Source organism: Albidovulum sediminicola, from assembly GCF_025751575.1.
Classification (GTDB): domain Bacteria; phylum Pseudomonadota; class Alphaproteobacteria; order Rhodobacterales; family Rhodobacteraceae; genus Albidovulum; species Albidovulum sediminicola.
This window is the reverse complement of the sequence record NZ_JAOWLA010000003.1, coordinates 54481-277306: the sequence shown is the minus strand read 5'-3', so window position 1 is coordinate 277306 and position 222826 is coordinate 54481. Positions and strand designations below refer to the sequence as shown.

Genomic DNA, 222826 nt, shown 5'->3' with positions numbered 1-222826 from the left:
GCCTTCTTCGACGAGGTTCATGCGACGATGCGAGACGACGTTCTGCTGATCCTGGCGGAACGCGACGGGCGACCGGTCGCGGGGGCATTGAACTTCATCGGGCGCGACACGCTTTACGGTCGCTACTGGGGCGCGGTCGAGGATCACCCCTGCTTGCATTTCGAATGCTGCTACTACCAGGCCATCGACTTCGCTATCGAAGGCGACATGACGCGGGTCGAGGCGGGGGCACAGGGCGAACACAAGCTCGCGCGCGGTTATCTGCCGGAACAGGTTCACTCGGTCCACTGGATTGCCGAGCCCGCCTTCCGCGCGGCGGTCGCCCGCTATCTCTGGTCCGAGCGTGACGCCATCGGCCAGGAGATCGAGGTGCTGACCGGCTACGGGCCCTTCCGCAAGGGATCCTGAGCCCTATTGATGTTTCCCCGAACCAACGAGACAATTCGTGGTCATTGCGGGAGGCGAGAATGGCCGAGTTGATCCTCTATTCGAATCCGATGTCGCGCGGGCGCATCGCGCGCTGGATGCTGGAGGAAGTCGGCCAACCCTACCAGGTGCGCTACCTCGATTACGGGGCGCAGATGAAGGCACCGGAATACCTGGCGATCAACCCGATGGGCAAGGTCCCCGCGCTGGTGCACGGGGACCGGGTCGTCACCGAATACGCCGCCATCTGCGCCTATCTTGCCGATGCCTTCCCCGAGGCCGGACTGGCTCCCGCCGACCGCAGCGCCTACTACCGTTGGCTGTTCTTCGGTGCCGGCCCGCTGGAGGCAGCGATCATCAACAAGGCGCTGGGCTTCACAGTGCCCGAGGACCGGCGCGCCATGGTCGGCTTCGGAACGCTGGAAACGACCTATGCCGCGCTGGAAAGCCAGCTTGCCAGGACCCCCTACCTCGCCGGCGAAGCCTTTTCCGCCGCCGATGTCGCTACCGGTTCGCAGATCGGCTACGGACTTCAGTTCGGCACGATCGAGGCGCGCCCCGCCTTCACCGATTACTGGGAGCGCATCAAGGAACGCCCGGCGCTCTTGCGCGCCAATGCCGCCGACAACGCGGCGATGAAGGAGAAGGAGATCTGAGATGGCCACGCTGCTGACCGAATCCGAACGCACGGCGGACCTTCCGGCGCTGGGCGAGGGCGGCTGGCGGGCCGTCCCCGACCGCGACGCGATCCGGAAGATCTGGAAGTTCCGCAGCTTTTCCGAGGCCTGGGGGTTCATGTCGCGGGCGGCGCTGGTGGCCGAGAAGCTGAACCACCATCCCGAGTGGACGAATATCTACAACACCGTCGATGTAACGCTGACGACCCATGATTGCGGCGGCCTCTCGGCGCTCGACGTGACGCTGGCGCGCCGCATGGACAAGATTGCAGGCGCGGCGGAAGTTCAGGCCGACCATTCGGAGCCCGTGACCTGCCTGCGCGAGCTGCACGCGAAAAAGGGGGCCTGAGCCCCCTTTTCCCATCGCTCAGAGCTTGGCCAGAAGCGCCTCGCCGACCGAGATGTCGCAAACGCCGGGCTTGTCGACATTGGCGGCGGTGATCACCCCGTCCTCAAGCACCAGGGCATAGCGATTCGAGCGGCCATGAAGCCCGATCGGCGGCGCGGTGAAGTCCATCTCCAGCGCGCGCGTATAGCTGCCGTCGGCATCGCCCAAGAGGCCGATCCCGGCCGCGGTGGCACCCGTCGCTTCGCCCCAGGCCTTCAGCACGAAGGGATCGTTGACCGCGATGCAGAAGATGTCCGCGACCCCCTTCGCCCGGAACGCATCCGCGGTGCGCACGAAACTGGGCATGTGGATTGTCGAGCAGGGGCCGGTATAGGCCCCCGGCAGCGCGAACAGCACCACCTTGCGGCCCCGGGTCAGGTCCGAAAGCTGCACCAGCTCCGGCCCCTCGGCGCCCATTCGGCAAAACGTGGCCTCGGGCAGACGCCCGCCAACCTCAATCGTCATGAAATCATCCTCCGCGCGTTGTCCTAGACGTGAAAGATAGGTGAGCCCGGCAGGTTCCGCTAGCGGTCGCGCACTCAGATCGCGTCGAGCAGCGCCTCTCCGCCAGAGATGCTGCACCCGCGGTCCGGTTCGGGATGCCAAAGCGTGACCACCCCGTCCTCGGCCAGAAGCGCATAGCGTTTCGAGCGTCCGATCAGGCCGCGCTCCGGCGCGCTGTAGTCCATGCCGATCGCCTGGGTGAACGCGCCCGCCGCATCGGCCAGCATGGTGATCCCCGCCGCACGCGCGCCCGTCGTCTCGCCCCAGGCGCCCATCACGAAGGGATCGTTGACCGCCAGGCAAATCACCTCATCGACGCCCTTTTCCGCGAAGCCGCTGCGTGTGCGGATGAAGCTCGGCACATGCGAGGTCGAGCAGACGCCCGTGAAGGCCCCCGGCAGACCGAAGATCACGACCCGCCGCCCCTTCAGACGCGCGCCCAGGCTGACCGGCACCGGTCCGTCGCTCCCCATCTCAAGAAGCGTCACGTCCGGAAGCGCGTCCCCGACCGAAATCATCATGCGAATCCCCCAAGAGTTGCAATTGGCTGAGCGAGCGATATAGGGTCGCGCTCAGCCGGGACCAGAGGAGATTTGCGCATGTCCGGAATTGTGATCGTGGGCGCGGGCCAGGCTGGCGCCTCGCTCGCCGCGAAACTCCGCAGCCTGGGATATGAGGGCCCTCTGACCCTGATCGGCGAGGAACCCGCCCCCCCCTACCAGCGCCCGCCCCTGTCCAAGGGCTACCTGCTGGGCGAGATGACGCTGGAGCGGCTTTACCTGCGCGCCCCCGCCTTCTGGGAAGAACAGGGGGTCACGTTGAAGCTCGGCGCCAAGGTCGGCGCCATCGACCCGGCCGCAAAGACCCTGACCGTCGATGGAGAGACGCTTTCCTACGACCAGCTCGCGTTGACCACCGGATCGGTGCCGCGCCGCCTGCCCGCCGCGATCGGCGGCGCGCTGGAAGGCGTCTACACCGTCCGCACCCTTGCCGATGTGGACGCCATGGCGCCCGAGTTCCAGCCGGGCCGCCGGCTTCTGGTGATCGGCGGCGGTTATATCGGGCTGGAGGCCGCGGCGGTGGCTGCCAAGCTTGGCCTGGACGTGACGCTGGTTGAAATGGCGCTGCGCATCCTGCAACGGGTGGCCGCGCCCGAAACCTCGGCCTTCTTCCGCGAGACGCATGCAGGCCATGGGGTGAAGATCCTCGAATCCACCGGCCTCGACCGCTTGCTGGGCGAGGGCCGGGTCAGCGCCGCACGGCTTTCGGACGGAACCGAGATCCCCGTCGACTTCGTGATCGTCGGCGTCGGTATCGCGCCGGCCACCGACCTGGCGGAGGCCGCGGGACTTGCCCTCGAAAACGGTATCCGGACGGACGAGCTGGGCCGCACCTCGGACCCGTCGATCTGGGCCGCGGGCGACTGCGCGTCCTTCCCGCACGACGGCGGGCGCATCCGGCTGGAAAGCGTGGGCAATGCCATCGACCAGGCCGAATGCGTGGCCGCGAACATGCTGGGCGCGGGAAAACCCTATCAGGCCAAGCCCTGGTTCTGGTCTGACCAATACGATGTGAAGCTTCAGATCGCCGGGCTCAACACCGGCTACGACCGGATCGTAACCCGAAAGGGCGACGGCGATGCGGTCAGCTTCTGGTACTATCAGGGCGACCAGCTGCTCGCGCTCGACGCGATGAACGACAGCCGCGCCTATATGGTCGGCAAGCGCCTGATCGAGGGGGGCAGGTCCCCCGATCCCGCCGCCATCGCGGACCCGGCCACCGATCTGAAGGCGCTGTTGAAGGCATGAGGATCATCGGGGGCGCGCGCCGCGGCCTGAAGCTCGCCGATGTCGGCGCAGGGGACGAGGCCGCGCATCTGCGCCCCACGACCGACCGCGTGCGCGAGGCGATCTTCAACCTGCTCCTTAACGCCGGGCGGGGCGATCCGGTCACGGGTGCCCGCGTGCTCGACCTGTTTGCCGGAACCGGCGCGCTGGGGCTGGAGGCGCTCTCGCGTGGCGCGGCCCGCGTTGCCTTCGTCGATGATGGTGCGACCGCGCGCGCGCTCCTGCGCCGCAACATCGAGAAGATGCAGGCGATGGGGGTCACCGATGTCTGGCGCCGCGATGCCACCCGTCTTGGCCCGAACCGCGGCCCCGGCTACGGGCTTGTCTTCCTCGACCCGCCCTACGGCAAGGGGCTGGGCGAGGCCGCCCTCGCCTCCGCATTGGCCGGCGGCTGGCTCACCCCCGGCGCGCTCGTGGTGTGGGAGGAGGGAACACCCCCCGAGCCGCCCGAGGGTTTCGACCCAATCGACCAGCGCCGCTATGGCGATACGGTCGTGACTATTCTCAGGGCCCCGTCATGAGGCCCGCTGCCGTCCTGTTCGACTGCGATGGCGTCATCGTCGACAGCGAACCGCTAACCGACCGGATTATCGCGGCCAACCTCACGCGCCACGGCCTACCGATGGCCCCGGATGAGGTCAAGACGCTCTTCCGTGGCGGCACCATGGCGAGCGTGGCCGAAACCGCCCGCACCCGCGGCGCAGGGATCGGCGAAAACTGGATCGATGATATCTACGCCGAGATCTTCCAGGGCCTCGCCACCGGCACGCCCCTGATCGCCGGCATCGAGGCGGCGTTTGACGCCCTGGATGCCGCCGGTGTCGCCTACGCGGTCGGCTCGAACGGCCCGCACCGCAAGATGGCGGTGACGCTGGGCCAGCATCCCCACCTGCACCGGCGCCTCGCGGGGCGCATCTTCTCGCGCGAGGATGTCGCCCGTCCCAAGCCGGCACCCGACCTCTACCTGCACGCTGCATCCTGCATCGGGGCGGAACCGGCGCGCTGCGTGGTCATCGAGGACAGCGCCACCGGCGCCCGCGCCGCCCGTTCCGCCGGCATGGCCTGCCTGGGCTACGCCCCACTGGGCGATGGCGCCTCACTCGCCGAGGCGGGCGCCCGCCCCTTCCGCGACATGGCGGAGCTTCCGGCCCTTCTCGGTCTCTGAGTTCTTCATTGTCGAAATGCCCCCGGAGGGGGCGGGGGCGGCCTGTGGGGGGCAGCGCCCCCCCGGGCCGGATCAGCGTCGAAGGCGGCGAGATCACCAGGTCGGGTGGAACCGCCCGGCGGGGGACAGGGTGAAGATGTCGCAGCCGTCCGCCGTCACCCCCACCGAATGCTCGAACTGCGCGGACAGCGACTTGTCCCGCGTCACAGCGGTCCAGTCATCGGCCAGCACCTTGGTTTCGGGGCGGCCCAGGTTCACCATCGGCTCGATAGTGAAGAACATCCCCTCTTCCAGCCGCGGCCCCGATCCGGGACGGCCGTAGTGCAGCACGTTCGGCGGCGCGTGGAAGTCACGGCCCAAACCATGCCCGCAGAAGTCGCGCACGACGCTCATCCGCTGCGCCTCGACATGGGTCTGGATCGCATGGCCGATATCGCCGAAGGTCGCGCCGGGGCGCACCGCCTCGATCCCCTTCATCAGCGCGTCATGCGTCACCTGGATCAGGCGTTCCGCCTTGCGGCTCAGCGATCCGGCCACATACATGCGGCTCGTGTCGCCGAACCAGCCGTCCACGATCACCGTCACGTCGATGTTCAGGATATCGCCGTCCTTGAGCAGTTTCGGCCCCGGAATCCCGTGGCAGACGACATGGTTCACGCTGATGCAGGAGGCATGCTGATAGCCCCGATACCCGATCGTGGCCGAGACCGCGCCCGCGCTTTCCACCCGCGCGCGGATGAAATCGTCGAGATCCCCGGTCGTCGCGCCCGGCTCGACCATGGGGGCGACTTCGTCCAGGATCTCGGCGGCAAGCCGTCCCGCGGCGTGCATTCCCGCGAAATCCGCCGGTTCATATATCCTGATGCCGTCCTTCGTCATGCGGCCGCGCGGCTCATCCACCGGCATTCCCCTTTCTGCGTTTCGGCCCCTAGATAGTGAAGAAATACCCCCTTGGCCAGAGCCCCCCCTTCCCCGACACCGTTCGCGCGCCTATACCAAGTTCCGCACCGGCCAAAGGAGCACCCCATGTCCAACCCCACAGCCGCGATCCTGATCATCGGGGATGAGATCCTGTCGGGCCGCACGCGCGAGGCGAACGCGCATTACCTGGCCGGGGAACTGACCCGCGTCGGCATCGACCTGCGGGAAATCCGCGTCGTGCCCGACGACGCCCAGGCGATCGTGGCCGCGCTGAACGCGCTCCGCTCGGCGCATACCCATGTATTCACCTCCGGGGGCATCGGGCCGACTCATGACGACATCACCGCCGACGCGGTGGCGCGCGCCTTCGGCGTCGAGCTTGACGTGCGCGAGGACGCCCGCGCGCTTCTGGCCGCCCATTACGCCGCCAGCGGGCTTGAGTTCAACGCCGCCCGCCTGCGCATGGCGTGTATCCCCGCCGACGCGTCCCTGATCGACAACCCGATCTCTGCCGCGCCGGGCTTTTCGCTTGGCAATGTCCATGTCATGGCGGGGGTCCCGAACATCTTCCAGGCGATGGTCGCCTCGCTTCTGCCGCGTCTGACCGGCGGGCGCCCGGTGCTCAGCCAGTCGCTGCGCATCGACCGTGGCGAGGGCGTGATCGCCGAAGGTCTGGCGGCGCTGGCCGCGCAATTCCCCGATCTTTCGATGGGCTCCTACCCGTTCATCCGGAACGGGGCCTATGGCACCAATATCGTGATCCGCGGCACCGACCCCGTCCGGATCGACGCGGCCATGACGCGGCTGGCCGCGCTTTATCCCGGAGAGCCGGAATGACCGATTTCCTCGCCCTGACCGACGCAACCTGGCCGCCGGCCGCCCGCCATGCAGCAGGCGCCTTCACCGTGCGCGAGGGGCGCGACGGCGGGCAGCGTGTCTCTTCGGCGACCGCGACGGAAGGCTGGAACGACGCCGATATCGCGCGCGCCGAGGACTGCCACCGGCAACTCGGCCAGAGGCCGCTGTTCCTGATCCGCCCCGGCGACGAGGCGCTCGACTCCGCCCTTGCCGCGCGCGGCTATGAGGTGAAGGACCCGGTCGATGTCCATGAGATCGCGGTCGCCGACCTGGCGGCTGAAACGCCCGCGCTTTCGACCTTCACCATCTGGCCGCCCCTTGAGATCCAGCGGGATATCTGGGCGGAGGATCAGATCGGCCCCGCCCGCATCGCCGTGATGGAGCGTGCCGAAGGCCCAAGGACCTCGATCCTGGGCCGGATCAACGACCGCGCTGCGGGCACGGCCTTCGTCGCGCTGCACGGGGATTGCGCGATGCTGCACGCGCTGGTGGTGGTGGAGCGGGAGCGTCGGCAAGGACTTGCCGCCAAGATGATGCAGGCCGCCGCCCTTTGGGCACAAGATCAGGGCGCGACGCGGCTCGCGATCCTCGTGACCAGCGCCAATCGGCCGGCCGGAGCCCTCTACGCTTCCCTCGGAATGCGGATTGTGGGACACTACCATTACCGTGTCCACAGAACCTGAACAGGTCGGAAGAGCAGTTGACAGACGAACAGCAAAGCCCGACGGCGCTTGACCTGCCGATGGTCTCGCCGCTTCCCGATGCGACCCAAAAGTATTTTCAGGTCTGCGCCGACAAGCTTGGCCTCGTGCCCAATGTGCTCAGGGCCTATGCCTTCGACATCGGCAAGCTGAACGCCTTCACGGCGATGTACAACGACCTGATGCTGGCCGACAGCGGGCTGTCGAAGCTGGAGCGGGAGATGATCGCGGTCGCGATCTCCTCGCTCAACCGCTGCTGGTATTGCCAGGTGGCCCATGGCGCGGCGGTGCGGGACCTGTCGGGCGACCCGCTTCTGGGCGAGGCGCTGGTGATGAACTGGCGGGTGGCGCCGCTTTCGGCCCGGCAGCGCGCGATGCTGGAGTTCGCCGAGAAGCTGACGCTGGCCTCGTCCCGGATCGAGGAGGCGGATCGCCAGGCGCTGCGCGATGCGGGTTTCAGCGATCGCGACATCTGGGACATCGCCTCCGTCACCGGGTTCTTCAACATGACCAACCGCGTCGCCTCGGCGACGGCGATGGAGCCCAACCCGGAATACCACGGGGCGCACCGGTGATTGCCAGGGCGCTCGCCCTCTGCCTGATCGCGGCCCCCCTGCCCGGGCTGGCGGCCCCAACCCTCTCGCTTCCCGAAGGCGCCGTGAAATCGGGCGGCAGCGTCACGCCCCTTGATGGATTCGCATTGCCCCTCGGCCCCTGGCAGAACGGCGTGCTGCCGACCCGCGAGGTCAGCGGCCAGGTCAACCGATCCGCCTGGCAGATCGCGGGCATCGAGACCACGATGCAGCTTTATGCCGGATTACGCGCCCAGTTGGTGGATGAAGGCTTCGTGCCGCTCTTCGAATGCGAAACCAACGGCTGCGGCGGGTTCGATTTCCGCTATGGGATCGAGGTGTTGCCGGAGCCGCAGATGCATGTCGATCTGGGCGACTTCCATTACCTCAGCGCCGAACGCACCGCAGAGGCGGGCCCAGAGGTCGTGACGCTTCTGGTCAGCCGGTCCAGCCTGCACGGCTTCGTTGAACTGACCCGCGTCGGCGCGGCGGAGGCGCGGCCCATCGCGCTCGCCGCCGCCGTCGCCGCGGTGACGGACGCCGCTGCCGCGCCCTTGGGCGAGGCGCTTGAGCGCGATGGCGCGGTGGCGCTGGACGATCTCGTGTTCGAAACCGGCGCCGCGCAGTTGGGCGGTGGCGATTTCGCCTCGCTCCATGCGCTCGCGGATTATCTTGAAAGCCATCCCGGTGCGATCGTGACGCTTGTCGGACATACCGATGCCGAGGGGAGCCTGGCTGCCAACATCACCCTGTCCGAAAAGCGCGCGCGCTCCGTCGCCGACCGCCTGATCACGGAGTTCGGCGCGAACCCTGCCCAGCTTTCCGCTGACGGCGTGGGCTATCTTGCGCCCCGGGCGTCAAACCTGAGCGAAGAGGGCCGCCGCAAGAACAGACGGGTCGAGGCCATCCTGGCCTCGACCCGCTGATCATGGCGTCTGGCGCCCTTACCAGTTCGTGGGGCCCTTCTCGGCGAAGGCCGCCGAAAGGAAATCGATGAAGGCCCGCACCTTCGGCTGGGTGAAGCGTCCCGGCGGATAGACCGCGTAGATGCCCAGCGTTTCCACCGGCAGGTCGGGAATCGCCTCCTCCACCAGCTTGTGGCGCATGGCGTCGGCGTAAAGGAACGAGGGAAGATAGGCGATGCCAAGGCCGGAGATTGCGGCGTTCAGCAGCGACTGGCCATCGTTCACCGTCAGCCAGCCTGCCGTGCGCACCTGCCGCTTTTCGCCCGAGGGCGCGGTGATCTTCCAGACGTTGCCGGAGGCCTGGTTGGAATAGTGCAGGAGCTTGTGTTCGTTCAGATCGTCGATCTTGGTCGGGCGGCCGTATTTCTCGAAATAGGCGGGCGAGCCGATCATGCGCTTGGCCGTGTCGGTCAGCTTGCGTGCCCGCAGCGTCGAATCTTCCAGTTCGCCCACGCGAATCGCCATGTCGAACCCTTCGGAGATCAGTTCGACGTAGCGGTTGTTCAGAACCATGTTCACGGTGATCTCTGGGTATTCCAGCAGGAAGTCCCCCAGAATCGGCGAAAGCAGGTTCACCCCGAAATCGGTCGCAACCGAGATCCGCAGTAGGCCTGAGGGCGCCGATTGCATCGAGGTCACGAGCGCATCCGCCTCGCCCGCGTCATTCAGCACCCGGCGGGCGCGGTCGTAGTAAGCCAGGCCAATTTCCGTAGGAGAGACGCGACGCGTCGTACGGTTCAAGAGCCTTGCGCCCAGTCGTGCCTCAAGCGCGGACACATGCTTGGAGACGGCGGATTTCGAGATCCCCATCTTCTTCGCGGCGTCCGTGAACCCCCCTTGATCGACCACTGTGGCAAAGGCTTCCATTTCGGTCAGCCGATCCATTGTATACCCTACCTAGACATTAGCCCGCCGATGACCGGTATCGGGTCCAATTCAGGCAAGAATTGGGAACGACGCAGACAAGAGTTTGATTTTGTCTTGAAACCGGCGCGCCCGTGGCGAACTCCGGAACGCCGCGTGGCATCACAGCCGCGCGCCAAGCCGCGTGCCCTGGTCGATGGCGCGCTTGGCGTCAAGCTCGGCCGCCAGGTCGGCCCCACCGATGACATGCGGCGCCATTCCCCTTGCCCGCAGCGCCTCTGCGAGGGCCGTTTCGCTTTCCTGACCGGCGCAAAGGATGATGTCGTCCGCCTCGATCAGCGTCGGGTTTTCACGCGCGGGGCCGAAGGTGACATGCAAGCCCTGCCGGTCGATGCGGTCGTAGTTCACGCCGCCCATCATCCGGACGCCCTTCGCCGAGAGCGTCGCGCGGTGAATCCAGCCGGTTGTCTTGCCCAATTTTCGCCCAGGTCTTTCCGGTTTGCGCTGCAGCAGGGTCACCTGACGGCGCGGCGCCGCCGGATCGGGATCGCCGAGCCCGCCCCGCAGCTCCTCGGGATCGGCGACGCCCCAGATCCCCCGCCATTCCGCGAGGTCCAGCGTGGGGCTCGGCGTGCCCTCGACCAGGAACTCCGCCACATCGAAGCCGATCCCGCCCGCCCCGACGATGACCGCACGGGGCCCGACCTGCGCCTGACCGGTCAGCACCTCGGCATAGCTGTGGACGCGTGCGTCGGGCGCGGTGGGAATCGCCGGGTCACGCGGGCGCACGCCGGTCGCGATCACCACCTCGTCGAAATCCGCTAGCACCTCCGCATCGGCCCGCGTGCCAAGCCGCAGCGCCACCTGGCGCAGATCCAGCATCGTGGCGAACCAATCGACCAGCCCGTTGAATTCCTCTTTCCCCGGAACCCGCCGAGCAAGGTTGAGCTGCCCGCCGATCCGGTCGGCCTGCTCGAAGAGCGTCACCGCATGGCCGCGCTCTGCGGCGGCAAGGGCGCAGGCGAGGCCCGCGGGACCCGCGCCGACCACGGCGACCCTGCGCCGGGCCGCCGCCGGGGCGAGCCTCAGTTCGGTTTCGAAACAGGCCCGCGGATTGACGAGGCAGGTGGAAATCTTGCCGCCGAATGTGTGATCCAGGCAAGCCTGGTTGCAGGCAATACAGGGCGCGATCTCGGCCGCGCGCCCCTGGCCCGCCTTGCGCACGAAATCGGCGTCGGCCAGGAAAGGCCGCGCCATCGACACCATGTCGGCGCATCCCTGGGCCAGCACCGCCTCCGCGACCTCGGGCGTGTTGATCCGGTTGGAGGTGATGAGCGGGATCGCCACCTGCCCCATCAGCTTCTTCGTCACCCAGGCGAAGGCCGCGCGGGGCACCGAGGTCGCGATGGTCGGAATCCGCGCCTCGTGCCAGCCGATCCCGGTGTTGAGGATCGAGGCCCCAGCGCCCTCGATCGCCTTGGCAAGCGTCACGACCTCCTCCCAGCTTGATCCCTCGGGGACAAGGTCGATCATCGACAGGCGGAAGACGACGATAAAATCCGCGCCCACGGCGGCACGGACCCTGCGCATGACCTCGACCGGCAGGCGCATCCGGTTCTCGTAGGGGCCGCCCCAGCGGTCGGTGCGCTTGTTGGTCCGGGTCACCAGGAACTGGTTCAGAAGGTAGCCTTCGGAGCCCATGACCTCCACGCCGTCATACCCCGCTTCGCGCGCGCGGGCGGCGGCGATCGCGATGTCGGCGATCTGCTTCTCGATCCCGGCCTCGTCCAGCTCGCGTGGCGGAAAGGGGGAGATCGGCGACTTGATCGGAGAGGGCGCTACGCAGTCGGCGCCGTAGGCATAGCGCCCGGCATGCAGGATCTGCATCGCAATCCGCCCGCCCGCGTCGTGCACCCGGCCGGTCACGATACGGTGGTTGGCGATGTCGCCAGGCGAGAAAAGACCCGCCGCCCCCGGAAAGACCCCGCCCTCCCGATTGGGGGCCATGCCGCCGGTGACCATCAGCCCGACGCCGCCGCGTGCGCGGGTGGCATAGAACTCCGCCACCCGGTTCCAGTCCTGGGTCTCTTCGAGGTTGGTGTGCATTGACCCCATCAGCACCCGGTTGGGCAAGGTCACATGCCCAAGATCGAGCGGGGCCAGCAGATGGGGATATTGGGTCATGGGAACCTCCGGGGCGCCGGCAGAATGCCCCGGCCCCGGGCAACTGTCACCCCGAACGCCGCGTCACGGGGGCGATCACGCCCGCTGCGCCGCGAGATGACGCCGCACGGTCTGCTTCAGCATGTCGAGTTCAGCGCGCAGAAGCGCCAGTTCGGCGCGCAGATCCTCGTCGGCGGGCTGGCCGGCGATGATGGTGAACTGCGCGACCGGCAGACCATCTCCCCGCGCGCGGATCACAAAGGTCTGGACCCCGTCGGAAATGCAGTCCGCCGGGATCGGCAGACGCGCCATCCAGCGCCCCCGCCCCGTCGGCTCAAGGCTGAGCCCGCCCAGGACCCGCGCGCCCAGACAGACCTCCAGCGCGGGTTCAGCGTCGCTGTCGGTTTCGATTGCGCCTTCCCAGAGGCCGGCCTTCAGCGTCGAACTTGTCACTGCGAACACGGGTCTGTCGCCTCCTCAGTATTCGGCCCGGACCATGCGCATCACGGTCAGGTCGCGCAGGATGATGCGATTCATCGCGGGCTTTTCGAAGAACAGGTCGATCCAGGCGCGGTCCAGTTGTTCGGACGGGAAATCGGCGTGACCGAGGTCGAATTCGACCTCGGCGGGGGTTGCCGCCTGATCCAGCGCTCGGGCGATCTGTTCGGTGTTCGGCCCGTAGCGCAGATTCAGTCGCGCATAGACGGTGATGGGCCGTTCGGTCTCTAGCCGGGTTTCGACGCGCAGGACGTGGCGGGTGGAGAGCCCCTTCAGCCCCTCGTCGGGCAGGTCAAGCACCAGCGACATGAAGCTGCCCGCGAAGTCAAAGACCTCCACCGCGTAGCCAAAGGGGGCGAGCGCATCCGACGCGCCGTTCCGGACCTGCCGGACCGCGATCTCGGCCAGGCTGCAGTCATGATAGAACTTGCCGTGGCGGCTCAATGTGGCATGTCGCGGCACCGGCGCCTGGCCGGAGGGGCGCACCGCGCCACTCCACAACTCGGGGCGCCAGACCCAGTCGGTGCCAGCCCGACGCAGGATGCGCGCGGCCTCTCCTGTGGGATACGCCAGACGCCGCTCTGCCGTGGCCAGCGCGACGTCGATTTCCGCCCGCAGTTGCCGGCCTGAGGCGCGGATCGCGCGTAGCGCGGGCGGATCGGCGCGTTCGGCCAGTTGCGCGTCACGGCGCCACCGCGCGACCATGCGCCGTTGCATCATGTCCCCGAGGAAAGTGGTGAGCCTGCCTGCCATCGCCCGCATTCCGCTGCGCGTGTCGTCGTTGCGCTTCTAAGGGTCATCGGGCGCGCATTGCAACGCCTGGTTTCACGCGCGTCAGGAATTCGCGGCCCGCACACGGGAGACGAAGCGATCCAGAAGGCTGCGTTTCTGGCGCTGGTCCAGCGGCGCCTCTGCCAGGCCCAGCACGGAGAGGCTGATCATGCGCCCCTTTCGGGCGAAGATCGCGCGCCAGTATTGCGGCTCGACCGGATAGCCGGCGAAGGGGGCGCGATCCTCCGCCAGGATGAAAAGCACATCGCCCGAGGCGACGATCTTCTCGATCCGGACACTGCCGGAGTTTCCGTCGCGCGACAGGGCCTTGCGCCCCGCATCGGTGACGAAGAAGTCAGACATGCGGCGGAACTCGGTCTCCAGGCTCTCGCCCGGCGGGGCGCCAAGCAGGACCGTCGCGGTCAGGATGGCCCGCGACCGCGGCCCCCGGCCCGTACCGTTGAGCGTCGCGCAGGCCCCCAGAAGCACAAAGGCGCCGTCCGCGGTATCCCGCAGCGACTTGGGGTCCACGCAGTATCCCGAGGGCCCCGAGATCACCACCGCGCCCTCGGACACCGCGACCTTGCGCGGTGCCGACGGGCCGGCGCTGGTCCCGGAGGCGGTCAGAAGCAGCGCCGCCCCCAGGACAAAGGCCCTAAGGCCCGGGACCTTACTGGTCCATGTAGACATGGGTTTCGGCCCGTGCGCCAGGGTGCGTGACCGCCCCCTTGCGCGCCCCGCCCACGAGCTTGGCGTATTTCCACAGCGCGCCAGAGGCGTATTCGGTCTTGCGCGGGCCTTTCCACTCGGCCTTGCGCTTGGCCAGTTCCTCGTCCGAGAGCGCGACCGACAACTCGCCGGTGATCGCGTTCAGCGTGATCATGTCGCCGTTCTGCAAAAGCGCGATCGGCCCGCCATGCGCGGCCTCCGGTCCGACATGGCCCACGCAGAAGCCGCGCGTCGCGCCCGAGAACCGGCCGTCGGTGATCAGCGCCACCTTCTTGCCCATGCCCTGACCCGAGAGCGCGGCCGTCGTGGCCAGCATCTCGCGCATCCCCGGCCCGCCCGCGGGGCCTTCGTTGCGGATGACGAGGACCTCGCCCTCCTTGTAGTCGCGCTTCTTAACGGCCTCGAAGGCGTCTTCCTCGCATTCGAAGACGCGGGCCGGGCCGGTGAAGGCCTGCTCTTCCGGCTTCATGCCCGCGACCTTCACGATCGCCCCGTCCGGCGCCAGGTTGCCCTTCAGACCGACAACCCCACCCGTCGCCGTGATCGGCGCGGCCGAGGGGTAGATCACGCGGCCGTCGGCCTCGCGTGTGATCAGGTCCAGTTCCTCGCCCATGGTGCGGCCGGTCGCGGTGATGCAGTCTTCGTGGATCAGGCCGATCTTGCGCAGTTCCTTCATGACGACCGGAACGCCGCCGGCTTCGTAAAGGTCCTTGGCGACGAACTGGCCGCCCGGCTTCAGATCGACGAAATAGGGGGTATCCTTGAAGATGTCGCAGACATCGAAAAGGTCGAAATCGATCCCCGCCTCATGTGCGATGGCGGGCAGATGCAGCCCGGCATTGGTCGAACCGCCGGTGCAGGCCACCACGCGGGCGGCGTTTTCGAGCGCCTTGCGGGTCACCACGTCACGGGCGCGGATGTTCTTCTCGATCAGGTTCATCACCGCGACGCCGGAAGACAGGCCGTATTCATCACGGCTTTCGTAGGGTGCGGGCGCGCCGGAGGAGTTGGGCAGCGCCAGACCGATCGCCTCGGACACGCAGGCCATGGTGTTGGCGGTGAACTGCCCGCCGCAGGCCCCGGCGGAGGGGCAGGCCACGCGCTCAAGGATCTCAAGCTCCGCGTCCGAGTAGTTGCCCGCCTGGTGCTTTCCGACCGCTTCGAACACGTCCTGAACCGTCACGTCCTGCCCGTTCAGCCGGCCCGGCAGGATCGAACCGCCATAGATGAAGACCGACGGCACGTTGAGCCGCACCATCGCCATCATCATCCCCGGCAGCGACTTGTCGCAGCCCGCAAGGCCGACCAACGCGTCGTAGCAATGGCCGCGCATCGTCAATTCCACGGAATCCGCGATCGCCTCGCGCGAGGCCAGCGAGGAGCGCATGCCCTCGTGCCCCATGGCGATGCCATCGGTCACGGTGATCGTGGTGAATTCACGGGGGGTGCCGCCGCCGACCTTCACGCCCTGCTTCACGGCCTGCGCCTGACGGTTGAGCGCGATGTTGCAGGGTGCGGCCTCGTTCCAGCAGGTCGCGACACCAACCCAGGGCTGGTGGATCTCCGCCTCGGAAATCCCCATCGCGTAGAAGTAGGAGCGGTGCGGCGCGCGGGCCGGGCCCTCGGTCACATGGCGGCTGGGCAATTTCGACTTGTCGAACTGGCGGTTTTTCATCGGATCACTCCTCGCGGTCACTCGCGCATTGGCTTACTGGCCTGAAAACGCCGGGGCAAGGAAGATCAGGGGACAATGGGGGAAATTCGTGCCGGGCGGCGCGCTTGACACCGCGCGCCGGGTACCGGAGCGTTCGCGCATCGCGGCCCAACGGGGATTGGGCGCGCAACCGCGAAGGGAACGACATGACCACGCCGAGTTTTCGCACCGCCACGCTGGCGGAGGTCGCCACGCTTCTCGACTGGGCTGCGGCCGAGGGCTGGAACCCCGGGCGGGACGACGCGGCGGCCTTTCATGCCGCCGATCCCGGCGGTTTCTTCGTGGCCTGCCTGGACGCCCGGCCGGTGGCGGGGATCAGCGTGGTGAACCACGGGGAGCGGCACGCCTTCCTCGGCCTCTACCTCTGCCTTGAGGCGTTCCGAGGGCGCGGGATCGGCCTTGCGCTGTGGCACCACGCATTGGCGCATGCCGGTGAGCGCACCGTCGGCTTGGACGGGGTCGCCGCGCAAGAGGGGAACTACGCCCGCTCCGGCTTTGTCCGCACCGGCGCCTCGCTGCGCCTAGCGGGCCGGGTCACGCCGGGAACGCGCGCCTCTATCCGCGCGATGGACGCCACCGATCTTGACGCGGTTGCGGCGCGGGATGCCCACGCGAACGGCTTCGCGCGGCGCGCGTTCATCACGGCCTGGACCGCCCCCACCGGCAGCCGCCGAACGGTCGTCCTGTCGCGCGCTGGCGCGCCTGCGGGCTTCGCCACCGTCCGGCTTTGCCGTGACGGCGCCAAGATCGGCCCTGTCGTTGCCCCCGACGCGGCGGCGGCGCTGGACCTGATCGGTCATGCCGCGACAGTTTTTGCCACGCCGGAGGTTTTCGTGGACCTGCCGGAAGCCAACCGCCGCCTGTTCGACGCCCTGACCGCACGAGGGTTTGAGGAGACATTCCGGACCGCCCGGATGTATCGCGGCGCCGCACCGTCCACCGGCCCCGCGCTTCAGGCCATCGCGACGATGGAGCTTGGCTGAGCCCCCGGCATGGCAGGACGCCGTCCCATCGCCGCCCGGCAACGAGGGATAGAGGAAATCGCTATATGGCTTGCACAATTTCGGTATTTCGCCCGGCGCCCTGCACATGGGTAACTGGATAGGCACCGGGTCCGAAGGATACGAGCCCCAATGACCGACCGTTTCCAGCTTCCCACGATGGTTGAGGGCCTGGGCCGCTTGCGGGCGACCGTTCTTGCCTCTGTCTCGAAGACGAGACGCCAGCACCTGGAACTGGTCGTGCCCAGCCTTGACGCCGCAATCCGTGAGCTTGGGCTGAGGGACGGCGCGGTCTTGTCGTTCCACCATCACCTTCGGAACGGGGACGCGGTGCTCATCGCGGTGATCGAGGCTGCTGCGCGCGCAGGGCTGCGTGACCTCCATGTGGCGGCCTCATCGATCTTTCCGGTTCACGCGGCGCTCGTCCGGCACATCGAAAGCGGGGTCGTGGGTGGTCTTTGCACAAACTTTCTCTCCGGCCCGGTGGCGGAGGCCGTGTCCCGCGGCGCACTGAAGCGACCGGTCATCCTGCGCACGCATGGCGGCCGCGCCCGCGCGATTGAATCGGGCGAGCTGTGCATCGACGCAGCCTTCGTCGCCGCGCCGGCCGCCGATCCGCTGGGAAACATCAGCGCCGTCGAAGGGCCCCGGGCCTGTGGGGTGCTTGGCTACGCGCAGTGCGACGCGCTTCACGCGCGCAAGGTCGTGGCGGTCACCGACACGCTGGTCGACTACCCCGCGCCGCGCATCGAAATATCGCAGGAGCATGTGGACCTCGTCGCACTGGTGCCCTCGCTTGGGGATTCCGCCGGGATCGTCTCGGGCTCCACGCGCCCCAGCGAAAAGCCGGCCGACCTGGAAATGGCGCGAATGGCGGCACAGGTGATCGGGGCCTCCGGTCTTCTGCAGAACGGCTTCGCGCTTCAGAACGGGGCGGGCGGGACCTCGCTCGCCACTGCCGCGGCGGTGGGGCGCGCCATGGCGGAACGCGGCGTCACCGGCAGTTTCGCCAGCGGCGGCATCACCGGGTTTCATGTCGACATGCTGGAGGCGGGGCTCTTCCGGGGGATTCTCGACGTGCAATGCTTCGACCTCAGGGCGATCGAGTCGCTCCGCCGCGACGCACGCCACCAGCCGATGTCGGCGTCGATGTATGCCAACCCGCACCAGCGCGGCGCCGTCGTCGATCGTCTGGATGCCGTGGTTCTGGGCGCGACCGAGGTCGACCTGGATTTCAACGTCAATGTCACGACGCGCGCCGATGGTGCGATCATGGGCGGGTCGGGCGGCCATGCCGACACCGCCGCGGGCGCCAAGCTCGCGATCGTCACGACCCGGCTCACCGCCGCAGGCTATCCGAAGCTGGTCGAGCGGGTCGGAACCGTGACGACACCAGGATCGACGATCGACGTGATCGTGACGGAGGCTGGCATCGCGGTGAACCCGGGGCGCGAGGATATCCGCGACAGGTTGCGCGCGGCGGGGATGCAACCCGTCGAGATCGGGGATCTTTACCGGCGGGCGCAAACGATGTCGGAGCGGCTGCCGGCCCATCCGTCATCGGAAAGGATCGTCGCGGTTTCGGAATATCGCGACGGCACCATCTCGGATGTCATCCGAAGTCTTTAGCCTCGACGGCACTACGCGCAGCGGCCCGCCGTTTCGCCGGGGGCCGCGCGCCGTTCAAGCCAGACGCCCTGCCGTTCAGATCTTCACCGTGACTGTCTTCAGGTGCGAATAGTGGTGGATCGCCTCGATCCCCTTTTCCCGCCCATAGCCGGAGTTCTTGTGCCCCCCGAAGGGCGTCTGGACCGACATCGTGTTCCAGACATTGACGAAGATTTGCCCCGCGTCGATACGGTCTGCGACGCGCAGCGCGCGGCTGATGTCGCGGCTCCAGACCGTTCCGATCAGCCCGTAGTCGCTGTCATTGGCGATCTGAATCGCCTCCGCTTCGGTCTCGAAGGGGATAACGACGCCTACCGGGCCAAAGATCTCCTCCTGCGCGATGCGCATCGCGTTGTCGACATCGGCATAGATCGTGGGCTGGATGTAGAACCCGTCGCCCCCGTTCACGTCGGCCACCGCGCCCCCGGCCACAAGCCGCGCCCCGTCCTCCTCGGCGACCTTGAAGTAGCCCTGGACCCGCTGGAACTGCGCCGGGGTGATGATCGGACCAAGGGTTTCGCCGGGAATGACCGCCTCGATGGCCCTGGCCATCTCGGCGACGAACCGCGCGTAGATCGGGCGCTGCACGAGGATGCGGGTCCCGGCCGAACAGACCTGGCCTGCGTTCAGCGTGAACCCCTTGACCGCCTCGGCCGCCGCGGTCTCGATATCGGCATCCTCGAAGACGATGTTGGCGGATTTGCCGCCCAGTTCCAGCGTCAGCGGAATGATCCGGTCGGCCGCGATGCGACCGATGGCGCGGCCGACGCCAACTGAACCGGTGAAGGCGACCTTGCGCACCTCCGGATGGCTGACGATTGCCTCGCCCACCTCCCTGCCGGTGCCGAGGACGACGTTGATGACGCCCTTCGGAAACCCGATCTCAGAGGCGAGGCGCGCCATCTCGACCGTGGTCCGGGACGTGATCTCCGAGGGCTTGGCCACGACGACATTGCCCGCCACCAAGGCGGGTGCGATGGCGCGGGCGGCCTGGTTCAGCGGCAGGTTCCAGGGGGTGATGACACCGATGACCCCGTAGGGTTCGCGCTTGGTGAACACATGCTGGTCGGGCGCGACATCCAGCACATCTCCCGTCGGAAGATAGACAAGGCTGCCGTAGAACTCGAAATATTGCGCGCTGCCCTCGACCTCGGCCAGCGCCATGGCCATAGGTTTGCCGGTATCGGCACGCTCCATCCCGGCGAGGCGGTCCCTGTCCGCGCGCAGCCTGTCGGCGAGCGCGCGCATCAGCCGCCCCCGGTCGGCCGCGTTGAAGCGCCGCCAGCCATCGGCCGCCGCCTTCGCCGCCGCGACAGCGCGCGCGACGTCCTCGGCATTTCCGGCGGCGACCCGCAGGCCTGCGGCCCCGGTCATGGGATTGACGTTATCGAGATATCCGCCGCCGGCCGGCGCCGACACCGCGCCGTCGATCCAGTGGTCCAGCGGCGCGTCATTCTGGGTGCCGGTCCCGGCAGGGTTGGTTTGCGAGTTCATGGCGTGCCTCCGGCAAGCATTGGTGGGGGCGGCCCGGACGGGGCCTAGACGAATGGCATCGTCTTTTCGACCGAGGGGCGGCCCTTCTGTCGCTCGCGCCAGGCGCGCAGGTTCGGCAGATCGGCAAGCCAGTCACGGTCGGTGAAGCGGAAGGTGATGTAATCGACGGCGGTCACCGCTGCGAAGTTGGCGATGTCCGGGCGGTCGGCGAAATCGCGCGGCGGCCGGGCGTCGAGCCGCGTGAGGCCCTCGGCCATCGTCCGGAATCGCTTCGAGCCGACCATGTCGCTGTCGAACCGGTCGCTCGACTTGCGGCCGATGATGACCGCCGTCGCGGCCTCGGTCGCGCCCAGCGCCGGGGCGGCGATGGACAGCGTCTCGGCCAGGCCATCCGGAGGGAAGATCGAGGGTCCGGCCAGGTCGTCGAGGTAGCGCAGGATCAAATGCGCCTCGGCGATGGCGAGCCCCTCGTCAGTGATCAGCGTGGGCACCCGTCCGGCGGGGTTGGCCGCGAGGAAATCCTTGGGGTCGGCCCAAGGGTCCACGATCTGGGTGGTCACCCGGTCCGACAGGCCTTTCTCCTCGATCGCCAGCCGCACGAGGCGGACGAACGGCGAGGTCGTGTTGACATAAAGGTGCATGGCGCCCCTCCCCTATTTCACCTTCAGCGTGATGCCGCCATCGACCACAAGCTCGATCCCGGTGATGTGCTTCGACTCGTCGGAGGCCAGAAAGACCGAGGCCCAGGCCACGTCCCAGCCGTCCCCCATCTTGCCGAGCGGCACCAGCGCGTCGCGCTGGCGCACCATCTCTTCGGTCGACCCGTAGACCGAGGTCACGTTGCCCGCATGGATCAGGGGCGTGTTCATGAGGCCCGGCAGGATCGAGTTGCAGCGGATGCCCTTGGGACCGTAGTTCAGCGCGATGTCGCGCGTAAAGGCATTTACGGCGCCCTTGGAGGCCGAATAGCTGATGCAGGAATAGCCCAGCGAATGGGTGGAAGCGATGGAGGAGATGTTGATGATCGAGCCGCCGCCCTGCCGCGTCATGATCGGCAGGATATGCCGGCAGGTCAGGTAGATGGACTTGACGTTGATCGCCATGAGGCGGTCCCATTGCGCCTCGCTCAGATCCTCAGGCCCGCCCGGGTCGATGATGCCGACGTTGTTGTCCAGAACGTCGATACGGCCGAAAGCGTCCATGCAGGCGCCCACGGCGGCTTCCACCTGGTCGCCTTTCGACACGTCGCAGACGGCGGTCAGGACCGTCCCGCCCTCCTGGCGGATGATGTCGGCGGTCTCCTCAACCGCGTCCTTGCTGATGTCGAGCGCGAAGACCTTCGCACCTTCGCGCGCCATCGCCACTGCGGCCGCCTTGCCGTTGCCCCAGCCCGGACCGATCGAGCCCGCGCCCGAAAAGAAAACGACCTTGTCGCGCAATCTGTCGCCCATGGCCTATCCGCCGCCCCCGTTTTTCATGATCTGCCGGAAAGTCGCCGCGACGCGGCCAAGTCGCAAATATCTTTGTGATCTACAGGCCATAGCAATGCCCTATATCGCCCCCAAGCGCTGGCTTGGGGCGGCGGGGTTCAGGGACCCTTACCGCCCGGTTTCGTCATCGGCACGCCAGATCCCGCGCGCCACAAGATCGCGGATCACCTCGGTCGTGATCCGCTCCACCTCTCGGCTTGCGGCGGTCACGGGCTTGGCGGGATTGCGCACGAAATAGACAGGCCGCGTCATCCGCGGCTCCACGATCGGCGCCATGATCAACTCGCCGCGGTCCACGAAGTCGTAAGCCGCGGCTGGAGCCAGAATGGTGTATCCCGATCCGCGCGACACCATGGTCTTGATCTGGCTCAGCGCATCCATTTCGGTCGCGATGTTCAGTTGAATGCCCTGCGCGCGCGTGAAACGGTCGATCATCACCCTAAGCCCGTGGTGCTTGGACGGCAGGACCAGTTCGAAGGGCGCGATGTCAGCAAGCCTCACGGGCGTTCCCGGCGCGCTGTCGAAGGGCCAGGCATCAACGGCCGAGAAGAAGTAAAGATCCTCGGTCATCAGCTGGTGGTGCAAAAGATGCCGCACCGCGCTGACGTCATAGAGGATGCCAAGATCGATGGACTGGTCTTCGAGCCATGTCTGGATGAACCCGCTCATCGCCTCGATCGCGCGCAGCCGCACCTTCGGCAGTTCCAGCCGCACGGTCTCGGCCAGGGGGACCGAAAGCACCATCGAAACGGAACTGGGCAGGCCGAAGCTCACGTCCCCCGCCGGCTCGGCCCCGGACTGGCGCACCGCGACGACGGCTTGTTCCAGCGCCTCGACGATCTCGCGCGCGTGGGACAGCAGTACCTCGCCCGACTGCGTGAGGGTGACGCCCCGCGGGGACCGCTCAAGCAGTTTCACGTCGAGGTCGCGTTCCAGCGAAAGGACATGCTGCGAAAGCGAGGGTTGCGCGACGTTCAGACGTTGCGCGGCCGAGGACAGAGACCCCTCCTCGGCGATGGCGATGAAATAGCGCAGTTGCCTGATATCCACGGTCCGTCCTCCCCTTGGGCGTATAGTAATTTTCTATACCACCGGGAAAAAGGGAATATTTCTGCCCCGGCGAAACCCGTGGGATACCTGCCCCGACAGCATTGACAGGACGTGCCATGCAGGATCTCTCCGGTATCACCGTTGTTGCGCTCGAACAGGCCGTTGCCGCCCCCTATGCGTCGGGGCGCCTGGCGGACGCCGGGGCGCGGGTTATCAAGATCGAGCGCGAGGAAGGGGATTTCGCCCGCGGCTACGACGCGCTGGTGAAGGGGGAAAGCGCCTATTTCGTCTGGTTGAACCGCGGCAAGGAATCGATCCGTCTTGACGTGAAGAACGCGCAGGACCGGACGATCCTTGAGCGCATGATCGCCGGGGCGGATGTGTTCATCCAGAACCTTGCGCCCGGCGCGGCGGCCCGGCTGGGCTTCGGGGCCGAGGCGCTGCTGGCGAAATATCCTCGACTGATCTGCTGCTCTATCTCGGGCTATGGCGAAGACGGTCCCTACCGCGATCAAAAGGCCTATGACCTGCTGATCCAGGCCGAAAGCGGGCTTTGCGCGATCAACGGCACCGAGGAAGGGGCCGCGCGCGTCGGCGTTTCGGTCTGCGACATCGCCGCCGGGATGACGGCGTTTCAGGCGATCCTGCAAGCCTTGTTCGCCCGCGAGCGGACCGGCAAGGGGCGCGCCATCGAGGTTTCGCTGTTCCATGCGATGGCCGACTGGATGAACGTGCCCTATCTTCAGACACGCTACGGCGGCAAGAAACCGGCGCGTGTCGGGCTCAAGCATCCGACGATCGCCCCCTACGGCGCCTATCAATGCGCCGACGGAAAGGCCGTCCTGATCTCAATCCAGAACGAGCGCGAATGGCAGCGCCTCTGCGCGGAGGTCCTGGGCCAGCCCGAGCTCGCCAAGGACCCGCGCTTCGTGACCAACTCGCTGCGGGTCGCGAACCGGCCTGAGCTTGAACGCATCGTCACGCCGGTCTTCGCCGCCGAGCCGCGCGAGGCGATGATCGCCCGCCTGACCCAGGCCGGTATCGCGTTTGGCAGGCTCTCCGATCTGGACGACTTGCTTGCCCACCCGCAGAACCGCCTGATCACCGTCCAGACGAACGCGGGCGAGATCGAGATGCTGGCCCCCGGCGCCGTCGTGCGCGGCAAGACCCCGCGCTATGGCCGCGTTCCCGCACTTGGAGAGCACGACGCCAGCCTGCGCGAGGAATTCTCCAGACCCGGGGCAAAGCGCCACTCGGCCTAGAACGGAAAGCTATGGCAGGGGCAGGCAAACTGTCTTACTCGCCCGCCGCCCTTCGCTGCTAGTTTTTTCGCCGAACATTATCCGCCTGCGAAGGGAGCGCACGGACCATGGCCGATATCATCCTGCATCACTACGACCTGTCCCCCTTTTCCGAAAAGATCCGGCTTGCGCTTGGCTACAAGGGCCTTGCCTGGCGGTCGGTCAAGGTGGATCCCGTTCCGCCGCGCCCGGCGCTGGACGCGCTGACCGGCGGGTATCGGAGGGTGCCGGTTCTGCAGGTCGGCGCGGACATCTATTGCGACAGCCAGGTCATCTTCCGCGCGCTCGAGCGGATGAAGCCCACGCCGTCGCTTTACCCGACGGGCGAGGGCATCTCCAAGGCGCTGTCGCTTTGGTGGGACCGCGCCACCTGGAAGCCCGCGATCGGCATCCTTGTCCACTATATCGGGGAACACCTGCCCGAGGCCTTCCTTCAGGACCGCAAGGACCACTATCTGGGCTACGACATCTCGAAATCCGCCATGGCGCCGATGCTGCCGGCCTATGTCCAGCAGATGACCTCGCTGAGCCAGTGGCTGTCCTCGATGCTGGCGGAAAACGGGCCGTTCCTGACCGGCGACCAACTCAGTGCCGCTGACCTGAGCTGCTACCACTCGCTGTGGCTCCTGCGTGCAAATTGCGGAGCAGAGGCGATCGACGCGCAGCTCGGTCTTGGCCGCGACATCACCGACTGGATGGCGCGCATCGCGGCCATCGGCCACGGCGCGGTCAGCGACATGACGCCCGAAGAGGCCCTGGCGGCGGCGAAGGCCGCCCAGCCCGAAGCCCCCGCGATCGGCGACAACGACCCGAGCGGGATCGCGGCCGGAACCCTCGTCACCGTGACCCCGGACGACAATGCCCGCGTGCCGGTCACCGGCACCCTGGTGGCCGCCGACGCGCAGGAAGTCATCGTCGCCATCGACAGCGGGGCGGCGGGGCGGCTTCACGTTCATTTCCCGCGCGCGGGGTTCGAGGTGATCCCCGCCACGATCGGCGCGGCAAGCGCCGCCTAAGACCGGAGGACAAGGAAAGACATGACCGACACCGCTACCATCGCCGCCAACAAGCAGCGCGCCCGGGACTATTTCAAGGCCTTCGCCACACAGGACCGCGCCTGGCTTGAGGCGAACGTCGCCCCGACCTATGTCCGCCGCGACACCACCCTGCCCTTCGAGGTCGTCGGCCCCGAAGGCGTTCTGAAGCTCGGCGACGTGCTGCTGGGCGCGTTTTCAGAAATCGAGCTCGACATCCAGGACGTGATCGCCGAGGGCGACAAGGTTCTGGTCCACCTGCACTTCCGCGGCGTCCATTCGGGGCCGTTTGGCGATTACCCTGCCAGCGGCAGGCGCTTCGACGTGATGGTGCTCGACTTCTTCCGCATGGAGAACGGGCAGATCGCCGAGCAATGGCCGGCCATCGACAACCTCGGACTTCAGCAGCAGATCGGACTGCTCTGAACGGAAAGCCCCGGCGCGGCGGCGCAGGCCGACGTACCGGGCCCCTCCCTTCCCGTGACGGACGCGCAGGACCCCGCATGCCCCCAGCCGTGACCTATCTTTTCGTGCCCGGCGACCGGCCCGAGCGTTTTTCCAAGGCGCTCTCCTCCGGCGCCGACCGCGTGATCCTGGACCTTGAGGACGCGGTGCGCCCCGAGGCGAAGGCCACCGCGCGGGCGGCGATCCTGTCCGCCGATCTCGATTGGGCCCGCGTGGTCATCCGCATCAATGACGCCGCCTCCCCCTTCTTTGCCGAGGATCTCGCCCTTCTCGGCCGGTCCAAGGCGGCAGCGGTGCTGCTGCCCAAGGCCGAAACCGCCAGCGCGCTCGGCGCCGTCGCCGCAGCGGCGGGGCGCAAGGTCGAACTGCTGCCGCAGATCGAGACGGCACGGGGCATGGCCGCGCTTGCGGAACTGCTTGCGGCCGATGGCGTGTCGCGTGCTGTCTTCGGGCACCTGGACTTCGCACTTGATCTGGGTGCGGCGCCGGAGTGGGAGGCGCTGCTGCATGCGCGCTGCGAACTTGTCTACCGGTCGCGTCTGGCGGGGGTGCTGGCGCCGGTCGACAGCGTGACGACCGATGTCCATGACCCCGACCGGGCCGAAGCCGACGGCGCGGCCGCGCGGCGGCTGGGGTTCGGCGGCAAGCTCCTGATCCACCCCGCGCAGGTGGCCCCGGTCGCCCGCGCTTTCGCGCCGTCCGAGGCCGAGCGCGCCTGGGCGGAGCGGGTGATCGCGGCGCTGTCTTCCGGCATGCCGGGGGCCGTCGCGCTTGACGGCAAGATGATCGACCGTCCCGTGGAGGAAGCCGCGCGCCGCATCCTGGCGCGGGTGCCGCTGACGGCGGCCTAGGGCCGCGCCCGCGCGCAAACGGATTGCCCGGGGGCGGGGGTTCTGCCACCCTTGGCGCGATGGCGCAGAGAATGGCGCGGGTTCCTTGAGGAAGCATCATGACCGTGATCCGCGAAGCCGATCTGATCGACAGCATCGCCGATGCCTTGCAGTACATTTCCTACTTTCATGCCCCCGACTTCATCCGCGCGATGGCCGCCGCCTGGGCGCGCGAGGAAAACCCCGGCGCCAAGCAGGCGATGGCGCAGATCCTTGTCAACTCGCGCATGTGCGCCATAGGCCGGCGCCCGATCTGTCAGGATACCGGAACGGCGAACGTGATGGTTCAGGTCGGCTCGCAAGCCCGGCTTGAGCTTTCGGGCAGCCTTCAGGACGCCGTCGATGAAGCCACGCGACGGGCCTACCGTCTTGACACCAACCCCTTGCGCGCCTCGGTCGTGGTGGACCCGCTGGGCGCGCGCCGGAACTCGGGCGACAACACCCCGGCGATGCTCTCGACCGAGATCGTGGCGGGCGACAAGGTGACGGTCCATGTCTCGGCCAAGGGCGGCGGGTCGGAGAACAAGGCAAAGTTCACGGTTCTCAACCCCTCGGCCTCCGTGGCGGACTGGGTCGTGCAGACGGTCGAGACGCTCGGCGCCGGCTGGTGCCCGCCGGGCATTCTGGGCATCGGGGTCGGCGGATCGGCCGACAAGGCCATGGCGCTCGCCAAGAAGGCCCTGAACGATCCGATCGACATGGCCGATCTGCTGCGACGCGGGCCGCGCGACCGGACCGAGGAATTGCGGCTGGAAATCCATGACCGCGTGAACGCGCTTGGCATCGGGGCGCAGGGGCTTGGCGGGGTGACGACCGTTCTGGACGTCAAGATCCGCAGCTTCCCTACGCACGCGGCCTCCCTGCCGGTGGGGTTGATCCCCAACTGCGCCGCGACCCGGCATGTCGCCTTCACGCTCGACGGGCGTGGCCCGGCGCGGTTCACGCCGCCTGACCTTTCCGACTGGCCGGAAATCCTGCTCGACCAGGCCAACGCGCAGGCCCGCCGGATCGACCTCGACACCCTGAACGACGCGGTGATCGCCTCGCTGCAACCCGGCCAGACGCTTTTGCTGTCCGGCACGCTCTATACCGGCCGCGACGCCGCGCACAAACGCATGGTCGAAATGCTGGATCGGGGCGAAGCGCTGCCCGTCGACCTGAAAGGGCGAGCGATCTATTACGTCGGCCCTGTCGATGCGGTGGGCGACGAGGCGATCGGCCCAGCCGGACCCACGACTGCCACCCGGATGGACAAGTTCACCGACCGGATCCTTGCAGCCACGGGCCTGAAGCTCATGATCGGCAAGGCCGAACGCGGGCCGGAAGCGCTGGAGGCCATCGCCCGGCACAAGGCCCCCTATCTCATCGCGGTCGGCGGCGCGGCCTATCTCGTCTCGAAGGCCATCGTGGAGGCCGAGCCGGTCGCCTTCGAGGACCTCGGGATGGAGGCGATCTATCGCCTCAAGGTGGCAGACATGCCCGTCACCGTGGCCGTCGACAGCCAGGGCAACTCGATCCACAAGACCGGCCCGGCACTCTGGCGCCGCACGCCCTCCCAGACCGCCTGACACATCCAAACCCCGCCTGATCCACCGGCTATAGGGCCGCCCTATGCGGGCGATCACTCTTCCGCTCTGCCGCGATTTTCTCCCCTGGGATACTCTCGCGGCAACGGAGGATCAGATGACCGCGATCGACATGCATGAAGACATCCGGGCAGCCGTCGCCAAGCTCTGCGCGGATTTTCCCGGCGAATACTGGCGCAAGCTTGATGAAAAGCGCGCCTATCCGGCCGACTTCGTGAAGGCGCTGACGGAGCAGGGCTATCTGTCGGCGCTGATCCCGGAAGAATACGGCGGGATCGGGCTTGGCCTTTCGGCGGCGTCCGCGATCCTGGAGGAGATTCACCGCGCCGGCTGCAACGCCAGCGCCTGCCATGCGCAGATGTACACGATGGGCACCCTGCTCAGGCATGGCAACGAGGCGCAGAAACAGCGCTACCTTCCGGGCATCGCGGACGGATCGCTGCGGCTTCAGGCCTTCGGCGTGACCGAGCCGTCAAGCGGCACCAACACCGCAGCCCTGAAGACCTTCGCGAAGAAGGAGGGCGACCGCTACATCGTCAACGGCCAGAAGATCTGGACCTCGCGCGCGGAATATTCGGACCTGATGATCCTGCTCGCCCGCACGACCCCCGTGGCCGAGGTGCAGAAGAAGACCGACGGGCTTTCGGTCTTCATCCTCGACATGCGCGAGGCGAAGAAGAAGGGGCTCCGCATCTCGCCGATCCGGACCATGATGAACCACTCCACTTGCGAGGTCTTCTTCGACGATGTCGAGGTGCCCGCGGAGAACCTGATCGGCGAGGAAGGCAAGGGCTTCCGCTATATCCTCTCGGGCATGAATGCCGAACGGATCCTGATCGCATCGGAATGCATCGGTGACGCCAAGTGGCTGATCGCCAAGGCTGCGGCCTATGCAGGTGAGCGCGAGGTGTTCGGCCGCCCGATCGGCCAGAACCAGGGCATCGCCTTCCCCATCGCGCAGGCCTACGCGCGGATGCGGGCGGCGGAGCTGATGGTGCATGACGCCGTGCGCCGCTACGAGGCGGGCGAAAACCCCGGCGCCGAGGCGAACATGGCCAAGATGCTCGCGGCCGAGGCAAGCTGGCAGGCGGCGGAGGCCGCGATGCAGACCTTCGGCGGGTTCGCCTTCGCCGAGGAATATGACGTCGAGCGCAAGTTCCGCGAAACGCGGCTTTACCAGGTGGCGCCGATCTCCACCAACCTGATCCTCTCCTACCTTGCCGAGCACGTCCTTGGCATGCCCCGCACATACTGAGGCGGGCCCCCGAAGAAAGGCCGATCGTTGGATTCGCGGCAACTCAGATACTTCCGGGAGATCGTCGAGTGCGGCTCGATGAGCGGTGCCGCGCGGACCCTCGGCATCGCGCAGCCCTCGCTTTCGCAGCTTGTCCGGAACCTTGAGGAATCGCTTGGGGTCGAGCTTCTGATCCGCACCGCGCGCGGCATCTCGACGACCGAGTCCGGGCAGCGGCTTCACCACCACGCCTGCCGGATCGAAAGCATCCTGGCCGCGGCGCGGGCCGACGTGGTCGGTCTCGGCTCGGAACCTACCGGCCAGGTCGTCTTCGGCATGCCCCCGTCCGTTTCGATGGCGCTGACGATCCCGATCGCCGAGACGATCCGGCTGGAGATGCCGCAGGTGCAGTTCAGCGTGACCGAGGCGATGACCGGTCACCTCAGGGAATGGGTGATGAAGGGCGAGGTCGATCTGGCCCTTCTATACGACGTGTCGAACATCGGGGAGTGCTCGGCGAGCCTTCTGGTTCATGAGACATTGTGGTTCTACGCTGCGCCCGAGGATTGGCCCTTCGACACGCCGCCGGGCGCGCCGGTGACCTTCGCGCAGGTCGCCCAGACCGAACTTGTGTTGCCCTCGGAACGCCACGGGCTTCGCTCGTTCGTCGAACGTGTCGCGCGGGCCGAACGGCTGGCGCTGCGGGTTTCGATCGCCATTGACTCGATGACGCAGATCAAGGCGCTGGTGGCGCGGGGCAGCGGCTACACGATCCTGTCGCCCGCCGCGGTCAGCGACCTGGTGGCCGACGGAACGCTGATTGGAAGCCCGATCATCGATCCCCCCCTGCAGCGCGATATCTTCCTGGTCCGCACGGCCGCGACACCGGCCACGGTGGCAAGCCGCCGGACCGAGCAGACCTGCCGCGAGGTCGTGGCCGATCTTGTCGGGCGGAGCATCTGGCCGGCGAGCATTCCCGAGCAGGGATAGCCAGCGCCTATGGGCGGCCTTGTTCGACTGTATTGGATTTTCCTGCGGACCTGACGCTAGGCTTCGGCTGCGCCCCGGTCGGATGCCGGGACCGCAGCCCCAAATGCGTCTACCGGAAGAGGACCGAGCCCATGTCGACCCAGGCGGCGAAGCGTATCCCCGACGATGTACGCAGGCTGTGCGAGAGCTTCATCGGTCGCCGCCGCGAGGCAGAGGACACGCTCGCGCCGGAGGCCGCGGAGAAACTCGCCGTCCTGCTCGGCCAGGACTTGGCGCAGGAATTCCTGCCCCCGACCTGGCACTGGGTCTATTTCAACCGCCCCGTCGCCCTCGGCGATCAGGGTGAGGACTTCCATGAGCGTCTGGGACTGTTCCTTCCCCCGGCGCCGCTGCCGCGCCGGATGTGGGCGGCGGGCGATGTCACGGTTCTTCAGGCGCTGCGGATAGGGCTTCCCGCACGGCGGGTCTCTACGATCCGGGACGTCGCGTTCAAGGACGGGACCACCGGGCCGCTCTGTTTCGTCACGGTCTTCCACCAGATCGAGCAGGAGGGCGCCCCCTGCGTCGAGGAGATCCAGACCATCGTCTACCGGGACAGGGGGGGCAAGGAAGAGGCCCTGCGCGCGCCGGGCGATCCGGTTCCCGACGGCTATTTCGCCCATCCCGAAAGCCAGCTCTTCTTCTACTCGGCTGTCACCCACAACGGCCACCGCATTCATTGGGACCGCGACTTCTGCCGCGACATCGAAGGCTATCCCGACCTCGTCGTGCACGGTCCGATGATGGCGACGGAACTTTGCGACGCGATGCGCGAGGGTCTGGGCCCGCTGCGGTTCAGCTACCGCGCGCAGGCGCCGGTCTTCGCGACAACGCCGGTCCGCCTTCAGCTTGGGGTGCCGGGACCGGAGCGGCACGGTCAGATCGAACGCTCGGACGGCGTGGTCTCGATGAAAGCGACGCTCCGGCGGCTCTGAACAGCCGGCCTTAGCCGGCGTCGCGCAGGGCCGCGCCCGCATCGCGCGCGGTCTTGCCTTCGGGATCGGCGAAGCTTTCCCAGATCGACGCGCCCTGCGCGCCCAGCATGGCGACGGCCTTGTCCCTGAGCTTGGCGGCCAGAACCGCCTCGGGAAGCCGCGCCGCCAGATCGTGGGACACGGCGATCTCGGTTCCGTCGCGCAGCAGCACCGTGCCTTCGGCGCGCATGTCCGAAAGGGACGCGTCCCCCAGGACCTCGACCCGTTCGGCGAAGGTGGCCAGGACCGGATCGCCGGCAAGCGCATCGGTATAGACCCGGTCGTCGCCGGTGCGGTCACCGCGCAGCGCCATGCCAGCAAGCCAGGCATAGCTGAACTTGACCTCCAGCCCCGTGCGCGGCCGCTTCAGATCGCACACCCGAAGCCAGCGCGGGCTGGTGCGCAGCGAAAATCCGGCGATGTCGTCAAGCCCCAGCCCCGACAGAGCCGCTGCGCCCAGCAAGGCCTCGATCATCGCATGGGTGCCATGGCAACAGGCGTGAAGCTTGTACTTGTTGTCCTCGAACAGGAAGGCCTCGCGCCAGCTCGGGATGGTCCCCGCCGCCTCATCGGCCTCGGGCGTGTGGGTCGGAACGAAACCCTGCGCCCCCATCAGGCCATCGTCCGCCGAGGTCATGCCCAGACGTGCCAGCTTGGCGCATTCGACGCCGTTGGCGGCGGCGATCCCGGCATTGTAGGGCTTGCCCATCGTGCCGAATTGCGACTTCAACCCCGAGGCGCGCGTGGCACAAAGCCCGACGGCCGCGCGCAGTTCAGCATCCGACAGGCCATAAAGACGGCCAGCGGCAAGCGTCGCCCCGAAGGCGCCCGCCGTCGCGGTCTGGTGAAAGCCGAGATTGTAATGCGCCGCACCCAGGACGCAGCCGATGCGGATCGCGGCCTCGGCCCCGACAAGGAAGGCCGCCACGACCTCGTCCAACGATGCGCCGGTCTCCTCCCCCGCCGCGAGGGCGGCCGGATAGATACCGACCGACAGGTGCCCGACATGCGCAAAATGGGTGTCGTCATAGTCAAGCGCATGGCTGGTCGCGCCATTCACGAGCGCCGCCATCCGGGCCGGCACCATGCCGCCCCCGATCACCGAGGCCGCGCGCTGCCCCGCCTCTTCCCCGGCAAGGCGGCGCAGCTTTTGCACCAGGGGCTCGCCGATCCCAGCAATGCCACAGGCCATCCAGTCGAGAAGCGAGAAGCGGGCAAGCGCCATCGCCGGGGCCGGAAGATCCGGGGCGGGCAGGCCCGCCAGCGCGATCATCTCATCAATCAGTGGCATCGTCAGTCCTCTCTCGTGTCACGCGCGACCGGCTCTGATCCCGGGGGCATTCCCACTCCCCGCCGAACGGCCAGGTTCCCGCGCGCAGTTCTTGCTAGAGCCCTTATAGGCCCAGCCGATGGCGGTCTTGCCTTTTCCCGAGGGCTGGTCACATGTGGTCGCACCCGGTTCCTCATCAGCGATGCCAGCATGCCCGACAGCTTCGATCAAGACCTGCTTCCCGACTTTCCGGCGGATCTCGGCATCCGGCTTGAAGAGATCTCCCCCGACCTCGTCGTCGGGTCGCTGGAAACGCAGCCCGCGCACAGCAATCGCAACGGCGTCATGCACGGCGGCGCGATCATGGCCTTCGCCGACGCGCTTGGCGGTGTCGCCGCGGCCATCAACCTGTCCGAGGGGCAAAGCACCACGACGCTGGAAAGCAAGACCAACTTCCTGCGGCCGATCCGGATCGGCGACCGCATCACCGGACGCTGCGAACCCCTGCACAAGGGGCGAACGACCACGATCTGGCAGACCACGGTCCTGCGCCCCGATGGAAAGCCTGCGGCGATCGTGACGCAGACCCAACTGACGCTGATCTGGGACAAGCGCGCCTGAGGCCGCCGTCATCGGCGTGCGGCCCGGCGGCGCGGGGCCTCGACGGGTCCCGCAGGCAACGTCCCCCGGCCGGTGACCCGGGCCACCCCAGCCGCCAGCCAGTCAGGGACCCGAAGCCCCGGCGCCTCGCCCAGCGTGATCGGCTTGATCCGGTCTTCGGAGGTGCGGCCGAAGCCGAGCCGATAGGCGAGCCACCAGACCAGCACGACGCCCAGCAGCCAGAACAGGATCTGCCAGACCCAGAGGGAGGGGACCCCCAGCGCCGCGGCCGGGCCGGGCGCGAAGATCGGATCGCTGAAGAACGTGTTGCCGAGGATCGCGCCCGGGCCATAGGCGAAGAACCCCCAAAGCAGCGCCAGCGCCCAAAGAAGCCCGCGACCGCCGACCCGGAGCCCGGTTGCCGCCAGAAGCGCGTCATGCAGCCGGTCGCGTTGAAACCGGTCGGGCGCCCTTTGCGTGACCGTGGCCGACAGAAGCACGAGCAGCAGGTTGAAGACCAGTCCCCAGGCGGCCGAATGGATCCCCAGCGGCCAGCGCCCCCAAGGCAGATCGACGAACAGCCCCTCGAACAGGATCAGGCCCAAGGGTTCGGTGAAGACGACGATCAGGCAGCCCAGCGTCAATCCGGCCAGAACAGCCCCGCGGCCGATCCAGCGAAAGAAGGCGAGGCCCAGCAGCGCGGGCAGAAGCTGAACCGAAAGCGGCAGCGCGACGGAGGCAAGGACCGCTGAAGTGAGCGGCAGGAAGCTCGCCATGAAGGCCATGAAGAAGAAGGTGAAGGCAATCGCCACACGGGCGGCGAAACGCTGCGCCTCGGGCGCGAGACCCGGGAAAAGGTAGGCGACGACGAGTTCGCGCGTCCAGATCAACGCGCCGCCGGTCACGAGGAAGCTGACCGCGAGAAGCACGGGCAGCAGCAGCAGCAGGAACAGCGCCGTCCCGGCCAGCGGTTCGGCCTCATGCAGCGCCGCGGCAAGCGCGGGAACACCGCCCGACAGGCGCCCCGCCAGCACCGGTCCGCAAAGAACGACCAGACCGGCCGTCAGCCCGCCCGTCAGCCAGACGGAGGCGACACCGAACGACCGCCCGGCGCGAAGCGTCTGGCCGAGATAAAGCGCAGGCGGGCTCAGGACGAGGCCCAGCAGCGCCAGGGCCGAGGACGAGACCGCGACGGCGGTAAAGATCCCCTCTTGCGGGACATGCTTCCCGACCCCGCCGATATAGCGCACGACGCCGGGCAGACGGTCCCAGAGGATACCGTCGGCAACGACGATGGGCATCACAGGAAAGCCGCGTTCCGCCGCCGTCAGCTCGGTCAAGACGGTGACGCCGGGCAAAAGCGCGAGAAGCGACAGGGACAGCATCGCGAGGGTCAGGACGGTTCCCCGCCAGCCCCCGACGATTGCGGGGATGGTCAGCGCGATCGCCAGAAGCCAGGCCCCCGCCGCGCGCGGCAACAGCCCCTGCGTCGCGGTTTCCAAAAGCGCCGCGGCAAAGGACAGGACATCGGCCGCGAAGGGCAGCGCGAAAAGAAGCGCGAGGATCAGCACCGCAATGCGCAGGGTGATGGACCCGTAGAACTGCCCAAGCGCCGCGCCGGGCGAACCCAGTCCGGCGATCCGTGCGGCGAACCACAGCCGGTTCCAGATCAAGAGCGCGGCCATCGCCAGTAGGACGATCCCCACGGCCACATGCGAGGCCTGCAGCCCGAAGCGCGCCACCAGGCCCAGGTGCCGCTCCACTCCCAGCGCGGTCATGGCGAGCCCCGGCAAGAGGAAGATGACGCTCCAGCCGGGCAGCGTTCCACCGGCATCCAGGAAGGTCTCTGGCGCGGCGCCGATCCGCGCCACCCGCGCCGCGATGTAAAGGGCGTAGAGCGCGACGAGGATCAGGCAGGACAGAAGAAGCGCGGTCATCGGCGCCCCCCGCGATGCGGCAGGCGCGATGCGCGCCGGGCGTTGTTGTCACGGATCACGTCGAACTTCTCGAAGGCGCGTCGCGGACCGTGCGCGATGACAAGATAGGCGACAACGGCAACGACGAGCGCGGCGAAACCCAGCCCGAGGGCGAGATAGACATCTGCGCCGATCCCGTCAGGGCCGACCAGCGCCGAGAGCAGCAGCGCGCCAAGCGCGGCGGCGAAGACGGCCAGCCCCAGGGCCGTCTCGCCCGGCGTGAAGCCGGTGCCAAGCACGGTGTTGGCGATCACATGCCCGGCGAAGGCCAGCAGCAGCGCCGCAAACCCCGCCGCGATCCACCACGCCCCGCCGACAAGGACGCCGCGATGCAGGAGCGCCGCCGCCGCAAAGACCGCCGGCGTCCAGATCGCCATCACCAGCGCGTGACGGTCGAGCCGGTCGGTCATGTCCTGACTTGCCATCGCCGTTCACCCCGCCCGATCAGTCGTCGCTCGATCCGCCCTCGCCTTTCGGCGGGAAGTTCTTGAACTGCATCCCGCCCGCGGCGCCGAGGTTCTTCAGCGGCAGGCCGATCTCTTCCATCAGCCCATCGACGAAGGCGACCTGCGTGCGGTACTTCATCGCGGAATTCACGACCTGATCGGTCACGCTGCCGCCGCCACCGCCGCCCGTAGCCCCGCCATTGCGCCCACCCTCGGACGGGCTGTTGAGACCGGGAAGCCCGTCGACCTGAAGGATCTTGATCGAGTCGATCTTCTCCATCGGCTTGACCTGCTCGCGGATGATCTCGGGCAGGCGAGTGACGACGCCTTCCAGGATAGCGCTGCGGCGGGCGTCCTCGTTGCGCAGGTTCTCGGCCTCGTTCAGCTTGCGCTTGCCCTCGGCATCGACCTCGTAGCGGTATTCGGCGGCCTTGGCCTCGGCGATATCGGCCTCGGCGCGCTGCTCGCTGGCGGCCTTCTCGGCCTCGGCCATCTGGACCAGGCGGATGGTCTCGCGCTTGGCGCGGGCCTCGGCATCGATGACCTCGACGGTCTTGGCGCGATTTGCCTTTTCCTCGGCGCGCGCGGATTCGACCTGCTCTTCGCTCAGCGCAAGCTTCTTGCGCGCCTCGGCCTCTTTGGTGCGCGCGACCGCCTCGTCGATCGCCTTGTTCACGACCGAGATCAGGCGCTGCTTGTCGGCCAGCTCGATTTCCATCTTCTGCTCGATCTCAAAGCGCTCGATGTAGCGGGCGGCGGCGACGCGCAGTTCCTCGATCTCGCGGTCCGCGACGATGCGCGCGTCTTCCACTTCGCGCCGGCTGGTGGTCTCGGCCAGACGGATCTTGTGCTGGCGCGCGATGTCGCGTTCCTGGATGCTTTCCTCGGTCTGCAGCCGCTCGCTTTCGACGGCGAGCTTCTTGGCCAGCGCGGCGCGGTCCTTCTCAGCCTGCGCCTTCTCCTCCGAGACGCGCACCGCCTTCTCGCGCTCGACGGTGAGCAGCTCGATCGCCTTTTCGGTGTCGATCCGCGCCTTCTCGACCTCCTGCCGCATCACCGTGCGGGCATTCTCGATCTCACCGTCGCTCTTCGTCTCGAAGGTCGCAATGTCCAGCCGCGACTTGATTTCGGCCTCGCGGATCTCGCGCTCACGTTCGATGCGCTCGGCCTCGACCTGCCGGCGGGTCTGGATGCGCTCGGTCTCGAGCCGTGTGCGGGAGGTGATCTCGGTCAGTTCCGTGTCGCGCTGGCGCTCGATCTCCAGCGCCTTGATCTCGTTCTCGGACTTGATGCGCTCTTCCTCGATCGCACGGCCCTTGGCGATCGCGACCCGCTCGGCTTCCTCGTCGGCCTTGGTGCGCGCCTGGCTCACCGCGATGCGGGAGCTTGCGTTCTCCGCCTCGATCTCGGCGGTCTGGCGGGCCTTGCGGGCCGCGATGTCGCGGGCCTGGTCGATGCGGACATATTCCAGGTCGCGGTCGATCTCGATGACCTTCTGCTCGGCTTCGAAGTCCCGGGTCTTGATCTGCACGCGGGTCTCGTTCTCGATCTGGTTCCTGAGCTTGCGGCGCTCCTCGGTCTCGCGCACGATCAGGGTCAGGCCCTCGGCGTCGAAGTGGTTGGAGGGATCGAAATAGGAAATGTCCGCCTGGTTGAGCGCGGTCAGCGCCGCCGTCTCAAGCTCCAGCCCGTTCGAGGCGAGCACCTTGGCGACCAGCGCAGAAACCTGGCTGATGTAGCCGCCGCGATTCTGGTGGATCTCGTCCATCGTCATCGAGGCCGCGACGGTGGCCATGGCGTCGATCAGCCGGCCCTGGATCACTTCCTTCATCAGCATCGGGTCCTGCGTCCGGGCGCCGAGCGTCCGGGCCGCGGTCGAGACGCCCTCCGCGGTCGCCATCACACGGACGAAGAACTCGGTGGTGACGTCGATGCGCATCTTGTTCTTCGTGATCAGCGACTGTTCGCCCTGGCGCCGGATCTCGATCGGGATCGCGTTCATGTTCACGACGGTGATGTCGTGGATGATCGGGATCACCAGCGCGCCGCCGCCCATCACGACCCGCTCGCCGCCCGAGCCGGTCCTGACGAAGCTCTGGTCCTTCGACGAATGCCGGTAGAGCCAGTGGAGCAGGTAGACCCCGACGGCGATCAGGATCGTGATCAGGATAATGACGGCGATGATGTCGGCACCAGTCATGGCGGATTTCCTTCCTTGAAGCCGGAGGCGGTCAGTAGCGGTCCTGGCCGGCCACGGCCACGACGATGAGAGATGGAACGATGAGGTTGAGCATGTCGAAGGCGCTGTAGAGCACGATGATCGCGGGCGCCTGGCCGACGCCGATGACCACATCGACGAAATGCAGGATCGGGTAGACGGCCCAGCCGATGGTGAAGATCAGCCGGACCCAGAAGTAGCCCAGGCGCACCGGGCGGGCGGATTTGCGCACCGCCTCGGTCATCGCGCCGAAATACATCTCGCCCAGGATATAGAGCCAGAAGCCGATGGAGATCAGCGCGCCAAGCGTCGGGTTGAAGAAGGAGGCATCACCCAGCCAGCGCCCGAAGGTCATCAGGAGCGCAGCCCCGGTGACGCGCCAGAAGACCCCGACGGGCACCGCCCCTTGGGTCCGCGCATAGAAGAACACCGCGGCGACCTGAAGCGGATGTACAGTGTACCAGGCCGAGAAACGCGCCCCGGCGCTCGCAGCGTTGCCACTTAGCCAGAACCCCGCGGCCCCGGCGTAATAGGCCGCCGTCACCAGGCAGGCCGTGCCGACCATCGCCGTCGGAACGCGCCAGCGTTCGTTGGACCAGCTCAGCCCGAGAAAGGAAAGCATCGCGGCCGCGAGGCTCATCAAGGCGAGCCCCACCAGGGTCGTCGAGACCACGTCCTGAGAAGTGTAAAGCGTCGTAAACATCCCGAATTCCTAGACTGTGGCGCGGATATGCGGAGAGCGGCCGTAAAGCGCGACCATGGGAAGGATCAGCAGCCCGAAGATGAACTGCTGCCATTCGTATTCGAGGCCGATCCCCAGGAGGAACGAGGTCAGCACCTGGAGCACCAGCACACCGATGACCGTAAAGCCATAGCCGCCGTTACCGCCGAGCAACGAAGTGCCCCCGATGACGACGGCTGCGAGCGTGGTGAAAAGATAGGGATCGCCGACGCCGATGAACGCGCCGCCGGACCAGCCCAGAAGCAACGACCCGGCCAGCGCCGCGAAGACGCCCGAAACGACATAGGCGGCGATCCAGTACTTGACCTCGCTGACGCCGATCAGGCTCGCCGAGCGGCGGTTGCCGCCAAGCGCGTAAAGGTTGCGGCCCCAGGCGGTGGTGCGCAGCCCGACGATCATGACCACGGCGATGACGAGCCAGATGATGATGGTCGGCGGGAAGGGCAGGCCGAAGAACCGCCCGTTCATCGCCGCGAGGTTGGAAAGCCAGCCCGGAACCGTGCCGAAGACGTTGCCCGCGAACTGCGAACCGATCGAGGTCATGATTTGCGTGAAGCCCGCCACGGCGAACCCCGTCCCAAGCGTGACGATCAGCGCCTGGCCCTGAAGCCGGAAGCTGATGATCCCGTTCAGAAGCCCGACGATCCCGCCAAGCACCAGCACGAAGCCGAAGGCGACATAGGAGGGCACGCCAAGCGTGATGAGGAACAAGAGCGCGATGTTCGACGAACCGATGACATAGGGGATCGACAGGTCCAGCCCGCCCATCAAGGCCACCATCGTCTGCCCGACGCTCGCGATCCCGAGGAACGCCGCGAAGAGCAGGATCGCCCGGATGTTCGCGGCCGAAAGGAACCCCTCGATAGAGAAGGCGGAGATGACGACCAGGGCCACCAGAACGATCAGCCCGATGAAGGCGCTGCGCCCCGCCGCGAAGTAGCCCGATACCTTGAAGGCGAACAGCAGGATCAGTTCCAGCACCAGGAAGGCGATCAGGTTCTTGACCGACCGGAATTCCGGCACCCCGGCGGTGATCAAAAGGTAAAGAACCAGGAGACCGGCCATCCCGATGATCAGGACGCGGTTGCTGTGCCAGAGCTGCCGCGCCCTGCCGCTTTCGGCCTCGGACTCATCTTCCGTCGCGGCGGCGCGGGCGGCCGCGCGGGTCTCGAACACCACCGCGACGTAGTTGAGCAGCACGAACAGCACTGCTGCGAGAATGACGGTGAAGAAAATGACTTCCTGCGCGGCGAGCTTGCCTTGCGAGAAGCCCACGCCCAGCGCGATCGCCGAAAGCACCAGCGACAGCGCGATGTTGAGCCAGACGATCGCGATGGATTTCGGGATCGGGAACATCGACAGGCGCCCGGTCTTTTCGCTCATGCTCATTGCCCGCCTCCGAACAAGGTGGTTTCAGGCTGGACGACCAGCGCCACGAAGAGCGCGAGGATGAAGACGGCGACGAGAACGTAGGGGAAGAGCCCCATCCGCCGCGCACCGGCTTCGGCGTTCACCAGCCGCGCGGTGAAGACGAAGGCCAGCAGAGCCGCCCCGGCCAGCAGAGCGATCGCCTGCGTCGCGGTCAGACCAAGCCCCGGTCCGACGCGCGCGGGCAAGGTCAGGAAATAGCGGTCGGCCAGCGCCGCGCTCACCGCCACCGGATCGGACGAGAAGGACCCGCGGGTGCCGACCTGCAACATGATCCCGATCACGATCAGTCCGAGCACGAGGAACGCGCTCCAGGGCGAGATGAAGTGGATGTAGCGCGAAATCAGCGGGACAAGCAGCGTCAGAAGAAGCGACAGGACCAGGATCAGCCCGTAGACCATCTGCGTCATGAACGCCTGGATCGCGCCGAAGTTGAAAGTCGCAAGCACATAGCCGATCAGCCAGAGGCTGACAGCCCCCATCAGCGCGCCTGTCGCCCCCCCGCGCCCGCCCGAAAGCGACACACCGCCCAGCACCAGCGCGGTCACCGCCGTCAGCGTCATGTTCTGGCCCTGGGTCGGATCGCCCGAGGAGATCAGAGCGGTGTAGCAGATCGCGCCAAGCCCGACATAGATGCCAGCGATCAGGTGGGCGCCGATGCGGACGATGTCGGTCTTGACGCCCGAGGTCCACGCGGCCCGTTCGTCATAACCCATCATCTTGAGATTGGTGTAAAAGGCCGTCGCGGTGAACAGATACCAGGCGCCCGTCGCCAGCACGAGGATCAGCAGCACCGGCGAGAAGATCGAGGTGCCAAGCCCCCAGCCCTGCATGAATTCCGGCGCCACGCCGCCGGGCCGGGGCAGGATCACGAGGTTGATGCCGGTCAGCGCCAGAAAGCCCGAAAGCGCGACGATGATCGGTTGCACCCGCACCCAGATGACGATCAGCGCGAACAGGAGCTGGTACAGCATCCCCAGCCCCAGCGCGACGATGAAGGTGGCGATGGGGCTCGACAGATAGCCAGCCGTGCTGAGCTTGACGACGACGACGTTGATGAAGGCCAGCAGCGGCCCGACGGCAAGATCGACAGTGCCGCGTCCGGCGACCGCCAGCACCATGAGCGCGTAGGTCGCCAGGATCACCGGCGCGGCCACGATGATCGCGCTGCCGACGCCTGCCGGCGTCACGAGGCTGGGGCCGCGGATGACCGCCGTCGAGAGCAGCACCGCGATCAGCGCGATCGGCACCAGCAGGTAGGCGTTCGAGGATGCGGCGCGGTTGGCCATCGGTTTTCCATCGTCGGGGTTTGGCTCCCCGCGGGCGGGCCGCGGGGAACAAGGGGTCAGACAGTCGCCTTCAGAGGTCGATCACGCGGCGTTCCGAGGGACGATCGCCCTTTGCGCGCGCGTTGCGCGCCGCGCCCTCGCGGCCCGACCAGTCGCGCGTGCCGCCGCCGGCGCGCCGCTCCGGGTCGTTCTGGATGATCTTCTTCAGAACCGGGGTGACGACTTCCTTGAACTTCTCGGGGTCCTCCGAGGTCGGGAAGTGGCCGCCGCCGAAGATGATGCATTCGCTGTTCTTTACCTTCTCGGCGGTGCGCATCGTCATCTCGGGGGTGCAGGCAAAATCGTATTCGCCGGTCAGGAAGTAGATCGGAATCCGGCCGGAGATCTTGTGCACCTTGTCGCGGTAGTCGCTGTCGACCGAGTAGTAGTAAAGGTCGCCCTTGAAGATGCCGGGGCCGCCCTGGGCGTAGTACCACCAGGTCTCCCAGCGGTATTCGTCGGGGCTGTCGGGCGCCATGAGGCCGAAGACCGAGGTCGCGACCGCCTCGCCGCCATGGATATGCGGATGGTGCAGCGGGTCGATCCACCAGCCGGGGCTATGATCGCAACCTTCGAGCGAGATCAGCGCCGAGTATTCGTTCTCATAGCGCAGCGCGAGTTCGAGGCAGATGTTGCCCCCCATCGACTGGCCCATCACGACCGGCTTGCGCAGGTCGAGCGCGCGGCAGAACTCCAGGATGAACTCGGCGTAGAAGCTGGTGGTCAGCTTGTACTCGTCCTCCATCAGGTGCCAGCCGGCCGGCGGCAGCGACTTGCCGTGCCAGGGAAGGTCGAAGGCGATAACGCGGAAGTTGGCAAGGATGTCCGGATCGCAAAGCTGGTGACGGTATTCGCGGCCGTCCGCGCCCGCCGTGTGAAGGCAGACCATCGGAATGCCCTCGCCCGCTTCCTCGTAATAGGTGCGATAGGTCTTGCCTTGGCAGGTGACGTAGACGTAGCGGCCTACGATCGGGTCGTGCTTGTTCATCTGTCGAACTCCTTAGACTTCGCGCATCAGCGCAAGCATCCAGGTCAGCGCCCTCAGGTTCTGCCAGAAGGTCAGCTGGTTGCCCTCGATGCGAAGCTGCTTGTGCAGGGGGTGCGCCATCGCCCAGATGTCGTTGAACATCGGCGGCGGGGTGGTCTGGCTGAATTTGGACCAGGCCGAGGACGGCGCGCGAAGCGCGAACTCGTAGCCCATGTCCGAGGGTTCGAGCCCCTCGGAGATCTTCTCGATCTTCCCCTTGCGCACGTGGCAGAGGTAGTCGGTGTCATCGATGCCCAGCACGAACCGCGCGGTGAAGAAACGTCCGATCCTGGGAAGGACGCGATCCTCATTCACGTGGCGCGCCCAGCGTTCGACCCAGTCGAGGTCGAAGGCACTTCTGCCGCCGTATTTGCTCATGGCATTCTCCTGTCGTTCAGGCCGCTGGCAGCGCCGCCTTGGCCGGGCCGTAAGTTGCAGTGAAACTGGTCTGGTCGATGGTCACGGGCAGGACCGCCGCCGCGAAGGCGGAAAGGTCCGCGTCCGCCGGCAGGTCAAGCGTTCGGGTCTTCAGCGCATAGAGCGTGAAGATGTAGCGATGGGCGCGGTCGGGCGGCCAGGGACCGCCGTAGCCGCGCCCGAAGCCGGGAATGCCGAAGGTCACGAAGTCGGAGTTCAGCTCCTGCGAGCCTGAGGGCATGGCCGAGGTCATCGACGCGCCCTCCGGCAAGTGCCGCGCGTCGGCGGGGATGTTGTAGACCAGCCAATGCGCGAAGCTGCGCGGGAAGTCGAACTCGGACGGCAGGTCCGGATCGGTGACGGCGAGCGCGAAGCTTTGCGTGCCATCCGGCACGGATTCCCACTCAAGCGCGGGCGAGCGGCGGTTCGTCTCCGCGAAACGCTCCGGCACCTTGCCGCCTTGCGGGATCTCCGGGGCGAGCAGGAGAAAGCCTGACTGGTTCATCTGGATCCTCTGGCTGATGACGGGGCGCTGGCGGACCGGGCGGGCGGCTGGGCGGCCCTCGTCGATTCGCGGGCGCCAGAGATCGACGACATTGCCGTGATGCTCCTCCTCGCCCGGAAGGCGGGCATGCGCCTTGCGCCCGAAGGTGGCGTTGAGGATCACATGCGTGTCGAAGGGCGGCTCGAAGGCCGAGGAGACGACGCCGCCGCGGAACACCAGGACCCGGTTGCAGAGGTCCAGGAACTCCTCGACCTCGGACGACAGGAACACCACGGCATGGCCCCGCCCGGCGAATTCGCGCAGGTTGCGGTAAAGATCCAGCTTCGCGCCGATGTCGATGCCGCGCGCGGGGTCGTTCAGCACCAGGATGCGTGGACGTTCGGCGAAGGCGCGCGCGATCAGGATCTTCTGCTGGTTTCCCCCGGAAAGCGAGGTGATGAGGTTTCCGGGGCTCCCCATCTTGGTGGCAAGCTGCCCGGTCTCATGCGCGAAGACGGGGTCAAGCTTGCGGCGGTCGATGAACCGGAAGAACCCGCCCGCGGAGTATTCCGGATAGATCGACATGCTCATGTTCTCGAAGATCGAGAGGTTGGGAAAGATCCCTTCCTTCTTCCGGTCGCCCGAGACATAGGCGATGCCGTTCTCGCGCGCGGTCGAAAGGCTGACGACCGGCTCGGCCACACCGTGATCGACGACATGGATGCGGCCGTCGAGCAATGGTTTGACCCCGGCGATGGCCTGGACGAAATCGGCCTGTCCCTGGCCGTCAAGGCCGGTGATGCCGACGATCTCCCCCGGATAGAGGTTGAAATCGAAGCGGTGCGTATCCGGCCAGACCCGGACATCGTCCATCCTGAGCACCGGCCGTTCGCCCAGCCGCTTGACCGGCTTGCTTCCGCTCTGGGCCCGCTCGCGCTCCGGCCCGGCGATCAGGTGAAGGATGTTCTCCTCGGTGATCTGGTCCTTTTCCAGCGTCCCCACCGACACCCCGTCGCGCAGGACGGTGGCACGATCGGCGATCCGCACCAGTTCGGCGATGCGGTGGGTGACGATGAAGATGGCGCAACCCTGCGCCTTCATCTCGCGCATCTTGCGGAAAAGGCGCTCGGTGGATTCGAAGTCGAGCGCGGCGGAGCTTTCGTCGAGGATGAGCACGCGCGGGTTCGTCAGCATGCTGCGCGCGATGGTGATCCACTGCTTCACCGACAGCGGCAGGTCGCCCACGATCGTGTCAGGATCAAGATCGAAGCCCAGCAGTTCGGCCATGATCTTGCGCGCCCGCGCGTGGCGCACATCGTGCGGCTCGGCCGTGCCGAACAGCGAATCCGCGCCGAGAAAGAGGTTGTCCATCACCGAGCATTCGTCGGCGACCAGCACTTCCTGATAGACGTTGGAGATGCCGAGCGCCTTCGATTCCGCCGGGGTGGTGGCGCTTTTGCCGAAGATGGAGACCTGGCCGCGGTCGGGCACCAGCACGCCCGAGATCACCTTGGCCAGCGTCGACTTGCCCGACCCGTTGCCGCCGATGATGGCGTGCACCTCGCCCGTGTAGGCGCGCAAGGACACCCGGTCGAGCGCGACGGTTGGCCCGAAGGTCTTCCTCACATCGACGAGTTCTGCGGCAACTGCGGACAATGTCCTTCTCCCTTCGCGGCCCGGGGCCGCGTTTCAGGTTGGGTGGGTCTTGGGGGAAACCCGGCCGCGCTTAGGCGCGGCCGGGAGGCACATTTTCAGTTCGCGACGGGATGGGTCGCCGGATCATAGGCCTCGGGATCGGCCGGGCGCAGGAAGAAGTTGTCGAGATACGCCTTGCCTGCCCAGGCTTCGATGCCGGGGTGATACCACTGGTCGGACTGCTCCGAGCAGTCTTCGGGGATCGCCGCCATCATCTCGTCCTTGGACATCATGACGGGCTTCGTCAGGATCGACTGGATCTTCGGCCCCTGCCCCTGAAGCGTCCGGATCATGATGTTCCAGATCATCTCGAAGTCATCCCCCGGAGGCCAGGCGTGGATCGCCGCGGACACGTAGTCCGGGTTGTGGCGCCAGTAGCAGAGCGCGCCCATTTCGGAGCCGATGGTGATCGGCACCATGTCGCGGCCGGACTGTTGCAACGCCCGCAGCGCGCCAAGCTCGGAGGCCGACTGGATCATGATCCCGTCGAGCTTGCCGGGGTTGGTCGCCAGCCAGCGCTGAACCTCGGCCTGGGCGACCTGGTCGGTCCACATGCCCGAAAGCGGCCCCTTGACCTTGATGTCCGGATGTTCGGACATCGCGGCCTCGATCCCGACGTTCTGGCTGTCGGAGGCGGAGGCGCCGGGGATGCCCTCGACGTTCAGCACCGTGCCGCTTCCGCCGATCTCGTTGGCCATCCATTCGCCCATCATCCGGCCGCCGACGACGAAGTTGGCGGAGGAGTTCACCGCGTAGGGGCTGGTCAGATAGCCGATCCCCGAAAAGACGGGCACGCCCTTGCTGTAGGCATATTCGACCGAGGCATTGAGCGCCGTCGGGTTCGAGCAGCACACGATGATCGCATCGACGCCCTGATCGACAAGCTGCCGGATCTGCTGGATCTGGGTGGCATCGTTCAGGTTCGACTGGGTGATGACGACCTCGTCGATCATCCCGAGACCCTGCCACTTCGGGATGATCTCGTTCTGAAGCCGGTCCATCACCGCCGCACGCCAGGTGTTGCCCGCGTAGGACGAGGCATAGCCGATCTTCCACGGCGGCGGGTTCTTCGCCACGAAGTCGCGGTAGGCACTGTCACCCAACGGCTGGTTGGGGTCCATCAGCGCGGGATTGTAGAGATTCTCGCGGATGTCGTCCGGCAACTCCTCCGTGCCGGCGGTCGCAGCGGTGGCCATGAGGCCGAGCGCACAAACCGATACCATCCGCAGCAAAGCTGCGTTCATTGTGGTCTCCTCCCTTCGGAACCTGTCTAGGCAATTCGTCGACGCCCATAATGCCGCAGCCCCGCAACGGCGGAAGAAGCAAAGTTCTATACCCCCCATATGCGAGACATATGCCCATCGCAGGTTGAGCGGCCGGGGCATCGGAGACCAGCCCGCGGACGCCGGCGATGCGCAATCCTATGCCTGTGCCAACCGGCGGATACGTCGCGGCCTCATGCGCGGAACTCATGTATTCCTGAACGGCAAAGACCCGCCACGAGATGGGGATATCAACGCATTAGATATCGGGCGAACCGGGCTTCGCACCCATCATGGCCGCAAGACGGTTTCGCCGCCACGCCAGCACAGTCAGACCGCGCCACATTTTCCGGCATTTTGCAGACGCCGAAAGGGCCGTCCGAGCCGGGCAGTCTCGGACGCTGACCGGGCAGTCAACGTCGGAACTATCTGAAAATTCAGGATAAAGTGGTGAGCCCGACAGGATTCGAACCTGTGACCCACTGATTAAAAGTCAGTTGCTCTACCAACTGAGCTACGGGCCCATCACAGGGCGCCTCTTTATGAAGACCGCCCGGGGTGGTCAAGTGCAAAAGCGCAGAAAAATCCGTCCACTGGCAAAATCCCTGCGTCGGGCGTATATCGCGGGGCATGAGAGACGCCCGCCCTGACGCCCCCTTGCCGTTCATGAAGATGCACGGCGCCGGAAATGACTTCGTGATCCTCGATTCACGGGGCCGGGAGGCCGTGACCACGCCGGCCCTTGCCGCCGCGCTCGGTGACCGGCATCGCGGCGTGGGTTTCGACCAGCTGGCCGAGATCCGGGACGCTGAAGGCGCGGATTTCGCGCTCGATTTCTGGAATTCCGACGGCAGCCGGGCGGGTGCCTGCGGCAATGCCTCGCGCTGCGTGGCCGATCATGTGATGGCGGGCCTCGGCCGCGACAACGTCACCTTCGTCACCGAGCGCGGCCGGCTTTCGGCGGTCCGCCGTGCCGACGGGCTGGTGAGCGTGAACATGGGGGCACCGATTCTCGACTGGTGCGGCGTGCCGCTTTCGGAAGAGGTCGACCTGATGCACCTGCCTGTCGCGGGCGACCCGGCGGCGGTCGGCATGGGCAATCCGCACTGCGTCTTCTTCGTTCCCGACGCCGAGGCGGTGGACCTGCCCCGCGACGGCGCGGCCATGGAGCGCCATCCGCTGTTCCCGAAGGCCACCAATGTCGAATACGCGAGCGTCACTGGCCCGGACCGGCTGCGGATGCGGGTCTGGGAACGCGGGGCGGGCATCACGCTGGCCTGCGGGTCGGGCGCCTGCGCAACGGCGGTGGCCGCGCATCTGCGCGGGCTGACGGGGCGACATGTGACGCTGGATCTTGACGGCGGCACGCTGGAGATCGACTGGCGCGCGGATGGCGTCTGGATGACCGGGCCGACGGCGCATGTCTTCGACGGATGGCTCACCCCGGCCTTCCTTGCCGCGCTGGTCTGATCGCCGATGCGCCCGCCCGTCTTTTCCACCCTTGGCTGCCGCCTGAACGCCTATGAGACCGAGGCGATGAAAGAACTTGCCGCTGCCCACGGGGTCGAGGGCGCGGTGGTCGTCAACACCTGCGCCGTGACGGCAGAGGCGGTGCGCAAGGCCAAGCAGGAAATCCGCCGCCTGGCGCGCGAGAACCCCGGCGCGCCGGTGATCGTGACGGGGTGCGCGGCCCAGACCGAACCGGACACCTTTGCAGCCATGCCCGAGGTCAGCCGCGTCATCGGCAACCACGAAAAGATGCAAGCGGCGACTTGGGCGGGGCTCACCGCCCCCGACCTGATCGGCGAGACCGAGCGGGTCACGGTTGACGACATCATGAGCGTGAAGGAAACCGCCGGCCACCTGATCGACGGATTCGGGCGCCACCGCGCCTATGTCCAGGTCCAGAACGGCTGCGACCACCGCTGCACCTTCTGCATCATCCCCTACGGGCGCGGCAATTCACGCTCCGTCCCGGCGGGCGTGGTGGTCGAGCAGATCAAGCGTCTGGTCGGCAAGGGCTTCCAGGAGGTCGTCCTGACCGGGGTCGACCTGACCTCGTGGGGGGCGGATCTGCCGGGGGCGCCACGGCTGGGCGACCTGGTGATGCGGATCCTGCGGTTGGTGCCGGACCTGCCGCGGCTGCGCATCTCCTCGATCGATTCGATCGAGGCGGACGAAAACCTGATGCTGGCCATCGCGACGGAACCGCGCCTGATGCCGCATCTGCACCTGTCGCTGCAACATGGCGACGACCTGATCCTGAAGCGGATGAAGCGGCGCCACCTGCGCGACGACGCCATCCGCTTCTGCGAGGAGGCGCGCCGCCTGCGCCCCGGCATCGTCTTCGGCGCGGACCTGATCGCGGGCTTCCCGACCGAGACCGAGGCGATGTTCGACAACTCGGTGAAACTCGTCGAGGACTGCGGGCTCACCTTCCTCCATGTCTTCCCTTTCAGCCCCCGCAAGGGCACACCGGCCGCCCGCATGCCGCAGGTCAGGGGCCCGGCCATCCGGGAGCGCGCCGCACGCCTGCGCGCCGTGGGAGAGGAGGCGCTGACCCGGCACCTGGCCGCGCAGGCGGGCCGGACCCACCGCATCCTGACCGAAGGGCCGCGCCTGGGCCGAACCGAACAGTTCACCGAGGTCGCCTTTGCAATCGACCATCCGGAGGGCGTGATCTTCGAGGCCGAGATCACCGGCTTTACGGACGGGCGCCTGACGGCCTGATCCATCTGTCCGGGCTGATGGCGATCAGTCCCAAAGACCCCAGCCCTGTTACGATTCTTCCGTGGGAAACGCGTGATTCACCGGGAGAACTGAGATGCACAAAATCTGCTTCACGATCGCCGTGTTTCTGGCGGCCACGGGATCTTCTTCGCAGGCCATGGCGCAAAGCGCCGATATCGGCCATGAGCTTTTCATGGACTACTGCGCCGCCTGCCATGGCGAGAGCGGCAAGGGCGACGGCGACATGGCGGGCATCATGACCATACCGGCCCCGAACCTGACCCTGCTGGCAAAGAACAACGATGGCCAGTTCCCGATGCTGAAGGTCATCCACCTGATCGATGGGCGCACTGGCATGCGCGCGCACGGCGGGCCGATGCCGGTCTTCGGCCGCGTCTTCATGTCCGAGGAGCCGAGCGCCGCGAACCCCTACGGAACGATCCTGGAATCACGCGGGCGCGTCATGTCGGTCGCCTACTACCTGGAGACCATCCAGCAGTAGTAGCGCCTGACATGCGCGTGGCGGCACGGCCGGATCAATCCGCGCTGTGCCGCTGGTGGGTGCCGTAACGGGCCAGGAACATCTCGACCGCGCCCCTGGCGATCCGCTCCTGCTCCTGGGCGTTGAAGCTGCGCTTCACGCCAAGGCAGACGCAGGGAAAGATCTCCGCCTTGCAAAGCTCCGCGAACTGCGAGGCGGCAAGGTCGATGTCCTCGATGCGAAGCTGGCCCCGCGCCACCGCGCCCGCCAGATAGGCCCCGATCCGCTCCCGCAACAGCGCGGGGCCGTTGTCGTAGAATTCGCGCCCCAGTTCCGGGAAGCGCTCCGACTCCGCCACGCTGATGCGAAAGACGTTGCGCCCGAAGTCCGAGATCACGAAAGCGATGATGCGCCGCGCGGCTTCGGGCAGGACGACCTCGGGCGGGTCGGTCAGATCGACCACGGCCTCGGCCTCGTCCGCCTGACGGCGGCATTCGCGGGTGGCCACCTCGACGAACAGCATGCGCTTGTCGGGGAAGTAGCTGTAAAGCGTCGCCTTGGACACGCCCGCCTCGCGCGCGATGTCATCGACGCTTGCGCCCTCGTAGCCCTCGCGCAGAAAGACCGCCAGCGCGCCTTCAAGTACCTGTTCGTACTTGCGCCGCTTCGGGGTCGCGATGGCTTGGGCGGTCAAGGTGGCGGTCCTCGCTTCGGGGGGGCTGCGGCGTGCGATGATAGACGCTCGGTTTCGCTCCCGGCAAGCCGCGCGGGCAACTTTCCCGGCGCATCCGTCTGCGCGATAGGGCCGCAGTTCCGGCCCGGACCTTGCCCCTCGGTGCGCGCAAGCCTAGTCTTGGCCGCGTTTCATAACGGAGACTGAAATGATCCCTGGCCTGGCCAACCGGCGCCGTTTTTCGGACCTGAGTGAACAGGAAATCCTGGCGCTCGCGATCTCCTCGGAAGAGGATGACGCGCGTATCTACCGCAGCTACGCCGAACGGCTGCGCAAGGATTACGCCGCCTCCGCCGCGATCTTCGAGGCCATGGCGAAGGAGGAGGACACCCACCGCCACTGGCTGATCGAACGCCACCGCCAGCGCTTCGGCGACACGATTCCGCTGATCCGGCGCGAACATGTGGCGGGGTTCTACGCGCGCCGCCCCGTCTGGCTGGTCGAGAACCTGACCCTCGACCGCATCCGGAACGAGGCCGAGGCGATGGAGCGGGACGCGGCCGCCTTCTACACCCGCGCCGCGCAACGGACCGAGGATGCCGATACCCGCAAGCTTCTGGGCGACCTTGCCGCCGCCGAGGCCAAGCACGAGGCCAAGGCGGGCGACCTCGCCGAGCGGCATCTGGACGAGGACGCCAAGGACGAGGAGGATCGCGCCGCGCATCGGCAGTTCATCCTGACCTGGGTCCAGCCCGGTCTTGCGGGGCTGATGGACGGCTCGGTCTCCACCCTGGCGCCGATCTTCGCCACCGCCTTCGCGACCCACGATCCCTGGACGACCTTCCTGGTCGGGCTCGCCGCCTCGGTCGGGGCGGGGATCTCCATGGGTTTCACCGAGGCCGCGCATGACGACGGCGTGCTCTCGGGCCGCGGTTCGCCGGTCAAGCGCGGGCTGGCCTCCGGCATCATGACGGCGCTTGGCGGGCTCGGCCACGCGATGCCCTATCTGATCCCGGATTTCTGGACCGCCACGACGCTCGCCATCGCCATCGTCTTCGTCGAACTTTGGGCGATCGTCTGGATCCAGAACCGCTTCATGGAAACGCCCTTCCTGCGCGCCACCTTCCAGGTGGTACTAGGCGGCGCGCTGGTCTTTGCCGCTGGCGTTCTGATCGGGGGTGGCTAGACTCACCGCCGTTCCGACGCCGACGGAGGCCCCATGTACAGCCCGGACCAAGTGCGATACGAACCGCTCCCCCTGCCCGACAGGGTGCGGCTTGACGATGATGCCGCGCTTTCCGCCGCCATTCGGTTTCGCGACTACATGCGCAAGCGCCATACCGTGCGCGATTTTCGCCCCGATCCGGTGCCAGCCGAGATCATTGCCGCCTGTGTCGAGGCCGCGGGCACCGCGCCCTCGGGCGCCAATCACCAACCCTGGCATTTCGTCGCGATTTCCGATCCGGGCCTGAAAGCGCAGATCCGCGCCGCTGCCGAGGAGGAAGAGCGCGCCTTCTACGCGGGCGGCGGCGGCGACGAATGGCTGCGCGCGCTGGAACCGATCGGAACCGGCGTGGACAAGCCGCACCTGGACATCGCCCCCTGGCTGATCGTCATATTCGCCCAGCGCTACGGGGTGACGCTGGAGGGGCAGCGCTACAAGAACTACTATGTCCCCGAAAGCGTGGGCATCGCCACCGGGATGCTGATCGCGGCCCTACACCACGCCGGGCTCTGCGCCCTGACCCACACGCCCAATCCGATGAAGTTCCTCGCCCCGCTTTGCGGCCGCCCGGAAAGCGAGAAACCGGTGATGATCCTCGCCGTGGGTCACCCCGCCGACGACGCCGCCGTACCCGCCGTCGCCAAGATCAAGAAACCGCTCGCAGAGATTCTGACGCTTTTCACCGGATGAGCGCTGGCCCCCCGCCGTTCCCGCGTGCTAGTCAGTCCGCGCGCGGCCGGGGCTGAGCCGCCCCACGGCACGGGACACGATGCTCGCGATCTTTTTGAAGACCCTGCCCTTTTTCGCGCTGATCGGCCTTGGCTGGGGCGCGGGCCGGCTGCGTTTCTTCCCCGACGCTGCAACGGAATACCTGACCCGCTTCGTCTTCTACTTCGCGCTTTCCGCGATGCTGTTCCGCTTTGCCGCCAACCTCTCTCTGGCCGAGATCTTCGACGCCCGCTTTGCGGCGGCCTATCTGTCGGCCTGCCTTGCGGTCTATCTGTTGGCTACGCTCGTTGCCCGGCTGCGCCGCATCCCCGCGACCGAGGCCGCGGTCGAGGCGCAATGCGCCGTCATCGGCAACACCGGCTTTCTGGGCGTGCCGCTGCTGACCGTGCTTCTGGGGGCCGAGGCAGCGGGGCCGATCCTGATGGTTCTGGCGATCGACCTAATCGTGTTTTCAAGCCTGATCACGCTGATCATCACCGGCGCGCGCGAAGGGCACCTGTCGCCGCGCATCGTCAAGGTGCTGTTGCTGGGTCTGGCGAAGAACCCGATGATCGTTTCGATGGCCGCTGGCCTCGCCATTTCCTCGGCCGGGCTTTCGTTGCCCGCCCCGGTGGAGGAGTTTGCGACGATCCTCGGCGCGGCGGCCACCCCTTGCGCCCTCTTCGCCATCGGTGCCTCGCTCGCGTCGAAAACGGCGGAGCGGCTGTCGGTGGCGCTCTGGCTTTCCTTCGCGAAGCTGATATTGCATCCGGCGGCCGTGGCCATTGCCGCGCTCGTGGTTTTTCGCGTAGAGCCCTTCGCGGCGGGCGTGATGATCGCGGCGGCCGCGCTGCCGGTGGCCGGAAACGTCTACATCCTGGCCCGCAACTACGGGGTCGCGCCGCAGCGCGTGTCGGCCTCGATCCTGATATCCACGGTGTTCAGCATCGTGACCGTATCGCTGGTGGTCGCCTGGATCACCCGCGTCTGAAGAAAGGAAGACCCATGCAGACAGTCTCGGAAAACAAGTGCTTTGGCGGCGTCCAGGGTGTCTACAGGCATGCCTCCGAGGCCTGCGGCTGCGACATGACCTTCGGACTGTTTCTGCCCAAGGAAACCGCCGACGGTCCGGTCCCTGTGCTTTGGTACCTGTCGGGACTTACCTGCACGCATGAAAACGCGATGGTGAAGGCCGGCGCCCAGGAATGGGCGGCCGAGGCCGGGATCGCACTGGTCTTTCCCGACACAAGCCCCCGCGGCGAAGGCGTCGCCAATGACGAGGCCTATGACCTGGGCCAGGGCGCGGGCTTCTATGTCAATGCGACCGAGGCGCCCTGGGCGCCGCATTTCCGAATGTGGGACTATGTGGCCGAGGAACTGCCCACCATCATCACCGCGAACTTCGCCGTGGCCGAGGACCGGCAGGCGATCACCGGCCATTCGATGGGCGGCCATGGCGCGCTGACGATGGCGATGCGGTTGCCGGGGCGGTTTCGTTCCGTCTCGGCCTTCGCGCCGATCTCCAACCCGACGCAATCGGACTGGGGCCGCAAGCAGCTCGGCGCCTATCTGGGTTCCGACGAAAGCCGCTGGGCGCCGCACGATTCGACGCTGCTGATGCAGCGGCTCGGCTTCGATGGTCCGGTGCTGATCGACCAGGGGTCGAAGGACCAGTTCCTGGACCTCCTGAAGCCCGAGGCGCTGGCGCACGCGATGATGGAACGCCGCCAGAACGGCCAGTTCCGCATGCAGGCGGGCTACGATCACAGCTACTTCTTCGTCTCGACCTTCATGCGTGACCACATCGCCTTCCACGCCGAAGCCCTGTTCCAGGATTGATCTGCCATGAGCGCCTATGACCTCATCATCATCGGCTCGGGTCCCTCGGGCAAGGCCGCGGCGATCCAGGCCGGAAAGCTGAAGCGCAAGGTCCTGGTCATCGACCGCAAGGACCGTCTGGGCGGCGTGTCGGTGCATACCGGCACGATCCCCTCGAAGACGCTACGGGAAACCGTGCTGAACCTGTCGGGCTGGCGCGAACGGTCCTTCTACGGCCGGTCCTACCGCGCGAAGGAAGATATCAGCTCCCAAGACCTCAAGACGCGGCTGCACAAGACGCTCGACTACGAGGTCGATATCCTTGAGCACCAGTTCAACCGCAACCATGTCGAAACGCTTCTGGGCAGCGCGCGCTTCATCGGCCCGCATGAGGTCGAGGTCGCGACCCATTCGGGCGAAACCGTGCGGCTCAGCGCCAAGAAGTTCCTGATCGCCACCGGCACCCGCACCTACCGGCCCAAGGACGTGCCCTTCAACGGCAAGACCGTGGTCGACAGCGACGAGTTCCTGGAACTTGGCCAGCTGCCGCGCAGCCTTTGCGTCATCGGCGCGGGCGTCATCGGGGTCGAATACGCGACGATGTTCACGGCCCTTGACGTGCATGTCACGCTGATCGAGCCGCGTGAAAGCTTCCTCGATTTCATCGACCACCATACGATCGAGGAATTCACCCATCAGATCCGCGAAAACGGCCTGGACCTGCGCCTTGGCTCGGCCATCGAGAAGATCGAGGACGAGGGCGACCATGTGGAGGTCAGCCTGAAGAATGGCCGTCATGTTCGCAGCGAAATGCTGCTTTACGCCGCCGGGCGCATGGGTGCGACGGACACGCTGAACCTGTCGGCCGTCGGGCTGGAAACCGACCATCGCGGACGGCTGGAGGTCGATCGCAAGACCTACCAGACCAAGGTTCCCCATATCTACGCGGCAGGCGACGTGATCGGGCACCCCTCGCTCGCCTCGACCTCGCTCCAGCAGGGGCGGGTCGCGGCCTGTCATGCGCTGGAAACGCCGACGCTGCCGGAAAGCCCCTGGTTCCCCTACGGGATCTACTCCGTCCCCGAAATCTCCACCTGCGGCATGTCCGAGGAAGAGGTGCAGGCCCGCGCCATCCCTTATGAGGTCGGCATCGCGCGGTTTCGCGAAACCTCCCGCGGGCACATCATGGGGATCGAACAGGGCATGCTGAAGATGCTGGTCAGCCTCAAGACCCGGCGGCTTCTGGGCGTGCAGATCGTGGGCGAGGGCGCGACCGAGCTGATCCACATCGCGCAGGCGGTGCTGAACCTGAAGGGCACGGTCGACTACTTCGTCGAAAACACCTTCAACTACCCCACGCTGGCGGAAGCGTACCGCATCGCCGGGCTCGACGCCTTCAACCGGATGCCGATCCCCGAGGCCTACAAGGTTTCGCGCAAGGGCAAGAAATGACGCTTTACGTCGACGCGGACGCCTGCCCCGTGAAGGAGGAGTGCATCCGCGCCGCCGAACGTCTGGGCGTGCCGATCAAGATGGTCTGCAACGGCGGCATCCGCCCCTACCCCAACCCGCTGGTCGAAACCGTCTTCGTGACCGAAGGTCCCGACGAGGCCGACAAGTGGATCGCTGAACGCGCCGGGGCGGGGGACGTGGTCGTGACCGCCGACATCCCGCTGGCCGCGAAATGCGTGGCCGCCGGGGCGCGGGTCCTGAAGCACAACGGCGAGGCCTTGAGCGCGGCCAATATCGGCATGGCGCTCGCCACGCGCGATCTGATGGCCGATCTCCGCTCGGCGGATCCGTTCCGGCAGGGCGGCGGAAAGGCGTTTTCAAAGCAGGACCGGGCGCGATTTTCCTCGGCGCTGGACCGGCTCTTGCGCGGGGCAGCGCGCTAGGGCCGCAAGGCTTCCGCGACGATACCGCTTGCGCCGGCGCTGGCTTCGCGGTCACATGCGCCGATGCAGACGCCTCTGTCCGACAACCCGACGCTTCTGGGGGCGCTTTGCGCCATCGGCGCGGTGTTCTGCTTTTCGATCAACGACATGGCGATCAAGTTCTTGTCGGACAGCTACGCGCTGCACGAGGTCGTCCTGATCCGGGCGCTGATCGGCATGGCGGTGCTCCTGGCGCTGATCCTGCCGTGGTCGGGCGGGCTTGCCGCGCTGAGGACCCGGCGCCTTGGCATGCATCTGGCGCGTGGTGCCTGCGTCGTCTTCGCGAACATGACCTTCTTCATCGGCCTTGCCTCGCTGCCCTTGGCCGACGGGGTCGCGATCTTCTTCGTCTCGCCGCTGATCATCACCGTCTTCTCGGTGATCTTCCTGGGCGAAACGGTCGGCCCGCGCCGCTGGGCGGCGCTCGCCCTGGGGTTCCTCGGCGTGCTGATCGTGCTGCGCCCGGGAACCTCGGTCTTCCAGGCCGCGGCACTGCTGCCGGTCCTGGCGGCCTTCGGCTACGCGACGCTGCACATGCTGACCCGCTACATCGGCCGGACTGAAAACGCGCTGTCGATGTCGTTCTACATCCAGCTGACCTTCATCGGGTTTTCGTCGCTGGCGGGGCTTGCGATCGGTGACGGTCGGTTTGCGGGCACTGGCAATGCCTCGCTCGACTTCTTCCTGCGGGAATGGTCGATGCCCTCGGGGCGCGACTGGCTGGTCCTGCTGGTGGTCGGCATCGCCTCCGCCTTCGGCGGTTTTTTCATCAGCCAGGCCTACCGCGTGGCCGAGGCCGCCGTGGTCGCTCCCTTCGAATACGCGGCCATGCCCCTTGCGGTGATCTGGGGCGTGATCGTCTTTGGCGACTGGCCCGACGGTGTGGCGCTCCTGGGCATCGCGCTGATCATTGCCTCCGGCCTGACGCTGGTCTGGCGCGAGGCGCGTGCGCGGCGGGAAACAGTGCCGCAAACGCCGCGCTATCGCCGCTGAGCGGCCTTTCATCCCGCCCCGCGCTGTGATCAGATCGCGCCCGAAAAAGGAGGCGTCATGGCCATCGACGCAGTGATCTTCGACATCGGAAACGTGCTGATCGAATGGCAGCCCGAACGTTTCTACGACACCGTCATGCCCCGCGAAGAGCGGGAGGCGATGTTCGCCGAGGTCGATCTTCACGGCATGAACGACGAGATCGACTGCGGTGGGAATTTCCGCGGCACGATCTACGCCTGGGCCGAGCGTTACCCCCGCTGGCGCGGGGCGATCCAGGCCTGGCATGACAACTGGATCGAGATGGCCACACCCGCCATCGCGCCATCGGTGCATCTGCTCAGGCGCCTTCGCGCCCGGGGCGTGCCGGTCTTCGCGCTGACCAACTTCGGGATCGGCAGCTTCGCCTATGCCCAGACGCGGTACGATTTCCTCTCGGAGTTCGACCGCGCCTATGTCTCTGGCCATATGGGCGTGATCAAACCCGAGGCGCGGATCTATGAGATGGTCGAGGAGGACTGCGGCATCGCGCCCGACCGGCTGCTCTTCACCGACGACCGGCACGACAACATCGCCGCCGCCGCCCGGCGCGGCTGGCAGGTTCACCATTTTGACGGCCCCATGGGTTGGGCCGAGCGGCTTCAGGCCGAGGGATTGCTGACAGCGGAGGATATCGCCCCATGACCATCGACATCATCGGACCGGAGGCGGAGGCCAAGCTCGACTGGGTGGCGCTGACCAAGGCGCTGGAGGCCGGGCACAGCCTGCCCCGGGCAGAGGTCGGGGACACGTTCCTGCGCCGTGGCCCGGATACGCTGCTGACCCGCTCGGCCTGGATCGACGGCATGGGCGTCGCCGTCAAGGCCGCGACGATCTTTCCGGGCAACGGCCAGCACGGGGTCCCGAACCTGCACGGCGCGGTCGCGCTTTTCGAAGACCGCTTGGGCATTCCGGAGGCCTATATCGACTTCGCGCTCGTCACCAAGTGGAAGACCGCCGCCGACAGCCTGCTGGCCGCGCGCCACCTGGCGCGGAAGGACAGTGAGCGGTTCCTCCTGGTCGGCGCCGGCACCGTCGCCCATTCAATGATCGAGGCCTATTCGGCGGTCTTTCCCAAGGCGCGCTTTCACGTCTGGACCCGCACGCCCGAGACCGCGCGCGCCTTCGCCGCCGAAACCGGCGCCGTGGCCGAGCCCGACCTGGAAGCCGCCGTGCGCAAGGCCGACGTGATCGCCACGGCGACCATGGCCACCGCCCCCTTGATCCGGGGCGAATGGCTGAAACCCGGCACCCATCTCGACCTGATCGGCGCCTATCGCAAGGACATGCGCGAATGCGACGACGAGGTGATGCGCCGCGCCCGCGTCTTCGTCGATGCGCGCGCGACGACCATCCATCACATCGGCGAAATCATGGACCCGATCGCCTCGGGCGCGATCACCGAGGCGGATATCCTGGGCGACTTCTACGACCTGCCCTCAGGCGCCTTCATGCGCGCCTCGGACGACGAGATCACGCTGAGCAAGAACGGCGGCGGCGCGCATCTGGACCTGATGACCGCCCGCTACATCCTGGACGCCTGGAAGGGCGCCTGAGGCGCGCCCTGGGCCGGGGCCGCGTTTGGCCCCGGCCGCGTCATGCCGGCTGCGCGATGTGCGGCAGGCGTTCGCGGATCGGCAGATGGATCAGCGCGGAGAATGCCCCGACGCCAACCCCGATCCACCAGACCGCGGTGTAGGACCCGTAGGCGTCATACATCCGCCCACCCAGCCAGACGCCGAGGAAGCCGCCCAGCTGGTGGCTCAGGAACACGATACCATAGAGCGTGCCCATGTAGCGCAGGCCGTAAAGATGCGCGACAAGCCCCGAGGTCAGCGGCACCGTCGCAAGCCAGAGCGCCCCCATCAGGACCGAGAAGACCAGGACCGACGCCGGTGTGATCGGAAGCGAGATGAACACCGCCGCGACCACGGTCCGGGCCAGATAGACCCCCGCCAGCAGGTTCTTCTTGCTGTAGCGCTTGCCAAGCCAGCCCGCGGTGATCGTGCCCACGATATTCGCCATCCCGATGACGGAAATCGCGATTGCCCCCAAAACCGAGGTCGTGGTGATCCCGAGCCCCGCGAGTACCCCGCCGGGCGCGATGGCCCCGCACATCTCGGTCACCATCGCCGGGAAATGGGCCGTGATGAAAGCCAGCTGATACCCGCAGGAGAAGAAGCCGAGGAAGATCATCGCGTAGGACGGATCGCGGAAGGCCTTGCGCAGGACCTCGCCCATGCTTTCCTCGAGCTCCTCCCGGCTCGCCGGGGCGGGCGCACGCATCATCGGCAGGGCAAAAAGGCTCAGCAGGATCGCTGCCGCGAAGATCAGGAACACCGACTGCCAGGGGAAATGGCCAAGCAGCAGCTCCGCCACCGGCGCGCCGAAGACCTGCCCGGCGGACCCGGCCGCCGTCGCAATTCCCAGCGCGACCGAGCGGCTTTCGGGATGGGCCGCGCGGCCCACCACCGCCAGGATGACACCGAAGCCCGTGCCCGCGATGCCAAAGCCCACGAGGATCTCCAGGATCTGATGCTGGCCCGGCGTCACCGCGAAGGACGACAGCACCAGCCCCGCCGCATAGATCAGAGCGCCCAGCACGATCGCCCGGCGGTCGCCGAATCGTTCTGCGAAGGCGCCGAACAGCGGCTGGCCGATGCCCCAGGCCAGGTTCTGCACCGCGATCGCGAGCGAGAAATCGGCGCGCATCCACCCGAATTCCGAGGCGATCGGGATCTGGAACACGCCAAAGCTGGCCCGGATCGAGAAGCCGATCATGATGATGATACAGCCCGCGATCAGGACGGGTGTGACAAGCGGCGCGCGCACTGGCATGGGGCCTCCGGGATCAAAGCGGCGCGAACATGTCCTCAGTCGCGGGCGGCGTCAAATCGCGAATTGTGATGCGGACAATTCCGATCCGCGATGCGCCCTGCCGGGCACGCCGATAGACCTCCCCGAACTGCGCCTCTTTTCAGTTCGCGCGCCGCGGGCTATCGGGGGACATGGCCGAAACGCTGACAGATATCTACGACCGGATGACCCATGCGGGCGACCTGCGCCAGGACGCCGCGCAGCGCGCGCTGCTGCCCGAGCTGGAGCGTATCCGCTGCGCGCTCGGCGCCGTTCCGGAACGCCGCCGAGGCCTTCTGGGCGGGCTTTTCGGCAAGGCGCCGGAGCCGGTGCGCGGGCTTTACCTCTGGGGCGGGGTCGGGCGCGGCAAGTCGATGCTGATGGACCTGTTCCACGCCCATGTCGCGGTCGAGGCCAAGCGCCGCGTCCACTTCCACGCCTTCATGCAAGAGGTCCAGTCGGCCCTTCATGCCGCGCGCAAGACCGGGGTGGACGACGCCATCCGCCCCGTGGCCGAGGAGATCGCGGGCAAGCTCCGGTTGCTGTGCTTCGACGAGATGCAGATCACCGACATCGCCGACGCGATGATCGTGGGGCGGCTCTTCCAGATGCTGTTCGACCGCGGGGTCACGGTGGTGACAACCTCGAACCGGGCGCCGGACGACCTTTACAAGGACGGGCTAAACCGTCCGCTGTTCCTGCCCTTCATCCAGCTCCTGAAAGAGCGGATGGAGGTGCGCGAGATCGAGAGCGAGACCGACTACCGCCAACACCGGCTGGAAGGCGCGCAGGTCTATTTCGCCCCCGCCGACCGCACCGCGACCGAGGCGCTGGCGCGCATTTGGGACGAGTTGACGGGCGGCGGCGGCGATGCGGAACTCAGGCTGAGCGTGAAGGGGCGCGAGGTGGTGATCCCGGACTATCACGCGGGCGTCGCCCGCGCATCCTTCTGGGACCTCTGCGGCCGCGCGCTTGGGCCCGCGGACTACCTCGCCATCGCGGGCGCGGTCCGGGTTCTGATCCTTGAGGACATCCCGCGCCTGTCGTCCGAAAACTACAACCAGGCCCGCCGCTTCGTGACCCTGATCGACGCGCTCTACGAGGCGAAGGTGCGCCTCATCGCGTCGGCCGCCGACGCGCCCGAACGGCTCTACATGGAGGGCGAAGGGTCCTTCGAGTTCGAGCGCACCGCCAGCCGCCTGCGCGAGATGCAGGCCGCGGATTGGGGCGCGGACCCGGACGCGGACCGGGGCTGATGTCCCGCGGCAGCGCCGGGCGCGCCGGGCTCGATGCCCGGCCGGACGGCCCCTCCCCTAGCGCAAGCAAGACGCGTGGTGTCGTCTTTCGCCGTGCCATCGCTTCCGGAACCGCCTAGAAGGGGCGCAAGCGCACCCAGGGACCGCCACCGATGATCGTCCGCGACGCACCAAGCCTGCCGCAGCTCCTGTTCGCGATCAGGGGCTCGATCATCGTGCAGACCGCACCGAAGATCCTGTTCTTCACGCTCTACGCCGCGGCGATCCTCTGGATCGACCGGTCCCTTTTGCCGCTGCCGCAGGTCTCGATCGCGGCCATGGGCATCTTCGGCATCGCGCTGTCGCTCTTTCTCGGCTTCCGCAACAACGCCGCCTATGACCGCTGGTGGGAGGCGCGCAAGCTCTGGGGCGGCATGATCGCCGATGTCCGCAGCCTCGCACGCGAGCTTCTGGTGTTTCTCGGCGCCGTCCCGGCGCGCGCGCGCGTTCTGAAGACCGTCGCCGCCTTCGCGCATCTGCACCGCGGATGGCTACGCCAGAGCGACGCACGCGCCGAAGCGCTCCGCGCCGATCCGGCTGCCGCCGATTTCGCCGCGCGGCGCAACCCGCCTGACGCGGCGCTGCGCCAGATTGCCGAGGTCCTGCGCGCGGAAGCCGAGGCCGGGCGCCTTTCGGACATCGGGCGCCGGGCGCTTTCCGAACGCCTGGCCTCGCTCTCGCTCGCGCAGGCCGGGTGCGAACGGATCGCCAGTTCGCCCTTGCCCTTCGTCTATTCGCTGCTCGTGCTGCGGACGAGCTACCTTTACTGCGCCCTGCTTCCCTTCGCGCTGATCGACACCGCAGGCTGGTTCGCGCCGCTTGTCGCGGCAGTCGTTGCCTATGTCTTCTTCGGCCTCTCCGCCGTCACTGATGAACTGGAACACCCGTTTCGCGACGTGATCAACGGGCTGCCCCTCGACGCCATGTGCCGGGTGATCGAGATCGCCGTGGCGGAGGCGCTGGACGAACCCGCGCCCGAACCGCTCCAACCCGTGGACGGCGTTCTTAGCTGAGCATGTCGCGGACCAGCGGCACGACTCGCGTGCCGTAAAGCTCGACCGAGCGCATCAACAAGGCATGCGGAACCGGCCCGGAGGAATATTTCATCTCGAACCGGTTCAGGTCCAGCGCCTTGACGGTGGCCGCGATCTTGCGCGCGACGGTCTCGGGCGCCCCGACGTAAAGCGACCCGTGCGCGATCTCGCGCTCGAACTGGTCGCGGGTCGTCGGCGCCCAGCCGCGTTCACGCCCGATCCGGTCATGCAGCGCCTTGTAGCCGGGCCAGATGCCCTCGCGCGCGGCCTCGTCGGTGTCGGCGACAAGGCCGGGCGAATGGACGCCGACCGGCAGGGCGGGGCGCCCCGCCTCGGCCAGGGCCCGGCGGTAGAGGTCGGCGTAGGGGCGGAAACGTTGGGCTGCGCCGCCGATGATCGCGAGCATCATCGGCATCTCGTAATGCACCGCCCGCATCACCGATTCCGGCGTGCCACCCACGCCGATCCAGGCGCGGATCGGGTCGGCGGGCTGGGGATAAACCGGCTGCGACCGGAGCGGCGGGCGCGTGGCGCCGGACCAGGTGACCTTCCGGTCCCGCAAGAGGCGCGCGAAAAGGTCGAGCTTTTCGTTGAAGAGCGTCTCGTAATCCGCAAGGTCGAAGCCGAAGAGCGGGAAGCTTTCGGTGAAGGACCCCCGCCCCAGGATCACCTCCGCCCGCCCCTCCGAAATCGCCTGAAGCGTCGAGAACCGCTGAAACACCCGGATCGGATCGTCGGAGGACAGCACCGTCACGGCCGTCCCAAGCCGGATGCGGCTGGTCCGGGCGGCGATGGCGCCCAGCACCACCTCGGGCGACGAGATCGCGAAATCGTCGCGGTGATGTTCGCCGAGACCGAAGAAGTCCACCCCGACCTGATCGGCCAGGACCGCCTCCTCGATCACGTCGCGGATCACCTGGTCCTGCGGCTTCAGGGTGCCGTCGGCACCGGGGGTCACGTCGCCGAAGGTATCGAGCGCGAATTCAAGGGTCATGTGGGCCGCTCCGCTGGGTCATGCCCATGGATAGCCGGGGCGGCGCGCGCAAGGAAGTGCGCCGATGCACAGGCAGGGCGCGCCAGGACCATGCGAGGGGTCGTTTCAGCCGTTGTCCCGCAGAACCCCGCCCGCCAGGTAGAGCGAGCCGCAGATCAGGATGCGCGCGCCGGGGTCGGCTGCGGCGATCGTGCGGACGGCCTCCAGCACGCCTTCGGCCGTGCCCGCAGAGATCCCGGCACGGGCGGCGGCGGCCTGGGTTTCCTCGGCCGTCAGCGTGTTCGCCTCTCCCGGGATCGACACCGCCGTCAGGGTCCGCGCCGCCGCCGCGACGGGGCGCAGATAGCCCGCAATGTCCTTGGTGTTGAGCATGCCCAGGATCAGATGCGTGGGCCTGGCCGGCATCCGCGCCAGCGTCGCCGCCACCGCCTGGCCGCCCGCGGGGTTGTGGCCGCCGTCGAGCCAAAGCTCGCAAGCCCCCGCCGCCTCGACCAGCGGGCCGTGGGTCAGCCGTTGCATCCGCGCGGGCCAGTAGGCCTTTGTCACCGCCGCCTCGCAGGCGGCCTCGTCAGCGCCAAGGTGGCGCAGCGCGGCGAGCGCGGCGCCCGCGTTGTCGATCTGGTGCGGCCCAGGAAGGTTGGGCAGCGGCAGGTCGAGAAGACCGTTTTCGTCCTGGAAGATCAGCCGCCCGCGCTCTTCCCAGACATGCCAGTGCTGGCCGTGGACAAGAAGCGGCGCGCCAAGACGCGCGGCCCTGGCCTCGATCGCCTCCAGCCCCGCCTCTTCCTGCGGGCCGACAACGCAAGGCACGCCGCGCTTGATGATCCCCGCCTTTTCGCCCGCGATCTCGGGCAGGGTCTCGCCCAGGTACTGCTGATGGTCGATGGAGACCGGGGTGATGATCGTGAGCCGCGGCTGGTCGACCACGTTTGTCGCGTCGAGCCGGCCACCGAGGCCAACCTCAAGCAGCGTCCAGTCCGCGGGGGTGCGCGCGAAGGCCAGAAGCGCCGCGCAGGTCGTGATCTCGAAATAGGTGATCGGGATGCCGCCGTTCGCGGCCTCGCACTCGGCCAGGATCTCGGTCAGGTAGTCCTCCGAGATCAGCTCGCCCGCCAGCCGGATGCGTTCGTGGAAGCGGGCGAGATGGGGCGAGGTATAGGCGTGAACGCGGCCGCCCATCGCCTCCAGCCCGGCGCGGATCATCGCCTGGGTCGAGCCCTTGCCGTTGGTCCCCGCGATATGGATCACCGGCGGCAGGTCGCGTTCGGGATGACCCAGCGCCTCTAGCAGGCGCCAGACGCGGTCGAGCGTCAGGTCGATGATCTTCGGATGAAGCGCCATCATCCGCGACAGGATGAGGTCGGAACCTTGCGACATGGGACCCTCGCTGCGGTTTGGCGGCAAGGCCGGGGGGCTGTCTGCCCCCCGGACCCCCCGAGGATATTTTCGAAAAGAAGAAGTTACTTCGCCTCGGCCTTGGGGGCGTCGGGTTTTGCGGCTTCGCTCTTGGGCGCGGGCAGGTCGCCTTTGACCGCGGGCGACTGGCGCATCAGCATCCGCAGGATGGTCACGAGATCCTCGCGCAGCTTCTTGCGGTGAGTGACGCGATCGAGCATCCCGTGGTCGAGCAGGTATTCGGCGCGCTGGAACCCTTCGGGGAGTTTCTCGCGGATCGTCTGTTCGATCACCCGGGGGCCCGCGAAGCAGATCAGCGCATTCGGCTCGGCGATCTGCACGTCGCCCAGCATCGCGTAGGAGGCGGTGACGCCGCCCGTGGTTGGATGGGTCAGCACGACGATATAGGGAAGGCCGGCTTCCTTCAGCATCTCGACCGCGACGGTGGTGCGCGGCATCTGCATGAGGGACAGGATCCCCTCCTGCATGCGCGCGCCGCCCGCGGCGGAGAAAAGGACCAGCGGGCGCTTGAACTTCACCGCGCGTTCGGCCGCGGCGATGATCGCGTTGCCGACATACATGCCCATCGACCCGCCCATGAAGGAGAAGTCCTGCGCGATGGCGACGATCGGCGTGCGGCCGATCTCTCCCTCCGCGACGAGCATCGCCTCTTTTTCGCCGGTGCTCTTCTGCGCGGATTTCATCCGGTCGGGATAGCGTTTCTGATCGCGGAAATGCAGCGGGTCGGCGACCGGTTCGGGAACCTTGACCTCGGCGAAGATGCCGCCATCGAAAAGCGCGGCGAACCGGGCGCGCGGCGTGATCGCCATGTGGTGGTCGCAATTGCTGCAGACGTTGAGATTGTCGGCCAGTTCGCGGTGGAACAGCATCGTTCCGCATTCGGAACATTTGGTCCAGAGGTTCTCAGGCACCTCGCGGCGCGAGAAGAGCGAGTTGATCTTCGGCCGGACGTAATTGGTGATCCAGTTCATCTCTCGGGGTCCCGCGCTTCGCTGTCAGGCGTTCCAGATAGTCAAGTCAGGGGCGAAATGCAATCGGACAGGTCGCGCGAACGCACCGGGCTTCAGCCACGGGTGCGGTTGAAGGAGGTCGGGCGCAGAGCCGCCGGCGCAGGTGCAATCCCGCCGCGCCGCGCCCTGCCGCCGATCTCCCGTGTGCCGGCGCCCGCCCCGACGGCGGGGGTGTCATCGCGGCAAGCAAACCCGGCGAGCGCGCCGGCGATGAGCCATGTGACCGGCACGATCGTGGCGTTCGGAATGGCGTCGAGGATATTCGCGGCCTGGATCATGCAAAGACCGCAGGCTGCGAAGGTCAGTTGCGGGGCCTTTCGGCGCCGGGCCAGCGCGATGATCGGGATCGCGAACAAGCCGTACTTGCTCATGTATCCGAACCAGCCGAACACGCCGATCGTCAGGATCCAGTCCCCGTCGGTAATACTCAGATCCTCGCCGGTCCTTGGGTCAAAGATCCGGTTGCGCCCCCAGCTGCCCCAGCCGAAAAGGGGCTTCTGGTTCGCCCGGTCCAGCAACTCATCCTCATTGTCGAGGCGGAACTTGAAGGACTCCGCGCGCTCGGCGTTGAAGGTGTTGACGATCTCATAGACGCTGTCCGCGGGCGAGAGGCTGCTGCCGCGCAGCACCGGGTAGAGGGTGACGGAAGTGACCACGATCGCCGCGAAGATCGTGATCGCGCGCCGGGTCCCCACCAGCAGGAGCAGACCGAATGCGCAGGCGATCACGAAGGCGCCGAGCGACTTGGACAGGATCAGGGTCATGAAGAGCCAGGCCGCCGCGACCAGCCATTGCGCGCCCGCCCCGCGCCCCCTTTCGCGCCCACGCCAGAGCGCGATCGCGGCAAACACCGTCTGGGCCAGGAAGATCGACAGGGCCAGCCCGTGGCCGAGGAAGACCACCGGCCGGTAGCCGCTGGCGCGGATATGCTGAAGGAAGGAATGCTGGAAGAACCCGTAGATCCAGGTATTGAGCTGGGGGCTCATCCGCACCTCGAACAGGGCCGGAAGCGAATAGGCAAGCCCGGCGAGTGCCACCACGGTCACGAGGCGGCGCAGATCCTGCGGCGACCCAAGGTAAAGCCAGCCGATGACGAACGGCAGCATGTGAACACCGACGTTCATCGCCATCGACATGGCATCGTAGAGCCTGAGCCCGGGAAGGAACCTGGAGCCGAAGAAGAGCGGATCGGGATTCGTGAGCGCCGTGGCGATCGGTGATAGCAGCCCCAGCGCCACGAGCGCCAGGACGATGGCGCGCACCGTCTTTTCCGGCTGCACGAGTGCCATCGGCGCGGCCTGCTCTGCGGACCGTTCCCCCTGCACGGTGACAGGCGTCAGGGCCTTTCCGGTGGTGACGACGGCGGGCAATGCCGTGCGCATGGGGGCGACGGCTGGCGCCGCCGAGGCATCCCGGCCCGCCGCCCGGATCGGCTGGCGGCTGTAGGACGGTTTGGGACGCTCCCTCGGGGCTTCGGGTTCGCCTTGCGAAACGCTGGCCTGGGTCCGGGCGTCATGCGGTCCACGCCGGGGCGGGCGCGCTCGGCGCTCCGTCACCACGAGACACATGATCGCGGTGAAGAGCGACGGCAGCAGCGATTTGTCGAGCGTCGGCACCAGCGGCAGGTTGAACCCGGTCCTCACCGGCAAGATCAGATATCCGCCGATGATCGAAATCGCGATGGCATAGGACCGGGGGAGCACCGCGAAGAGGCACACGATGACCAGCGGCCAGGAGAACAGCATCAGATAGGCGAACGAATTGGGCATCAGGGGCGTTCCCCTTCTGCCGCGCCCTTCCGGTGCCGGTGGGCGGGCCGGCGCTTATGATCCTGGTCCTTCAACTCTGTCTCATCCCGGTTTCGGGCAGGGCGCTGGCGACCTCCCGGACCATCCGCCAAAGCGCTGCGCGATCGAGCGCCTCCGGCAGGTCTGCTGGCGCGCCATCGGCCCGGTGCATCCGGGACATTAGCCCCGGAGGCTCGGTCCCGTAAAGGACGGCATGATGCGTCAGCGCCACGAGGAAGGCGCCAAGATCGCCGATATGGATCTTGTCGAGCTTGCCCTCCGCCGTCCGGGCGAAGAAGTCCTCGCGGCTTGCGATGCCCGGAACCTCCCCGGCCTCGGCGGCGCGGGCGATCCGCGCCAGCACCTGTCCGGCGGGGATGAGATAGACCGGGGCACCGCCGGGATAGGCCGCGGCACCACGCATCACCTCGCCGATCCAGTGACGTGGCAGATCCCGGTCCAGCCGTTCCAGCCAGCCTTCGGAATCGCTGAGCCAATGCCAGGTTTCATACAGATAGACCCGCGTCGCGGGGTTACCCTGCCGCGCCAGCGCGGCCCAGAGCGCGAGGTAGGAGGCCGCGCCCTCTTCCTTGATCGAGGTGCGGATTTCGACCCGCTCGGTCAGGATGACCGCGTCGTAGTCGCCGCTCGCGAGGGCCTCCTTGGCGGGGCGGAAGCGGTCGTGATCGTTGTCCTCCGCATAGCCCTCGATGGGGATGTGATCCTCCCAATGGGCGCGCAGGGTCGTCCCGCGGCCGATCTGGCTTTCGTAGCGGTGGCCGGGTCCGGCAAGCTGGGCAAGCATGGCGGGCATGTCGTGGCCGACCAGGCTGTGTCCCAGGTGAAAGACCCGGAGCGGCCCGGCGGGCGGGGCAAGCGGGCGGGCGTAGAGGGCGCGGAACTCGGCCCAAGGCATGGGGCGGCGCGCGGGCGGCAAGGTCGGGTCGCGGCGCAAGCGCCGCCAGCCGACGATCCCGGCCGTTAGTGCCCCGGCGGCGACTAGTCCCAGCAAAATGAGGTTGCGGCGCATCCTCCCTCCACTCATGGCCGATGTGGCAGCGCGAAGGCTGCGATGACAAGCCCGCCGCAGCGGGCGGCGCGCCCGCTCAGCCGGTCGCCGGTGGCAAACGGACCGGCGGGAAGCGTGAAACGGGCGACAAGCGCGCCGTCCGCCGCGGCTTCGATGCTGAGCGCGTCAAACTCCAGGCCTGCGCGGGACAACGGGTACTGGCATTTGTAGGCGGCCTCTTTCGCAACGAAGATCAACCGCTCCGCACGCGCCGGGTCGGGCATGGTGGCGCACCAGGCGCGTTCCTCGGGCCGGCAGACCATCTCCGCCACGCCCGAGGGCAAGGGCTCGTCCGGTTCCGCGTCGATACCAATCGCGGCAATGACTTCGGCGCGCGCCACGGCCGCCAGCGCCAGCACATCGGTGTGGGTGATGGAACCGGCGACCCCCGCCGGCCAGCCCGGCGACCTGTCGGGCTGCATTGGGATCGCGACCGGGGGCAGGCCCAGTTCCGCGATGGCCCGCCGCGCGACCGCGCGGCCCGCCGCAAACTCTGCCCGGCGGCGTGGGACGGCGGCGCGCATTGCCTCAGCCTCGACGGGCCAAAGCTCAGCCTCCGAAGCGCCGATGCCCTCGGCGCAGACTGCCACCGGGCAGGGAAAAAGGCCCCGCACCCGGTCGGCGATCTCGGCCAGGGCGGCCACCGTCACCCCGCGCGCCCGGCCCGAAGCGCACGGCGCTTCGACATGGCGTCGGCACGCAGAGCGGCCCGGTCGTTCGCGGCCCCAGCGATATGCAGGCGCGGCTCGGCCGCCGGACGGTCATCCAGGTGGCGGGCCAGTGCCGACAGCGTCGGGAAGCGGAAGATGTCGGTGATTGACAGCTTCGCGCTGCCCAGCGCATCGCGGATCTCCCGATGCGCCTGCACTGCCAGAAGCGAGTGGCCGCCAAGGGCAAAGAAATTGTCCTCCGCGCCGACCTTGGGAAGGTTGAGGACCCGGCGCCAGATGGCGGCGATCGTCGCCTCGACCCCCTCGGCGGGGGCGACATGTGCCTCCGCCACGGGCGGGGCGGCCTCGGCCGGGGCGGGAAGCGCCTTGCGGTCCACCTTGCCGTTCGGCGTCAGCGGCATGTCGGCCAGCGGCACGATATGGGCGGGTACCATATGCGCGGGCAGCCGCGCCCTCAGATGGGCCCCCAGCGTCTCGGCCGAGAAACCCGCGCCGGTGGTGGCATAGGCGACCAGGCGCAGATCGCCCGGCACGTCTTCCCGCGCCAGAACGACGGCCTGACGGACGCCGGGGGCGGCTTCGGCTGCCGCCTCGATCTCCCCCAGCTCGATCCGATAGCCGCGGATCTTCACCTGGTGGTCGATGCGGCCGAGGAAGTCGAACATCCCGTCCGCGCGCTGGCGCACGAGGTCGCCGGTGCGGTACATCCGCCCGCCCGCGAAGGGATCGGGGCGGAAGCGGTCGTCGGTCAGATCGGGCTGCTTCCAGTAGCCGCGCGCCACGCCCGCGCCGCCGATCCAGAGTTCGCCCGCTACACCCAGCGGCACCGGGTCCGCCCGGTCGTCGAGGACGTAAAGCTGCGTGTTGGCGATGGGGGGGCCGACCGGAGAGACAGCGGCCCCTGCCTCCGCCTCGGCGACCGCGGACCAGATCGTGGTTTCGGTCGGGCCATACATGTTCAGCACCCGCGCCCCCGTCGCCTCCGCCAGGTCCGCGACAAGGGCGCCGGGCAGCGCCTCGCCCCCGATCATCAGTTCCTGAACCCCCGCCAGAGCGGCGCGCGACTCGGGGTTCATCGCCAGCATCCGCGCCATCGAGGGGGTGCATTGCAGATGCGTCACCCGGTGCCGCGCGATCTGGGCCGCGATGGAGAAATCCTCCTCCGCCTCGGTCACGCCCTCATTGGCGCGCCGCAGCACCTCAGCCAGGGGCACCAGCCCCTCCATCACGACGGGCACCGGAATGCCGTAGTCGATCAGGCAGGCGACCTCGCCCACCCCGATGCGCTTTAACTCCTCCACCCGCGCCAGGCAGTCCCCGAGCGTGCCGAACAGCCCCGAATCCTCGAAGTAGCGCTGGAAGGCGAAGTCGAGGACGCCCTCCATCTCCTCCTCGGTGAGCGAGCGCAGGTCGATCTCCATCGGGTTGGTCATGCCATGTGGTTTCTTGAAGGCCGGGAAAGCCCAGGCGTACTGCTTGATGAGCCCGGCGGCCGAGCGCAGGTAGTCCTTCATCGGTTCCCGCGCGGTTTCGCGCGCCGTCTCACGATCCGCGGCCACATAGGTGTGCAGCATCAGCGTCACGGTGTGATCGGCCGGATCGCGGCCCGCCTCCCTGAGCGCCTCGTGGTAAAGCTTGATCTTGCCACCGACTTCCTCGACCGACTGGCCCAGAAGGTGGGTCAGCACGTTCGCGCCCGCTGCGCCTGCCTCACGCCAGGTTTCCGGGTTGCCCGCGGTCGTAACCCAGATCGGCACCTCCTTTGAGACCGGGCGGGGCTGGGTCACGACGGCAAAGGGCTTGCCAGAAGCCGTCGGGAATTCCACCGCCTCGCCCCGCCACAGGCGGCGGATCTTGTCGATGGCGTCGAACATCGCGGGCTTGTTTGCGGGCGGCGTGTTTTCGGGGCGCAGCACGAAGTCGTCCGGCTGCCAGCCCGAGGCGATGGCAAGGCCCGCGCGCCCGTTCGTCAGGTTGTCGATGACGGCCCATTCCTCGGCGATCCGCGCGGGATGATGCAGCGGCGCGACGCAGGACCCCGCCCGGACCGAGAGGTTGCGCGTGACCGCGGCCACAGCCGCCCCGGTAACGGATGGGTTGGGATAGGGGCCGCCGAAGGCGTGGAAGTGGCGTTCCGGCGTCCAGACGGCGCAAAAGCCGTTCGCATCGGCGAACTTCGCGCCTTCCAGCAGCAGGTCGTATTTCGCGGGGCCAACACCGTCGTCATTGCCCCAGTAATAAAGGCTGAACTCCATCCCCCGCCCAGACGCGCCGGCACCGGAAACCAGCGCCCGGTCGGCGTCCCCCATGATCACCACGCGGAAGCCCCGCGCCAGCGTCCAGAACAGCTCCAGCACCGAGATGTCGAAGGACAGCGATGTGACGGCAAGCCAGGTGCCGGCCGGATCGTGGCGGACATGGGCGTCCATGCCGGTGAAGAAGTTCTGGACGTTGCGGTGCTCGATCATCACGCCCTTCGGCCGCCCGGTCGAGCCCGAGGTGTAGATCATGTAGGCGAGGTCCGCGCCCGTCACGCCGCTGTCGGGATTGCCCTCGGGCGCGGCGGCCAGACGCGGGTCGTCATCCAGCGTCAGGATCGCCGCCGCACTTTGCGGCAGGCTCCCCGTCAGGGCGGTTTCGGTCACGATCACCGGGCAGGCGGAATCCTCGACATAAAGCGCGATGCGCTCGGCCGGGTAGGCCGGGTCCAGCGGCACATAGGCGCCGCCCGCCTTCTGGATCGCCAGCGCCCCGATCATCAGAAGCGGCGAGCGGCGGGTGCAAAGCCCGACCAGCGTCCCCGGCCCCACGCCCATCTCACCAAGCACATGCGCAACGCGGTTGGCCCGGGCGTTCAGCGCCGCGTAGGTCAGCGTTTCGCCCTCATGGATCAGGGCCGTCGCCTCAGGCGTCCGCGCGGCCTGCGCCTCGAACGCCTGATGCACGCAGAGATCCGGATCGAAATCGGCCCCGGTGCGGTTCCATGCCTCAAGCAGCAGCGCGCGTTCGCTTTGAGGCATCGCGGGCAGGTCGGCCAGCGCCGGATCGCCATGCGCCGCGCCCAGTTGATCGGCCAGATGCGCGATCCGGTCGGCGAGGATCTGCGCTGTCGCGGCATCGAGCCGGGCCGCGTCGAAATGCAGCCCCGCCCCCTCGGCCGAGATCGCAAGGGTCAAGGCGCTGCCCGAAACCGGCGCGTCACCGCCAAGGTTCAGCGCGATGTCGGGGCAGGTCAGGCCGCCGATGGCGGGATCGCGCAGCGGCAGATCCGCAGCAAAGGCCGGGGCCTTCATGGCGGCGGCAAGGTCCGCCTGGAAGGATGCGAGGAACGCGCCGGCAGAAGCCTCCTCCCCCGCCCTCAGGGGCACCCAGTCGGAGACATAACCCGGCTCGCGCGGGGCAGTGGCGAGGTGGAAGGCCAGATCGACGGGCTCGCCCCCGCCATATGCGCGCGCGAAAAGCGCAAGCGCCACGGCCCCGCGGGCGGCGTCCCCTCCCGCGATCGCGCAGCCCATGCGATGCCAGTCGGGCGCCTCGGATGCGGGGCCCGCCAGCGGCAGGTCGGCGGAGCGGAGCGCGCCCAAACGCGCGCGCCACCGCCCCTCGCCCGGCGCCGCAGCAGAAATTGCGGCACCGATGCGTTCTGCCTCTTCTGTTCCGGGCGATCCCAGCGCCTTTCCGGCAAGGTCCAGCGACATCGGGCAGACCGCCTGCCCGTCCATGCCGCGCAAACCGCCGAGCAGGACCGCGCCTTGCCCGCAGGCGACGGTCAACCCTTCCGCCTCGGTAGCCAAAACCGTGCCGGCCGGCCCTTCGCCCGGAACGGGCTCGGCCGTGCCGACGGCCAGGACCCGACCATCCACCTCGATCTTCGGCAGCGCCAGCGGGTTCCAGTAGCCGCCATGATCAAGCGCGCGCACCAGCCGCGCGACATCCTCGCCGGAGCCTGAGAAATCGAGCCGCGCCGCCGCGCGCGGCCGGTCGGCACGCGCGTGCCAGCTCCGCTGCGACAGATCCTGCGGGTGCGGCTGAAGGGCGTCCGCGCCGATGTCCGCGACCAGAGCGCCGAAGCTGTCGATCGCGGCCTCGAAGCACTTCGCGTTCAGCGTCAGCGCGGTTTCGCCCGCCGCGATGTCGAAGTCGCGCGCTTGCAGGATCGCGCCTTCGTCGATCCCGCCCTCGATCCGGTGCCAGGCGACGCCGTGACGGCGCTCGCCCTCCAGAAGCGCCCAGACGGGGGCGTTCAGACCGGCGTGGCGCGGCAATGGCCCGTCGTGGAAGTTGACCGCGCCGCGCCCTGCCGCGGCGATCAGGGCCTCTGGCAGGATGTGGAGGTTCGCGACCGAGAAGAGCCAGTCATAGCCAACCCCGGCAAGGCGGTCGGCCACGCCCGCGTCCTGCGCCTCGACCCGCAGGCCGCGCGCGCCCGCCCATCGGGCCAGGTCCGCGTTGTGGGTGACCACCGCCGCGATCCGGTTTCCGGCGCCCAGCCAAAGCTCCGCGCATTGGATCAGAAGGGATTCATTGCCAACGAAAACAGCGGAATACGCGGTCATGTCTTACTCCCAGCTGGGGCGGTCGTGGCGGTTCCCCGCTCGGGGGCGACGGCGCGGCATCCGGTCCTGAGGCCGTGGGCCAGAAGGTCGCGCAGGAAATGGGGCGGGTTCTGCTGGGCGCATCTGCCGACCAGCCGGCGCAGCCCCAGCAGCAGGCCGCCCGCCGTCCGCGCGGCGGTGGCCGCGATGGCATAGGCGCGGCCGTGGTTCTTGGCGAAATAACGCCAGCGGCTGTCGAACCAATAAGCCGGGACCCGCGCCAGCGTCTTCATCCCGGTCGAGACGGAGCCGATATGGGTGACCTGCGCCGGCCGGACGTGATCGGTCGCATAGCCCGCGCGCGCGGCCCTGAGGCAAAGGTCGGTTTCCTCGAAATAAAGAAAATAGGCCTCGTCAAACAGGCCGATCCGGTCCAGCACCGATTGCCTGAGCATCATCGAGGCCCCGGAGACCCAATCCACGCGCGTCGTCTCGCTCGGCGTCGGCAGGGGCACGATCGCGCTGGCGAGCAGACGGGAAATCGGCCCGGTCTTGGCGGCGTCCTCGAACTCCGACCCGAGGGAGAAGAACCGGAAGGCGGAGGCATGCGGCACCCCGTCGGGACCGTGGACAAAGCTGCCCGCGATGCCGGTTTCGGGGTGGCGCTCCATGTGTTCGACAAGCGCCCGGATCGCGTCCGGCGCCGGGAAGGCGTCGGGGTTGAGCACATAGACATAGTCGGGCTTGCCGCCCTCCGGCAGGCCCGCGCGGATGCCGACGTTGTTGCCCGCGCCGTAGCCGCCATTGCGCCCGGACTGGATCACCCGCACCCGGTCCCAGCCGCGCTTCATGACGCCTTCGCGCAAGGTCGCCTCAGATCCATCGCCGGAATCGTTGTCGACGATGGTGATGGCGCCATCGATCCCCTTCATGGCGATGAGCGCCGCCTCGGCCGCGGCAAGCGCCATCTCGGCGGTGCGCCAGTTCACGATGACCACGAGGACGCTTGGCATCCGACTACTCCGCCGCGGCACGAAAGGGACGCTCGTCAGGCACAGCGCCGTCGAGCACCTCGCGCAGTTTGTGAACAAGGACCCGGACGTTTGGTTCCAGCACCATCGTGTCGTGGTCACCCGGCACCTCGATCACCGAAAGGTCAGAGGCAAAGCGGCCCAGGTCGTTGTCGTCGTAGACATAGGTCCGATCCCGGTCCACCCAGCGCCCACCGAACACCTTCCAGTGCTTGTCGATGGGCGGACGCAGAAGCACGGTCCGGCCCGATCGCGGTTTCAGCGTGAGCTTGCCGACCGCACGCAGGAACGCCTTTTCGACATTGGTCAGCAGCGCCTCGCGCGCGGCCTCGGGGCCCGCGGCGGCGCGCGCGCGTTCCTCGACCTTCCAGGCACGGCGGTCGCGGAACCACTCCAGCAAATAAGTCGGCCCGCCCGAGACAAACTGGTTCAGCTTGATCTTGAGCCGGTCGGCAATACCCGGCCAAGGACGAACCGGAAGCGGCGTATCAAGGAGTACCAGAAGCGCGACCTCCTCGCCCTCCGCCTCAAGCTGGCAGGCGATCTCCCAGGCCGTCAAACCACCGCCAGAGAAGCCGCCAAGGACATAGGGGCCATGGGGCTGGACCTGCCGGATCTCGGCCACGCAGTCGCGCGCGGCATCGACAAGGTCTTCATGCGGTGCGTCCTCGTCGTAAAGGCCCCGGCCCTGAAGGCCGTAGCATTTCCACTTGTCGCCCAGCATCTTCGCCATGCTGCGCAGGTTGAGGATATTGCCTGACATGCCGGCGACGACGAAGAACGGCGGGCGTGTCCCGCCCTCGTGCTGGTTCATCGGCACAAGATGGGTGAAGCGCCGCAGCGGCACCGCGGCGGGGGTGGCGCCGTCGGGCGCGTCCCGCGGGCCGACGCGCGCCTCGATCAGGGCCGCGCAGGCCGCGATCGTCGGGGCCTCGAACAGGATCGAGATCGGGAACTCCACCGCGAAGGTCTTGCGGATCATCGCGAAAAGCCGCACCGCGATCAGCGAATGGCCGCCAAGGTCGAAGAAGCTGTCCTCGACCCCGACCTGGCCGACGCCCAGAAGCTCCTGCCAGAAGCCGACCAGTGTGCGCTCGATCTCGTTGCGCGGCTCGACATAGGCGTTGTCAAGCTCGGGACGCTCGAAGGCCTGACCGCCGGCGCCCTCGGTTGCCTGCACCGTGTCGGCCTGGGCCACCAGCGTCGGCAGATCGATCGAGGACACAACGACCTGCGGCAGACCAAGGGCAAGGGCGCGGCCGAAGGCCTCGGCCCCACTTTCGGCGGGAATGCCCTGTGACAGGTTGTGGCGCAGACGTTCCTCGGCGGCGGAAACCGGATGCGCGGCCGCGCCCTCGGCCTCGGGGAATTCCACGTCCCGCGGGTTGACGGGGGCGGAAAGGTCCAGCCCGCGATCAAGCTTCATGATCGCGAAGCCCTTGATCTCGACGCAGACAATGCCGTCGGGGTCGAGGATCGACACATCGAAGCGCGCCACGGGCTTGTCCGCCCGGTTTTCGTCGGCGTTGCGGACCCAGCTGAAGATCCGATCGGGCAAGGGGCGAAAGACGGTGACAGAGGCATAGGACATCGGCACCCAGAGATGCGTCGGGCGATAGCCGTCGATCAGCCCCATCGCCCAGCCCGTCGCCAGGTCCATCAGGGCGGGGTGGATCAGGTGGCCCCGCGCCAGATCGCCGCGGAACGCCTCTGGCAGCGCCAGTTCCGCGACGCCTTCGCCCGTACCGTAGGCGCGGCGGTTAAGGACCCGCCAGCGCGGGCCAAAGGCGAGATGCTCCTCCTGAGGCGACCGCAGGCCCTGCCCGGTTTCCACGCCCCCGACACAGCGGGACAGAAGCGCGGGCAGATCCACCGGGTCCGGGAGCGCATTGTGCGGCACCAGCCGCGCCTCGGCGTTCAGCCGGAAACCGTGCCGCCCCTCGACCTCGACATCGCTGCGCACGGCAAAGGCATAGCCGTCGGCATCGCGCGCCAAGGTCACCTGCACCTCGCGCGGGGCATTGTCCTCAACGGTCAGCGGGCTGAGGAAATAGAGATCGCGGATCTCGAACGGTCCCGTTTCGCCCTGTGCCCGCAGCGCCTGGGCGGCAAGGTCCAGGTAACCCGTGCCCGGCAGCAGCGCCTGCCCCGACATGGTGCGGTGGCCGTCCAGGTACCAGCGCCCAACGTCCCAGGTCGCGCTGTAGATGCGGTTGCCCGCGTCATCGAAGCTGCGCGTGTCGAGCATGGGCGCGTCCACCGGCTCCACCGGCGCCGCGACGGGACCTGCCAGCGCCTCGGCCGCCATGCCCACGTCGGACCAGATCCCCCAGTTGATCGCGACGACCCGCGTCTTGCCGCCCGCGCGCGACCGGGCATAGGCGTTCAGGAACTCGTTCGCGGCCACGTAATCGACCTGCCCCGGCGGCGCGGTCACGGTCGAGGTCGAGGCAAAGACAACCATCATCCCCAGGCTTCCATCCGGGAAGACCTTGTCCAGCACCCGTGTGCCGTGGACCTTCGGCGCGAGGACATCCTCGGTGCTTTCCGGGGTCTTGGTGAGGATCGGCGCGTCATCGACGACGCCCGCCGCGTGGATCAGCACGTCGACCTTGCCGAAGGCACGCTCGACCTCGGCCCGCACGGCCTTCATGTCCTCGAGGTTGCAGACATCGCCGACAACGACCAAGGGGGTGGCCCCCAGCGCCTCCAGCCGCCGCAAGGCACGAATGCGGCGGGCGGCGCCATCCTGGGGCGGGACCGACCGCAGGTAGCCATCCCAGCTTTCGCGCGGCGGCAGCGCGGTTCGGGTCAGAAGCGCGACGCGCGCGCCGCGTTCGGCGACCAGCCGTTCGGCCAACGTCTGGCCGATGCCGCCAAATCCGCCGGTGATCAGGCAGGCCGCGCCCTGGGGCACCGGCGTCTCTGACGGTTCAAGCGGCACGGGGCGCCAGGTCAACTCGTAGCGTTTGCCATCCCGCAGCGCAGCCGTCAGGTTCGCGGGCTCGGCCAGAAGCTCCTCGATCACCCGGTCGGCCAGCCGATCCATCCCGGCTTCGCGCCCGGCGGCAGAGGACAGCGCCACGTCCAGCGCCGAACAAGTGACGCCCGGAAATTCCCGCGGGATCACCCGCAGCGGGCCGAAGACGGTGGCCTTTTCCGGATTGGCGAGCCTTTCGCCGCGCACCTGCTGGGTGCCGGTCGAAACGCAGGTCACATGCAGCGGGCTTGGCAGGGCGGCTTCCGCCATCGCCTGGGCGAGGGCTAGAAGGCTCTGGAACCCCTGCTCCTGGTTGCGCAGGAAGAAACTCGAACCCAGCCGGAAAGTTTCCCCTTCGGTCACCAGCCACAGGTGGGCGACGCGGTCAGGCTTGAACCCCTCGGCGCCCAGGACTTGGAACAGCCGGTCATAATCCACGCGCCCCCGCTCGGGCGAGATGCTGTAACTGTCCTCGCCCAGCTTGGCGAAGGAAAAGCCCTCCCGCACCTCGATCGCCCGGTGGCCCGCGCCCCGAAGCCGCGCGACGATCCGGTCGGAAAGCCCGGTCTCGTCGGCAAAGACCAGCCAGTCGTGGCGGGGGGCCTCCTGAAGCTGCTCGGCCTCCACCTCGCAATCGGCGGCGCGCGGACGCCAGTGCGGTTTCCAACCCCAGCCGGCGATATCCTCGATCCGCTCCGCCCAGCTATCCTCGGCCGCCGCCTCGGCGCGGCCGGGTTCGATGTAATAGGGCTGGCGCTGGAAGGGATAGGTGGGCAGCAGCACGCGGTTGCGCCGCGCCTCACCCCAGATCGGCGCCCAATCAACCGGGACGCCCAGCGCCCAGAGCCGGCCGAGCGTGGTCATGAACCAGATGTCGTCCGCGACTTCGTGGTCTGGATGGCGCAGCGACGACAGAACCTGGTTCGCCGGCACCCCGTTGGCCTGGATCAGCGAGGACAGCGCCCGGCCCGGGCCGACTTCCAGATACACCCGACCCGAACGCTCGGTCAGCGCGGTCGCGCAGTCGGCGAAAAGGACAGTATTGCGCAGGTGCCGGACCCAGTAGTCGGGGTTCGTCGCCTCTGCCGCCCTCAGGGTCTTGCCGCTCCGGTTTGAGATGATAGGCAGCCGGGGCGGCGAAAGCCGGATCGCGCGTAGGTAGTCGCCGAACCGCCTCAGGATCGGCTCCAGCATTCGCGAATGTGCGGCGATGTCGATCTGGATGCGCTGCGGCTCCACCTCGCGGGCGCGCAATGTGGCCTCCAACGCGTCCAGCGCGGCCTGCGGACCGGAGACGACACAAAGATCGGGCGCGTTGACAGAGGCCATGTCGAGCTCGGCACCCAGAAGCGGGGCAAGCGCGCTTTCGCTCATCGGCACCGAGAGCATGCCCCCCGGCGCGATGGTGTCGAAAAGCTGACCGCGCAGGTGCACAAGCCCGATGCAATCCTCAAACGAAATAACGCCCGCGAGGCAGGCGGCGGTGTTTTCGCCCATCGAATGGCCGACCAGCACCGCCGGTTCCACCCCCCAGCTGATCCAGAGCTGGGCGAGCGCGTATTCGGTGATCATGATCAGCGGCAGCTGGACGGAAGGGCGCTTCAACCGCTCCACCGCCTCGGCATGTGCCTGCGCCTCGGGCAGCCAGAGTGCGCGCAGGTCGTAGTCGAGCGACGGTTGCAGATGGTCCAGCCCCCGGTCCATCCACTCGCGGAAGACCGGCTCGGTTTCATAAAGATCGCGCGCCATGCCCGCGTATTGAGCCCCGCCACCGGGGAACATGAAGACGACCTCGGGCCGGTCGCCCAGATGGGTGTGCGTGAAAACGCGCCGCGTATCGGCGGTTTCCAGAAGGCTTGCGGCCTCTTCATGGCTTTCGGCCACGACCACCCGGCGCCGGTCGAAGGCGCGGCGTCCTTGCTTCAGCGTCCAGGCGATGTCGGCAAGCGGCTGTTCGGGATGGGCGCGCAGATGGGCGGCAAGGTTGCGGCTGGCATCCTCCAGCGCCGATTTGGAGCGCGCCGAAAGGATGAGCGGCTGGAACGGCCAGTCGCTCTCCTCCGACGCGGCGCGCACGGGCGCTTCCTCCAGCACCACATGAGCATTGGTGCCGCCCACGCCAAGGCTGTTGACCGCGGCCCGGCGCGGGGCGCCGAGCGCCGGAAACGCCGCTAGCCGGTCGTTGACGCGGAAGGGGGAGGTTTCGAAGTCGATCGCCGGGTTCGGCTTCTCATAGCCCAGCGACGGTGGCATCTGCCGGTGATGGAGCGACAGCGACGCCTTGATCAGGCTTGCCACGCCCGCCGCCGTGTCCAGGTGGCCAATATTGGTCTTCACCGAACCGATCCGGCAGTAACCCCGGTTGTCGGTGGTCTGCCGGAATGCCTGCGTCAGGGCCGCGACCTCGATCGGATCGCCCAGATAGGTGCCTGTGCCATGGCACTCCACATACCCGATGGTCCCCGCATCGACCCCGGCGACGGCATGCGCCTCGGCCATGGCGCGGGCCTGGCCATCGACCGAGGGCGCGAGGTAGCCCGCCTTATCCGATCCGTCGTTGTTGACCGCGCTGCCCTTGATCACCGCCCAGATATGGTCGCCATCGGCGATGGCGTCCCTGAGCCGCCGCAGCACCACGCAGCCCGCGCCCGATCCGAAAACCGTGCCCTGCGCCCGGTGATCGAAGGCGTGGCAATGCCCGTCCGGCGAAAGCACCTCGCCCTCGGCATAGAGATAGCCGCGCGCCTGCGGGATCTCGATCGTCACGCCGCCAGCAAGCGCCATGTCGCATTCCCCGTTCAAAAGCGCCTGCGAGGCGAGGTGAACGGCGACAAGCGAGGTCGAGCAGGCGGTCTGCACCGAAAGGCTCGGCCCCTTCAGGTCGAAGATATGGCTGACCCGCGTCGACAGGAAATCCTTGTCGTTGCCGGTATGGCGCAAGAGGAACATACCCGTGGATTTCACGAGGTCCGGGTTCGAGCAGATGTTGAAGTAGAAATAGCTGCCCATGCCGCAGCCGGCGTAGACGCCGATCGGACCCTCGAACCCGTCGGGCGTGTGGCCCGCGTTCTCCATCGCCTCCCACGCGGTTTCTAGGAATTGGCGATGCTGGGGGTCCATGATCGCCGCTTCCTTGGGCGACAGGCCAAAGAACTCCGCATCGAAGCGCTCGAACCCCTCCAGCGTCGCGGCGGCCGGAACATAGTTCGGCGCGCGCATCCGCGCCGGGCTTTCCCCGGCCGCCAGAAGCTCTTCCTCGCTGAGTTGGCGGATGGATTCGACCCCGTCGCGAAGGTTTTCCCAGTACGCCTCGATCGAGGCCGCACCCGGCAGATGCGCCGCCATTCCAACGATGGCGATGTCGTTTTCGCCGATCACGGGGTTATCTGACATGCTTGCCATTCACTCGTACGTCCCACTCCGGCCAAGTTTAGCATCGGGGCGGGGCGCTCCAACCCTTCGGGTCGGCGGCGGCGGCGCGGATCGCGCGAACTTTCGCCGGAAGGTCATGATTCCATTGAAGGGTTGGCGTTCGTGCATCGTGCCTTCCGATTTGCGGACGCATCACGTTGTCGACGCCCGACCGACAGTCCTGCAAGGATGCCAAATTGTGACAAATATAGAAACGAAAGGCCAGCGACGGGCCTGTCCGACTCTGCCCGTCAAACGCATTACCAGTCTCACAATCCGGGTCCCCCGTCGCCAAGTGCTTCCCATGGCGGAGAATTCGCTGGACACCGCCCACCGCTGGCCCCTTCACTGCATGACAATCCGCCATCCTAAAAAGGAAACGATCACGACCATGCCCTCGACCGGGGAGATCGAATCGGGCGGCCCGACGCCCTCTGTCGCCGCGGTGATCATCGGCCGCAACGAGGGCGCGCGGCTGGTCGCCTGTCTCGCGTCGGTCGCGCCTCATGTTCCGCAGATCGTCTATGTGGATTCCGGGTCCACCGATCGCAGCGTCGAAGAGGCCCGCCGCGCGGGTGCCCAGGTCGTCGAACTGGACATGTCGCGCCCCTTTACCGCGGCCCGCGCCCGCAACGCGGGTCTTGCGGCGCTTCAGGACGGGCCAGAGGTTCAGTTCGTCCAGTTTATCGACGGCGACTGCCGCCTTGCCCCGGGTTGGATCGACACGGCGGCGGCCTTCCTTTCGGCGAACCCTGCCACGGTCGCGGTCTGTGGCTGCTTGCACGAACTCGACGTTCAGGCCTCGATCTACAACCGGCTCTGCGATTGGGAATGGGACACGCCCATTGGCCGGGCGGACGCCTGCGGCGGCATCGCGATGATGCGGCAAGAGGCCGTCGCGGGGGTCGGCGGGTTTCGCGAGGACCTGATCGCCGGAGAGGAACCCGACCTGTGCCAGCGCCTGATCGCGCGCGGAGGCGGCATCTGGAGGATCGACGCGTCGATGGGCTACCACGACGCCGCGATCTATCGCTTTTCACAGTGGTGGCGGCGCAATGTGCGCGCGGGCCATGCCTTCGCCGAGGTGGGGGGCCTCCACCCCACGCTTTATCCCGCCGCGCGGCGGCGCATGGTGATCTGGGGTGCGGTCCTTCCGGCCATCGCTCTGGCGGGGGGGCTCTGGTCGCCCCCCCTCGCCGTGGTGGTAGCGGCGCTTTACGTCGCCTCCTGGGGCCGTTCCAGCCTGCGCTTCGCACGCCTGGGGTATTCGGCGCCGGACGCAGCAAAGGCGGGCGGCTTGCTGACCCTGTCCAAGTTCTGCAACCTGCAAGGTGCGGCCCTTTACCATCTGCGGCGGTTGCGCGGGCGCTCCAGCCGGATCATCGAATACAAGTGATCCCGCGCGGACAGGCCTATCCCGCGAACAGCTCATCCTCGGGCAGGCTGCGTTGCCCCATGTGCCAGCGTTCCCGCTCCAAAAGGGCGTCGACGAAGAACTTCGTTGCCCAGTTAGGGTATTGCAACGGCGCATAGGCGCCCTGGATCGGATAGGACCCAGCGATCGCGCCGCTGTGGCGGTGCTGCCCCGGCAAATGCTGGGTCGCCGCAACCTGTGCGATCAGGCGTTCGGCAAGCGGCACGTAGCGCTCCTCTCCGGTCACTGCCGCAAGGCGCAGGAAAACGATGGCGATCTGGGCGCAGCCCGTCAGGCAGATGTGGCTTGAGCGATACTCCCAGTTGGGGCCGAGTTCGGCCGCCAGCCAGCCCTCGCGTTCATAGAGCGCGGCAATCTGGTCGGCGGCCCGACGCACGGCGGCAAGGATATCCTCCCGCCCGGTGAGTTGGTGGATCTGGAAGAGCCCGCGCATCACATAGGCCGTGCCGTGGGTGTTGGCATTGCCGCCGGGCTTGAAGGCGTTCTCGGTGAAAAAGCCGTTCTGGCGCTGCTGCGCGATCGCCCAGTCGGCATTGGCGAGCCCTGCGGCCTCCGCCGCCGCATCGTCCGCGATACGGCCGTAGGCGACCAGCGCCCAGGCGGAGCGCACGTTGTAGCAATGCAGCATATTGTGGCTGACATGGCGGGCAAAGGCGCCCTCCCCGTCAAGCGCGCCGTGCAGGAACTCCGCCGCCCGCTTCGCCGCCGTCGCGACCTGCGCGGACGCCCCCCGCCGCAGGAGCGCGTTGAAACCCAGCAGGATCATCCCGGTATCGAAGACATCGGGTTCCTGCTGAAGGCCAAGCTCATAACCCGCGAAACCGCCGTCCGGGCGCTGGACCGTGGTCAGCCACTGCCCCAGGCGCGCCGCCGTCAAGGCGTAGCGCGGCTCGCCGAAACGGTCGCCAAGCGCAAGCAGCGTCGGGATGATATAGCCCGTCGTCTCAGGGTAGGGCGGCATCCAGCCCTTGAGGAACCTGTAGCCCTTGGACGACGCTTGCCCCCCACAGGCCTCGATCGAGCGCATCAGCCAGTCCGCACCGGAAGCCAGATGCGCCGGGTGCTTCGTCGTCTGGGCGCGCGCCGCGAGGATGGGGCCGCGCCCCGACAGCGTGTCGGACAGGGACTTGGCCAGGAAATGCACGATCACCGCTGCCCCCGCCGCTCAGGTTCCGACCGCACGGGCGTGCAGGCCGGCGGCTGCCCCCAGGATCGCGTCGGCGATCTGCCGCGATGCCGTGCCGTCGCCGTAGGGGTTGGCGACCTTGCTCATCGCGCGATAGGCCGCAGGATCGTCCAGAAGCCGCGTCGCCTCTGCCACGATACGCCCGCTGTCTAGCCCGATCAGCCGGGCGCAACCGGCCGCCACCCCCTCCGGCCGTTCGGTGGTGTCGCGCAGGACCAGGACCGGTTTGCCGAGCGCCGGCGCCTCCTCCTGCACGCCGCCGGAATCGGTCAGCACGATCTCCGCCCGGCCCAGCATCGCCACGAATTCCGCGTAGTCGAGCGGGTCGAGCAGGCAGATCGCGGGGTGGTCGCCCAGTGCCGCCCGCACCGGAACCGAAACGCGCGGGTTCGGGTGAACCGGCAGCGCCACCACCACGTCGCCCCGCTCGGCGAGCGCGCGCGCGGCGCGGCAGATGGCGTCGATGCCATCCCCCCAGTTCTCGCGCCGGTGCGCGGTCATCAGGATCAGCCGCCGCCCCTGGTCCAGCGCCGCGCGCAACCCGGGATGATCGGGCAAGGGCGACACCTCCGCCAGCGCGAGCCGGTCGCGCACCGCGTGCAGCGCGTCGATCACCGTGTTCCCGGTCAGGTAGATCGCGCCGGGATTGACGTTTTCCCGCAGGAGATTGTCGCGCGCCACGGTCGTCGGCGCGAAATGCATGTCCGCGATCACGCTGACGATGCGGCGGTTGGCCTCTTCCGGCCAGGGCGAGAGGATCGTGTCGGTCCGAAGCCCCGCCTCGATATGGCCCACCGGAATACCGCGATAGAAGGCGGCCATGGCGGTGGCCATGGCGGTGGTGGTGTCGCCCTGCACCAGCACGCGATCGGGGCGCTCCTTGTCCAGCACCTCGCCGATGCGGTGGAGAACATCGGTCGTGATGTCCGTCAGCGTGGGCTTGTCGCGCATCAGGTGCAGGTCGATGTCGGGCACCAGCCCAACGAGCTGCATCACCTGATCGAGGATATGGCGATGCTGCGCGGTGGTACAGGCGATGACCTGCACCCCGCGCCGCCGCCGCAGCTCCTCCACCACGGGAAAGCATTTGATGGCCTCAGGCCGGGTTCCGAAGACGACAAGGATTTTCATGATGCGGGCGGCCGTTGTCCGTTTTGATCATTGCGGTCGGGGCGCAGGCATTTGCGAAGCAGCGCCCCCAGAAGGAGCATACCGAACCGAGTGTTTGTAGAAAGATAACGCCAGAACAGGCGGCGCGGTTCCTGCAGCACGCGGAAGAGCCACTCCATCCCGATCGCCTGAACGAAGCGCGGCGCCCGGCGGACCTTGCCCGCCAGCACGTCGAGGGCCCCGCCGACCCCGAGTTGGAAGGGAACGCCGAGTGCGTCGCGATGTTCAAACAGGAAGCGTTCCTTGATCGGGCTGGTGATACCGACAAAAAGGCAGTCGGCGCCCGAGGCGCGGATCTCGGCGACGATCGCGGCCTCGTCCTCCTTGCGGAAATAGCCGTTGCGGTAGCCGGCGAGTTTCAGGTTCGGATGGGTCTTGGCCAGACGCTCCGCGACGGCTTCCACGACCTCTTGCCGCGCGCCGAAGAAGTAGGGCCTGAAACCCGCGTGTTCGCAAAGATCGAGCGTCCGCATCATCAGATCGACGCCCGTCACGCGCCCCCCGGTGGGGATGCCGAGGACCCGGCAACCCAGCATCACCCCCGCACCGTCGATACAGACGATGTCGCTTTCACGCACATAGCGCGCCAGGTCGGGGTCCGAACGCATCTGGATGATCTTGGCGACATTGATATCGCAATGCTGAAGCCGCTGGTGATCCCGCATTGCCCGGTTGGCGAGCGCAAGCGCGCGGTCCATGTCGACACGGTGGAAGGGGGCCCCCAGGAATTCGCCTTCGGCCAGGCCGTGCCGCAACGCCTGATCCATGAACAAAGCCCCAGATTTAGGCATCATTGTTTCCGATCTCGATTCCCCCTGCGAGTCGTGACTGGTGCCTTTTCGGGATTGGGCTGTCCGGACCTCGGCCTCGAAACGACGGATCGTGAAACATTTCAACACCTTGCACTCGCAAAAAATCCGAAGCGCGGCCCATCGGGCGGCCTATAGGAAATTTTCGGCCTTTTCGGCCCCACCGGCAAGGGCCGCACTCATCTGCCCCGGCTCCATTCACGGCCTTGCGGGCGGGTCCGCACCATCACATGAACCGTCGCATAGACGACAAAGGCCACCGGATCGGTCAGCGCCAAACGGAGGGCGCCGCCCGCGCCCAGTGCCGCCTTTCCCTCGTTCGCGAGGATCGCGGGGTAAAGCCGGGCGATCTCGACCACGCCCGCGTCCTGACGCCGCCGCACGCGGACCAGATTGCCCAACCCTTCGGCCATGGGCCAGTGGAAACGCGCGGCCACCTCGACCCGCTCCTGCGGCGCGAACTGGAGTCGGGCATAGGTGTCGTCGGAGATAATGTCGGGAAATGCGTCCCAGCGCGCGCGACCGGCGGCGTTGACCGCGAACAGGCCCGCGCCCACCGCGCCGCTTTCCATGAAGGGCAGGCGGCACCAGAGCCGCGCATAGGCCCGCGTCAGCCAGGACTTCGCGCGCGCGACCGTCAGCCGCCCGGTGGCATAGCGCGGCGCATCGGTGGCCAGCGCCGCCGCGACCTGGGCCAGAAGCGCAGGTTCGCAAACGATATCGGCGTCCAGATAGGCCCGCATCGCCCCCTGAGCAGCCGCATCCGCGCGGTTCAGCGCGCCGGGCTTGCCGGGGATCGGGCTGGACAGGCAGCGCAGCGTCCAGCCGCGTGTGGCGAAGCGGGGCATGTAGCCTGCCACGATCTCTTCCGTCCGGTCGTGGCAGGCATTGGCGGAGACGATAATCTCTACGGCGCAGCCAACAGGGTCCTGCGCCAGCAGGGAGTCGAGGCAGGCGCCGATATAGCGCTCCTCGTTATAGGCGGTGACGATGACGCTCAGCATCGCGTCCGGGGTTTGGGCTGTCATGCCGATGGCTACTCTTCACGCTGCACCGGGTCAGGGTAGCGCCGCACGGGGGGATTGCAAACGCCGCCCGCGCGATGGGGCGCCTCCGGTGCCTGCCAGGGCCCTATCCGCGCGCAAACCCGCGCGGTGTGATCGTCGCACCCGGTGACAAGGCCGACCCGAAACCGTTGGGCGATGGCGCAGAAAAGCCCCGACGGCGCCCGGATTGTTCAACAGGGCGAAACGACTCGCTACGGGATCAGGTCGGCCAGCGTCCGGGTCTCACCGCCCGCGAACTCCGCCTGCTCCACGTTGAAAAGATACTTGTCCCCGTCGGGACCGGATAGCAGGAGCCCCGCGCCCTCGCGCCGCACCTGGTAGTCGCCCGAGGCGCCGGACAGCACGACCGTGTCCCTGCCGTCGCCGCCGTTCATCCCGTCCGCACCGGCGCCCGGAACGAAGCGGTCGTCGCTGGCGCCGCCGATCAGGAAATCCTCTTCCGGGGTTCCGGCGAGCGTCCCCCCCGAAGCCCCCGCGCGCCGGATCACGCCCTGCCGGAATTGCGGGCCGCCGTGCTCCCCCCACCAGGCGCCGCCTACCGCGGCGCGCCGCTCCATCAGGTCCGATCGCGGCGTGCGGTCGCCCAGATAAGCGTAAAGCCCCCACGACCCCCATTTGGAGGCACCTTCCGCCTCGGTGTATTGCATGAACGGGCCCTGCCCGACCTTGGGCCACCCCTGCCAAAGCTCGTCATAAAGCGCAGCCATATCCGCGCTGCGCACATAGTCGCGCATGAAGGTGGTCAGTTGATCAAGCTCCTCCTCGCTGATCCCCCGGATGGCGTAAAGCTGGTGAACATGCTGTCCCCCCTCATAGGCCACGAGCCTGAGACCATGTTCCTCCACCACCTCGCGCTGCCTTTGCAGGAACTCCATCGTCGAGGGAACAGAATCGCCGACCTCCGGGTCGAGCATCCGACGCGTCAGCCAGGCCGCGGCCTCCTTCGGCGACCGCTGCAGCTTGGCGCGCAGGGTCTCGCGGACGCCTTCGTTCCCGATGACCTCCGTGCCGAAATAGGTGGTGACCGCGAATTCCTGGAAAACCTGGTCGGGGGGGACATAGCTGCGGGGTTCTTCCTCGCGCCAGACGCCAGCGGTCAGAAGCTCCTCGGTGAGCCAGCTGTTAACCGCCTGACCCGCGAGCACGTTCACCAGCCGTGCGGACGCCTCGGCGCCGAAAACGTCCTGCCAGATCAGGGCCATCTCGGTCGCGCGCTTGGCATGGTAATAGATCCCCGCGCCCCGGCCCCATTCCTCCTGCGCGCGGCGGTCGACCCAGTAGAACTGCCGGAAGCCTCCGTTCCAGACTTCGTTGGAGAATTCCTCGCGGGCCTTCAGGCGCGGGTCCAGATGATCGCGGACATAGGTGGCGAAGGCGCGCACATAGGCGTCGTCGGCCTTGTGCGGCATCGTGAACCAGGGCTCCGCACCGATCTCGTTCGCAAGCCGGACCATGATTTCCACCGGCACGCCCTTGGCCGCCCAGGATGCGTCCTCTGGCCGCGGCCGGCCTTTCCATGTCTCGATGTCGGAGCCGTTGGTCGCCATCCAGTCCATGAAACGCAGGTGCCGCGCGTCCTGGATCAGGCGCAGCCAATCCGGATTGAAGATCGCCCCGGCCTGGAAGAGCGCGATACGGTCCTCCCTCAGGATCGAGATATTGCGGATGTAGTTCTTCGGATCGATGTCCCGGATTTCGAGCCAGAAGCCCCGGCCCTCAGGGTTGTCAAAGACGATGCGCCCCGGCTGGCGCGCCGCCTCCTGCACATTGCCGAAGAGTGCGATGTGGCCGCTCCCCTCGTAGGTCAGGACATAGCGCCCCATCCGCGAGGCGGTCTCGCCCCCGCCGCTCCAATCGAAGCCGGTCCGGAAAAGCGTTGCCCCCGGCGGCAGCCGCACCGGCCATCCCGCGGCATCCAGATACCCCCCCGCGACGAGATCCTCGTGCGAGGTCGTTTCCCAGTTTTCGAATGTGCCGGCATAGAACGGACGCATCGTGCGGGCGACATCAAGGAAGGGCATCGCGGTGCTCCAGTCCACCACGCTCGACAGGTTGAAGGCGATAACCGGGTCGTCGAGACCCTCGGCGGGTCCGGGCGTCTGTGCCCTCGGGCCGCTCGCCCATAAGCCGCAGGACAAGGCCAGAAGAACCGGCAGGATCAGATTTACCAGACGCACCACGACACTCCGCACCAATGACCTCGGGTCGCTTGTCATGATGAAGGGCTTGCTCCGCGCTGTCCATGCGGGTGTCCGCATTGGGGGCAATTGCGCCAGAAGCCCAAGGGATGGGCAGCCCCGCCGCCCCTTGCAGGCAGGTTCCCCGGAGGCAACAAAGGTTTCGAAACCGCGCGACTGCGCGCAGCCAAGGAAACCGAGGCCCATCCCGCCACGCATTTCGATGGCACTCCATCGTTGAACGCGGCATAGATGGACAGCGTCAGCCGCGCGATCGCGCGGTTCCCGAAGGTGTCCAAAGTTGAACGGGTCCGAGGTTCAAGTGTCTCGCAAGGCGTTGTCGCCGAACCTGGCGGGTAAGTGGTTTTGATGAAGATCTTGCGACGAGCATTCGACAAAGCCGCCGGCGCGCGTGCGTTGTCCACCCCCGGTGGCGCGGCGCGGGCCACGGGTTCGGCCCCCTTTGGCAGGGTGGCGGATCGTATCGCCTCGGGAACGCTTTTGACCATCGGCGGCTATTTCGGCAGCCAGATGGTGCGCTTGATCGGCAATCTGGTCCTCTCGCGCATCCTGTTTCCCGAAGCCTTCGGCCTGATGACGCTGGTCACGGTCGTCTTCGTCGGCGTCGCGATGTTTTCGGACATCGGCATCGCGCCCTCGATCCAGCAAAGCAAGCGCGGCGACGACCAGGACTTTCTGGATACCGCCTGGACCATCCAGGTGATCCGCAACGTCCTGCTCTGGATCGCCTGCTGCATCCTGTCCTGGCCGGCGGCACTCTTCTTCGGCGAGCCGATGCTGGCCCAACTCCTGCCGGTGGCAGGGTTTGCCTTCGTATTCCTGGGCTTCCTGCCCACGCGCACGCACACCGCCGCCCGTCACCTGCTGATCGGCCGGCTCACGGTGATCGAACTCTTGTCGCACGCGCTCGGCCTTGTCGCGATGGTCATCCTGGCGTTGATCACCCGCTCGGTCTGGGCGCTGCCGATCGGAAACGTCATCGGCAGCCTCATCAAGCTGATCCTGATGGACCGCTATCTGCCCGGCCCGCGCAACCGTTTCCGCTGGGAAAAGGAAGCCCGCCACGAACTTGTCCGCTTCGGCAAATGGATCTTCCTGAGCACGGCGTTCAACTTCCTGCTCTCGCAGAGCGACAAGATCATCCTCGGCAAGTTCCTGACCATCGAGGGGATCGGCATCTACAACGTCGGCTTCTTCATCGCCACCGCGCCGATGGCCATTGCCATTGCCGTCAACGGCAGGCTGATGCTGCCGCTCTGCCGCGACCACCCGCCGGGGAAAGATCCGGCTGATTTTGCGCTCGTCCGCCGTATCCGGATGCGGTTTTCCGTGGTGGTCGCCGCAAGCCAGATCGCGTTGGCGCTGCTGGGCGTGGCGATCATCGACATCCTTTACGACGACCGCTTCCTTGCCTCGGGCGGCGTGGTCGTCGCGGTTGCGCTGATGAACCTGCCCTACCTGATCGGCATCACCTACGAGGCCGTGGCTTTCGCCGCCGGGGATTCGCGCGCCGTCTTCTTCCTGAACTTCACACGGGCCGTCCTTCAGACCGGGCTCTTCCTTCTGGGGATCACCTACTGGGGGCTCGAAGGGGCCTTCCTCGGCTTCGCGCTGGCCCATGTTCTGGCCCATGGGGTCGTGATCCACCTTGCGCGGAAGCACGGCGGCTGGGACCCGCTGCACGATGCCGCCATGGCGCTGATCAGCCTGGCGGGCGCCGCGCTCGCCCTTTGGCTGCACGGCGCGGAACTGAGTGCGCTCGCCGGGTTCCTGCCTTGAGGCGTCCGCCCGCGGGGGGCTCAGATCAGCCCTTCGGCCCGGTAGAGCGCCTTGACATCGGCCTCGGGGCGCGCGCCGAAATGGCTGATCACCTCCGCCGCCGCGATGCAGCCCATGCGGCCCGCCCTCTGAAGGGGTTGCCCGGTGGCCAAACCATAGAGGAACCCGGCCGCGAACTGGTCGCCCGCGCCGGTGGCGTCGACGGGCACCACGCGATGCACGGGGACCTCGACCCGCTCGCCGCCACGGATCAGGATCACGTCTGCGCCCGAGCGGGTGCAGACGATCAACTGGCAATCCTTGCGGGCCTCGGCCAGCGCCGCCTCCAGATCATCGCGCTGGTAGAGCGAGCTCCATTCATGTTCGTTGCCGATGACGTAGTCCATCTGGTCGCGCACCAGCCGCCGGAAATCCGTGCGGTGACGATCCACGCAGAACGGGTCGGAAAGCGAGATACCGGCCTTGCCGCCCCCCTGGTGACAAGCTTCGGCGGCCTTGAGGAACGCGGCCTTGCCCTCGTCCTTGTCGAACAGATAGCCCTCAAGGAAAAGATAGTCGGCGGCCCGCGCGATCCCCTCGTCCAGGTCCTCCGGCCCGAAGTCGGCGCCCGCACCCAGATAGGTGTTCATCGAACGCTCCCCGTCCTTCGACACGAAGATCATCGAGCGCGAGGTCGGCAGTTCGGCGGTCGCCGAGGGCGGGTTGGGGAAGGCCGTCCCCTCCGCTTCCAGCGATTTCGCGTAGAAGCGGCCCAGCGCGTCGTCCTTGACCTTGCCGACGAAGGCGGTTTTCAGCCCCAGGTTGCCAAGACCGGCCAGCGTGTTTCCGACCGAACCGCCCGGCGCCTGCGTGCGTTCCTTCATCGCGGCGTAAAGCGTCTCGCCCCGCTCGCGGTCGACAAGCTGCATGATCCCCTTCTCGATCCCCATCCAGTCGAGGAAATCGTCGTCGCACTGGGTCAGCACATCGACGATGGCGTTGCCGATGCCGACAACCTCATATCTGCTCACAGGGTTTTCTCCTCATAGGGGCAAAGGTCGCGGATCAGGCAGGCCCCGCATTTGGGCTTGCGCGCGACGCAGATGTAGCGGCCGTGCAGGATCAGCCAGTGGTGGGCGTGCTGCTGGAACTCCACCGGGATGTTGTCCTCGATCGCGCGCTCGACGGTCTCGACCGTCTTGCCGGCGGCGATACCCGTGCGGTTGCCGACGCGGAAGATATGGGTATCGACCGCCTGCGCGGGGAAGTGGAACCACATGTTCAGGACCACATTCGCCGTCTTGCGCCCGACGCCCGGCAGGGTCATCAGCGCCGCGCGGGACGAGGGCACCTGGCCTTCGTAGTCCTCGGCGAGGATCCGCGACAACTTCATCACGTTCTTGGCCTTCTGGCGGAACAGGCCGATGGTCTTGATGTGTTCGATCAGCCCGTCCTCGCCCAGGGCCAGCATCTTTTCGGGCGTGTCGGCGATCTTGAAAAGCGCGCGTGTCGCCTTGTTCACCCCGGCATCCGTCGCCTGCGCCGAAAGCGCGACCGCAACCAGAAGGGTGAAGGCGTTCACATGCTCCAGCTCGCCCTTCGGTTCGGGTTCCGAGGCGTGGAAACGGGTGAAGATCTCGTGGATCGCATGGTAATCAAGCTGGCTGGCCATGTGCCGGATATGCCCCGTCCCATGGCGCCACCGCAAGCGCAAAGCGCAGCTTTCGGGTCGCGGTGGCAGCGTCGTTGCCCTAGCTTGGAGGAGATGAAGGAGACCGCGACATGCCTGACGACAGCGCCTATCACTACCGCACCATCGCCCGCGCGCTTGAGCATATCGACGGCGACGGGCGGGCCCTTTCGCTCGACGACCTCGCCGCGCGGCTTTCGATGAGCCCCGCGCATTTCCAGCGGGTATTCTCCCGCTGGGTCGGCGTGTCGCCCAAGCGCTACCAGCAGTACCTGACGCTCGACCACGCCAAGCAGCTCCTGGCGGAGCGTTTCACGCTTCTCGACACCGCGGCGGAGGCCGGGCTGTCGGGGACCGGGCGGCTTCACGACCTCTTCCTGGCGTGGGAGGCGATGAGCCCCGGCGAATACGCCCGCGGCGGCGAGGGGCTGACGATCCGCTACGGCTGGTTTCCCACCCCGTTCGGCGAAGCCTTGGCCATGGGAACGGAGCGCGGTCTTTGCGGGCTCGCCTTCGCCGCCGACTGCGGGCGCGAGGCCGCCATGGCGGACCTGCGCGGCCGCTGGCCCAAGGCGCGTTTTACCGAGGCACCGGAGGCGATCGCGCCCTGGGTCAAGGCCGCCTTCGACGGCCGGGGCGAGGCGCGGCTGCACATGATCGGCGCGCCCTTCCAGATCAAGGTCTGGGAGGCGCTCCTGTCGATCCCCTCGGGCCAGGTCACGACCTATTCCGAGCTCGCCCGCGCCATCGGCCACCCGACGGCCATCCGCGCGGTCGGCACGGCGGTGGGCCGCAATCCGGTCAGCTGGCTGATCCCCTGCCACCGGGCGCTGCGCAAGTCCGGGGGGCTTGGCGGCTACCACTGGGGCTTGCCGGTCAAGCGCGCCATGCTGGCCTGGGAAGCCGCGCGGGCCGAGGCACAAAGCGCCTGAGCGCCGCAAGCGGATTGCCGCGCAAGTGCCTTTCGACCGCGTGTTATTGCCTTTCAGATGCGCTATGCCCCACCTGACGACGAGATGTCAAAGACGGGAGACGCTTCATGCGCATCACCAAGATCCTCATGGCCGCCACCGCCGGGGCCTTTCTTCTGGCCGCCTGTACGCCGCCCGAGCAGTACAACCCCAACGACCCCAACCAGCGCACCCGCGAGGGCGCGGCCGTGGGCGCGGGGATCGGCGCGCTTGCAGGGCTGATCTCGGGCGATACGGCCAAGGAACGGCGCAACCGCGCGCTTGGCGGCGCCATCATCGGCGGCATCGCCGGGGGTGTGATCGGCAACAACCTCGACAAGCAGGCCGCCGAGCTTGCCGCGAGCTTCGACAACGGTGCCATCGGCATCATCAACACCGGCAACGAACTGATCGTGCGCATGCCGCAGGACATCCTCTTTGCCACCGACAGCGCGGTCGTGTCGTCCACGCTGCGCGGCGACCTCCAGACGCTGGCCGCCAGCATCAACCGTTACCCCGACACGACGGTGCAGGTCATCGGCCATACCGACAACACCGGCACTGCCGCCTATAACCAGACGCTCTCCGAGCGGCGCGCGCAATCCGTTGCCGCGATCCTCCAGGGCGCGGGCGTCGCGGGCTACCGGCTGCAAGCCTATGGCCGTGGCGAAAGCGAGCCCATCGCCTCGAACTACACCGCCGAAGGGCGCGCCCAGAACCGCCGCGTGGACATCATCATTCGTCCCAACCGCTAAGCGGCGCCGCGTTTGAAAAGGCCGGGCCTCGCCCGGCCTTTTTTCATTGCCCACCCGCGGCAGCGGTCATAGAATTTGACCAATTCGGGGTGAATTCATGCCATTTCAGAAGATCGAGCCGGAAAAACTGTCCGAAACCGTTGTGCGCCAGATCGAGCGGCTGATCCTGCAAGGCGTGCTGCGCCCAGGGGAACGGCTGCCGTCGGAACGCGACCTGTCAGAGCGTCTCGGGGTGTCCCGCCCCTCACTGCGCGAGGCGGTCGGACAGCTCGAAGCCGCGGGTCTTCTGATGACCCGCGCCAGCTCCGGCATCTACGTGGCGGACGTTCTCAACTCCGCCTTTTCGCCCGCGCTGATCGAGCTTTTCGCGCGCCACCCCGACGCGGTCTTCGATTACCTCGACTTCCGCAAGGACATGGAGGCGCTCGCCGCCGAACGCGCCGCGCGCCTAGGGTCGGACACCGATCTGAAGATCGTCGATGCCGTCTTCCACAAGATGGAAACCGCCCATCGCAAGCGCGACCCCTCGGACGAATCCGCCCTCGACGCGGAGTTCCACATGGCGATCATCGAGGCCAGCCACAATGTCGTCATGCTGCACATGATGCGGGCGATGTTCGGCCTGCTGCGCGAAGGCGTCTTCTACAACCGCCAGGTGATGTTCCGCCAGAAAACCACGCGCGAGGCGCTTCTGGACCAGCACCGCGCGATCAACGTCGCCCTGCAAGCGCGCGACCCGAAAGGCGCCCGCGCCGCCGTCGAGCGCCACCTGAGCTTTGTCGAAACCGCGCTCAAGGACCACTTCCGGACCGAGCGGAACGAATCCGTCGCCCGCCTGCGCTTCGCTCAGGAGGAGGGGCGGCTATAGGGCGCCCAAGCGGCGCGCGGTCAAAGCCGGATGTCGTAGGTTACCCAGCGGGTCCGCTCCGCCATGCGGTCGTAAAGCCCGCGTGCGCGGTAATTGTCCTCGGCGGTGATCCAGCGGATGACGCTCCAGCCCTCGGCGCGGCCTGCTGCGCGAACGCCTTCGATCAGGGCCTCCGCCGCGCCGCCGCCGCGCGCGTCGGGGCCGACGAACAGATCGTCCAGAAACCCGCCGACGCTTGCCGAAAGCGGCCGCGCGAAGGGCCGGAAATGCGCGAGCCCCAGCAGCGTGCCGCCGGAATCGGCCACGAGGCCGCGGACCTCATGCCCCGGGTCCATCAGCCAGGACCAGACACGGGCGCGCATCTCTTCGCTCTGCTCGACCCGGTAGAAAGCGGCGTAGCCCCTGTAGAGCCGGCCCCAGGCTTCGCGGTCTACTGGCTGAACCGGGCGGATGGAAATCGTCATGGCGTCCTCGCGCTGCGTCTGCCCTGAGCTTTGCAGCGGCGCGGACAAAAGAAAAGCCCGGCCATCGGGGGCCGGGCTTCACCTGGTTCTGTTGCGATCGCTCAGTGCAGCTTCGCTTCGACTTCCGCGATCGACGCCTCAACGAGCTTGCCGCGTTCGGCCGCCGTCATGTTCTTGGCGATCAGGTCGCTGGCCGCCGCGACGGCCACCGCGATGGCCCGGTCGCGCACTTCGCGCACCGCAGCCGCCTCGGCCGAGGCGATCTGGTCTTCGGCCGCGGCAAGGCGCCGCGTGATCGAGGCCTTGAGGTCCTCCTTGGCCTGCTCGGCGGCCGCCTGCGCTTCGCGCTTGGCGGTCTCGACGATGCGGTCGGCCATGTCCTGGACTTCCTTCTGCTTGCGCTCGTAGGACGCCAGGATGGAGCGCGCCTCTTCGCGCAGCGCGCGAGCCTCATCGAGGTCGGCCTTGATCCCGGCGGCGCGCTTGTCCAGAAGCCCGCCGATCAGCGCCGGGACCTTGAAGTAGAAGAGCACGCCGACGAACAGCAGGAAGGCGATCGTCACGACGAAGTCGGTGTTGCGCAGGCTGAAGAACGGGCCCGAAGCCGCCATCGCCGGCGAAGCGGCCAGGATCAGGGCGAGGGAAAGCTTTTTCATCGTCTTACCCCTTCATCCGATCCGCGACCGCAGTGGCGACAGACGCGCCATCGGCCGAACCGCCCAGCGCCGCGACCAGGGCCGCCGCGGTGTCGTTCGCAACTTCCTTGACGCTTTCGATCGCGCCGGCGCGGATCTCGTCGATCCGGGCGGCGGATTCGGCCGCCTTGGCCGCGATCTCGGCATCCGCCTTGGCGGTCGCCGCGTCGAGGTCTTTCTGAATCTCGGCCCGGGCTTCGGCCACGATCTTGGCCGCCTCGGTCCGTGCGTCGGCGATCGCCTGATTGTAGGCTTTCTCCGCCTCGACCGCCTTCGCCTTCAGCTCTTCGGCAGCGGCAATATCGCTCGTGATCGTGCGCTGACGGTCGGCCAGCACGCCGCCGATCCGCGGAAGCGCGATGCGCGACAGCACGAAGTAGATGACGATAAGCGCCACCACGAGCCAGAAGATCTGGTTCGCGAAGGTCGAAGTATCGAGTTGCGGCATGCCCGCGGATTGCGCCGCGTGTCCCGCCGCCTCGGCGGCGTGACTGGCCGCTTCGCCGACGGCCTCGGTTGCCGTTTCGGTGGTGTTCGCCATGTCGTCCCCCTGGAACCCTGTCTACATCGGGTGGGCGCCGCCAAGGCACCCACCCGACCGTAAGGATGGTTCGTTCGGGATCAGACGGCGAACATCAGCAGAAGCGCGACGAGGAACGAGAAGATCCCGAGCGCTTCGGCGAAGGCGATGCCGATGAAGAGGGTCGCGGTCTGGCCGGCAGCGGCCGAGGGGTTGCGCAGAGCGCCAGCGAGGAAGTTGCCGGCAACATTGCCCACCCCCATCGCGGAGCCGCCCATGCCGATGCAGGCAAGACCGGCGCCGATGAATTTGCCGAGAGCGGCTGCAGCTGCGAGTTCCATAGTGTATCTCCTTACGGTTGGATTGGTGAGTTGGGTTGAAGACCGGGCGTCAGTGGGCCGGATGCAGCGCATCCTTGAGGTAGACGCAGGTCAGGATGGTGAAGACATAGGCCTGGATGAAGGCCACGAGGATTTCGAGCCCGTAGATCGCCGTGATCGCCAGGATCGACAGCGGCGTGACCGCGATGCCGACGCCCGAGATCAGGACCAGCGGAGCGAAGGCCGCGAAAACCTTGATAACCGCGTGACCCGCCATCATGTTGCCGGCAAGACGAATGGAGTGGCTGACGGGGCGCACGAAGTAGGAAATCACCTCGATCAACGCCAGCACCGGGCGCAGCGGCAGCGGCGCCGAGGACACCCAGAAGAGGCCCAGGAAGTGCAGCCCGTGCTTGACGAAGCCGACGATCGTCACGGTCAGGAACACCGCCATCGCCAGGACCGCCGTCACCGCGATGTGGGAGGTCGGGGTGAACGCCTTGGGCAAGAGGCCCAGGAAGTTCGAGAAGACGATGAAGATGAAGAGCGTGAAGATGTAGGGGAAGAACTTCACGGCGTCATGGCCCGCGACATCCTCGACCATCTTGTGGACGAAGCCGTAGGCGAGTTCCGCGACCGACTGGGTGCGGCTCGGCACCACGGCGCGGCCGCGAGTGCCCAGCACGAAGAGCGCGATGATCGCGAGCACCGCGATCGCCATCCACAGCGTGACGTTGGTCACCGTCAGGACACCGACCTCGTCGCCGCCGAACAGCGGTTTGACGATGAACTGGTCCATCGGGTGGAATGCAAGGCCTTCGCTGTGCTCTTCCGTCGCCACGTCTATTCCCCTTCGTCGTTGGCGGAACGTTCCGCCTGTCCTTGCGCCTGGAACTCCTGCGCGGTGCGAAGCATCGTCTTCACCCCGGCCGCGAAGCCCAGCAATGTGAACAGCACCAGCAGAATGGGCAGCGTCCCGAAAAGGAGATCCAGCCCGTATCCGATGCCGAAGCCGATCCCGAGTCCCGAAACCAGCTCGATAACCATCCGCCAGCCTTGGCTCGCGGCAGAGTAGTGTTCGTCGATCCGGGGCTTGGGCGCTTGCGCCTTCCTGATCCCCGCGATCCGGTCGTCCAGCGCCTTCAGACGCTCTGGATCGGGTTCGTCGGACATCGGGAAGCCCCTTTCGACATTCGCGCGATAGCTAGAATCCTATCGGCCACGAGTCAATGCGCTGATTTCGGCGCCGGTGCTGCCTTAGGCTATTGAAAATAAAAGGTTTAGGAATTCTCAGATTCGGGGCAGACCGGCACGGCGCCGCCGTGGCCCGTCAATTCGGCGCTTTTGGCTTATTCAACTGCACGGTTGATTATGTCGCGGCGGCGGTCGGGAACACGCGCCGCAACAGGCGGCCGTCAATCAGCACCAGGCCCAGGAAGATCGCCGCCATCCCCAGGAAGTGGGCGGCCCCCAGCGCCTCTCCGAGGAAGACCGCGCCCAGCGTCACCGCAGAGACCGGCGTGATGAAGGTGACGGTGGAGGTCGCCGTGGCGCCGATCCGCGGGAGCAGCCAGAAAATCACGATGAAGGCCGCGGCCGTCAGGACAAAGCCGATGAAGAACAGGGCGCCCCAGGTCTCGGCCCGACGGATCACGGGCACACCTTCGACCGCCAGCGCCACGGGCACCAGCAGGATCGTCCCGGCCAGCAGGCCGCAGGCCGTCACCGCCGTCGCGTCGTGCCCCTTGAAGCGGCGGTACCAGTTGATCGCGATCCCGTAGCAGACAGGCGCCAGGACGCAGAACAACAACGCCCCGAACTGCCCCGTCAGGCCGGTGTCGAGCGCGGGCAAAGCCAGCATCAAGATCCCTGAGAAGCCGCAGAGCACGCCTAGGGTCTTGTAGACCGTCGCCCGTTCACCCCCGGGCCAGAGGTGAGAGATGATCACCACCAGGATCGGCGTCATGGCGTTGACAATGCCCGCCTCGCCCGAGGTGATGAGGCGCTGCGCGGCGGGAAAGATGGCAAGCGGCGCCGCGTATTGCAGAAACCCGAAGACCGTCACGTCACGCAGGAAGGGCAGCGTCACCCGGACCTTGCGCCGCGTGGCCAGCACCCAGGCCCAGCACCCGAGAGCCCCCAGCCCGACGCGGCCCAGGGCGACCTGGAGCGGTCCGAGTTCCCTCAGCAGGATCTCGTTGAAGAACATCGAGGATCCCCAGCCTATGCCGAGGATCACGATCAGACCCCAGTATCTGAGCGGCATGGCCCCTCACCCTCTCTGCTTAGCGCACTGCCTTTTGCGCCAGGACGCGGGCGACTGTACACCCGTTTCCTGCGCATCCCGCGGGCTTTCTTCCGGGCGCCCATGGCGCGCCTCGGATGGCGCGCTTCCGATTGCCGGGCCGGGACGCTATGATTGCGCCATGAACCTCGACCTGATCTTCGCCGCGCTTTCGGACCCCACCCGCCGGGCGATCCTGGCCATGCTGCTTGAAGACGACATGGCCGTGACCGATGTGGCCGCCCCGTTCGAGATGTCTCTGGCCGCGATCTCCAAGCACCTCAAGGTGCTGGCGGAGGCTCGGTTGATCAGCCAGGAACGCCGCGGCCGGGTGATCTGGTGCAAGCTCGAACCCGACGCGATGCGGGCGGCCACGGTCTGGATCGCGGGCTTCGGGATGTTCGAGGCGGTGGACCTGGATGCGTTCGAGCGGTTCCTTGCCGGCGAACTCGACGATGGCACGGCGGAGGCCTATCCGGTCGCGTAAAGCTCGATCGGCAACCCGTCGGGATCCGCGAAGAACGTGAAATCACGCCCGGTGAGCGCATCGCGGCGGATCGGCTCCACCATCACGCCTTGCGCCTCCAGCCGTGCCTTGGCCTCGGCGACGTCTGCGACCGCCAGCGCGAGGTGCCTGAGCCCGCAGGCCTCCGGCCGGCTGGGGCGTGCGGACGGCGCGGGGAAAGAGAACAGCTCCAGCCGCCCGCCGCCGGGGACGGCAAGGTCGAGCTTCCAGGACTGCCGCTCGGCCCGCAGGGTTTCAGCAATCACCGCCAGCCCAAGCGTTTCAGTATAGAACCGTCGCGACCGGTCGTAGTCCGACACGATGAGCGCCACATGGTGGATGCCTTGAATGCCGATCATGCCCGCTCCTCATTGTCCAGCAACAGCCAGAGCGCCCCGAAAGTCGCCGCCACCCCCAGAAGGACGGGCGCATTCGGTACGCCATGGCCAAGCGCGATTTCCCAAAGGATCACCCAGCTGGGGACCAGATAGGTATAGGCCATCACCTTGGCCGAGGGCAGTCGCAACGTCGCATATTGCACCAGCCAGAAGGACGCGGCGGTGGCGAACAGGGTCAGGTACCCGATGGTCAGCCAGACGATGCCCGGCAGGCTCCGCCAATCCGTGCCAACGATCGCGCGCCAATCGTAAAGGCAAAGCAGCCCCGCGCCCGCGACAAGGGTTCCGAAGGTGAAGACCACCGGCGCCTCGCCCCGGTTCAGGCGCCGGATCATCGGCGTGTAGATCGCATGCGCGATGCAGCCCGCGAAATAGATCACCTCCCCGCCGCCGACCTCGAAGGCCATGAGCGCCCCAAGGTCTGCGCGAAAGATCACCCAGGTCGCCCCCGCCGCGCCAATGGCGAGCGCCGCCGCCATCCGCCGCGTCATCGCCTGCCGAAGCAGGAGATAGGCGAAACCCGCAGTGATCACCGGGGTCAGGGTAAAGACGGCCGCCGCCTGCACCGGCCGCGCGGTCTTCAGCCCCTCGAACATCAGCACGAAGTAGACGGAGAAGAGCCCGCCCAGCACCAGATAGCGCCAGGGGGCGGAAAGCGCGCGGCGCTCGAAGCGCGCCGTCAGCAGCACGGCCGCGCCCATCAGGCAGGCCGCCAGGGCAAAGCGCGCGGCGGTCAGAACCACCGGGTCGATCCGATTGGCCACGATCGAACCGAGCGAGAAAGACCCCGCGATGCAAAGCGAAAAGACCAGCATCGCGAGATGCCCGCGCAGGTGTTCCGCCATGGTCAGGGCTGCGCGCAGTCGCGGGCGTGATCCTTCAGCGCGGCCAAAAAGGCCTGGATCTTGGCGCTGCGGTGCAGATCGACATGCGTGACAAGCCACAGCGACGATTCCCATTCCTCGCGCGGCGGCAGAACCTGACGCAGCCGATCCAGCCCCGCCGCCTCATGCAGCGTGAGGAATCCGAGCGCCTCACCGCCGAGGATCGCGTCGGTGCGCGCGCGCAATTCGTTGGCGCGGAACACGACGGCCTCAGCCCCCGCCTTCGTCATGAGCCAGCGGTTGAAGGGCGCGCGGTTATCATCATCGATCGCACCGACATAGCGATGCCCCGCGACCTCTTCGTCGGTGGCCGGAAAGCCATAGCGCGCGCGATACTCCTCGGTCCCGTAAAGCGCGACCTTCTGGGTCAGGAGCGGCTGGACGACATTGTCGGGTTCCTGCGGGCGGGTCCCGGCGCGGATCGCGACATGCGCCTCGCCGTATTCCAGGCGGAACACGCGCGGGTCGGTGACATAGCGCACCCGCAGCGCCGGGTGCTGGCGTTGCAGGGCGATCAGCGCGGGCGTGACAAGCGGCGAAAGCCCGGGCAGGGAGGTCACGACAAGCTCGCCCGAAAACTCCGCCCCCGCGCCGGCGATCCGCGCTGCAAGTTGGGCGAACTGGTCGTCGGTCACCCGCGCGACCTTCAGAAGCTCCTGCCCCGCCTCGGTGGGCGTGTAGCCACGGGGGTGGCGCTGGAAAAGCCGCGCGCCCAGCCGCGCCTCAAGCGCGTCGATGTGGCGGATCACGGTCGCGTGGTGGACGCCCAGAACCTCGGCCGCGCCAGACACCGTCCCCAGCCGCGCGACCTGAAACGCGGTGCGCACCTCATCCCAGTTGTCGAAGCCCATACTGTGCACCCATAAACAGAATATGCGTATTTACCGCTATTCTGTTCAGATCAGCAATGCCTATTTCTGGCTCGCACCCAATCGTGAAGGACCCAGAAATGACTCACATCCTGCGCATCGACAGCTCTCTGAAGGGCGAAGCCTCCGTTTCCCGCCGGCTGACGGGGCGGATCGTCGCCAAGCTTTCCGAAGCCAGCCCCGGCGCCACCGTGACCGAGCGTGACCTGTCGCGTGGCGTTCCGCAGATTGACGCGGGCTGGATCGGCGCCGTCTACACCGCACCCGAGGCGCGCAACGCCGATCAGGCCAGCATCGCGGACTATTCGGACCGCCTGCTGTCGGAGGTCAAGGCCGCCGACATCCTCGTCATCGGCCTGCCGGTCTACAACTTCGGCCTGCCCGCCACGCTGAAAAGCTGGATCGACCACCTGGCGCGCAAGGGTGAAACCTTCCGCTACACGGCCGAGGGACCCGAAGGTCTGCTGAAGGGCAAGCGCGCCATCGTTGCGCTGTCGTCGGACGGCACCAAGATGGGCTCCGGCATCGACTTCGCCTCGGGCTATCTGAAGCATATGCTGGGCTTCTTCGGCATCTCCGACGTGGAGTTCGTCGCCGCCGACCAGCTGGTTTTCGACAGCGAGGGCACGATCCGCGCCGCCGAGGACCGCATCGAAAGCCTGGCCGCCTGACCGCCGCCCGGCGGTGCGAGGATCGCATGCCAGATTCGGAATGCTTCCTCATATTTCCGCCACATTCAGATGCAAAAGATTAACCGGGGTGCATCCGTCGGCGCAGACCAGACCACATATCTCCAGGGTGTGGCCTGGCTTGGCGGATCACCCTACGACACTTGACTCCCCGCCCCCGCGCGCGTAAAGCGCCCCCGATACCCGGAAGTGACAAAGCTTCCGGTCCTTGGTCTTTTCCAGGGATCGCCACCAGTCAGCGCGTTGCGCCCACTGGTGCGTTTTGCGTTTGGGCGTTCCGGTCCCTATCTGGAGCGTGACGGTAAGGAATGGGCCAAGGAGGGCCGCGTGATGTTCGAGAACCTGTCAGAACGCCTTGGCAGCGTCTTCGACCGGCTGACGAAGCAGGGCGCCCTGACGCCCGAGGACGTCAAGGCGGCGCTGCGCGAGGTGCGCGTGGCGCTTCTCGAAGCCGACGTCTCGCTTCCCGTCGCGCGTGACTTCATCAAGGCCGTCGAGGAGAAGGCCACCGGACAGGCGGTAACCAAGTCCGTCACCCCCGGCCAGCAGGTCGTCAAGATCGTCCACGACGCGCTGATCGACGTGCTGCGCGGCGAGGGCCAGCCCGAGGCGCTGAAGATCGACAACCCGCCCGCGCCGGTCCTGATGGTCGGCCTCCAGGGGTCGGGCAAGACCACGACGACCGCGAAACTCGCCAAGCGCCTCAAGGACAGGAACGGCAAGCGGGTGCTGATGGCCTCGCTCGACACCAACCGCCCCGCGGCGATGGAACAGCTCCAGATCCTCGGCCAGCAGATCGGCGTCGACACGCTGCCGATCGTGAAGGGGGAAAGCGCCGTCCAGATCGCCAAGCGCGCCAAGCAACAGGCGACGCTGGGCGGCTACGACGTCTACATGCTCGACACCGCCGGGCGCCTGCACATCGACGAAGTCCTGATGGACGAGGTCCAGGCGGTCCGCGACGCCGTCGCCCCCCGCGAAACGCTGCTGGTCGTGGACGGCCTGACCGGCCAGGACGCGGTCAATGTCGCGACCGAATTCGACGGCAAGGTGGGCATCACCGGCGTCGTCCTGACCCGGATGGACGGCGACGGCCGCGGCGGCGCCGCGCTCTCGATGCGCGCGGTCACCGGCAAGCCGATCCGCTTCGTCGGCCTCGGCGAAAAGATGGACGCGATCGAGACCTTCGAGGCCGAGCGCGTCGCGGGCCGCATCCTCGGCATGGGCGACATCGTGGCGCTCGTCGAGAAGGCCCAGGAAACGCTGGAGATGGAACAGGCCGAGCGCATGGCCAAGCGCTTCGCCAAGGGTCTCTTCAACATGAACGACCTCAAGGGCCAGCTCGACCAGATGCTCAAGATGGGCGGCATGCAGGGCCTCATGGGGATGCTGCCCGGCATGGGCAAGATGCAAAAGGCCGCCGAGGCCGCGGGCTTCGACGACCGCATGCTGCGCCGCCAGATCGCGCTCATCAACTCGATGACCAAGAAGGAACGCGCCAACCCCGACCTGATGCAGGCCAGCCGCAAGCGGCGCGTGGCCGCGGGCGCAGGCCTCGACGTGGCCGAACTCAACAAGCTTCTCAAGATGCACCGGCAGATGGCCGACATGATGAAGAAGATGGGCAAGGGCGGCGCCATGAAGCAGGCCATCAAGCAGATGATGGGCGGCAAGGGTCTTGGCGGCGGCATGCCCGACCCGTCGAAGATGAGCCCGGCCGAGATGGAAGCCATGGCCAAGGGCATGCGCGAAGGCATGGGCGGCATGCCCGGCGCGATGCCTGGCCCGGGTGGGCTTGGCGGGCTCAAACTGCCCGGCGGCCTTTCGGGCCTCGGCTTCGGGAAGAAGAAATGACGCGGCGTCCTTCTTCATTGCCCAAATACCCCGGGGTCCGGGGCGGCGCCCCGGTCCTGCGGCCTACCCCCCGTTCCTGCGGATCTCGCCCCTCCGGGCGCGGTCCTGCCACAGCCCCGCACCGGAGGCCCCTATGAGCGACCCGACGAACCGCGCCGCCCAGCTTCTGAAGGGCCATCGCGAAAGCATCGACCGGCTTGACGCGATCCTCGTCTTCACGCTGGCCGAACGGTTCAAGCACACCCAGGCGGTGGGCTTCCTGAAAGCCGAACACGACCTGCCCCCTTCGGACCCCGTGCGGGAGGCCGACCAGATCGCGCGACTCGAAAGGCTGGCGGCCGAGGCCGACCTAGACCCCCAGTTCGCCAAGAAATTCCTGAACTTCATCATCTCCGAAGTCATCAGGCACCACGAGAAACTGCAGAAATAACGGGGTGCGCCCCGTCAACAGCCATCAAAAGGAGTAACTCACATGGCTATGAAAATCCGTCTCGCCCGCGGCGGTTCCAAGAAGCGGCCCTTCTACTCGATCGTCGCCACCGACTCGCGCATGCCGCGCGACGGCCGCTTCATCGAGAAGCTGGGCACCTACAACCCGCTTCTCGCCAAGGACAGCGAAGACCGCGTCAAGATGAACATGGAGCGCGTGCAGTACTGGCTGTCGCAGGGCGCCCAGCCGACCGACCGGATCGCGCGCTTCCTCGAAGCCGCTGGCGTCCGCGCCAAGTCGACCCGCGCCAACATGCAAAAGGCCGAGCCCGGCGACAAGGCCAAGAAGCGCGCCGCCGAGAAGGCCGCCAAGACCGCCTCGGCCGAATAAGCCGCTGAGGGATCATGCTGATCGGCTTCTTCCTGCGCCGGATCGTCACGCTCACGCTGTGCGCGGGGGCATTCTGGCTCGGGATGAAGACCGATCGCGTGCTTTCTGCCCCCGTCGTCCCCTGCGAGGAGCCCGCCAATGGCAACTGACCGCATCTGCGTCGGCGCCATCGCCGGGGCCTTCGGGGTCCGCGGCGAGGTTCGGCTGAAAAGCTTCTGCGCCCAGCCCGAGGCGATCGCCGCCTATGCGCCGCTGTGGACCGAGGACGGCAGCCGCAGCTTCACGCTGCGCCTGACGCGCGGCAGCGGCGGCGGGCTGACCGCACGCCTTTCGGGCATCAACACCCGGGAAGAGGCCGAGGCGATGAAGGGCGTGGAGCTTTTCGCCGACCGCGACAAGCTTCCCAATCTTCCCGACGACGAATTCTATCACGCCGACCTGATCGGGCTTGAGGTTCTGGACACGTCGGGCACCGCCCTCGGGCGGGTCAAGGCGGTCCACAACCACGGCGCAGGGGATTTCCTGGAGATCGTGGGCGGGGCCGCGATGCTGCTTGTGCCCTTCACCAAGGCGGCGGTCCCGACGGTCGATCTGACCGCCCGCCGGATCATCGCCGACCCGCCCGCGGACCTCGGCGATGACTGAGGACAAGCCCCGGTCCCACGGCCGGCTGGCGATCTCTGCCAGCCTCAAGCCGCGGGAGCTGATGACCGACACGCCGCGCCTGAAAGGCGCCTGGCGGGCCCGGATCATCACCCTCTTCCCCGAGGCATTCCCCGGAACGCTTGGCCTGTCCTTGACCGGCAAGGCCCTGCAAGAGGGTCGCTGGGCGCTGGAGACCATCGACCTGCGCCCCTTCGGCATTGGCAAGCACCGCAACGTCGATGACACGCCCGCCGGCGGCGGGGCGGGCATGGTGCTGCGCGCCGATGTCGTCGCGCGCGCCTTCGACGAGGCGGCCATCGGCACCCCGGTGGAGCGGTCGCGCTGGCCGGTCGTCTACCTGTCCCCGCGCGGGCGCCGCTTCGACCAGGCGATGGCCCGCAGCTGGGCCGAGGCCGACGGCATAACGCTGCTGTGTGGCCGCTTCGAGGGCGTGGACCAGCGCGTGCTCGATCACTACGCGGTCGAGGAGGTTTCGCTGGGCGACTTTGTCCTGACCGGCGGCGAGATCGCGGCCCAGGCGATGATCGACGCGACCGTGCGGCTTCTGCCCGGCGTTCTCGGCAACGCCGCCTCGACCGAGGAAGAAAGCCACTCCCACGGGCTTCTGGAACATCCTCAGTACACGAAGCCGCAAGTCTGGGAAGGACGGGAGATTCCGCCGGTCCTGATGTCCGGCCACCACGGCGAGATCGAGAAGTGGCGCCGCGCCGAGGCCGAGCGGATCACGCGCGAACGGCGGCCGGACCTTTGGGAAGATTCCGGCGACTCCAGACGCCAGCCTGACAGATGAAGATTTCCTGTCGGAGCGCGACAGGATCGGCACGCTCCGGCAGACTGTCACTCGCACCATGGGCGAACCTCAAAGGCCCTTTCCAGTTCGTTGCACATCGCATCGACATGTTCGCGCGCCTAGTCATAGGTTCCTGCACTTGTTAGACTGTCCGAATACCAAAATCCGGCATCATCCGATGGTCGTGGTGCGTGCGAGTATTCGATAGAATACCGGCCGTCGTGATGCTCCAGGATCATGGCTCGGAAGCGTATCGGATCTCCGGTTCGGCCGTGTGTCAGGTCCGCGCCAAGAACGGTGGCACGCATTTCATCAGACTTTCGCATCGGTAGATCCTTTCATCGGGTTGGATGCCGAATCAGAATACATACCGCCGTCTTTCAGCGGCAATGCACACGACCTTGACCCGGCGCGCGCTTGCCCCTATACCGCGCCCGTCCGGGGCTTGAACGAGTCGTCCGGGCCTTATTTCTATGGCCGATGCGCCCGTCTTCTTCGGCGGGTTCCGGGCCGGCGAAGCGACTAGGAAACGATGACCTGACCTCCGGCGGGCGCAAGATGCGGACCCGATGAAGACACGGAGCTCTGAGGCGCGCCAAACCATCGCGGAACCACCGCGAGCATGAGAGAAGGAATTGCGATGAACCTGATCGCGCAGCTCGAGGCGGAACAGATCGCCGCCCTCGGCAAAAGCATCCCGGATTTCAAGGCCGGCGACACCGTTCGCGTCGGCTACAAGGTGACCGAAGGCACCCGTTCGCGTGTGCAGAACTACGAAGGCGTGTGCATCTCCCGCCGTGGCGGCAGCACGCTCGCCGCGTCGTTCACCGTGCGCAAGATCTCCTTCGGCGAAGGCGTGGAACGTGTGTTCCCGCTCTACTCGACCAACATCGACTCGATCGAGGTCGTTCGCCGCGGCAAGGTCCGTCGCGCGAAGCTCTACTACCTGCGCTCGCGCCGCGGTAAGTCGGCCCGGATCGCCGAAGTCACCAACTACAAAGAAAAAGCCAAGTAAGGATCGGACCGATGAAACAAGGTATCCACCCGAACTACCACTTCATCACCGTCAAGATGACCGACGGCTCGACCTACCAGACCCGCTCGACCTGGGGCAAGGAAGGCGACACGCTGGCGCTCGACATCGATCCGCTGGCGCACCCCGCCTGGACCGGCGGCTCGGCCAAGCTGCTGGACACCGGCGGCCGCGTGTCGAAGTTCAAGAACAAGTACGCCGGCCTGGGCTTCTGAGACCCCGCCTATGTGCTACGGATACGCCGCCCCTTCGTGGGCGGCGTTTTTGTTGGGAGGTTCGAGGCGCGGCACCGGCTGGCGCTCCGGGCGCGGCCGGTTTGTCCATCTGGACTGCCCGGGTGTTGCACCGATGTCGTGCCCGCAGTGGCAGATGCGGCTTGTCGCTTCCGTCTGCCAACGCCGCCACATATAGTCCCGCCGGGCCGCGAAGGCACCATTTCGCGGAGGGACAGCGTGGCGCATATCATCGTGACCGGCAATGAAAAGGGCGGGTCGGGCAAATCCACCACTTCGATGCATGTCGCGACCGCGCTCGCCCGCATGGGGCATCGTGTCGGCGCGCTGGACCTTGATCTGCGCCAACGCAGCTTCGGCCGCTATGTCGAAAATCGCCGCGCCTTCGCCCGGCGCCAAGGGCTCGATCTGCCGACCCCCGATTACCGCGAACTGCCCGAGGTTGATCCGGCCAGCATCCCAGAGGGCGAAAACCCCTTCGATTATCGCCTGTCGGCGGCGGTCGCCGAACTGGATGCGGTCAGCGACTTCATCATCATCGATTGCCCCGGATCGCACACGCGCCTGAGCCAGGTCGCGCACTCGCTCGCCGATACGCTGATCACGCCCCTGAACGACAGTTTCATCGACTTCGACCTTCTGGCGCGCATCAGCCCCGAGACCGGCCGCGTCACCGGCCCGTCGATCTATGCCGAGATGGTCTGGAACGCGCGGCAGCTGAGGGCGCGGGCGGGAGTGAGGCCGATCGACTGGATCGTGCTTCGCAACCGCCTGGGCGTTCAGCAGATGCACAACAAGAAGAAGGTCGGCGCGGCGCTTGAGCAGCTCTCCAAGCGGATCGGCTTCCGCGTGGCGCCGGGCTTTTCCGAGCGGGTCATTTTCCGGGAACTCTTCCCGCGCGGGCTGACGCTCCTGGACCTGAAGGATATCGGGGTGGAGTCGCTGAGCCTGTCGAATGTCGCCGCCCGGCAGGAACTGCGCGATCTGGTGCGCGAGTTGAACCTTCCGGGCGTCGCGATCGGCTTTTAGGCCGAGCCGGCCTCAGGCCGCGCGGGCGCCGCGCTTGAAGAGCGAGGGCGCCGCGGCGCGCGTCGGACGCGGCGTACGCGGCTTGGACATTGTCATCAGGCGCGCGCCGAAGGCGTCTGTCTGTTCGGAGTTCTTCCGCGCGAACCGGAGAAAGAAAGCGACAGCAGATTTCATTTTTCGTTGCCTCGTCAATGCGCCCCCAAGGCGTAATATCCCGCCGCTCATTGACCGAAAAAAGGCAGGTCGAAGGTCATTCGAAGGACCTCGCGTCACAGTTGCGCCACCGGAATTTCGGCCTTCCTCGGGCCTTCGGAGGGGCTTCGGACCAGCGCGCCCCGGCTTACGCCTTGCGCCGCAGCGCTGGGGGTGCATAAGGTCATAGCGAAAAGCGGAGAACTGGCATGGACATCAAGACTGTGGGCATCGTGGGCGCGGGCCAGATGGGCAACGGAATCGCCCATGTTTTCGCCCTTGCCGGCTTCGACGTGCTGTTGAACGACATCACGCAGCCCGCGCTCGACAAGGCCGTCGCGCTGATTGACCGGAACCTGGAACGCCAGGCCTCGCGCGGCAAGATCAGCGAGGCTGACCATGACGCCGCGCTGGCGCGCATCAAGACGACGCTGAAACTCTCCGACCTCGGCCAGACCGATCTGGTGATCGAGGCCGCGACCGAGCGGGAGACGGTCAAGCAGGCGATCTTCGAGGATCTGCTGCCGCATCTGAAGCCCACGACGATCCTGACCTCCAACACCTCCTCGATCTCCATCACCCGGCTTGCGAGTCGCACCGACCGGCCGGAAAAGTTCATGGGGTTCCATTTCATGAACCCGGTGCCCGTGATGCAGCTTGTCGAGCTGATCCGCGGGATCGCGACGGACGAGCCGACCTACCGGGCGCTTCTGGCCGTGGTCGAAAAGCTGGGCAAGACCGCCGCCAGCGCCGAGGACTTCCCCGCCTTCATCGTCAACCGCATCCTGATGCCGATGATCAACGAGGCGGTCTATACGCTTTACGAGGGCGTGGGCTCGGTCCGCTCGATCGACGAGTCACTGAAGCTTGGCGCGAACCACCCTATGGGGCCGCTGGAACTGGCCGACTTCATCGGCCTCGACACCTGCCTTGCGATCATGAACGTGCTGCACGACGGGCTTGCCGACACCAAGTACCGCCCCTGCCCGCTTCTGACGAAATATGTCGAGGCTGGATGGCTCGGCCGCAAGACCCAGCGCGGCTTCTACGACTACCGCGGCGAAGTGCCGGTGCCGACGCGCTGATCGGCGCCATGGTTTCGCCCCGTCCTGCGGCGGGGCGTTCGCTGCTTCGGGGTCAGTTCCCCTCGCCGAACCGGTCGGCGACGAGCGCGCTGAGCGCATGGGCCAGCTTCTCTGCCTCGGCACCATCGGTGCGTACGGTGATCGAGGTGCCGCGCGAGGCCGCCAGCATCAGCAAGCCCATGATGGAATCGCCCGAGGCGCTCATCCCGTCCTTCTCGACCTCGGCGGTCGCGTCATGGGCTTCGACCACCTCGACGAACTTCGCCGAGGCGCGGGCATGGAGCCCCTTTTCATTGACGATCTTCAAAATGCATTCGGTCACGGCCGCACCTGCCCGGCCCCGCCGGCATAGACATTGATATACTTGCGCCCCGCGTCGAGCGCGGTCGCCACGGCATCGGTCACCGACAGGTTGCGCGATTTCGCGAGCTTGATCAGCATCGGCAGGTTGGCGCCGTAGATGATCCGGCGGTTCTGACGCTCACAGGCGCAAAGCGACAGGTTGGAGGGCGAACCGCCGAACATGTCCGTCACCACGACCACGCCGTCGCCTTGGTCGACCGCATCGGCGGCGGCGCGGATCTCGTCCTGCTTTTCGGCGCGGTCGTGATCCTCTTCGATCGCGATGGCCCGAATACCGGACTGCTTGCCGACGACATGCTCGACCGCCGCGAGGTATTCGCGTGCCAAACCGCCATGTGCGACGATCACGACCCCGATCACGCCCTCTCACCCTGCAATGCCGCGGCCGTGGCCGTGCGGCGTTCCAATTCCCGATGCCTCTTAGACACCTGCCACCCTGCCTCCGCAAGCTCTTTGGCCATTTTTTCTGCAACTGCAATGCTGCGGTGTTGCCCTCCGGTACAACCGAAGCCGATGGCCAGATGGCTTTTGCCCTCAGCGACCTGCGCAGGCAGCAAAAACAGGATCAGATCGCGCACACGGTCGAAGAACTCCGCGAAACGCGGGTCTTCGGCCACATAGCCCGCCACGGCCGGATCGCGCCCGTCAAGCGGGCGCAGCGCCTCCTCCCAATGCGGGTTTCTCAGAAAGCGGCAATCGAACATCAGGTCGAGCCCGCGCGGCACCCCGCGCTTGTAGGAAAAGGACTGTACCGACACCGCAAGCCGCCCGCCCGTGGTCCGGTCGAACCAGCGCACGACCTCGGCCTTGAGGTCATGGGGCGACAGGTCGGAGGTGTCGATCAGCACATCCGCGCGCGCGCGGATCGGGACCAGAAGGTCGATCTCGCTTTGCACCCCGTCGGAGGGCGTCTCTTCGGGGGAGAGGGGATGGCGGCGCCGCGTCTCGCCGTAGCGCCGCACCAGCTCGTCGGCCCGGCAGTCGAGGAACAGCACCTCGGGCGACACCTCGGGCCGCGCGGTCAGCGCGTCGATCAACTCGATCAGGCCCGCGACGGAGAAGTCCCGGTTGCGCACGTCGATCCCCAGCGCCAGCGGGCGCTGGATCGGCGGCCCGTCCAGAAGGCGCGGGATCAGGCTTAGCGGCAGGTTGTCGATCGGCTCGTAGCCCAGATCCTCAAGCGCGCGCAACGCGGTCGAGCGTCCGGCGCCCGAGGGGCCGGTCACCAACACCAGGCCCTGCCCGGCCTTGTCTTGCGGTCGGCTGTTCATCGTGTCACTCACGCGCGACGTCCTGCCTTGAGATATTGCAGGATCGCCGCGACAAAATGGACGCTCTCGACTCTGTGAAGCACAGGAACGACGCATTCGGCGATCACGATGTCTCGATGGGGTGGCAGCCGCTCCGTCTCCTCCTGCGACAGGTCGACGGCCAGGACGACGGCCGCCGCCGGGGCGGTCTCGGCGGCGAGCAGGCCGACGCCGCGTGCCTCGATCATGCCGCGGATGGCCTCGGGCGCGCTGGCCAGGGCCTGACCGCCGCGCGCCTCGACCCGGACACCGTCATCGGCGACGAGGGTGCAGCCAAGGGCCATGAGTTGCAGCGCCAGCGCCGATTTCCCCGAGCCCGAAGGTCCGAGGATGAGCACCCCCCGCCCCTCCAGGCTGACGCAGCTGGCATGAAGGACCGTCGCTGCCGCCGGCCCGGGGGTCACAAGGGCAGACCCACCACGAACCGCGCACCAAGCGGCGGCGTGTTCAGGTCTGAATCGGCGGTGCGGATATTCTCGGCCCAGATCACGCCGCCATGCGCCTCGACGATCTGCTTGGAGATCGCAAGGCCAAGACCGGAATGGTTGCCGAACTGGCCGACCGGCCGTTCCGAGTAGAAGCGCTTGAAGATCTTTGTCAGTGCCTGGTCGGGGATCCCGGGGCCGGTGTCCTCGACCACCACGAGCACCCGGTTTTCACGCTTGCGCGCCCAGACACGAACCGCATCGCCCTTTTCGCAGAACGACATCGCGTTCGAGATCAGGTTGACGAAGACCTGCGCAAGACGTGCCTCGAGCCCGGTGATCTTGATCGCATCCGGCGGCAGGTCGGTGATGAAGTCGATGCCCTTGCCCTTGGCCTCGTCGCCGAAATACTGCGTGATCCCGCCGAGCGTCTTGATCAGGTCGAAGACCTCCTCTTCCTCACGGACCAGCTCGCTGTCGAGCCGGGAGGCGTTGGAAATGTCGCTGACCAGCCGGTCGAGACGGCGCACATCGTGGTCGATCACGTCGAGCAGCTTCTCGCGGTGATCCTCGCGCTTGGCCATCCGCAGCGTCCCCACGGCAGAGCGCAGCGACGCCAGCGGGTTCTTGATCTCATGCGCGACATCGGCGGCGAACTGTTCGTTCGACTCGATCCGGTCGTAAAGGGCCGCGACCATGCCGCGCATCGCGCCGGAAAGCCGCCCGATCTCGTCCGGGCGGGCGGTCAGGTCCGGGATGCGCACGCGGCCGGGGTTGAGCTTGCGGGCATTCTTATCCCGGCCAAGCTCGGCCGCGGCGGCAAGGTCGGAAAGCGGGTTGGCGATGGTGGAGGCCAACAGCAGGCTGAGCCCGATCGACACGAAGGCCGCGACGAAGAACATCTCCAGGATCTGCTCGCGCTCGACCCGGACAAGGCGGTCGATCTCGCTCGCGGCGGAGGTCAGGGCCACGACGCCGACGACGTCGTCACCGCGCCGGATCGGCGTGGCGACCGCGAAGATCGTCCCGCCCGCGGCGTCAAGCGCCGAGGAAAAGCGCGTCTCCCCGTCAAGCGCGTCGGCGACCAGCAGCTCGGCGAGGTCGCGCGCCGAGATCGAATATTCGACCGGATCCTGGAAGGAGAACAGCGCCGACATACCGTTCCAGATGCCGTTCAAAAGGTCGGTGATGATCGTCGGGCGACGATCTTCCTTCAAGCCCTCGACGGTCTCCGGCTGGGGGCGCTCGGCACCCAGGGTGCTGACCACCGGCGCGCCGGTCAGGTCGAAGACGAAAAGCTCGACCCCCTCCGGGATCTCCATCCCGTCGAGCGTGCCATGGGCGTCGATCCCGTCCGAAGTCGCGATATTGACCGGGCCGGAGAGCGGCAACTGCACCTCGAACACGTCGGCGATCAACTGCGCCTCGGAGACCAGTCCGGTTTCCCGCTGGATCGCCAGGCTGTCCCGGAACGGGTTGAGGTAAAGCACGCCCGCAACCAGCAGGACCATGGCCATCAGGTTGAAAATGATGATCTTGCGGGCGAGCGGCGAACGGTTCAACCCGATCAGGCTGCGCCGTTCCCGGCCGGCCCGCAGTTCCTGGTCGATGTAGCCGTCGGGGGAAACCCAATCTTCCCCCAGCACGACATCCACGCGGCTTGCCGGCTTTCTTCGGTCGAGCAGTCGGAACCTTTCGGCGATGCTCATTCTTCGTTGTATCGGTAACCGATACCGTAAAGCGTCTCGATGGCCGAGAATTCGTCATCGACCATCCGCATCTTCTTGCGCAGGCGCTTGATGTGGCTGTCGATCGTGCGGTCATCGACATACACCTGGTCGTCATAGGCGACATCCATCAGCTGGTCGCGGCTTTTCACGAAGCCGGGCCGCTGGGCAAGCGCCTGAAGCAGAAGGAACTCGGTCACCGTCAGGGCCACGTCGCGCCCCTTCCAGCTGACGGAGTGGCGCAGCGGGTCCATGGTCAGGGCCCCGCGCGTCATCATCTTGGTTTCCTCGGTGGTCGCGACCTCGCCCGAGGCGATGGCCTCCTGACGGCGCAGGAGCGCGCGGATACGCTCGACCAGCAGGCGTTGGGAGAACGGCTTCTTGACATAGTCGTCCGCGCCCATGCGCAGGCCCAGAACCTCATCGATCTCATCATCCTTCGAGGTCAGGAAGATGATCGGCATCGAGGTCTTCTGCCGCAGCCGCTGAAGCAGGTCCATCCCGTCCATGCGCGGCATCTTGATGTCGAGAACGGCCATGTCGGGCATGCGTTTGTTGAAGGCGTCGAGCGCGGATTGCCCGTCGTTGTAGGTCTCGACCTCGAACCCTTCGGCTTCAAGCGTCATGGAGACCGAGGTCAGGATATTCCTGTCATCATCGACCAACGCTATCCTGGACATTTGTTATTCCTTCGTACTGCTCGCCCCGGCCTCGATCGCCTGCAATCCGACTGCCGATATTTTGCCACATAGTCCCTTCTCCGGCGGTGTGAATCAATATCTAACTGCGAATCATTGCCGGCTTGCCGCGGCGCATGCGGAATTTTTTGCCGAACCTTGCGGATTTGCCGCAGTTCAGGGGCCGTCGGCCACAATCGCGGCACAGTTCTGCCGGTGGTTGCGCTAAACAGGAAATGATGGCGCTAACGACCGGCAACGCTGCTGGTTCCCGCTTTCAAGCTCGTGTTATAGGGGCCCTGCCGGACCCGCGAATGCCCGGCGCGCGCCCGAAAACTGCCGGAAAATGATGGCATAGGCGTGTTTGGGATTGTCTAGAAGCCGGTTTCCGGCGCCAGGAGCGACACATGATGACAGGACGGGTAAACCCCTCGCAGCGATTGGAAGACCATGGGATCGCGGGGCTTGGCACTGTCTATTACAACCTGCTGGAGCCTGCGCTGATCGAAGCGGCACTCAAGCGTGACGAGGGCACGCTGGGCACGGGCGGCGCCTTCCTCGTGACCACTGGCAAGCACACCGGCCGCTCTCCCAAGGACAAGTTCGTGGTGCGAACTCCGTCGGTCGAGGATACGATCTGGTGGGACAACAACAAACCGATGTCCCCCGAAGCCTTCGACACGCTCTATGACGATATGGTCGCGCACATGAAGGGGCGCGACTATTTCGTTCAGGACCTCTTCGGCGGCGCCGATCCCGAACACCGGCTCGACGTGCGGGTCGTGACGGAACTGGCCTGGCACGGGCTCTTCATCCGCCACCTGCTGCGCCGCCCCTCGCGCGACGAGCTTGACAGCTTCATCCCCGAATTCACGATCATCAACTGCCCGTCGTTCAAGGCCGACCCCGCGCGCCATGGCTGCCGCTCGGAAACGGTCATCGCGCTGAACTTCGACCGCAAGCTGATCCTGATCGCCAACACCGCTTATGCGGGCGAGAACAAGAAGTCGGTCTTCACGCTTCTCAACTACATCCTTCCGGGCAAGGGCGTCATGGCGATGCACTGCTCGGCCAACCACGCGATCGACAACCCCGATGACGCCGCCGTCTTCTTCGGCCTTTCGGGGACCGGCAAGACGACGCTGTCGGCCGACCCCTCGCGCGTGCTGATCGGCGATGACGAACACGGCTGGTCTGGCAAGGGTACCTTCAACTTCGAAGGCGGCTGCTATGCCAAGACCATCAACCTCTCGGCCGAGGCGGAGCCCGAGATCTTCGCCACCACCTCTAAGTTCGGCACGGTCGTCGAGAACATGGTTTTCGACCCCGAGACGCTCGCGCTCGACTTCGAGGACAACTCGATCACCGACAACATGCGCTGCGCCTACCCGCTGGAGTACATCTCCAACGCCTCGGGCACCGGCATGGGCGGGCACCCGAAAAACGTGATCATGCTGACCTGCGACGCCTATGGCGTGCTGCCGCCGATCGCGCGTCTGACGCCCGCGCAGGCGATGTATCACTTCCTGTCGGGCTTCACCTCGAAGACGCCGGGCACCGAGGTCGGCGTGACCGAGCCGCTTCCGACCTTCTCGACCTGCTTCGGCGCGCCCTTCATGCCGCGCCGCCCCGAGGTCTACGGCAAGCTCCTTCAGGAACAGATCGCGCATCACGGGGCGACCTGCTGGCTGGTCAACACCGGCTGGACGGGTGGCGCCTACGGCACCGGCCGGCGCATGCCGATCCGGGCCACCCGCGCGCTTCTGACCGCCGCGCTCGACGGGTCGCTCAATGCCGTGGAGTTCCGCAAGGACAAGAACTTCGGCTTCGAGGTTCCGGTTTCGGTCCCGGGGGTCGAGGACGCGCTTCTGGATCCGCGCTACACTTGGGCGGACCCGACCGCCTATGACGCGCAGGCCCGCAAGCTCGTGGGCATGTTCGCGGACAATTTCGCCCAGTATGTGCCCTATATCGACGCAGAGGTTCAGGCCGCCGCGATCGGCTGAGCCTTCGCTTCGACCTTGCACAACGGGCCGCGGCAGGCAACGCCGCGGCCTTTTGCTTGCGCAGCCCGGCAACAGGGGGAGAGGACCGCGCCGTTTCCCCCCATCCAGTGTCTTTTCACCACCCTCCATGCGGGGCATATTCCTAATGGATAGTCTTCGGAGGATTGAGAATGCGATTTGAAGATCTCATTGGCGGCAACGCGGTCTTTCTGGCCATTGCCGTCTTCATCATACTTTGCATCTTCCTCGGCGTCCGGATCGTCCCGCAGTCCGAGAAGCACGTGGTCGAGCGTTTCGGCCGCCTGCGCGCGGTCCTGGGGCCGGGCATCAACTTCATCGTGCCCTTCCTCGACCGCGTGGCGCACAAGATCTCGATCCTCGAACGCCAGCTTCCCAATGCGCTGCAGGACGCCATCACCTCGGACAACGTGCTGGTGAAGGTCGAAACCAGCGTCTTCTACCGCATCATCGAGCCGGAAAAGACGGTCTACCGGATCCGCGACGTGGACGGCGCCATCGCCACGACCGTCGCCGGGATCGTACGCAGCGAAATCGGCAAGATGGAACTCGACCAGGTGCAGTCGAACCGCGCCGACCTGATCGGCAAGGTGCGCGAGCAGGTGGCGGCGATGGTCGACGACTGGGGGATCGAGGTGACGCGGGCCGAGGTCCTGGACGTGAACCTTGACGAGGCGACGCGCGCCGCGATGCTGCAGCAGTTGAACGCCGAGCGTGCGCGGCGCGCCCATGTCACCGAGGCCGAGGGCAAGAAGCGCGCGGTCGAGCTTGGGGCCGACGCCGACCTATATGCCGCCGAACAGCAGGCCAAGGCGCGGCGCATCTCGGCCGAGGCGGAAGCCTACGCGACCGAGGTGGTGGCCAAGGCGATCAAGGAAAACGGCATCGAGGCCGCGCAATACCAGGTGGCGCTGAAACAGGTGGAGGCGCTGACCGCCGTCGGCCAGGGCGCCGGCAAGCAGACGGTCATCGTCCCGGCCCAGGCGCTTGATGCCTTCGGCGATGCCTTCAAGATGTTGAAAGGACGCGCGTGATGGAATTCTGGCAGCTCTGGTGGGTGTGGCTGACGGCGGGCGTCGTGCTGGCGATCCTGGAGGTCGCGGTGCCGGGCTTCATCTTCCTCGGCTTCGCGGGCGGGGCCACGCTGACCGGGATCGGCATCTGGCTTGGGCTTGTCGGCGGGACGCTGCCCGCGCTTCTGCTGGTCTTCGCCGTCGCCTCTCTGGCGAGCTGGGCCGTGCTTCGGGCGATCTTCGGGCGCCGGCGCGGTCAAGTGAAGATCTGGGAAAAGGACATCAACGACAACTGAGCCGCGCGACCGCGGCCGAAACGGGCGCTCTGGCAATCCGGGGCGCCCGTTCGCGTGTCTCAGGCGGCGAAACCGGGCGCCAACCGACGCTCGGCAACGGCCAGCCCCGCGCGGTTCATGATCGGTCCGGTCAGGTAGTGCTTGACCACCGGATGGCCGGGATCGAGCGCCCCCAGGCGGATCAGCAGCGCGGTGATCGCCGCCTCCGAGGCGCGATCGGCCCCGTCGAGGACCTTCAGCGCGATGCCTATCCCCCGTTCGGGCAGGATCGCGACGAAGACCGCCTCCGCCCCGGTCTTGACCGCCACCTTGCCGCCCATCGCGCGCATCAGGTTGGTGCAGGACCGACCTTCGCCCGCGACCAGTTCGGGAAAGGCCGTCATCGCCGAAACGAGGCGATCGGCGGCCTTCGAGCGCCCGTCCGAACGGGTCGCCGCGGTTGCGAAAAAGGCCATGGCGCGGGCCAGGCCGTGAACCGTCGTCGCGAAGTTCGGCGCCGAACAACCGTCGATCCCGTAGCCGGGCGAGGCAAGGCCAGTCACCTCCTCGAACGCCTGCCGGACGGCGGCCTGCACCGGATGGTCGACCTCGTGATACTCGGGCCCCGCGCCCAGGTGCCGGGCCAGCGTCAGGAAGCCCGTGTGCTTGCCCGAGCAGTTGTTGTGGATCTGGCAGGGGCTATCGCCCTTGCACAGCACCTCTCTCATGGCCGCATGGTCGCGCGGCATCTGCGGTCCGCAGCGCAGGTCGTTCTCGCCCAGCCCCAGATCCCCAAGCCAGCGCGTCACAAGATCGGAATGCACCGCCGCGCCCTGGTGGCTGGCGCAGGCCAGGGCCAGCCTCGACGGCCCCACCCCCAACGCATCCGCCGCACCGCTTTCGACAAGCGGCAGCGCCTGGATCATCTTGCAGGCGGAGCGGGGAAAGATCACCGCATCGGGGTCGCCCCAGGCCTCGACGATCCCGCCCGTGGCGTCGCAGATCACGGCATGCCCCAGGTGCAGGCTTTCGAGAAGTCCGCCCCTCCAGAACTCGACCATCGGGACTGCTTTCATCGGGTCTTCTCCTCAGCGAAAAACTGCCTACGGCCCTTTGCGACTTGGACCGGATTGCGCTAAGGCTGTCATATCGGGTTGAAATGGCAGCCGCCACGGCAAAGGCGCGGGAACAGTGCGCCATGCGGGGCGGCATGGGCCTTCAGGAGGCGAAAAGTGAACACGATAGCGAAAACGCTGAGCGGCCTGTTCGTGGCGACGACGATGATTGCCGGGGCTGCCGGCGCACAGAGCGCGAATGACCGCGTCTCTGCCAACGGGGACTGGAGCTTCTATGTCTCCGAAAGCCCCAAGGAATGCTGGAGCGTCTCTGCCCCGGTCGAAACCGTCAACACCAAGGACGGCAAGGCCGTTTCGGTGCGCCGTGGCGATATCCTGCTGTTCGTGACCTTCCGCCCCGGCAGCTCCGCCGGCGAGGTGTCGTTCTCCGGCGGCTATCCTTTTGACGAGGCCAGCTCACCCACGCTTGAGATCGACGGCAAGACCTTCGAGCTGTTCCTCAACAGCGCCGCCGACCCCGAGGTCGCCTGGTCCCAGAACGGCGATATGGATGCCCAGATCGTCGCCGCGATGAAGGCGGGCGCCAAGGCCGTGGTCAAGGCCCGCTCCGGCCGTGGCACGCAGACGCAGGACACCTTCTCCCTCACCGGGTTCACCGCGACCGTGGACGAAGCGGCCAAGCGCTGCGCCAACTGATCCAGCACCCACGAATGCCAAAGGCCCGCCGCTAGCGGCGGGCCTTTTCTTTTTGGGGACCGCCGGTGGTCTCCGCCGGTCAGACCGTGTGCAGATAAAGGTCGAAATCAAGCTCCGACACCGTGCGGTTGACGCGCGCGTATTCTGCGGCCTTCACCTCGGTGAAGGTGCGGTGCATGTCCTCACCCAGCGCGTCCTTCAGGAAGGCGGAGTTCCGCGCCGCCTCGATCGCCGTGCGCCAGTCGCGCGGCATCGCGCCGCCGTCGTCATCCGCATAGCCGTTCCCGGTGGTCTCGGGCCCCGGGTCGATCCGGTTGGCCAGCCCGTGCCGGATCGCCGCGAGGATGATCGTGGCCACCAGATAGGGGTTCGCATCGACGCCCGAGGGGCGATGCTCGATCCGGCGCGCGCGCAGATCGCCCGCCGGAATCCTGAGCGCGACGGACCGGTTGTTGACGCCCCAGTTGGTCGAGACCGGCGCGTAGCTCTGGTTCGCGAAACGACGCCAGGAATTGGCATGCGGGGCAAAGACCAGCATGGATTCGGCCATCGTGTCCCGCATGCCGCCCAACGCATGCAGGATCGTGTCGGTCCACTTGCCCTCTTCCTTTTCGGCAAAGACGTTCCGGCCCTCGCCATCCTGAAGCGAGACGTGGAAATGCATGCCTGAACCCGCGTATTCCTCCACCGGCTTGGCCATGAAACAGGCAGTCACGCCATGCGCCCGTGCCTGCGCCCGCACGATGCGCTTCAGCCGGATCAGGTCGTCGGCCGCCTGCATCACATCCTCGCGGTAGTGCAGCGTCAGCTCATACTGGCCCGGCGCGTATTCGGAGATCATGGTCTCCGCCTTGATCCCCGCCTTCTCCGCCGCCGCGTAGATGTCGGAGAAGAGGGGCAGCATCCCGTGCAGGTGATCGACGGAATAGACCTCGGTCTTGCGGGAATGGCGCCCGTCCAGCACGTCGCGCGCGGGCTGGACCTTGCCATCCGGCCCCCGGTCGTTGGCAAGCAGGAAGAACTCCAGTTCGAACGCTCCGGCGGGACGCAGCCCGTCTGCGGCCAGCAGGTCGACCTGGCGTTGCAGCGCATGGCGCGGGTCCGAGGTCATCGGCGTCCCGTCCAGCTCGTAGAGCGACAGGAAGACCTCGCCCCGCGGCGGCGTGGTGTTATGCAGCGGCTTCAGCGTCCCGGGGATCGGCCATGCGCGCAGGTCGCCGTCGCCCTGGTCCCAGATCAGGCCGGTTTCATGCACATCCTCGCCGCAGATATCGAGCCCAAGGATGGAGATCGGCATGTGCCGACCGGACTTGTAGATCGAGATAAGCTCGTGCCGGCGGATGATCTTGCCGCGCCCGATCCCGTTGGAATCGTGAAGGATGATGTCGAAGGCTTCGATTTCCGGGTGGGCGTCCAGAAAGGCTTCGGCTTCGGCAAGGGTCGCGCCCGAGGGGCAGGTCTGGGTCATGGTCGTCCTCAGGCAAAAAGCTCGGTCAGGATTTCATCGAAGGCGCCGATCAGGCGATCGATCTGGCGTTTCCGGGTCACCGGGCTGACCAGCATCATGTTGTGGAAGGGCGCGATCAGGCAGCCCCGGTTCAGAAGCCCGGTATGCAGCGCGGCCTCGACCTCGTGCACATGGGCGGCCGCCGCCTCGGCCCCGTTCTTCAGCGGCCCGGGGGCGCAGATGAATTCGACCCGCGCGCCAACCCGCACGACATGCCAGGGCGCCTTGTGCTTTTCAATCACGGCGGCGAGACCCGCGTGCAGCCGGGCGGCGCCCTTCTCCATGCGGGCGTAGTTTTCGGCCGTCATCACCTCAGACAGGTTCGCGACCAGGCAGGCGAACTGCATCGGATTGGCCGAAAGCGTCGTGCCCATGCCGGAATGGCCCGAGGGGCGCGCCGCGTCATAGGCGCGGAACGCCTCCGCCACCTTGGGGCGCAGACCCCAGACGGCGGTGGGCATGCCGCCCGCCACGCATTTGCCGACCACGAAAAGATCCGGGTCCAGCCCGTGAACGCCGGTATAGCCCCCAAGACCGGAGGAAATCGTATGCGTCTCGTCGATGATCAGCAGGGCACCGTACTGGGTGGCGAGCCGTCGCAGCCCGTCGTGGAAGCCGGGGGCGGGCAGCACCATGCACGAATTGGTCATCACCGGCTCTGTCAGGATCGCGGCGACATCGCCGGACTTCAGCGCCGCCTCGACCCCGGCAAGGTCGTTGAACTCGCATGAGACCGCCAGCGTCGAAAGATCCGTGACCTGACCGACAAGACCGGGCCGGGTGCGGGTCTGGCCGCCATGAAGCTCCACCATCGCGTCGTCAACGGTGCCGTGGTAGCAACCGTTGAAGACCAGGACCTTTGGACGCCCCGTCACCGCGCGGGCGACGCGCAGGGCGAAGCGGTTGGCGTCCGTTGCGGTCGTCGCGATCTGCCAGCGGAAGTCGCCGAAGCGCTCGGTCAGAAGTCGCCCGGCCTTCAGCGCCGCCTCGGTCGGAAGCATATAGGTCAGACCGTTGCGCGCCTGCTTGCGAATCGCCTTGGCGACCGGAGCGGGTGAATGGCCGAACATCGACCCGGTATCGCCCAGGCAGAAATCGTCGATCCCGTAGCCGTCAAGATCGGTCAGCCGCGCGCCCTTGGCCTCGGCCACCAGCATCGGGAAGGGCATCGGCCAGTCCCGCATCCAGTGCATCGGCACGCCGTCCAGATAGGTTTTCGCGCCCTTTTCCAGGGCCTTGCGGGTGACGGGCCGTGACTGTGCGAAACGGCGGCCTTCGCGCGTTGCGAAGGCTTGCAGACGGGCGCGGTTCACACCGGCGATCAGAGCGGGGTTCGGGGCCATGCGACTCTCCTGCAAAACTGGAGTGCTTTTGGCAAATTTTTGATCAAAAATAAAGAGGGGTTCGGTTAAACCCTTGCACAGCCTAACTTGGCCCTGGAAGCTGTTTGATAAAATCCGGCGCTCAGGCGGCAAGTGCCAGAAGCGCGGCCCATCCGGCGATCTCGCCCACCTGTTGCATCGCCCCCAGAACGTCGCCGGTCTGGCCGCCGATCTGGCGCTTCGCAAGCAGGCCAAGCGCGCCAGAGGCAAGCGCAACCGCGCCAAGCGTGATGATTGCGGCCCCCACGCCCAACGGAAGCAGGCAAAGCAAGCCGATCGCTAGCGCGTGAAGGGCGGGCGTCTCCTCGCCCCGCGCGGCTTTGCCCAGCCCGTCCCCCCGGGCCGCCGGCATCAGGACAAGTGCCGCGGGAAGCATCGCCCGGCTGATCGCCGCGAGCCCGATCAACGCCCAGCCCGCGCCGTCCGGCGCCAGAGCCGCGATGGCCGAGGCGCGAAAGCCCAGCGACAGCGCCAGCGCCACGACCCCGTAGCTGCCGATCCGGCTATCGCGCATGATCTCCAGCTTGCGGTCACGGGTGGCCCCGCCGCCAAAGCCATCGGCCAGATCCGCCAAACCGTCCTCATGCATGGCGCCCGTCGCCACTGCACCCACCGCGAGTGCCAGCAGCGCGGCGGGCACCGGTGGCAAGCCGAGCCCCTGCATAAGCGCCAGCACCAGCGCGGCGATGGCGCCCACCGCCACGCCCGCCAGCGGCCAGGCCCAGGCGGAGGCCGCCATCGAAGGCGCGGCACCCTCGATCCGGCCGACCGGCAGGCGGGTCAGCAGCATCAGCGCGAGCCGAAGCTCGTCCAGGCGCAACGCGATGCCGGCAGGGCGGCTCACGCCTCCGACACCCCGGCCTCGCCGAAGGTGGCCATGCCGTTGTGGCAGGCGAGCGCGGCGCGCAGGATGCCCAGCGCCAGCGCCGCGCCGGACCCTTCGCCGAGCCGCATGTCAAACTCCAGAACCGGGCGCTTGTGGATCGCCGCCAGCAACTTGCGGTGGCCGGGCTCGGCCGAGGCATGGCCGACAAGGCAGTGGTCCAGAAGCCGCTTGTCCGCGGCGTAAAGGACCGCCGCGGCGGCACTACATATGAACCCGTCAAGGATCACCGGGATGCGCGCCGAACGGGCCGCCATCACCGCGCCGCAGATCGCCGCCTGTTCCCGCCCGCCGAGCGCGGCCAGAACCGCCATGGCATCGCCCAGAACGCCCTCGTGCCGTTTCAGCCCACGCTCGATCGCGTCGATCTTGCGGTGGATGCCCGCCTTGTCCGACCCGGTGCCGGGACCCACCCATTCCGCGACCGGCCCGCCGAAGCAGGCGGCCGCCAAGGCCGCCGCGACGGTGGAGTTTCCGATGCCCATTTCGCCCAGGATCAGCACGTCCGCGCCCTCATCCACCGCCGAGGCGCCCTGCCAGAATGCGTCCAGGCAGTCGGCCTCGGACATCGCCGGACCTTCGGTGAAGTCCGCCGTCGGGCGGCCAAGCTCCAGCGCGATCACGGTCAGGTCGGCGCCGTTGACCGCGCAAAGCTGGTTGATCGCCGCGCCGCCCTGTTCGAAGTTCGCGACCATCTGCGCGGTCACTTCCTGCGGATAGGGGTTCACGCCCTGCGCGCAGATGCCATGGTTGCCGGCAAAGACCAGCGCCTGCGCGCGCCAGATCTCGGGCCGGGCGGTGCCGCGCCAGGTCGCCATGAACTCCGCCAGTTGCTCCAGCCGGCCGAGCGATCCGGGCGGCTTGGTCAGCGAATTCTGGCGCGCACGGGCGGCCTCGGCGGCGGCGGCGTCCGCAGCGGGCAGGACATCGGCAAGCGCGGGAATTTCGGCAAGCGAGGCGATCGAAGGCAGGCTCATGTCATTTCACTTTCAGCGGCAGACCGGACACCGCCAGGATGACCTCATCCGAGGCGGCGGCGATCCATTGGTTGAGAAGCCCGGCCGCATCGCGGAACTCCCGGGCAAGGGCGTTTTCGGGAACGATCCCGCTGCCGACCTCGTTGGTCACGAGGAGGACGGGGTCGCCTTGGCGGGGCAGGGCCTCGGACAGCGCGCGGCCCGCGGCCCGCCAGTCATGACCGCCCAGCATCAGGTTGGTGAGCCAGAGTGTCAGGCAATCGACAAGCCGCGGCCCCTGCCCGTCGCTGGCGGCCAGCGCGCCGATCAGGTCGATGGGTTCGGCGATCGTCGACCACTCCTGCCCCCGGCGCGACTGGTGCTGCGCCACGCGAGAGGCCATCTCCGCGTCGCGCACCTCGGCGGTGGCGATATAGACCGCGCGGGGCGCCAGCCGCAGCGCGATCGTCTCGGCGATGCCGCTTTTGCCCGATCGGGCGCCCCCGGTGATCAGTATCGTCTTGCTCATGCTCCGGTCTCAAAGCAGAAACGGGCCGGTCACGAAAGAGGGAATGCGACAGTGGGGTGCGGACGCGCGACAGAGTTGATCTTGATCCGCCATGCGCCCGCCATCACCGGCGGACGGCTCTGCGGCCGGACCGACGTTCCGGCCGATCTGCGCAACGCTGCCTCCATCGCCGCGCTGCGCAAGGCGCTGGGGCAGCCCGACCACCTGTCCGTCAGCCCGGCCCTGCGCTGCCGTCAGACGCTGGACGCGATCTGGCCCGATGCGACCGCGACCGAGGACGCCGCGCTTTGGGAACAGGATTTCGGGCAATGGGACGGCCAGCCCTACAGCGCGCTTCCAGACATCGGCGCGCTTTCGGGCGCGGCGCTGGCCGACCATCGCCCGCCGGGCGGGGAAAGCTTCGCCGATCTCTGCGCCCGCGCCGCCCCCGCGATCGGGGGGGCCGCGCGCCGCGACGGCACGGTCGCGATCGTCGCCCATGCCGGGATCGTGCGCGCGGCGCTGGCCCTGGCCCTTGGCAGCCCCGGCGCGGCGCTCGCTTTCGACGTGGCGCCCCTGTCAGCCACACGGCTGCGCCCGCTGGACGGCGGCGGCTTCGGCATCATCTCGGTCAACTGGACACCCGCATGACCCCGCACACAACCCGTGTGGCGGGGCATTTCGGAGAGCTGTTGCAGGGACGCCTTGGCGCCGATGGGCCGGTCGTGCTGGTGACGCTCCCCTGCCCGGCGCTGACCCTTGACGGAATCCGCCGGCCCGGCCCCGGCCTCCATCTGCATGGCCACGGCCAAAGGCTGATCACGCCGCAACGGGCGCGGCGGCTGCTCTCGGCGCTGGGCCTCGCGGCGTCGGGCCGCTTTGGCTTGCGTGCCGCGATGCCGCTGGGTGGGGGGGCGGGGGCGTCGACCGCGGCACTCGTCGCGTTGGCGCGCCTTGCGGGCTGGGCGGGGCCGCCCGAGGATCTGGCCCGCGCCTGCATCGCCTGCGAGGGGGCAAGCGACCCCCTGATGTTCCCCGCGCCCGAGCGGCTGATCTGGGCCTCGCGGCTGGGCCGGGCGATGGGGCGCACCGCGCCGCTTCCGGCGCTGGAGGCGGTGGGCGGCTTTTTCGGCCCGATGCAACGGACCGATCCGCAGGACGGCCGCTTCGCCGACATCTCGGACCTCCTGCCCCGCTGGTCGGAGGCGGCCCGCGCGCGCGACGCCGGGCTTCTGGCCGCGCTGAGCAGCACGTCCGCGCGCCGCACGCTGGCGCTCCGCGGCCCGGCGGGCGACCCGACCGAGGCGCTGGCCCGCGACATTGGCGCGCTCGGATTCGCGATTGCCCATACCGGAGCGGCGCGCGCCCTGCTATTTGCCCCCCGGACCGTGCCGGAGGACTGGCGGGCGCGTCTGCGCGCCGCCGGGCTTCGCGGGATGGTCCGGTTTCGCTTGGGGGAATGACATGACGGCAATGCTGGTGGCGCTTCTGGTCGATGCGGCGGTGGGCTGGCCCGGGCCGCTGTTCCGGCTGATCGGCCACCCCGTCACCTGGATCGGGCGGCTGATCGACCGGCTCGACCAGTGGCTCAACATCGAGGAAACCGACCCCCTCCTGCGGCGCCTGGCCGGAGTGGTCGCGGCGCTTGCCGTCGTCGGCCTTTGCGTCGAGATCGCGGTGATCGTGACCAGCCTCCTGCCGGATGGCTGGAGGGGCGTGGTGATCGAGGGGCTCCTGGCCTGGCCGCTGCTCGCGTCCCGTTCGCTCAACGACCATGTGGCAGCGGTGGCGCGGCCACTCGCCAAGGGCGACCTTGATGGGGCACGCCAGGCGGTGGCGATGATCGTCGGCCGCGATCCGGCCCAGCTCGACAGCGCGGGCGTGGCGCGGGCAGCGATGGAGAGCCTGTCGGAGAACGCTTCGGACGGAGTGGTCGCGCCCTGGTTCTGGGGCATGGTCTTCGGCCTGCCCGGGATCGTCGGCTACAAGGCGATCAACACGCTCGATTCCATGATCGGCCACCACACACCCCGGCACGAAGCCTTCGGCTGGGCGTCGGCGCGCATCGACGACGTCGCGAACCTGATCCCGGCGCGCCTGACCGGCCTGTTGCTGGCGGCGGTGTCAGGGTTGTCCTCGGGCCGCTGGCGCGAGGGGCTTGCCACCATGGCCCGCGACGCGCGCCACCACCGCTCCCCGAACGCGGGCTGGCCGGAGGCCGCGATGGCCGGCGCGCTGGGCGTGCGCCTATCGGGCCCGCGCGTCTATGCCGACCGCGTGGCTGAGGAGCCCTGGGTCAACGGCACCGCCCCCGACCCCGCGCCCGCCGACCTTTTGCGGGGGCTCGGGCTCTACCGGGCGATGGTCGCGCTCCTTGTCGGGCTGACGGCCGTGCTCGCCCTGATCGAATGGGTGCTGGGATGAGGGATCACGGCGGCAACCTGGACCAGGCGATCGCGGCCTACGGCGGCGAGGCCACCGACTGGATCGACCTCTCCACCGGCATCAACCGGGTTCCCTACCCGATCCCGCGCCTTCTTCCGGGTGCCTGGACCGATCTTCCCACGCGCCGCGCGATGGCCGGCCTAAGCGCAGCGGCGGCCCGGGCCTACGCGACCCCGGCCTCCGTCTTGCCGGTCGCCGGCGCGCAGGCCGCCATCCAGATGATCCCGCGCCTGGGTCCCCCGGGCAGCGCCCGCGTCCTCGCCCCCACCTACAACGAACATGCCGCCGCGCTCCGCAGCGCCGGATGGCAGGTCGAGGAGGTGGCGCAGGCCGAGGACCTGGCCGGCGCGGACCTGGCGGTGATCGTCAACCCCAACAACCCCGACGGACGCCGGATCGCGCCGGACGCGGCGCTGGCGCTCGCGGGCCAGGTGGGGCGGCTCGTCGTCGATGAAAGCTTCGCCGATATCAGCCCCGAGCTGTCGGTCGCCGCCCGCGCGGGGCAGGCAGGACTGTTCGTCCTGCGCTCTTTCGGAAAGTTCTACGGCCTTGCGGGGGTTCGCCTGGGCTTCCTTCTGGGCAACCCGGACGAGATCGCGGCGCTTGCGGAGATGGCCGGCCCCTGGCCGATCTCCGGCGCGGCGATCGCCCTCGGCCAGGCGGCGCTGGCCGACGCCCCCTGGGCGGCGGCAACGACCGCCCGGCTGGCGCAAGAGGCCGCAAGCCTCGACACGATGGCCGCCACGGCGGGATGGCGCTGCGCGGGCGGCACCACGCTCTTCCGGCTTTACGACACCGGGGACGCGGCGGCGGCGCAGGATCGGCTGGCGCATGCGCGGATCTGGACCCGCCGCTTCCCCTATTCCGAAGGATGGCTGCGCCTCGGCCTTCCGGGCACCCCCGCCGAATGGGCCCGGCTCGAAGAGGCCCTCAAAGGGATGAACGCCACATGAACTTCACATCCGACGAGGCTGAGACCCTGTCGCGCATCCTGAAGTGGCGCCGCGACGTGCGCCATTTCCGCACCGATCCGGTCCCCGAGCCGATCCTGCTTGGCCTGCGGCAGGCCATGGCCGCCGCGCCCTCGGTCGGCAATGCCCGTCCCTGGCGCGTGATCCGGGTCAAGGACAAGGACCTGCGCGCCGCCGTGCGCGCGATCTTCGAACGCTGCAACGCGGACGCGGCGGCGGCCTATGATGACGCGACGCGTTCGGAATATCTCCAGCTGAAGCTTGCGGGCCTCGACGCGGCGCCAGAGCACCTCGCGGTCTTCACTGAAACCGACCCCGAGGCGGGGCGCGGCCTGGGCCGGCGCACCATGCCCGAAACCCTCCACCAGTCGACCGCGATGGCGATCCACACGCTCTGGCTTGCCGCGCGCGCGCAGAACCTCGGGCTCGGCATGGTCTCGATCCTCGAACCCAGTGCGGTCGAGACCCTCTTCGCCGTTCCCGATGGGTGGGAGTTCAGTGCCTATCTCTGCCTTGGCTGGCCAGAGTTCACGGACGACACGCCGCTCTTGCACCGGACCGGCTGGCAGGAAAACCAGCCGACCGAATGGGTGGTCCGCTAGGCACCTAGCGCGCGAGGCCAAGCAGACCGGCCACGTCCAGATGCGCCTCCATATGGTCTGCCAGCGCATCCAGAACCGTTTCGACACCCGCGCCGTACTGCGCCGAGGACGCAGCCCCCAGCCCGGCCAGATAGGCCGCGCGGAAGGCGTCGCCCACGAACATCCCGTGCAGATAGCTGCCCGCAATCCGCCCGTCGGGCGAAACCGCGCCTTCGGGCACCCCGTCCACCACCGCGAAGGGCCGCGCGCGGTCCGTCCCCTCGGTCCGGCCGATATGGATCTCGTAGCCCTCCATCGCGGCGCCGGTTCCGGCATGGGTCGCCCGCGTCCGCGTCAGCCGCTTGTCCGGCGTCATGACGGTTTCCACGTCCAGAAGCCCAAGCCCCGGCGTTTCGCCCGCCGCGCCCTCGATCCCCTCGGGGTCCGCGATGACCCGGCCCAGCATCTGGTAGCCCCCGCAGATCCCAAGCACATGCCCGCCCCGCCGGACATGCGCGGCAAGGTCGATGTCCCAGCCCTGCTGGCGCAGGAAGGCGAGGTCGCCCCGGGTGGATTTCGATCCCGGAAGGATCACCAGATCGGTATCCCCGGGGATCGCCTGCCCCGCCCGCACCATGGTCAGGCTGACCGAGGGCTCGACCTTCAAGGGATCGAGGTCGTCGAAATTCGCGATCCGCGACAGCGCCAGGCAGGCCACCTTCAACGGCCCGCCCCCCGACGCGCCGCCCAGATCCAGCGCATCCTCCGCCGGAAGCCGCGCGGCCTGCGCGAAATAGGGCAGCACGCCGAAGCCCCGCCAGCCGGTCCGCGCCTCGATCAGGCGGTAGCCGTCGTCGAAAAGCGACGGATCGCCCCGGAACTTGTTGATGAGGAACCCCGCGACCATCCCCGCGTCCTCGGGGTCCAGAACCGCCTGCGTGCCGACGATCTGCGCGATCACGCCCCCCCGGTCGATGTCGCCGGCCAAGACCACGGGCACATCCGCGGCCCGGGCAAACCCCATGTTCGCGATATCGCCCCGGCGCAGGTTGACCTCGGCGGGGCTGCCCGCCCCTTCGACGATCACCAGGTCATGCGCCGACTTGAGCCGCCCAAAACTTTCCAGAACCCGCGCCATCAGCTGCGGCTTCAGCGTTGCGTAATCGCGCGCCCGCACGGTCGTCAGCCGCCGCCCCTGCACCACCACCTGCGCGCCGGTATCGGTCTCGGGCTTCAACAGCACCGGATTCATGTCGGTATGCGGATCGAGCCCCGCCGCCAGCGCCTGCAAGGCCTGCGCCCGCCCGATCTCGCCCCCGTCCACCGTCACCGCGGCGTTGTTCGACATGTTCTGCGGCTTGAAGGGCGCGACCGACAGCCCCCGCCGCCGCGCCGCGCGCGCCAGCCCCGCCACCAGAAGCGACTTCCCGACATTCGAGCCGCAGCCCTGGATCATCAGCCCCTTCACCGCGCCCTTCCCTTCTTCTTTTCCCAAATATCCCGGGGGTCCGGGGGCTGGCCCCCGGCCGTCGCCTCAGAACTCCACGCCCTTCTGGCCCTTGATCCCCGACCGGAACGGGTGCTTGACCAGCGTCATCTCCGTCACCAGGTCCGCGATCTCGATCAGCTCCTCCTTGGCATTGCGCCCGGTGAGCACGACATGCGTCATCGCGGGCTTCTCGGTCGCCAGGAACTCGACCACCTCGGACACCGGCAGGTAGTCGTAGCGCAGCGCGATGTTTATCTCGTCGAGCACCACCATCTGGTTCCTCTCGTCGCGGATCAACTCCTTGGCCTTTTCCCAGCCCCGGCGCGCGGCGGCGATGTCGCGTTCCTTGTCCTGGGTCTCCCAGGTGAAGCCCTCTCCCATGGCGTAGAACTGGCACAGGTCTCCGAAATGCGCCTCGATCAGCGTGCGCTCTCCGGTCGACCAGGCGCCCTTGATGAACTGCACGACCGCGCAGGGCATCTCATGCGCGATGCAGCGCAGAATCATCCCGAAGGCGGAGGAGCTCTTGCCCTTCCCCGCGCCGGTATGGACGATGATCAGCCCCTTCTCGCCTTCCTTGGTGGCCATGATCTTGTCCCGCGCGGCCTTCTTCTTGGCCATCTTCTGGGCATGGCGCAGGGCCTCTTCTTCGGGTTGCGTCGCTTTCTGCTCTGTCATGGTCCCTTCCGTTGCTTGACAAGGGGGCACCCATGCCTCAGGGGAGGCGGTGCTGGTTCCTGTCTTAGGGCAGGCGAAGAGGGAATGCGACAGGCTTTGCGACCTTTGACGGTCCGGTGCCGAAGCGCAGCCGCCCCCGCGACCGTGACCGGAGAGGCCCCCCAGACCACTGGCATCGCGCCGGGAAGGGGGTGGGGCCGCCGGGGCCGCCAGGCCCCGACATCCGCAAGCCGGGAGACCTGCCAGCAAGGAAATGACGCGACGGCGGACGGGGTGTTCCGCGACCGGCCCGGATATCGAGAGATATCCCTGCGGGTCTGCCCCTTCCCCCGGAAGGAAGGACGACGAACGTGACGGTAACGCTTCATATCTGCACCACCTGCCGGATGGGTCAGCCCATCGCGGAGGACGAGGCGCGCCCCGGCGCCCGGCTGCTGGCCGCGCTGGAACAGGCCGGCGCCCCCGAGGGCGTGCGCATCGTACCCGTCGAATGCCTTTCGGCCTGCGACCACGGCTGCAACATCGCACTGACCGGCCCCGGCCGCTGGTCCTATGTCTACCGCGGCATGGACCCCGACACCCATGTCGCCGATATCCTCGCCGGTGCCGCCGCCTATGCCGCAACCGCGGACGGTCTTGTGCCCTGGCGCGACCGCCCGGTGATCTTCCGCAAGCAGTCGCTTGCCCGTATCCCCCCGATGGAGAGCTGAATGTCCGACCTGTCGAAAATCCCCGTCACCGTCATCACCGGCTTTCTGGGCGCGGGCAAGACCACGCTGATCCGCCACCTGATGCTGAATCCGCAGGGCAAGCGGCTGGCGGTCCTCGTCAACGAATTCGGAACCGTGGGCGTTGATGGCGACATCCTGAAATCCTGCGCCGATGAAAACTGCCCGGCGGAGAATATCGTCGAGCTTGCGAACGGCTGCATCTGCTGCACCGTCGCCGACGACTTCATCCCGACGATCGAGGCGCTGATGGCGCTGCCGCAACGTCCCGACCACATCCTGATCGAGACCTCGGGCCTGGCGCTGCCGAAGCCGCTCTTGAAGGCCTTCGACTGGCCGGCGATCCGCTCGCGCATCACCGTGGACGGCGTCATCGCGCTGGCCGATGCGGAGGCCGTCGCGGCAGGCCGCTTCGCCCCCGATGTCGATGCGGTCCAGGCCCAGCGCGAGGCCGACGAAAGCATCGACCACGAAACGCCGCTGTCCGAGGTGTTCGAGGACCAGATCGCCTGCGCCGACATCGTGCTTCTGTCCAAGGCCGACCTGGCCGGTGACGCGGGCCTTGCCGCCGCCCGCGCGGTGATCGAGGCCGAGGCGCCGCGCAAGCTGCCGATCCTGCCGATGGAAGAGGGCCGGATCGACCCGGCCGTGATCCTGGGGCTGGGTGCGGCGGCAGAGGACGACTTGGCCGCCCGCCCCTCGCATCACGACGGGCATGACGACCACGAACACGACGATTTCGACACCGTGGTCATTGACCTGCCGGAGGTCGCCGACCCCGAGGCGCTGAAAGCCGCCATCGCGCGGCTTGCCCGCGAACAGAACATCCTGCGGGTCAAGGGCTATGTCGCCGTGACCGGCAAGCCGATGCGCCTGCTCGTCCAGGCGGTGGGGGAGCGTGTGCGCGCCCAGTTCGACCGCCCCTGGGGCGAGACGCCCCGCGCGTCCAAGCTGGTCGTGATCGGTGAGCATGACGATGTGGACCCGGCCGCGATCCGCGCGGTGCTGGTTCCGGAAACCCTCGGGGCCTGATCCGCGATGCATGTCGTCTTCCGCGAAAGCCACGGGCTGGAGGAAACCGAAACGCCCACCGACCTCGGCCAGGACCCGGCCGAGCTGGTGGCGCTTTCGTTTTCCGACAGCGACCTGGGCGCCTTCGCGGCGGGATGGCATCGCGCGGGCGGCAAGCTGCCGACACTGAGGCTCGCCAATCTCGTGGCGCTGCGCCATCCGCTGTCGGTCGATACCTATGCCGAACGCACGCTTTCGGGCGCCAAGGGCATCCTGATCCGGCTCATCGGCGGTGAAAGCTACTGGCCCTACGGGCTGGCACAGGTGCAGGACCTGGCGCGCAGGAACGGCATCGCGCTGGCGATCCTGCCCGCCGACGGCCGGGAAGACGCGCGGCTGGACGAGTTGTCCACCCTGCCGAAATCCACGCTCAGACGGCTCCAGACGCTTTGCGACGCAGGTGGCGCGGTGGCCGCGCAGGCCGCGTTGCAGCAATTGGCGCTGGCCGCGGGCCTATACGCTGGCCCGGTGGCGGGAGAAAAGACCGTACCACCCTACGGCTGGTATCGTCCGGGCAGCGGCATCGCACCGGCGCCCGAGGCCGGCGACCGACCGCTGGCGGTCGTGACCTTCTACCGCTCCTACCTGACCTCGGCCGACACCGATCCGGTCGATGCCCTGATCGCGGCACTTGAGGCGCGGGGCTTTGACGCCATCGGCGCCTTTGCCCCCAGCCTGAAGGACGCTGCTGCGGCGACCTGGCTCCGGTTCGAACTCGCCCGCCTGGCCCCGGCGGCCATCGTCAACGCCACCGCCTTTTCGGCGCGGGGCGCGGATGGCGCCCCATCGGCGCTGGACGCGGGTGGCTGCCCGGTCTTCCAGGTCGCGCTGTCGACTGCGCGGCGCAAGGATTGGGCGGGGGCGGAACGCGGCCTCTCGCCCGCAGACCTGGCGATGCATGTCGTTCTTCCCGAGGTCGATGGACGCATCTTCGCGGGCGCCGCGAGCTTCAAGAGCGCCGGCAAGAAGGACCCTGACCTTCAGTATTCCCGCTTCACCCACCGGGCCGATCCGGACCGGATCGCCGCGATTGCCGACCGGATCGCGGGCTGGCACCGGCTGTCCCGGACCCCTGCCGCCGATCGACGCATGGCCTTGGTGCTCTCGACCTATCCCGGCAAGGCGTACCAACTGGCCCATGCCGTGGGCCTTGATGCGCTGGCCTCGGTCGAGGGGATGCTGGGCGCGCTGAAGGACGGCGGCCATGCCGTGGAAACCGGCGCGGATCTCGGCAAGGCGCTGGCCGCCGAGACCCTGACCTGGCCGGTCGCCGACTACCGCGACCACCTGGGCCGCCTTCCCGAACCGCTTCGCGAGACGCTCAGCGCCGCATGGGGTGCGCCCGAGGACGACCCTGCCGTGGCCGATGGGCAGTTCCGCTTCCGCGCGCTGCGCCGGGGCCAGGCCCTCGTCGCGCTGCAGCCGGAACGGGGAGAGGTCCGGACCCGCGCCGACGACTACCATGACCTGAGCCGGACGCCGCGCCACGCCTATGTCGCCTTCTACCTCTGGCTCAGGGCGCAGGGGATCCACGCGCTGGTCCATGTCGGCGCGCACGGGACGCTCGAATGGCTGCCGGGCAAGTCGGTGGCGCTCTCGGCCAACTGCTGGCCCGAGGCGCTGACGGGCAACCTGCCGGTCATCTACCCCTTCATCGTCAACGACCCCGGTGAGGCCGCGCAGGCCAAGCGCCGGGTCGGTGCCGTCACCATCGGCCACCTGCCGCCCCCGCTGGTCGAAAGCGCGGTGCCCGAGGATCTGGGCCGGCTTGAGCGGCTGCTCGACGAATATTCGACCGCGGACGGGCTCGACCCTGCCCGCCGCGACCGGTTGATCGAGGCCATTCGCGAAGAGGCGCGCGGCCGTGGCGTCGAGGATGACCTGGGCCTGCGGGCGGACGCCTCTCCGGCCGAGGCGATCACCCGGATCGACCGCTTCGTCTGCGACATCAAGGAAAGCCAGTATGGCGAGGGGCTGCATATCTTCGGCACCGGCCAATGCGGGGCAGAGGAACGCCAGGGGCTTCTGGCCGCGCTGGACGGCGCGCGGGTGGATGCCGGGCCGTCCGGTTCGCCCTTCCGCGGGCGCACGGACGTGCTGCCGACGGGGCGCAACCTTTACACCACCGACCCGCGCGCGGTGCCATCGCGCGCCGCCCATGCGCAAGGCGTGAAGCTGGCCGAGGAATTGCTGCGCCGCCACCTTCAGGACCAGGGCGACTGGCCGAAATCTCTGGTCGTGGACCTCTGGGGTTCGGCAACCATGCGCACGGCGGGCGAGGAATTCGCCATGGCACTGCACCTGGCCGGGCTGGCCCCCAAATGGGACGAGGGGTCCGAGCGTATCTCTGGCTTCGAGGTCGTGCCGCTGGCGCTTCTGCGCCGTCCGCGCATCGACGTGACGCTGCGGGTTTCGGGCCTCTTCCGCGATGTCTTCCCCGGCCTTGCGCAGCTTTTCGAAGGCGCGGCCGCCGCCCTTGCGGAGCGCGAGGAAGCGCCCGAGGACAACCCCTACCGGACCGCAAGCCCCCGGGTTTTCGGGCCGAAGCCGGGGCTTTACGGCCTGTCGATGACCGAAACGCTGGAAGACTATGGCCCCGAGGGCCGGCTGGCCGCGGGCGAGGCCTGGCTGTCGGGCTCGGAATGGGCGCTCGATCCCTCCGGCGCGGCGCGCCAGGACCGCGAGGCGCTGGAGGCACGGGTTCTGGGCGCCGACGGGTTCGTCCATGTGCAGGACCTTGCGGAAACCGATCTGCTTCTGGCCTCGGACTATGCGGCGCATGAAGGCGGCTTTGCCGCCGCCGCAGCGCGGCTCGGCAAGGAGGCGCCCGCGCTCTATCACCTCGACGCGACGCGCCCCGACGCCCCCCGTGCCCGCACGCTCTCCGAAGAGGTCGGCCGCGTCGTGCGCGCCCGCGCGGCGAACCCGAACTGGACCGACGGGATGATGAACCACGGCTTCCGCGGCGCGGCCGAGATCGCCGCCACGCTCGACCACATGGCGGCCTTCGCGCATCTGGCCCGCGCGGTCCCGGCGCATCTGTTCGACCTTTATCACGAGGCGACGCTGGGCCGGGACGAAGTCGTGGACTTCATGGAGCGTGAAAACCCCGCCGCCCTTCAGGCCATGCGCGACCGTTTCGAGGCCCTGCGCGATGCAGGCCTTTGGGTGACGCGCCGCAATTCCATCGCGATGGGAGGGGCGGGATGAGCGCGCCGATCGTACAGGGCTGGTGCCCGGGGGCCCTGCGCCCGATGATGTCGGGCGATGGGCTTGTGGTGCGCGTGCGCCCGCGCGGCGGACGGCTGACGCCCGATCAGGCGCGCGGCATCGCCGAACTGTCGGCGCGCCACGGCAACGGCCTGATCGACCTGTCGGCGCGCGCCAATGTCCAGCTTCGCGGCGTGAGCGAGGCCGCGCATGGGCCGCTGATCGCGGGGCTGTCAGCGCTTGGCCTGATCGACGAAACGACCGAGGCCGAAAGCCGCCGCAACATCGTCGTGACCCCGTTCTGGCAGGATGGCGACGGGGTGCAGGGCATCGTGACCGCCCTGGCCGCCGCGCTGACCGCCCCCGGCGCGCCCGCGACGCCGGGGAAGTTCGGCTATGCCGTCGATTGCGGGGCGGAGCCGGTCTTGTCCGGCGTCTCGGCCGATATCCGGATCGAGGCGATGCCCGGCGGGCTTCTGGTCCGCGCCGACGGCGCGGGAACCGGGGCGCGGGCCACGGCCGAAACCGTCGCCGACCGGGCGCTCGATCTGGCGCACTGGTTCCTTGCCACCGGCGGCGCGCCGCAAGGCCGGGGCCGCATGTCCGCCCATATCGCGCGCGGGGCGGTGCTGCCCGAGACGTTCCGCGAGGCGCCCGCCCTGCCCCGCGCCATCACCCCGCCCCCGGCCCCCGGCCCGGCGGGTCCTGGCTACCTCGTGGCGTTCGAGTTTGGGCAGATGCGCGGCGAGACGCTGGCCGCACTTGCCGACGCGGGCGCGCTGCGCGTCACGCCCTGGCGCATGCTTTTGATCGAGGGCGCGGCGCAGGCGCCGCGCGCGCCCAGTCTGATCACCGATCCCGACGACCCGATGCTGCGCGTGACCGCCTGCACCGGCACCCCCGGCTGCCCGCAGGCCCTGATCGCGACCCGGCCGCTGGCCCGCGCGCTGGCCCCAGCGCTGCCGACCGGGTCGGTCCTGCACGTTTCCGGCTGCGCCAAGGGCTGCGCCCATCCGGGCCTCGCGCCCCGCACGCTGGTCGGGCGCGTCGATGGCAGCGTCGATCTGATCCTTGGCGGAACCGCCGCCGACACGCCTGCGGCCACCGGGCTCTCGCCCGACACTTTGGCCGCCCATCCCGCTTCCCTGTTTGAGACCCAAGATGCCCCATAGCTACCAGACCGACGGCGCCGCGATCTACCTAGAGAGCTTCGCCACCATCCGCGCCGAGGCCGACCTTGCCCGCTTCACCCCCGAGGAAGAAGTGGTCGTGGTCCGCATGATCCACGCCGCCGGGATGGTGGGGCTGGAGGAGCATGTGCGCTTCTCCCCCGGCATGGCCATTGCCGCCCGCGCGGCGCTGGAGGCGGGCGCACCGATCCTGTGCGACGCGCGCATGGTGAGCGAGGGGATCACCCGCCCGCGCCTGCCCGCGGGCAACGAGGTCATCTGCACCCTCCACGACCCGCGCGTGCCCGATATGGCGCGCGCGATGGGCAACACCCGCTCCGCCGCGGCGCTGGAACTGTGGCGTCCGCATCTTGAGGGCGCGGTGGTCGCGATCGGCAACGCGCCGACCGCGCTTTTCCACCTGCTCAACATGCTGGAAGACCCAGCCTGCCCGCGCCCGGCGGCCATCATCGGTTGCCCGGTCGGTTTCGTCGGCGCGGCGGAATCGAAGGACGCGCTGATGCAGGACCTGCCCGCCCCCTCGGTGATCGTGAAGGGCCGCCTCGGCGGGTCCGCCATCACGGTCGCCGCCGTCAACGCGCTTGCCAGCCGGAAGGAATGACCATGGGCAAGGTGATCTGCCTGGGCCTCGGGCCCGGCGACCCCGAACTGATGAGCGTCCGCGCCGACCGCCTGCTGCGCTCGGCGCGCCATGTCGCCTATTTCCGCAAGGCTGGCCATATCGGGCAAGCCCGCCAGATCGTCAGCGGCATCCTGCCCGAGGGCGCGGCCGAATACCCGATGGAATACCCCGTCACGACCGAGATCCATTTCGCGGACCCCGAATACAACCGCCTGCTCGCGGAGTTCTACGAGGACTGGGCGAACTGGCTGGCCGAACTGGCCCAGCGCGAGGACGTCGTGGTGCTGTGCGAGGGCGACCCGTTCTTCTACGGCTCCTTCATGCATCTGCACTCGCGACTTCAGGGCCGCGCGGAGCTTGAGGTGGTGCCGGGCATCACCGGCATGTCGGGCTGCTGGACCGCGACGGGATCGCCGATCACCTGGGGTGACGACGTCCTGACCGTCGCCATGGCGACCCTGCCCGAGGAGGAGTTGGTCCGGCGCGCCCGTGAAACCGACGCGCTTGTCGTCATGAAGATCGGCCGCAACCTGCCGAAACTGCGCCGGGCGCTGGCCGCGGCCGGGCGGATCGATGCGGCCTGGATCGTTGAGCGCGGCACCATGAACGGGCAGCGCGTTCAACGCCTGTCGGAGGCCGAGGAGGTCGCACCCTACTTCTCCATCGTCGTCGTACACGGCCAAGGGCGGCGGCCATGAGCGGCGGGACCAACAACGGCTGGGTCGCTGTGGCGGGCCTTGGCCCGGGGGACGAACGGCTTGTCACCGAAGAGGTGCGCGCGGTTCTGGCCGAGGCGACCGATGTGGTGGGCTACATCCCCTACGTCGCCCGCGTCGCCCCGCGCGAGGGGCTGAGCCTTTACCCCTCCGACAACCGGGTGGAGCTGGATCGCGCCAACCACGCGCTGGACATGGCCGCCGAGGGGCGCCGCGTGGTCGTGGTCTCCTCGGGCGATCCGGGGGTCTTTGCCATGGCCTCGGCCCTCTTCGAGGCGCTGGAGGCGCGCTCCGACCCTGACGCCTTCGACATCCGCATCCTGCCGGGGATCACGGCCATGCTCGCGGCGGCCGCGCGGCTGGGCGCGCCCCTGGGGCATGATTTCTGCGCGATCAACCTATCTGACAACCTCAAGCCCTGGGACCTTGTCGAACACCGGCTGCGCTTGGCCGCGCAGGCGGGCTTTGCCATGGCCTTCTACAATCCGCGCTCCAAGAGCCGCCCGCACCAGTTCGCCCGCGCGCTGGACATTCTGCGCGAGGAATGCGGACCCGACCGGCTGATCTCGTTTGCGCGCGCCGTGACCACGCCGGAGGAACGGCTTTCGACCGTCCGTCTGGGCGAGGCCACGCCGGAGATGGCCGACATGCGCACCGTCGTGATCGTCGGCAACGCCGACACGCGCCATGTGGGCCGCTTCGTCTATACCCCCAGGTCGGCGCGGTGAGCGAGGAACGCCATCACCTTTTCGATACTGTCCGCGACCCGGCGGGGCGGAAGCGCCGGCCGGTCGATCAGGATCACCGGAAGGCCGAGCGCCCGCGCGGCGTCAAGCTTGGCGCGGGCCCCGCTGCCGCCGGCGTTCTTGGCGACGATCCAGCCGATCCGGCGGTCTTGCAGCAGCGCGCGATCGCCCGCCGCGTCGAACGGGCCCCGGGCGATGACGGCCTCGGCGTCCGGCAGGGGCAAGGGCCCCTCGGGCGCATCGACCAGTCGCAGCAGGTAGTGGTGCTGGGGCGCCCGGGCGAAGTCGCCGAGGTTCTGCTTGCCGATGGCCAGAAAGACGCGGGACGGCGCCTCCGGCAAGGCCGCGACGGCACCCGCGATATCGGGCACATGGGTCCAGCGGTCGCCCGCGCCCGCCATCCAGGGCGCCCGTTCGAAGGCACAGAGCGGCGTCCCGGTGGCTTCGCAGGCGGCGACCGCGTTCCGGCTCATCTGCGCGGCGAAGGGGTGGGTCGCATCGACCACATGGGTTATGCTTTCGGCGCTGAGGTAGTCCGCCAGCCCCGCGACGCCGCCGAAACCGCCGATCCGCATGGGAAGCGGCTGCGCCACGGGCGCCTCGGTCCGGCCCGCGTAGGAAAAGACCGCATCGACGCGTTGGGCCGCAAGGTGGCGGGCCAGTTGGCTGGCCTCGGTGGTTCCGCCCAGAAGAAGGACGCGCGTCATGTCTGATCCCTGGCTGGCGATCATCGGGCTTGGCGAGGATGGGCTGGCGGGTCTGTCCGAGACCTGCCGCGCCGCGCTGGCCACGGCGGATATCATCTTTGGCGGCCCCCGTCACCTGGCGCTTGCCGAGGCGGGCCCGCGCGGTCGCCCCTGGCCCGTGCCCTTCGACATCGCACCGGTCCTGGCCGAGCGCGGGCACCACGTGGTTGTGCTGGCCTCGGGCGATCCCTTCTGGCACGGGGCGGGCGGGTCGCTGGCCGCGCATCTCGCGCCCGGCGAATGGGTCTCCCATCCCGCGCCCTCGACCTTTTCGCTCGCGGCCTCGCGCCTGGCCTGGCGCATCGAGGAAACCGTTTGCCTAGGCCTGCACGCCGCCCCGTTCGAGCGGCTGGTGCCGGTGCTTGGGCGCGGGGTACGGGCGATCTGCCTGCTGCGCGACGGCGCGGCGGTTCGCGGGCTGGCCGACTGGCTTTGCGCGCGCGGGTTCGGCTCTTCGGCGCTGACGGTGCTGGAATCGCTCGGCGGTCCGGACGAGCGGATTCGCCGGACCACGGCTGCCAGTTGCGGCATCGACGACGCGGCCTACCCGGTCGCTGTCGCGATCGAGGTCGAAGGTGCTGCGGGGCTGCCGCGCGCCTCCGGGCTTGAAGACGCGCTTTTCGCCTCGGACGGGGTGATGACCAAGCGACCGGTTCGCGCATTGACGCTTTCGGCGCTGGCCCCCCGGCCGGGGGAACGCCTCTGGGACCTTGGCGCAGGATCGGGTTCGGTCGCGGTGGAATGGTGCCTGGCGGCGCCCGGCGCGGGGGCCCTGGCGCTGGAATCGCGACCCGACCGGGTGGCCAACATCCATGCCAACGCCGCCGCCTTCGGGATCGCCCACCGCCTGTCGGTGCATGAGGCCGACTGGCCCTCGGCGCTGGCGGGGCTGCCCCGGCCCGACGCGGTCTTCATCGGCGGCGGCGCGACGGCGGCTGGGATCAAGGCGGTGCGCGCCGCCGTGCCGAAAGGGACGCGGCTGGTCGTCAACGCCGTCACGATCGAGACCGAGGCGCTTCTGGCGGCCTGCCACGCCGAACTTGGCGGCACGCTCCTGCGGGTCGAACTGGCGATCTCGGAGCCGCTGGGGCGCTTGCGCGGCTGGCTCCCGGCGCGCCCCGTCGTGCAATGGAGCGTGACGCTATGAGGGTCGCGGGGGTCGGCTTTCGCGGCGCTGCAACGCCGGAGTCGCTGATCGATGCGGTGACGCGCGCGGGGGGCGGAGCCGGGCTGCTGGCGACGGCCGAGGAGAAGTCAGGCGCCGCAGCGCTGCAGGAGGCCGCGCGCCGGATGGGGCTGTCCGTCCGGACGGTCGGCCGGGCGGATCTGGCGGCGCAGCAGGTGCCGACCCGCTCCGCGCGGGTGGCCGAACGGTTCGGCACGGGATCGCTGGCCGAGGCGGCGGCGCTGGCGGCGGCAGGTCCGGGGGCGCGGCTCCTGGGGCCAAGGGTTGTATCGGGCGACGGTCTGGCCACGGCCGCCATCGCAATCGGGAGAGACGAATGACAGTGCATTTCATCGGCGCCGGACCCGGCGCGCCAGACCTTCTGACCCTGCGCGGGCGCGACCTGATCGCGTCCTCCCCGGTCTGCCTTTACGCGGGATCGCTGATCCCCGAGGCGATCCTGTCGCATTGCCCCGAGGGCGCTCGGATCGTGAACACCGCGCCGATGTCGCTTGACGCGATCATCAAGGAGATCGCGGCGGCCCATGCCAAGGGCCAGGACGTGGCGCGGCTGCACTCGGGCGACCTATCGGTCTGGTCGGCGATGGGCGAACAACTGCGGCGCCTGCGCGAGCTGGGCATTCCCTATGACGTGACGCCGGGCGTGCCATCCTTTGCCGCCGGCGCCGCGGCGCTTGGCGCGGAACTGACGCTCCCCGGGGTCGTGCAGTCGGTGGTGCTGACCCGGACCTCGGGCCGAGCGACCTCGATGCCCGAGGGTGAGACGCTGGAGAACTTCGCCCGCACCGGGGCGCTCCTGGCGATCCATCTGTCGGTCCATGTGCTGGACCGCGTGGTGGCCGAGCTGACGCCGCACTACGGCGCGGACTGCCCGGTCGCGATCATCTGGCGCGCCAGCTGGCCCGACCAGCGGCTCGTTCGGGCAACGCTCGAAACGCTGGAAACCGCCGTGGGCGCGGAGATGGAGCGCACCGCGCTGATCTTTGTCGGCCGTTCGATCGGGGCGGAAGACTTCGATGAAAGCCGGCTTTACGCCGGGGACTACGACCGCCGCTACCGGCCGGTCGGCACCCATCCGCGCTTCCCGGAGACGGGATCGTGAGGGCGAACCCGGGCGTTTCGGCCCGCCTGTCGCGGGCCGACCGGGGCGAGGGGGTCGTCTGCCCCCTCGCACTCCCCCGAGGATATTTGGCAAAAGAAGAAGGGGCGGGCTTTGGCCAGTAAGGGGCTCATCATCTCGGCCCCGGCCTCGGGCACGGGCAAGACCACGGTGATGCTGGGGCTTCTGGGCGCGTTCCGGCGGCAGGGGCTGGCTGTGCAACCCTTCAAGTCCGGGCCGGATTACATCGACCCGGCATTTCATCGCGCGGCCTCGGGGCGCGCGTCGGTCAACCTTGACAGCTGGGCGATGGCAGAGGCGCGGATCGCCGGACTGATCGGCGCGGCGGAGCCCGCCGATCTGGTGCTGGCGGAAGGGTCGATGGGGCTTTTCGACGGTGTCGCCGCGCCAGGCGAGGCGGGAACCGGGGCCTCGGCCGATCTGTCGGCGCTGACCGGATGGCCGGTCGTTCTGGTCCTGGATGTCTCGGGGCAGGCGCAGTCGGCCGCCGCCGTGGCGCTGGGCTTCGCGCGGATGCGGGCGGATGTGACGCTCGCGGGCGTGATCCTGAACCGCGTCGCCTCGCCCCGGCACGACGCACTGGTGCGCGCGGGGATGGCGGTCGCGGGGATCACGGTCTTCGGCGCCCTGCCCCGGCGGGCGACCGTTGCCCTGCCCGAGCGGCACCTGGGACTGGTGCAGGCCGAGGAGACCGCCGAGCTGGACCGCATCCTTGGCGATGCTGCCGATTTCGTGGCGGAGCATCTGGACCTTGCGGGCCTGCGCGCGGCCGCGCAACCGACGCGACTCGCGGCGGGCGAACTGGCCGCAACGGTCCCACCCGGCCAGCGGATCGCCCTGGCGCGCGACGAAGCCTTTTCCTTTGTCTATCCTCACCTTCTGGACGGCTGGCGCCGCGCCGGGGCGGAGGTGCTGCCGTTTTCGCCACTGGCCGACGAGGGGCCGGACGAGCGCGCGGATTGCTGCTGGCTGCCCGGGGGCTATCCCGAGTTGCACGGCGCCCGCCTGGCGGCAGCCGCGCGGTTTCGCGGCGCGATGCAGCGCTTTGCCGAAACCCGGCCCGTGCACGGGGAATGCGGGGGCTACATGGCGATGGGCGCGGGCCTGATCGACAAGTCCGGCGCGCGGCACCAGATGCTGGGACTTCTGGGCCTTGTCACCTCGTTCGAGAAGCGGCGCATGCATCTGGGCTACCGGACCGCGCGGCTTCTGGCCCCGGTGCCGGGTCACACCACGGGCGCGCGGCTCAGGGGTCATGAATTTCACTACTCGACGATCCTCGATCAGCCGGATATGGCGCTGGCCGAGGTTCTGGACGCCACCGGCGCCCCGGTTCCGGAAACCGGATCGCGCCGGCGTCGGGCGACCGGCACGTTCTTTCACCTGATCGCGGAGGCCACATGAAGGGTTTCGTCAGTTTCGTCTCTTCCGGGCCGGGCGATCCGGAATTGCTGACGCTCAAGGCCGTCGACCGGCTGCAACGGGCCGACGCGGTGCTGTTCGACGACCTTTCCTCGGGTCCGATCCTGGCCCATGCGCGCGACGGCGCGGACCTGGTGGGCGTCGGGAAGCGGGCGGGCCGCGCCTCGCCCAAGCAGGATCACGTGAGCCGCCTGCTGGTCGAATACGCGACCTCGGGCGCGCGGGTGGTGCGGCTGAAATCGGGGGACAGCGGGTTGTTCGGCCGACTCGAGGAAGAAATCATCGCCTGCCGCGAGGCCGAGGTGGGCTACGAGGTCATTCCGGGCGTGACCTCGGCGATGGCGGCGGCGGCGGCGGCAGGCATCCCGCTGACCCGGCGGCTGACCGCGCGGCGGGTGCAGTTCGTGACCGGCCATGACGTGACCGGCGCCCTGCCGGAGGACCTGAACATCGCGGCGCTGGCGGACCCCACGGCGACGACCGTGGTCTTCATGGGCAAGCGCACCTTTGCGGAGCTGGCGCGGCGGCTGACCGGCGCGGGGATGCCTGCGGACACCCCGGCGCTGCTGGCCGAAAGCGTCTCGACCCCGCTTCAGAAACTGTCGCGCGGCACCATCGCGACGATGGAGCGGCAGATCGCAGAAGAGGCGGCGGATGGTCCCGCGCTGATCCTGATCGGGCCGCTGGCCGAGGGCGCATGAGCGCGGCGACCGCCACCGTCTGCCTATCCTGCGCCCCCGCGCAGGAGGCCTTCGCCAGCGCGCTGGAAGCGGCCCTGGCATCCGCGTCGCTTCCCATCGCGGTGCGAACGACCGAATGCATGTCGGGCTGCACGCGCGCGCCGACGCTGGCCTTCCGGGCGCCGGGGAAGACGGCCTATCTTTTCGGGGACATCACGACGCGCGACCTGCCCGAGCTGGTGGTGTTCGCGCGGATGTACCTCGCCTCCGCCGACGGGACGTTCGAGGATGCGCGCCCGCTCGGCGCGCTCAGGACCAAGGCGATCGCCCGAATCCCGGGATAAGGGCAACTTGCGCGGCGGCGCTGGCCGCGCCGGGTCGCGTTTAGGCAGCGACGTGCCGCGATTCCACCTTGACCGCGAGGGGGGGATATAGGCACATGGAAGACGTATGGTGTCCAAGCGGCGCGAAGCGTCCGGACTGAAACGGGAATGGGGAAGGGTGGACCAAAGGCGGCACCCAAAGCCCCAACCGCCCCCGCGACTGTAAGCGGCGAGCGGCTTTCCGAAAGCCACTGGACGGGGAAACCCGGCCGGGAAGGTGGAAAGCACGCTTTGACCCGCGAGTCAGGAGACCGGCCATGCAGGATGGTAACGCGAATGTCGTCGGGTGTGACGACGAAGGAGAATGAAATGAACGCGATGACCCAAACCGCCGCCAAAACCGGCACCGCCCTTGCCTCGATCGTTTTTGCCGCCCTGGTCGGCGCCACGGTGATCTTCTTCGCCGGGCACGCACAGTCCGCGACGCTGCACGACGCCGCGCATGACATGCGCCACGCGACGGGCTTCCCCTGCCACTAAGGCAGCGCGGACCGATCTGATCCAATGATTCAACGTCTGTTCGCCGGCGGGCTTGTCGCCGGCTTTGCAGCGGGGCTGTTCTCGGCTCTGCTGCATTTCGCTTTCATTCAGGAGCTGATCCTCCTGGGTGAGAAATATGAAACCGGTGAGCTGGTGCACTTCGAGGCGGGCGCAACCACCGCGCAATCCGAGGGCCACTCCGAGGCCGCTGGGACCGACGAATCGCACGAGCACGATGTGGGCGAGGCCAGTGAAGACTCCGCGCTTTCCCGCAACGCGAAGACGGTCCTCTTTACCGGGCTGATCTATGCCGGCTACGGGCTTCTTCTCGTCGCAGGCTTTGCGGCCGCCGAACAGTTCGGGCGCAAGGTCGGCCCACGCGAGGGGGTCCTTTGGGGGATCGCGGGTTTCGTGGCGCTGCAACTCGCCCCGGCGATGGGTCTCGCGCCCGAGCTGCCCGGAACGGCCGCGGCGGATCTGGACGCGCGCCAGGTCTGGTGGCTTGCCACGGTCCTGGCAACCGGCGGCGGGATCGCGCTTCTGGCCTACGGGCGCGGCGTGATCGGCTACGTCATCGCGGGCGCGCTTCTGGCCGCTCCGCATGTCGTGGGCGCGCCGCATCTGGACCAGTACTTCGGCGTGGCGCCCTCTGAACTCGGGGCTGAATTCGCGTCCCGCGTGCTGGGTGTCGGGCTGGTCAGCTGGGCGGTGCTCGGCTGGCTTTGTGCCAGGGCCTGGAACAGCGGCCAAAGCTGAGGCCCGAGGCAGAGACCGGAAGAACAGCGACCCCGCGCCCCGCGGCGCGGGGTCGCAACTTAACAGGGGGCCATGGCGGACATGATCGAACTTCTTCTCATCGGCATCGGCACCGGCAACCCCGATCACCTGACGCTTCAGGCGATCAAGGCGATGAAGTCCGCCGATCTGGTCATGATCCCGCGCAAGGGCGACAGCAAGGCAGACCTGGCCGAACTCCGACGCGCAATATGTGCCGAGGCGCTGGCCGGAACGGACACCCGCGTGGCCGAATTCGACCTGCCCGTGCGCGATGCCGCGAACCCCAGTTATCGCAGCGGCGTGGACGACTGGCATGACGCGATCGCGGAGGTATGGGAGAACACCATCCGGAGCCACTGCGAAGGGAACGCGCGCGTGGCGCTGCTGGTCTGGGGCGATCCGTCGCTTTACGACAGCACCCTCAGGATCGCCGAACGCGTAGGGCGCCGTCTGCCCGTCACTGTCAGCGTCATTCCGGGCATCACCTCGCTTCAGGCCCTGACCGCCGCCCATGCGATCCCCATCAACGAAATCGGCGCCCCGTTTCTTGTCACCACGGGCCGCCAGCTGCGCGAAAGCGGTTGGCCGGCAGAGGCCGACACCCTGGCGGTGATGCTCGACGGCGACTGTTCCTTCCAGTCGCTCGAGCCCCAGGGCATCACCATCTGGTGGGGCGCCTATGTCGGCATGGCCGAGCAGATCATCCTGTCGGGTCCGCTTGCCGAGATCGGCCAGACCATCGTCGAGACGCGCGCCAAGGCCCGCGCCGATCACGGCTGGATCATGGATATCTACATCCTGCGGCGCTAGAGCGCCGGAAACACCCGCGATCAGGCCGGACGGATCGTATCGCCCGGTTGCAGGACGGGCGTCAATTCCACCCGTTCCCCGCCGATCAGCCCTGCCTCGCTGTGCCCGGAGATGATCGCGGCGGCACGGCGCCCGATTTCCCGGCGGCAGGCGTCCATGGTCGCCAGCCGACGCGGCAGGCCCTCCAGAAGCTCCACCCCATTGAAGCCGGCAAGCCCGATGCGTCCGGGCACGTCGATCCCCTTGTCGAGGCAGTAGAGCAGCCCCCCCGCCCCGATCATGTCGTTGGAGTAATAAAGGAAATCCACCTCCGGGCTGCGGCTCAGAACCGCTTCGGTCATCTCCCGCCCCTTCATCAGCGCCGAGCCGCCGGAGTAGAACTCTCGATCCACAAGCTCGATCCCGGCTTCGGCGAGCCCCGCCTCGAAGCCTTCCAGGCGTTTACGCGCCCGGTGATCGTCCGGCATCTTGGTGCCCAGGAAGGCGATCCGGCTGTAACCCGCCTTGACGATGGCGCGGGCCATCTCAAGCCCGGCGCGCTTGTGGGAAATGCCGACGACGGAATCGACGACCGGCCCGTCGACATCCATGATCTCCACGATCGGAATGCCGGCGTTCTCCAGCATGGCGCGCGCGGCGGCGGTGTGTTCCAGCCCCGCGATGATCACGCCCGACGGTCGCCAGGACAGCATCTCGTATAGCACTAGCTCCTCGCGCTCCGCCGAGTAGTTGGTGACACCGAAGACCGGTTGCAGCCCGGTTTCCTCCAGCTCCGCCGAAATGCCGCTCAGCACCTCGGGAAAGACCAGGTTGGAGAGCGACGGGATGATCACGGCGACCAGATTGACCCGCTGCGAGGCCAGCGCCCCCGCGATCTTGTTGGGCACGTAGCCGAGCCGCTTGGCGGCCTCCAGCACCCGGTCGCGGGTGCCTTCGGAAACGTCCCCGCGATTGCGCAGCACGCGGCTTACCGTCATTTCCGAGACGCCAGAGGCTTCGGAGACATCACGAAGCGTCAGGGCGCGACGCTGCTCACCAGGGTTGTTGCCGCTCACCTCTGCCTCTCATTTTTTGCTGTCTTCCTTCTGATTAGCGCCATTACGGCGAAGTATTCAAGCGCGCCGTGCGCCGGGCCGGGCGGACCCCTCCTCGACCCGGCCCCGGGGGCGGGGCATCCCCGCCTTGCCAAGCCGCGCGCATGGCCCTATATCGACGCCCGAGAGGTTGGCGCGGGCAGGCGCCTCGCCAACCCGGTCAGGTCCGGAAGGAAGCAGCCGTAACGAGCCCCGTCTGGGTCGATGTCCAGCCTCTCACCCTCCCCCCCCTTGGCGGTCAAGATTACGGAAGGCAACCTTGCGCGGCCGATGGGCGGGCTTGCCCGTGGTATGCGGACTGACCTAAACCTGTTCCGGTCAAACTGTGAGGGAGTGTACCCATGAGCGGCAAGGTTTGCCTGATCGTCGGCGGCGGACGTGGCATGGGGGCCGCCACCGCCCGCGAAATGCGCAAGAAGGGCTACGAACTGGCGCTGATGTCACCCTCCGACAGTTGCGAGAAGCTGGCGGCCGAACTGGGCGGCGTGGCCCGGCGCGGCGTCGCCGAAAATGCCGACGATATCCAGGGCATATTCGACCTCGCGATGACGACTTACGGTCGTATCGACGCGGTCCTGATCCATGTCGCCGGCCCGCCAAAGGGCGACCTTCTGGAGATCCCGGAAGAGGACTGGGACCGTGCCAACGCCATGGTCCTGAAACCCGTCATCCGCATGGCCAAGCTCGTGACCCCGGTGATGGAGAAGCAGGGCGGCGGCTCGATCGTCTGCATCACCACCTATTCGGCCTTCGAGCCGAGCCTGATGTTCCCGACGTCGAGCGTCTACCGGGTCGGTGTTTCCGCCTTCGCCAAGCTTTACTCCGACCGTTACGGCCCCGCGAACATCCGCATGAACTGCCTGCTGCCGGGCTTCACGGACAGCCTGAACCTGCCCGAGAAATACGCCAAGATGTCCGCGCTGGGCCGTCTGGCGCGGGCCGAGGAACAGGGCAAGGCCGCCGCGTTCCTGCTCAGCGACGACTCGAGCTACATCACCGGCCAAAGCCTGCGGGTCGATGGCGGCGTGACGCGGTCGCTGTAGGCCGGGCTGGGGCATCGCCAGGGCCCGCTAGGCGCGCCCTCTCGGGTGGACGCGCCGGGCGCCGGGGCCTAGTCTGTCCTCCGACCGCGAATCCCGTTGACCCCGAGGCGCAATGACAGACGCAAGCCCCACCGCCTACCGCGTGCTTGCCCGCAAGTACCGGCCCGAAACCTTTGCTGACCTTGTCGGCCAGGACGCGATGGTGCGCACGCTGAAGAATGCCTTCGCGGCGGGACGGATCGCGCAGGCCTTCATCATGACCGGCATCCGCGGCACCGGGAAGACCACGACCGCGCGCATCATCGCCAAGGGCATGAACTGCATCGGCCCCGACGGCACCGGCGGGCCCACGACCGAGCCCTGCGGGGTCTGCGAACATTGCGTCGCGATCATGGAAGGCCGCCACGTCGACGTGATGGAGATGGACGCCGCCAGCCGCACCGGCGTGGGCGATATCCGCGAGATCATCGAAAGCGTGCACTACCGCGCGGCCTCGGCCCGCTACAAGATCTACATCATCGACGAAGTCCACATGCTGTCGAACAACGCCTTCAACGCGCTTCTGAAGACTCTTGAGGAACCGCCGGCGCATGTGAAGTTCATCTTCGCCACGACGGAGATCCGCAAGGTTCCCGTGACCGTCCTTTCGCGCTGCCAACGCTTCGACCTGCGCCGGATCGAGCCCGAGGTGATGATCGCGCTCCTGAAGAAGATCGCAGGCGCCGAAGGCGCCCAGATCACAGACGAGGCGCTGGCGCTGATCACGCGGGCGGCGGAGGGCTCGGCGCGGGACGCGACCTCGCTTCTCGACCAGGCGATCAGCCACGGCGCGGGGGAAACCACCGCCGACCAGGTCCGCGCGATGCTGGGGCTGGCGGACCGGGGCCGGGTGCTCGACCTCTTCGACCGGATCATGAAGGGCGCGGCGGCGGAGGCGCTGGGGGAGCTTTCGGCGCAGTATTCCGACGGCGCCGACCCGATGGCTGTGTTGCGCGACCTGGCGGAGATCACCCATTGGGTGAGCGTCATCAAAGTCACCCCCGAAGCGGCGGAGGACCCGACCGTTTCCCCTGACGAACGCGCCCGCGGCCTTGCCATGGCCGAGCGGCTGCCGATGCGGGTGTTGAGCCGGATGTGGCAGATGCTCCTGAAAGCGCTGGAGGAGGTCGCGGCGGCCCCGAACGCCATGATGGCGGCCGAAATGGCGATCATTCGCCTGACCCATGTGGCCGACCTGCCCGACCCGGAGCAGCTCTTGCGGCGGATGAAGGATGCGCCGATTTCCGCGCCGCAGGGCGGCGGCCCGGTGCTGGGCGGCGGAGTGCCAGGCGGCGGGGTCACGCATTCCGCGCCCCGCGCCAGCGTCTCCTCGGCGCCCACGGCCTATGGCGCGGCGACCGCGCTCGCCCAGGCGCCCGAAGTGGCGCTGGCACGCTACGCGACCTTCGCGGCGGTGGTCGAACTGATCCGTGCCAACCGCGACGTAAAGCTGTTGATCGAGGTGGAAAACCACCTGCGTCTCGTCCACTACGCGCCCGGTCGGATCGAGTTCGAACCGACCGCCGACGCACCCCGCGACCTCGCGCAGACACTGGGCCAGCGCCTTCAGGGTTGGACCGGCGCGCGCTGGGGCGTCTCGGTCGTGGCCGAGGGCGGCGGGCGCACCATCGCCGAATACCGTGACGCCGACCGGCTGGCTGCCGAGGCGGAGATGAAGGCGCATCCCGTGGTGCAGGCGGTCTTCGCGGCCTTCCCCGGCGCGCGGATCAAGGATATCAGGACCCCGTCCGAGACCCGGACCGAGGCGGCCACCGCCGCTTTGCCCGAGGTCGAGGATGAATGGGACCCGTTTGAGGACAACTGAGGAGAGCGCGATGCTGAAAGGTTTGGGCGGACTTGGCGACATGGCCAAGATGATGAAGGCCGCGCAGGATATGCAGGCCAAGATGGCGGAACTGCAGGAAAACCTCGGCCAGATGAACGTCGTGGGCGAGGCAGGCGCGGGCCTTGTCACCGCCACCTGCACCGCCAAGGGGGAGCTCAAGGCGCTCGACATCAACCCGACGATCTTCGATCCCACGCAGAAGGAAGTGGTCGAGGACCTGATCCTTGCCGCGATCAAGGACGCGCAGAAAAAGGCCGCCGACCGCAGCCAGGACGAGATGAAGCGGCTTTACGAAAGCCTTGGCCTACCGGCCGATATGAAGCTGCCGTTCTGACGTGTCGGAGGGCCCCCGCGACATCGAGGCGCTGATCGAGTTGATGGCCCGGCTCCCGGGCCTTGGGCCGCGCTCGGCCCGGCGCGCGGTCCTGCATCTGATCAAGAAGCGCGGGCAGGTCATGGCACCGCTCGCCCGCGCCATGGCAGAGGTCGCGACGACCGCGCGGGAATGCGCCGCCTGCGGCAATATCGGTACCGCCGATCTTTGCGACATCTGCCGCGACCCGCGCCGCGCCACCGGAGAGATCTGCGTGGTCGAGGACGTGGCCGACCTTTGGGCGATGGAGCGGGGACAGGCCTTCCGTGGCCGCTATCATGTCCTCGGCGGCACGCTCTCGGCGCTCGATGCCGTGGGGCCGGAGGAATTGCGCATCCCTGCCCTGGTTGCACGCACCCGCGACGAGGGCGTGCGCGAGGTCATCCTGGCGCTGAATGCGACCGTCGATGGCCAGACCACCGCCCATTACATCGCCGAGGCGCTGGAAGGGACCGGGGTCGCCGTCACCTCGCTCGCCCAGGGTGTGCCGATCGGGGGCGAACTCGATTACCTCGACGACGGCACGATCCAGGCGGCGCTGCGGGCGCGCAAGGCCGTCCAGTAGCCGCGCTCAGCCGCCGAAGACCGCTGCTTCGGGCACGATGTAATATTCCCGCCCGCCGATCCCGACATACCAGGTGTCGCCATCCTTGGCCCAGGTCAGTTCGTCCGTGCCCGGCGACGCGATCGCGCCTTCGGAGAACTCAAGCACGCGCTCGGCCCCGTCCGGGGCAGTAATGCGGATCGTGGCCACCCCCGGCGCGCCGCGCAGGATGCCCGCAGGGCAGGACTGATCCTGCGTGGGCTCGCCCAGCGAACAGGGCAGAAGCGTCGTCGCATCGTAATCGTCGGTGGAATAGGGCGCGGTGGCGGTCGGTGCCGGTGCTGTCGGCATCACGGTCAGGAAGCGACCGTCACTCCAGGTCAGCGCCTCGAAACAGGTCTCGGCCCCGATGCCGCCGCACCAGCCGCCGTCCCGCCCGATCAGCACGATCCGCGACTGGCCCCAGTCGATCACCTGCCAGCCGGTGGCCTGCCAGCTTGTCACCGTATCGCCCACGACGGCGTGCAGCATGCAGCCGCCGGTCCCGCAATAAAGCGATGCGGCACTGGTGCAGGAAAAGGTGCCCTCATCGACGAGACTGTCAGCGGTGCCGTCGCCGGTCAGGTCGACGGCGCTTACGGCATTGCCGGGGTCGAACGCGCCGCCCTCGAAGCTTTCACACTCCGCGCGCGCCTCGGCCAGGACGCGTTCCACCGCGGTCTGCGCCTGTGCGCTCGCCGCGCCCAGACCCGCTGCCATGATCCCGAACACCAGCCGCCGCATCGCGCCCTCCGTCAGCCCGCCGGCGCTGAGGGTAGCGCCCCGGCCCGAAAACGAAAACCCCGGCGCCTGGCCGGGGTTTCGCGATCAGTTGTCGTCTTCGTCGTCGTCGCCATGCGGCAGGTTGAAGAAGCTCTCGGCATCCGAATAGTCGCGCGCCGATCTCTCCTCTTCCTCCTCGGGCTTGGAAAGCGAGAAGTTTTCGAGCCCCGCGATGTTCGAGGGCATCCGCGGTTCGGTGGACATGCCCAGCGACTGCTCGGTCGAGACGAGCTTGCGGCGTTCATCATCACTCATCACGGCGCCCTCGGCGGCGCGCTTCTTCGCCGCCTTCTGCACGGCCGAGTCAAGTTCCGACTGACGGCACAGGCCCAGCGCGACCGGGTCGATGGGGGTGATGTTCTGGATGTTCCAGTGGGTCCGCTCGCGGATCGAGGCGATGGTGGGCTTCGTGGTGCCGACCAGCTTGCCGATCTGGGCATCGGTCAGTTCCGGGTGGAACTTCACCAGCCAGAGGATCGCGGCCGGACGGTCCTGACGCTTGGACAGCGGCGTGTAGCGCGGGCCACGGCGCTTTTCCTCGCCCAGTGCTGCAGCATTGAACTTCAGCTTCAGCTTGTGGAGCGGGCTCTTCTCCGCCTTCTCGATCTCGGAGGCGTCGAGCTGGTTGTTGGCGACCGGGTCGAAGCCCTTCACGCCGGCAGCCACGTCGCCGTCGGCAATGCCCTGCACTTCAAGCTCATGCAGGCCGCAGAAATCGGCGATCTGCTTGAAGCTGATCGTGGTGTTGTCAACCAGCCAGACGGCGGTCGCCTTGGCCATCAGGGGTTTCGTCATCGGATCTCTCCTATGCTTGGCCGCGTCAGGGGCCGGACAAATCTTTCCCGCGCCGGGAAAACGGCTGCGGCCTTTCGGTCCGCCATTCCACGTTTTCGGGGAAGTCAACGGGCTATATAGTCGTCCCGGACCGCCAAGGGAAGAGAAAATGCGCCTGATCGCCGCCCTGCTCGCCACCCTCATTCTCGTGCCTCCGCCTGCCGGCGCCGAGGGGGAACGCGCGGGCGACTTCGATTACTATATCCTGTCGCTCAGCTGGTCGCCCGGCTGGTGCGCGCGGGAAGGCGACGAACGCCAGGCGCTGGAATGCCGGAGCGGCGCGGACCGGGGCTTCACCCTGCACGGGCTCTGGCCGCAGTACGACTTCGGCTGGCCAAGCTGGTGCCACAGCGGCGGGCGCGATCCGGGCCGGGCCGACGCCGCGTTGATGACCGATATCATGGGCTCGCTCGGACTTGTCCGCCATGAATGGCGCAAGCACGGCACCTGCTCGGGCCTGGATGCCGATGCCTATTTCGAGCTGTCGCGACGCGCCTACGAAAGCATCGCTTTGCCCGCAGTATTGGAGGATCTGGACCGCGACGTGACCCTGCCCGCCTCGGTCGTCGAAGATGCCTTCATCGAGGCAAACCCGGACCTTGACCGCAACGCGATCATCATTACCTGCAAGCAGGGCATGATCGAGGAGGCGCGGATCTGCCTGACCCGCGACCTCGAACCGCGGCCCTGCGGGCTCGACGCCCAGCGTGACTGCCGGATGCGGGACGCGCTGATGCCCGCGGTGCGATAGGCTCGATCGCGCGTCAGGCTTGATTTGCGGCCCGCCGAGGCTAAGATTCAGGGTATGACGGTCCAGCCGCCGACCCAGTTCACCCCCCCGCAGCCCGTGCCCGACCAGGTCGCGTTCGACAGGGTTGAGTTGTCCGCGATCCTGGCGCTTTACGGCCGGATGGTCGCGGCGGGAGAATGGCGCGATTACGCGATGTCCTTCCTGCGCGACATGGCGGTGTTCTCGGTCTTCCGCCGAGCGGCGGAGTTTCCGCTGTACCGGATCGAGAAGCGCCCGAAACTGCGCGCGCGTCAGGGGATGTATTCGGTCGTCGGCATGGACGGCCAGATCCTCAAGCGCGGGCAAGACCTGCCGACCGTGCTGCGGGTGCTGGAGCGTAAGCTGATTCGCCCGGTGGATTAGCCAGACTGCCCCAGCGCGATCCGCTTGGCGCGCGTGACCGGCCCGCCGCCCTGCGCCTCGATCCGGCCGATGGCCTCGGCGATACCCTCGATCACCACCGCCATGTAGTGCCCGGTCGCGTGGATCATCCGTTCGGGCCCCAGCGCAATGGCGACATGGCCCTTCCAGAACAGAAGGTCGTTGCGCCGGAAGGGACCCGTGGGGGCGCTGTCCGTGCCGACGGTCGCCGCCTGAAGGTCGCTGTCACCCGGACAGGGGATGCCGCAGGCCAGCAGCGCCGCCTGCGCAAGCCCCGAACAGTCGATCCCCGAACGGCTGTTGCCGCCCCAGAGATAGGGCGTGCCCAGGAACAGCTCTGCGATCGCCGCCGGGTCCTCCGCCCAGTTACCCAGGGGCCGCAGGTGGCGGGCGATCACATGGTCGCCCTCGTTCGTGCGCGCGAACCGGCCCCCCGTTTCCGCGACCGCAACCCTGGCGCCGAGCGACAGGAGCGCGGCCTCCTTCGTCTTGATGTCGGCGGCACGGTAAAGATGCGTGGCGGGCACCGCGACCCAGTGCGTGGCAGTCAGCGGCGCCCCCAGCGCCTGTGCCGCGACGTAGCCGCAATAGCCGTCCTTGTCGGAGCGGACGAAGGCAAAGCCCGCCTGTCGCTCAAGCTCCAGCACCGTGTCGCCGAACAGAAGCTGGCGGTCGCGCGCGCCGCCGGGGGCCGCCAGCAGGTCGGCGAGCGGTGCGACGACGCGCGCGGGCTTCCCCGTCACGAAGGCATCCGCCGCCACCTGCCCGCTGAGCGAGACATGGGCCACGCGGCCATTGGCGGGGGTCAGGCGACGGTCGCTCACAGGCCGAGCACCCCGGGCAGCGCGTCCAGCACCGCGCGTGCGCCCTGCCCCACGCCCCCCTTCGGCCGGGCGGGGGCCGCCGTGGGCTGCCAGCCGTATATGTCGAAATGCACATAGCGCGGGGTTTCGGTCACGAAGCGGCGCAGAAACAGCGCCGCCGTGATCGACCCGGCCATGCCGCCCGCGGGCGCATTGTCCAGATCCGCGATCGCGGGTTCGATCAGCGGCTCATAGGGGTCCCAGAAGGGCATCCGCCACAGCGGGTCGGACACCGCCTGGCCCGCCTCGGCCAGCGCGTCGGCCACCCGGTCGTCATCACAGTAGAAGGGGGCGAGGTCGGGGCCCACCGCCACCCGGGCCGCCCCCGTCAGCGTCGCCATGGAGATGAGCAGGTCCGGCCGGTCCGCATCGGCCAGCGCCAGCGCATCGGCAAGCACCAGCCGCCCCTCGGCGTCGGTGTTGTTGACCTCGACCGTCAACCCCTTGCGGCTGTGCAGTACATCCTGCGGACGGAAGGCGTTGCCGCCGACGGCATTTTCGACCGCCGGAACCAGGACCCGCAAGCGCAGCCGAAGCCGCAGCGCCATGATCATGCGCGCCAGCCCCAGGACCGCCGCCGCCCCGCCCATGTCCTTCTTCATCAGCCCCATCGAGGAGGCCGGCTTGATGTCGAGCCCGCCGGTATCGAAGCAGACGCCCTTGCCGACCAGCGTCAGCGACGGCCCCTCGGCCCCCCAGCGCAGGTCCAGTAGCCGTGGCGCCCGGGACGAGGCGCGCCCCACCGCGTGGATCAGCGGAAAGTTTTCCGACAGCAGCTCGTCGCCCCGGATCACGCGCGCCTCGGCCCCGAATTCGGAGGCCAGATGCAGGAAGGCCGCCTCAAGCTCCTCCGGCCCCATGTCGGAGGCGGGGGTGTTGATCAGGTCACGCGTCAGGCATTCACCGGCGACGATGGCGTCGATGCGCGCACCGTCCACGCCCGCGGGCAGGACAAGCCGGGCCTTCTGCGGTTTGTCGGCCTTGTAGCGGGAGAAACGGTAGGCGGCGAGGTTCCAGCCCAGGGCCGCCGCCTCCGCCTCGGCGGGGGTCATGTGGGTGGCGATGGCCCAATCGCCTTCGGGCAGGCCCGCCGCAGCCCGGGCGACATGGAAGCGTCCGCGCCGCCGCTTTGCCTCAGTGCCCATGCCCAGAAGCGCGCCAGAAGGGTGCCCCTCCGCCCCCGGCAGGACGCACAGCTGGCCCAAGGCGCCGGTGAAACCGTTGGCGGCGGCCCAATTGGCCTGCCCCGCGCTCAGCGTGGCGGAGATCGCGGTCAGCCCGCCCTCTTCGACCAGGTGAAGGGGCAAGGCGGCGGCGCCGGGCGCGGCAAGGGTCGAGGTCATGGCAGGTCCTGAAAGGGTGATGGCGCCAGCCTAGCCTCTTGCCCGGCCGCCGCAAGCCCCTCAGACCGTCATGTCGTGCAGATCCCAGACCGCGGTCAGCGACCGCTCGCCGATCCGCTCAAGCCGCGCCAGAACCGCCGCCTGCCCGGCGGCGTCCCCGGCCTCGGTCACGCGGATCAGGTCGCCCGCGACCCGCGCGACACTCGTCATTCCCACCTGCGCGCCAAGCTGGGTCAGCATGCGCGCCGAGCGCACGAACTGCGCGCTGCGCCCCTCGGCCATGCAGGCGCGAAGGTCCTGCATCCGGCGCGCAAGATCCTCCATCGCACGGCTGATCAGCTTTTCGGCACCGCCTTCGCCCATGCGGGCATAGATCGCCGCGAGCGCATCCGGATCAAGCCGAATGCCTTCGTCATGGCGCAACCTGGCAAGTTCTGCCACCCTTTCACCCTCCTTGCCGCACCCCTGCGGATGGGGAGGTCTTAGGTCCGCATTGTCAAGAAAACCTTGATACGGCGCGCAAAACATCTCGAATTCGAATGATCCAGCCTATATGTAGGCGCTGCAACAACGCGAGGCGACCCCATGCAACACGTCCGGCCGCTGCCCTCCTACCTCGTCCACCGCTATCATGGCTGGAAGGCCACGACCTGGACGGAAAACCGCGCCTGGTACCGCAGGCTGGCGGACGAAGGCCAGCGCCCGCGCGCCATGGTGATCTCCTGCTGCGACAGCCGGGTGCATGTCACCTCGATCTTCGGTGCGGATTCGGGGGAGTTCTTCATCCACCGCAACATCGCGAACCTGGTGCCGCCCTACAACCCGGACGGCGAACACCACGGCACCTCCGCGACGGTGGAATATGCCGTCAACACGCTGAAGGTCGCGCATATCATCATCGTCGGCCATTCGCTCTGCGGCGGCGTCAAGGGCTGCCACGACATGTGCACCGGACAGGCGCCCGAGCTTGAGGAGAAGTCGAGCTTCGTCGGCCGCTGGATGGACCTGCTGCGCCCCGGCTTCGACCGCGTGAAGGACCGGCCCGAGGATCAGCGCCTGCGCGCGCTGGAAAAGGAGGCCGTGCTGATCAGCCTCGAAAACCTCATGACCTTCCCCTTCGTGCGCTCGGCTGTGGAGGCCGAAGAGCTGTCGCTGCACGGTCTCTGGACCGATATTGGCGCGGGCGGGCTGGAACAATACGACCCGGCCAGTGGGGCCTTCGTGCCGCTCTGATCTGGCGTTTTCTTGTGCGGACGCACCGGGGGTTCATAGGCGAAACCCGACATCGGCGGTGCAGGGTTCCCCTTGGGGCCCCGCCCCGCTTGCGATAATCTCGGCCCATGCCCGCCCTATGCCGCGAATGCCTTACCCCGTTTGACGCCGGCACGCGCTGCCCCGCGTGCCGCAGTCCGCGCGTTCTGTCGCACCCAGAGCTTTTCGAGCTGTCCATCGCCCACATGGATTGCGACGCCTTCTACGCCTCGGTCGAAAAGCGCGACAACCCGGACCTGCGCGACAAGCCAGTGATCGTCGGGGGCGCGCATCGGGGCGTGGTCTCGACCTGCTGCTATCTTGCCCGCATCAAGGGCGTGCGCTCGGCCATGCCGATGTTCCAGGCGCTGAAGCTTTGCCCCGAGGCAGTGGTGGTCAAGCCGCGGGGTGCACATTACGCCGCCGTGTCGCGGCAGATCCGGGCGCTGATGGACGAGTTGACCCCGGTGATCGAGCCCCTGTCGCTGGACGAGGCCTTCCTTGACCTGACAGGGACAGTGCGGCTTCATCATGCGCCCCCCGCCGTCACGCTGGCCCGGCTTTTGAAGCGGATGGAGACGGAGCTGGGCCTGACCGGTTCCATTGGTCTGTCGCACAACAAGTTCCTGGCCAAGATCGCCTCGGACCTCGACAAGCCGCGCGGGTTTTCGGTGATCGGACGTGCCGATACGGCCGCGTTCCTGAAGGGCAAGCCGGTGCGGATGATCTGGGGCGTCGGCCTTGCGACCCAGACCACGCTGGAGGCCGCCGGCATCCGTACCTTCGACGACCTCATGCGCTGGGACCGCAAGGACCTGACGGCACGGTTCGGATCGATCGGCGACCGGCTCTGGCATCTGGCGCGGGGCGAGGATTTCCGCCGCGTGAACCCGAATGAGCCGATGCGCTCGATTTCAGCCGAGACAACCTTCGACGAGGATACCGCGGACCGCGACCTGCTGGACGGCCACATCTGGCGCCTGGCAGAACGGGTCGCGGACCGCGCCAAGGCCAAGGACTTGGCGGGGCGCACCGTGACGCTGAAGCTGAAGCGCGCCGATTTCACCGCCATCACCCGGCGCCACACCCTGCGCGAACCCACGCAGACGGCCGACCGCATCTACCACCAGGCAGCGGAGCTGATGGCGCAGGTGAAGGAGCCGGGCCCCTTCCGCCTGATCGGCGTCGGCATCTCGGATCTGTCGGACGACAGGGCTGCGGACCTGACCGGAGACCTCCTGGACCCGCAGGCCGCCCGCCGCGCGGGCGCCGAAAAGGCCACCGACGCGATCCGCGCGAAGTTCGGGAAGGACGCGATCGTCAAGGGCCGCGCCCTGCGCTGATCATTCTGCGGCAAGCCGATCCTCGGCCCGCCCGATCATGGCGATCTCGGACAGGACGCCCGAGAGGATCCGCTGGAAGCCCGTGAAATTCCCGTTCGGCCGCACCTCGGCTTCGTTCATGTAAAGCGACCGGTCGATCTCGATCTGGACGACATGCTGGGCGCGGGCCGGGCGGCCATAGGCCTGCGCGATATAGGCGCCCGCGAAGGGCATGTTGCGCACGGTGCGCAGCCCGGCGCGGGCAAAGGCCGCGTCCACGGCCTCCATGATCGCGGCGGAGGCGGAGGTGCCGTAACGATCGCCCAGGACCACCTCCGGGCGCAGGCGCCCGGGCACGGTGACGGCATCGAGCGCCTCGTGCGGCATGGAATGCATGTCGATCAGGATCGCCTGCCCGAAGCGCAGCCGTGATTCGTCCATCAGGATCTGAAGGCGGTCATGGTAGGGGTGCCACCAGTCCGAGATGCGCGCCTTGACCTCATGCAGCGGCAGCTTTCCGGCATAGATCGCCCGCCCCCCCGATACGACGCGGGGCACCACCCCCAGCCCCGAGGCGACGCGCGGATTGTGCGCGGGGGCGCGAAACCCCTCGATCAGCGCCGGGTCAAGCTCGTCCGCGGCCCGGTTCAGATCGACGAAGGCCCGCGGCGCAACGGCGGTCAGAAGCGGCGCGCCAAAGCCCGGGACGGGATCGAGAAGCCTATCGACAAAGGCATCCTCGGAACTGCGGATCGCCTTTTCGCCCAAGACCGACCGGCCCAGGAACTCCTTCGGGTAATAGCTGCCGCTGTGCGGAGAGGCGAAGACCACGCTGGTCGTGCGCCGGTCGGGAAGGGTCAGTCGGTAGGGTCCGGGCGTCATGTCCTCTCCTGCGCATTGACACGACTATAAAGCCAAATCGCAATGTGTCGAAACCCCTTGAAAGGCCCCGCGACTCCTTCTATAGACCCCGGGACCGAAGCGGTGCCGCCCGCGAACCGGGTTTCCGGATAGGGGTGGTGACGCAGTCGGACGGGCGCGTAGCTCAGCGGTAGAGCACTACGTTGACATCGTAGTGGCCACAGGTTCGATCCCTGTCGCGCCCACCATCACCGCCCCCGGCAGAAATGCGGGGGCATTCGTTTTCGCCGGCGCAGACGCGCCATATTGGGAGAAGGCCGATGAAGGTCCGGAACTCGCTCCGCTCGCTCAAGAGCCGGCATCGCGATTGTCAGGTCGTGCGCCGCAAGGGCCGCGTCTACGTGATCAACAAGACGCAGAAGCGCTACAAGGCCCGTCAGGGCTAAGCTGCGCCGCCTGTTGAGGGCAAGGCTTGAAGGGCCGTCGGGAAACCGGTGGCCCTTTCGCTTTGGCCGGGCCTTTTGCTTTGATCGGGCCTGCACCGGAGGCCCCTGATGGGGCTTGCAGCGGTTCGGTCACCCCCATAGGGTTCCGGTCTGGGGACGGCCCCGAATTCAGGCAGGTTGGCCGGGACGACCCGGCATAGTCCACGGAACATATCATGGCATGGACCTATCTTCTCGTAGCCGGCGTCCTCGAAGTGCTTTGGGCCTTCGCGATGAAGAAGTCGGCAGGCTTCACCGTCCTCGGCCCGACGATCCTGACCTTTGTCGCGATGATCGCCAGCGTCGCGCTGCTGTCGATGGCGATGCGGTCGCTGCCGCTCGGGACGGCCTATGCGGTCTGGACCGGGATCGGCGCGGCGGGGGCCTTCCTGGCGGGTGCCGTCTTCATGGGCGAGGCGCTGACCCTGACGCGGGTCGCGGCGGCGCTGCTGATCGTCGCGGGCATCATGCTGATGAAGCTTTCGGGTGGGGAATGAGGGGGTGGCCGGGGCACCGCGCCCCGGCCAACCGATCACAAACCCTCGGCCAGCAACCGGACCACGGCGGCTTGGGTCAGGTAGCCCGTGACCTCCATGCCGCGCGCTTCCTGGTAGCGGCGGATCGCGCGGCGAGTGTCCTCGTCGAAGGTTCCGTCCACGCGGCCGGGCTTCAGGCCCAGGCTCGCCAGCCGCTTCTCAATGGCCTGGCGGAAGAAGGCGTTCAGCCCCAGCGCGTTTTCCGCGGCTTCGGCCTGGGCGCGCTCGGCCTCCGACGCGTTGGCCGACTCCGTCGCCTCAAGCGCGGCCTTTGCGTCCTCGGCGAAGACGCCGTTCGGGAAGGCGCGCAGATAGTCGCGGTAGGCCTCGGCGGTGTCGGCGGCGGCGGCCTGATCCCATGCCTGCCGGTCCGCGCCCTCAGCCGCGCGGCGGCGCTCTTCCTCGAAGATTGCGAGCCGCTCTTGCGCAAGCTCGGCGAACAGCCCGTCCGGGTAGCGCTTCAGATAGGCGCGCAGCCCCGCCTCGTCGCCCGCCGCGCCGGTCTGATCCCAGTAAAGCCGGTCCTGACGTTCCAGTTCGGCCTGCCGCGCGCGCGCCTCGGCCTCAAGCTCGGCCGCGCGGCGGTCGGCCTGCGCCTGAAGCCGGGTGAGCTGGTCGGCATCCAGATATCCCGTCGCCTCAATCCGGTTTGCCTTCTGCCAGGCGGCGATCGCCCGGCGCGACCCGGGGCCGAAAAGCCCGTCGATCCCGCGCGGATCGACGTCCAGAAGGCTCAGGTTGCGCTGGATCTCGCGCCGCTGGTCACGGCTGAGGCCCAGCGCCTCCTCGGTCTTTTGGGCTTGCAAGAGCGGCTGGGCCTTGATCGCATCGATCGCGGCGCGCGCCTCGGCGGCGTGCAGGCCGGAGGGATACTGGCGCAGGAATCCTTCGTAGGCCGGGATCGTGTCGAGCTTGCGCACCACGTCCCAAGCGGCCTGTTCACCGGTGCCGGTTTCCGTCCGGGCCATATCGGGCAGCGGCAGGAAGGGGGCGCCATCGCCCAGGAACCCCGTCACGCTCAGGCCCTCCGCCTGCGCGGCGAGGGCCGCCTGTGACTGACCCGGCTGGGTCAGAACGTCGGTGACGTATTCGGCCAGCGTGCCCGCGTCCCCTGTGATGACCGTCACACCCTGGGGCGCCGGTTCGGCGCCAAGTCCGCCCTCCAGCCTGCGGCCAAGGGCCATGGGCTGCGGTTCCGTCCCCAGAAGCACGATGGCGGCGCCGGGGCGTTCGGCGGCGATGGCCAGAAGCGTGGCAACCGGCAAGCCCATCGCATCGGCCGAACCAAGTGCGGGTTTGTCCGCCTCGGTTCCCAGAAGCCAGCCCTGCGCGCCCGCATGGGCGAAATGCCCCGCCGCCAGGATCACCAGACGGTCGGCATCCCCGGCATCGGCGTGAAACTCCGCAAGCACGCGGCGGAGGCCCGCGGCGTCAAGATCGCGCCCCTCATGCAGCGTGAACCCGGCCGCCTCCAGCGCCGCGCCCGCGTCCGCGACATCCTCGGCAGAGGAGATATCGGGCGCGCGGCGGTAATTCTCGTTCCCGATCACAAGAGCCACATCGCGCGCCCAGGCGGGCCATGCGGCAAGAAGGGCGGCGGCGGCGAGGGGGACCCTGGTCAGCATCGCAGTTCTTCCTTTCGAAGTCCGACGGAACGCACGATTCCAGAACTCGGTAATGGAGGCGTCACATCAATCGCGGCCCGGCGCTCGTGCAGCCACCCGGTCCGGGTCCAGTTGGCCCGAATTCGGCGCCCGGCGTCAAGGCGACGGCAGGCCCGGACGGCCGCTTTCCGCCGTGTCAGCGCCGCCGCACCCGATCAGGTCGGTCAGTTCCGCCTAGGCCCACTCGGCTTCGCAAAGGGCCCAGAATCGCTGCAATATAGACTGCGACGAAGCGGGCGGTGGCGGGAGGCGGCGATCCGGCGGCAATTGCCTTTTGAGCCAGTCGAGGCTGAAATCTTCGGTCGGCTTGAACATTGCCTTGTCCCCGACCATGAAGGTGACGGCCCGCTTGGGTCGGGCGCCGGTGGCCATGCCGAAAACATGCTCTCCGATCGCGCATCCGAGCAGCGCGCCGGCGGCTGAATCGGCGGGAAAATGGACGCCGGCGACCGTGCGGTTCGACGCGATCCGATGCGCGAGCCGGAAGAGCTGCGCACGGTCACCCACACCTTTCTTCGGGCCGTTCTCTGCCGCTTTCGGGTCCGTCGCGGGCATCAGGCGGTGCAACACCGTCGCGACGGCGAAGGCCTCGGTCGAATGCCCGCTGGGAAAGCTGGAATGATCAGGCGTCTGGATCACGGGCTGCAACTGGGCCGAGTAGTCGACAGGCCGCTTGGAACGGCACAGATGTTTCACCTTCATCTCGACATGGATCGCAAAACGGACGACCGCTTCCAGAAATTCGAGTGTGTGGCGACGGCGGTCTCCGTCCAGAAACGCGATCGCGCCAAAGAAGGACAGGATGTCCTCCATCTGCACATGGATCTCGGACAAACGGTCGTCCCGCAAGTCCGCGTAGGCGCGCAACCAGTCCATCTGGGTCGTGAAATCCGACACGCTCGGCCGGTTGATCGTCAAAAGCAGACGTGACGACGGAGTCTTGGCGACGACCTTGGCCTGACCCAGGTGGCCGCCAACCAGAATCGATGAGTGCAGTTCATGATCCAGCATCAAGGCGCGGGTCGAAGAACGCAGATAGGAAATATCTGCGTCATCCGTTCCCAGATCGGGGTTCGCCCAGGGCGCTTTGGGGGCCTTCCAATGGCCTGAGATACCGTCATGCGTCGCAGTCAGTGCCGCCTGCAAGATCGGAGAGGCCTCACCCCCCGCATGATCGAAGCGCTCGTCCGACCCCGTTCCACCGGAGCGCCCGGATCTTCCCGATCTTCCCGAACGGCCGGAGCGCCCGGAACGCCCTGATCTGCCAAACTCGCTCATATGCCCCTCCCAAGTCATATCGGCGGCTCAATTTGGCGCCTTCACTGCCCCGGCGGTCAATGCCAAAGGTCTCAAACCCGTGGAAATTACGAAAAATTTGCGCTAGCCTAAACACAAGGCATCGGACTCGTGACGCTCTTGCTTGAGAGGCTTGGGTTGAGCAAAGACGCGGACGGCGAAATTCTTGAGATCCATTTGTTCGGCCCCTTTCGCGTCGAAACGCGAGAAGGGCAGCAACTGACTCCGCGAAGCGCCAAGGCCTGCGCATTGCTCGCCCTTCTCGCCAGCCAGCCGAACCTGGAACATACCCGCGCCTGGGTTCAGGACAAACTGTGGAGCGATCGTGGCCGCGACCAAGCGACCGCGAGCCTGCGCCAGGCGTTGAGCCAGATGCGCCGCGAACTTGGCCCGGCGGCATCTGCGCTCTCGGTCAGCAGAAGCCGGATCGGCCTGATCGCGGGGCGGGTCAACATCCACGATGCGAACCCTGGGACAGGAGCCGAGTTCCTGGAAGGCATGGATGTGCGCGACCCGGAGTTCGAGGATTGGTTGCGCACCGAACGGACGCGCCGCGCCAAGGCCAGCCAAGCGCAAAACGCCCTGACCCCGGATGTGGTGCGCCACGATGCGCCGCGCCCGGTCTACCTTGTGGCCACGACGCGCGCGGAGGGCACGGAATCGCTCTTCGAATCCCTGATCATCGACTGTCTGGAGCGCTACATCTCTTCCGCGCTGGTCGCCGATGTCTATCGCGCGCCCCCGGCGACACCCACCGAACGCCAGGTTGTCGTGCAGGTCCAGGCCTATGCGGCGGGCGAGGGCAGTCTGGGCCTGCGCATTTCCGTCGAGGAAGGCCGACGGCGGCGCGCCCTGTGGTCGGGTCGGCATGTGGCGCGCGTCCGAGGCGCCCCACCGATCGATGACGAGCAGATCCTGGCGCTGGTCAGCGGCGCGATCGAGGCCGTCGCGGATGCCCTGGCCATCCGGATCGGCAGCGAGGGGCACGCGACCGAGGCGGCGATGCTCGGCCGCATCGCGTTGCGCAAGATCTTCTCGATGAATGCGCCCGACCTTGTTTCGGCCGACGCGCTGCTCGATCATGCCTTCGCGTTGCACCCGCGCGGCATCTTCCTCGCCTGGAAGATCCAGCTTCGGGTGATCCAGCGGTTGGAACGGCACGCCCCGCCCGACGCCTTCGACCTCCACGAATTCGCGGGCCTCATGCGCACGGCGCTCGAACTCGAGCCCTGGAATGCGATGGTGCTCGCCTCGGCGGCAAACGCGATGGTGTTCCTGGAAAACGACGTGAGCTCGGGGTTGGAGCTTGCGGAACGCAGCCTCGCGCTGAACCCGGCCAATCCCTTCGCGTGGGACTGCCTCTCGATCGCGCGGTTGATGGAAGGGCGCGCGCGCGAAGCGCATCAGCATCAGCTGACCGCCTCGCGGCTGGCAGCACGCTCTCCGATCCGCCACTTCTGGGACATGGGTCTTTGCCTGACCTCCGTCGTGACCGGCGACCTTGATTCGGCCCTGAAGGCGGCCCGGTCGGCATCTGTGCTGGCCCCCGATTTCCGGCCGCCTTTGCGCTACCTGGCCGCGCTTTCGGCTGAGAAAGGCGCACTTGACGCCGCAACGACCGCGCTGGAGCGTCTGACCCGGTTGGAGGACGATTTCTCTCTGGACCAGATGCTGAACGACCCCGCCTATCCGGTCGCGGCGATGCGCAATGCCGGATTGCTGGCGCGCACCCGGCTCCGGGATCTTCTGTAGGGCGCGCGCCCCGACCAGGCCCCGTGACGGATTCACGATAGAATTGCGCTGCATGCGAAATGCTTCCCCCGACCGGGATGCCGGTCACGGACGCGATCGCCCGCTTGGGCCTGTCACGGGGGAGAACGACATGACGCGCAATATGACACACCTGGGCTTGACCGCCATGGCCGCCGCGCTTGCGGCGTGCAGTTCGGGGTCTTCCACCACCAAAAGCACAAGCATCTTCGCCGCGGACGCCGGCAATGCCGCCCAGGCGCTTGCCGACGGCAAGACGCTGGTGGCTCAGACGAACGGTGCCAAGACCTTGCGGCTCAATCACGCCACCGGCGAGACGTCGATCGGCGATGCCACGTTCGAGCTGGTCAAGAATGCGGATGGCGAACTGACGATGATGGTGAACGGCAAGGAATACGCCTTCACCATCGCCGACCGGGACCCCAGCGGCGACGGCTATGTCGTCGATGAGGCCGATCACTACACCAATCTCTTTTACTACAGGGGCTCAATCGACGACGCGCTCGACACCACAAAAGACCAGTATGCCCAGGTCTGGGGCTATTACGTCTGGGACGGGACCGAGCCCAACACCTGGGGGCAGGCCATCGTCGGGACCGAGACCAGGCCCGACGCGCTCGGCAGCCTGCCGACGGCCACCTACAACGGTTATGCACAGATCAACATGACCGAGGCCGAAGGCTACGTGGACTGGGACACCAGCATGAAGCGCGTGAACGGTGATCTGGAGATGACGGCCGATTTCGGCGCGGGCACGATTTCCGGCCAGATCACCAACATGGGGTATCGCGCGCCGGGCGCGGCTACCTGGGATCCCATCGCGGGGTCGGTGGCCATGGACAGCACCGCGATCTCGGGCAACGGCTATGCGGGATCGCTGACGCCGGACGCCGATCTACAGACTTCGCTCGACCTCTCTGCCGATACGACCGGCACCTATGACGGCAAGTTCTATGGGCCGAGCGCAGAGGAGGTGGCCGGCATCCTGACGCTGACCGGCACGCAGGAATCGACCGGACTGTCGGTGAACGGTGTCGGTGTGTTCATCGGCAACTAGGTCCGGGCGACCCGCAGGGCGGCGACGGTCCCAGGCTTGGGAAACCCTCTCGGGTGACCGGGTCCGATCCACCGGCGATTGCATCACCAAAGAATTGCGCTGCCCTGCGACCCGTCCCGCGGCCGGACCTTCCGGTCGCAACATCACTGCCCGCTTGGGCCTCTCATCAAAAGGGGAAATGAAATGAAACGTAGAACACTTGTCCTGACTTGCACCGCCATGGCGGCCGCGCTCGCCGCGTGCAGTTCCGGGTCGACCTCGCGCAGCACCAGCGTCTATTCGGTCGATGCCGGCACCGCCGGAAAGGCGCTTGAGGATGGCAAGACGCTTGTCGCCCAGAAGGGGGCCGTCGCTGGCATGGCCCTGAACTTCGATACCCACACCGCGGGGCTGGCCGATTCGACGTTCGAACTGAAGAAGAACGCCGACGGCGAGCTCACCATGGTTGTCGACGGGGTCGAGTATGCCTTCGCGCCTGGCGACCGCTATGTCGAGCCAAGCGATATGCAGATTTATGGCTATAATGCCAAGCCGGGTGGAAGCGACATTTGGCTGTCGAACTGGCGCCGCACGCTGGACGAAGCACTCGATCCCAACGATCCGCATTACGCCGACATCTGGGACTACTACATCAACAGCGGCACGCAGCCCGACCAGTACGGTTTCGCCGTCGTCGGCACCGAAACGCGCCCCTCGGATATCGGATCGCTGCCCACCGCCACCTACAACGGCAGGGCACGGATCATGGCCTTACCGAACGACGGCGACCCCGACTTCTCGACGGCACGGACGCAGGTACGGGGCGACATGGAGATGACGGCGGATTTCGGGGCCGCAACCATCGCCGGGTCGATCTACAACATCGAGACGCGCCCGGCGGGCGGGTCGTCCTTCGACCCCACCCTGGGCAGTATTTCGATGGATGAGACCGACATCGTCGGCAACAGCTTCGACGGCACGCTGACGCCGGATGCCGATCTCAGGACCTCGCTCGACCTCTCGGCGGACACCTCCGGCACCTATAGCGGGCGGTTCTACGGGCCGAATGCCGAAGAGGTGGCGGGAACATTGACGATCACGGGCGCCGACGGCACCGGGACGGATCCGTTCTCTGGCGTCGGGTTCTTCTGGGGCAACTGAGCCCATCGGTTCGGGGGCGGATGTCCCGGATACCCCGGTATCCAGGATCCATTCCCGGCGCGGGCGTGACCCAAGCCGCGCCCGCGCACAACCTGTCGGACAATCGGCTTGGGAACAGGGGCCGGCCGGGAAACCGCGGTCCGTTACATCAAGGCTTGGGGAAGACAATGTCCATTCTTAGCTCCATTCGCAGGGGCGTTGCCGGTGCCGCGATGGCGCTCGCGCTCCTTACCTCTCCTGCCTCGGGGCAGGGGGTCTATCCGCTTGTGGCCGCAGGCGACTACGAAGAGGCACACAAGCTGCTGCTCGCCCAGGTCGGCGGGCGGCGGGACGCCGCGCTGCATTTCGCCTTTCTGGAGGCGCTGATCCTCATCCGCGAGGGCTATCCCGACAAGGCGGCGAAGCTCCTGCGCGACATCCTGGACGTGGCCCCCGACTTCGAGCCGGCCCGCCGCGAACTGGCCGTGCTGCTGGCGGCGACAGGTCAGACGGAGGGCGCGCTCTTTCACGCCGAAACGCTTCTGGCGACGACCCAGGACCCGGCGCTGCGCGCCCAGTTGCAGGGTTTCCTTGCGACCCAGGGGCGCGCGAAGAAGCGCGGCATCACCACGCGCTTCGCGATCCTGCCCTCGTCCAACGCGAACGGCGGGACCGAGACCGAGACCGTGGACATCGGCGGCCTTCCCTTCGTCATCGACCCAGCTTCGCGCGCGACGCGCGCGATCGGGGTTTCGATCGGCGCGACGGCGTGGAACCGCTGGCGGTTGTCGCCGAGGACCGAGGCGACCCTGTTCGGCAGCCTCGATGTCCTGCGCTACGACACCGACCTGATCCCGGACGAAACCGTTCTGGCCACACGCCTGGACTTTTCCACGCATGGCGCGCGCCATCGGCTGAGCTTCGGACCGCAGGCCGACTACACTTGGCGCAACGGCGATGGATACCGCAAGCGCCTTGGCCTTGCGGCCGCCGGAGAGTACCTGCTGCGCGACGGGTTGCAGGTCGGCGGCGGGCTCAGCTACTTCAAGCAGGACTACCCCGGACAGGATTTCCTTGATGGCCACCTGCTGGAGGGCTCGGCCACGATGCGCTGGACCGTCTCGCCGAAGCTCGCCGTGACCGCAGGGGTGCCGTTCAAGATCGAACGGACCGGGCGCGCGCATCTCAATCACCGCGACATCGGCCTGAAGCTCGGGTTGGAGAAAAGCTGGACGGGCGGCCTGTCCACCGCCTTTTCGCTCGGATACACGGACGCGCGCTACGAGGGTGACTTTCCGGTTTTCGGGGTACCCCGGCACGACCGCAAGACCACGGCGGGCCTGTCACTGCGCCATTCCAAGCTGAGGTTCGGGCGCTTCGTGCCCGAGTTCTCGGTGGCCTACACCCAGTCGAAGTCGAATGTCGAGTTCTACGACTTCGACAAGCTCGACTTCGGCATCTCGCTCAGTCAGCGGTTCTGACCAAGGCCTGACCTGCGGCGGGCGCCGCAAGCCGTCGCCCGCCCTTAACCTCCGCCCGCAACGCCCGCACCTAGCACGTTCGGCGCCGCGCGATCTTCTGACCGGGCCAATCGAACGCCAGCGTCCCCCGCCCCAACTGCAGATCGGGCTTCGCATGGTGCGAGCCCCCCCGTAGCAAGGCTCTAACGTCGACATCCGTTCCGCTCTTCATCTGGCCGAACTGCCGGACGATCGCACGCGTGACCTGGGGCGCTGCGGCGCTGCTGCCCTGGAAGAGAGCCGAAGACCCGGAATAGGTTCCTGTCGCAAGCACCCCGGGATGGGCCCAGCCTTCTTCCGAAATCGCCCCGATATCCGGCGTCTGGCGCGGACGCGACGGCAGTGTGTCGGCCACCCCCGCGCCCGCATAAAGCGCGGCCCATGGCGGGGCCCCTGCGCCGATCGCCGCGCCCACGACGATGAAGTTCTGCTCACCCGACGTAGCATAGGCGGAAATCGTTCGCTGCCGTGTCACCGGCCCCGTTCCGGGCAGCGTCCAGTCGGCCGTGGCGGGGTCGTAGGCGCCCACGCCCTCATGATCGAGATAGGCCTGCCGGCCGTAGGCCGGGAAGGCGCTTGGCGTGTCGTCGCGCTGGACGCCGATCGTGACGAACTGCCGGCGTTTGGACGTGTTGGTGATCATGAGGCCGTATTCCCCGGCCGGCGCGACGATGTCGGGCGTTTCGTGGTCCAGCGTCGGTCCAAGGGCGAGGACAACTCGGCGCCGCCCGTTTGGAAGATCCGTGTCATAGACCCGCCCGACGATCCGCGGGGGCGGTCCGTCCTCGGTCACGTCCCAGATCGCGGCGCCCGTCAGATCCGCCGCAAGCACTTCGCCGTTCGGCAGCGTGAGCGTGAAGCGCGCGGGCTCCTGCTGTTCGAGCCAGATCTCCACGAAGGTCGCGGACAGGTCCTCGGGCTGGACGCGCAGGGAAACCCGAGCGGTCTTGCCGGGGGGCAACCACTTCTCTGCGTGGCAATCGGCCCGGTATCCGTTGCCCGCCGGAAACACGACGGCGGTCGGAATGCCCTTGCCACCGGCGTTGCGCAACCTAACAAGGCGGGCGATCTCGGCTTCCAAGAACCCCGTCCCGTCCTTCGGTCCGGCCAGGATGCCGTAGCTGATGTTGATCACCACCGGCGCCCGGACTGTCTTGCCACCTTCGGTCCACCGGTCGGCCCAGTCCAGGATGCGCTGAACGGCCATCAGGATGAAGACATCCAGGCGTGCCCCCCAGGTTTCCTGTGTGGCCAGCCTTGGCAGTTGCACGCCAATGATGGGCTGATCGCGGCGCTCGTCCTCCATGGGGTAACCGGCTGCGATCTCGGCGACGTGGGTCCCGTGGCTGGCCAGAAAGTCGAAGGGCCGTGCAAGGGCGGGATCGCGGATGTCGTTCGCCCCCATGGGCTCGGGCGTGCGGCCGATCGATCTGATCCCGTCGGGGTAGTACTTTGCGTAGATCTCGGGCTCGGTCAGGCCCGGCGAAAGCATCCGGTCCATATCGCCCTTGCCCCAGATTGTCCCGATCTCGACGGGACTGCTGCTCTCGCCCACGATCGGCTGCCCCTGGGCCCAGAACCAGTGGAACCGCGATTCGCTTTCGCCGCTTCTGAAGCTCGTGTTGGCGAATCCGATGAAGTCGTCGATGACCGCGGTCACGACGCCATCCCCCCGGCGGTTTCCGCGCGCCTGATAGGAGGAAGGCCAGCCGATGAACTTTTCGACGAACGCCATGGGAATAGCCGGGCCGACATGCAGCACCGAGTAAAGCTGGGTGGAGCCTTCACTCAGCGGGACGTAGGCATCCGTCTCCGGCCGGAAGGCGAAAAGGCGCAGATATTCTTCCGGGACCGGATCGCAGGGTTCCAGACTTGCGACCCAGGAGAGGATCGAATCCTCGAAGAGGCCAATGCGGAAGATTTGCCCCTGTTTCCGCGCTGCCTCCCTCAGCTTCCTCGCCGAGATCCGGGGATCGCCTTCCAACTGCAGATAGACCGGCTGCCAGCGCCGCTTGTCGGGTTCTTTTTCGTGCGCAGGCACGGTCGCCTTTTCCCAGTTCTCGTAGGGGTCGATTTCGGCCGCCACGGCGCCAAATGTCTTTTTCGCGTCTTTGACCTCTCGAAGCTTGAACGCCATGGACCCACCTCCGCTTGGCAAGCGATCCGATCCCCGTCCCCCCGGGGCCCGGAACCTTCCGGCTCTTGCGGCGACCGCGTTCCGCGCAGCGCCGCTTGCTGGAGCGTCCGACCGTCATCGCAACCTTGGGGCCGAATGGCGGCGCGGCCTCTCCTTGTCAGAACAGATGAGCCAAGCGTCCTTCTTTTCTTGGGAATCAGCAAGCGTCTTGCGGCATCCGGGGGCGCGCCGCCGAACCTGAAACGACCACCGAAGGGCGCGCTGCAAGCTTCGCGGCGGCGCCCAAGAATGAAAGACATATTTATTTGTTGACGTAATGACAGAAATATTTCAACTTGAGTCCTGAAGATCGAAAGTGAAGGCCCCGCCCTTGAACCAGCCTCTGAAGATTCGGCTCGACAATGCTCTGAACAAGGGCTCGAAGGCTGATCGGAAGATCGCCAATTTCATGATGAGCGGCCTGTCCGAACTGCCGTTCGAGACGGCCTCCAGCATCGCCAAGAAGGTGGAGGTCAGCGAGGCCACGGTCGGCCGGTTCTGCCGCTCACTCGGATATACGAGCTTCAAGAACCTCAAGGATCATCTCAAGAACGATATCGGGGATCACCCCTGGCTCATGAGCGACCGCCTGCGGGAGTTGCAGGGCAACGAGATTGCCGGGGACGCCGCGCTGGCGAGCGGGATGGAGCTGGAGATCGCGGGCCTGGTCAGCGTCTACGAGCTTGCCCGCACCCCCGAATGGCGCCGCGCGGTCAAGCGGCTGGCCACCCGCGACTGCGTCCATGTCGCAGGATTTCAGACCGAGCGCGGGATCGCGCAATACTTCGCGAACCAGCTGCAATATATCCGCGATCGCGTGACCCTGCTCGACCTCGCGGGCGGCAATTTCATCGAAACGCTCGCGACGGATCAGGACGCCTGCCTGGTGATCTTCGAGGCGCGGCGGTATTCGCGGCTGGCGAAGCTCCTCGCGCAGGAGGCGCGCGCAGCCGGGATTCCGGTCACGCTGGTCACCGACGTCTTCTGCGACTGGGGGCACGCCGTCGCCGACGAGGTTTTCGCCGTGCGGACCCAGTTTCACCAGTTCTGGGACTCGACCGCGCTGATGGCGAGCCTTTCGAACCTGCTCATCCACGGCGTATTCACCGAGCTCGGCCCCGAGGTCGACAACAGGCTCGACAAGATCGCGCGACTTTACGGACGCTTCACGGGTCATGTCGGTGCGCCGCAGGCCCAGGTGGAAAATTGACGACGACAAGCATGCAACCGGGAGAAAACGCATGAGACTCTGGAACACCATCGCCGCGACACTCGCCCTGGCCGCGGCCGGCGGGGCGACGGCCACCGCCGTATCGGCCGAAACGCTGCGGCTGGGCACGGAAGGCGCCTACCCCCCCTTCAACTACATCGAAGCGAACGGCGAGATCGCCGGCTTCGACGTCGAGATCGGGCAGGAGCTTTGCAAGCGCATGGGCGCCGAATGCGAAGTCGTGGCCCAGGACTGGGATGGCATCATTCCGGGCCTTCTGGCCAACAAGTACGACTTCATCATCGCGTCGATGTTCATCACCGAAGAGCGCAAGAAGCAGGTGGATTTCACCGATCCCTACTATCTTGCCGCGATGACCCATGTCCTTCCGAAAGGCTCGGACATCACCGAATTCACCAATGAGACGCTTTCGGACAAGGTCATCGGCGCCCAGTCCGGAACCACCCAGGCGGATTACGTCGAGGCGACCTATCCCGACGCGGACATCCGGCTTTACCCGACCCAGGACGAGGTGAACCTCGACATGGCCAGCGGCCGGATCGACGTGCAGGTCGGCGACATGCTCCCCATGCTCGACTGGACCACCAAGACCGAGGACGGCAGCTGCTGCGAACTGGCGGGTGAGCCGATCACCGATCCGGCCTTCGTGGGCGAAGGCGTCGGCATCGCCGTGCGCCAGGAAGATGACGAGCTGCGCGAGAAACTGAATGCAGCACTCGCCGAAATTCGTGCCGACGGCACCTACAAGGCGATCAACGACAAGTATTTCGACATCGATGTCTATACGATGAAATGATGCGAACCGTCCCCCCGACCAAGGGTCTGACCCATGTATGAACTGTTCTCATATGGAGATGCCGGCTGGGGGGATGAAATCCTGCGGGGGCTCGCGATCACCGTCCAACTGGCGGTCGTGACGCTTCCCGTGGGGCTCTTCCTCGGTTTCCTCGCGGCCTTCGCGTCGATGTCGAAATGGCGGCCGCTGCGCGTTCTGGGCTTCGGCTATACGACCGTCATGCGCGGCCTGCCGGAGATACTGACGCTCTTCGTCGTCTACAACGGCGCGGGGCTATTGCTGAACGTGATCCTGCGCTGGTGGAGCCCGGAGGCCCCTCCGACCGATTTCAGCCCCTTCGCCGCCGGGGTCATCGCGCTCGGCATGGTGTTCGGGGCCTTCGCGGGCGAGGTGCTGCGCGGGGCGTTCCAGTCGCTCGACATTGGCCAGATCGAGGCCGGTCGCGCCATCGGCATGACCAACCGCCAGATCTTCCTTCGGATCCAGTTGCCGCAGGTCTGGCGCTTTGCCCTGCCGGGGCTTGGCAACCTCTGGATCAACATGCTCAAGGACACGGCGCTGGTCTCCGTCATCGCGCTGGATGACCTGATGCGGATGACGAAGGTTGCCGTCGGCGTCACCAAGCAGCCCTTCACCTTCTACCTGCTGGCCTGCCTGATCTACTGGGTGATGTGCGTGCTGTCGGAATTGGTCCTGGCGAAGCTGGAGCGGCGCGCCAATCGCGGCATCCGGAGGGTCACCTCATGAACCCGATCGAGATCCTCATCGACTACTGGCCGCGGCTTCTGGACGGCGCGCTGATGACGATCAAGCTGACGTTCCTGGGCGCGCTGATCGCGGCGCTGGTCTCGCCCGGCTTCGCGCTCATTCGCGTGCGTGTCTCGCCGCTCGCGCAGGCGCCGCTCCGGCTCTATGTCTCCTTCATGCGGGGCACGCCGATCCTCGCCCAGCTTTTCCTGATCTTCTACGGGTCCGGCCAGTTCCGGCCCGCGCTGGAGGACTGGGGTCTCTGGACCTTCTTCCGCGATCCGTTCAACTGCGCGCTGCTGGCCTTCGCCCTCAACTCCACCGCCTACCAGACAGAGATCCTGCGCGGCGGCATCATGGGCGTGCCGCAGGGCGAGATCGAGGCGGCCAAGGCCGTGGGCATGACGTGGCGCAAGACCCTGGCCCGCGTCGTCTTCCCCCACGCCTACCGCATCGCCTGGCCAGCGCTCGGCAACGAGTTCATCCTGCTGATGAAGGCCAGCGCGCTGGCCAGCGTCGTGACCGTCTTCGACCTGATGGGTCGCACGCGGCAGGTCTTTTCCAAGACCTTCGACTTCTCGGTCTACCTCTGGGCGGCACTGATCTACCTCTTCATGACCGCGGTCTTCGTCTTCGTCTGGCGCCAGGCGGAACGCTATCTGAGCCGTCACATCGAGGCCCGGGAACGGCCCCGCACCACCACCCCAACCGTCAAGGGAACCCAGGCATGACCCAGCCCGACATCATCTTGCAGGCAGAGGACATCCACAAATCCTTCGGCAACCTCGAAGTCCTGAAAGGGATCTCGCTCAAGGCGCGCAATCACGACGTGATCTCGATCCTGGGCTCCTCGGGGTCGGGCAAATCGACCTTCCTGCGCTGCCTGAATTTCCTTGAAATCCCAACCTCCGGCAAGGTGACCATTCTGGGCGAGGAAATCCTCGTGAAGAACGGCAAGCCGCAAAGCGCCCGCCATATCGAGCAGATCCGCGCCCGGCTGGGCATGGTGTTCCAGCAATTCAACCTCTGGACCCACCGCACGGTTCTGGAAAACGTCATGGAGGGCCCGATCCACGTCAAGGGCACGTCCAAGGCGGAGGCCCGCGACAAGGCCGAAGCCCTTCTGAAGCGCGTCGGGCTGGAGGAGCGGATGCAGATGTATCCCTCGCAGCTTTCCGGCGGACAGCAGCAGCGTGTGGCCATCGCCCGGGCGCTGGCCATGGAGCCGGAGGCCATCCTCTTCGATGAGCCGACCTCGGCGCTTGACCCGGAACTGGTCGGCGAGGTGCTGAAGGTAATGCAGGACCTTGCCGCCGAGGGGCGCACGATGATCGTCGTGACCCATGAAATGGGCTTCGCGCGCGACGTTTCCTCCGAAGTGGTCTTCCTCCACCAGGGGCGCATCGCCGAGCAGGGCCCGCCCGAAGAAATGTTCACCAATCCCAAGACCGAGGTCTTCGAGCGGTTCATCGCCAAGGTTCGATAGACACCTCCAACAGAGTGCAAAGTGCCAGACATGCTAGAAAAAACCGACACGCCGCAGGCCGTGACGCCGCGCGGCGGCATCCTGATCGAAGCGGCCGAACTGCGCGTCGTCAGCCTGCCGCTGCTGACGCCCTTCGTCATCTCGACCGGCACGATGACGGCCAAGACCTTCCCCTTGCTGGTCCTACGGGGCGAGGGGCTGGAGGGTATCGCCGAGGGCGTCATGGACCCGACGCCCGACTACCTTGAGGAAACCGTGCCCGGCGCTATGGCCTTCCTGCGCGATGTCCTCTTGCCGCGCATCGTCGGCAAACGGTTCGCCTCGCCCTATGAACTGGCGCCGATCCTCGATCCCTGGCGCGGCAATCGCATGGCCAAGGCCGTGGTGGAGATGGCGTTCTGGGACCTCTGGGCCAAAAGCCTGAACATCCCGCTCAAATCCGCGCTTGGCGGCGTTCGCGACGCCGTCGATGTGGGCGTCAGCCTTGGCATCGCGCCGGTCGCGAAGACCCTGGAGCGCGTCGAGGAGGCGGTGGCGCAGGGCTACAAGCGCACCAAGCTCAAGATCGCGCAAGGCCATGACATCGCGATCGTGGCCGCCGTGCGCGAACGCTTCCCCGATATCAAGCTGACCGTGGACGCCAACACCGACTACGGGCTGACGGATCTCCCGGTGCTGCGGGCGTTGGACGCGTTCGGGCTGGACTACATCGAACAGCCGCTGGCCCATGACGACATCCACGACCACGCCCAGCTTCAGGCGGCGCTGAAGACCGCGATCTGCCTTGACGAGAGCATCCGCACCCCCGTCGATGCCCGAAAGGCGCTTGAGGCGCGCGCGACGCGGGTAATCAACATCAAGGTCGGCCGCGTCGGCGGTTTCGCCGCGGCCCGCGCCATCCATGACATCAGCGCCGCCTCCGGCGCGCCGGTCTGGTGCGGCGGGATGCTTGAAAGCGGCATCGGTCGGGCGCACAACATCCACCTCGCCACGCTTGCGAACTTCACCAAGCCGGGCGACACGTCGAGCGCCAGCCGCTATTTCAAGCGCGACATCATCAACGAACCGCTCGAAGCCGCCGAGGGCCGGATGCCGGTCCCGCTGAACGGCGCCGGGATCGGCGTGACGCTGGACCGCGCCTTTCTCGAAACCGTCTCGGACCAGTCCGAGGAGATCCGCCCATGAACATCGCCGGCGACGGGCTGATCCTGCGCGAACTGAGCGGGGTGGCGGAACTCAAGGCCTCCGAGGCGTTTCAGAGGACGGTCTGGGGCGAGGACGATCCGGCCGATAACTCCGACCTCATGCTGGCCATCGCGCACGAAGGCGGGCTTGTGGCGGGGGCCTTCAAGGACGGGCGGATGCTCGGGTTCCTCTTCGGGTTTCCCACCCGCGACCCCAAGGTGCAGCATTCCCATCGGCTGGCGGTCCACCCGGACAGCCGCGGCATGGGGCTGGGCCTGAAGCTCAAGTGGTTCCAGCGCGACTGGTGCCTGGCGCGCGGCATCACACTCGTGCGCTGGACCTACGATCCCTTGCGGCGCATCAACGCGGGGCTGAACATCACGCGGCTGGGTGCGACGGCGGGAACCTACTACACCGACTATTACGGCAAGATGGAGGGGATCAACGCCGGGGTCGCCTCCGACCGCCTGCTGGCCGAATGGCATCTGACGGCGCCGGGCGTGCAGCGCCGCGCCGAGGCGCCAGAGGCATCCATGGACCTGCCGGAGACGCCCTTGACCCGGCGCGTCATGATCCCGGAGGACTTCGGCGCGCTGCTGTCAAACGACCTGCCCCGCGCGGTTTCGGAACGGCTTCGCGTGCGCGCGGCGCTGACCTCGGCCTTCGACGAGGGTTATCGCATCACCGGCTTCGACATGAAGACGAGAGAATATCTGCTGACCCCGCCGGGATGACCCCGCCCGTGTAACCGCGCCCGTGTAACCACGCCGGACGGGCGCTGAGGCGGGGCATCGGCGCGACCTCTCCGCCACCTCTGCGCCCTTGCTCTCGGGCGCTGTCCTTGCGACAGGAGGGGGGGAGAGGGAGAGGGTCGGATTTGCCGGAAATCGAACGTATCGACGCGCTGGTGATCGGCGCAGGCCCAGCCGGGCTGATGGCGGCCGAGGCGCTCGCCCGCGCCGGGCGGCGCGTCGTGGTCACCGAGGCCAAGCCCAGCCCCGCGCGCAAGTTCCTGATGGCGGGCAAATCCGGGCTGAACCTGACCAAGGACGAACCGGCTGAGGATTTCGCCCGCCGGATCAGCGCCCCCTGGATGCGGCCGATGCTCGCAGACTTCGGCCCGCAGGAAGTCATAGCCTGGGCGCGCGGACTTGGTCAGGAGGTGTTCTCCGGCTCCTCCGGCCGGGTGTTCCCGGTGACGATGAAGGGCTCGCCGCTCCTGCGCGCCTGGCTGGCGCGACTTTCCGGCCTTGGGGTCGAGTTGCGGACGCGCTGGCGGTGGACGGGGTTCGAGGGGCAGGCCCTCTCCTTCGAAACACCTTCAGGGCCTGCTCTCATGGCCCCGGCCTCGACCGTTCTGGCGCTCGGCGGCGCCAGTTGGCCGCGGCTCGGCTCCGACGCGGCCTGGGTGCCCTGGCTTGCAGCAAAGGGGGTGGGAATCGCCCCCTTCCGGCCCGCGAACATGGGGTTCGCCGTGGACTGGTCGGCGCATCTTGCGCCGCATTTCGGCACGCCGATCAAAGGCGTCGCGCTTCTGGCGGGTCCGCAGCGCGAACGGGGCGAGTTCGTGATCTCCGCCCGCGGGATCGAGGGCGGCGGAGTTTACGCCGTCTCAGCCGCCGTCCGCGACGGGGTGGAACTCGCGCTCGACCTGCTGCCCGATCTGGACGTGGCCGAAGTCTCCTCCCGGCTTGCGCGCGCCAAGGGCAAGGACAGCACGGCCAACCGGCTGCGCAAGGCGCTTGGCCTTGTTCCGGCGAAGATCGCGCTCGTCATGGAATGGGGCCGCCCCCTGCCCGAGGGCACAGCCCTGGCGCGGCTTCTGAAGGCTCTACCTGTTCGCCATGCCGGCCCCCGGCCCATCGCCGAGGCGATATCCTCCGCCGGCGGGGTGCTTCATGACAGCCTGACCGAGGGGCTGGAGCTGAAGGCGCTGCCCGGTCACTTCGCCTGCGGCGAGATGCTGGACTGGGAAGCGCCGACCGGGGGATACCTGCTGACGGCCTGCCTTGCGACCGGGCTCTGGGCGGGGCGCCATGCGGCGGCGCCTTAGCCGCCGATCAGGTCCATCGCAGCGATCTGGGCCAGAAGCGCGGGACGATGGCGGGCGACCAGCGCCTCGAACGCGGCAACACGGGCGGGGGTGAAATGCCCTTCGGCATCCAGGATGTTGACGGTGCCCACCACTGCGCCCGCGCCATCGAAGACCGGAATGTTCAGCGCCGCGTGACAGCCCAGCGCATTGATCTGCGCATGATCGGGGAAAAGCGGGGCGAACTCCGCCGTCGTGTTGGCGATGAAGCTCTGGCCACCATCGACGACATGGCGCGTCCAGGCGTCATCGCCCATCGGCTTGGTGCCGGAAACCGGATAGTCCTCCGGATGCGAGCTATAGGCCCGCCGGAACAGCCGCGCCTTCGGGTCGTGAACGGTCAGGGTGAAAAGCCGCGCGCCCAAGGGGGCGCAGTCCGCATGCAATGCCGCGAAGGCGTCAACCATCCCGATCCTCCCCTTGCCACCGCGCCAGACCTAAGCCGCGCGGCCTGCACGACGCGGCGGTCATCAGCGCGCCATCGCCCGCTTGAAGGCGGGCCGCGCCCGCATCCGTTCGAGGTAAAGCGACAGCTTGTGGTCGACGATGGGGAAGCGCGCGGTCAGCGCCCAGTTGCCGCAATGTGTCAGGATGATATCCGGCACGGTCATCTGCGCGCCCATCAGGAACGGCCCCTCGCCCATGCGGTGCATGAGCGTCTTCTGGCTGCGCTCGAACTCCCACCTGAGGGAATCCTTGATCGCGCTCTGGCGCAACTCCTCCGGCAGGACGAAGCTGTGGCGCGCCGCCATCCAAAGTGCTGCGTCGAACTCATCGAGCAGAAACTGGGTCAGGCTGTCCTGGCGCGCCCGGTCGAGGGTTCCCGCCCGATAGGTCAGGCGCCCGTGCTTGTCGGCCAGATACTGGATGATGGCGGTCGAATCGGTGATCGGCGTGCCGTCCTCGATCAGGACCGGGATCTTGCCCGCCGGATTGAACTCCACCACCCCTTCCGAGCGCGGCGTCGCGGCGACATGCTTGAACGGTTCTTCCAGTTCTTCGAGCATCCACAGCACGCGGGCGGCGCGGCTTTTGGAGGTTCCGATCACGGTATACATGGAATTTTCGTTCCCGAGGCAGGTGGTCTTGCCCCCCATGGAGACATGCACCGCGATGATGCGCAAGGGCGTTCGCGGCCGTTGTGGCCTAACGGGACCGCCCCAGCATGGCCAGCCGCAGCAACGCCCGTTCCATCACCGCCATCGCGGGCGCGCGCGAGGACGAGCGCAGCGTCAGGTCCGTGTCGGTCAGAATCGCCAGCGCCTGTTCCAGCTTGCGAAGCCCCCAGGTCTGCGCCTGGCGCTGCATCGCCTCACGGTGCTTGAAGATGACCGGCGGGCGGGCACGCGCGATCCCCGCCGAAGCCCCGCCGGGATCGGCCGCGGCCAGGTGCAGCACCCGAAAATGACGGGTCGCGGCGATGCAAAGCGACACCGCGCCCATCCCCTGCCCCGAAAGCCGCTGGACCAGGCTGCCGATCCGTTCCGGCCGGCCATCGGCGGTGGCGTGGATCAGATCGTCCAAACCGGCCTCGATCGTGGCGGGGGCGCAAAGCTCCACCTCCGCCGGGGTCAGGGGCGTGCTGTCGCCGAACTTGTAAAGCGCGACCTTTTCGACCGTCTGGCGAAAGTCACCGGGGTCGAGGTCCCGCGAGAGGCCGACAAGCTCCGCCATCGCGTCGCGGCCCACGTCCTTCAGACCCGCACGCGCCAGCGTCGCCTCGATCTCTTCGCGGCTGGGCGGATCGTCATAGATCCCGATCGAATAGGCGTTGGGATGCTTCTCGAAAAGCGCCCGTAGCGCGGATTTCGCCGCAAGCGGTCCGGCGGTCACGACGACGGCGGCATCGCCCGGGCGCCAGTCCGACAGCGCCGCGGCGACCACGGGTGCCAGACCGTCTGTGGCGTCCTCGACCAGAACGACGCGCGGGCCGGGGAAGAACCCCTGCGCCTTCGCGGCATCCAGAAGCATCGCGTGATCCTTGCGCAGGTCGCCGGCCGCGATCCGGGTCAGGCGCATCTCCGCCTCGCCTTCCGGGCCGACAAGCGCCGCCACGACCTCCTGCCGGCGCAGCGCGATGCGCATGGCGTCTTGTCCGAAGATCAGAAGCCCGGTCCGGTCCGGTTCGGGACGCGCGAAGTAGCGCGCCGCCGCCGCGCCGGTCAGCTTCACGCATCCCTCCACTCGGTGGAGGTCGCGAGCAGGCGGGTGACAATCTGATCCGCCAGGAGCCGCATCAGGCGCTGATAAGCGGCGGCGCGGGCCGTTTCGGTCGAAACCGCGGTGCCGGTCGCGGAATAGGCGGTGAAGGTGGCGACCTTGCCTGCCGTCAACTCGCGCCCAGTCGCCGCATCGCGCAGCACGAAGGCGACGGAGCCATCGATGTTGAACCGTGTCGTCGTATCCTCCGGGGTGATCCCGAGCCCGGTTTCGCCGGTCTCGATCCGGTAGGAGAGCCTGTAGACCGGTGACTTGGTGCGGCCCAGGCGTTCTTCGAGCCGCTCCACCAGGTCGAAGCCATTGCGGTCCTCGGGCGCCTCGACGCTCACGCTGTCGAGCATCCCGGCCGCGGCCCCGCCCGGACCGTAGGCCGGGCGGAATCCGCAGGCCGCCAGCGGCAGCGCGGCAAGAAGGCTCAGGAACTGGCGGCGGTCAGACCACGACATTGACGATGCGCCCCGGGACAACGATCAACTTCTTGACCGGTTGGCCGGCCAGGAACTTGATCACAGCATCGTCGGCCAGCGCGATCTTTTCAACCTCTGCCGGCGGCATGTCCTTGGGAACGACAATTTCCGCGCGGCGCTTGCCATTGATCTGGATCGGCAGCGTCACCGTATCCTCGACCAGCATCGCCGGATCGGCCTTGGGCCAGGGGGCTTGGGCCACAAGCCCGGCGCCCCCCAGCATCGACCAGATATCCTCGGCCAGGTGCGGGACCATCGGCGACATGAGCTGCGCCATCGTCAGCATCGCCACCCGCTTGGCCTCGGCCGAGGCGTCGGATTTCGAGAAGGTGTTGGTGAATTCGTAAAGCTTCGCCACCGCCTTGTTGAAGGCGAAGCCCTCGATCCCGGCCGTCACTTCCGCGATGGTCTTGTGCATCGCCTTCAAAAGCGCCTCGTCCTGGGCCGGGTTGCCCGCGCCGCGCGTGGTGACCTCATGCGCTAGCCGCCAGACGCGGGACAGGTGCTTGTGCGTCGCATCCGCGCCCGAGGCGGTCCATTCCACGTCCCGCTCGGGGGGGCTGTCGGACATCACGAACCAGCGCGCGGTGTCGGCGCCGTAGCGGGTGATGATGTCCATCGGATCGACGACGTTCTTCTTCGACTTCGACATCTTGATCGAGGGGCCGACCTCGACCGGGGTGCCGTCCTTGAGCCGCGCGCCTGCGTCTTCGCGGACCACGTCCTCCGGCAGTTGCCAGACCGGCCGGCCGTCGGCGCCACGGGTCGCGTAGGTCTCGTGCGTGACCATGCCTTGCGTGAAGAGCGCGTTGAAGGGCTCAATCGCCTTTTCCGGCAGGTGGCCGCAGATCTGCATCGCGCGGGCGAAGAAGCGGGAATAGAGCAGGTGCAGGATCGCATGCTCGATCCCGCCGATATACTGGTCGACGTTCATCCAGTAATCGACATCGGCCGCGTCCGTCGGCGTTGCCGCGCGCGGCGAGGTGAAGCGCGCGTAGTACCAGGACGAATCGACGAATGTGTCCATCGTGTCGGTTTCGCGCCGCGCGGGCTTGCCGCAGGACGGGCAGGCGGTCGCGGCCCAGGTCGGGTGCCGGTCCAGCGGATTGCCAGGCTTGTCGAAGGTCACGTCATCGGGCAGGCGGACGGGCAGGTTTTCCTTCTTCTCGGCCACCACGCCGCAGTCGGCGCAATGGACGACCGGGATCGGGCAGCCCCAGTAACGCTGGCGCGAGATGCCCCAGTCGCGCAGGCGGTAGTTGGTGACGCCGCGGCCCACGCCCCTAGCCTCGCAGGCCTCGATGGCGGCGTTCACGGCCTCTTCGCCGGTCTGCACCTGCCCCCCCGCGAAGCCACGGACAAAGCGGACGCGCTCGGACTTCATCGGCACGAAGGCCTCGGTCAGGGCCGCCTCTTCCGCGCCCTCGGCCACGAAGACCGGCGGGATCGGCAGGCTATACTTGGTCGCGAAATCGAAGTCGCGCTGGTCGTGCGCGGGGCAGCCGAAGATCGCGCCGGTTCCGTAGTCCATGAGGATGAAATTGGCGATGTAGACCGGGAGTTCCCATTCGGGATCAAAGGGATGGCGGACCCGGATGCCGGTGTCCAACCCCTTCTTCTCGGCCTTTTCCAGCGCCTCTTCCGATGTGCCGATACGGCGGCATTCGGCTACGAACTCCGCGACCTTCGCGTCGCCTGTCTCAAGCGCCTTGGCCAGCGGATGATCCGGGCTTATCGCCGCGAAGGAGGCGCCCATCAGCGTGTCGGGCCGGGTCGTGTATACCTCAAGCCGGTCGAAGCCCTCGGGCGCGCCCAGCGTGTCGAAGGCGAATTGAAGCCCGCGCGATTTGCCGATCCAGTTGGCCTGCATCAGGCGCACCTTTTCCGGCCAGTCGTTGAGGCCGTCGAGCGCCTCAAGCAGTTCGCCCGCGAAATCGGAGATGCGGAAGAACCACTGCGTCAGTTCCCGCCGCTCCACCACCGCGCCCGACCGCCAGCCCTTGCCGTCGATCACCTGTTCGTTGGCCAGGACGGTCATGTCGATCGGGTCCCAGTTCACGACCGCGTTCTTGCGGTAGACCAGGCCCTTTTCCATGAAATCGATGAACATCGACTGCTGCTGACCGTAGTATTCCGGGTCGCAGGTCGCGAATTCGCGGCTCCAGTCGATGGACAGGCCCAAGGGCTTCATCTGGTCGCGCATCACGGCGATATTGCCGTAGGTCCATTCCTTGGGATGTCCGCCCCGCTCCATCGCCGCGTTTTCCGCGGGCATCCCGAAGGCGTCCCAGCCCATCGGATGCAGCACCGAGAACCCGCAGGAGGATTTGTAGCGCGCCACCACGTCGCCCATCGTGTAGTTGCGCACATGGCCCATGTGGATGCGCCCCGAGGGGTAGGGGAACATCTCCAGCACATAGTATTTCTGTCGGGTCTCGTCGCGCCGCGCGGTGAAGGCGCCGGCCGCGTCCCAGGCCTTTTGCCAGCGGGCTTCGGTGATAGCGGGATCGTAGCGCGACATGGGACCTTCCTTATGCGACTGCCGCGCGTGGTTATACCCGGCGGGTGGCGAAGGTCCAGAGATTAGCGGAGATGGCCGCCCTCAGAGATCGAGGTCGCGGATGCGCAGCTGACGGGCGCGGGTCAGAATAGCATCCTCGACCGAGCGCGCGACCTCGGCCGAGACCGGCCCGCCGCCGCGTGCGACCAGCGCCACCTTGAGCGAGCGGGCGTCCAGCGCGGGGTCCTGCACATAGATCGTCGCGCGATAGGAACGGCCGCCGCCCGGGGGCGTGCCATATCCGGTCACGATCACGCCGGTGAAGGGATCGACGGATTCGACCGGCAGGAAGTTCAGCACCTCAAGCGAGGCCTGCCAAAGATACTTGTTCACCCGCACGGTCACATTGGGGTCGTCGGACTGGCCGAAGAGATCCCAGAGATTGCCGCGCTTCTTCTTGGGCTCGAAGGCCGCAAGCTCGGCACGCTGCTGATCGGCAAGGGCGCGCTGATCAAGGGTTTCCTGGTCGAGGGTCGGCTGGCGCCGCTTGAACCAGCCGCTATCGCCGCTGGCGATTCCCCCGCACGCGGTCAAGGACACAAGGCAGCCGCCCAGAATCGCTTTACGCACCATGCTCCGGATCGTCATTCCGCCGTCCTCGTCTGCCGTTCAACGCTGTCTAGCCGAGCGGCCGCGCGCGAACAAGGCTTTTCCGGCAAAGGCGTTAGGGGGATAAAAAGGGGCCGGCCGGGCATACTGTGGCAACTCTGCACCATCAGCCCCGATCTTCCCGAAGAGCAAACCGTTTCCGTTGCAATGCGACCGGCATGGAGGGAAATAGACGCATACCCAATTCGGATTCCCCTGAGTTGGGCCTACCTTTGACACAACGAGGGAAAACGAAATGAAAAAGGTTCTTCTCGCTTCCACCGCGCTCCTCGGCTTCGCCGGCGCCGCGGCTGCGGAAGTTTCGCTCTCCGGCTACGCCGAAATGGGCATCTTCGGCGGTAGCGATGTGGAGACGCAGTTCCACAACGATATCGTCATCAACTTCAACATGTCCGGCTCGACCGACAACGGTCTGGAGTTCGGCGCGAAGGTTCAGCTCGACGACACCAACGGCTCGCACACGCCGAACGGTCTGCCGAAGTTCGACGACGAAGCCGTCTGGGTTTCGGGTTCGTTCGGCAAGATCACCCTGGGTGAGACCGACGGCGCCTATGACTGGGCCCTGCAGGAAATCTACTCGGGCACCTCGCTGTTCGACGACCACTCGACCCACGCGGGCGCCTACTGGTTCACCGGTCTTGACGGTGCGTATGACAACCAGATCATGCGCTACGAGTACTCCTTCGGCGACTTCGCGGTTGCGATCTCGGCCGAGCAGGACGATGGCCGCACCTCCACCCTCGGCAGCTGCGGCTATGACGGCGTGACCTTCCTCTGCCTCAAGCAGACCATGACCTCCGGCCGTGCCACGGGCGACACCATCCTCTCGATCGGTGGCAAGTGGTCGGGCAGCCTGTCCGGTGCGGACGTTCAGGTCGGCGTCGGCTACACCACCGCCAACGACGTTGATGAGTGGGGCGTGAGCGCCGCTGCTTCGCTGGCGAACGGTTTCTCGGTCAACGCTGGTTACGCTGACTTCTCCGCGACGGGCGTAAGCGCAGACTGGTGGGGCCTCGGCGCTGCTTACACCACCGGCGCGCTGCTGGTTGGCGTGAACTACGGCGAGTACGGCGGCGACGCCATGGGCAGCGGCTTTGGCCTGGTTGTGAACTACGACCTCGGCGGCGGCGCTGTGGCCATGCTCGGCTACGGTTCGTCCAGCGATGGTGGCTCCAGCTTCAACGGCAACGGCGAAGACACCTTCTCCGCCGGTCTGGGCCTCTCGTTCTAATCAGAACGTCAGCCAAGCTGAAGGAAGAGCGGGCCTTGTGCCCGCTCTTCTCTTTTTATGCCCCGGCTCAACTCGACTTGGCGCCGCCATGACGGTAAGTTCCGCCGAGAAAACCCAATAGCAAGATCGTTCCATGTCCGTGCTGACCGCCGACCAAATTCAATCGACCTACGCCCGCGCGATGAAACAGCAGTCGGAGAAGGCCTATGAGGCCGCGCTCCACACCTATGGCCGCATCCTGAAGACCAACCCAAATGTCGCCGAGGTGCATTTCCAGATCGGCCGCATCCTGTGCGACACCGACAAGGCGTCGCGCGCCATCCTGCACCTGCGCAAGGCGACCACCCTTCGCCCCAAGGAGCGGGCCGTCTGGATGGCGCTGGCCGACGCGATCGCCCTCGGCGGGACGGTGGAAGCCGAGAAGGAATTCCTCAAGGCGCTGAAAGACGCGCCGATCGACCCGGCCACCCGCGTTCAACTGCAAGACCGCTTCGGCGCGCGGCGGCGCCGGTCGCGCCCCGAGACGGGGGGCATGAATCGCGCGCAGATGCAGTCTCTGGTCGACCTGATCGAAGCGAAGCGGCCGGTTGAGGCCGAGAAGCTTGCCTCCCAGATGTTGCGGCAGTTTCCGAAATCCGCCATCGCCCACAACATCCTCGCCGCCGCGCAAGCGCTGCAAGGCAACAGGATGGGGGCGGAAGCGAGTTTCCGCGCGGCGCTGCGACTTGATCCGAACTACAGCGAGGCCTGGGAACATCTGGGCGGTCTTCTGCTATCCATGGAGCGCAAGCCGGAAGCCATGGAGTGTTTCCGCAAGGCCGTGAGCCTTTGCCCGGGGTCCATCTCGGCGGTTCTGACCTTGGCCAGCCTGCAGATCGACGCGGGGAACGCAGAGTCGGTCCTGCCACTTCTCGAAAGGCTCTCGGCTGAGAACGAGACCTCGCCCGAGATCTACAGTGTGCTGGGGAGTGCGCTCTCTCGCCTTCGAAAATACGAACCTGCCGAGCTTGTCGCCGGCCGCCTTGTCGAGATGATGGGGGACGCGGTGGATGCGCCCGCCCTTGCCTTCTGGGCTATAACGAAAACCAAGATCGGAGACGACGACAAGGCGCTTGAGATCTTTGACGCCGCGCTGCGCAAGGACCCGGATTCGCCCCGCGCCGTCAGCGGCAAGGCGCAGTTGCTGCAAACCCTCGGACGCTTCGATGAAGCCCGGGACCTGTTCCTCCACGCCTTCGACATCGACCCGAACAACGGCGAGAACTACCGGATGTTCTCGGCCTCCTACAAGGCGAAGCCGGGCGATCCGATGATCGAACGGATGGCGCAGAAGTTCGAGGACCCCACGCTTTCGGACAATGATCGGATGAACCTTGGCTTCGGCGTCTCCAAGCTCTTGGAGGATGCGAAGGACTACGATCGCGTCTTCAAGTATCTGAACGTCGCCAACGGGCTGATGCACAAGATCAACCCCTATGACATGGCCAAGCGCTACCACGACGTCGCGGCCCTGAAGGAGGCCTATGCGGCCTTCGACTGGAAGGCCGCAGACATTCCCGGCACGACGGATTTCGCGCCGATCTTCGTGACTGGCATGCCCCGCTCGGGAACGACGCTGATCGAGCAGATCATCTCCAGCCACTCTCGGGTCGAGGGGGCGGGCGAGGTCGGCGAAGCGGCGGCGGCGGCGCACAGCCTCGTGATGCTGCGCGGAAAGGTGCGCCCCATCGGATCGCTGAAGGATGAGGAGTTCGTCGCGCTCGGAACGGATTTCGAGAAGTACATCCGTGAGCGGTTTCCGACCGCGCCGCAGATCACCGACAAGTCCATCCAGTCCTACATGGCCCTGGGCTTGCTCAAGGTGGCCATGCCGAAGGCCAAGTTCGTGGTCGTGCGCAGGGACCCCCGGGACAACCTTCTGTCGATCTACAAGAACAAGTTCCCGGATGAGACGCATGCCTACGCCTACGACCAGCTCGATTTGGTGAAGGTCTACGGCACCTTCGTCGACATGGTCGATTTCTGGCGCGAGCATGTCCCGGACTGGTTCTACGAGGTCCAGTACGAAGACCTGATCGCCAATCCGGAAGAGGAAACGCGCAAGCTGATCGCGGCCTGCGGGCTGGAGTGGGAGGACGCCTGCCTCAGCTTCCACGAGAACAAGCGCAAGGTGCAGACGCTCAGCGTCTACCAGGTCCGCCAGCCGATCTCCAAGGCCTCCGTCGCGCTCTGGCAGCGCTACGAAAAGGATCTCAAACCCATGCTCGATGCGCTGCGCGAGGGCGGGTATGTCACTGACTGAGATCCGGAGCCGGATCGCGGCGGCAGAGAAGGCGGCGGGCCGGCCTGAGGGCTCCGTGACCCTCATCGCCGTGTCGAAGGTCCAGCCGCTCGACCGGGTCGAGGCGGTGCTGGAGGCCGGGCACCGGGTCTTCGGTGAAAACTACGTGCAGGAGGCCACTGGCAAATGGCCGGCGCTGCGCGATCGCTTCGGACCGGTCGAGCTGCACATGATCGGCCCCTTGCAGACCAACAAGGCCAAGGTCGCGGTCGATCTGTTCGACGCGATCCACACGCTTGACCGCCCCTCGCTTGCTGAAAAGCTGGCACGCCTTGCCGAGGCGCGGGGAAGCTGCCCGGCGCTTTTCGTACAGGTCAATACGGGGGAAGAGCCGCAGAAGGCGGGCGTGATGCCCTCGGACACCGACGGCTTCATCCGCGACTGCCGGGCGCTTGGCCTGCCGCTGGCGGGCGTGATGTGCATCCCGCCGGAGGAGGGCGACAGCCGCCCGCATTTCGCGATGCTGGCGCAGATCGCGGAACGCAACGGGCTTACCGGCCTGTCGATGGGCATGAGCGGCGATTTCGAGGCCGCGATTGCGGCTGGTGCCACCCATGTCCGCGTCGGCTCCGCCATCTTCGGCGCGCGCAACTACGGCTGAGGCCGGATCACCACCCGCGTTCCCGGTGCCGCATGCCGGGCCACGAACATAAGATCGGCACGCGACAGCGCGAGGCACCCGGCCGTCGGAAAGCCCGGTCGGCGCCATTGATGGATGAAGATCGCGGAGCCCTTGCCCGGCACCGCGTCAGGCCAGTTCCAGTCCAAGGGCAGGATCAGGTCGTAAAGCGGATCGGCCCGGCGCAGCCGTTCCTGGCTTTTCCCGAAGGGTTTGCGGACCAGATGGTTGTAGTCGGGATGGCCGGACGCGTCGCACCAGCGGTCTTCCAGCCGGATCGGAACGGCCCAGGGTGGTAGCGCGTCAGCCGCGATGCGGTCAGACCGGTAGAGCAGGCCGATCGTGCGGTGCAGGCCGACCGGCGTGGCGCCGTCGCCTTCCCGCTTGTCGGAACGGATGCCGCCGCGCCCCCATGTCACCGGAAACACCCGCCCGTGGAAGCGGAGCCCCATGGGTGTCAGCACAAGGTCACCGGCCCCACCGATCACAGAAGATGCCCGGATTTCGCGGCCTTGGTCGCAAGATAGGCATCGTTGTGCTGGGTCCGGCCCACCTTCAGCGGAACCCGTTCCGCAACCTTGATGCCCATCGCCTCCATCATCTTGATCTTGGCGGGGTTGTTGGTCAGCAACCGGACCGACGAAAAGCCCATCGACTTCAAGAGCCCCGCCCCCAGGCGGAAGTCGCGCTCGTCATCCTCGAAACCCAGGCGGTGGTTGGCCTCGACCGTATCGAATCCCTGATCCTGGAGCGAATAGGCCCGCATCTTGTTCGCCAGCCCGATCCCGCGCCCCTCCTGATTGAGGTAAAGCAGAACGCCCGCGCCCTCGGCCCCCATCTGTTGAAGCGCCGCGTTTAGCTGCGGACCGCAATCGCATTTCAGGCTGCCGAGCAGATCGCCGGTGAAACAAGCCGAATGCAACCGCGCCAGCACCGGCTTGTCACGCGGCGGCTGGCCGACTTCGATGACGTAGTGCTCCTCCCCCCCATCCTCGGGGCGGAAAACATGGAGCCGCCCGGCCTCGGCCGCGCGCATGGGCACCCGCGCCGCGATGACCGGGTGCAGCAGGGCGGCGCGCGACACCTCCGGCGCGACGATGTCGAGGTCGAGAAGCGTCAGCCCCTCCCGCTTCGCGATGTCGCGGCCATCGGCGACGTTCACGACCACGGCGGCGGGCAATAGGTGGGCGGACTTGGCCAGATGGATCGCGAAACGGTGCAGCGCAGCGTCGCCTGACCGTTCGCTGTGAAGTGGGCCCTTCATCGGCACGCGCAGATCGTCGGCGGGGTCCGCCACGCCGCGGATCCAGCCAAGGTCGGCATCCTCGGGCACCGCGATACGCGCAAGGTCGCCGTCATAGGCGCGCGCTTTCAGCGTCTCGGCCCGCCGCACGGTGATGGCGAGCGTGACGGCACCCAGGGCGCGCATCCCCGCCAGCCGCGCGGCGCCCAGTTCCTCTGCCGCGATGGCCACGGCGAAGCGGCCCGCCGCGCCCAAGACGACAGGGACGCCCATGCGCAGGTCGGCGCGGGCGCGGTTGAGTTGTTCCAGGGGTGTCAGGCCAAGGGGCATGGATCGTCCGTTCTTTCGCCCCCTAGATAGTCGCCCGCGAAGCAAATTGAAACATTTCCCGGCATACCGACAACTCCGTGTGAAATCCTGTTGCAAACCTTGCCCGGGGCGCCCTCTGCGCGCATCTGGAAGGGAGTGAAACGGAGGGCATGCCTTGGTCAACCTCAAGAAAATTCTTCTGGTCGATGACGACGACGACCTGCGGGAGGCGCTGGCGGAGCAATTGGTGATGACCGAGGACTTCGACGTCTTCGAAGCCGCCAACGGCGCCGAGGCGATCGAGAAGGTCAAGGCCGGGATCTACGACCTCGCCATTCTCGACGTGGGGCTTCCCGACACCGACGGTCGGGAGCTTTGCAAGCGCATGCGCAAGCAGGGCGTCAAATGCCCCATCGTCATGCTGACCGGCCATGACAGCGACGCGGACACGATCCTCGGGCTGGATGCCGGTGCGAATGACTATGTCTCCAAGCCGTTCAAGTTCCCGGTGCTTCTGGCGCGGTTGCGCGCCCAGCTGCGCACCCATGAACAGTCCGAGGACGCCGTCTTCCAGCTTGGGCCCTATACCTTCAAGCCGTCGATGAAGATGCTGATCGACGAGAGGGAGCGCAAGATCCGCCTGACCGAGAAGGAAACCAATATCCTGAAGTTCCTCTACCGCGCCTCCGAGGGCGTGGTGCCACGGGATGTTCTCCTGCACGAGGTTTGGGGCTACAATGCCGGTGTGACTACGCACACCCTGGAAACGCACATTTATCGCCTGCGACAGAAAATAGAGCCAGATCCGTCAAACGCTCGCCTTCTTGTTACGGAATCTGGTGGATATAGGCTGGTGGCGTAAACAATCGAATCCCCTTGCCGCATCGGGGTCATGATGCGGCATCCTCCCTGTTGGACTGACCCGGGCACCGCCCGGGTCTTTTTTGTGGAAGGGCCCGCGCTTTGGGTGCCGGGGCGCGCGATCTCAGGGCGCGGGGCGCACCGTCGCCTCGGGCATGTTCACCGAGGCGAGGAAGGGATAGGCGATGGCCGCGAACTGCTGACGCTCCGGCCCGTCGATCCGCAGGAAGTACCAGGCGTCGTCCTCCTTGACCGCCAGAAGCGGCTGTTCGTTGATCGTCGAGATGCCGTTCGCGGTCGCGGTAAAGCGGGTGGGGATCAGCACCCAGGTCACCGTGCTGCCGTCCGGCATGGTGCCGTCCTCGGCCTTCAGCTTCGACTTTCCGGCGGCCAGATCGGTGAAGGTGCTGCCTTTCATCAGGGTCGCGGTCTGTTCGGTCAGGACCTCCGTCAGCTTCGAAACCTCGGTCCCCGAAGCCCCGGCGAAGACGTTGAGGATGCGGGGCGGCATGGTGGCGACGATCTTTTCGGCATTGCCCGCGCCGATCGCATCCAGATAGGCATCGACCGAAACCGAGAGGCTTTCGGCCTCTTCCCCGGTCAGCGGGCGGGCCTGGGCGGGAAGGGCGAGGACGAGCGACAGAAGGATGGCGGCCAGACGCATGGGGGCACTCCGTTGACAGTACCGCCGATCTTGCACGGGCGGACGGCGGCCTCAAGCCCCCCCTTGGCGGGGCGGGCGCATTGCCGCCCGTGAACGGGGCCGTTAAGGTCGCGCCGGAAGAACAGGAGATGACCATGCCCTTCACCCTTGCCACCTGGAACATCAACTCCGTCCGCCTGCGCGAGGGGCTGGTTGCGAAACTCCTGTCCGAGGAGGCGCCGGACGTTCTCTGCCTTCAGGAATGCAAGAGCCCGGTGGAGAAGATCCCGACGGAGGCGTTCCAAGCCCTGGGTTACACCCACATGGTCGCGCGCGGCCAGAAGGGCTACAACGGCGTGGCGATCCTGTCGAAACTTCCCCTGAGGGAGGTCGCGGCCTTCGACTTTGCCGATCTCGGCCATGCCCGCCATGTCGCGGCGGAACTGGAGAACGGAGTCACCGTCCACAACTTCTACGTCCCCGCGGGCGGCGACATCCCCGACCGGGCGCAGAACGAGAAGTTCGGCCAGAAGCTCGACTACGTCGCCGCCATGCGCGACTGGGCGCATCGGGAGGCGCCGAAGAAGTCGATCCTGGTGGGCGATCTCAACATCGCCCCGCGCGAGGACGACGTCTGGAACCACAAGCAGCTTCTGAAGATCGTCAGCCACACGCCGGTCGAGACCGAGCTTCTGAACGACGCCATCGCGGCGGGGAACTGGGTCGACGTGACGCGGCAGGACATCCCCGAGGGGCTGCTTTACAGCTGGTGGTCCTACCGCGCCGCGGACTGGGATGCAGCCGACAAGGGCCGCAGGCTGGACCATGTCTGGGCCACGCCCGACATCTCGAACGCCGCGCATGGCAGCCGCGTGCTGCGCGCCGCGCGGGGGTGGGAACAGCCTTCGGACCACGCGCCGGTCTTCGCAAGCTTCGACCTTTGATCCGTTGCGCCGTGGGGGGAAGAAACTTGCCTTCCCCGCGCCGTCCGGCAGAATGGATACGGGTTGGTCAAGGCCTGCTTTCGAGACGCAGGTGAAGAAGAGGAGCATTGACCGCACCATGCCAAGGGCACTTCGCATTTGCGCATTTGTCTGGGCGGCTCTCGCCGCAGGGGTGTCAGCGCCCGCCTGGGGGCAGAATTTCAAGCCCTATGCGCTGAACGGCGAGAACCCCAAGCGGGCCGGTGGCACCTGGACAATGACCCTCACGGAAGGGCTCTGCCAGGACGTGAAGTACGGCGATGGCCGAGGAGAGAGTGATTGCGGCAACGGCAACCTGCGCTCTCAGCTTCAGGGGCCGGACATTGCCCCGGGCCGCGAGGTCGAATATGCTTTCGATGTCTTCGTGCCCAAATCCTTTGAGTATCGGGAAAGCCTCAAGTACCGGACCCGCGGCAGCGTCGAAATCGCTGGCTGGCAGCATATTCGCGCGATCAAGAATCACCTCTTTGAAATGAACCTGAAGGGTGGCGGGGTAACGTTCGAGGACCACCTCTGCTTCGACAGGAAGCGTTTCGGGGCCTGGAATTCCGTCCGGGTGCTGGTGAAATGGTCACTCCGCGAGGACGGGTTCCTGCGGGTGCTGTGCAACGGGAAGCAGGTCTATGCGCTGGCCGGACAAACTCTGATCCCGCCCGCCTGCGGAACCAGCGCGAAGACGAACTGTCATGTCGACAAGCTTGCGCACCGCAACCCGATCCGCTGGGTGATCGGCCCCTGGTATCGGGGTTTCGGATCAGACTGGAAAGACTACGGCAGAGCCAGCCCTTTTCTGCCCTTCCCGCGCAATGGCATCTCGATAAAGGTTCGCAACCTCTATCAAGGCAAGCTGCGGAACAGCTGACCTGTCTGCGGGACTTTGCGAATGAAGACGGCCGCCACATCAGGGTGGCGGCCGTCGCTTTCTTGGCTTGGCGCGGATCAGGCCGCGCGGGCCGCGCGCATGGCTTCTTCCAGCTTGCCCAGCGCCTCGGTGAAGACGCCGTCCTGGATCGTAATCGGCGACAGGAAGCGGATGACGTTGCCATGCACGCCGCAGGTCAGAAGCAGAAGCCCGCGCTTGAGCGCCTCGGTCCGCACCTTGTTGGCGAAATCGGCGGAGGGCTTGCCGGTCGTCGCATCGTTGAACTCGACCGCGTTCATGAAGCCGGGGCCGCGGATGTCGACGATCTCGGGGATGTCGCCGCGCAGCGATTCCAGGTGCTGCTTGAGACGCGAGCCAAGCTGGTTTGCGCGGTCGCACAGGCCCTCTTCCTCGATCACGTCGAGCACCGCGTTGGCCGCGGCGATACCCATCGGGCTGCCGCCGTAGGTGCCGCCCAGACCGCCCGGCGCGGGGGCGTCCATGACCTCGGCCCGGCCGGTGACGGCGGCCAGCGGGAAGCCGCCCGCAAGTGCCTTGGCCATGGTCATCAGGTCGGGTTCGACGTCGTGATGCTCCATCGCGAACATCTTGCCGGTGCGGGCGAAGCCGGTCTGCACCTCATCCGCGATCAGCAGAATCCCGTGTTCATCGCAGATCGCGCGCAGCGCCTTGAAGAATTCGCGCGGCGCCTCGTAGAAGCCACCCTCGCCCTGCACGGGCTCAAGGATGATCGCGGCCACGCGCTTGGGATCGACATCGGCCTTGAAGAGGTAGTTGAGCGTGTCCAGCGATTGCTGCACCGAAACGCCATGCAGCCCGACCGGGAAGGGAACGTGGAAGACATCGTTCGGCATCGCGCCGAAGCCGACCTTGTAGGGCACGACCTTGCCGGTCAGCGCCATGCCCATGAAGGTCCGGCCATGGAAGGCGCCGGTGAAGGCGACGACCGCCTGGCGGCCGGTCGCAGAGCGCGCGATCTTGATCGCGTTCTCGACCGCCTCGGCGCCGGTGGTGACGAAGATCGACTTCTTCTCGCCCGAGATCGGGACGATCGTGTTCAGCCGCTCGGCCAGGCGCACGTAGTTTTCATACGGCACGACCTGGTGGCAGGTATGGGTGAAGTGATCGAGCTGGTCCTTGACCGCCTCGATCACCTTGGGGTGGCGGTGGCCGGTGTTGACGACCGCGATCCCCGCGGCGAAGTCGATGTAGCGGTTGCCTTCCTTGTCCCAGATCTCGGCGTTTTCAGCCTTGTCCACGAATATCTGGGTCATCACGCCGACGCCGCGCGACATGGCGGACTTGCGGCGGGCTTCGATCTCGGCATTCTGCATGGCGGCCTCCTTGGCGAAATTTGCGCGCATCCTTACAGAAGCCGCGATCAATGATCAATATTGCGAATTGATGCCTAATAAATTTATCATTATGAATGGTCGGTGGATGGTCGGTGCTTCGGAGATGCGGGATGGAATTTGATACCGGGGCGCGGCTGAAGGAGGAGCGGGAACGACGCCGCCTGTCCCAGCGCCAGCTTGCCGCCGCGACCGGCGTGACCGGCGGCATGATCTCCCTGATCGAGCAGAATCGTACCAGCCCCTCGATCGCGACGCTGAAGAAGATCCTGGTCGGGCTCGACATCACGCTCAGCGATTTCTTCGCGACACCAGAGGAATCCGGGCCGAAATGGTGCTTTCGCAAGCATGAACTGCGCGAGATCACTCCCTTCGCCAAGCGGGGCGAAACCGAGGGCGGCGTCAACTTCCGCCAGATCGGGCGGCCGGGGGCCAGCGCGATCCAGATGCTTTACGAAACCTATACGCCCGGCGCCGACACCGGCCCCGACCTTTACAGCCACGACGCGGAAGAGGCGGGGATCGTCTTGTCGGGCCGCATCAGCGTGACCGTCGGATCCGAGACGCAGGTGCTGGAGGCCGGCGACGGCTACCTCTTCAACAGCCGCACGCCGCACCGGTTCCAGAACCCGGGCCCCGACGACTGCGTGGTGGTGTCGGCCTGCACCCCACCGACCTTCTGATCAGGCGGGTGCCCTCGCGCCTCTCCGACCCCCCTTCCCCCCGCCGCGCCGTCCCGCTAGGTTGCCAGCCATGAGATGGACGATCCCGAATAGCCTCACGGTCCTGCGCCTGCTCGCCGCGCCCGGCGTCGCGGTGATGTTTCTTTATTTCCATCGCCCCTTGGCCGATTGGTTCGCGCTGGCGCTTTTCGTGTCGGCGGCCGTCACAGATTATTTCGACGGCTACCTGGCGCGGCTCTGGAAGCAGGAATCGAAGTTCGGCGCGATGCTGGACCCGATCGCGGACAAGGCGATGGTGGTGATCGCGATCATGGTGATTACCGGCTATTCCGGCATGAACCCCTGGCTGATCCTGCCTGCGACCGTGATCCTCTTCCGTGAGGTCTTCGTCTCCGGCCTCAGGGAGTTTCTGGGCAGCAAGGCGGGGCTTCTCAAGGTCACCAAGCTCGCGAAGTGGAAGACGACCGCCCAGATGATCGCCATCGCGATCCTGTTTCTGGGAACCGGGCTTGAACATCTGGAAGGGATCGCCCGGCGCGGTATGACGATGGAACAATATGCCGCGCTGGTCGAGCAGGGCTTGGCCGACCCAATCCGTAGCTGCGGGACGCGGGGCTGCTCCTCGATCGCGACGATGGTGGGACTTGCGGTCATCTGGGTCGCGGCGATCCTGACATTCCTGACCGGGTGGGAATATTTCCGCAAGGCCCTGCCGTTCCTGAGGGATGACGCATGATCGAGGTTCTCTATTTCGCCTGGGTGCGCGAACGCATCGGCCTGCCGCGCGAAAAGGTCGCGACCAATGCCGCGACGGTCGCCGAGCTTGTCGAGGAACTGCGCGCGCGCGAAGAGCGCTACGCGCTGGCGTTCTCGGACCTCAGGGCGCTGCGCGTGGCGCTGGACCAGCGGCTTTCGGATTTCTCCGCGCCTCTGGAAGGGGTGCGGGAGGTCGCGTTCTTCCCGCCCATGACAGGAGGCTAGGATGGACATCCGCGTTCAGCAGGAAGCCTTCGACTACGGCGCCGAATGCGGGCGTTTCGGCCAGGGCGACGGCCAAGCGGGCGCGGTCGTGACCTTCCTCGGGCTCGTGCGCGGCAGCGGCGGCCTGTCGCGGATGGAGATTGAACACTATCCCGGCATGACCGAAAGCGCGCTGGCCAAGATCGCGGCAGAGGCCGAGGCACGCTGGTCTCTCGCGGACGTGCTGATCATTCACCGCCATGGGCCCCTTGCGCCCGGCGAGGCGATCATGATGGTCGCGACCGCCGCGCGGCACCGCAAGGCGGCCTTTGAGGCGGCGGAATTCCTGATGGACTACCTCAAGTCCCGCGCGCCGTTCTGGAAGAAGGAATTCGGCGCCGACGGCGCCGAATGGGTCGCCGCGAAGGATGAGGACGAAGCCGCGCTGGACCGCTGGTAGCCCCGGCACTCAACCGGCAGCGTTGGTCCGTTCGATATAGTCCCGCAGTTCCTCCGACTCCGCCCGGGCGATCCTGAGCCCCTCCATCGCCGCGCGCAGTTCGGCCTCGCATTGCGACAGCTTGCGGATCAGTTCCTGCTCACGCTCCTCCAGGTAGGCGAGCGCCCGGTCGCGTGCCTCCTCGGCCTCGTGCAGTTCATGCGCCATCTGCTCCAGCTCGCCCATGCCCGCGTGCGTGACGCGGGTCAGGCGGTGAAAGAGCCAGGACACGAACCACCCCAGGAGGAAGGCCAGGAAGAGCACGATCGCCGTGGCGATGATGAAGTCGGTCCTGTTCACGTCCCGGGCCTCCCTGCCCTCAGTCGCTGGTCTTGGGCGTCTCGGCGCCGGGTGCTTCCGGGCGCTTCAGGGGCCGCGGCGTGTCGGGGCCGGGCACCAGCGCCATGGGCACCACCGTACCGTCTTCGGCGACGGTGAGAAGCCGGAATTCAATGCGGCGGTTCTGTTCTCGGCCCTCTTCGGTGTCATTCGAAGCGATCGGGATGGTTTCGCCGTACCCGACCGCCGTCAGGTTGCCGGTCAGCACCCGACGCACCATCAGCGCCTGCACGACCGACTGCGCCCGCGCCTTCGAAAGATTCAGGTTCATCTCGTCGCTGCCCTGGCTGTCGGTATGCCCGGCCACCTCGATCGGCGCGTCGGCGCAGTCCTTGAGATACCCCGCAATGGCATCGAGCGTCGGGTTCGCCGAGGGCGCAATGCGGGCCGAGCCGGGCTCGAAATCGATCTTGTGCTCGGCCAGGGCGGCGGTGATGTCCGCAACGCAGTCCTCGGGCGAGGCCACCGGAACCTCCGCCTCCACGACGGGCACATAGGAAATGTCGATCTGGAGCTTCTGCGCCTCGCCCAGCTTGTCCGACAGGAGGCGCGCGACATCGTCGCGGGCGTCGGGCTGGTCGGTGGTTCCGGAAATGATCACGCGGTCGGCCCGCACCCGGACCTGCCCGGACTTGAGGTGGCCCAGCGCCTCCAGCGCCGCCAGGACCCGGATCGACCAACCCTTGGGCAGGTCTTCGTCTAGCCGCGTCGCGGCATAGACGGCGGCCGCCCCGAAACGGGACCGCGCGTAGCTTTCCACCGCCTCGCGCGCCAGCGGATCGGGCACCCGTCCGCGAAGCTCCACCCCGCCATCTTCCTTCAGGACCGCAGCGAACTCGGCAACACCCTCCGGCTTGTCCTGGTCGGTCTCGGGCGGGGTCAGCACGGCATGCAGCGAAAACACCTCGGGCAGGTTCGATTCGAGCTCCCCCACCACCTTGTCGAAAAGGTCCTGGGGTACCGTGGCGTCCGCCACCAGGGCCACATCCGCATCCGAATAGGTGATGACCGCCTTGCCCAGTTCCGCCACGGCCGCGATGCCCATTGACACGGCCCTTTCCCACTCCGGACTCGGCACGCCAAGACCAATCGTGCAGGTGGCCTTGCCCGCCAGCCCGGCCTTGGTCGCGGCAGCGACGATACGGTCGCGCGCGCGTTCGTTATTGGCCGAACAGGCGTCGAAGCGGGCACCGGCATCGTCCATGACGAATCGCAGCGTGAACGGCGCGATCACCGGCCGGGGCGCCGAAATGTCGAGGGCGAGCTGAACCCCCTCGGGCTTGCCGCGCTGCAACTGCGTCTCGATGCGCGCCTTTTCAGCGGCGCTGTTGGTGATCGCCATGACTGCCACGCGGCTTGCGGTGACCGAGATCTTGGAGCGCGGCAGCGACTCCATCGCCTTCAGGCCGAATTCCACGGCGGCCGGCCAGCCCTCCGGCTCCGGATGTTCGGAGGTTTCGAGCATGTCGGTGACCTGGCCCTCGCCCGCGAGATCCGCGAGCCGCTCGACCACCGCGCTGTGCGCGTCCTCGGAGGGGACGAGGCCGATCAGCGAAATACCGTCGCCGTTGCGCAGGATCTCAAGCGTGAACTCCGGCAGGCCCAGCGCGGAGGGATCGACCACATCCATCGCATCGAGGACACGGCGACCATCGACCACGGTTCCGGCCGCCGTCAGCGCGCGAAACCGCAGCGCCTCGCTCGGCGCCATGCCGGTCAGCGTCACCTGCAGCCCGTCCACGCTGACTTCGGCCCAGTCGTAACCGCCCTGGTCGAGCGCGGCGCGGACCGCGCGTGCCGAGCGACTCTCGATGGCATGGGCCGCCCAGACCGCCGCCAGAATCGACAAGAGCGCCGCAACGGCAAAGGCGCCGGCGCCGATCGCATTGGGGGGCAGTTTCATCCGGCGGATATCCTCGCGGGAAAGGGAACGCCCCCTCTTACGGTCCGATGCGGGCTGGATCAATCAAAGGAACCCCGCGCAGGCAAGAAACAGCGCAGGCAGAAGGCCCGCGTCCCGGTTGGCGCGGAAGAGCCGCAGGCAGGTGTCCGGGTTGTCGATATCGAGCCGCGTCATCTGCCAGAAGAGGTGCCAGCCAAGTGCCCAGGGTGCGGCCAGCGCGACGATCAGCGTCAGAACGCCCGAACTGGACCCCAGCGCCAGCACCACCGCCAGCCCCATCAAGCAGACCGCGGCGACCAGGAACCGGGCCAGCCATTTGCCGGTCTCGGCGCCGAAGAGCCGCGCGGTCGACTTCACGCCGATCAGCACGTCGTCTTCCTTGTCCTGATGCGCGTAGATCGTGTCGTAGAAGAGCGTCCAGGCAATTCCGGCCGCGTAAAGCAGCCAGGCGGGCAGGCCGGGCCAGGTGCCGGTATGCGCGGACCAGGCGACGATGGCGCCCCAGTTGAAGGCCAAGCCCAGGACGGCCTGCGGCCACCAGGTGAACCGCTTGGCGAAGGGATAAAGCGCGACGATTCCCAGCGACGAGACGCCAAGGATCACCGCGGTCCAGTCGAAGCTCAGCAGGATCAGGCCCGCGACGGCCATCTGGGCGAACATCCAGCCGATCGCCTGCTTGACCGAGACCTGGCCCGAAGGGATGGGCCGCGACCGCGTGCGCGCCACTGCCGCGTCGAACTCCCGGTCGGTAATGTCGTTCCAGGTGCAGCCCGCACCGCGCATCAGCCAGGCGCCCAGCGCGCATCCCGCGGCGATCCAGATGTCGGCCAACCGCCAGCCGTCGACCGCCGCCGCCAGCGCCAGCCCCCACCAGCAGGGGAGTAACAGCAGCCAGGTCCCGATCGGCCGGTCCGCCCGGCTGAGCCGCAGATAGGGGCGGGCGAACTCCGGTGCCAGCCGGTCGACCCAGTTACCCCGGACGGCGTCAGACACCTGCCCGTCAGGCTCTGGCTTTTGCGTGCGCGGGGTCATAAGTTCGGCCTCATGTCGTCAGCGAAGATCAGGCTTTGTGTAGACCAACCGCTTGGCCCGGGGCAATCGCTTCCCCTGTCCGAGGCGCAGGCGCATTACCTTTTCGGCGTGATGCGCGAAGCGGTGGGAAGCCGTGTTCTGGTTTTCAACGGCCGCGACGGCGAATGGCTCGCCGAGGTGACGGAGGCCGGCAAGCGCAAGGGCAGCCTGGCCTGCGTCGCGCAGACGAAGGCGCAGCGCGGCCTTCCCGACCTTTGGCTGATGTTCGCCCCGGTCAAGAAGGCGCGCACCGATTTCATCGTGGAAAAGGCGGTGGAGCTTGGCGCGGCCCGGATCGTGCCGATCTCCACCGAATATACCAATGCCGAACGCCTGCGCCGCGACAAGGCCGAGGCGCATGTGCGCGAGGCGGCCGAGCAGTGCGGCGCCCTCAACCTGCCCGAAGTGACCGAAATCGCGCCGCTGGCGAAGCTTCTGGCGGGCTGGGACCCGGCGCGGCGCATCCTCTGGGCGGACGAGGACGCGGCGGGCCAGTCACCGGCGCTTGCTGCACTCGTCGCGGAGGCCCCCGGCCCCTGGGCGATCCTGATCGGGCCGGAGGGCGGGTTTTCCCCGGCGGAACGCGTAGAGCTCCGCGCGCTCCCGTTCGTGCGGCCCGTGGCGCTTGGTCCCCGCATCCTCAGGGCGGAAACGGCGGCGCTCGCGGCGCTTGTCCTGTGGCAAGCGGCGCTTGGCGATTGGGCGCAGACGCCGGAGGACGCGGCGGCCGAGGCCGGATCGTGACACCGCCCAGGCTTTTCGTGTTGACGGCGCGTGACTGCGGACAGGCGGTGATCCTGCGCCGCGGACCGGCGCGCAGGGTCGCCACGATCGGCTGGGACCGCGATACCAACGGATTCGAGACCGGCCAGTGGCTGAAGGGGCGGATCTACGAACACCGCTCCGACCTGTCGCCGAACGGGCGGCACCTGATCGTCTTTGCCGGCAAGGGCGGATCGCATTGGTGGACGGCGGTGTCGCGCGCACCCTGGCTGAGCGCGATCGCCTTTCTGGGGCAAGGCAGCACCTGGGGCGGGGGCGGCGTCTTTCCCGCGCCCGGCACGGTCTGGCTGAACGGGGGCGGGCCGCTAGAGGGCCTGCCCGGGGGCGAACTGAGCCAGGCCCCCGCGAACGCCTGGCCGCATTCGACCGACGGGTTTCACATGGGCGCCAGCTTTGCCGCGTCGATGCAGGCGCGGGGATGGCGCCATGCGGGCGGCGAACGCTACGATGCGCGGCTATTGCGCGACCTGCCCTGGGGCGGGCAACTTGAACTGAGTTTCGCCCTCGGCGCGCGCGACAGGGCGCTGATCTCCAACCGCTACGCGGTGATCGACGCCAATGGGGCTCGCCGCCCCACGGACTGGGAATGGGCCGATACTTGGCGGGGGTGGCTGCAATACGCAGCGCAGGGCTGCCTGTGGGAACGGACGCAGGACGGCCCGGCACGGCGGATCGCGGATTTCACCGCCATGACCTATGAGGAACGCAGGGCCCCCTATGCCGAGGCGCGGGCATGAGCTTCGTGCGGCCCGACCTGATGGCCCGATTCGCGCCCTGGCGCGAGGCCGCGGCCGCCTTCGCGGTCGTGGCGCTTGGGCTCTGGCTGATCTGGCTGGGCGGCTACCTTCTGGTGCCGCTCGGGGTGGTTGTCGGCGGCCTCGGCCTGGCCTGGGCCGTGATCGCCATCCGCCGCCGCCGGTTCGGGCGCAGGGTCGAGGCGCCCGGCATGGTCGAGGTCGACGAGGGCCAGATCGGCTATCTCGGCCCCACCTTCGGCGGCTATGTCGCGGTGCGCGAGCTTTCGGAGATCCGCCTGATCGACATCCAGGCCCGGCGGCACTGGCGGCTCAGGCAGGCGGACGGCCAGGTCCTGCTGATCCCCGTCGCCGCCGCGGGGGCGGAGCGTCTTTACGACGCATTCGCGGTGCTGCCCGGCATCGATCTGGGTGCGCTTTCGCGCGCACTTGATGCGCGCGAAAGCACAGAGATCCTGTGGCGGCGCCCCGCGCACGCGGCCTTGACTTGACCCTGCCGATGCGCCTCTCTATGCGGCCTTGAAGCAGAACCCAGCGGAGCGCACCTGATGTCCATTCCCCAATCCGGCGGCGGCCCGATCGAACGGTTCGAGCAATTGGCCGAATACATGGCCTCGGGCGAGAAGCCCAAGGACGACTGGCGCATCGGGACCGAGCACGAGAAGTTCGGCTATTGCCGCGATACGCTGAAGCCCCTGCCCTATGACGGCCCGCGCTCGATCAGGGCGATGCTGGAGGGGCTGCGCGACCGCTTCGGCTGGGACCCGGTCCTGGAACAGGGCAACATCATCGGCCTGACGAAAGGCGGCGCCAACGTCTCGCTCGAACCCGGCGGCCAGCTGGAGCTTTCGGGCGCTCCGCTCGAAACCATCCACCAGACCTGCGACGAGGTGAACGAACACCTGCGCGAGGTGCACGAGATCGCCGACCGCATCGGCGCGCGCTTCATCGGGCTGGGCGCCGCGCCGGAATGGACGCATGAACAGATGCCGATGATGCCCAAGGGGCGCTATCGGCTGATGACTGACTACATGGGCCGCGTCGGCACCCATGGCACGCAGATGATGTACCGGACCTGCACGGTCCAGGTGAACCTCGACTACGCCTCCGAAGCCGACATGGTGCAGAAGATGCGCGTGGCGCTGAGCCTGCAGCCCGTCGCGACCGCGCTTTTCGCCAACTCCCCCTTCTTCGAGGGCAAGCCCAACGGCCACAAATCCTGGCGCAGCCGGATCTGGCGCAGCCTTGATGACGCGCGCACCGGGATGCTGCCATTCTTCTTCGAGGACGGCATGGGCTACCAGCGCTATGTCGATTATGTGCTCGATGTGCCGATGTATTTCGTCTACCGCGACGGGAACTACATCAACGCGCTGGGGCAGTCCTTCCGCGATTTCCTCAAGGGCGAACTGCCCGCGCTGCCGGGCGAAAAGCCGACGCTTTCGGATTGGGCGGATCACATGACCACCGTCTTCCCCGAGGCGCGGGTCAAGAAATACATCGAGATGCGGGGCGCCGACGGCGGGCCCTGGCGGCGTCTTTGCGCGCTGCCCGCGCTTTGGGTCGGCCTGCTGTACGACCAATCCGCGATGGATGCGGCCTGGGACCTTTGCAAGCACTGGAACGACGAAACACGCGAGGCGCTGCGCGTCGCGGCCTCCGTCGAAGGGCTTCAGGCCGAGGCGGGCGGCGTCAAGATGCACGATCTCGCGCGCGAGGTCGTCGCGATCGCTGAAGCCGGCCTGAAAGCGCGCTCGAAACCGGGTGCCGGTGGCATGGTCCCGGACGAGACGCATTTCCTCAACGCGCTTCAGGAAAGCGTGGAGACGGGCCGCGCCCCTGCCGACGAGCTTTTGGAGAAGTATCACGGCGAATGGGCGGGCGATCTAAGCCGCATCTACGCCGAATACAGCTACTGAGCGCGCCCTAGCGCCGGGGGACCTTGGGAAGCGAGCTTCGCGCGACCGGCATCCCCGGCGCGGGGCCATAGTCGTTATCCTGATCGTCGCCCCGCTGGGCCATGAACCAGACCAGCACGAGAAATCCCAGGAACGGGATGGCCAGCAACAACTGCCACCACCCGCTGCGCCCGGTGTCGTGCAACCGGCGCGCGCCCACCGCGAGGCTGGGCAGGATCGTGACGAGCGAAAAGATCGCGGACAGCGGCTGAAAATGCATCATCCGCATGCCGAACAGCGCGGTGTCGAGCACGCTCAGGACGATGTTGGCGATGAGCAGGAAGAGGACGAACCACCAGAACTCCGGCCGCGTGGCGCGGCCCCGGAACGAGGAATACTTGTTGAAACAGGTTCTGACCGCAGTCCAGAAATCCATAGAGCCCCTCCTTCGAATAGCGCGAGTGTCAGGCAGGCGGCCCGCTTTCGCAAGCCCCGCAAAGCCGCAGGGCCCACGCCTACTTGCGGCCGATCTTCGGCTCCTCGCCGGCGATGATCCGGGCAATGTTCGAGCGATGCCGCCAGAAGACCAGCACCGCGAGGATTGCGATCAGGATGACCAGGCTGCCATGACCCAGAAGCGGCGCCCAGAGCACGCAGAGCGCCGCCGCGACCAGCGCGCCCAGCGACGACCGCCGCGTGACGACCGCCGCCGTAAGCCAGGTCGCGCAGGCCGCAAGCCCCACGGGCCAGGCCAGCGCGATCACGGTGCCGAGGAAGGTCGCGACACCCTTGCCACCCTTGAACCCCAGCCACACCGGGTAAAGGTGGCCCAGGAAGGCTGAAAGGCCCGCCATCTGCGCCGCGTCCTCGCCCGCGAAGGCCCTTGCGATCAGCACCGCGACCGCGCCCTTGCCGCCGTCGAGGAGCAGCGTCGCCAGCGCGGCGGGTTTGCTGCCGGTGCGCAGCACGTTCGTCGCCCCGATATTGCCCGAGCCGATCTTGCGCACGTCGCCCAACCCCAGCGCGCGGGTGATCACCAGTCCGAAGGGGACCGAGCCCAGAAGGTAGCCCAGAAGCGCGGTCAGGATCAGGGCCGTGGCCCCGCTGGTCAGTTCCGGCATCTCACGCCTCCGCGTTGTAGACCTGTTTTCCGGCGACCCAGGTCGCCAGCACCCGGCCTTCCATCCTTTGCCCGTCGAAGGGCGTGTTCTTCGATTTCGAGCGCAGCTTGAAGCGGTCCAGGACGAAGGGCGTGTCGGGATCGAACAGCACCAGATCCGCCGGCGCGCCCGCAGCCAGTAGCCCCTGCGGCAGTCCGAGCCGCCGCGCGGGGTTCAGCGCCATCGCCCGGAAGAGCTGCGGCAGGCTGAGCTGCCCCGCGTGGTAAAGCCGCATCGCCGCCGGCAGGAAGGTCTCCAGCGCCACCGCGCCCGCCGCCGCGTCCTCATAGGGCAGGCGCTTGGATTCCTCGTCCTGGGGCGTGTGCATGGAACTGATGATGTCGATCACGCCCGCAGCCACCGCCTCGACGGTTGCCAGCCGGTCGTCCTCCGACCGCAGGGGCGGCTTGACCTTGAAGAAGGTCCGGTAATCGCCCACGTCGAATTCGTTCAGCGTCAGGTGATGGATCGAGGTTCCCGCCGTCACGTCGAAGCCGTTCCGCTTTGCGCGCTCCAGCGGCGGCAGGGCGCGGGCGGTGGTGATCTGGTCGAAGTGGTATTTGACGCCCGTCATCTCGACCAGGCCCATGTCGCGGTCAAACCCGATCCGCTCGGCCATCGGGCTGACACCCGGTAGCCCACGCAAGCTGGCGAACTTGCCCGAGGTCGTGGCCGCGCCCTTCGACAGCCCCGGCTCCTGCGGATGGCCCATCACCAGCGCGCCAAGCGACCTGGCGTAAGTCAGCGCGCGGGAAAGCACCTTGGTATCCGTCGCGACATGGTCGCAATCGGTAAAGGCGATGGCGCCGGCGTCCAGCAGGAAGCCGATCTCCGTCATCTCGCGCCCCTCACGGCCCTTGGTGAGCGCGGCCATGTGGCGAATGCGCACGGGCGAGGCCTCGGCCGCGCGGCGGGTCACGAATTCCAGCGTTTCGGGCGTGTCGATGGTGGGGTGGGTGTCGGGCCGGGCGATGATCGTCGTGACGCCCCCCGCGGCGGCGGCAAGGCCGGCGGAGCGGAACGATTCCTTGTGCCGCTCACCCGGCTCCCCGATCTTGACGCCGAGGTCAACGATCCCGGGGGCGAGGCAGCGGCCGCCGCAGTCGACGACGGCCGCGCCCTCGGGGGTCGCGACATCGCCGGTTGCGACGATGCGGCCGTTTTCGATCAGCAGGCTGCCGGGGGTGTCCGTCAACGCCTCCGGATCGATCAGGCGGGCATTGGTGAGAAGTGTCGTCATTGTCATCCCGTCTGCCTGTTTCCGCCGGCCGCCCCGTCCATCACACCATCACCCCCACGGCCTGGCGCCCGCGCTCGGCCCTGAGGTTGCGCGCCAAGAGGTCCATGCAGGCCATGCGGACGGCCACGCCCATCTCCACCTGGTCCTGGATGACCGATCGGTTGATGTCGTCGGCCAGTTCGCCGTCGATCTCCACGCCCCGGTTCATGGGGCCGGGGTGCATGACGATGGCGTCCTCTTTCGCGTGGGCGAGCTTTTCCGCGTCGAGCCCGTAGCGGTGGTAGTATTCGCGTTCGGAGGGGATGAAGCCGCCGTCCATCCGTTCCTTCTGAAGGCGCAGCATCATCACCACGTCGGCATCCTTCAGCCCTTCGCGCATGTCCTCGTAGACCTCGCAGCCCAGCTCGCCCACGCCCGAGGGCATCAGCGTCGGCGGGCCGATGAGCCGCACGCGGTTTTCCATCTTGCCAAGCAGAATCAGGTTCGATCGCGCGACGCGGCTATGGGCGATGTCGCCACAGATGGCGACCGTCAGGCGCTGGATGCGGCCCTTGGCGCGGCGGATCGTCAGCGCGTCCAGAAGCGCCTGGGTCGGGTGTTCGTGCCGCCCGTCGCCCGCGTTCAGGACCGCGCATTTCACCTTCTGCGCCAGCAGGTCCACCGCGCCCGAGGCCGGATGCCGCACCACCAGCAGATCGGGGTGCATCGCGTTCAAGGTCAGCGCCGTGTCGATCAGCGTTTCGCCCTTCTTCACCGACGAATGCGCGACCGACATGTTCATCACGTCCGCGCCCAACCGCTTGCCCGCAAGCTCGAACGAGGCTTGCGTGCGTGTCGATGCCTCGAAGAACATGTTGATCTGCGTCATGCCGGCCAGCGCGTCGGAATGCTTCACCGTGCGCCGGTTCAGATCGACATAGGTTTCCGCCAGGTCGAGGACGGACCGAATCTCTTCCGGGGCCAAGTGCTCGATCCCCAGAAGATGCCGCGCGCGGAATGTCATCAGGGCCTCCGATCCGTTTCAGGGGCTTATGGCAAATGGACGCGATTGGGGCAACGGCGAATACGTGCCTTGTGGTCGGAAGGGCGGACGCCTAGCTTGACGCGCATGGAAACGAGCCTTGCCCAGATGGATTTTGCGACCGCCCGCGCGCTTTATGAGTGGCAGGTGGAGCTTGGCGCCGACGAGCCCGTCGGCGACCTGCCCGTGGATCGCTATGAGGCCGAGGCACCCCCGCCCACGCCCCGCGCGGCACCCGCGTCTGCGGTGCCCGACGCATCCGCCGCACCTCGGGGCGCCGATCCGGTCGCCGTCGCGGCCGCGGCGGCCGCGCGCGCCAGCACGCTTGAGGAACTGGCGGCGATCCAGGCCGCCTATGAGCTTTGCGAGCTGAAGAAGGGCGCGCGCAACTTCGTCTTCGCCGACGGCAACCCCGAAGCCCGCGTCATGATCATCGGAGAGGCGCCGGGCCGGGACGAGGACATCGAGGGAAGGCCCTTCGTCGGCCGCGCGGGCCAGCTTCTGGACCGGATGTTCGCCGCGATCGGGCTGGCGCGCACGGCCCATCACCGGGACGAGGCGCTTTATATCACCAACGTCATGCCCTGGCGCCCGCCGCAGAACCGCGAGCCGGAGGCGACCGAGATCGCGATGATGCTGCCCTTCCTTGAGCGCCATGTGGCGCTGGCAAACCCGGACCTGGTCGTCCTGATGGGCAACACGCCCTGCGCGGCGGCCCTGGGCAAGCGCGGCATCCTCAGGCTTCGGGGGCACTGGGCCGAGGCCCTCGGCAGGCCCGCGCTTCCGATGACCCATCCAGCCTACCTGCTGCGCAACCCGGCCGCCAAGCGCGAGGCCTGGGCGGACCTCCTGGAGATCAAGGCAAGGCTGAAGGACCCGACATGAGCCGCATCGACGAAACCAAGGACTTCATCCCGGTCAGGATCGCCGTGCTGACGGTTTCGGACACCCGCGGCCTCTCTGAAGACCGGTCGGGCGACACGCTGGTCGCGCGCATCGCGGAGGCTGGGCATGTGCTTGCGGCCCGCCACATCGTGCGCGACGAACGGGCCGAGATCGCGGACAAGCTGCGCGCCTGGTGCGCCGATCCGGGCATCGACGTGATCATCTCCACCGGCGGCACCGGGCTGACGGGGCGCGACGTGACGGTCGAGGCCCACCGCGATGTCTACGAGAAGGAGATCGAGGCCTTCGCCACCGTCTTCACCATCGCCTCCATGCAGAAGATCGGCACCTCCGCCGTGCAAAGCCGGGCGACGGGCGGGGTGGCGATGGGCACCTACCTCTTCGCTCTGCCCGGCAGCCCCGGCGCCTGCAAGGACGCCTGGGACGAGATCCTGAAATGGCAGTTGGATTACCGCCACCGCCCCTGCAACTTCGTCGAGATCATGCCGAGGCTCGACGAGCACCTGCGCCGCAAGTAACGCCCGCGTGCGCTGATCGCTTTGCGCTTGGAGCCGGGGGGGCGCGGCGCTAGGCTTTTACGGTCCGGACAAGAGAGAGCCCATGCGCTTCGTGCTTCGCAGCCTTCTGGGACTGGTGCATCTTGCCGCCGCCGTCGCGCTGCTGGCGATGGCAGGCCTTTGGCTGCGCGACGCGATGGAGGCGCGGCAGGCGGCCCCCGGCCCCGCCGAGGGCGCGCGGGAACGCGTCTTTGCCGCGAATGTGCTCCGGCTTGAGCCGCAGACGATCGCGCCCTTCCTGACGGCCTATGGCACGATCCGCAGCCGCCGCACGCTGGAACTGCGGGCCGCCGCCGAGGGAACGATCGTCGACATTCACCCGAATTTCCTTGAGGGCGGCGCGGTCGCGGCGGGCGATGTCCTTCTGCGCCTCGATCCCCGCGACGCGGAGGCCGCGCGCGATCTTGCCGAAGCCGACCTCGCCTCCGCCCGGCTGGAGCGGGGGGAGGCGGAGCGGGCGCTGGTGTTGGCCCGCGACGACCTCGCTGCCGCCGAGGTTCAGGCGGATCTGCGCAACCAGGCGTTAACGCGGCTCGAAGATCTTGCCACCCGCGGCCTTGGCACGGCGGCCGATCGCGAAGCGGCGGCGCTGGCTGCCTCCTCGGCCGCGCAGGGGGTGCTGACCCGCCGCCAGGCGCTGGCGGAAGCGGAGGCGCGGCTCGACCGCGCGGCATCTTCCGTCGCCCGGGCGGAGATCACGCTGGCCGAGGCCGAACGCCGCGTGGCCGATACCGTTCTGAGCGGCGAATTTGCCGGGGTGCTCTCGGGCGTGGGTGCGGTCCGGGGCGGCCTGGTCAGCCGCAACGAAAAGCTGGGCGACCTTATCGACCCAAGCGCGCTGGAAGTGTCCTTCCGCATCTCCTCGGCGGAGTTTTCGCGGCTTCTGGACGAGGACGGCGCGCTGCGGGCGCTTCCGGTCCAGGCGACCTCTGGCCAGGCGGAGGCCCGGGGCCGGCTCGACCGCGCCGCGGCGTCCGTGGCAGTGGGCGAAAGCGGCCGGCTCGTCTTTGCCGCGCTGGAACGGGCCGAAGGGCTGCGCCCCGGCGATTTCGTCGCCCTCACGATCACGGAACCAGCGCTTCAGGCCGTGGCGATGATCCCCGCCGCCGCGCTTGGCCCCGACGGCTCGGTGCTGCTGGTGGGCGCCGAGGACCGGCTTGAAACCGGGCGGGTCACCGTCCTGCGCCGGCAGGGCGACGCGGTGATCGTGGCGCCCGGAAACCTCGCCGGGCGCGAGATCGTGGCCGGCCGCTCGCCGCTTCTGGGCCCGGGCATCCGCATCCGCCCGGTTCGCGAAGGCGCCCCGGAAGAGGCCAGCCTGATCCCTCTGGCGCCCGAACGCCGCGCCGCCCTCGTGGCGCTGGTCGAGGCGAACGAGCGCATGCCCGCGGCGGCCAAGGCCCGTGTCCTTGCCGAACTGGGGCAGGACCTCGTCCCGGCCGCGACCGTGCAGCGGATCGAAGCGCGGAACGGGGGCTAGGATGGCCCGGCGCGGCGAGGGGCTGGCGGGCGGCATCCTGTCCTACTTCACCCGCCACGCGACGGCGGCAAACCTGGTTCTGGTCTGCGTGATGATGGCGGGGCTGGCCGCCATCCCGAAGATGCGGACGCAGTATTTCCCCGATGTCGTGGTGCCGGAGGTCGATGTCACCGTCGCCTGGCCCGGCGCGGGGGCGGCGGACGCGGACCGGGGCATCGTCGAACTGATGGAACCCGCGCTGCGCGCGGTTGAGGGGGTGGAACACGCCAGCTCCGTCGCCAGCGAGGGGCGCGCCAGCATCGAGCTGGCCTTCGAGCCGGGCTGGGACATCGCGCGCGGGCTTTCGGATGTGGAGGCTGCCGTCGCCGCCATCACCACACTGCCGGAAGAGGCGGAAACACCTGAGGTCCGGCGCGGTTCCTGGCGCGACCGGGTGACCGATGTCGTCATCTCCGGCCCGGTCGCGGTCGAGCAGCTGGGCCGCTTCGCCGATGAATTCGTGGCCCAGCTTTTCGCTGCCGGGATCACGCGGGCGACGGTCCAGGGCCTTGCCGATCCGGAGATCACGGTCGAGGTGCCGATGGCATCGCTTCTGCGCCACGACCTGACGCTGGAGGAGATCGCCCGCACCATCGCCGCCGAAGCCGCCACCCGGCCCGCGGGCGAGATCGAGGGCGCCAACACCCGGCTGCGCACCGGAACCGAGCGCCGGGCGCCCGACGCGCTGGCCGCGATCGTGCTGCGGGGGGCGGCGGACGGGACCACGCTTCGCCTTGGCGATGTCGCCCGCATCGTGGAACAGCCCGCCGACCGGTCCCGCGCCTATTTCGCCGGAACCAATCCCGCCGTCGTCATCAGGGTCGATCGCTCCGCGGCGGGCGATGCGATCGGCATCCAGGCCGCCGTCGAGACCGTCGCCGAGGCGCTGCGCCCGACCTTGCCCCAGGGGGTGACGGTCGATCTGGTCCGCACCCGGTCAGCCGACATTTCCGCGCGCCTTTCGATCCTGGTCGGCAACGGAGCGATGGGATTGGGCCTCGTGCTCGTCTTCCTGTTCCTGTTCCTCCATGCGCGCACCGCGTTCTGGGTGGCGGCGGGCATCCCCGCCGCGATGCTGGCGGCGGTGGCCTTCATGTATGCCGCGGGCCTCACGCTCAACATGATCTCGCTCTTTGCGCTGATCCTCACGCTCGGCATCGTGGTCGATGACGCCATCGTCGTGGGCGAACATGCCGATTACCGCGCGCGCCGTCTGGGCGAGCCGCCCTTGGTCGCGGCCGAAACCGCCGTCACCCGCATGGCGGCGCCGGTCTTTTCCTCCACCATCACCACGGTCATCGCCTTCCTCGGACTCACGGCGATCAGCGGCACCTTCGGGCGCCTGATCGGGGACATCCCGCTGACCGTGACTGCCGTCCTTGCCGCCTCGTTGCTTGAGGCGTTCCTGATCCTGCCCAACCACATGGCCAACGCCCTTGCGCATGTCGGCGAGGGGCGCTGGTACGACTGGCCCAGCCGGCAGGTGAACCGCGGTTTCGGCTGGCTGCGCGACCGGGCGGTCCGCCCCCTGATCCGCGCCGCCCTGGCGATGCGCTACGCGGTCCTCGCGGGCGCGATCGCGCTGCTGGCCTTCGAGGTGGGGCTGTTCCTGCGCGGCGACATCCCGTGGCGCTTCTTCAACTCGCCGGAACGGGGGGCGGTCTCGGGCAACTTCTCGATGCTGCCGGACGCGCGGCGGGATGACACGCTGGCCTTCGCCTACGCGCTGGAGGAGGCCACCGAAAAGGTCGCCCGCGATTACGAGGCGAAATACGGGGCCTACCCGGTGCGCCATGTCCTGGCCGAGGTGGGCGCCAGTTCCGGCCGCTATTTCGGCGCCAACGAAACCCGCGACCCCGACCTTCTTGGGGGCATCTCGATCGAGCTGATCGACGCCGACCTGCGCCCCTGGTCAAGCTTCCAGTTCCTCGCCGACCTGCAAGAGGCCGCCCCGGCTCACCCGTTGCTGGAAGAGCTGTCCTTCCGAGGCGCCCGCTTTGGCCCGGCCGCGGACGCGCTGACGGTGGAGCTTTCGGGCGCCTCGGCGGAGGTGCTAAAGACCGCCGCCGAGGCACTGAAGGCACGGCTTGCGCGGTACCCCGAGGTATCAGCGCTCGAAGACAGCCTGCCGCATGACAAGGATGAACTGGTGCTGGACCTGACGCCGCAAGGCCAGGCGCTGGGGTTCCGGACAGAGGACGTGGGGCGCGAACTGCGCGCGCGGCTGTCGGGGATCGAGGCGGCGACCTTCCCCTCGGGCGCGCGTTCCGCCGCCATCCGGGTGGAGATGCCGAAGGCGGATCTGAGGGCGGATTTCCTCGACCATACGCTCCTCAGGGCGCCGGGCGGGGCCTATGTGCCGCTCGCCGATATCGTCACCGTGTCGGTCAAGGGCGGCTTTTCCTCGATCCGGCGCGAGGACGGGCGCGCGGTGGTCTCCGTCACCGGCGATCTCGCTGATGACAACCCCGCACAGGCCGCCGCATTCCTTGACGAGGTCCGCGACAGCCTGCTGCCCGAACTGGCCCAGGAATACGACATCGGCTTCAAGCTGACCGGGCTGAGCGAGGACGAGGGGCGGTTTCTGTCCGACGCGCTTCTGGGCCTGGCCGCGGCGCTGGCGGGGATCTACGCCGTTCTGGCCTGGATCTTCGCAAGCTGGTGGCGTCCGATCGTGGTCATGGCGGTCATTCCCTTCGGCCTGATCGGCGCGCTGCACGGGCACTGGACCTGGGACGTTCCGCTTTCGATGTTCTCGGTGGTGGGGATGATCGGCATGGCCGGGATCATCGTCAACGACGCCATCGTGCTTGTCGTCGCGGTGGATGAGGGCGCGCGTACCCGCGCCCTTGGCCCCGCCATCGTGGAGGCCGTCGCAGGCCGCCTGCGCGCGGTCTTCCTGACCACTGCAACGACTGTCGCGGGGCTCGCGCCCCTGCTCTACGAGACATCGAAGCAGGCGCAGTTCCTCAAGCCCACGGTGATCACGCTCTGCTACGGGCTCGGGTTCGGGATGGTGCTGGTGCTGGTCGTGGTGCCCGTGTTCCTGGCCATTCAGGCCGATATCGCAGGCCAGGTCCGGGCGTTCAGGCGCGCGCTGCGGGCGGGACAACGCTCCGGTCGGCTGCGGCTCCTGCTGGCCGCGCTTGCGGCCGCTGCGGGTGCGGCGGTCGTGGCGCTGGTCGCGATCACTGGCGCCAACCCCGGGCCGCTCGCCCTCGGCATCGCCCTTGCCGCGCTGGTTCTGGCCGCAGGCCTCGCGACGGCACTTGCGGCGCGGGGGCGCGGCAAGTCCTAACCGGTGCAGCCGATCTGTTGCACCGCGCGGCCGGGTGACAGCACCGTGACCACCACCGATGACCGGTCGAGCGCGAAGGGCCGCGCGTTGGGCGGGATCAGGTCGGCGACGGAAACCAGCCTGCCGCCCTCGCGCCGGGTCTCCGCCGGGGAGACCCAGATGTCGCCCGCGCCCGCCTCCAGCACCGCGATCTCCTCGCCGCCAAGCGGCGGCATGGTGAGCGTTGCGGTAAGCCGCAGCCCGTCCCGGATCGGCTCCACCGCGCATTGAAAGCCGGTCAGCCCCGCGGTCTTGGCGGGCACGGGCCCCGCATCGAGGGCACGGGCGATGCGCTTGTCCGGCCCGCCCTTCGACAACTCTCCGGCGATGCGGAAGGCGACGGGCACGCAGATCTCCTCACAGATGCCAAGCTCGACATCGGCCGATGCAAGGATCGGCTGGCCGGGGTCCTGGGGCCGGATCTCGATCGGCAGGACCAGCTCGCCGTGGAAGCCGAAGGTCGTGTAGCCGCTCAGTTCAAAGACCTCGGGCGCCGGCCAGTGATAGGTGACGGAGGCGACATTCCGCGAGCCCGACCAGTCAAAGATCGGGGGAATGCCCGCCTCGCCCGGCGCGCGCCAGTAGGTCTTCCACCCCTCCTTGAGGGTCAGGTGAAGGGCCGCCATGCGCGTGCCCTCGGGCGTTTGCCAGCCCGGCAGAAGCTCCGCCGCATAAAGATCCTCGGGAACGGCCTGGGCGGCGACCGCCCCCGCCAAGGCCACGCAGGCGGTCGTGACCGCCAGATATCCTGCAACTCTTTTCATCGTAGACAATCTAGGCATCCCGTGCGGGAAGGAGAAGTCAACTTTCCGCCAACGCCGCGCGAGATTGTCGCGGGTGTCTTGTCAGAAAGCGCAACTGGCGCAATCTTTGGGGCAGGAGGTCACCATGAACCTGAGCGGCAAGATGCTTATCGCGATGCCCGGCATGGGCGATCCACGATTTGATCGCAGCGTCGTCTTCATGTGCGCCCATTCGGGCGAAGGCGCGATGGGGCTGATCGTGAACAAACCCGCGACCGACCTGCGCTTCGCGGACCTGCTGCGGCAGTTGCACATTCCGACAACGCCCCGGTCGCGCGACATCCGCGTACATTTCGGCGGGCCGGTCGAAAACAGCCGCGGCTTCGTTCTGCATTCGGGCGACTACCAAAGCGACGCGGCGACGCTGAGCGTTGACGACCGCTTCGGCATGACCGCGACGCTCGATATCCTTGAGGCCTTCGCCCAAGGAGCGGGGCCCCGGCAGTCGATCCTCGCCTTCGGGTATTCCGGCTGGGGACCCGGCCAGCTGGAGGACGAGATCCTGCGGAACGGTTGGCTGACCTGCGACGCGACGCCGGAGCTTCTGTTTTCCGAGGACAACGCGGGCAAGTGGGAGGTCGCGCTGCGCTCGCTCGGCGTCGATCCGCTTCTGCTGTCGTCGGCGGCGGGACGGGCCTGAACCTAGGCGCCCCGCGACAATGCGGTCAGGCAGGCCATCGCGTCCTGCCGACGGTCCCAATCGGTCAGGATGTGGTCGTGGTGGAGCCCCGCGATCACATTCGCCCCAAGCCCCGCATCGGCCAGCGCCCGCGCGAAGGCGGCCGTCAGGCCCACGGCCTCCAGGTCCGAATGCACGCTCAGAGAGATACAGGCAAAGCCCGCGCGATGCGCGATACCATGGCGGCGCAGGGCGCGAACCGGGGCGATGACGGTCAGCCCCTCGGCCTCCCGCACGGTCGCGAAGGGGGTAAGGCCCGGGGGCATCCCCCCCCGGCCGGGGATCAGCCCGTAGCCGAATTCCTCGGGGCGCAGCGTCGGCTCCATCCCGGCCAGCATCCGCGCCAGATCGGTTTCGCCCCTCATGGCCGGGGCGCCGCCGCCCGGCGCAGGCGGTCGTTGATCGCGCGGCCCAGCCCCGTTTCGGGGATGGGCGAGACGGCAATGCGCCGCCCACCCGCCGCCGCGTCCGCCCGGCGGAGGTCGTGGAACAGGTTCGCCGCCGCCTCGACCAGGTCTCCGGACTCGGAAAGGTTGATGTCGGCCGCCCTCGCCTCGGGTCCGAAACCCAGCCAGAATTCCCCCGGCTCGGGCGCGGTCACCCCCAGCCGCACGGCCGAGGCCGGCGCGTAATGGGACAGAAGCTGGCCGGGCGCACTGGGCCGCGCCGCATCGCCGCCGGCGGCAAGCGGATGGCCGAGGCAGGCCTCCAGCGCCTCCGCCGGGATGCCGCCTGGGCGCAGAAGCGCCGCGCCGTCCACCAGCCCAAGGATCGTTGATTCGACCCCGACCGCGCAGGCGCCGCCGTCCACGACCGCCGCGATACGCCCCGCCAGCCCGTCGATCACATGCTGCGCGCGGGTCGGGCTGACCCGGCCAGACGGGTTGGCCGAGGGTGCGGCGACCGGCCCGCCGAAGGCCGTCAGAAGTGCACGCGCCACCGGATGCGCCGGGACCCGGACCGCCACGCTGTCGAGCCCTGCCGTGACCAGCGGCGACAGCCCCGCCTCGGGCCGAAGCGGCAGCACCAGCGTCAGGGGGCCGGGCCAGAAGGCCGATGCCACCCGCTCCGCCCGATCGTCGAAGACCGCGAAGCGCCGCGCCGCCTCCACGTCGGGGACATGGACGATCAGCGGGTTGAAACGCGGGCGGCCCTTCGCCTCGAAGATCCGCGCGACCGCGTGGTCGGACCGGGCGTTGCCACCCAGGCCATAAACCGTCTCGGTCGGGAAGGCCACGAGAGCGCCCCCCCGCAAGAGGTCGGCCGCCGCCGTCAGGCCCTGGGCATCGGGGGTCAGAACTTGCGTCACCGGACACTCCGCCTTGTGCCGTGACGCAGCGTTCAGGTTGCCCCCAACCTGACCTCACGTCACCATGTCTCAAGCCCGAAACACATACGCGCGGTGGCACGCCTTGCCAAGCCGCGCCGGAGGATCTTATGCCCTATCGCGCGCCTGCGGACGAAATCCGCTTCATCCTGGACAAGATCGTGCCGATCGCCCCGGTCGCGGCCACCGAGCGTTTCGCCGAGGCGACCCCGGACCTGATCGACGCCATGCTGGGCGAGGCCGCGCGGCTCTGCGACGAGGTCGTGGCCCCCTTGAACCGTCCCGGCGACCTGACCCCGGCACGCCTGGAAAACGGCGTCGTGCGCAGTACGCCAGGTTATGCGGAGGCCTATGCGAAGATCGCCGAGGGCGGGTGGATCGGGACCGCGGCCCCGGTCGAATATGGCGGCATGGGCCTGCCGCAGACACTGAACATGGCCGTGCAGGAAATGATGTCGGGCGCTTGCATCTCGCTCCAGCTTTGCCCGCTTCTGACGCAAGGCCAGATCGAGGCGCTGGAACATCACGCAAGCGATGCGATCCGTGACCTCTACCTGCCCAAGCTGATTTCGGGGGAATGGTCGGGGACCATGAACCTGACCGAGCCGCAGGCGGGCTCGGACGTGGGGGCGGTGCGCACCAAGGCGGAGCCGCGGGGCGACGGCACCTATGCGATCACCGGGCAGAAGATCTTCATCACCTGGGGCGATTGCGATTTCGTCGGCAATGTCTGCCACCTGGTCCTGGCGCGGCTGCCCGATGCGCCCGCCGGTACGCGCGGCATTAGCCTGTTCATGGTGCCGAAGCTTCTGCTCGACGCGGACGGCAACCCTGGCGCGGCCAATACGCTGCGCGTGGTCAGCCTCGAACACAAGCTCGGCATCCACGGCTCGCCCACCTGCGTCATGGCCTTCGAGGGGGCGACGGGCTGGATGGTGGGTGAGCCCCACAAGGGCATGGCGGCGATGTTCACCATGATGAACAACGCCCGGCTCGGCGTCGGCATGCAGGGCATCGGCCTGGCGGAGGCCGCCTGCCAGAAGGCCGCCGAATATGCCCGCGACCGCGCGCAGATGGGCCAGATCCTCGGCCACCCCGACGTGCGGCGGATGCTTGCCACCATGCGGGCCGAGACCTTTGCGGCACGCGCCATCGGGCTTGCCTGCGCCGTCGCGCTCGACATGGCGCGGGCCACGGGGGCGAAGGAATGGGCCGATCGCGCCGCCTTCCTGACCCCCATCGCCAAGGCCTATGGCACCGATACGGGCATCCGGGTTGCCGAAACCGGCGTGCAGATCCACGGCGGCATGGGCTTCATCGAGGAAACCGGCGCCGCGCAATACTACCGCGACGTGCGGATCACCGCGATCTACGAGGGCACGAACGGCATCCAGGCCATGGACCTCGTCGGCCGCAAGCTGGCCGATGGCGGCGACGCCGCCTTCCGGGTCCTGGAGGAGGTCGAGACCGCCGCCGAGGCCACGCGCGCCACCTGCCCCGACCTGACGGAGGCCGTCTGGTCCGCCGCCGAAACGCTCCGCGAAGCGACCGAGTGGATGCTGGCCCAGGAACCGCGCGACCGCTTCGCGGGCGCGGTCCCCTACCTGCGCGCCTTCGCACTCGTCCTGGGGGCGCATTATCACCTCAAGGCCGCGCTCGTGGGCGGCGCCCGCCGCGCCCTGGCCGAGGTCTTCATCCGCCGCATCCTGCCACAGCACACCGCCCTTCTGGCCGAGGCGCGCGAAGGGGCCGGTGCGCTTTACGCCCTGGCGGACGGGGACCTGGTCGGCGAATGAGCCCCGCCCCCAAAGCCAGCGAGGGCATCCGCTACCCGTTCGACATACCCCCGGCCGAGGGGACGGCGCAGGAGGTCGCGCCCGGCATCCTCTGGCTTCGCCTGCCGCTGCCGATGGCGCTCGATCACGTCAATATCTACGCGCTCGATGAAGGCGACGGCTGGACGGTCATCGACACCGGGCTCGACACCCGCCGGGCGCGCGGGCTGTGGGAACGCCTGATCGCCGGCCCGCTGGCCGGCCGGCCCGTGCGCCGCGTGATCGTGACCCACTATCACCCCGATCACATCGGCCTTGCCGGTTGGTTCCAGTCGCGGGGGGCCGAACTTGTCACGACGCGGACATCGTGGCTCTTCGCGCGGATGCTGACGCTCGACGAACACCCCCTTCCGGCCGCCGAGACGCTGGCCTTCTGGAAGGCCGCCGGCATGGCTCCCGACCTTCTGGCCCGGCGCGCGGCGGAGCGGCCGTTCAATTTCTGCGATGTCGTAGCGCCGCTGCCGCTGGGCTACACCCGGCTGCGCGATGGCGACCGGATCACGATGGGCGGGCGCGACTGGATGGTCCGCACCGGCGACGGCCACGCCCCGGAGCACGCGACCTTCTGGAGCCTGTCGGACAATCTGGTGCTGGGCGGCGATCAGCTTCTGCCCTCGATCTCCGCCAATCTCGGGGTCTACGCGACCGAGCCCGGCGCCGACCCCGTGGCCGAGTGGATCGCCAGCGCCAAACACTTTGCGCCGTTCGCCCGTCCCGACCAGCTGGTCCTGCCCGGCCACAAGCTGCCCTTCACTGGTTTGCCGCTGCGCCTCACCCAGATGATCGACAATCACCTGGGCGCGCTGTCGCGGCTTGAGGCGCATCTGGCAAGCCCGCGCACCGCCGCCGAATGCTTTGCCCCCCTGTTCAAGCGCGACATCGGCGAGGGGGAATACGGCCTCGCCCTGGTTGAAGCCGTCGCCCATCTGAACCATCTTCTGAAGGCTGGCCGCGTCGCGCGGCATATGGACGAAGAGGGGGTATGGCGATGGAGACTGACCGGCTGAGCGGAGAGATCCAGACTGCCGCCGAGGCGCACGAGGCCTCCGCCCTGCCCTGCGCGCGCGTGGTCCACACTGCGCCCGACGCCCCCCGCACGGCCGAGCTTGAACCGCTTCCCGAAGGTCTCACCGAGGAGTCGATCGAGGAAAAGAGTCCCGCCGAATGGGCCTATGAGCGTCTGATCCTCTATATCCAGAACTTCGAGGAGCAGCTGGACGACGAACACGAGGTCGCCATGGGCTTTACCGGCGGCGAGGCGGGGGTGATGCGGATCGAGGGCATCGGCTTCTTCGCCCCCGACATCGTGACCTTCTATGGCCGTGACGAGGACGAGGCGCGCACCCAGCTGATCCAGCATGTCAGCCAGTTGAACGTCATGCTGCGCGCCCTTCCCAAGGCCCCCGAGGTCGAGGAGCCGCGCCGCATCGGCTTCCGCCTGGCGGCTGATCTGCATCGAAAGTGACAGCTCCGTGAAATTCGCGGGGGGCGGGCGTGACAGTGCCGATTGAATCGGCTATTCGGACCGAAACGTCAGGAGGACTACGCACATGGCCGAACACAAGCACGGCAGCATGGACATCAAGAGCCACGAAAAGACCTTTGCGGGTTTCATCCAGTTCTCCACCTGGGTGGCGGGCATCGCGATCGGTATCCTGATCTTCATGGCGCTCGCCAACGCCTGATCGCTGACCGAACGCACGATGCGCCGCCAGATCATCGCCCTGATCTTGCCCGTCTTTCTGGCGGCCTGTGGCGCTGAGCCCGTCTGGGCGCCCGATGAAGCCGTGGCGCGCGCGCGCTACGTTTCGCCCGAGGAGCCCTCGATCACGCTTTTCACCGTGGTGCGCAAGAAGGGCGGCGAGGGCGAGCATTCCGGCCTGATGATCAACGGCAGCCAGCGCGTGCTGTTCGATCCCGCCGGAACCTGGCACCATTCGCTGGTCCCCGAGCGCAACGACCTCTTCTACGGCATCACGCCGCGGATGAAGGCGTTCTACATCGACTACCACGCGCGCGAAACCTATGACGTCATTGAGCAGCGCGTGCCGGTCAGCGCAGAGGTGGCCGAGCTTGCGGTCCGCAAGGCCGAGGCCTATGGCGCAGTCAACAAGGCCTTCTGCGGCAATTCCGTCAGCGACATCCTGCGCGACCTGCCGGGGTTCGAGGCGATCCCGCGCAGCTTCTTCCCCAACAAGATCATGAAGAACTTCGCCAAGCTTCCCGGCGTGACCGAGAAGACCCACCATGACGGCGACCCGGACAACAATCACGGGATTCTGCTGATACAGAAGGAATCCACCGCGGGCGAATGACGCCCCGGCTCAGTCGAAGACGCCCGCGACGCGCCCCAGCAGCATGAAGGCGCGCGCGGTCCGGGTCTCAGCCAGCGCCACCAGGTCGGCATCGCTTGCCGTTTTCTCGAACTCCGCCAGGGTCTTGTCGAACTGCCGCATGAAGTGATGCGCCGCATCGCGGAAGATCGTGTCCTTGCGCATCCGGCTGGCGCTAAGCGCCAGGCTCGACCGGTCGCGGACACCGCCAAGCCCGGCCATCGTCCGGCCGCGCTCGCCTTGCGCGAAACGCCGCCACAGCTCGGGCCGGGCGCGATCCGGCTTCAGGTCGTCCATGTAGATGCCGTCCTGGCTGAGCAGGGTCAGGACATCCTGGGCCGCGCGGACGATCCGCGACACTTGGTGATCGCCCAGCGCGCGGCGCAGCGCGCGGAACCCTTCGGTATCCTCCGGCCCGTCGGGGAAGTTGAGCGCCTTGATCATATCGGCGGTCGAAACCGGTGCGGCGGCGGCCTCCGGCGGCGTGCCGAGTGCAAGGCCCGGCTGCTCGGCCAGGCCCACCCCGGTCGCCACCTCGGCCGGGCTGGCCGGGGCCGTCGGGGCGGCGGCGGGGCTGGCCACCGCGGCCTCGCGGATGGAGACGAACTTCGCCATTGCCTGCTCGGCGTTGCGCGCGGCCTCGGCGATCTCGTCCAGGCGCTTTTCGACGATCGGATTGGTGTGGGCGGCCTGCGCCTGATGGGCATGCGCCTCGCGCATCGCCTCCAGCGCCTCATGCAGGCGCCGCGCTTCCTCGCGCAGCATGCGGGTCGTGCGGAAGGCGAGCGCCGCCAGCCAGATCAGCGCGACCGGCAGCACGACCGCAACGAGGACCATCGCCGTCTGCGCAGCCCCCCCGCCGCCGCCAGCGCGCGCGAACAGCCAGCCGAAGACCGCCAGCCACAGGAGGCTCAGCACGAAGGCGATGATGTCGGACGCAGCTACGCCCTGACCCGACAGGGCCCGGCGATACGACCCGGGTCCTGCCCCGGCGTCGCCCTTCTGCTCCGGCTTCTGGTCCGGCATCGCGGCCCCTCGGATCGTCTTCAGATGTAGCGGACGGCCACGACTTCGTAGCTTTTCTCGCCGCCGGGGGTGCGCACCTCGACGCTGTCGCCCTCGTCCTTGCCGATCAGGGCGCGCGCGAGCGGCGACTTGATGTTCAAGAGCCCGCGCTCAATGTCGGCCTCGGGCTCGCCCACGATCTGGTAGGTGCGCTCCTCGTCGGTGTCCTCGTCGACCAGCGTCACGGTCGCGCCGAACTTCACCGTACCGGAAAGGCGGGTGGGATCGATGACCTCGGCCAGCGACAGGATCGCCTCAAGCTCCTTGATGCGGCCTTCGACGAAGCTCTGGCGTTCGCGCGCGGCATGGTATTCCGCGTTTTCCGAAAGGTCGCCGTGTTCGCGCGCCTCGGCGATCGCCCGGATCACCGCCGGACGCTCCACCGACTTGAGAGCCTTGAGTTCTTCGTCAAGCGCGGCATGTCCCGCGCGGGTCATCGGTATCTTTTCCATACTGCCCGTCGTTCGTTTCGGGGTGCTGCCCGTTCAGGCCCGTGTAAATCCGCGTTGCGACCGTAAAGTCAAGCGGGAGGCCGCCGCAAGGGGCGGCGGCATGCCCATGCCGAAAGAAAGTTTCGATATGGGCGCGATTGGGCAATATCATGTCGCGTCATGATTG

222 protein-coding genes, 2 tRNA genes, 1 other RNA gene and 2 riboswitches (1 of these 227 cut by a window edge) are annotated in these 222826 nt (G+C 67.6%); of the genes, 125 read left to right on the top strand and 100 right to left on the bottom strand.

Annotated features, from left to right (window positions below; translation table 11 throughout):
- The 3 genes in view from OE647_RS05125 to OE647_RS05115 are tightly spaced (at most 59 nt apart) and all read left to right on the top strand, a layout consistent with a single transcriptional unit that may run on beyond the window.
- Positions 1-408: the 3' end of a GNAT family N-acetyltransferase gene (locus OE647_RS05125; RefSeq protein WP_412174928.1), read on the top strand. It extends 735 nt beyond the left edge of the window; 408 of the gene's 1143 nt are visible here — the last part of the coding sequence; the start codon falls outside the window, past its left edge; its stop codon occupies positions 406-408.
- Positions 409-467: 59 nt separating this feature from the next.
- Positions 468-1082, top strand: coding sequence for a glutathione S-transferase family protein (locus tag OE647_RS05120; protein WP_263720592.1), 615 nt, complete (start codon positions 468-470; stop codon positions 1080-1082).
- A 1-nt stretch (position 1083) separates the two neighbouring features.
- Positions 1084-1452 carry a 4a-hydroxytetrahydrobiopterin dehydratase gene (locus OE647_RS05115; RefSeq protein ID WP_318527932.1) on the top strand — a complete coding sequence of 123 codons (369 nt, stop codon included), beginning with the start codon at positions 1084-1086 and terminating at the stop codon, positions 1450-1452.
- A gap of 18 nt (positions 1453-1470) precedes the next feature.
- Here OE647_RS05115 and OE647_RS05110 read toward each other — a convergent pair whose 3' ends face one another.
- Both OE647_RS05110 and OE647_RS05105 read right to left on the bottom strand, forming a co-directional pair.
- Positions 1471-1956, bottom strand: coding sequence for a peroxiredoxin (locus OE647_RS05110; protein WP_263720591.1), 486 nt, complete (start codon positions 1954-1956; stop codon positions 1471-1473).
- A 74-nt stretch (positions 1957-2030) separates the two neighbouring features.
- Entirely contained in the window at positions 2031-2516 is a 486-nt protein-coding gene (locus tag OE647_RS05105) for a peroxiredoxin (RefSeq protein ID WP_263720590.1), read from the bottom strand.
- Positions 2517-2594: 78 nt separating this feature from the next.
- On the opposite strand from OE647_RS05105, the gene OE647_RS05100 reads away from it, so the two are divergent.
- From OE647_RS05100 to OE647_RS05090, 3 genes are read left to right on the top strand one after another with little or no spacing between them, the layout of a single operon-like run.
- Positions 2595-3803 (top strand): NAD(P)/FAD-dependent oxidoreductase, encoded by a 1209-nt coding sequence (locus OE647_RS05100; RefSeq protein ID WP_263720589.1) that lies wholly within the window; start codon positions 2595-2597, stop codon positions 3801-3803.
- Positions 3800-4363, top strand: coding sequence for a 16S rRNA (guanine(966)-N(2))-methyltransferase RsmD (rsmD, locus tag OE647_RS05095; RefSeq protein WP_263720588.1), 564 nt, complete (start codon positions 3800-3802; stop codon positions 4361-4363). Before OE647_RS05100 ends, rsmD begins: the two co-directional genes overlap by 4 nt.
- The gene (locus tag OE647_RS05090) at positions 4360-5007 is read left to right on the top strand and encodes an HAD family hydrolase (protein WP_263720587.1); all 648 of its coding nucleotides are present in this window, start codon (positions 4360-4362) and stop codon (positions 5005-5007) included. Before rsmD ends, OE647_RS05090 begins: the two co-directional genes overlap by 4 nt.
- A gap of 93 nt (positions 5008-5100) precedes the next feature.
- Here the strand turns inward: OE647_RS05090 and map are convergent, their stop codons facing one another.
- Entirely contained in the window at positions 5101-5913 is an 813-nt protein-coding gene (gene map, locus OE647_RS05085; RefSeq protein ID WP_263720586.1) for a type I methionyl aminopeptidase, read from the bottom strand.
- Between the two features lie 120 nt (positions 5914-6033).
- Here map and OE647_RS05080 point away from each other — a divergent pair, with 120 nt between their 5' ends.
- Genes OE647_RS05080 through OE647_RS05065 form a run of 4 tightly spaced genes read left to right on the top strand, consistent with a single transcriptional unit; the run spans position 6034 to position 8985 of the window.
- Positions 6034-6765, top strand: coding sequence for a competence/damage-inducible protein A (locus OE647_RS05080; RefSeq protein WP_263720585.1), 732 nt, complete (start codon positions 6034-6036; stop codon positions 6763-6765).
- A complete protein-coding gene (locus tag OE647_RS05075) occupies positions 6762-7469 on the top strand; it encodes a GNAT family N-acetyltransferase (protein WP_263720584.1) in 708 nt (235 codons plus the stop codon). The genes OE647_RS05080 and OE647_RS05075 overlap by 4 nt, the downstream gene beginning before the upstream one ends.
- Before the next feature lie 59 nt (positions 7470-7528).
- The gene (locus OE647_RS05070) at positions 7529-8062 is read left to right on the top strand and encodes a peroxidase-related enzyme (RefSeq protein ID WP_263720631.1); all 534 of its coding nucleotides are present in this window, start codon (positions 7529-7531) and stop codon (positions 8060-8062) included.
- Positions 8059-8985: an OmpA family protein gene (locus tag OE647_RS05065; protein ID WP_263720583.1), complete on the top strand. Its 927-nt coding sequence runs from the start codon at positions 8059-8061 to the stop codon at positions 8983-8985. Before OE647_RS05070 ends, OE647_RS05065 begins: the two co-directional genes overlap by 4 nt.
- Positions 8986-9003: 18 nt before the next feature.
- Here the strand turns inward: OE647_RS05065 and OE647_RS05060 are convergent, their stop codons facing one another.
- The 6 genes from OE647_RS05060 to ilvD all read right to left on the bottom strand — a co-directional run bounded on the left by OE647_RS05060 (position 9004) and on the right by ilvD (position 15724).
- Positions 9004-9909, bottom strand: coding sequence for a LysR family transcriptional regulator (locus OE647_RS05060; protein WP_263720582.1), 906 nt, complete (start codon positions 9907-9909; stop codon positions 9004-9006).
- Positions 9910-10050: 141 nt separating this feature from the next.
- A complete protein-coding gene (locus OE647_RS05055) occupies positions 10051-12072 on the bottom strand; it encodes an NADPH-dependent 2,4-dienoyl-CoA reductase (RefSeq protein ID WP_263720581.1) in 2022 nt (673 codons plus the stop codon).
- Positions 12073-12147: 75 nt separating this feature from the next.
- Positions 12148-12513 (bottom strand): hypothetical protein, encoded by a 366-nt coding sequence (locus tag OE647_RS05050; RefSeq protein WP_263720580.1) that lies wholly within the window; start codon positions 12511-12513, stop codon positions 12148-12150.
- A gap of 15 nt (positions 12514-12528) precedes the next feature.
- Positions 12529-13302 (bottom strand): DUF6478 family protein, encoded by a 774-nt coding sequence (locus tag OE647_RS05045; protein ID WP_263720579.1) that lies wholly within the window; start codon positions 13300-13302, stop codon positions 12529-12531.
- An 81-nt stretch (positions 13303-13383) separates the two neighbouring features.
- Positions 13384-14010 carry a hypothetical protein gene (locus OE647_RS05040; protein WP_263720578.1) on the bottom strand — a complete coding sequence of 209 codons (627 nt, stop codon included), beginning with the start codon at positions 14008-14010 and terminating at the stop codon, positions 13384-13386.
- On the bottom strand, positions 13991-15724 hold the full coding sequence (ilvD, locus tag OE647_RS05035; RefSeq protein ID WP_263720577.1) for a dihydroxy-acid dehydratase: 1734 nt from the start codon (positions 15722-15724) through the stop codon (positions 13991-13993). The genes OE647_RS05040 and ilvD overlap by 20 nt, the downstream gene beginning before the upstream one ends.
- Before the next feature lie 185 nt (positions 15725-15909).
- Here ilvD and OE647_RS05030 point away from each other — a divergent pair, with 185 nt between their 5' ends.
- The gene (locus tag OE647_RS05030; RefSeq protein ID WP_263720576.1) at positions 15910-16746 is read left to right on the top strand and encodes a GNAT family N-acetyltransferase; all 837 of its coding nucleotides are present in this window, start codon (positions 15910-15912) and stop codon (positions 16744-16746) included.
- A gap of 150 nt (positions 16747-16896) precedes the next feature.
- Entirely contained in the window at positions 16897-18393 is a 1497-nt protein-coding gene (gene citF, locus OE647_RS05025) for a citrate lyase subunit alpha (protein ID WP_263720575.1), read from the top strand.
- A 75-nt stretch (positions 18394-18468) separates the two neighbouring features.
- Here citF and OE647_RS05020 read toward each other — a convergent pair whose 3' ends face one another.
- From OE647_RS05020 to OE647_RS05005, 4 genes are all read right to left on the bottom strand, one after another.
- Positions 18469-19926 carry an aldehyde dehydrogenase family protein gene (locus OE647_RS05020; protein ID WP_263720574.1) on the bottom strand — a complete coding sequence of 486 codons (1458 nt, stop codon included), beginning with the start codon at positions 19924-19926 and terminating at the stop codon, positions 18469-18471.
- Between the two features lie 44 nt (positions 19927-19970).
- Positions 19971-20567 (bottom strand): glutathione S-transferase family protein, encoded by a 597-nt coding sequence (locus OE647_RS05015; RefSeq protein WP_263720573.1) that lies wholly within the window; start codon positions 20565-20567, stop codon positions 19971-19973.
- A gap of 12 nt (positions 20568-20579) precedes the next feature.
- The gene (locus OE647_RS05010; RefSeq protein WP_263720572.1) at positions 20580-21377 is read right to left on the bottom strand and encodes an SDR family NAD(P)-dependent oxidoreductase; all 798 of its coding nucleotides are present in this window, start codon (positions 21375-21377) and stop codon (positions 20580-20582) included.
- A gap of 147 nt (positions 21378-21524) precedes the next feature.
- Positions 21525-22466 (bottom strand): LysR substrate-binding domain-containing protein, encoded by a 942-nt coding sequence (locus OE647_RS05005; RefSeq protein ID WP_263720571.1) that lies wholly within the window; start codon positions 22464-22466, stop codon positions 21525-21527.
- 116 nt (positions 22467-22582) lie between these two features.
- On the opposite strand from OE647_RS05005, the gene OE647_RS05000 reads away from it, so the two are divergent.
- From OE647_RS05000 to OE647_RS04965, 8 genes are all read left to right on the top strand, one after another.
- Complete coding sequence (locus OE647_RS05000; protein WP_263720570.1) at positions 22583-23728, top strand: CaiB/BaiF CoA transferase family protein; 1146 nt, start codon at positions 22583-22585, stop codon at positions 23726-23728.
- 107 nt (positions 23729-23835) lie between these two features.
- Positions 23836-24783, top strand: a complete 948-nt coding sequence (locus tag OE647_RS04995) for a glutathione S-transferase family protein (RefSeq protein ID WP_263720569.1) — start codon at positions 23836-23838, stop codon at positions 24781-24783.
- 21 nt (positions 24784-24804) lie between these two features.
- Positions 24805-25227: an ester cyclase gene (locus tag OE647_RS04990; protein WP_263720568.1), complete on the top strand. Its 423-nt coding sequence runs from the start codon at positions 24805-24807 to the stop codon at positions 25225-25227.
- Positions 25228-25304: 77 nt separating this feature from the next.
- A complete protein-coding gene (locus OE647_RS04985; protein WP_263720567.1) occupies positions 25305-26117 on the top strand; it encodes an HpcH/HpaI aldolase/citrate lyase family protein in 813 nt (270 codons plus the stop codon).
- A gap of 98 nt (positions 26118-26215) precedes the next feature.
- On the top strand, positions 26216-27724 hold the full coding sequence (locus OE647_RS04980; protein ID WP_263720566.1) for a fumarate hydratase: 1509 nt from the start codon (positions 26216-26218) through the stop codon (positions 27722-27724).
- A gap of 115 nt (positions 27725-27839) precedes the next feature.
- Positions 27840-28997, top strand: coding sequence for an acyl-CoA dehydrogenase family protein (locus OE647_RS04975; protein WP_263720565.1), 1158 nt, complete (start codon positions 27840-27842; stop codon positions 28995-28997).
- A gap of 27 nt (positions 28998-29024) precedes the next feature.
- Complete coding sequence (locus OE647_RS04970) at positions 29025-29966, top strand: LysR family transcriptional regulator (RefSeq protein WP_263720564.1); 942 nt, start codon at positions 29025-29027, stop codon at positions 29964-29966.
- 131 nt (positions 29967-30097) lie between these two features.
- A complete protein-coding gene (locus OE647_RS04965) occupies positions 30098-30940 on the top strand; it encodes an HTD2 family dehydratase (RefSeq protein ID WP_263720563.1) in 843 nt (280 codons plus the stop codon).
- 10 nt (positions 30941-30950) lie between these two features.
- Here the strand turns inward: OE647_RS04965 and OE647_RS04960 are convergent, their stop codons facing one another.
- Positions 30951-32270, bottom strand: a complete 1320-nt coding sequence (locus tag OE647_RS04960) for an MmgE/PrpD family protein (protein WP_263720562.1) — start codon at positions 32268-32270, stop codon at positions 30951-30953.
- A gap of 189 nt (positions 32271-32459) precedes the next feature.
- On the opposite strand from OE647_RS04960, the gene OE647_RS04955 reads away from it, so the two are divergent.
- On the top strand, positions 32460-32870 hold the full coding sequence (locus tag OE647_RS04955) for a PaaI family thioesterase (protein WP_263720561.1): 411 nt from the start codon (positions 32460-32462) through the stop codon (positions 32868-32870).
- 8 nt (positions 32871-32878) lie between these two features.
- Here the strand turns inward: OE647_RS04955 and OE647_RS04950 are convergent, their stop codons facing one another.
- The 11 genes from OE647_RS04950 to OE647_RS04900 form a co-directional block, all read right to left on the bottom strand.
- On the bottom strand, positions 32879-34786 hold the full coding sequence (locus tag OE647_RS04950; protein WP_263720560.1) for a hypothetical protein: 1908 nt from the start codon (positions 34784-34786) through the stop codon (positions 32879-32881).
- On the bottom strand, positions 34783-35250 hold the full coding sequence (locus tag OE647_RS04945; RefSeq protein WP_263720559.1) for a hypothetical protein: 468 nt from the start codon (positions 35248-35250) through the stop codon (positions 34783-34785). The genes OE647_RS04950 and OE647_RS04945 overlap by 4 nt, the downstream gene beginning before the upstream one ends.
- A gap of 19 nt (positions 35251-35269) precedes the next feature.
- Positions 35270-37471 (bottom strand): flotillin family protein, encoded by a 2202-nt coding sequence (locus OE647_RS04940; protein WP_263720558.1) that lies wholly within the window; start codon positions 37469-37471, stop codon positions 35270-35272.
- A 31-nt stretch (positions 37472-37502) separates the two neighbouring features.
- Positions 37503-38192, bottom strand: a complete 690-nt coding sequence (locus OE647_RS04935) for a bacteriorhodopsin-like (protein WP_263720557.1) — start codon at positions 38190-38192, stop codon at positions 37503-37505.
- Positions 38193-38201: 9 nt separating this feature from the next.
- Positions 38202-39620 (bottom strand): ABC transporter permease, encoded by a 1419-nt coding sequence (locus tag OE647_RS04930; RefSeq protein WP_263720556.1) that lies wholly within the window; start codon positions 39618-39620, stop codon positions 38202-38204.
- Positions 39617-40948 carry an ABC transporter permease gene (locus OE647_RS04925; RefSeq protein ID WP_263720555.1) on the bottom strand — a complete coding sequence of 444 codons (1332 nt, stop codon included), beginning with the start codon at positions 40946-40948 and terminating at the stop codon, positions 39617-39619. Before OE647_RS04925 ends, OE647_RS04930 begins: the two co-directional genes overlap by 4 nt.
- 70 nt (positions 40949-41018) lie before the next feature.
- Positions 41019-41975, bottom strand: coding sequence for an alpha/beta fold hydrolase (locus tag OE647_RS04920; RefSeq protein WP_263720554.1), 957 nt, complete (start codon positions 41973-41975; stop codon positions 41019-41021).
- A 12-nt stretch (positions 41976-41987) separates the two neighbouring features.
- Positions 41988-42392, bottom strand: a complete 405-nt coding sequence (locus OE647_RS04915; RefSeq protein WP_263720553.1) for a hypothetical protein — start codon at positions 42390-42392, stop codon at positions 41988-41990.
- A gap of 16 nt (positions 42393-42408) precedes the next feature.
- Entirely contained in the window at positions 42409-44571 is a 2163-nt protein-coding gene (locus OE647_RS04910; RefSeq protein ID WP_263720552.1) for a YbhB/YbcL family Raf kinase inhibitor-like protein, read from the bottom strand.
- Between the two features lie 95 nt (positions 44572-44666).
- Positions 44667-45854, bottom strand: a complete 1188-nt coding sequence (locus OE647_RS04905; RefSeq protein ID WP_263720551.1) for an ABC transporter substrate-binding protein — start codon at positions 45852-45854, stop codon at positions 44667-44669.
- A gap of 466 nt (positions 45855-46320) precedes the next feature.
- Positions 46321-46396 (bottom strand) — tRNA-Lys (locus tag OE647_RS04900).
- Positions 46397-46502: 106 nt separating this feature from the next.
- On the opposite strand from OE647_RS04900, the gene dapF reads away from it, so the two are divergent.
- The 3 genes from dapF to OE647_RS04885 all read left to right on the top strand — a co-directional run bounded on the left by dapF (position 46503) and on the right by OE647_RS04885 (position 49104).
- On the top strand, positions 46503-47342 hold the full coding sequence (dapF, locus tag OE647_RS04895; RefSeq protein WP_263720550.1) for a diaminopimelate epimerase: 840 nt from the start codon (positions 46503-46505) through the stop codon (positions 47340-47342).
- A gap of 6 nt (positions 47343-47348) precedes the next feature.
- Entirely contained in the window at positions 47349-48602 is a 1254-nt protein-coding gene (gene mtaB, locus OE647_RS04890) for a tRNA (N(6)-L-threonylcarbamoyladenosine(37)-C(2))-methylthiotransferase MtaB (protein ID WP_263720548.1), read from the top strand.
- A gap of 94 nt (positions 48603-48696) precedes the next feature.
- Positions 48697-49104: a c-type cytochrome gene (locus OE647_RS04885; protein WP_263720547.1), complete on the top strand. Its 408-nt coding sequence runs from the start codon at positions 48697-48699 to the stop codon at positions 49102-49104.
- Positions 49105-49138: 34 nt separating this feature from the next.
- Here OE647_RS04885 and OE647_RS04880 read toward each other — a convergent pair whose 3' ends face one another.
- The gene (locus OE647_RS04880; protein ID WP_263720546.1) at positions 49139-49777 is read right to left on the bottom strand and encodes a TetR/AcrR family transcriptional regulator; all 639 of its coding nucleotides are present in this window, start codon (positions 49775-49777) and stop codon (positions 49139-49141) included.
- A gap of 187 nt (positions 49778-49964) precedes the next feature.
- Here OE647_RS04880 and mbfA point away from each other — a divergent pair, with 187 nt between their 5' ends.
- The 9 genes from mbfA to OE647_RS04835 all read left to right on the top strand — a co-directional run bounded on the left by mbfA (position 49965) and on the right by OE647_RS04835 (position 58026).
- Positions 49965-50942, top strand: coding sequence for an iron exporter MbfA (mbfA, locus tag OE647_RS04875; protein ID WP_263720545.1), 978 nt, complete (start codon positions 49965-49967; stop codon positions 50940-50942).
- A gap of 33 nt (positions 50943-50975) precedes the next feature.
- Entirely contained in the window at positions 50976-51671 is a 696-nt protein-coding gene (locus OE647_RS04870) for a nitroreductase family protein (protein WP_263720544.1), read from the top strand.
- 79 nt (positions 51672-51750) lie between these two features.
- Entirely contained in the window at positions 51751-52680 is a 930-nt protein-coding gene (locus OE647_RS04865) for an AEC family transporter (RefSeq protein ID WP_263720543.1), read from the top strand.
- 14 nt (positions 52681-52694) lie between these two features.
- Complete coding sequence (gene fghA, locus OE647_RS04860; protein ID WP_263720542.1) at positions 52695-53528, top strand: S-formylglutathione hydrolase; 834 nt, start codon at positions 52695-52697, stop codon at positions 53526-53528.
- Positions 53529-53534: 6 nt separating this feature from the next.
- The gene (gene sthA / locus OE647_RS04855) at positions 53535-54959 is read left to right on the top strand and encodes a Si-specific NAD(P)(+) transhydrogenase (protein ID WP_263720541.1); all 1425 of its coding nucleotides are present in this window, start codon (positions 53535-53537) and stop codon (positions 54957-54959) included.
- Entirely contained in the window at positions 54956-55402 is a 447-nt protein-coding gene (locus OE647_RS04850) for a YaiI/YqxD family protein (RefSeq protein WP_263720540.1), read from the top strand. Before sthA ends, OE647_RS04850 begins: the two co-directional genes overlap by 4 nt.
- A 63-nt stretch (positions 55403-55465) precedes the next feature.
- The gene (locus OE647_RS04845) at positions 55466-56434 is read left to right on the top strand and encodes a DMT family transporter (protein ID WP_263720539.1); all 969 of its coding nucleotides are present in this window, start codon (positions 55466-55468) and stop codon (positions 56432-56434) included.
- A gap of 57 nt (positions 56435-56491) precedes the next feature.
- Positions 56492-57115, top strand: coding sequence for an HAD family hydrolase (locus OE647_RS04840; RefSeq protein WP_263720538.1), 624 nt, complete (start codon positions 56492-56494; stop codon positions 57113-57115).
- Positions 57112-58026: an ornithine cyclodeaminase family protein gene (locus tag OE647_RS04835; RefSeq protein ID WP_263720537.1), complete on the top strand. Its 915-nt coding sequence runs from the start codon at positions 57112-57114 to the stop codon at positions 58024-58026. Before OE647_RS04840 ends, OE647_RS04835 begins: the two co-directional genes overlap by 4 nt.
- Before the next feature lie 40 nt (positions 58027-58066).
- Here OE647_RS04835 and OE647_RS04830 read toward each other — a convergent pair whose 3' ends face one another.
- Positions 58067-59308, bottom strand: a complete 1242-nt coding sequence (locus OE647_RS04830; protein ID WP_263720536.1) for an MFS transporter — start codon at positions 59306-59308, stop codon at positions 58067-58069.
- 170 nt (positions 59309-59478) lie between these two features.
- On the opposite strand from OE647_RS04830, the gene zapE reads away from it, so the two are divergent.
- Complete coding sequence (gene zapE / locus OE647_RS04825; RefSeq protein ID WP_263720535.1) at positions 59479-60582, top strand: cell division protein ZapE; 1104 nt, start codon at positions 59479-59481, stop codon at positions 60580-60582.
- A 152-nt stretch (positions 60583-60734) separates the two neighbouring features.
- On the top strand, positions 60735-61634 hold the full coding sequence (locus tag OE647_RS04820) for a bestrophin family protein (RefSeq protein WP_263720534.1): 900 nt from the start codon (positions 60735-60737) through the stop codon (positions 61632-61634).
- Here OE647_RS04820 and OE647_RS04815 read toward each other — a convergent pair.
- The 9 genes from OE647_RS04815 to OE647_RS04775 form a co-directional block, all read right to left on the bottom strand.
- Positions 61627-62649 carry an LLM class flavin-dependent oxidoreductase gene (locus OE647_RS04815; protein WP_263720533.1) on the bottom strand — a complete coding sequence of 341 codons (1023 nt, stop codon included), beginning with the start codon at positions 62647-62649 and terminating at the stop codon, positions 61627-61629. The two genes, OE647_RS04820 and OE647_RS04815, sit on opposite strands and share 8 nt — an antisense overlap.
- Before the next feature lie 105 nt (positions 62650-62754).
- Entirely contained in the window at positions 62755-64026 is a 1272-nt protein-coding gene (locus OE647_RS04810; protein WP_263720532.1) for a bifunctional folylpolyglutamate synthase/dihydrofolate synthase, read from the bottom strand.
- An 83-nt stretch (positions 64027-64109) separates the two neighbouring features.
- A complete protein-coding gene (gene accD, locus OE647_RS04805) occupies positions 64110-65036 on the bottom strand; it encodes an acetyl-CoA carboxylase, carboxyltransferase subunit beta (RefSeq protein WP_263720531.1) in 927 nt (308 codons plus the stop codon).
- Between the two features lie 92 nt (positions 65037-65128).
- Entirely contained in the window at positions 65129-66844 is a 1716-nt protein-coding gene (locus OE647_RS04800; protein ID WP_263720530.1) for an O-antigen ligase family protein, read from the bottom strand.
- A gap of 70 nt (positions 66845-66914) precedes the next feature.
- Positions 66915-67892 (bottom strand): hypothetical protein, encoded by a 978-nt coding sequence (locus OE647_RS04795; protein WP_263720529.1) that lies wholly within the window; start codon positions 67890-67892, stop codon positions 66915-66917.
- A gap of 11 nt (positions 67893-67903) precedes the next feature.
- The gene (locus OE647_RS04790; RefSeq protein WP_263720528.1) at positions 67904-68581 is read right to left on the bottom strand and encodes a 4'-phosphopantetheinyl transferase family protein; all 678 of its coding nucleotides are present in this window, start codon (positions 68579-68581) and stop codon (positions 67904-67906) included.
- Positions 68578-73158 carry a MupA/Atu3671 family FMN-dependent luciferase-like monooxygenase gene (locus OE647_RS04785; RefSeq protein WP_263720527.1) on the bottom strand — a complete coding sequence of 1527 codons (4581 nt, stop codon included), beginning with the start codon at positions 73156-73158 and terminating at the stop codon, positions 68578-68580. The genes OE647_RS04790 and OE647_RS04785 overlap by 4 nt, the downstream gene beginning before the upstream one ends.
- Positions 73155-74150, bottom strand: coding sequence for a glycosyltransferase family 2 protein (locus OE647_RS04780; protein WP_263720526.1), 996 nt, complete (start codon positions 74148-74150; stop codon positions 73155-73157). Before OE647_RS04780 ends, OE647_RS04785 begins: the two co-directional genes overlap by 4 nt.
- 4 nt (positions 74151-74154) lie before the next feature.
- Positions 74155-80541 (bottom strand): type I polyketide synthase, encoded by a 6387-nt coding sequence (locus OE647_RS04775; RefSeq protein WP_263720525.1) that lies wholly within the window; start codon positions 80539-80541, stop codon positions 74155-74157.
- 322 nt (positions 80542-80863) lie between these two features.
- On the opposite strand from OE647_RS04775, the gene OE647_RS04770 reads away from it, so the two are divergent.
- Positions 80864-81955, top strand: coding sequence for a glycosyltransferase family 2 protein (locus OE647_RS04770; protein ID WP_318527931.1), 1092 nt, complete (start codon positions 80864-80866; stop codon positions 81953-81955).
- A 16-nt stretch (positions 81956-81971) separates the two neighbouring features.
- Here OE647_RS04770 and OE647_RS04765 read toward each other — a convergent pair whose 3' ends face one another.
- From OE647_RS04765 to OE647_RS04745, 5 genes are all read right to left on the bottom strand, one after another.
- Positions 81972-83144, bottom strand: coding sequence for a prenyltransferase/squalene oxidase repeat-containing protein (locus OE647_RS04765; RefSeq protein WP_263720524.1), 1173 nt, complete (start codon positions 83142-83144; stop codon positions 81972-81974).
- 15 nt (positions 83145-83159) lie between these two features.
- Complete coding sequence (gene wecB, locus OE647_RS04760) at positions 83160-84311, bottom strand: non-hydrolyzing UDP-N-acetylglucosamine 2-epimerase (RefSeq protein WP_263720523.1); 1152 nt, start codon at positions 84309-84311, stop codon at positions 83160-83162.
- Positions 84308-85117 carry a WecB/TagA/CpsF family glycosyltransferase gene (locus tag OE647_RS04755; RefSeq protein ID WP_263720522.1) on the bottom strand — a complete coding sequence of 270 codons (810 nt, stop codon included), beginning with the start codon at positions 85115-85117 and terminating at the stop codon, positions 84308-84310. The genes wecB and OE647_RS04755 overlap by 4 nt, the downstream gene beginning before the upstream one ends.
- Positions 85118-85338: 221 nt before the next feature.
- Positions 85339-86187 (bottom strand): glycosyltransferase family A protein, encoded by an 849-nt coding sequence (locus OE647_RS04750; protein ID WP_263720521.1) that lies wholly within the window; start codon positions 86185-86187, stop codon positions 85339-85341.
- Between the two features lie 230 nt (positions 86188-86417).
- Positions 86418-88403 (bottom strand): calcium-binding protein, encoded by a 1986-nt coding sequence (locus OE647_RS04745; RefSeq protein ID WP_263720520.1) that lies wholly within the window; start codon positions 88401-88403, stop codon positions 86418-86420.
- A 417-nt stretch (positions 88404-88820) separates the two neighbouring features.
- Here OE647_RS04745 and OE647_RS04740 point away from each other — a divergent pair, with 417 nt between their 5' ends.
- Complete coding sequence (locus tag OE647_RS04740; RefSeq protein WP_263720519.1) at positions 88821-90203, top strand: oligosaccharide flippase family protein; 1383 nt, start codon at positions 88821-88823, stop codon at positions 90201-90203.
- Positions 90204-90223: 20 nt separating this feature from the next.
- Here the strand turns inward: OE647_RS04740 and OE647_RS04735 are convergent, their stop codons facing one another.
- Both OE647_RS04735 and nth read right to left on the bottom strand, forming a co-directional pair.
- Positions 90224-91213 carry an adenosine kinase gene (locus OE647_RS04735; RefSeq protein ID WP_263720518.1) on the bottom strand — a complete coding sequence of 330 codons (990 nt, stop codon included), beginning with the start codon at positions 91211-91213 and terminating at the stop codon, positions 90224-90226.
- On the bottom strand, positions 91210-91854 hold the full coding sequence (gene nth, locus OE647_RS04730; RefSeq protein WP_263720517.1) for an endonuclease III: 645 nt from the start codon (positions 91852-91854) through the stop codon (positions 91210-91212). The genes OE647_RS04735 and nth overlap by 4 nt, the downstream gene beginning before the upstream one ends.
- A gap of 110 nt (positions 91855-91964) precedes the next feature.
- Between nth and OE647_RS04725 the strand changes: the two genes are divergently transcribed.
- The 3 genes from OE647_RS04725 to OE647_RS04715 all read left to right on the top strand — a co-directional run bounded on the left by OE647_RS04725 (position 91965) and on the right by OE647_RS04715 (position 94445).
- Positions 91965-92804 carry a bifunctional helix-turn-helix domain-containing protein/methylated-DNA--[protein]-cysteine S-methyltransferase gene (locus tag OE647_RS04725; protein WP_263720516.1) on the top strand — a complete coding sequence of 280 codons (840 nt, stop codon included), beginning with the start codon at positions 91965-91967 and terminating at the stop codon, positions 92802-92804.
- Positions 92805-92911: 107 nt separating this feature from the next.
- Entirely contained in the window at positions 92912-93577 is a 666-nt protein-coding gene (locus tag OE647_RS04720; RefSeq protein WP_263720514.1) for an OmpA family protein, read from the top strand.
- Between the two features lie 97 nt (positions 93578-93674).
- Positions 93675-94445 (top strand): FCD domain-containing protein, encoded by a 771-nt coding sequence (locus OE647_RS04715; protein WP_263720513.1) that lies wholly within the window; start codon positions 93675-93677, stop codon positions 94443-94445.
- A gap of 20 nt (positions 94446-94465) precedes the next feature.
- Here the strand turns inward: OE647_RS04715 and OE647_RS04710 are convergent, their stop codons facing one another.
- The 7 genes from OE647_RS04710 to OE647_RS04680 form a co-directional block, all read right to left on the bottom strand.
- The gene (locus tag OE647_RS04710) at positions 94466-94909 is read right to left on the bottom strand and encodes a GNAT family N-acetyltransferase (protein WP_263720511.1); all 444 of its coding nucleotides are present in this window, start codon (positions 94907-94909) and stop codon (positions 94466-94468) included.
- 101 nt (positions 94910-95010) lie between these two features.
- Positions 95011-95565, bottom strand: a complete 555-nt coding sequence (locus tag OE647_RS04705; protein ID WP_263720510.1) for a F0F1 ATP synthase subunit B — start codon at positions 95563-95565, stop codon at positions 95011-95013.
- Between the two features lie 4 nt (positions 95566-95569).
- Entirely contained in the window at positions 95570-96145 is a 576-nt protein-coding gene (locus OE647_RS04700) for a F0F1 ATP synthase subunit B' (RefSeq protein ID WP_263720509.1), read from the bottom strand.
- Positions 96146-96225: 80 nt separating this feature from the next.
- Positions 96226-96465, bottom strand: coding sequence for a F0F1 ATP synthase subunit C (locus OE647_RS04695; RefSeq protein WP_263720507.1), 240 nt, complete (start codon positions 96463-96465; stop codon positions 96226-96228).
- Positions 96466-96514: 49 nt separating this feature from the next.
- A complete protein-coding gene (locus tag OE647_RS04690) occupies positions 96515-97285 on the bottom strand; it encodes a F0F1 ATP synthase subunit A (protein ID WP_263720506.1) in 771 nt (256 codons plus the stop codon).
- 2 nt (positions 97286-97287) lie between these two features.
- Complete coding sequence (locus OE647_RS04685; protein ID WP_263720505.1) at positions 97288-97617, bottom strand: AtpZ/AtpI family protein; 330 nt, start codon at positions 97615-97617, stop codon at positions 97288-97290.
- Positions 97618-97813: 196 nt separating this feature from the next.
- Positions 97814-98710, bottom strand: a complete 897-nt coding sequence (locus OE647_RS04680) for a DMT family transporter (RefSeq protein ID WP_263720504.1) — start codon at positions 98708-98710, stop codon at positions 97814-97816.
- A 160-nt stretch (positions 98711-98870) separates the two neighbouring features.
- Between OE647_RS04680 and OE647_RS04675 the strand changes: the two genes are divergently transcribed.
- The gene (locus OE647_RS04675) at positions 98871-99215 is read left to right on the top strand and encodes an ArsR/SmtB family transcription factor (RefSeq protein ID WP_263720503.1); all 345 of its coding nucleotides are present in this window, start codon (positions 98871-98873) and stop codon (positions 99213-99215) included.
- Here the strand turns inward: OE647_RS04675 and gloA2 are convergent.
- From gloA2 to OE647_RS04660, 3 genes are read right to left on the bottom strand one after another with little or no spacing between them, the layout of a single operon-like run.
- Complete coding sequence (gene gloA2, locus OE647_RS04670; RefSeq protein WP_263720502.1) at positions 99200-99592, bottom strand: SMU1112c/YaeR family gloxylase I-like metalloprotein; 393 nt, start codon at positions 99590-99592, stop codon at positions 99200-99202. The two genes, OE647_RS04675 and gloA2, sit on opposite strands and share 16 nt — an antisense overlap.
- The gene (locus OE647_RS04665; protein WP_263720501.1) at positions 99589-100476 is read right to left on the bottom strand and encodes a DMT family transporter; all 888 of its coding nucleotides are present in this window, start codon (positions 100474-100476) and stop codon (positions 99589-99591) included. Before OE647_RS04665 ends, gloA2 begins: the two co-directional genes overlap by 4 nt.
- A gap of 2 nt (positions 100477-100478) precedes the next feature.
- Complete coding sequence (locus OE647_RS04660) at positions 100479-101366, bottom strand: LysR family transcriptional regulator (RefSeq protein ID WP_263720500.1); 888 nt, start codon at positions 101364-101366, stop codon at positions 100479-100481.
- A gap of 98 nt (positions 101367-101464) precedes the next feature.
- On the opposite strand from OE647_RS04660, the gene OE647_RS04655 reads away from it, so the two are divergent.
- From OE647_RS04655 to OE647_RS04605, 11 genes are all read left to right on the top strand, one after another.
- Entirely contained in the window at positions 101465-102055 is a 591-nt protein-coding gene (locus OE647_RS04655; RefSeq protein ID WP_263720498.1) for an FMN-dependent NADH-azoreductase, read from the top strand.
- 348 nt (positions 102056-102403) lie between these two features.
- A complete protein-coding gene (gene ffh, locus OE647_RS04650; protein WP_263720497.1) occupies positions 102404-103927 on the top strand; it encodes a signal recognition particle protein in 1524 nt (507 codons plus the stop codon).
- A 133-nt stretch (positions 103928-104060) separates the two neighbouring features.
- Entirely contained in the window at positions 104061-104357 is a 297-nt protein-coding gene (locus OE647_RS04645; protein ID WP_263720496.1) for a chorismate mutase, read from the top strand.
- Between the two features lie 42 nt (positions 104358-104399).
- The gene (gene rpsP, locus OE647_RS04640; protein ID WP_263720495.1) at positions 104400-104747 is read left to right on the top strand and encodes a 30S ribosomal protein S16; all 348 of its coding nucleotides are present in this window, start codon (positions 104400-104402) and stop codon (positions 104745-104747) included.
- 14 nt (positions 104748-104761) lie between these two features.
- On the top strand, positions 104762-104896 hold the full coding sequence (locus OE647_RS04635) for a hypothetical protein (RefSeq protein WP_263720494.1): 135 nt from the start codon (positions 104762-104764) through the stop codon (positions 104894-104896).
- Positions 104886-105392 (top strand): ribosome maturation factor RimM, encoded by a 507-nt coding sequence (gene rimM / locus OE647_RS04630; protein WP_263720493.1) that lies wholly within the window; start codon positions 104886-104888, stop codon positions 105390-105392. Before OE647_RS04635 ends, rimM begins: the two co-directional genes overlap by 11 nt.
- On the top strand, positions 105385-106203 hold the full coding sequence (gene trmD / locus OE647_RS04625) for a tRNA (guanosine(37)-N1)-methyltransferase TrmD (RefSeq protein WP_263720492.1): 819 nt from the start codon (positions 105385-105387) through the stop codon (positions 106201-106203). The genes rimM and trmD overlap by 8 nt, the downstream gene beginning before the upstream one ends.
- Positions 106204-106843: 640 nt before the next feature.
- Positions 106844-107218: a 50S ribosomal protein L19 gene (gene rplS, locus OE647_RS04620; RefSeq protein ID WP_263720491.1), complete on the top strand. Its 375-nt coding sequence runs from the start codon at positions 106844-106846 to the stop codon at positions 107216-107218.
- A gap of 11 nt (positions 107219-107229) precedes the next feature.
- Positions 107230-107451 (top strand): 50S ribosomal protein L31, encoded by a 222-nt coding sequence (gene rpmE / locus OE647_RS04615; protein ID WP_263720489.1) that lies wholly within the window; start codon positions 107230-107232, stop codon positions 107449-107451.
- A gap of 237 nt (positions 107452-107688) precedes the next feature.
- Positions 107689-108498 (top strand): division plane positioning ATPase MipZ, encoded by an 810-nt coding sequence (locus OE647_RS04610; protein WP_263720488.1) that lies wholly within the window; start codon positions 107689-107691, stop codon positions 108496-108498.
- 401 nt (positions 108499-108899) lie between these two features.
- Positions 108900-109775 (top strand): 3-hydroxybutyryl-CoA dehydrogenase, encoded by an 876-nt coding sequence (locus OE647_RS04605; RefSeq protein ID WP_263720487.1) that lies wholly within the window; start codon positions 108900-108902, stop codon positions 109773-109775.
- 52 nt (positions 109776-109827) lie between these two features.
- On the opposite strand, the gene OE647_RS04600 is transcribed toward OE647_RS04605, so the two are convergent.
- The 6 genes from OE647_RS04600 to OE647_RS04575 all read right to left on the bottom strand — a co-directional run bounded on the left by OE647_RS04600 (position 109828) and on the right by OE647_RS04575 (position 114280).
- Positions 109828-110097 (bottom strand): HPr family phosphocarrier protein, encoded by a 270-nt coding sequence (locus OE647_RS04600; protein ID WP_263720486.1) that lies wholly within the window; start codon positions 110095-110097, stop codon positions 109828-109830.
- Positions 110094-110498: a PTS sugar transporter subunit IIA gene (locus OE647_RS04595; protein ID WP_263720485.1), complete on the bottom strand. Its 405-nt coding sequence runs from the start codon at positions 110496-110498 to the stop codon at positions 110094-110096. Before OE647_RS04595 ends, OE647_RS04600 begins: the two co-directional genes overlap by 4 nt.
- A complete protein-coding gene (gene rapZ, locus OE647_RS04590; RefSeq protein ID WP_263720629.1) occupies positions 110495-111409 on the bottom strand; it encodes an RNase adapter RapZ in 915 nt (304 codons plus the stop codon). Before rapZ ends, OE647_RS04595 begins: the two co-directional genes overlap by 4 nt.
- Before the next feature lie 8 nt (positions 111410-111417).
- The gene (locus tag OE647_RS04585) at positions 111418-111786 is read right to left on the bottom strand and encodes an HPr kinase/phosphorylase (protein WP_263720484.1); all 369 of its coding nucleotides are present in this window, start codon (positions 111784-111786) and stop codon (positions 111418-111420) included.
- A 62-nt stretch (positions 111787-111848) separates the two neighbouring features.
- Positions 111849-113582 (bottom strand): sensor histidine kinase, encoded by a 1734-nt coding sequence (locus OE647_RS04580; protein WP_263720483.1) that lies wholly within the window; start codon positions 113580-113582, stop codon positions 111849-111851.
- Positions 113579-114280, bottom strand: a complete 702-nt coding sequence (locus OE647_RS04575) for a response regulator transcription factor (RefSeq protein WP_263720481.1) — start codon at positions 114278-114280, stop codon at positions 113579-113581. The genes OE647_RS04580 and OE647_RS04575 overlap by 4 nt, the downstream gene beginning before the upstream one ends.
- A 404-nt stretch (positions 114281-114684) precedes the next feature.
- Between OE647_RS04575 and OE647_RS04570 the strand changes: the two genes are divergently transcribed.
- The 3 genes from OE647_RS04570 to OE647_RS04560 all read left to right on the top strand — a co-directional run bounded on the left by OE647_RS04570 (position 114685) and on the right by OE647_RS04560 (position 117610).
- A complete protein-coding gene (locus tag OE647_RS04570) occupies positions 114685-116283 on the top strand; it encodes a phosphoenolpyruvate carboxykinase (protein ID WP_263720480.1) in 1599 nt (532 codons plus the stop codon).
- Between the two features lie 170 nt (positions 116284-116453).
- The gene (locus OE647_RS04565; RefSeq protein ID WP_263720479.1) at positions 116454-117335 is read left to right on the top strand and encodes an SPFH domain-containing protein; all 882 of its coding nucleotides are present in this window, start codon (positions 116454-116456) and stop codon (positions 117333-117335) included.
- Complete coding sequence (locus tag OE647_RS04560) at positions 117335-117610, top strand: NfeD family protein (protein ID WP_263720478.1); 276 nt, start codon at positions 117335-117337, stop codon at positions 117608-117610. The genes OE647_RS04565 and OE647_RS04560 overlap by 1 nt, the downstream gene beginning before the upstream one ends.
- Positions 117611-117669: 59 nt before the next feature.
- On the opposite strand, the gene OE647_RS04555 is transcribed toward OE647_RS04560, so the two are convergent.
- Entirely contained in the window at positions 117670-118665 is a 996-nt protein-coding gene (locus OE647_RS04555; protein WP_263720477.1) for an asparaginase, read from the bottom strand.
- Between the two features lie 204 nt (positions 118666-118869).
- Between OE647_RS04555 and OE647_RS04550 the strand changes: the two genes are divergently transcribed.
- Entirely contained in the window at positions 118870-119361 is a 492-nt protein-coding gene (locus tag OE647_RS04550; RefSeq protein WP_263720628.1) for an invasion associated locus B family protein, read from the top strand.
- A 79-nt stretch (positions 119362-119440) separates the two neighbouring features.
- Here the strand turns inward: OE647_RS04550 and OE647_RS04545 are convergent, their stop codons facing one another.
- The 5 genes from OE647_RS04545 to cobU all read right to left on the bottom strand — a co-directional run bounded on the left by OE647_RS04545 (position 119441) and on the right by cobU (position 124618).
- The gene (locus OE647_RS04545) at positions 119441-120829 is read right to left on the bottom strand and encodes a glutamine synthetase family protein (protein WP_263720476.1); all 1389 of its coding nucleotides are present in this window, start codon (positions 120827-120829) and stop codon (positions 119441-119443) included.
- A gap of 8 nt (positions 120830-120837) precedes the next feature.
- A complete protein-coding gene (locus OE647_RS04540) occupies positions 120838-122211 on the bottom strand; it encodes an aspartate aminotransferase family protein (protein ID WP_263720475.1) in 1374 nt (457 codons plus the stop codon).
- Positions 122212-122332: 121 nt separating this feature from the next.
- A complete protein-coding gene (cobS, locus tag OE647_RS04535) occupies positions 122333-123094 on the bottom strand; it encodes an adenosylcobinamide-GDP ribazoletransferase (protein WP_263720474.1) in 762 nt (253 codons plus the stop codon).
- Positions 123091-124110, bottom strand: coding sequence for a nicotinate-nucleotide--dimethylbenzimidazole phosphoribosyltransferase (gene cobT / locus OE647_RS04530; protein ID WP_263720473.1), 1020 nt, complete (start codon positions 124108-124110; stop codon positions 123091-123093). The genes cobS and cobT overlap by 4 nt, the downstream gene beginning before the upstream one ends.
- A gap of 1 nt (position 124111) precedes the next feature.
- Positions 124112-124618, bottom strand: coding sequence for a bifunctional adenosylcobinamide kinase/adenosylcobinamide-phosphate guanylyltransferase (cobU, locus tag OE647_RS04525; RefSeq protein ID WP_263720472.1), 507 nt, complete (start codon positions 124616-124618; stop codon positions 124112-124114).
- Positions 124619-124699: 81 nt separating this feature from the next.
- Here cobU and OE647_RS04520 point away from each other — a divergent pair, with 81 nt between their 5' ends.
- Genes OE647_RS04520 through bluB form a run of 5 tightly spaced genes read left to right on the top strand, consistent with a single transcriptional unit; the run spans position 124700 to position 128615 of the window.
- Complete coding sequence (locus OE647_RS04520; protein WP_263720471.1) at positions 124700-125248, top strand: histidine phosphatase family protein; 549 nt, start codon at positions 124700-124702, stop codon at positions 125246-125248.
- The gene (locus OE647_RS04515) at positions 125245-126060 is read left to right on the top strand and encodes a propanediol utilization protein (protein ID WP_263720470.1); all 816 of its coding nucleotides are present in this window, start codon (positions 125245-125247) and stop codon (positions 126058-126060) included. The genes OE647_RS04520 and OE647_RS04515 overlap by 4 nt, the downstream gene beginning before the upstream one ends.
- Position 126061: 1 nt before the next feature.
- On the top strand, positions 126062-127021 hold the full coding sequence (gene cbiB, locus OE647_RS04510) for an adenosylcobinamide-phosphate synthase CbiB (protein WP_263720469.1): 960 nt from the start codon (positions 126062-126064) through the stop codon (positions 127019-127021).
- Positions 127018-127995, top strand: coding sequence for a threonine-phosphate decarboxylase CobD (cobD, locus tag OE647_RS04505; protein ID WP_263720468.1), 978 nt, complete (start codon positions 127018-127020; stop codon positions 127993-127995). The genes cbiB and cobD overlap by 4 nt, the downstream gene beginning before the upstream one ends.
- Positions 127992-128615 carry a 5,6-dimethylbenzimidazole synthase gene (bluB, locus tag OE647_RS04500; protein WP_263720467.1) on the top strand — a complete coding sequence of 208 codons (624 nt, stop codon included), beginning with the start codon at positions 127992-127994 and terminating at the stop codon, positions 128613-128615. Before cobD ends, bluB begins: the two co-directional genes overlap by 4 nt.
- A gap of 4 nt (positions 128616-128619) precedes the next feature.
- Here bluB and OE647_RS04495 read toward each other — a convergent pair whose 3' ends face one another.
- Together OE647_RS04495 and cobO are read right to left on the bottom strand one after the other, a co-directional pair.
- On the bottom strand, positions 128620-130062 hold the full coding sequence (locus OE647_RS04495) for a cobyric acid synthase (protein WP_263720466.1): 1443 nt from the start codon (positions 130060-130062) through the stop codon (positions 128620-128622).
- Positions 130063-130128: 66 nt separating this feature from the next.
- Positions 130129-130761 (bottom strand): cob(I)yrinic acid a,c-diamide adenosyltransferase, encoded by a 633-nt coding sequence (gene cobO / locus OE647_RS04490; RefSeq protein ID WP_263720465.1) that lies wholly within the window; start codon positions 130759-130761, stop codon positions 130129-130131.
- A 36-nt stretch (positions 130762-130797) separates the two neighbouring features.
- Positions 130798-131022, top strand: a riboswitch (cobalamin riboswitch).
- A gap of 89 nt (positions 131023-131111) precedes the next feature.
- On the opposite strand from cobO, the gene OE647_RS04485 reads away from it, so the two are divergent.
- The 7 genes from OE647_RS04485 to cobJ are packed head-to-tail and all read left to right on the top strand — an operon-like array spanning position 131112 to position 139026.
- Positions 131112-131471 (top strand): DUF1636 domain-containing protein, encoded by a 360-nt coding sequence (locus OE647_RS04485; RefSeq protein ID WP_263720464.1) that lies wholly within the window; start codon positions 131112-131114, stop codon positions 131469-131471.
- Positions 131472-132521 (top strand): cobalamin biosynthesis protein CobW, encoded by a 1050-nt coding sequence (cobW, locus tag OE647_RS04480; RefSeq protein WP_263720463.1) that lies wholly within the window; start codon positions 131472-131474, stop codon positions 132519-132521.
- Positions 132522-132527: 6 nt separating this feature from the next.
- On the top strand, positions 132528-135770 hold the full coding sequence (gene cobN, locus OE647_RS04475) for a cobaltochelatase subunit CobN (RefSeq protein ID WP_263720462.1): 3243 nt from the start codon (positions 132528-132530) through the stop codon (positions 135768-135770).
- Positions 135767-136942: a precorrin-3B synthase gene (cobG, locus tag OE647_RS04470; RefSeq protein ID WP_263720461.1), complete on the top strand. Its 1176-nt coding sequence runs from the start codon at positions 135767-135769 to the stop codon at positions 136940-136942. Before cobN ends, cobG begins: the two co-directional genes overlap by 4 nt.
- The gene (locus OE647_RS04465) at positions 136932-137561 is read left to right on the top strand and encodes a precorrin-8X methylmutase (RefSeq protein WP_263720460.1); all 630 of its coding nucleotides are present in this window, start codon (positions 136932-136934) and stop codon (positions 137559-137561) included. Before cobG ends, OE647_RS04465 begins: the two co-directional genes overlap by 11 nt.
- Positions 137562-137563: 2 nt before the next feature.
- Positions 137564-138280: a precorrin-2 C(20)-methyltransferase gene (locus OE647_RS04460; RefSeq protein WP_263720627.1), complete on the top strand. Its 717-nt coding sequence runs from the start codon at positions 137564-137566 to the stop codon at positions 138278-138280.
- On the top strand, positions 138277-139026 hold the full coding sequence (gene cobJ, locus OE647_RS04455; RefSeq protein WP_263720459.1) for a precorrin-3B C(17)-methyltransferase: 750 nt from the start codon (positions 138277-138279) through the stop codon (positions 139024-139026). The genes OE647_RS04460 and cobJ overlap by 4 nt, the downstream gene beginning before the upstream one ends.
- On the opposite strand, the gene OE647_RS04450 is transcribed toward cobJ, so the two are convergent.
- On the bottom strand, positions 139002-139751 hold the full coding sequence (locus OE647_RS04450) for a cobalt-precorrin-6A reductase (protein ID WP_263720458.1): 750 nt from the start codon (positions 139749-139751) through the stop codon (positions 139002-139004). The genes cobJ and OE647_RS04450 overlap by 25 nt on opposite strands.
- On the opposite strand from OE647_RS04450, the gene cbiE reads away from it, so the two are divergent.
- The 9 genes from cbiE to cobF all read left to right on the top strand — a co-directional run bounded on the left by cbiE (position 139750) and on the right by cobF (position 146648).
- Entirely contained in the window at positions 139750-140937 is a 1188-nt protein-coding gene (gene cbiE / locus OE647_RS04445; protein ID WP_263720457.1) for a precorrin-6y C5,15-methyltransferase (decarboxylating) subunit CbiE, read from the top strand. The genes OE647_RS04450 and cbiE overlap by 2 nt on opposite strands.
- A complete protein-coding gene (locus OE647_RS04440; protein ID WP_263720456.1) occupies positions 140934-141296 on the top strand; it encodes a cobalamin biosynthesis protein in 363 nt (120 codons plus the stop codon). Before cbiE ends, OE647_RS04440 begins: the two co-directional genes overlap by 4 nt.
- A complete protein-coding gene (cobM, locus tag OE647_RS04435) occupies positions 141293-142078 on the top strand; it encodes a precorrin-4 C(11)-methyltransferase (protein ID WP_263720455.1) in 786 nt (261 codons plus the stop codon). Before OE647_RS04440 ends, cobM begins: the two co-directional genes overlap by 4 nt.
- Before the next feature lie 111 nt (positions 142079-142189).
- Entirely contained in the window at positions 142190-143500 is a 1311-nt protein-coding gene (locus OE647_RS04430; RefSeq protein ID WP_263720454.1) for a cobyrinate a,c-diamide synthase, read from the top strand.
- Positions 143497-144219: a uroporphyrinogen-III C-methyltransferase gene (gene cobA / locus OE647_RS04425; protein WP_263720453.1), complete on the top strand. Its 723-nt coding sequence runs from the start codon at positions 143497-143499 to the stop codon at positions 144217-144219. The genes OE647_RS04430 and cobA overlap by 4 nt, the downstream gene beginning before the upstream one ends.
- Positions 144216-144542 (top strand): DUF1636 domain-containing protein, encoded by a 327-nt coding sequence (locus OE647_RS04420; RefSeq protein WP_263720451.1) that lies wholly within the window; start codon positions 144216-144218, stop codon positions 144540-144542. Before cobA ends, OE647_RS04420 begins: the two co-directional genes overlap by 4 nt.
- A gap of 90 nt (positions 144543-144632) precedes the next feature.
- A riboswitch (cobalamin riboswitch) is annotated at positions 144633-144855 on the top strand.
- Between the two features lie 35 nt (positions 144856-144890).
- Positions 144891-145061: a CbtB domain-containing protein gene (locus OE647_RS04415; protein WP_263720450.1), complete on the top strand. Its 171-nt coding sequence runs from the start codon at positions 144891-144893 to the stop codon at positions 145059-145061.
- A gap of 24 nt (positions 145062-145085) precedes the next feature.
- Positions 145086-145817, top strand: coding sequence for a CbtA family protein (locus OE647_RS04410; RefSeq protein WP_263720449.1), 732 nt, complete (start codon positions 145086-145088; stop codon positions 145815-145817).
- Positions 145818-145898: 81 nt separating this feature from the next.
- Complete coding sequence (gene cobF / locus OE647_RS04405) at positions 145899-146648, top strand: precorrin-6A synthase (deacetylating) (protein WP_263720448.1); 750 nt, start codon at positions 145899-145901, stop codon at positions 146646-146648.
- Between the two features lie 20 nt (positions 146649-146668).
- On the opposite strand, the gene OE647_RS04400 is transcribed toward cobF, so the two are convergent.
- Positions 146669-147703, bottom strand: coding sequence for a LacI family DNA-binding transcriptional regulator (locus OE647_RS04400; protein ID WP_263720447.1), 1035 nt, complete (start codon positions 147701-147703; stop codon positions 146669-146671).
- A gap of 162 nt (positions 147704-147865) precedes the next feature.
- Between OE647_RS04400 and ffs the strand changes: the two genes are divergently transcribed.
- The 5 genes from ffs to recR all read left to right on the top strand — a co-directional run bounded on the left by ffs (position 147866) and on the right by recR (position 151608).
- Positions 147866-147964, top strand: an RNA gene (gene ffs, locus OE647_RS04395) — signal recognition particle sRNA small type.
- Positions 147965-148083: 119 nt separating this feature from the next.
- Entirely contained in the window at positions 148084-148785 is a 702-nt protein-coding gene (locus OE647_RS04390) for an SDR family oxidoreductase (RefSeq protein ID WP_263720446.1), read from the top strand.
- 112 nt (positions 148786-148897) lie between these two features.
- On the top strand, positions 148898-150649 hold the full coding sequence (locus OE647_RS04385) for a DNA polymerase III subunit gamma/tau (protein WP_263720445.1): 1752 nt from the start codon (positions 148898-148900) through the stop codon (positions 150647-150649).
- Positions 150650-150659: 10 nt separating this feature from the next.
- Positions 150660-151004, top strand: coding sequence for a YbaB/EbfC family nucleoid-associated protein (locus tag OE647_RS04380; RefSeq protein ID WP_263720444.1), 345 nt, complete (start codon positions 150660-150662; stop codon positions 151002-151004).
- Position 151005: 1 nt separating this feature from the next.
- Entirely contained in the window at positions 151006-151608 is a 603-nt protein-coding gene (gene recR / locus OE647_RS04375; protein ID WP_263720443.1) for a recombination mediator RecR, read from the top strand.
- 6 nt (positions 151609-151614) lie between these two features.
- Here the strand turns inward: recR and OE647_RS04370 are convergent, their stop codons facing one another.
- Together OE647_RS04370 and OE647_RS04365 are read right to left on the bottom strand one after the other, a co-directional pair.
- Positions 151615-152370 carry a hypothetical protein gene (locus OE647_RS04370; RefSeq protein WP_263720442.1) on the bottom strand — a complete coding sequence of 252 codons (756 nt, stop codon included), beginning with the start codon at positions 152368-152370 and terminating at the stop codon, positions 151615-151617.
- Between the two features lie 84 nt (positions 152371-152454).
- The gene (locus OE647_RS04365; protein ID WP_263720441.1) at positions 152455-153204 is read right to left on the bottom strand and encodes a DUF1013 domain-containing protein; all 750 of its coding nucleotides are present in this window, start codon (positions 153202-153204) and stop codon (positions 152455-152457) included.
- Positions 153205-153352: 148 nt separating this feature from the next.
- Between OE647_RS04365 and OE647_RS04360 the strand changes: the two genes are divergently transcribed.
- On the top strand, positions 153353-153994 hold the full coding sequence (locus OE647_RS04360) for a ribonuclease T2 (protein ID WP_263720440.1): 642 nt from the start codon (positions 153353-153355) through the stop codon (positions 153992-153994).
- A 54-nt stretch (positions 153995-154048) separates the two neighbouring features.
- A complete protein-coding gene (locus OE647_RS04355) occupies positions 154049-154396 on the top strand; it encodes a DUF2794 domain-containing protein (RefSeq protein ID WP_263720439.1) in 348 nt (115 codons plus the stop codon).
- Here the strand turns inward: OE647_RS04355 and OE647_RS04350 are convergent.
- Genes OE647_RS04350 through OE647_RS04340 form a run of 3 tightly spaced genes read right to left on the bottom strand, consistent with a single transcriptional unit; the run spans position 154393 to position 157061 of the window.
- A complete protein-coding gene (locus OE647_RS04350) occupies positions 154393-155238 on the bottom strand; it encodes a C40 family peptidase (RefSeq protein ID WP_263720438.1) in 846 nt (281 codons plus the stop codon). The two genes, OE647_RS04355 and OE647_RS04350, sit on opposite strands and share 4 nt — an antisense overlap.
- Positions 155235-156620: a leucyl aminopeptidase family protein gene (locus OE647_RS04345; RefSeq protein ID WP_263720437.1), complete on the bottom strand. Its 1386-nt coding sequence runs from the start codon at positions 156618-156620 to the stop codon at positions 155235-155237. Before OE647_RS04345 ends, OE647_RS04350 begins: the two co-directional genes overlap by 4 nt.
- A 60-nt stretch (positions 156621-156680) precedes the next feature.
- Positions 156681-157061 (bottom strand): hypothetical protein, encoded by a 381-nt coding sequence (locus OE647_RS04340; protein ID WP_263720436.1) that lies wholly within the window; start codon positions 157059-157061, stop codon positions 156681-156683.
- Between the two features lie 144 nt (positions 157062-157205).
- Here OE647_RS04340 and OE647_RS04335 point away from each other — a divergent pair, with 144 nt between their 5' ends.
- Entirely contained in the window at positions 157206-157853 is a 648-nt protein-coding gene (locus OE647_RS04335) for a carbonic anhydrase (protein WP_263720435.1), read from the top strand.
- Between the two features lie 107 nt (positions 157854-157960).
- On the top strand, positions 157961-159214 hold the full coding sequence (locus tag OE647_RS04330) for a DNA polymerase IV (protein ID WP_263720434.1): 1254 nt from the start codon (positions 157961-157963) through the stop codon (positions 159212-159214).
- Here OE647_RS04330 and OE647_RS04325 read toward each other — a convergent pair whose 3' ends face one another.
- Positions 159215-160075: an N-formylglutamate amidohydrolase gene (locus OE647_RS04325; RefSeq protein ID WP_263720433.1), complete on the bottom strand. Its 861-nt coding sequence runs from the start codon at positions 160073-160075 to the stop codon at positions 159215-159217.
- 152 nt (positions 160076-160227) lie between these two features.
- Between OE647_RS04325 and OE647_RS04320 the strand changes: the two genes are divergently transcribed.
- The 3 genes from OE647_RS04320 to OE647_RS04310 all read left to right on the top strand — a co-directional run bounded on the left by OE647_RS04320 (position 160228) and on the right by OE647_RS04310 (position 161036).
- Positions 160228-160302, top strand: a tRNA-Val gene (locus OE647_RS04320).
- A gap of 72 nt (positions 160303-160374) precedes the next feature.
- Positions 160375-160500, top strand: coding sequence for a type B 50S ribosomal protein L36 (ykgO, locus tag OE647_RS04315; protein ID WP_263720432.1), 126 nt, complete (start codon positions 160375-160377; stop codon positions 160498-160500).
- Between the two features lie 215 nt (positions 160501-160715).
- A complete protein-coding gene (locus OE647_RS04310) occupies positions 160716-161036 on the top strand; it encodes a DMT family transporter (protein WP_263720431.1) in 321 nt (106 codons plus the stop codon).
- Positions 161037-161071: 35 nt separating this feature from the next.
- Here OE647_RS04310 and OE647_RS04305 read toward each other — a convergent pair whose 3' ends face one another.
- Positions 161072-162700, bottom strand: a complete 1629-nt coding sequence (locus tag OE647_RS04305) for a peptidoglycan-binding domain-containing protein (RefSeq protein WP_263720430.1) — start codon at positions 162698-162700, stop codon at positions 161072-161074.
- A gap of 213 nt (positions 162701-162913) precedes the next feature.
- The gene (locus OE647_RS04300; RefSeq protein WP_263720429.1) at positions 162914-164017 is read right to left on the bottom strand and encodes a phosphatase PAP2 family protein; all 1104 of its coding nucleotides are present in this window, start codon (positions 164015-164017) and stop codon (positions 162914-162916) included.
- A 267-nt stretch (positions 164018-164284) separates the two neighbouring features.
- On the opposite strand from OE647_RS04300, the gene OE647_RS04295 reads away from it, so the two are divergent.
- The 4 genes from OE647_RS04295 to OE647_RS04280 all read left to right on the top strand — a co-directional run bounded on the left by OE647_RS04295 (position 164285) and on the right by OE647_RS04280 (position 169462).
- On the top strand, positions 164285-165787 hold the full coding sequence (locus OE647_RS04295) for a hypothetical protein (RefSeq protein ID WP_263720428.1): 1503 nt from the start codon (positions 164285-164287) through the stop codon (positions 165785-165787).
- A gap of 130 nt (positions 165788-165917) precedes the next feature.
- Positions 165918-166862 (top strand): transferrin-binding protein-like solute binding protein, encoded by a 945-nt coding sequence (locus OE647_RS04290; protein ID WP_263720427.1) that lies wholly within the window; start codon positions 165918-165920, stop codon positions 166860-166862.
- 183 nt (positions 166863-167045) lie between these two features.
- Positions 167046-168002 carry a transferrin-binding protein-like solute binding protein gene (locus OE647_RS04285; protein ID WP_263720426.1) on the top strand — a complete coding sequence of 319 codons (957 nt, stop codon included), beginning with the start codon at positions 167046-167048 and terminating at the stop codon, positions 168000-168002.
- Positions 168003-168169: 167 nt separating this feature from the next.
- Complete coding sequence (locus OE647_RS04280; RefSeq protein ID WP_263720425.1) at positions 168170-169462, top strand: surface lipoprotein assembly modifier; 1293 nt, start codon at positions 168170-168172, stop codon at positions 169460-169462.
- 70 nt (positions 169463-169532) lie between these two features.
- Here OE647_RS04280 and OE647_RS04275 read toward each other — a convergent pair whose 3' ends face one another.
- Positions 169533-171638, bottom strand: coding sequence for a S8/S53 family peptidase (locus tag OE647_RS04275; RefSeq protein ID WP_263720424.1), 2106 nt, complete (start codon positions 171636-171638; stop codon positions 169533-169535).
- Between the two features lie 370 nt (positions 171639-172008).
- On the opposite strand from OE647_RS04275, the gene OE647_RS04270 reads away from it, so the two are divergent.
- The 8 genes from OE647_RS04270 (at position 172009) to OE647_RS04235 (ending at position 179175) form a co-directional block, all read left to right on the top strand.
- Positions 172009-172887, top strand: a complete 879-nt coding sequence (locus OE647_RS04270) for a MurR/RpiR family transcriptional regulator (protein WP_263720423.1) — start codon at positions 172009-172011, stop codon at positions 172885-172887.
- Between the two features lie 31 nt (positions 172888-172918).
- A complete protein-coding gene (locus OE647_RS04265; protein WP_263720422.1) occupies positions 172919-173704 on the top strand; it encodes an ABC transporter substrate-binding protein in 786 nt (261 codons plus the stop codon).
- Between the two features lie 33 nt (positions 173705-173737).
- Positions 173738-174451: an ABC transporter permease gene (locus OE647_RS04260; RefSeq protein ID WP_263720421.1), complete on the top strand. Its 714-nt coding sequence runs from the start codon at positions 173738-173740 to the stop codon at positions 174449-174451.
- Positions 174448-175182 (top strand): ABC transporter permease, encoded by a 735-nt coding sequence (locus OE647_RS04255; protein WP_263720420.1) that lies wholly within the window; start codon positions 174448-174450, stop codon positions 175180-175182. Before OE647_RS04260 ends, OE647_RS04255 begins: the two co-directional genes overlap by 4 nt.
- Positions 175179-175937: an ABC transporter ATP-binding protein gene (locus OE647_RS04250; protein WP_263720419.1), complete on the top strand. Its 759-nt coding sequence runs from the start codon at positions 175179-175181 to the stop codon at positions 175935-175937. The genes OE647_RS04255 and OE647_RS04250 overlap by 4 nt, the downstream gene beginning before the upstream one ends.
- A 30-nt stretch (positions 175938-175967) precedes the next feature.
- Complete coding sequence (gene menC / locus OE647_RS04245; protein WP_263720418.1) at positions 175968-177122, top strand: o-succinylbenzoate synthase; 1155 nt, start codon at positions 175968-175970, stop codon at positions 177120-177122.
- Complete coding sequence (locus tag OE647_RS04240; protein ID WP_263720417.1) at positions 177119-177856, top strand: GNAT family N-acetyltransferase; 738 nt, start codon at positions 177119-177121, stop codon at positions 177854-177856. The genes menC and OE647_RS04240 overlap by 4 nt, the downstream gene beginning before the upstream one ends.
- A gap of 161 nt (positions 177857-178017) precedes the next feature.
- Complete coding sequence (locus OE647_RS04235; protein ID WP_263720626.1) at positions 178018-179175, top strand: TIGR03862 family flavoprotein; 1158 nt, start codon at positions 178018-178020, stop codon at positions 179173-179175.
- Here OE647_RS04235 and OE647_RS04230 read toward each other — a convergent pair.
- The 6 genes from OE647_RS04230 to OE647_RS04205 form a co-directional block, all read right to left on the bottom strand.
- The gene (locus OE647_RS04230; protein ID WP_263720416.1) at positions 179172-179621 is read right to left on the bottom strand and encodes a GAF domain-containing protein; all 450 of its coding nucleotides are present in this window, start codon (positions 179619-179621) and stop codon (positions 179172-179174) included. The genes OE647_RS04235 and OE647_RS04230 overlap by 4 nt on opposite strands.
- A gap of 63 nt (positions 179622-179684) precedes the next feature.
- The gene (locus OE647_RS04225; RefSeq protein WP_263720624.1) at positions 179685-180272 is read right to left on the bottom strand and encodes a glutathione S-transferase family protein; all 588 of its coding nucleotides are present in this window, start codon (positions 180270-180272) and stop codon (positions 179685-179687) included.
- An 88-nt stretch (positions 180273-180360) separates the two neighbouring features.
- Positions 180361-181386, bottom strand: a complete 1026-nt coding sequence (gene holA / locus OE647_RS04220; RefSeq protein ID WP_263720415.1) for a DNA polymerase III subunit delta — start codon at positions 181384-181386, stop codon at positions 180361-180363.
- Complete coding sequence (gene lptE / locus OE647_RS04215; RefSeq protein WP_263720414.1) at positions 181383-181880, bottom strand: LPS assembly lipoprotein LptE; 498 nt, start codon at positions 181878-181880, stop codon at positions 181383-181385. The genes holA and lptE overlap by 4 nt, the downstream gene beginning before the upstream one ends.
- Positions 181867-184422 (bottom strand): leucine--tRNA ligase, encoded by a 2556-nt coding sequence (leuS, locus tag OE647_RS04210; protein WP_263720413.1) that lies wholly within the window; start codon positions 184420-184422, stop codon positions 181867-181869. Before leuS ends, lptE begins: the two co-directional genes overlap by 14 nt.
- Positions 184423-184503: 81 nt before the next feature.
- Positions 184504-185049: a DUF3576 domain-containing protein gene (locus OE647_RS04205; protein ID WP_263720412.1), complete on the bottom strand. Its 546-nt coding sequence runs from the start codon at positions 185047-185049 to the stop codon at positions 184504-184506.
- Between the two features lie 256 nt (positions 185050-185305).
- On the opposite strand from OE647_RS04205, the gene OE647_RS04200 reads away from it, so the two are divergent.
- The 3 genes from OE647_RS04200 (at position 185306) to OE647_RS04190 (ending at position 189243) form a co-directional block, all read left to right on the top strand.
- Positions 185306-186301: a porin gene (locus OE647_RS04200; protein WP_263720411.1), complete on the top strand. Its 996-nt coding sequence runs from the start codon at positions 185306-185308 to the stop codon at positions 186299-186301.
- 133 nt (positions 186302-186434) lie between these two features.
- A complete protein-coding gene (locus tag OE647_RS04195) occupies positions 186435-188603 on the top strand; it encodes a tetratricopeptide repeat-containing sulfotransferase family protein (RefSeq protein WP_263720410.1) in 2169 nt (722 codons plus the stop codon).
- Positions 188590-189243: a YggS family pyridoxal phosphate-dependent enzyme gene (locus OE647_RS04190; protein ID WP_263720409.1), complete on the top strand. Its 654-nt coding sequence runs from the start codon at positions 188590-188592 to the stop codon at positions 189241-189243. The genes OE647_RS04195 and OE647_RS04190 overlap by 14 nt, the downstream gene beginning before the upstream one ends.
- On the opposite strand, the gene OE647_RS04185 is transcribed toward OE647_RS04190, so the two are convergent.
- Entirely contained in the window at positions 189234-189713 is a 480-nt protein-coding gene (locus OE647_RS04185; RefSeq protein ID WP_263720623.1) for a L,D-transpeptidase family protein, read from the bottom strand. The genes OE647_RS04190 and OE647_RS04185 overlap by 10 nt on opposite strands.
- Before the next feature lie 32 nt (positions 189714-189745).
- Positions 189746-190834 carry a GTP cyclohydrolase II gene (ribA, locus tag OE647_RS04180; protein ID WP_263720408.1) on the bottom strand — a complete coding sequence of 363 codons (1089 nt, stop codon included), beginning with the start codon at positions 190832-190834 and terminating at the stop codon, positions 189746-189748.
- A 154-nt stretch (positions 190835-190988) separates the two neighbouring features.
- Between ribA and OE647_RS04175 the strand changes: the two genes are divergently transcribed.
- Complete coding sequence (locus OE647_RS04175; RefSeq protein WP_263720407.1) at positions 190989-191675, top strand: response regulator transcription factor; 687 nt, start codon at positions 190989-190991, stop codon at positions 191673-191675.
- A 123-nt stretch (positions 191676-191798) separates the two neighbouring features.
- On the opposite strand, the gene OE647_RS04170 is transcribed toward OE647_RS04175, so the two are convergent.
- Positions 191799-192338 (bottom strand): hypothetical protein, encoded by a 540-nt coding sequence (locus OE647_RS04170; RefSeq protein WP_263720406.1) that lies wholly within the window; start codon positions 192336-192338, stop codon positions 191799-191801.
- 134 nt (positions 192339-192472) lie between these two features.
- On the opposite strand from OE647_RS04170, the gene OE647_RS04165 reads away from it, so the two are divergent.
- Positions 192473-193261 (top strand): exodeoxyribonuclease III, encoded by a 789-nt coding sequence (locus tag OE647_RS04165; RefSeq protein WP_263720405.1) that lies wholly within the window; start codon positions 192473-192475, stop codon positions 193259-193261.
- 91 nt (positions 193262-193352) lie between these two features.
- Entirely contained in the window at positions 193353-194162 is an 810-nt protein-coding gene (locus OE647_RS04160; protein ID WP_263720404.1) for a polysaccharide lyase, read from the top strand.
- A gap of 77 nt (positions 194163-194239) precedes the next feature.
- Here OE647_RS04160 and OE647_RS04155 read toward each other — a convergent pair whose 3' ends face one another.
- Positions 194240-195517, bottom strand: a complete 1278-nt coding sequence (locus OE647_RS04155; RefSeq protein WP_263720403.1) for a 4-aminobutyrate--2-oxoglutarate transaminase — start codon at positions 195515-195517, stop codon at positions 194240-194242.
- 131 nt (positions 195518-195648) lie between these two features.
- On the opposite strand from OE647_RS04155, the gene OE647_RS04150 reads away from it, so the two are divergent.
- From OE647_RS04150 to OE647_RS04135, 4 genes are all read left to right on the top strand, one after another.
- The gene (locus OE647_RS04150; protein WP_263720402.1) at positions 195649-196218 is read left to right on the top strand and encodes a cupin domain-containing protein; all 570 of its coding nucleotides are present in this window, start codon (positions 195649-195651) and stop codon (positions 196216-196218) included.
- A gap of 70 nt (positions 196219-196288) precedes the next feature.
- Positions 196289-196954 carry a CDP-diacylglycerol--glycerol-3-phosphate 3-phosphatidyltransferase gene (gene pgsA, locus OE647_RS04145; RefSeq protein ID WP_263720401.1) on the top strand — a complete coding sequence of 222 codons (666 nt, stop codon included), beginning with the start codon at positions 196289-196291 and terminating at the stop codon, positions 196952-196954.
- Complete coding sequence (moaD, locus tag OE647_RS04140; protein WP_263720400.1) at positions 196951-197199, top strand: molybdopterin converting factor subunit 1; 249 nt, start codon at positions 196951-196953, stop codon at positions 197197-197199. The genes pgsA and moaD overlap by 4 nt, the downstream gene beginning before the upstream one ends.
- Before the next feature lies 1 nt (position 197200).
- Positions 197201-197638, top strand: a complete 438-nt coding sequence (locus OE647_RS04135; protein ID WP_263720399.1) for a molybdenum cofactor biosynthesis protein MoaE — start codon at positions 197201-197203, stop codon at positions 197636-197638.
- 9 nt (positions 197639-197647) lie between these two features.
- On the opposite strand, the gene OE647_RS04130 is transcribed toward OE647_RS04135, so the two are convergent.
- From OE647_RS04130 to ubiA, 3 genes are all read right to left on the bottom strand, one after another.
- Positions 197648-197977, bottom strand: coding sequence for a hypothetical protein (locus OE647_RS04130; protein WP_263720398.1), 330 nt, complete (start codon positions 197975-197977; stop codon positions 197648-197650).
- A 19-nt stretch (positions 197978-197996) separates the two neighbouring features.
- Positions 197997-199919 (bottom strand): OmpA family protein, encoded by a 1923-nt coding sequence (locus OE647_RS04125; RefSeq protein ID WP_263720397.1) that lies wholly within the window; start codon positions 199917-199919, stop codon positions 197997-197999.
- 63 nt (positions 199920-199982) lie between these two features.
- Complete coding sequence (ubiA, locus tag OE647_RS04120) at positions 199983-200951, bottom strand: 4-hydroxybenzoate octaprenyltransferase (protein ID WP_263720396.1); 969 nt, start codon at positions 200949-200951, stop codon at positions 199983-199985.
- Positions 200952-200963: 12 nt separating this feature from the next.
- Here ubiA and OE647_RS04115 point away from each other — a divergent pair, with 12 nt between their 5' ends.
- Genes OE647_RS04115 through OE647_RS04100 form a run of 4 tightly spaced genes read left to right on the top strand, consistent with a single transcriptional unit; the run spans position 200964 to position 204447 of the window.
- Positions 200964-201734, top strand: a complete 771-nt coding sequence (locus tag OE647_RS04115; RefSeq protein ID WP_263720395.1) for a 16S rRNA (uracil(1498)-N(3))-methyltransferase — start codon at positions 200964-200966, stop codon at positions 201732-201734.
- Entirely contained in the window at positions 201731-202510 is a 780-nt protein-coding gene (locus OE647_RS04110; RefSeq protein ID WP_263720394.1) for a hypothetical protein, read from the top strand. Before OE647_RS04115 ends, OE647_RS04110 begins: the two co-directional genes overlap by 4 nt.
- Positions 202507-203019: a hypothetical protein gene (locus tag OE647_RS04105; RefSeq protein ID WP_263720393.1), complete on the top strand. Its 513-nt coding sequence runs from the start codon at positions 202507-202509 to the stop codon at positions 203017-203019. Before OE647_RS04110 ends, OE647_RS04105 begins: the two co-directional genes overlap by 4 nt.
- A gap of 57 nt (positions 203020-203076) precedes the next feature.
- Positions 203077-204447: a glutamate--cysteine ligase gene (locus tag OE647_RS04100; RefSeq protein WP_263720392.1), complete on the top strand. Its 1371-nt coding sequence runs from the start codon at positions 203077-203079 to the stop codon at positions 204445-204447.
- A gap of 7 nt (positions 204448-204454) precedes the next feature.
- Here OE647_RS04100 and OE647_RS04095 read toward each other — a convergent pair whose 3' ends face one another.
- From OE647_RS04095 to OE647_RS04080, 4 genes are all read right to left on the bottom strand, one after another.
- A complete protein-coding gene (locus OE647_RS04095) occupies positions 204455-204862 on the bottom strand; it encodes a DUF805 domain-containing protein (RefSeq protein WP_263720391.1) in 408 nt (135 codons plus the stop codon).
- A gap of 79 nt (positions 204863-204941) precedes the next feature.
- Positions 204942-205547, bottom strand: a complete 606-nt coding sequence (gene plsY, locus OE647_RS04090) for a glycerol-3-phosphate 1-O-acyltransferase PlsY (RefSeq protein ID WP_263720390.1) — start codon at positions 205545-205547, stop codon at positions 204942-204944.
- 1 nt (position 205548) lies between these two features.
- A complete protein-coding gene (pyrC, locus tag OE647_RS04085; RefSeq protein ID WP_263720389.1) occupies positions 205549-206826 on the bottom strand; it encodes a dihydroorotase in 1278 nt (425 codons plus the stop codon).
- A gap of 40 nt (positions 206827-206866) precedes the next feature.
- On the bottom strand, positions 206867-207829 hold the full coding sequence (locus OE647_RS04080; protein ID WP_263720388.1) for an aspartate carbamoyltransferase catalytic subunit: 963 nt from the start codon (positions 207827-207829) through the stop codon (positions 206867-206869).
- Positions 207830-207934: 105 nt separating this feature from the next.
- Here OE647_RS04080 and OE647_RS04075 point away from each other — a divergent pair, with 105 nt between their 5' ends.
- The 4 genes from OE647_RS04075 (at position 207935) to OE647_RS04060 (ending at position 214127) form a co-directional block, all read left to right on the top strand.
- Positions 207935-208732, top strand: coding sequence for a uracil-DNA glycosylase (locus tag OE647_RS04075; RefSeq protein ID WP_263720622.1), 798 nt, complete (start codon positions 207935-207937; stop codon positions 208730-208732).
- Positions 208729-209271, top strand: a complete 543-nt coding sequence (gene moaB / locus OE647_RS04070) for a molybdenum cofactor biosynthesis protein B (protein ID WP_263720387.1) — start codon at positions 208729-208731, stop codon at positions 209269-209271. Before OE647_RS04075 ends, moaB begins: the two co-directional genes overlap by 4 nt.
- Before the next feature lie 82 nt (positions 209272-209353).
- Entirely contained in the window at positions 209354-210790 is a 1437-nt protein-coding gene (locus OE647_RS04065; protein ID WP_263720386.1) for an efflux RND transporter periplasmic adaptor subunit, read from the top strand.
- Position 210791: 1 nt separating this feature from the next.
- A complete protein-coding gene (locus OE647_RS04060; protein ID WP_263720385.1) occupies positions 210792-214127 on the top strand; it encodes an efflux RND transporter permease subunit in 3336 nt (1111 codons plus the stop codon).
- On the opposite strand, the gene OE647_RS04055 is transcribed toward OE647_RS04060, so the two are convergent.
- Positions 214124-214930 carry a protein-disulfide reductase DsbD domain-containing protein gene (locus tag OE647_RS04055; RefSeq protein WP_263720384.1) on the bottom strand — a complete coding sequence of 269 codons (807 nt, stop codon included), beginning with the start codon at positions 214928-214930 and terminating at the stop codon, positions 214124-214126. The genes OE647_RS04060 and OE647_RS04055 overlap by 4 nt on opposite strands.
- Before the next feature lie 124 nt (positions 214931-215054).
- Between OE647_RS04055 and OE647_RS04050 the strand changes: the two genes are divergently transcribed.
- The gene (locus tag OE647_RS04050; RefSeq protein WP_263720383.1) at positions 215055-215609 is read left to right on the top strand and encodes a YqgE/AlgH family protein; all 555 of its coding nucleotides are present in this window, start codon (positions 215055-215057) and stop codon (positions 215607-215609) included.
- Positions 215610-215611: 2 nt separating this feature from the next.
- Here the strand turns inward: OE647_RS04050 and OE647_RS04045 are convergent, their stop codons facing one another.
- Together OE647_RS04045 and OE647_RS04040 are read right to left on the bottom strand one after the other, a co-directional pair.
- The gene (locus OE647_RS04045; protein WP_263720381.1) at positions 215612-216013 is read right to left on the bottom strand and encodes an ACT domain-containing protein; all 402 of its coding nucleotides are present in this window, start codon (positions 216011-216013) and stop codon (positions 215612-215614) included.
- Positions 216010-216957: an L-threonylcarbamoyladenylate synthase gene (locus tag OE647_RS04040; protein ID WP_263720380.1), complete on the bottom strand. Its 948-nt coding sequence runs from the start codon at positions 216955-216957 to the stop codon at positions 216010-216012. Before OE647_RS04040 ends, OE647_RS04045 begins: the two co-directional genes overlap by 4 nt.
- A gap of 128 nt (positions 216958-217085) precedes the next feature.
- Here OE647_RS04040 and OE647_RS04035 point away from each other — a divergent pair, with 128 nt between their 5' ends.
- The 5 genes from OE647_RS04035 (at position 217086) to OE647_RS04015 (ending at position 221125) form a co-directional block, all read left to right on the top strand.
- Positions 217086-218771, top strand: a complete 1686-nt coding sequence (locus tag OE647_RS04035; protein ID WP_263720379.1) for an acyl-CoA dehydrogenase — start codon at positions 217086-217088, stop codon at positions 218769-218771.
- Positions 218768-219817: an MBL fold metallo-hydrolase gene (locus OE647_RS04030; RefSeq protein WP_263720378.1), complete on the top strand. Its 1050-nt coding sequence runs from the start codon at positions 218768-218770 to the stop codon at positions 219815-219817. The genes OE647_RS04035 and OE647_RS04030 overlap by 4 nt, the downstream gene beginning before the upstream one ends.
- Positions 219814-220275, top strand: a complete 462-nt coding sequence (locus OE647_RS04025) for a DUF6173 family protein (RefSeq protein ID WP_263720621.1) — start codon at positions 219814-219816, stop codon at positions 220273-220275. The genes OE647_RS04030 and OE647_RS04025 overlap by 4 nt, the downstream gene beginning before the upstream one ends.
- Before the next feature lie 85 nt (positions 220276-220360).
- Entirely contained in the window at positions 220361-220495 is a 135-nt protein-coding gene (locus OE647_RS04020) for an aa3-type cytochrome c oxidase subunit IV (protein ID WP_263720377.1), read from the top strand.
- An 18-nt stretch (positions 220496-220513) separates the two neighbouring features.
- Positions 220514-221125, top strand: a complete 612-nt coding sequence (locus OE647_RS04015; protein ID WP_263720376.1) for a hypothetical protein — start codon at positions 220514-220516, stop codon at positions 221123-221125.
- Between the two features lie 9 nt (positions 221126-221134).
- Here OE647_RS04015 and OE647_RS04010 read toward each other — a convergent pair whose 3' ends face one another.
- Positions 221135-222169: a hypothetical protein gene (locus tag OE647_RS04010; protein ID WP_263720375.1), complete on the bottom strand. Its 1035-nt coding sequence runs from the start codon at positions 222167-222169 to the stop codon at positions 221135-221137.
- Between the two features lie 20 nt (positions 222170-222189).
- Complete coding sequence (gene greA, locus OE647_RS04005) at positions 222190-222660, bottom strand: transcription elongation factor GreA (protein ID WP_263720374.1); 471 nt, start codon at positions 222658-222660, stop codon at positions 222190-222192.
- Between the last annotated feature and the right edge of the window lie 166 nt (positions 222661-222826).

Coding starts and splice junctions, on each gene's coding strand:
- OE647_RS05120 (WP_263720592.1), top strand. CDS start 468: ATGGCCGAGTTGATCCTCTATTCGAATCCGATGTCGCGCGGGCGCATC.
- OE647_RS05115 (WP_318527932.1), top strand. CDS start 1,084: ATGGCCACGCTGCTGACCGAATCCGAACGCACGGCGGACCTTCCGGCG.
- OE647_RS05110 (WP_263720591.1), bottom strand. CDS start 1,956: ATGACGATTGAGGTTGGCGGGCGTCTGCCCGAGGCCACGTTTTGCCGA.
- OE647_RS05105 (WP_263720590.1), bottom strand. CDS start 2,516: ATGATGATTTCGGTCGGGGACGCGCTTCCGGACGTGACGCTTCTTGAG.
- OE647_RS05100 (WP_263720589.1), top strand. CDS start 2,595: ATGTCCGGAATTGTGATCGTGGGCGCGGGCCAGGCTGGCGCCTCGCTC.
- rsmD (WP_263720588.1), top strand. CDS start 3,800: ATGAGGATCATCGGGGGCGCGCGCCGCGGCCTGAAGCTCGCCGATGTC.
- OE647_RS05090 (WP_263720587.1), top strand. CDS start 4,360: ATGAGGCCCGCTGCCGTCCTGTTCGACTGCGATGGCGTCATCGTCGAC.
- map (WP_263720586.1), bottom strand. CDS start 5,913: ATGCCGGTGGATGAGCCGCGCGGCCGCATGACGAAGGACGGCATCAGG.
- OE647_RS05080 (WP_263720585.1), top strand. CDS start 6,034: ATGTCCAACCCCACAGCCGCGATCCTGATCATCGGGGATGAGATCCTG.
- OE647_RS05075 (WP_263720584.1), top strand. CDS start 6,762: ATGACCGATTTCCTCGCCCTGACCGACGCAACCTGGCCGCCGGCCGCC.
- OE647_RS05070 (WP_263720631.1), top strand. CDS start 7,529: ATGGTCTCGCCGCTTCCCGATGCGACCCAAAAGTATTTTCAGGTCTGC.
- OE647_RS05060 (WP_263720582.1), bottom strand. CDS start 9,909: ATGGATCGGCTGACCGAAATGGAAGCCTTTGCCACAGTGGTCGATCAA.
- OE647_RS05055 (WP_263720581.1), bottom strand. CDS start 12,072: ATGACCCAATATCCCCATCTGCTGGCCCCGCTCGATCTTGGGCATGTG.
- OE647_RS05045 (WP_263720579.1), bottom strand. CDS start 13,302: ATGGCAGGCAGGCTCACCACTTTCCTCGGGGACATGATGCAACGGCGC.
- OE647_RS05040 (WP_263720578.1), bottom strand. CDS start 14,010: ATGTCTACATGGACCAGTAAGGTCCCGGGCCTTAGGGCCTTTGTCCTG.
- ilvD (WP_263720577.1), bottom strand. CDS start 15,724: ATGAAAAACCGCCAGTTCGACAAGTCGAAATTGCCCAGCCGCCATGTG.
- OE647_RS05030 (WP_263720576.1), top strand. CDS start 15,910: ATGACCACGCCGAGTTTTCGCACCGCCACGCTGGCGGAGGTCGCCACG.
- citF (WP_263720575.1), top strand. CDS start 16,897: ATGACCGACCGTTTCCAGCTTCCCACGATGGTTGAGGGCCTGGGCCGC.
- OE647_RS05020 (WP_263720574.1), bottom strand. CDS start 19,926: ATGAACTCGCAAACCAACCCTGCCGGGACCGGCACCCAGAATGACGCG.
- OE647_RS05015 (WP_263720573.1), bottom strand. CDS start 20,567: ATGCACCTTTATGTCAACACGACCTCGCCGTTCGTCCGCCTCGTGCGG.
- OE647_RS05010 (WP_263720572.1), bottom strand. CDS start 21,377: ATGGGCGACAGATTGCGCGACAAGGTCGTTTTCTTTTCGGGCGCGGGC.
- OE647_RS05000 (WP_263720570.1), top strand. CDS start 22,583: ATGCAGGATCTCTCCGGTATCACCGTTGTTGCGCTCGAACAGGCCGTT.
- OE647_RS04995 (WP_263720569.1), top strand. CDS start 23,836: ATGGCCGATATCATCCTGCATCACTACGACCTGTCCCCCTTTTCCGAA.
- OE647_RS04990 (WP_263720568.1), top strand. CDS start 24,805: ATGACCGACACCGCTACCATCGCCGCCAACAAGCAGCGCGCCCGGGAC.
- OE647_RS04985 (WP_263720567.1), top strand. CDS start 25,305: ATGCCCCCAGCCGTGACCTATCTTTTCGTGCCCGGCGACCGGCCCGAG.
- OE647_RS04980 (WP_263720566.1), top strand. CDS start 26,216: ATGACCGTGATCCGCGAAGCCGATCTGATCGACAGCATCGCCGATGCC.
- OE647_RS04975 (WP_263720565.1), top strand. CDS start 27,840: ATGACCGCGATCGACATGCATGAAGACATCCGGGCAGCCGTCGCCAAG.
- OE647_RS04965 (WP_263720563.1), top strand. CDS start 30,098: ATGTCGACCCAGGCGGCGAAGCGTATCCCCGACGATGTACGCAGGCTG.
- OE647_RS04960 (WP_263720562.1), bottom strand. CDS start 32,270: ATGCCACTGATTGATGAGATGATCGCGCTGGCGGGCCTGCCCGCCCCG.
- OE647_RS04955 (WP_263720561.1), top strand. CDS start 32,460: ATGCCCGACAGCTTCGATCAAGACCTGCTTCCCGACTTTCCGGCGGAT.
- OE647_RS04950 (WP_263720560.1), bottom strand. CDS start 34,786: ATGACCGCGCTTCTTCTGTCCTGCCTGATCCTCGTCGCGCTCTACGCC.
- OE647_RS04945 (WP_263720559.1), bottom strand. CDS start 35,250: ATGGCAAGTCAGGACATGACCGACCGGCTCGACCGTCACGCGCTGGTG.
- OE647_RS04940 (WP_263720558.1), bottom strand. CDS start 37,471: ATGACTGGTGCCGACATCATCGCCGTCATTATCCTGATCACGATCCTG.
- OE647_RS04935 (WP_263720557.1), bottom strand. CDS start 38,192: ATGTTTACGACGCTTTACACTTCTCAGGACGTGGTCTCGACGACCCTG.
- OE647_RS04930 (WP_263720556.1), bottom strand. CDS start 39,620: ATGAGCATGAGCGAAAAGACCGGGCGCCTGTCGATGTTCCCGATCCCG.
- OE647_RS04925 (WP_263720555.1), bottom strand. CDS start 40,948: ATGGCCAACCGCGCCGCATCCTCGAACGCCTACCTGCTGGTGCCGATC.
- OE647_RS04920 (WP_263720554.1), bottom strand. CDS start 41,975: ATGAACAAGCACGACCCGATCGTAGGCCGCTACGTCTACGTCACCTGC.
- OE647_RS04915 (WP_263720553.1), bottom strand. CDS start 42,392: ATGAGCAAATACGGCGGCAGAAGTGCCTTCGACCTCGACTGGGTCGAA.
- OE647_RS04905 (WP_263720551.1), bottom strand. CDS start 45,854: ATGAACGCAGCTTTGCTGCGGATGGTATCGGTTTGTGCGCTCGGCCTC.
- dapF (WP_263720550.1), top strand. CDS start 46,503: ATGAGAGACGCCCGCCCTGACGCCCCCTTGCCGTTCATGAAGATGCAC.
- mtaB (WP_263720548.1), top strand. CDS start 47,349: ATGCGCCCGCCCGTCTTTTCCACCCTTGGCTGCCGCCTGAACGCCTAT.
- OE647_RS04885 (WP_263720547.1), top strand. CDS start 48,697: ATGCACAAAATCTGCTTCACGATCGCCGTGTTTCTGGCGGCCACGGGA.
- mbfA (WP_263720545.1), top strand. CDS start 49,965: ATGATCCCTGGCCTGGCCAACCGGCGCCGTTTTTCGGACCTGAGTGAA.
- OE647_RS04870 (WP_263720544.1), top strand. CDS start 50,976: ATGTACAGCCCGGACCAAGTGCGATACGAACCGCTCCCCCTGCCCGAC.
- OE647_RS04865 (WP_263720543.1), top strand. CDS start 51,751: ATGCTCGCGATCTTTTTGAAGACCCTGCCCTTTTTCGCGCTGATCGGC.
- fghA (WP_263720542.1), top strand. CDS start 52,695: ATGCAGACAGTCTCGGAAAACAAGTGCTTTGGCGGCGTCCAGGGTGTC.
- sthA (WP_263720541.1), top strand. CDS start 53,535: ATGAGCGCCTATGACCTCATCATCATCGGCTCGGGTCCCTCGGGCAAG.
- OE647_RS04850 (WP_263720540.1), top strand. CDS start 54,956: ATGACGCTTTACGTCGACGCGGACGCCTGCCCCGTGAAGGAGGAGTGC.
- OE647_RS04845 (WP_263720539.1), top strand. CDS start 55,466: ATGCAGACGCCTCTGTCCGACAACCCGACGCTTCTGGGGGCGCTTTGC.
- OE647_RS04840 (WP_263720538.1), top strand. CDS start 56,492: ATGGCCATCGACGCAGTGATCTTCGACATCGGAAACGTGCTGATCGAA.
- OE647_RS04835 (WP_263720537.1), top strand. CDS start 57,112: ATGACCATCGACATCATCGGACCGGAGGCGGAGGCCAAGCTCGACTGG.
- OE647_RS04830 (WP_263720536.1), bottom strand. CDS start 59,308: ATGCCAGTGCGCGCGCCGCTTGTCACACCCGTCCTGATCGCGGGCTGT.
- zapE (WP_263720535.1), top strand. CDS start 59,479: ATGGCCGAAACGCTGACAGATATCTACGACCGGATGACCCATGCGGGC.
- OE647_RS04820 (WP_263720534.1), top strand. CDS start 60,735: ATGATCGTCCGCGACGCACCAAGCCTGCCGCAGCTCCTGTTCGCGATC.
- OE647_RS04815 (WP_263720533.1), bottom strand. CDS start 62,649: ATGACCCTTGAATTCGCGCTCGATACCTTCGGCGACGTGACCCCCGGT.
- OE647_RS04810 (WP_263720532.1), bottom strand. CDS start 64,026: ATGTCGCAAGGTTCCGACCTCATCCTGTCGCGGATGATGGCGCTTCAT.
- accD (WP_263720531.1), bottom strand. CDS start 65,036: ATGAACTGGATCACCAATTACGTCCGGCCGAAGATCAACTCGCTCTTC.
- OE647_RS04800 (WP_263720530.1), bottom strand. CDS start 66,844: ATGCCCAATTCGTTCGCCTATCTGATGCTGTTCTCCTGGCCGCTGGTC.
- OE647_RS04795 (WP_263720529.1), bottom strand. CDS start 67,892: ATGCGCCGCAACCTCATTTTGCTGGGACTAGTCGCCGCCGGGGCACTA.
- OE647_RS04785 (WP_263720527.1), bottom strand. CDS start 73,158: ATGACCGCGTATTCCGCTGTTTTCGTTGGCAATGAATCCCTTCTGATC.
- OE647_RS04780 (WP_263720526.1), bottom strand. CDS start 74,150: ATGCCAAGCGTCCTCGTGGTCATCGTGAACTGGCGCACCGCCGAGATG.
- OE647_RS04775 (WP_263720525.1), bottom strand. CDS start 80,541: ATGTCAGATAACCCCGTGATCGGCGAAAACGACATCGCCATCGTTGGA.
- OE647_RS04770 (WP_318527931.1), top strand. CDS start 80,864: ATGGCGGAGAATTCGCTGGACACCGCCCACCGCTGGCCCCTTCACTGC.
- wecB (WP_263720523.1), bottom strand. CDS start 84,311: ATGAAAATCCTTGTCGTCTTCGGAACCCGGCCTGAGGCCATCAAATGC.
- OE647_RS04755 (WP_263720522.1), bottom strand. CDS start 85,117: ATGGATCAGGCGTTGCGGCACGGCCTGGCCGAAGGCGAATTCCTGGGG.
- OE647_RS04750 (WP_263720521.1), bottom strand. CDS start 86,187: ATGACAGCCCAAACCCCGGACGCGATGCTGAGCGTCATCGTCACCGCC.
- nth (WP_263720517.1), bottom strand. CDS start 91,854: ATGGCCAGCCAGCTTGATTACCATGCGATCCACGAGATCTTCACCCGT.
- OE647_RS04725 (WP_263720516.1), top strand. CDS start 91,965: ATGCCTGACGACAGCGCCTATCACTACCGCACCATCGCCCGCGCGCTT.
- OE647_RS04720 (WP_263720514.1), top strand. CDS start 92,912: ATGCGCATCACCAAGATCCTCATGGCCGCCACCGCCGGGGCCTTTCTT.
- OE647_RS04715 (WP_263720513.1), top strand. CDS start 93,675: ATGCCATTTCAGAAGATCGAGCCGGAAAAACTGTCCGAAACCGTTGTG.
- OE647_RS04710 (WP_263720511.1), bottom strand. CDS start 94,909: ATGACGATTTCCATCCGCCCGGTTCAGCCAGTAGACCGCGAAGCCTGG.
- OE647_RS04705 (WP_263720510.1), bottom strand. CDS start 95,565: ATGAAAAAGCTTTCCCTCGCCCTGATCCTGGCCGCTTCGCCGGCGATG.
- OE647_RS04700 (WP_263720509.1), bottom strand. CDS start 96,145: ATGGCGAACACCACCGAAACGGCAACCGAGGCCGTCGGCGAAGCGGCC.
- OE647_RS04695 (WP_263720507.1), bottom strand. CDS start 96,465: ATGGAACTCGCAGCTGCAGCCGCTCTCGGCAAATTCATCGGCGCCGGT.
- OE647_RS04685 (WP_263720505.1), bottom strand. CDS start 97,617: ATGTCCGACGAACCCGATCCAGAGCGTCTGAAGGCGCTGGACGACCGG.
- OE647_RS04680 (WP_263720504.1), bottom strand. CDS start 98,710: ATGCCGCTCAGATACTGGGGTCTGATCGTGATCCTCGGCATAGGCTGG.
- OE647_RS04675 (WP_263720503.1), top strand. CDS start 98,871: ATGAACCTCGACCTGATCTTCGCCGCGCTTTCGGACCCCACCCGCCGG.
- gloA2 (WP_263720502.1), bottom strand. CDS start 99,592: ATGATCGGCATTCAAGGCATCCACCATGTGGCGCTCATCGTGTCGGAC.
- OE647_RS04665 (WP_263720501.1), bottom strand. CDS start 100,476: ATGGCGGAACACCTGCGCGGGCATCTCGCGATGCTGGTCTTTTCGCTT.
- OE647_RS04660 (WP_263720500.1), bottom strand. CDS start 101,366: ATGGGCTTCGACAACTGGGATGAGGTGCGCACCGCGTTTCAGGTCGCG.
- OE647_RS04655 (WP_263720498.1), top strand. CDS start 101,465: ATGACTCACATCCTGCGCATCGACAGCTCTCTGAAGGGCGAAGCCTCC.
- ffh (WP_263720497.1), top strand. CDS start 102,404: ATGTTCGAGAACCTGTCAGAACGCCTTGGCAGCGTCTTCGACCGGCTG.
- OE647_RS04645 (WP_263720496.1), top strand. CDS start 104,061: ATGAGCGACCCGACGAACCGCGCCGCCCAGCTTCTGAAGGGCCATCGC.
- rpsP (WP_263720495.1), top strand. CDS start 104,400: ATGGCTATGAAAATCCGTCTCGCCCGCGGCGGTTCCAAGAAGCGGCCC.
- OE647_RS04635 (WP_263720494.1), top strand. CDS start 104,762: ATGCTGATCGGCTTCTTCCTGCGCCGGATCGTCACGCTCACGCTGTGC.
- rimM (WP_263720493.1), top strand. CDS start 104,886: ATGGCAACTGACCGCATCTGCGTCGGCGCCATCGCCGGGGCCTTCGGG.
- trmD (WP_263720492.1), top strand. CDS start 105,385: ATGACTGAGGACAAGCCCCGGTCCCACGGCCGGCTGGCGATCTCTGCC.
- rplS (WP_263720491.1), top strand. CDS start 106,844: ATGAACCTGATCGCGCAGCTCGAGGCGGAACAGATCGCCGCCCTCGGC.
- rpmE (WP_263720489.1), top strand. CDS start 107,230: ATGAAACAAGGTATCCACCCGAACTACCACTTCATCACCGTCAAGATG.
- OE647_RS04605 (WP_263720487.1), top strand. CDS start 108,900: ATGGACATCAAGACTGTGGGCATCGTGGGCGCGGGCCAGATGGGCAAC.
- rapZ (WP_263720629.1), bottom strand. CDS start 111,409: ATGAACAGCCGACCGCAAGACAAGGCCGGGCAGGGCCTGGTGTTGGTG.
- OE647_RS04580 (WP_263720483.1), bottom strand. CDS start 113,582: ATGAGCATCGCCGAAAGGTTCCGACTGCTCGACCGAAGAAAGCCGGCA.
- OE647_RS04575 (WP_263720481.1), bottom strand. CDS start 114,280: ATGTCCAGGATAGCGTTGGTCGATGATGACAGGAATATCCTGACCTCG.
- OE647_RS04570 (WP_263720480.1), top strand. CDS start 114,685: ATGATGACAGGACGGGTAAACCCCTCGCAGCGATTGGAAGACCATGGG.
- OE647_RS04565 (WP_263720479.1), top strand. CDS start 116,454: ATGCGATTTGAAGATCTCATTGGCGGCAACGCGGTCTTTCTGGCCATT.
- OE647_RS04560 (WP_263720478.1), top strand. CDS start 117,335: ATGGAATTCTGGCAGCTCTGGTGGGTGTGGCTGACGGCGGGCGTCGTG.
- OE647_RS04555 (WP_263720477.1), bottom strand. CDS start 118,665: ATGAAAGCAGTCCCGATGGTCGAGTTCTGGAGGGGCGGACTTCTCGAA.
- OE647_RS04550 (WP_263720628.1), top strand. CDS start 118,870: ATGATTGCCGGGGCTGCCGGCGCACAGAGCGCGAATGACCGCGTCTCT.
- OE647_RS04545 (WP_263720476.1), bottom strand. CDS start 120,829: ATGACCCAGACCTGCCCCTCGGGCGCGACCCTTGCCGAAGCCGAAGCC.
- OE647_RS04540 (WP_263720475.1), bottom strand. CDS start 122,211: ATGGCCCCGAACCCCGCTCTGATCGCCGGTGTGAACCGCGCCCGTCTG.
- cobT (WP_263720473.1), bottom strand. CDS start 124,110: ATGAGCCTGCCTTCGATCGCCTCGCTTGCCGAAATTCCCGCGCTTGCC.
- cobU (WP_263720472.1), bottom strand. CDS start 124,618: ATGAGCAAGACGATACTGATCACCGGGGGCGCCCGATCGGGCAAAAGC.
- OE647_RS04515 (WP_263720470.1), top strand. CDS start 125,245: ATGACCCCGCACACAACCCGTGTGGCGGGGCATTTCGGAGAGCTGTTG.
- cbiB (WP_263720469.1), top strand. CDS start 126,062: ATGACGGCAATGCTGGTGGCGCTTCTGGTCGATGCGGCGGTGGGCTGG.
- cobD (WP_263720468.1), top strand. CDS start 127,018: ATGAGGGATCACGGCGGCAACCTGGACCAGGCGATCGCGGCCTACGGC.
- bluB (WP_263720467.1), top strand. CDS start 127,992: ATGAACTTCACATCCGACGAGGCTGAGACCCTGTCGCGCATCCTGAAG.
- cobO (WP_263720465.1), bottom strand. CDS start 130,761: ATGACAGAGCAGAAAGCGACGCAACCCGAAGAAGAGGCCCTGCGCCAT.
- cobW (WP_263720463.1), top strand. CDS start 131,472: ATGTCCGACCTGTCGAAAATCCCCGTCACCGTCATCACCGGCTTTCTG.
- cobN (WP_263720462.1), top strand. CDS start 132,528: ATGCATGTCGTCTTCCGCGAAAGCCACGGGCTGGAGGAAACCGAAACG.
- cobG (WP_263720461.1), top strand. CDS start 135,767: ATGAGCGCGCCGATCGTACAGGGCTGGTGCCCGGGGGCCCTGCGCCCG.
- OE647_RS04465 (WP_263720460.1), top strand. CDS start 136,932: ATGCCCCATAGCTACCAGACCGACGGCGCCGCGATCTACCTAGAGAGC.
- OE647_RS04460 (WP_263720627.1), top strand. CDS start 137,564: ATGGGCAAGGTGATCTGCCTGGGCCTCGGGCCCGGCGACCCCGAACTG.
- cobJ (WP_263720459.1), top strand. CDS start 138,277: ATGAGCGGCGGGACCAACAACGGCTGGGTCGCTGTGGCGGGCCTTGGC.
- cbiE (WP_263720457.1), top strand. CDS start 139,750: ATGTCTGATCCCTGGCTGGCGATCATCGGGCTTGGCGAGGATGGGCTG.
- OE647_RS04450 (WP_263720458.1), bottom strand. CDS start 139,751: ATGACGCGCGTCCTTCTTCTGGGCGGAACCACCGAGGCCAGCCAACTG.
- OE647_RS04440 (WP_263720456.1), top strand. CDS start 140,934: ATGAGGGTCGCGGGGGTCGGCTTTCGCGGCGCTGCAACGCCGGAGTCG.
- cobM (WP_263720455.1), top strand. CDS start 141,293: ATGACAGTGCATTTCATCGGCGCCGGACCCGGCGCGCCAGACCTTCTG.
- cobA (WP_263720453.1), top strand. CDS start 143,497: ATGAAGGGTTTCGTCAGTTTCGTCTCTTCCGGGCCGGGCGATCCGGAA.
- OE647_RS04420 (WP_263720451.1), top strand. CDS start 144,216: ATGAGCGCGGCGACCGCCACCGTCTGCCTATCCTGCGCCCCCGCGCAG.
- OE647_RS04415 (WP_263720450.1), top strand. CDS start 144,891: ATGAACGCGATGACCCAAACCGCCGCCAAAACCGGCACCGCCCTTGCC.
- OE647_RS04410 (WP_263720449.1), top strand. CDS start 145,086: ATGATTCAACGTCTGTTCGCCGGCGGGCTTGTCGCCGGCTTTGCAGCG.
- cobF (WP_263720448.1), top strand. CDS start 145,899: ATGATCGAACTTCTTCTCATCGGCATCGGCACCGGCAACCCCGATCAC.
- OE647_RS04390 (WP_263720446.1), top strand. CDS start 148,084: ATGAGCGGCAAGGTTTGCCTGATCGTCGGCGGCGGACGTGGCATGGGG.
- OE647_RS04385 (WP_263720445.1), top strand. CDS start 148,898: ATGACAGACGCAAGCCCCACCGCCTACCGCGTGCTTGCCCGCAAGTAC.
- OE647_RS04380 (WP_263720444.1), top strand. CDS start 150,660: ATGCTGAAAGGTTTGGGCGGACTTGGCGACATGGCCAAGATGATGAAG.
- OE647_RS04370 (WP_263720442.1), bottom strand. CDS start 152,370: ATGCGGCGGCTGGTGTTCGGGATCATGGCAGCGGGTCTGGGCGCGGCG.
- OE647_RS04365 (WP_263720441.1), bottom strand. CDS start 153,204: ATGACGAAACCCCTGATGGCCAAGGCGACCGCCGTCTGGCTGGTTGAC.
- OE647_RS04360 (WP_263720440.1), top strand. CDS start 153,353: ATGCGCCTGATCGCCGCCCTGCTCGCCACCCTCATTCTCGTGCCTCCG.
- OE647_RS04355 (WP_263720439.1), top strand. CDS start 154,049: ATGACGGTCCAGCCGCCGACCCAGTTCACCCCCCCGCAGCCCGTGCCC.
- OE647_RS04345 (WP_263720437.1), bottom strand. CDS start 156,620: ATGACCTCGACCCTTGCCGCGCCCGGCGCCGCCGCCTTGCCCCTTCAC.
- OE647_RS04335 (WP_263720435.1), top strand. CDS start 157,206: ATGCAACACGTCCGGCCGCTGCCCTCCTACCTCGTCCACCGCTATCAT.
- OE647_RS04330 (WP_263720434.1), top strand. CDS start 157,961: ATGCCCGCCCTATGCCGCGAATGCCTTACCCCGTTTGACGCCGGCACG.
- OE647_RS04325 (WP_263720433.1), bottom strand. CDS start 160,075: ATGACGCCCGGACCCTACCGACTGACCCTTCCCGACCGGCGCACGACC.
- ykgO (WP_263720432.1), top strand. CDS start 160,375: ATGAAGGTCCGGAACTCGCTCCGCTCGCTCAAGAGCCGGCATCGCGAT.
- OE647_RS04310 (WP_263720431.1), top strand. CDS start 160,716: ATGGCATGGACCTATCTTCTCGTAGCCGGCGTCCTCGAAGTGCTTTGG.
- OE647_RS04305 (WP_263720430.1), bottom strand. CDS start 162,700: ATGCTGACCAGGGTCCCCCTCGCCGCCGCCGCCCTTCTTGCCGCATGG.
- OE647_RS04300 (WP_263720429.1), bottom strand. CDS start 164,017: ATGAGCGAGTTTGGCAGATCAGGGCGTTCCGGGCGCTCCGGCCGTTCG.
- OE647_RS04290 (WP_263720427.1), top strand. CDS start 165,918: ATGACGCGCAATATGACACACCTGGGCTTGACCGCCATGGCCGCCGCG.
- OE647_RS04285 (WP_263720426.1), top strand. CDS start 167,046: ATGAAACGTAGAACACTTGTCCTGACTTGCACCGCCATGGCGGCCGCG.
- OE647_RS04280 (WP_263720425.1), top strand. CDS start 168,170: ATGTCCATTCTTAGCTCCATTCGCAGGGGCGTTGCCGGTGCCGCGATG.
- OE647_RS04275 (WP_263720424.1), bottom strand. CDS start 171,638: ATGGCGTTCAAGCTTCGAGAGGTCAAAGACGCGAAAAAGACATTTGGC.
- OE647_RS04265 (WP_263720422.1), top strand. CDS start 172,919: ATGAGACTCTGGAACACCATCGCCGCGACACTCGCCCTGGCCGCGGCC.
- OE647_RS04260 (WP_263720421.1), top strand. CDS start 173,738: ATGTATGAACTGTTCTCATATGGAGATGCCGGCTGGGGGGATGAAATC.
- OE647_RS04255 (WP_263720420.1), top strand. CDS start 174,448: ATGAACCCGATCGAGATCCTCATCGACTACTGGCCGCGGCTTCTGGAC.
- OE647_RS04250 (WP_263720419.1), top strand. CDS start 175,179: ATGACCCAGCCCGACATCATCTTGCAGGCAGAGGACATCCACAAATCC.
- menC (WP_263720418.1), top strand. CDS start 175,968: ATGCTAGAAAAAACCGACACGCCGCAGGCCGTGACGCCGCGCGGCGGC.
- OE647_RS04240 (WP_263720417.1), top strand. CDS start 177,119: ATGAACATCGCCGGCGACGGGCTGATCCTGCGCGAACTGAGCGGGGTG.
- OE647_RS04230 (WP_263720416.1), bottom strand. CDS start 179,621: ATGGTTGACGCCTTCGCGGCATTGCATGCGGACTGCGCCCCCTTGGGC.
- OE647_RS04225 (WP_263720624.1), bottom strand. CDS start 180,272: ATGTATACCGTGATCGGAACCTCCAAAAGCCGCGCCGCCCGCGTGCTG.
- lptE (WP_263720414.1), bottom strand. CDS start 181,880: ATGTCGTGGTCTGACCGCCGCCAGTTCCTGAGCCTTCTTGCCGCGCTG.
- leuS (WP_263720413.1), bottom strand. CDS start 184,422: ATGTCGCGCTACGATCCCGCTATCACCGAAGCCCGCTGGCAAAAGGCC.
- OE647_RS04205 (WP_263720412.1), bottom strand. CDS start 185,049: ATGACGATCCGGAGCATGGTGCGTAAAGCGATTCTGGGCGGCTGCCTT.
- OE647_RS04200 (WP_263720411.1), top strand. CDS start 185,306: ATGAAAAAGGTTCTTCTCGCTTCCACCGCGCTCCTCGGCTTCGCCGGC.
- OE647_RS04195 (WP_263720410.1), top strand. CDS start 186,435: ATGTCCGTGCTGACCGCCGACCAAATTCAATCGACCTACGCCCGCGCG.
- OE647_RS04190 (WP_263720409.1), top strand. CDS start 188,590: ATGTCACTGACTGAGATCCGGAGCCGGATCGCGGCGGCAGAGAAGGCG.
- OE647_RS04185 (WP_263720623.1), bottom strand. CDS start 189,713: ATGGGGCTCCGCTTCCACGGGCGGGTGTTTCCGGTGACATGGGGGCGC.
- ribA (WP_263720408.1), bottom strand. CDS start 190,834: ATGCCCCTTGGCCTGACACCCCTGGAACAACTCAACCGCGCCCGCGCC.
- OE647_RS04170 (WP_263720406.1), bottom strand. CDS start 192,338: ATGCGTCTGGCCGCCATCCTTCTGTCGCTCGTCCTCGCCCTTCCCGCC.
- OE647_RS04165 (WP_263720405.1), top strand. CDS start 192,473: ATGCCCTTCACCCTTGCCACCTGGAACATCAACTCCGTCCGCCTGCGC.
- OE647_RS04155 (WP_263720403.1), bottom strand. CDS start 195,517: ATGCAGAATGCCGAGATCGAAGCCCGCCGCAAGTCCGCCATGTCGCGC.
- OE647_RS04150 (WP_263720402.1), top strand. CDS start 195,649: ATGGAATTTGATACCGGGGCGCGGCTGAAGGAGGAGCGGGAACGACGC.
- pgsA (WP_263720401.1), top strand. CDS start 196,289: ATGAGATGGACGATCCCGAATAGCCTCACGGTCCTGCGCCTGCTCGCC.
- moaD (WP_263720400.1), top strand. CDS start 196,951: ATGATCGAGGTTCTCTATTTCGCCTGGGTGCGCGAACGCATCGGCCTG.
- OE647_RS04135 (WP_263720399.1), top strand. CDS start 197,201: ATGGACATCCGCGTTCAGCAGGAAGCCTTCGACTACGGCGCCGAATGC.
- OE647_RS04125 (WP_263720397.1), bottom strand. CDS start 199,919: ATGAAACTGCCCCCCAATGCGATCGGCGCCGGCGCCTTTGCCGTTGCG.
- ubiA (WP_263720396.1), bottom strand. CDS start 200,951: ATGACCCCGCGCACGCAAAAGCCAGAGCCTGACGGGCAGGTGTCTGAC.
- OE647_RS04115 (WP_263720395.1), top strand. CDS start 200,964: ATGTCGTCAGCGAAGATCAGGCTTTGTGTAGACCAACCGCTTGGCCCG.
- OE647_RS04105 (WP_263720393.1), top strand. CDS start 202,507: ATGAGCTTCGTGCGGCCCGACCTGATGGCCCGATTCGCGCCCTGGCGC.
- OE647_RS04100 (WP_263720392.1), top strand. CDS start 203,077: ATGTCCATTCCCCAATCCGGCGGCGGCCCGATCGAACGGTTCGAGCAA.
- OE647_RS04095 (WP_263720391.1), bottom strand. CDS start 204,862: ATGGATTTCTGGACTGCGGTCAGAACCTGTTTCAACAAGTATTCCTCG.
- plsY (WP_263720390.1), bottom strand. CDS start 205,547: ATGCCGGAACTGACCAGCGGGGCCACGGCCCTGATCCTGACCGCGCTT.
- pyrC (WP_263720389.1), bottom strand. CDS start 206,826: ATGACGACACTTCTCACCAATGCCCGCCTGATCGATCCGGAGGCGTTG.
- OE647_RS04080 (WP_263720388.1), bottom strand. CDS start 207,829: ATGACATTCCGCGCGCGGCATCTTCTGGGGATCGAGCACTTGGCCCCG.
- OE647_RS04075 (WP_263720622.1), top strand. CDS start 207,935: ATGGAAACGAGCCTTGCCCAGATGGATTTTGCGACCGCCCGCGCGCTT.
- moaB (WP_263720387.1), top strand. CDS start 208,729: ATGAGCCGCATCGACGAAACCAAGGACTTCATCCCGGTCAGGATCGCC.
- OE647_RS04065 (WP_263720386.1), top strand. CDS start 209,354: ATGCGCTTCGTGCTTCGCAGCCTTCTGGGACTGGTGCATCTTGCCGCC.
- OE647_RS04060 (WP_263720385.1), top strand. CDS start 210,792: ATGGCCCGGCGCGGCGAGGGGCTGGCGGGCGGCATCCTGTCCTACTTC.
- OE647_RS04055 (WP_263720384.1), bottom strand. CDS start 214,930: ATGAAAAGAGTTGCAGGATATCTGGCGGTCACGACCGCCTGCGTGGCC.
- OE647_RS04050 (WP_263720383.1), top strand. CDS start 215,055: ATGAACCTGAGCGGCAAGATGCTTATCGCGATGCCCGGCATGGGCGAT.
- OE647_RS04045 (WP_263720381.1), bottom strand. CDS start 216,013: ATGAGGGGCGAAACCGATCTGGCGCGGATGCTGGCCGGGATGGAGCCG.
- OE647_RS04035 (WP_263720379.1), top strand. CDS start 217,086: ATGCCCTATCGCGCGCCTGCGGACGAAATCCGCTTCATCCTGGACAAG.
- OE647_RS04030 (WP_263720378.1), top strand. CDS start 218,768: ATGAGCCCCGCCCCCAAAGCCAGCGAGGGCATCCGCTACCCGTTCGAC.
- OE647_RS04020 (WP_263720377.1), top strand. CDS start 220,361: ATGGCCGAACACAAGCACGGCAGCATGGACATCAAGAGCCACGAAAAG.
- OE647_RS04015 (WP_263720376.1), top strand. CDS start 220,514: ATGCGCCGCCAGATCATCGCCCTGATCTTGCCCGTCTTTCTGGCGGCC.
- OE647_RS04010 (WP_263720375.1), bottom strand. CDS start 222,169: ATGCCGGACCAGAAGCCGGAGCAGAAGGGCGACGCCGGGGCAGGACCC.
- greA (WP_263720374.1), bottom strand. CDS start 222,660: ATGGAAAAGATACCGATGACCCGCGCGGGACATGCCGCGCTTGACGAA.